Here is a 230686-nt window from a genome sequence, read left to right as displayed (position 1 = left end):
CAACGCTAAATGGCTGTATCTCCAGACAGAAATGGTCATAAATGAGAGTCCCTATTGAGTAAGACAACGTGTCTGACGCAACCGCATTACCACAACTCAGTTGCTGGCATTAGGGCTGAAACGTACGTAACGAATGAAGCCGGTACCCTCACTTTTTGTAGAAAGCGCTTCGGCTGTGAGCGGAATTTCGAGGTCTTTTACGTGATCCTCCTTGTCTTCTACCGCGCTTTCGAACCGTAGTTTGTAATCCTTGTTGAGCTTGGCATTGTCGATTTCCAGCACGATAACACTGCGGTCTCCACCGGCCACCGACGCGCCACTGATTGCGCTGATAGTAGGCGTTTTTTTGCCCAGCGCTTTATACCAGGCCTTTACGTCGGGATACCATTTTTTGTCGGAGCCAAGCACGTACATGGTTTTTTCGTAGGCACCTTTTCCGTTCATGAGCGAAACGGCTACGTAGGCTTTTTCACCCATGTAGTTGGTCATCTGAATCATACATTTGTACTGCGATGTACCCGTTTGTTGAGCAAACGAAACCGATGAGCCAGCCATAACGAGTGCCAGTACCAGGAAGCCAATTTTAGGCAGAGAAGACATAGTCTTATTTCAGGAAGTTAACGGATATGTTGTTTTTGGACAGCGATTCGTTTTCACTGGCCAGATCGAAAGCGGTCTCTTTAAAATTGGTGGAGATGTCTTTCTTCGCTCCAATTGACAGCAGGTACTTCATCATGACATCATCTTTCGATACCATAGCCGCTTTGTGCAGCGCGGTTACCCCGTCTTTATTCCGAGCATTCACGTCGATCTGAAGAGGTTCCAGCCGTTTCACCAGCGACAGGTCATTCTTGACAACGGCTAAATGATACAACGTATTTCCGTTTTTCTGCGGAGCCTTAATGTCAAGACCTTTTGCCTGAAGCAGGTTTAGTTTTTCGGTAAAGGCATCGGTTTTTGGTCCACCCTCCGGACGAGAACTCTCTGGTCGGGGGCCCCCTTCCGGACGCGGGCCGCCCTGTGGGCCGTTGTTGGCGTTTGGATTATAGGACAGGACCAGGTAGGCCGCTAGATTATCCCCGTTTTTGTCGGTCACGTTGACATCGGCACCTTTGTTCAACAGATAACCGACTACGTCGGGCGAGTTGCCCCGAACCGCCATAGCCAGTGCGGTTATTCCTTTCTGGTTGGCCTGATTGATGTTCTTTACGGTAGGCGTCAGCATCTCCAGCACCGTAATGTCCCGGTTTGCTGCGGCAGCATTCATGAAGGGTGTGTTACCTTCTTCGTCGGCCTGATTAACATCAACCCCCTTGTCCAGAAAATGCTGGATCAGCTCGTTTTGTTTGGGTCGGCGGACCAGGGCGTGCAGCACATTTTCGCCCGCCTTGTTTGTTACCGTTGGCTTGATACCCAGGCTTTCCAAATACTGGAATGTTTCGATGGGCGCAGGACCCTGGCGGCTTCCCTGACTGGCCATCAGCAGAGCCGTATTATTGACGGGAACTCCCCGTTGCTGCAGTGCTTTCAGGGTGTTTAGGTTACCGCTTCGGGCGGCATAACTGAACGCGTTATTACCCGCAGCATCCGTGCTCTTCAGATCCAGCCCTTTTGCGATAAAGTAATCCGTTAGTTTGAGGTCTTTATCGTTGGCAATGGCCATCAGCAGGGCATTCGCGCCGTCATGATTGAGGTCTTTTTTCAGATCGGCTCCGTTCCGGATGCACAACTCATATACCTGCGTATTTGGCTGACCAGTGCTCGCGGCAAAATTCAGCGGTGTCATACCGTGACTGTCCTCCACATTGGCTTTTGATCCTTTGGCAATCAGGTGTTCCATAATCTCCGCATTGCCCCGGTAGGCCGCCCAGTGCAGGTAAATGCGCCCATCGTGGGTGGGCTTGCTCACAGCGTTTCCCGGTTGCGACAACAGATAGATAATGGTTTCATTGGGCGCCTGCGCGTTGATCGCCATGACAACGGGATCAAAACTGGCTGCGTTTAACTGCGACGGGCTATTGCCTTTTTCGACCTCTGCTTTAACCTGGCCTACGTCTGGCTTGCCCTGCCAGAACGATTGGTCCAGCAACACATTTTTCTGGGCCTGGGCGGAGAAGGCAATGCCTACCAGAATGGCAATGGCTAATTTTTTCATTTGTATGTACTGGAGTTAACAAGCTGATGTGCTGAGTTAGGTATTGGCTCAATACCCAATCGGCTTGCAAATTAATAAGATTCAGTCTAAATAAGGAGCAATGCTGTTCTTAAATTTGACTTAGCGTTTTCGTCTGGGTCAAACCGGAGCTTGACGCAGACAAAAACATTCGCTTTACTAAAATCGGTATGATAAGGTCGTTGTAAACTGCCGGGGTGGAATCGGCATGATACTGTAGCGGTCGTGAATTAGGTAGTTTAAGGTATTTGTTATGTTCGATACTTTGGCCAGCAACGAAATCTTGCGGAACGAGTAACCTGCCGACAGATCAAATGTTGTGAAGCCCGTGAGCGGAATCAGACGGCTAAATTCCGGTGTCTGCCCATACGTGTTGTTGTTACCACCGAACCGATTGCCTGTGTAGAAGGCGGAAGCCCCCAGTTTTAAGCCTTTCAGCTGGGGCAGGTCAAACGTGTAGAAAACGGTGGCATTCGCTGTGTGGGCCGGGTTGTTGGTCAGGCGTTCGCCTTCAATGGGGGAGCCCTTTACAAGTGATGTTCTGGTGTACCGCATGTTGTTGTACCCGTAACCCGTGATAAAGTAGACGTTTCTTGACAGATTACCCGTCAGGTCAATTTCCAGTCCATCGCTGGTTGTCTGACCGGTAAACTCTTTCACATTCGCATCGGCGTTGGCTGTACCATCTGCTTTGAGCGGTGCCATCTGCGCAAAATTGCTGTTGACGATGTGGTAAACACCAACATTCGCTGTGATCCGACCGTTGAACAATTCATTTTTGACACCCGCTTCGAACTGGTCAACAATGGACGGTTTCAGGATTTGTCCGTAAATATCGACGCCCGTATTGATGGTGAAGTTGTTCGAATAACTGCCGAAAAACGAGGTGTTTCGGGTCGGCTGGTACATCAGCGCCACTTTGGGCGAAAAAGCCGCATCCGTTTTGGTTTCGGCGGTGCCCCGCGTTTCGATCTGCGTCAGCTGGTTGAGGATGGTTGTCTGCACCGTCCGTTGCTGCGACCACCGGATACCCGCCAGCAGTTTAAACTTATCGGTCAGGCTAATCAGGTCCTGTACGTAGAAACCCAACCGTGTCGATGGGGAGGTTGTCCGGGTTGTTGCGGTGGCATCGGGAATGTCCGTGCGTGCTTCGTAAAGACTTGGATTCAGGGTATTGATTTTGTCGTAGGCTGTTTTCCCCGTCCCGTAATTAACGGTGTACGCTGTACTTTTGGTAACGATCCCAACTACATCGCCACCCACCAGTAACTGATGGCCAATAGCGCCCGTGTTGAAACGTCCATTGAGGTTCACCTGCCCCGTAGCATTGTTCTCGCTGGTCATGGTTCGGCTAAGCGTGCGCGTCCAGTCGCCCGTGGCCGATACGTTGTTGTTGGGTACCCCGGCACCATAAGCGGTAACCTTAGTTTCCTGGGCTGAGGCAATGGCGGTCAGTTTCCAGTTATTGTTAAAGGCATGGTCGATGTTGAGCGAGCCGGAGATCTGGTTGACGTTGTTGTAGGCCCAGGGCGTGTTGATGAACCGCGATCGGGGAACGTCGGGAATAATGGCATCCTGGTTCAGGTTTAGCGAGCCGATACCGTTGTCGGGTGTCAGATCCGATTTCAGGTAATCGCCCTGGAGCAGGACCGTCGTTTTCTGGCCCAGTTTGTAGAGCAGCGATGGGTTGACATACAGTCGATTTGTCTTGACAACCTCCCGGTAGCTATTGGCCGTTTCGTAGGTGCCCACTACCCGGAATGCCAGATTCTTGGCCAGCGGTCCGTATACGTCAACGATGGGTTTGAGAAGACCGAAGCTACCCACCCGCATCGACACCTCACCACCCCGCTCAAATTTTGGCTTTTTGGTGACCATGTTAATAATCAGACCGCCCGACACGTTGCCATAGAGCAGCGCCGAACTTCCTTTCAGGACTTCTACTGATTCTAGCGTACTGGCTTCCGGAAAGCCCATCGTGTTGGAAATCACTCCGTTTTTAAAGATGCTGCCACCTGCTCCGGCAATCCCGATACTGTAGCCACGGGCCGAAAATGTTTCGGCCACCCCGCCCCGCTGCTGCGTAAGAGATACACCACTCACGTTTTTCAGCACATCGCCCAGGCGCGACGCCTGCTGATTGGCAATAACCACACTGCTTACCACACCCGACATTTGGGGAAGGTCCAATGGCGCAATGGCCGCTTTGCCGAGCGTTACCGTTTGGTTATTGCCCGTTACTTCTACTTCGCTCAATTGAGCTGCACTTTCGGCCAGAGCAAAATCGGTATTTGTTTGCTGACCAGCGTTTACCGTAACGGATTTTTCCTGAGTCTGAAGGCCCACAAAGGTCACCTGCATGGTGTAGGTGCCAGGGTTAATTCCTTTCAGCTGGAAGGTGCCGTCTTCGGCTGTCGTCGTTCCCTTACGAACTTCCTTCAGGCTCACATTAACGAAGGAGGCTGGGTTACCATCGCTTGTTTTTACGCTGCCACTGATTGACCCATGCGTCTGAGCCACGATTTGCCCACAAAATAGCAGGACTATACTAAAAGACAACGATAACGTATAGGAGAGTTGCTTCATTTTATTTAGATCAATTCTATTTTACTGCAAAAGTGATGCTTCAATGAGCAGACTAGGTATCGTAATTGGGAGGATTACTATCGAAATCGGGCCATTATGAAAATATTCATAAAACTTAGTAGGACTGACCCATTACGTCGGTAATAGTGAGTAGGAGAAAGACCATAACGCCTGAGCGAATGGAAGACCTTGTGTTTCTGACGGATTCAGACCGGAACGCTATCGTCAGAACAGACGAATAGCGTATCGTCCTCAGCCTACGTTTCGAATAGGTGCGGCTAAATGCTTGTACTGACTGGTTTGATTCGTAATTTTGGCCAAATTAGTTTCCATGCGAATCGTTGTGCTTTATAGTTTGCTGATGGCCACGATGCTACCTACAGTTAGCTCGTGGGGTATCCTCGCGCACTATCAACTCAACAAAGAGTACATTGCCCGCGTTTTGTGCGAAAATCGGGATAAGCCCGAATTGCATTGCGATGGGAAGTGCTACCTGGCTAAACGTCTGAAAGCCCAGCAGGACCGGCAAGACAAGGAAACAACCGAACGGGTGCAGAAAATGCCCATTATGCAGCTCTTTTGCCAGGAGGGATTTCAGTTTTCCTTCCGGGCTAAACCGGACCTGACGACGCTACCCGATTTCGTATACCTGCTGCCCGTTTACGATTCTTCCTTCACGAGGCTCCTCCGCCCACCCCGATTCTGACGGTTTTTCTGGCTTTGTTCGGCTATTTCTCCAGGAGATAGCTGGTTGTTCATTGTCTGCCAATGGTCGGCCATTACGTCCTTGCCAGACCGGCAGTGTTCATACCAATTGCTGGCCTATGCCGGTGTATGCCTGCCTGAACCAAACTCCATTTTTTGCCCCTGCCGTCTAACGGCTGAGTTAAAATCCTGTGTCAAGATTTCTGCTGTAGATAGCTGCTCATGTACGAACGGAATTGCCAGAGGGGAGCCATTTCCGGTCTCTCCTGCTATTGACGGCTACCGGGAGCGCTGTGCATAACTGGGAAACCAATGAATCAAACAAAACTTATGATGAATAAACTGACGGGCACCTTGTTGGGTCTTGCCCTTTTGCTGGGCAGTTGCCGATCAACAACCGACGAGCATAACCATACGCCGGTTGAACACAAAACCCAGGCTACGACCGCCGACGCTGTGTCGGATCTGGAAAAAACAGTACTGGCCGTCCATGACAGTGCCATGGCTGATATGAGTACATTGATTCAGCTCCAGAAAGCGGTGAAGCAGAAGCTGAATGCGACAGCCAGTCAACTACCCGCTGCGGAGGTAACCAGACAACAAGCGCAGGGGTTGGCCGTTACGAGTGCACTCGCCAAAGCCGATGAGGCCATGATGGGCTGGATGCATGGGTACAACGGCGACACACTGGGTAAGCTGGATCAGGAACAGGCCATGCGTTACCTGAAAGACCAGCAGCAAAAAGTAAATGTCATGCGTGCGCTTATGGTAGAGAGTATGCGTAGCGCGAAAGCCTATCTGAAATGACAGGCGACTCATCGCTTCAACCGCAACGCTCATGAACCTGACCCGTCGTGTATTCAGCCTTCATAGTTGGTTCGGTCTTGTCACCGGCATTTTCTTGCTGCTGCTGGGTTTGAGTGGCTCGCTGCTGGTTTTTCGGGAAGAAATTGACCGGCTGGCCAATCATCAATTACTGACCGTTCAGCCGACAGACCGGGCAGAAAGGCCGCTTCCGTTGTCGGTCTTTTACCGGTCGATTACCAACCGCTATCCCAATCTGGATGGCGTGGCCTGGCTCAATCCCGAAGCGGCTGCCGATGAAGCCTATAACTTCAGACTTTACCTGAATGATACCCGCTTATTGACGTATGATCTGGGAATTATTTCCTTTGATCCGTATACCGGTGACATTCTCCGGGAGGGGAAGTCCAGCGACTTTACGCCGAGTTTGGTCGAGTGGCTGCTTCAGTTCCATTTCAGTTTTCAGCTGGGTGTGCCCGGTGCGGCACTGACCGCTGTGCTCGGAATTGCCATGCTGGTGTCTCTGCTCACGGGCCTGGTCGTATACCGGAAATCAGTCTGGAAAGTGCTCATGTTTCGGGCCCGATTGAATCGGAAAAACTGGCGTACGATCAGTTCGGATATTCACCGAATTGTCGGTGTCTGGTCTTTGCTGCTGAATATGGTTATCTTCTTCACGGGATTCTGGATGAACCTTTTTGCCTTCAAGCCAACTGCCTGGCGTACTGAACGGATACCTACCAAGCCCAATACACTGACTACTATGTCGATCGATACCCTGTATCGTGATGCGCTGGTCCAGATGCCGGACCTCCTGCCTGCTTACGTGTATTTGCCGACCCAGCCTGAACGAGCGTTTCGGGTTACAGGGTCCGTGAGCGACGAGTGGGCAGTATTCGGGCGGGGGAACTCGGTCAGTATAGACGGACAAACGGGTAGGGTGAAGAAAGTTAGTCGGCTATCGCAGCAGGGTATCTGGGAGAAGATCGAAGCGACCTTTTTTCCACTACACGTTGGTAATTTCGGTGGCCTGCCCATCAAAATCCTTTACGTGTTCATCGGCCTGACTCCTGGCTTATTATCCATTACCGGCTTTCTGCTCTGGTGGCGACGCCAGTGGAAGCCGACTCGACACGTTAACCGGGTTTCCGGTTCCATAAAATCAGTTGTCAGATAACCCATACAAGCGGGAAATCGCGGGCACCGGGTAGCCGAGTTTCCGGTAACCTTCGTCCCTTTTTTCGTAAAATTTAAGTCGAATGCGGCTGTTTATTCTTTATCTCCTGCTGTTTGCTACGCTGCTGCCCACGGTTAGTTCCTGGGGAGTCATCGCGCATTATCAGCTTAATAAAGAATACATTACCCGCGTTTTGTGCGAAAATAAAGACCGGCCTGACCTGCACTGCGATGGCAAATGCTACCTGGCCAGACGCCTGAGAGCCCAGCAGGATAGGCAGGATAAAGAAACCGCCGAGCGCGTGCATCATACGCCCGTTATTCAGCTATTCTGCGAATTGGCTATTCATTTTGTATTTGCGGGTTCAGCCGGTGATCCTGCTCACCAACGGCCATTGGTAAACCATCTGCTGGTACCTTATTCAGCCTTTCTATCGTCTGTTTTTCAGCCGCCCGCTCCGCTGGTGTAAGCACCCAGCCACATTTTTACGGATAGTTTCGCTGCCTTTCGGGTCATTAACTACTGGAATGCACGGTGCTTCCATGCTTACTCCATCTTCGTAGTCTTTCTCATTTCTCTTTATGATTTCTCTGTCTTTCTTTCGATTTATTGTTCTGCTTTTTGTTGCCAGTTCTGTCTTGATCTCCTGTAAGAAAACAGCCGATGATGTCGTCGATCCAAATACGACCAATTCGGTTTCTATCGAGTTTGAAAACCGGGTTGGCGACCAGAAGCTGGTGTTAGGAACGCCTGCTTACAAGACGTCTGCCGGCGAACCATTCGCCCTGACCAAACTGAACTATTTTGTCAGTACTATTTCGCTCAAAAACGAAAACGGTACCATCCAGAAATTTCCAGATCAGTATTTTCTGATTCGCCAGTCGGACGCGGCATCACAGGTAATCACGCTCAACAACGTCCCCTCGGGTAATTACAGTGAAATGAGCTTCACCATCGGAGTCGATAGTGCCAAGAGTGTGTCGCCGGTAGCCGAACGAGTCGGGGTGCTCGATGTGACCAGCTATGGCGACGATGGCATGTACTGGTCCTGGAATTCGGGGTACATCTTTCTTAAGATAGAGGGTACCTCAACGGCTGTTCCTAAAACGGCCAGTGCCACGCAGAGTTTTGGCATACACGTTGGCGGCTACGGAGGGGGCTGGAACGGGGCGGCAAAAACCGTTAACAATCTACGCACCGTTACTGTGCCCATGACTACCAAAGCCACCGTTCGGGGGAATATTGCGCCGGAAATTCATTTGTTTGTGGACGCACTGACCATTTTCAACGGTACCAATAAAATCAGCCTGGCAACGACCAACAGTGTCCACAGCCCGGCCGTAGCAGCGCCCATTGCCGACAATTACAAGGCCATGTTTCAGGTCGATCACGTCCATAACGACAAACAGTAAAATCAGATGGCCCCGGCTGGTTTGGCCGGGGCGCTGTTTCGCTTATGAGTGTATTTTCGAACCTGAAAACGATAGTGGCCAGCACCGGTCTTGTGCTGGGACTCCTGGCTTGCCAGACCACTGAGCCAGAAGCGGAGCCGGAGGTGCTTTTTGAGCAGCCGGCCAATTTTCCGCAACCCGTTTATGCACTGGATCAGAATCAGATCACCCCGGCAGGGTTCAGGTTGGGGCGTGCCTTGTTCTACGATGGGCAGCTTTCCCGCGATGGATCAATTGCCTGCGCGGAGTGTCATAGCCAGGCGTACGCCTTCACTCATCATCAGCACGACGTAAGTCATGGAATCGACAACCGGGTAGGTACACGAAACTCGCTACCGATTCAAAACCTGGCCTGGGCGTCTGATTTCTTTTGGGATGGTGGGGTGCATAGTCTGGATCTGGCCCCCATTGCCCCGATTGAAAATCCGCTGGAGATGGATGAACGATCCACCAATGTGATTGCCAAGCTCAGAAAAAGTGCCCGATACCCGCCCCTGTTCAAAGCCGCCTTCGGTACGGACGAAATCAATGGCCCCCGCTTTCTGCAGGCGTTGTCGCAATTTATGCTGACCCTGGTGTCGGCCAATTCGCGCTACGATAAATGGGTTCGCAAAGAACCGGGGGGCACCCTGACGAATGAAGAACAGGCGGGTTTGACGGTGTTCCGGGCTAAATGCAGCGGTTGTCATGCTGGCGAACTATTTACCGATAACAGTTTTCGAAACAATGGCCTCTTTATTCAGGGCAGTAACGACATCGGCCGGGCTCATGTAACCGAACTGGCCGACGATCGGTACCGGTTCAAGGTGCCCAGTTTGCGAAACGTCGAGAAGACGTTGCCTTATATGCACGATGGTCGCTTCTATTCGCTCGACGCCGTATTGACGCATTACACCGAGAACGTACAGCCGACGGAAAATCTTGACCCGCTGCTCCGGCAAAAAGGGCGGTTGGGTATTGCGCTGACGACGGACGAAAAACGACAAATCATCGCTTTCCTCAAAACACTGACCGACGATCAGTTTCTGCGTGACCCACGCTTTGTCGAACCTTAACAGCAAGTTATATGAAGAACCTTATTCTGGTTGGCCTGATGGCGCTATCAACCCTGTCCGGGCAAGCCTGCGATCTGTGCGGGTGCAGTAACGGAGGGTCATTTTTTGGTATTCTACCCCAGGGACATCGTGGTTTTCTGGGAGTGCGCTACCGCTACAACACGTTCAACTCGCATCTGAACAGCCTGAATCTGAGCAGCCGGGAAGAGTTCCGGACGGCTGAAGTGTGGGGGCGGTTTTATCCGGCCAAACGGGTGCAGGTGATGGGCTTTATTCCTTACCAGTTCAGTCAGCAGACCATGCTCAAATCGGGTAGTGTAACGCCATTACGTGGCCTGAGCGACATAACGGCCCTGGCTCATTATAACGTCATCAACACATTTATGGACGATACGACGGTGCACATGGTCAACCATAATCTGCTCGTTGGTGGTGGGGTTAAACTGCCAACGGGGCGCTATCACTACGATGAAAACAGCCTGCTGGACGTCGCTAACCCGAATTTTCAACTGGGTACGGGTAGTACCGACTGGATTGCCAACGTAATCTACACCGCCCGGTATAAAAACTGGGGTCTGAACGCCGATGTATCCTACCGGATGACAAACACCAACGCCAACGGGTATCGGTTTGGGAATCGACTCAACACGTCGGCTTCCTTTTTCTATTCAGGCGCTTTGGGAAGCTGGTCTGTTATGCCCAATGCCGGTGTTTTTCTCGAACAGGCAGGTCATGATGTGCGAGCGGGTGTCACTAACAGGCAAACGGGTGGCTATGCCGCTTATCTGAACGTGGGTACGGAACTGTATCTGAGCAAATTATCGGTTGGGGTAAGTTACCGGCGTCCGGTATCCCAGTATTTATCAGACGGCGAACTACAGGCGAATGCGCAGCTGACAACGCATATCACCTTTTTGTTCTGATCTGATTCGCGGGGTAACACCGAAAAGCGTCAATAACAAGTATCCCCGGCTAATGAAAACAAAGCTTTCATCAGCCGGGGATACCCCTATTTTCGGCTGGTCTCACCGGTTACCGTACTACCTGACTGTTTGACGGATTTACTTTAGAAGGAAAAACTATATTTCAGAAAAGCCGACCGACCGGGCAGGTTATAGCCGCGTTTCTCATAATAATTTTCGTCGGTAAGGTTGGTAATCTGAAGGCCAAGCGTGTGTTGTCTGGCTAACGTTACCGACGTACTGAAGTCCAACACCAGGTATTCGGGATACACAATCTCCGGGTTGGCGGCATCGGTAAAGTCCGTGTCTTTCCGGTGCCCCACATACCGCCCGAGCAAACGCATCCGGAAGCCCCTGAACGAATCGTAATCAACGCCCGCGTTCAGATTCATGTTCGCTACATTCATAATATCCCGTTCGGTGGTTGCGCCGTCCGTGCCGACCAGGGTTTCCGTATACCGAATCATCGACGTAGCATTGGCAAACAGACGCAACGAATGGCGATACGCTGCCAGGGCTCCCAAATCATAGGCAACCTCCGTCTCGATTCCGTCCATTGCTGAGTTCGCTGCGTTGACGTACGTTCCCCGCGCCACAATCACGTCGCCGTTGTCCTGCTTTTCATTCACCTGCGTAACCAGCCGGGCAATACGGTCTTTCACGTTCGTGTTGAAGTACGTAATGCTTGCACTAAACCCAGCTTTGGGTCGGCTAAAAGCAACGCCCATATCGTAGCTAAGGCTGTTTTCATTCATTAGGTTGGGGTTGCCGGTTGTTACGGTGATTCTCCCCGCCGATGTGCGGGTCTGCGAGTAACCGGCTACGTTGTAGGCATCCGGCGTAACGAAGGCGCGTCCCACCGTTCCGTTCAGGCGCAAGCCAGGCGCAAGCCGGACAATGGCACCCAGGCTGGGACTAACAAAGGGGTTAGTCTTTTTTCCCGCTTTAAAGGTTGTCAGCAGGGGCGTTTCCTGCACGTCGAACGTAATATTGTCGTAGCGGATACCGGGTTGCAGCGTCAGTCGTTCCCCGGCTACAGTCAGCAGGCCCTGGGCATAGAACGCCGACGAACGAAGGGCGTAGTTGGGTTGAGTAGGGGCTCTCTCAGTAACGGCGTCGCTCCAGCTCCGCGATCGGGTACTGGCGTTCAGGTAGTCGTAGCCAAGTATCAGTCGGTGACGCCCCAGTTGCCAGCTGTCGTTGAGCTGAACACCCTGCCAGCGGTTGCCGGTGCTTGATGACTGAAAGGGCGTGATCGGTAACCCGGCGGCATTGATGGTTTTTACGAAGCTGTTTTCCTCGGACGTAAACAGCCGTACCATGGCTTTATGCTGACCCAACTGACCACTCAGCGCGGCTTCACCCGCCTGCCGGTCGGCATCTTTCAAGCCCGCCTGCGTGGTCCCGTACGTAATATCACCAGGCGATTCAACGTCGTTGGCAATGAATTTCTCTCCCCGAACATCAATCCGCCAGTTACTACTGAGTTGATAACCCACGCGCAAAGAGCCCGAATAATACGTCAGTTTCGTGTTTGGCCGGGTCAGTCCATCGTCTTTTTGGTCGTCTACTGTCTCCGCGGGCTTGTTGCTGTAGTTCTTGACGGCCTGATCACCGGCCAGTTTATCCCGGAAGAAATTTCCATTCCCCAGTTTGTAATCGGCAGCGCGCCTGAAATAGCTCAGGGAGGCATCGAAATCCAGGCGCTTGGTCAGATTGCCACCTACATTTCCGCCACCCTGATACGTTTGAAACGAGCCATATTCGGCAAAAGCATTGCCCCGTATTTTTCCTTTCGACCGGCGGGTAATGATGTTGATTACCCCGCCCATTGCCTGCGAACCATAGAGTGCCGAAGCAGGACCTTTCAGCACCTCGACCCGCTCTGCGTTGTTGAGCCCTATGGTCGAGAGATTTGTTGCCCCCGCCGGACGGCCATCGATGAGCAGCAGCGTACGCTGATTAAGCCCTGAAAACTGGGGTCGGAACCCCCGGATGCCCACGCCCGATGACAGGCTGGGGTATTGAATGACATTGACTGCCGCTAGTTTTTTGACAATATCGGTCACATCGAAGGCTTGAGTTTGCTCAATATCCCGTCGGGTGATGATGTTGATTTGTTGAGGAATTTTGTCGCGTTGTACTTCGGACCGGGTCGCCGTGACGACAACGGGGTCGAGGGAGTGCTCCCGAATCGAATCGGCCGTTGTTACCTGCGCGTAGGCCCCTGTCGCGTAACTGAATAAACTTGTGCAAAGGGTAACCGATAACAGGTTGCGCAGCCGGGGAGCTGGGTAAAAAAATGTGTTCACAGAACGGGGGTTATAAGTAAAATTGAAAACTTTCGACGAGCGTATACAGACCGATGGCGATGGAAAAAGCGCCCACCAGGTAATTGATTAGCTTTAGGGTAGCCTGCCACCGGGCAACTACCTTATTCAGCGAAAAAGCAAGAAAACAGCCGTAAATCGTCATGGCGACAATGATGCCCAGACTTTGCAGGATGATGATGCCAACGGCCGTCTGCGCATCGCGGGCCGCCAGCGTAAGGGCAACGGTGCAGGCACCACCGGTTCCCGCCAGTCCGTGAACCATACCAACCCAAAACGAACGACTCACCGTTGCCGGCTGGCCAGCGTGGGAATGACTGGCGGGTTTCGTGAAATTGCGACGAATGGCTACCACACCCAGCCAGATCATCAGCGGGCCAACGGCGAATTCGACCTGTTCGGCAATGTTGAGCGACAAGGCTGATTTCAGGAGCAGAATGAAACAGGCGAACAGGATCAAGGTAAAGGAATGCCCTAATGCCCAGTGTGATGATCGCCAGATGACGTGCCCTAGCTGCTGCCGGTAGGTTTTGTTTTTCTCCGACGCCAGCACCGAAACGGCCGCCATGTGGTCAGGTTCGAACGAGTGTTGAACACCCAGTAGTAAAGAGTCCAGTAGAAGTGGATTGATCATGCCGTTTTCGCAGTCGGATTGAACCTGTTGATAGGTTCGCTGACGGAAATGCACACGAAAAGCGGAGTCGCCTGGGTTGCGACTGCAGAACTTCCCGTTGCTTTTATTCCCGAAAGCAAACCGAATAAGTGATCAATAGGCAGGTCTTCTGGCTCGTTCTGTTCTGACGCCTTCCCATTTCAGTGAAACAGTGGCACGGATGTCAAAACCCTTCTATGAACTTACAGCAGCGGGTACTGCTCCGGATTTGCACCGGATTCCCTTTTAAGCACATCGATGACCGATGTGCACCAATTGACGGCCGCAAAAGTACTGGGTTTTATCGTATGTTTGTGTGTTGGTACGTTTTTACCGTTTATTTCTCCAACAGAAAAAGGCTCACGCCCCGGCGTGATTAATAGGGAATCGTGTGTATAAATCACGAACTGTCGCGCAACTGTGAGTAACGCCCAAAGTTGCTGCCCGGTCGATCCGCCAACGCGGAGGAATCGATCCGCATGTCCACTGGATTCGTTGTCGGGTTTACCACGACGACGACCTGGGAAGGACGGCAGCAATGTTACAAGTCAGGAGACCTGCCTTTTTTTGCTGACAATGCTTTCGCGGGTTGAAGCATGGTCAAGTTTGGCGTAGTATATCCGTCCGAGTCATACAAGGCCGGAATGGGTCTGTGTTTCTGGTTGCCAGAGCACCCGCCACAACTTGTATCTTCTTCTCTACTCGTTTGCCTGTGAAGTACGGCCAGGAACGCTCAATCCACTGGAGTCACCCGAGGAGACAAACTACCAGACCAAAAAAATAAGCTGACTTCATTAAGCCGAACGCCAATGGCCATCGCTACCCATGCCGCTCATTTCCTGCTGGCGGCCCCGTCCAGCGGGTCCGGCAAAACCACGCTGACCCTTGGGCTTCTGCGAGCCCTGAAAAACCGGGCGCTGAACGTGCAGCCGTTCAAGTGTGGGCCAGACTACATCGATACGCTGCACCACCGCCAGGCCGCCGGTAAACCCAGCATCAACCTGGATTTATTCATGGCGTCCGAACAACACGCGCTGGAATCGTACCGGCGCTACGCTGGTCAGGCCGATGTGGCGGTGACGGAGGGGGTCATGGGGCTCTTCGATGGGGCCGACAAAATGCAGGGGAGCAGTGCCGCTATTGCCGACGTGCTGGGCATTCCGGTCGTGCTGATCATCAACGCCAAAGCAATGGCCTATTCGGTTGCGCCATTGCTGTACGGCTTCAAGCATTTCTACAAAGGGATCAGGCTGGTCGGGGCCATATTTAACTTCGTCAGTACGCCATCGCATTACCGGTTCCTGGCCGATGCCTGTGCCGATGTTGGTGTTGAAGCACTGGGCTATTTACCCCCGAATCCGGCATTTGCCATTCCGTCGCGACACCTGGGCCTTCATATTTCGGCAGAAACGGATTACGAAGCCATTATCGACGCCATCGCGACGGCCATTCCACAGACGATCGATGTTGACCGGCTGCTGGACATCACCCGCATCGAAACGCCATTGCTGGCGTCTGGTTCTGAATCTGTTTCCGGGTCTACAGCCTCAACGCTTCGCATAGCCGTTGCCCGTGATGACGCGTTTGCGTTTACGTATCAGCAGAACATCGATGTACTGGCTCGTTTAGGGGCCGTTACGTTTTTCAGCCCATTACAGGACCGAACAATTCCCGATACTGATTTTCTGTACCTACCGGGTGGGTATCCAGAGCTTTATGCCGAAACCCTCAGCCAGAATACATCCATGCTCGACAGCATTCGGGCGTATTGTCAGGCTGGCGGACTGACGTACGCTGAATGTGGGGGGCTGATGTACCTGGGTCAGGCGATCCAGACAAATACGGGTACGTCGTTTCCCATGGCTGGTGTACTGGACACAAGTACCTCCATGCTTTCGCCGACCCTGACGCTGGGGTACCGCCGGATCGACTGGGACGGTATGACGCTCAAAGGGCACGAGTTTCATTACTCAACGCTGAATGAGCACAGTACGCCCCAATCCATCGCAACGATCACGAATGCCAGAGGCCTACCCGTCGACACGAAGGTGTATCGGGTAGACAATACGTTTGCTTCGTATGTACACCTCTATTGGGGGAATCAGCCGGAGTTTATTCATGAATTGCTCAATCGGGTTAACGCGGTTGGCCGGTATTTCGAAACGACGCATCAACATGACTGACATCAAACGCCAGCGAGTTAACCGGGCTGATGGAAAAGCCATTAACCTCGTTCAGCGACGGGGGCATCTGTCCTATTGCTACAATGCCTGTTGCTGCGGACGCACCGACCGGGGGTATGCCGCGGTTCCGGTAGAGCTGTACAAGAGTGAGTGGTTACGCCGGAAAATCAGAAATGTCGTGCACATGACCAAGGGCGGTTGCCTGGGTCCCTGCACGCTGGCCAACGTCGCTACGCTGCTGTTCGATGGGCACTCCATCTGGTTTCATTCCATCAACAGCGACTGGCAGATTATCGCCATCTTCGATTACATCGACAGCATGATTGCGGCCGATGGCTACCTGCCTCCACCCACGGAGCTGTCGGAATATGTCTTTCAGTTTTATACCTGGAAAGGCTCGGAAACCGCGACCCAACTGGGGCAAACGGCATTACCCACGGGAGGCATCGTTTTTCTGACGCACGCCGACACGGATCTGCTCACCCTGAACCGCGTTCTGGAAGGGTTGCCCGACAACTTTCCGAAAACGACGGGCATCAGCTTACTGGCCATCAAAAGCGAAGCCCAGATGGCCCAGTTACTCGACCGGGAAATAGGAGCCGCCCACATCATTATCCTGCGTATTCATGGTCGGCCCAGCAGTGTACCGGGCTTCAGCGAGCTGGTCCGCCGGGCCAAAGAAAAAGGCCAGCATCTGATCGTCATCAGTGGCACAGGAGAACTCAACCCCGAATTTGCTGCCGTTTCAACCGTATCGCCCGTCATTCTGCACGAAACCCTGGGGTACGTGCAGGCGGGTGGCTATCAGAATCTGACGGCGTTGTTCTGCTTTTTGGCCGATCACCTGCTGATGACCGGATTCGGGGCCGACGCACCCATTCAGTTGCCCGACCACGGCATTTACCACCCCGATCTGCCCGAACAGGCCGATCTGTCAGACTGGGTACAGCGGCACAATCCTGAATTACCGACCATTGGCCTTACGTTCTACCGCTCGCACTGGATCAGTGGGAATACGGCCTTCGTGGATGCACTGGTTCGTTCGCTGGAAGACAAAGGGCTGAACGCGTTACCCGTCTTTACGTCGTCGCTCAAAGCCGTCGATCCCGCAACGAAGATGCCTTACGCTTTTGGCTATTTTCAGGCAGAACACGGGGGAATTGCCATCGATAACCTGATCAACACCATTTCGTATGCCATGACGGACGTTCGGCCAGCGGGCGACGATACTGGATCACAACGGGCCTTATCCCAGCTTAACGTTCCTATTTTTCAGGCCATTACGCCGGGCATGGCGCGGGGTCCCTGGGAATCATCCAGCCGGGGACTCAATCCGCTGGATACGGCCATGAACGTAGCCATTCCCGAATTCGATGGCCGGATCATCACCGTACCGATTTCGTTTAAAGAGAAGGCCCGAACCATCAAAGGCTACGTGCCGCTGGACGACCGGATCGAACGGGTAACGGGGCTGGCGCTCCGGTTTTCCCGGTTGCGTCAGTTGCCCAACGCCCAGAAACGGGTCGCGTTCATTTTCACAAATTCCAACGCCAAAGCCTCCCAGATTGGCAATGCCGTTGGGCTGGATTCGCCAGCCTCGCTGATGAATATGCTGCAGGCCATGCAGGCCGAAGGGTATCACCTGACAAACGTGCCCGCTACCGGAACCGAGTTGATTCATGAGCTCATTGACCGCTGCGCCTACGACCAGACGTACCTCACGGCCAGTCAACTAACCCGTTCGGCTGGTCAGGTGCCGACGGAGCGTTACGGGCGCTGGTTTGCCGAACTGCCCGACGCGCTTCAACAGAAGATGGAAAAACAGTGGGGGCCACCCCCCGGCGAAACCTACGTCCATGAGAGCCATATTGCCCTGGCGGGGCTCGATTTAGGCCATGCGTTTGTGGCGTTGCAGCCACCCCGGGGGTATGGCATGGACCCCGACGCCATTTACCACCAGCCTGACCTGCCGCCCACGCATCACTATTACGCACTCTACCGCTGGCTGCGCGACGACTGGCAGGCCGATGCCATCGTTCACGTAGGCAAACACGGAACCTTGGAGTGGTTACCGGGAAAAGGAATTGGCTTATCGGCCAACTGCTTCCCCGACGCCTTTCTGGGTGATCTGCCGCTTTTTTATCCCTTTATCATCAACGATCCGGGAGAAGGGTCGCAGGCTAAACGGCGCGCCCATGCCGTTGTGGTCGATCACCTGACGCCCCCCATGACCTCGGCCGATAGTTACGGTGAACTGGCTCAGCTCACGCAATTGGTCGATGAATATTACCAGGTCGAAACTATGGACCCGGCGAAGCTACCGCTGTTGCAGCGCCAGATCTGGGCGCTCATCAAACAGACTAACCTCGACGTTGACCTATCGGCGATGCTCAGTCGCGACCACGGCGATCATAAACATGACTGGGATGAGGACATGACACCCGAAGGCGTGCCGGTCAGCCTGACCGAAATGGATGGAAAGGATGTGGCCCACCTGATCGAAGACATCGATGGGTACCTCTGTGAGCTGGGTGCGGCCCAGATTCGCAATGGTCTGCATACACTGGGCGAGATGCCAATGGGCGATGCCCTGATCGATATGCTGCAATCGCTTACTCGCCTGCCCAATGCAACCACGCCCGGTTTGCCGGCCGAAATAGCCCGGTTGGTTGATCTGGACTGGCCGACCCTTCAGACAGCCAAAGGCGAGCGGCTGACCGGGCTTTCCGAGCGATTTGCCGAACTGGCCGGTCGTGTGATCGTTACGGGCTCCGACGCGCTGGAAGCTATCGACGAATTGAGCAATCATATCCTCCGGGTTGCGCAGCAGTACCGATTTAAGGCCAATCAGATCGATCAGATCCTGTTCGAAACGTTTAACGAGTCGCCGTCTCAACAAAAGTTTGCGGGTGTTCGGCAGGTGTTAGCCTACGTTTGTCAGCATTTAATGCCGAATCTGTCCCGTACGGACGATGAGATCGTCAACTTGTTACATGGGCTCTCGGGAGGTTACGTACCGGCTGGTCCTAGTGGCGCACCGACCCGGGGTATGGCGCATATTTTACCCACCGGACGTAATTTTTACGCCGTCGATCCGCGGGCGCTTCCGTCGCAGGCCGCCTGGGAAGTGGGCCAGCAACTGGCTCGCGAAGTCCTTGACCGACACTGGAAAGAAACGGGTCGCTACCCCGAGAGTGTAGGCATCAGCATCTGGGGCACCAGTGCCATGCGCACCAGTGGCGACGATGCCGCTGAAGTGATGGCCCTGCTTGGGGTACGCCCCATCTGGCAGGCCGAAAGCAGGCGTGTCGTTGACGTCGACGTCATTCCGCTTACCGAACTCGGCCGACCCCGAATTGACGTAACGACGCGCATCAGCGGCTTTTTTCGGGATGCGTTCCCTCATCTGATTGATCTGCTGGATGAGGCCGTTCAGCGAGTCATTGCTCTGGACGAACCCCTGGAGCAGAACTTTGTTCGCAAACATTACCTGGCCGATCTGGCCCAGCTTCAGGCGCAGGATATGCCCATCGACGAAGCCGAAGAACGGGCATCCTACCGGATATTCGGCGCTGCTCCGGGTACCTACGGGGCGGGAATTCTGCCGCTGATCAATGAAAAAAACTGGCATAGTGACGCCGACTTCGCTCAGGCCTACGTTAACTGGGGCGGTTATGCTTATTCCAAAACGGCACAGGGTACCGATGCCCGTACCGAGTTCAAACAGCGCCTGTCGGGTGTGGAGGTGGCCCTGCATAACCAGGACAACCGGGAGCACGATATTTTCGATAGTGACGATTATCTCCAGTTTCACGGAGGCATGATTGCCACGATCCGCAGTCTGACGGGGCAGCAGCCCAGGCATTATTTTGGTGACTCGCAGAACCCGGCTCAGCCCGTTGTGCGTGATTTGAAAGAAGAAACGCTACGGGTATTTCGTTCCCGGGTTGTCAATCCCAAATGGCTGGAGAGTATCAAACGGCATGGCTACAAAGGGGGGCTCGAACTGACCGCTACGGTCGACTACCTGTTTGGCTACGATGCGACGGCGCAGGTTGTTGATGACTGGATGTACGAGAAAGTAGGGGAGACGTACGCCCTTGATCCGGCCATGCAGCAGTTCTTTGCCGACAGCAATCCGTGGGCCCTGAACGCCATTGCCGAGCGGCTTCTGGAAGCGGCCCGGCGGGGCATGTGGGCCGAGCCATCGCCCGACATGCTCCAGGCCTTGCAGGCTGTTTATGTGCAAAGTGAAGCCATGCTGGAAGTGCGAAGTGAATAGAGAAACAGGTTGTCGTGCCGCCTGTTGACGGCGCTATGAACTATCCATGCAAAGACTAAATGTCGAATACGAGTGTCAAAATAGTATAGTATGATATACCCTTTTTCCGCGCTGGTTGGCCAGAATAAGCTTAGGCAGGCCCTTCTCGCCTGTGCCGTTAACCCGGCCATTGGCGGGGTGCTGATTCGGGGTGATAAAGGAACGGCAAAGAGTACGGCAGCGCGTGGATTGTCGGTACTGATGCCGCCCGTTCGTCGGGTAGCGGGTTCGTCTTTCAATTGCCTGCCCAACGAACCACTGGATGTCTGCGAGGCCTGCCAGCAAGTGAACTGGCAAACGGAAGAGATACCCGTGCCCTTCGTTAACTTACCCCTGGGTGCAACTGAAGACCGTTTGCTGGGGAGCCTGGATCTGGAAGGTATTTTAGTGGACCGACGGAAGAAACTACAGCCTGGTTTGCTGGCGACGGCGCACCAGGGTATTCTTTACATTGACGAAGTAAACCTGCTTCCCGATCATCTGGTCGACGTGTTGCTGGATGTAGCGGCTATGGGCGTCAATACCGTTCAGCGGGAAGGGTTGTCGGTTAGTCACCCCGCCCGCTTCACCCTGGTTGGCACCATGAACCCCGAAGAGGGTAATTTGCGACCTCAGTTTCTGGATCGATTTGGGTTGATGGTGGACGTAGTTGCTCCCCGCGACGTAGCGGAACGCACCGAAGTTGTCCGGCGACGCATTGCGTTCGATGAAAACCCCGATTCCTTCGTTACTCGCTGGACGAATGAACAACAAGTCATCCGGAATCAGATTCAGAAAGCTCGCCAGTTACTCCCCTCGGTCACCTTGTCGGATGGCTTGTTGACGCTGATCAGCCAGCTTTGCACGGAGTTAAATGTAGCGAGTCTGCGGGCTGACATTGTTATGTACAAAACAGCGATAACCCTGGCGGCCCTGGCTGGCCGTACTGGTGTAACGGCCGACGATGTCAGGCAGGCGGCTGAACTGGCCCTGACCCACCGGCAGCGAAAGAAGCCATTTGACGACAGCCGATTGCCGGATAATAAGCTGAACGACTTGATGCAACAGGCACCACCCGATAATCTGCCTTCGCCCCCGAATGAGCCAACGCCCCCCGACGATAGTCGTCAATCACCTACCGAAGGCTCGCCCGATCAAGGCGAGAATCCGGACAACGACGCACCGCAAAGCGAACAGATTTTTGGCGTAGCCACGAATAAACAGGCTCCCTCGATTGCCACGGCACCGACGGCCTTTCAATCCCTACAGGTTGGTCGCCGGAGTCAGGCGATAAACGCCCCACGGGGTACCGTTACACAGGTTATGGCAACCAAAGCACCGACGGATTTAGCGATTTCGGCGACCATACAGCATGCCCTCCTGCGGGATGCTGACAGTGGGGGAGTTAGTCGGGAGGATCTGCACCAAAACATTCGAACAGGCAAAACGGGGAACCTGATCGTATTTGTGGTCGATGCCTCGGGGTCGATGGCTGCCAGTCGGCGGATGGAAGCCGTGAAAGGCAGTGTACTGAGTTTGCTGACCGATGCGTACCAGCGTCGGGATAGTGTGGGCGTTATTGCGTTTCGGGGCGTCGAGGCCCAGATCATCCTGGAGCCGACGCGCAGTGTAGAACTGGCTGAACAGGCCATGTCGCAGTTGCCGACCGGCGGGCGTACTCCGTTGCCCCGCGCGTTGCAGGTAACCAGTCAGCTAATGCAGCAGGTGGTACGGCCCGACAGTCTGCAACCGTTGCTGGTTATTCTCAGCGATGGAAAAGCCAATGTGCCGCTCCCCGGTGGGGGCGATGCCTGGCAGCAAACGCTTCGCCTGGCCGCGCAACTTCGCGACCAACAAATTCCTTCCCTGGTTCTGGATACCGAAACGGACTACATCCGTCTGGGCCGGGCTACCGAACTGGCCAACGCGTTGGGGGCCGATTGCCTTTCGCTGGATGAGTTGTCGGCCGATTTCCTTACCCAGGCGGTGCTGGGCCGAATCAATAACGCAACGACCCATGCCTAATCTGCGCCCCATCATGTTTGTCGGAACGGCTTCCGACGTTGGTAAAAGTGTCATTACGGCCGGGTTTTGCCGGATCTTCAGGCAGGACGGTTACAAACCTGCCCCCTTTAAGGCCCAGAATATGTCGCTTAATAGTTACGCGACACCCGAAGGACTGGAGATTGGTCGGGCGCAGGCGGTACAGGCTGAAGCCGCCGGGATTCCGTGCCACACGGACATGAATCCGGTGCTGCTCAAGCCGACAACGGATAAAAGCTCACAGGTGATACTCAATGGCAAACCGATCGGTACGCAAACCGCCTACGAGTATTTTATGGCCAACGACCGGACCGAGCTGTTCACGGCGGCTAAGCAGGCGTTTGATCGGTTGGCGGATCGGTTTTCGCCGATTGTGATGGAAGGGGCGGGGAGTATCTCGGAGATGAATCTTAAACATCGGGATATTACCAACCTGCGCATGGCCCGGCACGCCGGAGCGGCTACGTACCTGATTGGCGACATTGATCGGGGCGGCTTATTTGGCAGTGTGTACGGAACCATCGCCCTTCTGACGCCCGACGAACGGCAGTGTATCAACGGCATTATCGTGAATAAATTCCGGGGAGACGCCCGTCTTTTTGCCGATGGTAAGCGAATACTGGAGGAACTGACCGGCTTGCCTGTAGTGGGTATTTTACCTTATTTCAGGGATATTTTCATCGAACAGGAAGACTCCGTATCGCTGGAGGCCAAGTACCGTTCGGCGGTGAAGGACAAGGTTAATGTGGCGGTGATCTTGCTGAATCGACTGGCTAATTTTACTGACTTCGACCGGCTGGAGCATGATCCGCGCGTAAATCTGTTTTTTACGGATCAGCCCACCGAGCTGGCCAAAGCGGACATACTCATTCTGCCCGGTAGCAAAAATACGCTGGAGGATTTACTGGCTATCAAAAATAATGGGGTGGAGCAGGCTATCTATGCCGCCCATAAAAAAGGAAAAACGGTGATCGGAATCTGTGGCGGCTATCAGATGCTGGGCGAAACCATTGAAGATCCTGATCACCTGGAAAGCAGGCTGGATTCGATGCCCGGTCTCGGTTTACTACCCGTCCGAACGGTGCTGCAACCCGTTAAAACGACTCACCAGCGCCAGTTCACCTTTCTCGACAAACCGGATGTGTGCGCTGGCTACGAAATCCACATGGGGCAAACGACCGTATCCGGGGAGCTTAAGCCGCTGGCGTATCTGTCAACGGGTGAGCCGGATGGCTATTTTCTGAACAACAAATGCTGGGGTACGTACCTGCACGGTATTCTGGATAACAACGTCGTTATCGACGAGTTGCTGACGGCGTATACCACCGAAACCGCCGAATCGACCGGCGATTTTCGGCAGTTCAAAGAGGAACAATTCAATAAGCTGGCAGACGTGATTCGGGCGCACGTGGACATGGAACAGATTTACGCCAGCCTGAAGCGGTAGTGAGCAAGACAGACAACAATTTTTATGCTGCATGGACACGGTGATGATGGCTACCAGTTTACCCAACCGGTAACCGCCGATTTTAGTACAAATGTCTGGTATGGTGGCGAGCCCGCCGGACTGAAAGAACACCTTTTCCACCAATGGGCATCGATCAACCGGTACCCGGAAGTAATAGCCGGGAGTCTGGCCCAACAGGCGGCTGATCACCACCAGCTTAGGGCCGAGCAAGTCATGATAAACAGCGGGACAACGGAAAGCATTTACCTGATTGCCCAGGCTTTTGCGGGCCGGAAAACGACCATCGTTGTGCCAGCCTTTGCGGAATATGAAGACGCCTGCCGGATGCACAACCACCAGCTTCTATTCCTCGACTGGGGTCAGTTGGCGGACTTGCCAGCCCTGACCACCGATCTGGTTTTTATCTGTAATCCCAACAACCCAACGGGAGCCCTGTTCGCGCAGGTAGCCAGCTGGATCGCCCGGAATCCGCAAACGATTTTTGTTGTTGATGAAGCGTTCATTGAGTTTACCCGGTGTTCGCCCTCGTTGATTCCTTCGCTGGATTACCATGCCAATCTGATCATTATGCGTTCGCTGACGAAAACGTACGCGATTCCGGGGCTTCGCTTAGGCTACGTTGTCAGTTCTCCCACAATGATTGCCCGCTTAAAAACCTGGAAGCAACCCTGGACGGTTAATGCACTGGCGCTGGAAGCGGGCCGGTTTATTTTTGAACAGTACGCCCATAGCCAGCCACCTATGAAGACGCTGCTCGAGGATGCTGCGGTGTTTCGACATGACCTGCACCACCTGGAGGGGCTTCGCGTCCATGACAGCCAAACGCATTTCTTTCTGGTAGAAACACAACGGGGAACAGCGGCTGAGTTGAAACAGTTTTTGATGACCAACTTCGGTTTCCTGATCCGGGATGCCAGTAATTTTCGGGGCCTGGGCGCGGGCCATTTTCGGCTGGCAACCCTGTTGCCCGAAAAAAACAAGGTATTGATTAATGCGCTGGCCACATGGAAAAACTAGCGCTGGTTACGGTGCCCCTGCTGCTTGGCTACTTGCTCGACCTGGTTGTCGGTGATCCTGAGCAGTGGCCCCACCCGATTCGGTTTTTTGGTACCCTCATTGCCAACGGAGAACGGGGATTGAATCGTAGATCAGCCCGGTTTCTGAAAGGGCTGGCCTTAACGGTTGGGTTGTGTGCAGGTACATATCTGTTTTTTGCCGGCTTGAACAGGCTCCTCATCAGCCTTCATCCCTGGCTGCTTATGTTCACGAATAGCCTGTGGGTATGGTACGGACTGGCAAACCGAAACCTGATTGTGGAGGGTCAGAACGTTTTCGCCGTACTGGACGCGAACGGGCTGGAAGCGGGCCGGAAACAGCTCTCCCGCATTGTCGGTCGTGATACCTCCCGCCTAAGTGTCCAGCAAATCCGGATTGCCGTGCTCGAAACGATGTCCGAAAACCTCAGCGATGGCGTCATTGCCCCCCTGTTTTTTTATGCGCTGGCGGGTGTTCCGGGTCTGATGACCTACAAAATGATCAATACTCTGGATTCGATGATCGGTTACCGGAGTGATCGTTATGAGCAGTTTGGCAAGTTTGCGGCCCGGCTGGACGATGTGGCAAATTTCATTCCCGCCCGACTGACGGCCCTGCTCATGGTCATCGTTTCGGGGAGTGTCCGGGGGGGGCAGTTTATGCTTCGGTATGGTCATCAGCACAAAAGCCCCAACGCCGGGTATCCGGAAGCAGCCCTGGCCGGTATTCTTGACTGCCGGTTCGGTGGTCCCAATGTGTACCACGGCGTGCTGGTCGATAAGCCCTTTATCGGTCAGCGCGAACGGATTATTGAATCCGGCGACATTGCCCGGGTCAGCCGAATCAACCACCTGACTTGTTTGTTAATGGTCATTGGCCTGCTTTGTATCTACCTGATTGTATCAGCTTATGCGTAAATTCATTATTTCAGGGGGGCCGGGGGCCGGAAAAAGTACCTTACTGAATGCGTTGCGAAAAACCGGCTTTTATTGCGTTGATGAAGCGTCACGTCAACTGATTCAACAGCAGGTAGCGGAGGGAAGCCCGTGTTTGCCTTGGATCGACTTAGCCTGTTTTGCCCGGCTGGCCCTGGAACGGATGGTGGCCGATTGTGAGCAGGTAACAGAAGCGACTAACGGTCAGCCCGCTTTTTTTGATCGGGGTGTTCCCGACATCATTGCGTATTTACAGGTCGGGGGTTTACCCATCGAGGAAAGGTATTACCGGGCCGTGGAGCAGTGTAATTACGCGCCACTTGTCTTTATGGCACCACCCTGGCAGGCCATCTATGTCAATGATGCGGAGCGGTGGCAGACATTTGCCGAAGCCACAATTCTTCACCAGGTACTGGTCGAGATCTATCAGTTGCTGGGCTTTACGATTATTGACCTTCCTACCGTTTCGGTCAATGAGCGGCTGACGTTTGTTCAGCGCGTTATTCAATCAGATCTTGCGGCAGGGGTGCCCCTGCCCGTAGCGTTACCTTAACCAGGTTTTGCCTTTAAACACGTTTTCAAAATGAATGCAATCGAAACAGTAAATCAGATTATCCGCACGCGTCGGAGTATTTTTCCGCCCGAATACATCGACAAAGAAATACCCCGCGACGTTATCGAGGCTATTCTCGAAAATGCCAATTTCGCTCCGACTCACCGCCTGACGCAGCCTTGGCGATTTACCATATTTCGGGGTGAAGGCCTGAAAAAATTAGCTGACTTCTTGGGTGAAACCTATCGTTCCCAGACCACGCCGGAATCGTTTTCGGAGGCTAAATACGAGGGCACGCGCAATAAAGTACTGAAGTCCTCCTGCGTGATTGCCATCAACATGGCCTTACATCCGGAGAAAGTACCCGAGTGGGAAGAGTTAGCCGCGGTTGCCAGCGCCGTTCAGAACATGTGGCTCACCGCCACGGCGCTGGACGTAGGCGCTTACTGGAGTACACCGGGAAACCTGACTGCCCTGGAGCACTTTCTCCACCTGGAACCCAATCAAAAATGCGTTGGCCTTTTCTTCATGGGCTACCATCAGGCAAAGGAAAAACCCGCCGTTCGTAAACCCATTGACGAAAAACTGACCTGGGTGGAATAACAGAGACAAAAAGCCACTAACGGGGGTGTAGTAAAAGGACATCCCCGTAGTCGACTTTGATTGTAAAGGCTTTGGCTAGAGGGAGTTGTCGGTCTTCGGCTGTAAGCAGGCGGATAACGCCCCCGTGGGTAACGACGGCGACCGATTTGTTTCTTTTTTGGATTAGTTCAGTCCAGAAAGCGGTAACCCGTTCGTTCATCTGAACCATACTTTCCCCGTTGGGCGTACGGACATTGACGAAATCAGCCATCCAGGCCTCCGACTCGTCCGGGTTGATGCTGTCCCAGGTTTTGCCCTCCCAATCGCCGAAATCCAGTTCCCAAAGGCGATCGTCGACCAAAAAAGTGGGGGTGAGTTGTTCCGCCAACTGAGTGCAACGTTGGGCGGGACTGGAGTAAACCGCATCGAATGGCACGGGAAGCTTCTGCCGGATGGCTACCATTTCGGTCAGGAAACTGCCTGCGAGGGCGACGTCTGTTCGGCCATAAATAAAGCCGGGCGTCACGTCTGGTGTTGTGTGTCGGATCAGGTAAATTTCCATACGACCGCTGTAATCAGATAGAACCCCACTTCACAAACCTGCTGGGTTGCGCCCAGACAATCGCCGGTGTACCCGCCTATCCATTTCGTAAAATAACGGCCCAGCCCGATTTTTAAGCCATACAGTCCGGGAACAACCAGAAGCAAAAGCGGCTGATGAGCCAGGTAGATGACCAGTGAAAGGGGTAACAAAGCCAGCAGGCCGGCAACCACCAGCGTATAGGGAGAATCCGGCCGGGCCACGGGTTTAGCTTTGCTGTCCATGTCTTCCCGAACGTACGTGTGCGTAAACAGGAACGTGATCGCCATGAATCGGCTCAGGGCATGCGCACTGATGAGCAGACAGACCAGGCGTTCCGGGTGGGCCAGCAGGCTTGGGCTGAGGGAAAGCAAAACACTCAACTTTAGGCCCAGCAGCAGCACAAGACCAACGACACCATACGTGCCGACCCGGCTATCTTTCATGATTGTCAGAATCTTGTCCTTCGTCCAGCCACCACCAAAGCCGTCGCAGACATCGGCAAACCCATCTTCGTGGAAAGCACCCGTTGTGAGTACCGACGCCGTCAGGGACAGCAACAAACCGGTGGCAGGGCCCAGCACGTAAGCCCCGATTAACCAGACCAACGCACTGATTGCCCCAACGATCCAGCCGACCAGGGGAAAATACCGCGTTGCCTGATTCAGGGCCGGTTCGTGGTAGCCAACCCAGGCAGGCACCGGCAGTCGGGTATAAAACTGAAGCGCCGTAAAAAAGAGCCGGAGTTCGTGCTTCATACGGGTTGACGACTGACGTTGGCACTTTCGAACGAAGCCATGTCATTCAGAAACGCGAGTGCACTTTGCAGAAGGGGAAAGGCCACCGCGCACCCGGTTCCTTCGCCCAGTCGCATGCCCAGATTCAGTAGCGGTTCGGCACCCAGTTCGCTTAACAAACGAGCATGCCCTTTCTCGTCTGACTGATGGCAAAAAATAGCCAGTTCGTTGACGGATGGCTCAAGTTGGGCGGCACACAGAAAAGCCACTGACGCAATAAACCCATCGACCAGTATTGTGATTCGCTGCCGGGCCGCTTCCAGAAAAGCTCCGCACATCATGGCAATCTCAAAGCCGCCTACGGCCTGTAATGCCGCCATTGGTGTCGAGCTGACCGATTCATGAAATGACAGGGCCTGTTGAAGCAAGTCCAGTTTACGCTGATATTGATCCTCGTCCAGCCCGGTGCCCCTGCCGACGCAATCGGCAATGGGAATGCCCAGCAGCTTACTCATCAGTACGGAAGCTGACGAGGTATTGCCAATGCCCATCTCGCCAAAACCGATGACATTGCAGCCGGTTTTCCGGATGGTCCGGACAATCTCAGTGCCTTTGCTCAGGCATTCCTCACACTCCCCGGAAGTCATGGCCGGCCCCCGTAAAAAACTTTGGGTACCGTACGCTATTTTGGCGTTAATCAGTTTCGGGTCTGGGCTAAAATTATGATCGACACCCGCATCGACCAGACAAAGATTGATGTTGTGTTGCCGGGTAAAGACGTTGATCGCGGCCCCGCCATTCAGAAAATTGAGCACCATCTGGTAGGTTACTTCTGACGGGTAAGCACTTACGCCTTCGCTGGCAATGCCATGGCTGGCCGCAAACACGACAATATGGGGCTGAACAAACCGGGGCGTCAGTGTCTGTTGATTCAGGGCTAGCTGGAGGGCCAGTTTTTCCAACTGGCCCAGCGCACCCAATGGTTTCGTCTTCGCGTTGATTTTTTCCTGGATTTGTTGATGAAGCGACGGCTGATCGAAGGGGGACATAGGGAGTAATTGCGTATGGCTACGTTTATTTTTTGAGATAGAGTGGTATGCCCGAAACCAGCAGGATCGCTTCGTTCGCCTGAGCGGCCACGTACTGGTTGGCCCACCCCTGCAAATCGGCAAACTTCCGCCCCACCTCCGTTTGCGCATGAACGCCCATGCCAATTTCATTGGAGATGATGATGAAAGTGCCCGGAAGCTGGTTCAGCCCATCTATTTCCAGTTTGAAGGCGGTTAAGGCCTGGTCGATGTTGTTGTCAAATGCCATGAATAGGTTCGTTAGCCAGAGCGTTACGCAGTCAATGACTACCACCTGGTTGGCGAGCGGAAGCGTATGAATGTCCCGTTCCGCTTCGATGGTTTTCCACTCAGGGCCACGTTCATCGCGGTGGCGTTGTACGCGTTGGCTAAACTCATCGTCCCAGATTTTGGCAGTTGCCACGTAAGTGGGCGACGCGCTGAGCGTCAGGGCATAGGCCTGCGCAAACCGACTCTTGCCACTTCGAACACCCCCCGTTACATAGTGAATCATGCTGAAAAACGGTTAGGCTTCTGCTTTAAAGCGCTTGTACAAAAACAGTTGCCATTTCTCCTCCGCGACACCCGCTTTGTCCATTTCAGCCCTGGCCAGCGTAAAAAACAAGTCCGACAGGCGGTTGATGTAAGCAGGAATGGCCTCGTGTACGTCATCGGTCTTACGAAGCGTAACCAGGCGACGTTCACCCCGGCGAATCTGAGTGCGGGCCACATGGCAGAGCGCCGAGATTTCGTTGCCCCCCGGTAGTAGAAAATAGTCGGATGGGGAGGTCATTGCGCTTTCCAGGTTGTCAATCCAGGTTTCGCAAAACTCGGCTCCGTCCTCAGGCATTGGGTTTTTATTCTCTTTTTTGGCGTCGGAAGGTCGGGCCAGGTGCGACATCATATCCATCATATCCTTCTGGATTTTTTGCAGATTTGCCTGCCAGCTATGGTCGGGTCCCAGTTTCACCCGAAGCAACCCAATGGTCGAGTTGGCTTCGTCCAAGGTGCCGATGCACTCAACCCGCACATCGTCTTTATCAACCCGGCTACCCCCAAACAGGCCCGTCGTACCTTTGTCTCCTTTTTTTGTGTAAATTTTCATTGTCTGATTAATTCGTGCTTATCGTTGACTTGGGTGTTAATGATTGAAGTGCATTCAACAGTTCTTCAATAGAGCGATGATCGTGCTGGATGCCGTTGATTCGGCTTGTCCAGCGGGCGATCCCGTTCTGGGTTGAAACCTGGAGTAAACAGCTTGCCCTGGTGTCGGGTCTAATGGAGAAGCCTTCCCGCTGCAACGCCCGCCGGGTCCAGAAAACAAGCTCATCATCACCACGCAGCTCAATGACGGGTCCTGCTTCTTCCTGATGAATGGTAAATGTTCCCGTCGATTTATCAAAGTAAAACCCACCTTTGTCGAAGGTAGAGGCAAAGGCACCCGTGAGTACCAGATCTTCCGGGGTGCCGGTTGCCAGTTGACCGGCTGGATCAAGTAACCACAACCGGTCGGCAGCCTGTAGGGCCAGGTCAAGTTCGTGGGTCGACAGCAAAATGGCTTTATTCAGTTGCCGGGTCAACCGATGGAGCAGGCGCATCATCTCAACCCGGTTGGGCAAGTCGAGGTGAGCCGTGGGTTCGTCGAGTAAAATCAGGTCGGTATTCTGGGCCAGGGCGCGGGCCAGCATAACTTTTTGCCGTTCACCATCGCTTAACTGGTACAACCGACGATGCTGGTAAATCAACGTATCGGTTGCCTCCAGTGCCTCCTGAATTTTATCCTGATCGTCTTTGGTCAGGCTGCCAAGCCAACCCGTGTAAGGCGTTCGGCCCAGGGCCACCAGCTCCCGTACCAGCAGGTTACCGGCGTCGACTCGTTCGGCCAGAACGAGGCTCAGTTTCTGGGCCAGCGCAACGGGCCCAACGGCCTGTAAATCCTGCCCCTGAACGGAAATTGTTCCGCTCAATATAGGCTGTAATCCTGCCAGGGTACGCATAAGCGTCGATTTTCCCGCTCCGTTAGGCCCCAACAAACAGACCAACTGGCCGGGGAACAAATCCACCGCCAGCGACTCTGCCACGATACGTTTCGGCTGGTTTCGGTTCTGATAACCAATGGTTAAGTCACGGGCTGTCAGGAAGGGTAGTGGTTCGCTCATGAGAAGGACGACCGAAGGTTGTTACGACGAACAATGATCCAGATCACTACGGGTGCGCCCAGCAGCGACGTAACAACGTTGATGGGGAGGATGGCCTGCGTTCCTGGTAGTTGGGCCAGGCCGTCGCACATCAACAGGAGGGTAGAACCAACCAGGCAGGTGGCCGGAATCAGAATTCGATGGTCGGAGGTATCCAGCAGGGAGCGGGTGATGTGAGGCACGGCAATGCCGACAAACCCGATGGGGCCACAAAAAGCGGTAATGCTACCCGTTAATAAACTCGTGCTCACCAGAATAAGTAATCGGCTGCGTCCTACTGTCAGCCCCATCGTGCGCGCATAGTTTTCACCCAGCAGCAGAACATTGAGCGCTTTTGACGAAGCAAAGGCCAGCAGCAACCCCAGCGTAACGACGCTGGCTAACACCGACAGATGCGTTTGAATGACGCCCCCCAACGAGCCAAACGTCCACATCAGGTACTCCTGAAGCTGTTCGGGCTGGCTGAAATACTGCCAGATGCTCACGACCGAAAGCGTAATGGTGCCAATCATTACCCCGACGATCAGCAAAATAATGTTGTCGCGCAGCCGACCCGCAATCGATAATACAACCAATAAAACCAGTGCGGAACCCAGAGAAGCCATAAACACCAGTAGCCAACTCCCCGAAAGGCCGAGCTGCCGGATGGCGTACAGACTGGCACTACCACCGCCCGATAGCATAACAACCGCGACGCCCAACCCCGCTCCGGCCGTAATGCCCAGTTCGGAGGGGCCTGCCAATGGGTTTTTGAATAAGGTCTGCATTTGCAGACCACTTACGGATAGGCCGCAGCCCACAATAACGGCCGTTATCGCTTTTGGTAACCGTATTTTCTGAACGATGTAAAGCCAATCGGTATGATCGGAACCCTGACCCGACACGATGCGGGCTACCTCGGAGATCGGAATTGATACTGACCCCAGGGCAATGTCCAGCAGAAAGAAAACGATTGCCAACCCGATCAATCCCACAAGCAGCAATCGACGCCGGAGCGGCCCCGGTTTCGCGAGCTGGTTATACGGTGGCGTAACGGGTATCTCCATTACTTCAGTTGCTTGTAGTAGACCAGTTCATGCTTCGGCAGTAAGTCAGGGTGCACAATTTTTATCAGATCCGCCAGGACAAGATGCGGATTGACAGCCCCCGATTCCCAGAAATCGTTAGATCCCCGGCTGTTTATCCGCTTGCCATAATTGAACACCTGCCCCAGCTTGAAGGCCTTGAAGTCTGCATAGCGGGCATCTTTCGCCAGAATATCCTGCTTCGAATTCACATCGCTGATCCCAACGTTTAGCCAGATATCGGCATCCAGCGCTACCGGGTAAACCGTTTCGAAATTGAGCGGTAAACTTCCTGTTGCTTTTCTGTCCGACCAGTGGTAACGGCCACCCGCGTCCAGAAAAAAGCGCGTCATGTAACTATCCCCATCGGGCACGAACCAGGCATCCTTTGAATTCATCCCGCTAAGAATACTTGGTTTTATCGCCACCGTACGGGTCAGTGCCGACAAGCGGTTGTATTCTTTTTCAACCTCGGCAAACTTCTTATTGACAAGGGTTTCTTTGTTGGTTAATGCCGCCATCAGTTTCACCCACTCAGCCCGACCCAGGGGTGTCGTTTCGACCCATTCCGAGTTGATCAAAACGGGAACGCCCGCATCCCGGAGGGTTCGATACCGATCCATGCGGGCCACAGGGCTACCCATGGCCATCAGCAAGTCCGGGTGCATGGTGATGAGCTGCTCTTCATTGATGGTTTGTCCCTGGCCCACTTCCTTGATTTTACCAGCCTTTATTCGCTCAATGACTTTTGGCGCAGAAACGTACTTCAGGTTTCCCAGGCCTACCAGCAACTCATCGGCTTCCAGAAAATCAATCAGACCCACGTGCATGGAAGACATAGCAACCAGACTTCGTAAGGGGATTTCGATAATCTGACCGGGTGTATAGCCCTTCGGATGAGGAGTTCCCCGCTGCACCAGGGCATACTGAACGGTATCGGATGTCTGCTCAAACGGGCTTATAATGGACAGGATTTTGTAATTGTTCACGTAGCGGATGGAGAATCCCCGGGCGTGGTGAATGGTTACCTGATCGACAAAATACGATTTTTGCGCCGTAGTCGATGCTGTTTGCTCAGTAAGGGTTGACGAGGTACTGCAACTTGAAGAGAGAAGAACCGGGAAAAGAGTAAACAAGGCAAGGCGATTCAGGACACCTTGTCTGACGTTGTTTTTTTGCATGTTGGTTACTTTACGCTTTTCTTCCGAAAGCTATGAGTCTATAGCTAAAGGCAGGTCTTCTGACTTCTCCCATTTTCGACGACCTTCCCATTCCGACAGGAACAGTGGCGTACACGGCCGAAAGTTTATCCGGAGTTACAGCAGCGGAGACTGTCGCGGAGTTTCACCGCATTCCCTTTTAAAACGGTCTGTTCATGCGCGATGGACAGACACCGTTACCTTTATGCAGCGCAAAGGTACGACAACCGAATGAAGCATACGGTATGTCAACATTTTTTCCGACGATACTGGCCTGTCTTCTTCCACGCAACCAGAATCCGTCTGGTCAACAGGCTTACAGGGGATTGTCAAGGTATAGGCAAAGGTGCGAGGCACCCATAGTGATCAATAGGTGAGGGGCTGTGCAGGAACACACAGGAAAATAGCTGAGTAGGTTTCAACAATTACTTCCTGATGTTGGTATACTCCTCATCCGTGACGGGCTTCATCCAGGTTACTCGACCTATAGTTGTGTTCGGCGTAACGGCCACTTGCATAAATCCGACGGTGGGGGAAGCGCCATGCCAATGGGGAACGTTTGGAGGACATTTCACCGCGTCGCCTTTCCTCAGGATTTGGATGGACTTTCCCTGCTCCTGATAGTAGCCAATGCCGCCCATTGCCAGCAGCACCTGTCCACCCGCGTGGCTATGCCAGTGCGAACGGGCACCCGGCTCGAAGGTTACGTAGCCTACCGGAATGTTGAAGGCACTGTCAGGCTCAATCAACTGCTGCACCCAAACGGTTCCGGTGAAGTTACTGGCCGGTGCTCGCTGTCCCTTCGGAAAAATAGCGTCGGTATCGGACCTGGTTTCCGTTTGGGCGTTTGCGCCTAAACGGGCTAAAATCACCAGCAAAATGGTAAATCGTAATGCGCTTGCGTTGTTCTTCATTCCGTTGTGTTAAAACGCTACTTTTTGCGTATTCCTGTGCGGCTTAATGCGTTGATGCGATTACCTGCGTCAGAACCGCCCGCCCGGCCTCGGCTTCCGCGGTACCGATACTCGTCCCGATCAGGTCAAATGCCTCTTTTAGTTGCGGTTCGGTCAGACCCACGTGCAAACAAATACCCAGGTGGCTTTGCAGCATGGGTTCGACACCACCGATGCTGGCAAGTACCGAAATGGTCGTTAGCTCCCGGTCGCTATAACTAAGCACATCGCGCTCAAACAGATCGGCAAACAGGTGTTCTTTGAGAAATACCTCGATTTCGGGACTGAAGGCCGCGTATCCTTTTTTAGGGCCGGTTTCCGGCTGACCAGTGAGTTGTTCGAGCGTTTTTTTGCCTCGCTCGTACTTCGACTCCCGGCTGGTGATCGGTGACGCTGTCCTACCCATTTTGTCAGTAATGCCTTTTTTCTTCCGCTCGTCCAGCACGGTCATCAGCGTTTGCAACCCTCGAATGCTCCGGGGAAATCCGCAATAGGCGTACAGATGCACCAGCACTTCCTTGATTTCATTGATCGTCAGCCCTGCATCCAGGCCCGTATGCAGGGCGGGTTGTAGTTTTTGCAGATCCCCTTTGGCGGTGAGGGCGGAGATGACAACAATGCGTTGCTGGTTTGGTGACAAGGTAGTTTGTTGATTCATCTGATTTTGAGCGTTAAGCTGAGTAGAGATGAACCAGCTGACGATCATACCGAAGAAAGCAATACGCATACGTTTGGTGGAGAATAGGGTAGTTACAATCGGAATGAAAGCTCGTTAATCCAGCTTATTCTCCTTCAAAAATTTAGCCATCAGATCCGCGATCTGGATGTTGTTGAGATCGGAAAACGGGTATTGCCCTTGATGCCGATTTCAGGCAGGTGCACGACCTGCGCATGGCCCCCGTGCTTGTTGACGGTCGCGGCCCAAAGCCTTGCCATCTCCAGTCCGGCCCGCCAATGGTCTTTGTTCCACACGGTCGTTGGCTGGTCAGCAATGTTGTCGCCGTAATAGATGATGATCGGAATTTTGGTGAGCTTCGTAAAATCCGACAGGGGTATCTCAACGCCTTTCAATTCGCCAAACAGGCTGGTCGACTGGATGGGTTTGGGTAACTCGCCCGCCGGAAAAACAAAACTGCTGAAGGGTTCGTAGGCGACAACGGCCTTCACGTTTTCGTTTTTTATCGCCGTAAACCAGCCAACCCCTCCTCCCTGCGAATGGGTAATGAGGATACCTCCGCCAATTCGATCGACTAGTTTCGAACACGCCTTGGAGACAACAGTCGCGTCGAAAGCCCCCGTATTGGGCGTCATCTGCCGAAAAAACTGCTCCAGCGAAGCGGTATCTTTCGGAAACTGACTACCAGCAAAATAATCGGGATAGTTGCCAATCCGGAACTGCGTAAACCAGAACTGTTCATCCGGCGTAGGCGTAATCGTTGTCGAAACCAGACTCTTTCCGGCTTCGCCCCGCCTGGGCTGATCCAGTAAATAAACCCCAAAACCCCGGCGGAGAAAGATCGTCTGAAAGCCTTCCCGTCCATCGGGGGCCGATTCCCACGTTTTTTTGGATTCGGCGGCCCCGTGCAGAAAGACCAGCGGGTATTTACGGGGATTGGGCGGAATCTGATAAAACACATAGGCGTGATCGCCGTGCAAGGTTTGCCCCTGGGGTTTCAGGGCATTCGTCAGCTCAAATTTACCGGGCTCGGTTAGGCTGGTTCCGCCAACCAGGAAACTACCCTGTTGTTGTAGGGTCAACAAACCCGTTTGCCGGCTTGTGCGATTCATGGCACAAGCCGATACGAGCAGGGTTAGGCCGGTAAGCAGCAACACGCTGAATTTCTGTTGTTTCATGCCGTTAATTTACTCAGCGAATCAGTCGTCTTTCGCTCATTTATCGTCGCCTATACCGCGGCCAGACTAAAAGGCAGCTTACGGATGCGCTTGCCGGTCAGATCGAAGATGGCATTGGTCAGGGCTGGCGCAAAGGCGGGTAAACCGGGTTCGCCGACACCACCCGCCGGTTCGTCGTTGTCCATGACATACACGTCAATGGGCGGAATGTCGGGAATGCGGGGTAGTTGATACGAGTAAAAATTCTTGTCCACCGGCACACCATCCTTGAACGTTACCTGATGCTGGGTAGCCGCTCCCAGCGCCATAACGATAGACCCTTCCACCTGCGCCTTGACGGTATCGGGGTTGACGTACCAGCCGCAATCCATAACGGCCCAGACATGGTCGATCTTCACCTGACCATTCTGCCCTTTCGATACTTTTACGACGTGCCCAACGGTACTGGCAAAGCATTCGGTGATGGCCATGCCGTAGCCCTCTCCCGGTTTGCGGGTCTTCCAGCCCGACACCTCGGCCAGCTTGTCAAGTTGTCGGTGCAACCGCTCGTCGGGCAGGTGGTCCCGGCGGAACGCCATCGGATCTTTCCCCGATTCATGGGCCAGTTCGTCGATAAAACTTTCGTAGGCAAAGCCGTTGGTGGAGGCATACACGGATCGCCACCACATCGTCGGAATGGGCGTTTCGAAGGGAACGTCCGCAATGCTCAGGTTTTTGATGCTGTCGGCGTAGGGTTTCAAAAAACCTTCCGAAGTGCTGCGGTTGGCTTTGTCTTTCGGACCACCGCGCCAGTGATCGTTGTTCTGACCGGCCATGCGCAGCTTGAACGCGCTGATCTTTCCGTTGTCGACAACGCCCTCGCAGCGGTACGAAATACCGGGCCGGTAGGGGCCCTGGGTGGCGTCATCCTCGCGGGTCCAGACCACCTGTACGGGCGCTTTTATCTCTTTGGAAATCACCGCAGCTTCGTGCGGATAATCCATGAACGCTTTCCGGCCGAACCCACCGCCCAGAAACGTCATGTGGACGATCACTTTTTCGCGATCCAATCCCATCTCTTTACTGACCGCATCCTGCACCCATTCCGGAGCCTGAATAGGTCCCCAGATTTCGAGCTTATCGTCCTGATAATGAGCCGTACAGTTCAGAGGTTCCATGCAGGCGTGGTACTGATAGGGCGTTTCGTACACCACATCCAGTTTCTTCGGAGCCTGAGCGATGATGGCTGACGCGTCGCCCTGCTGCTTGAACGAAAGCCCTTCCTGCGTTTGTAGCGCCTGCTTCTGGCGGGTAAAAATCTCGTCGGTGCTCAGGTGTTCGAATCCGCTATCGTCCCAGGTTACCTTCAAGGCTTTCTTTCCTTCCAAAGCTGCCCAGGTTGAGGTAGCCACCACCGCAACGCCCTCACGGTAGGTGTTAAAAACCAGCATTTTGGTCTTGAACACGTGTTTGACACCGGGAATTTTGCGGGTGGTTGTGTCGTCGAAACTCTTGACTTTACCACGAAGGCGGGGGTTCCGCTCCACGGCAGCATACAACATACCCGGAAGCGTTTTGTCCAGCCCAAACGTGGCCGTACCATTGGTTTTTAATTTGGTATCCAGTCGACGGAGCGGCTTGCCAACGAGCTTGTAGTCGGATCGCTTTTTCAGGACGACGTTTTTGGGCGTTTCCAGCTTCATGGCGTCTGCCACCAGCTCCCCGTAGTGAAGTCGCTTCGCCGTTGGCCGGTGAATAACCTGTCCCGATGCGGCATAACAGTCGGCGGTAGGCACGTTCCATCTGGCCGCAGCTGCCCCAATCAGCATCTGGCGGGCCGTGGCTCCCAGCGTCAGTAAGTTTTTATACGAGCCCCGTACCGTCGAACTGCCCCCGGTGACCTGGCTACCGTATTTTTTGTTGTCGCCTTTGGCAAAAACGATATTCACTTTATCCAGGTCAACTTCAAGCTCTTCCGCAATCATTTGGGGAATGGCCTGATAAACACCCTGCCCCATTTCGGCCCGGTGAGAGAAGATAGTGACCTGGCCGGACGGTTCGATATGAACCCAGGCATTCATCTCAACCCCGAAACGATCGGCTTCGGCGGCTTTGATGATTTCGGCTTCTTCCGCACTGGCGGGGATATAAAAACCCAGTGACAGCGCCAGACCGGTCAGGCCCGAAGCTTTCAGGAAATTGCGTCTGGATACGGGTTGTGTGTCCATCGTGTTGTTTGCCGAAGGCGATTAAGGTTTAGGGGCGTAGGCGCCTGTTTTGAGCCAGGTCGTCCAGGCTTTTTTAAATTCAGCGTGACTCATCGGGGGCAGTGTGCGCCCTTCGCCGGGATTCCAGCCCGCCAGAACCAACCCATCGTCGGCGTGTTCCAGCAGTTTTTCCATGTTCTTATTCCCGTTTTGCCGGGGATCAACCAGTTGTTTAGCCAGTTGATGGGCCGTCCGCCCCTGAAAAACCATGCGCATGGTGGCAGGCGGTAAATGCCAGTCCGGGTTGCCCGGTGGGGTGTGCAGACCCGGCGTGTTGGTCGGCTGGTGGCAGTTAGCGCATTTCATGGCATAGATACCCTTTCCGTCCGTACCCCGTTGGGGACCCATCGTGTGCAGGTGATTGTCGTCGCCCTGCAAAGGAATATCACCCGACGGATGGCAGTTCATGCAGCGCGGACTCATCAACACGTTGTAGACGTTGGCGAACGCCTTGACCGAGGTTACGCTATCCCTCCGGACCGGATCTTTTTTGATGGATGCAACTCGTAGGGCCGTACTCGTCCGTATTGAACTGGCGCGATCGGTATCCGGGATGAATGTTGAGGCCATAATGCCTGTCACCGACAGCAGAATGGCTAGGATATAGATTGTTCGTAAGGGCATAGACTGACTGGCTTTCGTTTCAGCATGTGTTTGTCGATGTTGCGCTCAGCAACGTGCGTTGGTCTACTCATTTTTACCAACCTTCTGTTCGGCTCCGGCCGCTAGATGAATGGCTTTCCGAATGCGGGGATACGTACCACACCGGCAGATATTGCCGGCCATAGCTGCGTCAATATCCGCATCGGTCGGATTCGGATTCTCCCGCAGCAGCACCGCAGCCGACATGATCTGCCCGGAATGACAATAGCCACACTGGGGCACGTCGATTTGTTGCCAGGCCTGTTGCAGGGGGTGGTCGTTGTATTGAGAGAGCCCTTCGATGGTGACCACTTTCTGGCCGGCAGCGCGGCTTACTTTGGTGACGCACGACCGCACCGCTTCGCCGTTCAGGTGAACCGTGCAGGCCCCGCACTGGGCAACGCCACAACCGTACTTCGTTCCTTTCAGGCCCACCACGTCCCGGATGGCCCACAGCAGGGGCATTTGCGGATCGACATCAATCGATTGCTCGGTGCCATTGATTGTCAGCTTAATGTTTGCCATAGTAGTCATGAGTTATAAAGCCATCGGGTCATCGCTGTTCATACGATAACAACGTATGCGCACTGCCTGTTTATCTATTTCGCTCGATAAAGTTACTGATAGTAAGACAATTGGGTAGTGGTTGAGTTGCGCTTTTTACCACCGCAGGGTAGCCTTACACCAGTCGTGAAGAAACCCTTAGCCGCCTACCCGTTTTTGCAGGTGTGCCGGGTAGCGGTCGCCCTGTACCGGAATCTGGGCAAAGGCCGTATCAATCTGGTCAATGTCATCGGCGGACAGTTCGATAGCTACGGCTCCGATGTTTTCTTCCAGACGGTGCAGCTTGGTCGTGCCGGGAATTGGAACAATCCAAGGCTTCTGCGCCAGCAACCACGCCAGTGCCACCTGCGCCGGTGTTGCTTCTTTTTGCGTGGCCATGTCACCGAGCAGGTCTACCAATTTCTGGTTGGCTTTCCGGTTCTCTTCCGAAAAGCGGGGAACCACATTGCGGAAATCAGTCTTGTCGAATTGCGTGGTTTCGTCAATTTTTCCCGTCAGAAATCCTTTACCCAGCGGGCTGAACGGAACGAAACCAATGCCCAGCTCCGCTAACGTGGGCAGAATTTCGTTTTCGGGTTCGCGCCACCATAACGAGTATTCGCTTTGCAAGGCAGCCACTGGCTGAACGGCGTGCGCTTTCCGAATCGATTGTACACCTGCCTCGCTCATTCCGAAATACGTTACCTTACCTTCCTGGATAAGTTCCCTGACCGTTCCGGCAACGTCTTCGATGGGCACAGCCGGATCAACCCGGTGCTGGTAGAATAGATCAATCCGGTCGGTTCGTAGCCGCTTCAGGGCTTCTTCGGCTACCTGACGGATGCGTTCGGGACGGCTATCCAATCCTTTTGTGGAGTCACCCGCCTGAAAGCCAAACTTGGTGGCAATCACTACCTGATCGCGAAACGGTTGCAGCGCTTCACCCAACAATTCTTCGTTGGCAAACGGACCATAAGCCTCCGCTGTATCAAAGAACGTAACGCCTTTGTCGAATGCGGCACGCAGCAAGTTAATGGCCTTCTGCCTGTCGGTTGCCGGGCCATAGCCATAGCTCAAACCCATGCAGCCCAAACCAAGGGCGGACACGGTCAGACCGCTGTTTCCTAGTGTTCTTGTTTCCATTGACGTTGATTTAGTTGTTTGGCCGTCAGTTCGATCTTATTTCAATACGTTAATCGTACGCAACCATTGCTGCACGTTTGTTTCGGCGGTTTTGGCTTTATCTCCTTCAATAACCAGCAATTGACCATCCCGTTCCGAGCCGCCCCGCATGGTAAACCCGTCCAGTACGGTGCTGTTGGGGCACAATTCCTTTACCGTCTGGAACGTGCTTCCGATTCCATAGCCGCCGTTCGTATTAAACGGAATGACGGTTTTACCCCGGAGATCGTACTGACGCAGAAAGCTTTTCATGGGTGGGGGTAATTGCATGCCCCAGGTCGGGAAGCCAACGAATACAATGTCATATTGCTGAATGGTATCGATTTTTGTCGTCAACGGAGGCAGAAAACCGGTTTCATTTTCCTTCGCCACCTGATCTACGGTAGCCCGGTAGTTTTCGGGGTAGGGTTTCGCTAAGTCAAGAGCGACTAACTTCCCGCCTATGTGCTTGTGAATGATTTCCGCGATTGCTTTCGTGTTTTTCGTCCGCGACAAATACACGATCAACACCTTGCCCGATAAGGCATTGGCCGGCTTTACGACTGGTTCACCAACAGCCGGAACACGCTCCGTTTGGGAAGAACAGGCCCCGATCAACAGTAGGAATGCCAACAGGCTGTGCAGTATCATAGTGATCCGTTTCATTTACGTTATCAAAGGTGCGTACCCTTACCCTCGAAACTAGCTTATTCGGCATCGAATCACTTGACGGACGCCAGACTTCAGGGATGCCGAAAAGGGGATACCTGATTAATGCTTGATGACGTGCGTGTCCCGAACGCTGCTAAATGTCAGGGCCAGCATTTTCCAGGCATTCGCTTGTTTTTGGTAGACTTCCGTAACGGTAAATTCCGTCTTGGCCTCACTGCCCCGAACCATGGCTACCAGCGTAATCCGACTCCAGATGATAGCCGTATTGTTGCCAAACAGTTCCACCGCCGTATCGTGCACATCCGCGTTCTTGTACCAGATGCTTCCGGTTTTAATGATATCGAGTTCTTCGTCTTTTTTCCAGGTGCCACTCATGTGGACGAATTTTGCCTTATCGTCGAAAAGCTGGGCCAGTTTGTCCACATTCTTATCGGCCATCCACTGCCACTTTTGTTTGGAGAGATCAATAATTTCCTGCTGGGCTTTGGTGGGGGCTGGTGTCGAAGCATTGGCCTGATTCGTCTGCGCAAGCGATGCCTGTATGCCTATCAGGAAGAAACACAAACCGAGAATTGATGCTTTCATGTAACAATTGATTTTAACGAGTGAATGTCTGTTTATTAAGCCTAGTTTGTCGTGTTCACGACGATTTCTGGCGTAGTGACGCAACTAGTTTTCAACGGGTCTCATCAATCGGGAAAACGAGAGCTGTCCCATTTTCCAGTTACCGTTTTCCTTGATATATACTTCCGTCACCATAAATGGATTGGTCACCTCGTTTCCGCCCACGACGGCTACCAGGTCGATGTCACTGAGCAGGATGGCCGTATGACCAATCATGTTAAAGGTTGTGGCGTAGACTTTCGCTTGTTTGTACCAGATATTCCCGCTTTTGATGACCTCCAGTTCCCGGCTCTTGCCCCAGCTACCCCCCATGTGAACAAACATCGATTTTTCATCGAATAAGGTAGTCAGCTTGTCCACGTTTTTGTCGGCCATCCACTGCCATTTGTCTTTTGAGAGGTTGATGACTTCCTGTTCCGCGTTGGCGCTACCGGTCGTAGCTGCGCCTGCGTTTTGTGTTTGAGCGAAAGCCACCTGTATACCAGCCATCAGCAAGCACAAGGTGATAAGCGATAGTTTAATGGAGTTCAAGATAAAGGATTAGAAAATTGACTAATTAGATCTTACGTCATTCGCTGCGCCGACAGGGCCGTTGCGGCCATAGGCATGACGTGTTTTTGATCAGGCCCGCCTGTAGCCGTCGCGAAATGTTCACGAAGCAAGCTTGCGCTCGCCCAGCCATTTGACCATAGCCGGATCGCGGTGATCGAAGAACAGACTTGCCTTCGTGTCCAGGCCTTTTATGGCTTCCATGTCGTCAGCACTCAACTCAAAATCAAGGCTATTGACATTCTCTTCCATGCGCTCCTTCCGGACAGACTTGGGAATGGCCACGACGCCCCGTTGGGTCAGCCAGCGCAGCACCACCTGCGCAACAGATTTATTGTACTTCGCGCCGATCGAACGCAATACGTCATTGTGAAAGAGATCATTTTTCCCTTCCGCAAATGGTCCCCACGATTCGATTTGCACGTTGTTGTCGACCATGAATTGCTGCGTGTCGATCTGTTGATGAAACGGATGCGTTTCGACCTGGTTAACCGCCGGAGCAATTTCGTTGTGGATGATCAGGTCAATCAGCCGGTCGGGCTGGAAGTTGCTCACGCCGATGGCCCGTACCCGGCCTTCTTTGTAAAGGTCCTGCATGGCCCGCCATTCGCCATGTACATCGCCGAAAGGTTGGTGGATCAGGTACAAGTCCAGGTAATCGAGTTGCAGCTTTTTCAACGAAGCGTCGAACGCTTTCCTGGTTCCTTCATATCCATCCGACTGAATCCAAAGCTTGGTTGTGATGAATAATTCGTCTCTAGCTACACCACTTTTTTTGATAGCCTGCCCCACCGCTTCTTCGTTACCGTACGAAGCCGCCGTATCGATCAGCCGGTAGCCAGTGGCGATGGCATCCAGTACACTGCGTTCGCATTCGGCTGGATCGGGGACCTGGAAAACCCCAAATCCCAGGATGGGCATGGCCACCCCATTGTTCAAAACTACGTGTTGCATAGCTGTTTACGTTGATGATACAAAGGTCTGCTCATTTTCTGGCCTGCGTGGTATACAGATTACGGGTATTACTACCATTATTACTGATTCGCGCTTAGGCATCTGGTAGGGTAGTCAGAAAACGATAATTTTGAGACAATAACCAAGCGTGCTATGGATACCCTGCGACGATTCGAGACAATCAGTGAGTACAACGCCTTCAATAACAACGAAACCCGGCATCCGCTGGTCAGCGTCGTCGATCTGTCAAAGGCCGATCCCCGACAGGGCTCCCGGATGTATTTTGGGTTCTACACCATTTTTTTGAAAGAGGTCAGATGCGGGGATTTGGTGTATGGGCGGCATACGTATGATTACCAGGAGGGCACACTGGTGTTTATGGCACCGGGTCAGGTTGCCGGGGTGAACAGCAACGGGGAAACGTACCAGCCAAAAGGGTACGCGCTGGTCTTCCATCCCGATCTGATTCACGGAACGGCGCTGGGACGACATATTCAGGAGTATAGTTTTTTTGGTTACCAGTTCTACGAAGCGCTGCATTTATCGGGCCGGGAACGGCAGATCGTGCTGGACTGTTTTTCCAAGATCGAGTATGAACTGGAACACGCCATCGATAAGCACAGCAAACGACTGATCGTATCCACGATCGAGTTATTTCTGGGGTATTGCACCCGGTTTTACGATCGGCAATTCATTACTCGGGAAACGGCCCACAAAGGCATCCTGGAGCGGTTCGAGACGTTGTTGAACACCTATTTTCAGGCCGATAAACCGCAGACGTTGGGGCTGCCGACCGTTACCTACTGCGCGGGTGAATTGAATTTATCAGCCAATTATTTCGGGGATCTGATCAAAAAAGAAACGGGCAAAACCGCGCAGGAATACATCCAGGCGAAAGTAATCGAACTGGCCAAAGAACAAATAGTCGATCAGAACAAAACCGTGAGTCAGATAGCCTACGACCTGGGCTTCAAGTACCCCCAGCATTTCAACCGCTTATTCAAACAGCGCGTTGGGCAGTCCCCCAATGAATACCGTCGAACCGCCGATGTGGTCTAGCAATCATTTCTCATTGAGCCGAATAAAGCCAGTGGTGGCGCTATTTGACCCCATGATGAATGGTGTTTATGCTTACCGCCCGGTGCTGAATCCATTTACTTCGGTTACTCCGCGTAACACGCCAATACGGTATGGTAAAAGATGTCTGTTGTGAAGGCATGGGTGATTGAGAAAGCAAGGCCCAGGATTATTATTATCATAGCACTCGGATTTTACTAATTTGTTGATCCGTTTGGCCAACACGTCGAAGGTATGCCTCTGCCTCTGAGACGGGGGGCGCTTTCGATTTGTCGATTTGTCAGGCCATTGTATACGACTAAAACAAAACTATATTCATGTAATCATATATCGAAAAACGGTACTACCTTTGAGGTACTGACAGTCCTCGCGCTTATCAGTACCTTTTCGCCTGGTTGCCTAATTAGGACAACTCCTCCGGACGGACCGCGCCTGCCGGACGTAGAGAGTGAGTTTATCCAGGTTCCCATGACATTCATCTCCGATGAAGCCTCGGCTTCTTTGAGTCAATTAGCCACTTTTCTAGCCGCTCGACGCGATGCCCTGCTTAACAACTGGCGGACAGCTTGCGACGCAGAGCCCGCCCTGAAGATCGTTGTCAACTTAAGCCGCGAAGAATTTAATAACAAAGTTCCTTTCATGCTTAATATGCTCCAGCAGCGATTGCGGGGCCAGAACGAAGAAGTCAACGTAGCTCTTTTAGCCGCCGAGCATGGTCTCCATCGTTGGCAAAAGGGCTATGCGCTGGCCGAATTGTCGATGGAAATGCTGCACTTAAGCCAACTTCTACTGGCTGAGCTGCGCTCGTTTTGGCAAGCCTACCCCACCACCGACAGCACGGTCATGCCACTGGCTTATGAGCACCTTTTTCGGTTTACCAATCAAATCAATACCGGTAGTGTTGAGCAGTATGCCGACCTGCTGCGCACCAATGCATTTAACCGGGTCGAAGCTTTAGAGAAGGCATTGGCTGAACTAAGTGCGGTTGGTCAGCAACGCGCGGAGTTGCTGCGCCATTCCTCGCACGACCTGCGGGGTAGTTTTGGGGCTATCCAGGGTGCGGCTTCCTTACTGGAACTGGTGATGGACTCTGAACAGGAACGTAAACAGATGCTGGACATGCTATTGCGTAACCTGACCAGTTGTCGATCGCTGATCACTCAGTTAATGGATTTATCCCGGCTGGAAGCGGGGCAGGAAGCGCTCAATATTCAGCCCCTTGATGCGAGCCAGTTACTGATGAACCTGGTGGAAAGTTACCAGCCTCTGGCCAACGAGCGAGGGCTTTTACTTAAAGCGGATGGTCCGGCCAGCTTGCCGGTTGAGTGTGATCCGGTTCAGCTTCAGCGGATCATTCAAAACCTGATACTCAACGCCATCAAGCATACCCCGACCGGATTTGTATCGGTCTCCTGGAGCCGGGAGACCGATTATCGATGGATCGTCAGTGTACAGGATTCCGGGCCGGGCTTACCCACGGCTACGAAGGTCGGTTCATTAGTTCAACAATTAATGCCCTCTCCTGAATCAACGGCGGCCTTTGGACTAGCGAATGCCCAGGCCGATGCACAGCAGGCGGAGATAACACAAGCATCCCGCTCGGCTTTTGCCCACAAAGGGGAGGGTATTGGTTTATCCATCGTTAAGGGTTTGTGTGAACTGCTACGAGCGCAGCTGGAGGTCGAAAGCAAGCCAGGCGAAGGTACTCTCTTTCGGATACGGTTAGCCACCCACTGGCAACCTTAACGGCGGGCAACGCGTCGGGTATGTACGTTGCCGCTATACCCGACGCGTTGCGCTGGCTATCGGTAGGAAACGATTTGCGATAAGTCAGGCCCTCGTCCGAAAACTGTTGGTGGTCGAGACACCCGGCTTGGTCGCTGACATATGCACCGATAAGATGGACTCGCTGACCATCAATGTCCTGATATTCACTTATTACTTTCTTTCCAGAAACTGCTTGACTAAGCGCGCCAGCTGCTCAATTTTTGCCTCCTGCTGTTGGTTGATTGTGGCCTGTTCGCTGGCCTTTTTTTCCAACTCAATGCTATACAAGGTCAGTTCTTCCACTTTCTCCAGCAGCAGCGCATTCAGTTTCACCAGCTCAACGCCGTCTTTGGCGACCTGATCTGCGGAGGGAATACCCGGCAAATGACTGTTTTGCTTAATAAAACGCGCCACCGAGTCTAACGAGCGCAGCCTGTAGCCTGGGCTAAACACCTTGTCACTCCACTCCGAAATGTTGTTGATCCGTAACCGATACCGGGCTTTGACGACATCGCCAACCCCATTGACAGTCAGGAACTGGTCCGTGGCCAGCGTAGTTGGACTTTGGCTGGTCAATTGTTCCAGGCGTACGCCCGAGGCATCAGCCTGTTCACTCCGTACATGCAGCCGGGCGGTTGGCGCCGAGGTGCCAATGCCCACGTTTACCCCGTTTCCCAGAATCATGGAGTTACTGCTGGCCACCCGGCTATGGGAGCCAATGGCGATCCCATTGAAGATGCCTTCATCAGCCTGGCTGTTATACCCCATTAGTACGTTGTCGTCACTGGTGGTGATGGCCGTCCCTGACGCGGGCCCAATGATGATGTTGTGACTACCGGTGGTTACGTTATAACCCGCTTGATAACCTAAAAACGTGTTACTCCCTCCTGTCGTGTTCAGGAAACCCGCCCGATAACCGACAAAACTGTTGCTGCTGCCCGTCGTATTGTTCTCGCCCGCATAATCGCCCATAAAGGTATTTGACGAGCCGATCGTGTTCGAGAAACCCGCTCCATAGCCCATAAAGGTGTTCGACGAGCCTGTGGTGTTATAATAACCTGCCGAGGCACCCATGAAGCTGTTTTCACGACTCGTGGTATTGGAGTATCCTGCCTGATGGCCCATGAAACTATTCGACGAGCCCGTGGTGTTGGTGTAGCCCGCCTGGTAACCCATAAAACTATTTTGCTGACCCGTTGTGTTGAAGTAGCCGGTTTGCGTACCGATAAAGCTATTCTGATTACCCGTCGTGTTCTGGTAGCCTGATTGCTGACCAACGAAGCTGTTACCACCGCCAGTCGTGGTATTCAATCCGGCCTGACTGCCTATAAAGCTATTACCCGTACCATAGGTGTTCTGGTAGCCTGCGTAATTGCCTATAAAGGTGTTATTGCTACCGATGGTGTTGGCATGGCCTGCGTAAGTGCCCACGAATGAATTAAGTGACCCACTCGTGTTCTGATAACCGGCTTTACTACCCACAAAGACATTCTCCGATACGCTATTGTTGTAGCCCGCCGAATCGCCCAGCGCCACATTAAAGCTGCCCTTCACATTGACTTTACTAGCAGCTGATCCCACGGCCACATTGCCGGATCCGGTCATGGTGTTAAATCCAGCATAGTTGCCGAAAAAACTGTTCTGAGAACCCGTTGTACTATAAGTACCTGCCTGGGGTCCGACGAGGGTATTGAAGGAACCTGGTGAGTCGGCGTTGGCCGTAGTAGCGGTATAATTTGTGGGAGTCTGCGCCTGGAGCGCTCCCCCCGTCGCCAGACAGGCAACTAGCGTAAAGATGTGTTTCATAATAGGACTAAGGTTAGTGAGCATCTACAACTGTTTTGTCAGTAATAATGGGCTTGGCAACGACAAGTCGATTTGCTGCTTTTGGTTGGATAAGCAGCGTGTCGACCACTTGGCATGGCGAGCCGGTTCCCTGTATTCACTTAATAGGAAATGAGGAGTAAAGGTGAGTCAGGAACTAGGTAATTGATAAAAAATAAGGCTTACCTTTTTGAACAGCCGTCGATCAATAGCGGGCACACGCTTTCGCCGTTCAGTTTGTCGACCATGAACCGGTAGGGGCGTGGCTGCTGATGGTTGAATGAATTGGGCGTGGGCCTGATCCTGTAGTCCTGTCAGACGCGCAGATTCGCTTTACCCGAATGCCTAAATATATACCCGTCTACTACGCACAAATGCAGTAGTAAAACACAAAAAGCCCATTTTCAGGGCTTTAGATGCTACTCGGCAGTGTAACAGGAAAATAGTAGTCAGGGCGGTTACTTTCCGATACAGAACTTGCTGAAAATTGACTCCAGTAAATCATCTGTTGTTATCTCACCGGTAAGTTCTCCTAAATGTTGTAAGGCAACACGCAAATCCATAGCCAGCCAGTCCGGCGTGACCCCGGAGTCTAGTCCGATAATGGCGTGGGCAAGAGCATTGTCCGTACCAATGAGGTGGTTGTAATGACGCGCGTTTGTGACAACGGCACTGCCCGTTTGTACCGCGGCATCCGTGCGAACACGAGCCGAGAGCGCGGCTTTCAAGTCGTCCAGATTCGTTTGTTTTGCTGCCGAAATCCAGATGACCTGTTCCCTGTTGAGGATATGGGCCAGGGATTCATGGTTGGCGTCTGTCATCAAATCGGCCTTATTACCGACCAGTAAATACGGTTTTCCCGATTGATGTAATTCATGAATAACCTCGTCCAGATCATCGGTACTAATGGCAGGGCCATCGAACAGATAAATGACAAGGGAGGCATCCCGCATTTTTTGCTGCGTGCGTTCAATGCCAATGGCTTCGATCTGGTCGGTGGCCTGGCGCAACCCGGCAGTGTCGATCAACCGAAAGCGGATGCCGTCCAAAAATAACTCGTCTTCAATGACATCGCGGGTGGTACCGGGAATATCGGAAACGATTGCTTTCTCTTCATTCAATAAAGCGTTGAGCAAGGTGGATTTTCCGGCGTTGGGTTTGCCGACGATGACCGTCGGGACACCGTTCTTGATCGCGTTACCCGTTGAAAAGGAGTCGATCAGGGGATGGAGTACACGGCGTATGTCGAGCATCAACTGGCGAAGTTTGTCGCGGTGAGCGAATTCAACATCCTCCTCGCCGAAGTCCAGTTCCAGTTCCACCAGAGCGACAAAGTCAATGAGCTGCTGCCGAAGATTTTTTAGTTGCCGGGAAAAACCACCGCGCAGTTGGTTCAGGGCTGCCCGATGGCTGGCGTCCGAGTCAGAAGCAATCAGATCAGCTACAGCTTCCGCCTGAACCAGGTCGAACTGGCCGTTCAGAAATGCCCGCTGGGTAAACTCGCCCGGCCGCGCCAGTCGAACGCCTTCCTGCATGAGTCGACGCAGGATTTGCTGAATAATGAACTCCGATCCGTGGCAGGAAATTTCCACAACGTCTTCTTTCGTAAACGACTTGGGGGCCCTGAAAACTGTGACCAGCACTTCATCAATAAGGCCGCCGGTTTCGGTGCGAAGAGTGCCAAAATGGGCGGTATGACTGGCCTGTTTTGTCAGGTCTTTTCCCTTAAACAGGCGATTGGTTAACGCAATGGCGCCTTCGCCCGATACGCGCAAAACGGCAATGGCACCGATGCCTGGCGCAGTAGCGAGCGCAGCGATGGGTTCTAATTGATACAAATCTGTAGGTATTTCGGTTTATTGTTTGCCGGTTTTGGTTTGGCATACCGGGTACTGAATGCCATAAACCGAATGCGCAAAACTATAACTTGGTCGGAAAAATGGGTAATCGGCTTAGTAGGCCAGCTAACCGTTTTTCGACGGGTGCGTTGGGAATACCAAGCCAATCGGCGTACTGGTCGCCCAGGAAGAAACGCATTTCACCGGCTGCCAGGTTCCGGATGGTCTCGGAACCGGCTGAGTTTGCCTTGCCGGTACTTGATAGCCCGGTAGCTGCCGATGAGGACTGGGCTGCCCCAATGCCTGCCGCTACAGCGTTCAATAGGGAGCGTGTCAGGCCAACTCCCGCTTCGGAAGGCGCAAACTGCCGACGGGCAATTGCGTTGCCCAGGTTATAGGCTTCGCGCAGGTTCTGGGGCATGAGTTCCTCCGCCACACCATTGAAATAACCGACCACGTTGATGTGGTGCAGGTAATCTTCTTCTTCCTGCTCGGTCATGGTGATGTTTAATTTACGCAGTCCCAACAGCACGATGTACGAAAACGCCAGGTTGGTTCCGGCCATATCCTCCTGATTGACCGGGTATCCCCAGGCCATATCCCAACGTTTCGAGTGCAGGGAAAACCACCGGGCACCGGCGTGAATCAGCCGAATTTTCTGGGTCCGGCTAATGGCTTTCTGCGACGCCCATTCTTTAGGGTTATTGACCCCAAATACCCATTCGCCGGTTTCCTGCAATCGGCGCGTGGTATCGTTCTTGATCCGTTCGGTCAGCCAAAGAACCTGCGCTCCGTTAGCTCCGAGGTAAGAAAACGGCAGTGAAAAGAAGCCCAGGGTCAGCCCGATTGGTTGCGCGTGTTTCCTGAAAAACGCCATCCCCCGCTTCATCCGATCAGCGTCCGCCCAATCGGGCATCTGGGCATGATCCGCAAAAAAAGCCTGGATTGCCGGATGTTGCGTTACCAGCGAGAAGTCATTGGTGTCGGCCAGCCACTGCATCAGCGATCGCAAACCAGGGGCCGCTTCGGTATCAACAACGGCGGCAATAACGGCATCGGCAGCCGGGTCGCCCTGCTGTCGGTAGTGATCCAATAATGTATCGGTAAAAGAGCGGGAAGGCTTTATGAGCGTCGGCATCGTATAACTGGTAATTCAGACGGGTAACGATGCGTGGACGGAATTGGTTTGAGGAAGCCAGCCCAGCCTAGAGGGTAATCTGCAGCCCATCATACCCCAGTCGCATATGAGGGGGCAATTCGTGCTCTACTTCCCGATGCAGGCCCAGTTTGTGGCTGATATGAACAAAGTAAACACGGTCGGCATCAACGCGGTTGGCGAGTGCAACGGCCTGATCCAGTGTGAAATGCGAAATGTGAGGCTCGCGCTGGAGCGCATCAAGTACCAGAACTTTTGTGCCGTATACTTTTTTCAATTCCTCATCAGAAATGTAATTTAAATCTGTGAGGTAGGTGAAATCGCCAACGCGGAAACCATAAACGGGGAGCCTGTGGTGCATCACTTCGATGGGCGTGAATGGGATACCCAGCACATCGAATGGCTCATTGAATATGTCGTTCAGCTGAACGCTGGGCGTGCCGGGGTACTTCTTCTCGGCGAAGACATAGGCGAATTCGCGCTGCAACTGCGCCAGAACGGAAGGCCGGCCATAGACCGGAATGTCTTTGCCGGACCGAAAATTATAGGCTCTGATTTCATCCAGACCGGCCGTGTGGTCTTTGTGTTCGTGCGTGAACAGTACCGCGTCGAGCTGTTGTAGATTAAGGCGAAGAACCTGCTGACGAAAATCAGGGCCGGTATCGATAACAAAACTTCGCCCGTCTATTGCCAGGTGAACGGACGTGCGAAGTCGCTTATCCCGAAAGTCGACCGAACGGCATACCTCGCAGGTACAGCCAATAAGCGGCACTCCCGACGAAGTTCCTGTACCGAGCAGTGTGATGAGCATAAAGAGCGAAAGAGTGAAAGAACGAAAGAGTGAGAGTAAATGCGCCAGCCACTCCGCTTCGGCGGTCCGATTTCACTCTTTCATTCTTTCGCTCTTTTTATTTATCCGTCAGTTGATTAACGACTTCCACCAGGCGGTCGAAGTTGAGAGGTTTTACCAATACGTCGTTGAAACCGGCGGTTTTGAATTCTTCTTCCGTGTAATTTTTGGCATTACCGGTGATCGCCACGATGGGGACACTGGCTTTTTCTTTTTCGGGGAGTGCCCTAACCCGCCGAACGCATTCCATTCCGTCCATGAGCGGCATATTGATATCCAGGAGGAGAATACTGAAATCTTCTTTTTCCAGAATTTGCAGCACTTGTTCTCCGTTTTTTACGGCGGTGATGTCGTAATTCTGAAACTCAAGAATTTTGCGGGCCAGATTCTGGATAACGGAGCTATCTTCGGCAATCAGGACGCGTTTGGAAGCTGACATAGGGCTTAAGAGATCGTGATTCATTATACTGTGGTGAAATTATAGAGTTAAATCGGCAAACGCAAAAAGGGTTTGGCTTCCACTCGCACCAAAATCGTCTTTTTATTAAATCGGCGTGCCCTATGTGCCTTGACTGCCAGTGAGGTAACAAACCACGCGTTGTTATTTGCCCGAATTATAGAATTTTTTCCATGACCATAAACGCCAGTGGCTGTTTTTTGAGGCCAAACCGCGGATCGTCGGGGAAGGGTTGCGTGTGGCCGGTTGGCTGGTAGCCGCGTCGTTCGTACCAGGCAATCAACTCATGCCGCACCGTAATGACGGTCATGGTAACCGCCCGGCATCTTCTGTCAACCGCAAGTTGTTCGGCCGCCGAAAGCAACTGTTTACCAATGCCATTGGTCTGCGCATCGGGCGAAACGGTTAACATGCCCAGGTAAAGATCATCCCCTTTTGTTTCCAGGTGAACACAGCCCAGCAGATGACCCGCATCCTGGTATGTCAGGATCAGGGTATTTGGCTTCTGAAACAGCTCCCGTAACGACGTTTCGTCGATCCGGTTACCACCCAGTAAATCCGCTTCGGTAGTCCATCCTTTGCGTGAGCTGTCGCCCCGGTAGGCGCTGTTGACTAAACTGACCAAAGCCGGTATATCTTGTTCGGTGGCGGTCGATATGGAGTTGTGATTCGTGTTTGTCACGGTTTATGGTTTTGCGAAAAGTGTGGGTGAACTATGACTACCGGGGTATCTCCTGAAAGTCAAGTTCTTGGATCAGGGCCGGATTTTCGGGCGTCAGGGTGAAAAAGACGTCAATGCTGGCCTTGTCGCCTTCCAGCAGAAAATGGCCGCGTAACTGATTTTCGGGAATCAATTCGCCAATGCGCTTGATAGATCCGGCTTTAGCGTACAACTCCTGCACCATTTTTCGGCGTAAAACCACTGACTGATCGGGAAAGAAGTTCTCCGCAAAAATGCCGCTTTGCTCGGCGTTTTCCCAGTCGGGCAGTAATTTGATCAGGTCGGCTTTGCGCTGGGCCAGTATGCCGGATACGGGGAGCTGGCGGGGCTGAAGCTTGCCAATGGCCAGTAGCGTATCGAGTACCGCCGAATTAACGGAACCCAGACCCGCGTAGGTCAGATTGCCGTACGCAATGACGCCAATGCCGTAATCGGGCAAAATGCGCCACTGGCTGCCGAAACCCGGCAGACCACCACTGTGCCCAACGCCCACCCGACCAACGCAATTCTTGCTCCAACCGAGCCCGTAACCATAGCCGCTGGTGACGGGACAGGGTTGCCCGGCCGAATTTTTAACCTGGGCAAACAAATCCGAGAACGTCCAGGGTTGCTGCATTTCGCGGACCGAACTCCGTTTTACGGGCCCATTGTCAATGGCATTGCTGGGTGGCCAGGCGGCCTGATGCAGGGCTACGTACTGGCTGAAATCGTCGATGGACGTAATAAGGCCGCCCATTGCGCCGTACGATCCATCGTGTAGCAGCGGTTCTTCCAGCCATTGCCCGGAACCCGAACCGGTTTCCTGCCAACGGTAGCCCAACGCCAGCTTATCGGCCGGAACGCGGCTGTATTCCCACTGTGTATTGTTCATGCCGAGTGGTTTCAGAATGGCGTCAGTAATGTATTGCTGGTACGGCTTTTTCGCGACAATGGTAATGATGTGCCCGAGCATGGCAAAACCGAGATTGCTGTATTCGTAGGCTACGCCCGGCACGTTGGCATTCGAGATGCCGCCTTTAATGAGGTTCAGTAAATCAGCGTCGGAGTCGGCTAACTGACGGTCACCCCAGGGGTTATCTTCGGGGAAACCGGCCGAGTGCGTCATCAGGTGCCGGATGGTGATGAGGGGGGCATCGGCGGTCAGGTATTTGTGCGATTTGAGTTCGGGAATATACCGTTCAGCCGGATCATCGAGTCGAAGTTTACCTTCGTCGCGGAGTTTCAGGATCGCCATCGCTGTCAGGCTCTTGGTCATCGACGCAATTCGAAACAGGGATTTAGCGGTAGCGGGCGTTTTGGTCGCGATGTTTGTGTAGCCGATGCCGCCCGAATAAACCAGTTTCCCGTCGACCACGATACCGAAGGCTAACCCAGGCATATGGCGCTTTTCGGCAACGTCCCGGTATAGTTTTTCAACGATTGGAAACGCTGCGCTTAATTTCTTTAACCGGTCCGCGTCAGTAAAAACGGGAGGTTGGTAGGAAGCTACATGAGCTGTAGAGCGACCCGGCATTAACGGCTGAGCCAACGCCGATGACACCAGCAGCAGGGCAGGGAAAATTAGTTTCATGGAGTGAGGAAAGCTAAAAACCGGTTATGGGTGCTAACATACTGAATAATGCGAAAAACCATACCGGAGAGCATGGTCGTTCGCCTAAATAAGCCGTTCCAAGTGCTTGAACAAAGGCCGTTATAAATGATCGAGCGGATCATATGGTTGCCACTCCATATAATCCACTCGATAAACAGGGATTGATGTGTTTACTCGGACAAAATCACTTTCCGGGTGATGCGCTGAGTACCCTGAATCAGCGTGAGTACGTAATAGCCCCGGCTTAGCGAAGCTACGGGTAGTTTTAACAGGTTCTCGCCCGCTACTACCTGATGTCTGGCCTCAATGACCGGCAGCGCGGCTAGCGATACCAATTGCAGACTCACTTCACCAGCCATCTCGGCTATGTACCGAATGCTTACCTCGTCGCGGGCGGGTACTGGGTAGATGTGTACCGGCGAAAAGTCGCTTGTTTCCTGGCTGGCCAGCCGCGCACCATTGGTGCCCGTTAAGCGGGCACCGGCCCAGTCGGCGTGGTCACAGTTCACGTTATCACCCCCGTTCGTGACGACCAGTTTCAGGGTTTGCTTGCCTGACACGTTCAGGTCAACGGATTTGGTTGTCGATGAGGGGGTCATCGTACCACTGTCATAAACCAGTGCATTATCGACGTAGATCTGGAAGTTTACCGTTCCGCAGCCCGCATTGGTCATCTCGTCGTCTATACCCATATCTGTCAGGAAATGAGCATACTGGCCGTTCAGGTTATAGGTGATTTCGGAGGGGGCGTGTACACCCAGCCCTTTGGCGTACGTCACGCCGTTGAGCGTAATGGTTCGGCCATCGCTGGCACCTGATTCGCCATTGCTGCGGTCTTTCTCAACAGGGCCGTGGCCGTTCGACGATGTTGTCCAGTTCAGGTCCGATAGAAATACGCCCGTGCCCGTTGAGGGTGTCGTGGTGGTGGGGGTAGCCGGGTACAGGTAGCTTTGTGGAATTACCTGTTGCCCCTGGCCCGTGTAAGCCCACAGCAGTTTGGCAACAGCCCCGGCACCGCCATCGTAGTGCTCCATCTGGATCGTGTAACGTTGCCCCGCCGTCAGGTTTATGGCGTTTCCGTCGTTGTTTGTTGGTGCGTGACCAGTCCAGTTATTAATCAGCATGACACCATTTACCCAAAGCCGGACCCCATCGTCTGAGGTTGTCGTGAAGACGTAGCTGCCCGTGACGGGTGCCTGCACTTGCCCGGTCCAGCGAACGGAGAAGTTATCGGAATTGATGCCGGATGCCGGCGAACCCGTTCCCCAATCGAAATTGATGGTTGCGTCGGTGCGGGTCAGTACGATTGGCGCAGCGAGGTTGGCGTTGTTATAGTACTCGCCCAGAAGGCCGGTACCACTTCCTGCCGTCGGGGTAGTGGGTGTCGTCGGTGTGGTAGTGGTGGTAGGAATTCGGTAAAAGGCTGATGTTGGAATGGTCTGCTTACTGATGCCCGGCCCTTCGTAACTAACCACGAAGCTTTGACCACCACCGCCCTGAATAAACGGCAGCGTCAGCGCGTGTTTTCCGGCTTTCAGTCCGATGGTACCCGACTTCTCTATGGTTCCATGCAGGCCGTCATTGTTAACGACTTCGGTCGCGCCAATGAGCAGCTTACTCCCGTCATCGGAAGTCGTATAGAACGTATACGTTCCATCGGTGGGTACGCTAACGTAGCCTTTGTACCGAATACCGAACTGTTCATCCCGGTTGCGAACGGACAAATCGACGTTGGAAACTGTGCCTGTTTTCGTGGGGTTGAGGGAGCCAAAATCAGGAATGTTGCTCCAGGACCCTTCGTAATACTGGTAATCAAGACCCGATACGGCATTGCCCGGATTTTCGGGGTCGCGCAGCGAAACGGTAGGCGGGGGCGTTGCGTTGATTTCTTTCATCAACACCGCCGATGTAAACGCCTGCAACGTTATCTGGTTGGTGTACTGGGTGTTTTTAGCATCCCGATACGAGCCGCTCAGCGATGTCGTTTGTGGCTGGGATGTGGCGTTATACACCAGTTTTATATAATCGTCGGGGTTGAGGCTGGAGAGGGTTGCCTCTTTCAGCCGGATGTTGTCAACCCAGGCTGTTTGGCCATCGCCGGTCACCTGAAACACCAGAATAGCGTTCGACTCGTCTGCTGTAGCGGTAAAAACAGCTTCGTACTGCTGGCGGGACGTCCCCATCAACTGAACGCTGCGGGGGGCCAGGTCGCTGTAACTACCCGATAACTGGCGCGGGTACAGTTCGATGCGCTTGTTGCTTCCGGTGGCGATTCCGTCGAACAGCAACTGATATGATTTGCCACGGGTAACGGCACCAATGCTTACCGTAGCGAGTAAATAGGAGTTGGCCTGATTGTTGGAAAACGATAGCTGAAGTGACCCGCCGTCGAGCCGGTTCGCGTTGTCCCAGTCGGCCCGGCCATTGCCGTTTGGCGACCATACACTCCAGCCCTGCGTATTGCTGTTGAACGAATTGTCGAGCAGGCTGGCCCCCGTCTGGCTGACGACCTGGCTTTTGTAGGTAACCGGGCTGTTGGACGAGTGGGTATCTTTGTTGTACATCCCCTGCCAGGTCGTCAGGGTATTGTCCGAGCCGGTTATGCCCGAGCCCGGATTATAGACCGTGCGGATCTTGAACAGGTCTTCGAAGGGGCGGATGTAATAGTTGTAGTCGAATTGTCCGTAGCTCGCCAGGTCGTTGGCATTTGATTCATAAGCCGCTACAATCTGGTTGGGTAATTTGCTGAACAGTATGTTATTCTGAACCACATTGTTTCGCACAGCACAGGCACCATTGTAGGCAAGCTTGAGTTGTTCCTCCGTGTTGTTGAAACTGGTGTTTCCGTTGACGGTTATGCTGGACACCCCCCGGAGAAAAATCCCCATTCCGCGTGACCCAAACGAGGTGTTATTCGCCACTTCGACATTCTGCGAGCAGTCGTCGAGGAAGATTCCGTTGGCCCCCGAATAAGCGCCACCCGGTGTTCCTTCCGGTGCGCCGATACCGCTGTAAACGATGTTCGAGATGATGTGCAGATCGCCTACGTTGCTGCGCGCCCCGTTCCAGGAATAAATGCCGCCCCCGTCGCTTTTGGTCAGGCAGAAGTTCGATACCTGGTTGTACCGGACGGTTGCGTTCGTGACGACGGCGATCCCGTTGTAGCCAATGTTGTCGACGACGTTATTTTCGATCAGGGTATTGGCTGTACACAGCGCCTGTAGCGCCGAATAAGTACCATCGCCACTTTTTCCCCGTCCCGGAATCAGGCCAATGCGACGGATGGTGTTTCCCCGAAACGTAAAATTCTGGTAGGGACCAATGTAGAATCCGCTGCTATTGGCGTCTTCGAACAGGTTATTTTCCGCCACTACGTTGTTACCCGAACCAATGATTGTAATCCCGTCTTCGCCCGAGTTGGTAATGTCGTTGCCCGAAATGACAAACGTAGAGCCGCCGTTAATGGCCAGACCTGTACTTAGCGTTTCCGTGATTTTGACATTTCGAACGGTGATGCCCGATACATTCGTCAGATTGATCGCTTCGTTGAACGCCGTAGCAGTGATGAGCTGGTTGTTGGGGTTGTTCTGATTGTCGAACAAACGAATCTTTTTGCTGGATGGGTCATAATACCACTCGCCAACCTGATCCAGCGTAGCCGGGTGATTCTGGATGAAAAAGCCCCATCCGTCGGCCAGGTCGTAACTGCTCGAATTATTTAACGAAAGTGTGTTTCCGTTCTGCTGGGTAATGGTGGCCCTGTCCAGAATCCATTGCGTAGGCCGCAACACCGCTTCCCCGCCTGTCCAGTTCTGCGACAGGCTCTGCTGGCTGGTTAACTGGCTTTTGCCGCTGTGCGACTGAACGGTCAGGTACCCTTTGTTGGCATCGCTGAGGTTGGGGTAGCGCCCCAGTGGCAGAACGGAACTGTTGCGATACAGACCGGTTACCCGGCTTCCGCACGAAGGGCAATCGGCCTGCCAAACGTTATTACCTATATTATTCCAGCCGTTTACCGGAACCGATCCGGCAAGAATGGGCTTGTTTCCTGATCCATAGGCGTCAACGACAATGGGACTGCCTGACGTACCCGACTGCCGGATGGCCAATGTACCCCGAAAGGTGTCGCCCCGTCGAAACAGAATAGCGTCGCCCGGTTGAAGGGATAAGCTGTTGATCTTGGCAATGGTCTGAAACGGAGAACCATCGGATCGGCCATTGTTGGCGTCGTTTCCTGAATTGGCCACGTAATACGTGGTTTGAGCTAGGGCAAACGGCCCGTTTGCGCACAAGAGTACCAAAGAGAAGGCACAGAGGGCAAACAGTCGGCCTGTCTGGCCGTGTTTCCAGCTAGAAAAGTAAAGCATGTAGGCGTAAGTATAGGTAGATACAGAAGTTACTGCGTGTAAGTCGACCCGTTATTTGTCTCTTTCACACTGGAAAGATAAGACCAAAAATTTATTTATTAAACGGTATATACAGTAAAACAATAGAGAGTGCAACTAATTCTGGAATAAATCAGGTAGACTTAGTTATTGGCTGATTTGTAAGCAGATGGATTCTGATTTTATGCGCAAAGGCTTCTGGTAGAAAACGCTGATACCTTATCGGGATGCATCAGAATTTTCCACCAGAAGCCTTTGCGTTAAGCCTTTTGGCATTGTTTCGGGAATACGGTAAAGTTACTTACCTGTTACCGATTTATACGAGTTTTCTGGTCGCCCTGCAACGCTTCGAGGGCGGCTGCCAGATAAACCAGGGGCGCGTTCCAGTTGATAGCGATTTCATTGGAGGCATAAGAGCAATCGGCATCCAGATACACTTCGTCTGCAACCGTTGTTGTATAGCCCGAACAGTTGTCCTGCCTGGCCGCATTGGCGTTGGTACCTCCCGAGAGCAGCCCTGGCACGGGCGCTTCGATGCCATCGGCCACGGATGGTCGGTGGTGAGGGTGCCTGGTCGATTTGTCGCCGAAGCCCGTCAGAAACGAGTAGCCAACAGCATTCCGTCCCAGCAGGTAATCCAGGTTGGTCAGCGCGTAGTGGAGATACTGGTTGCGGTTTGGCGAGCTGGTGAGCCGGTAGGCCTGAAGGAGCGCAATACCCTGGTTGGCGGCTTCTGAACTGCTACCCCAGATGAAATCTTTCGCCGATTTTCCCATCACTGTCTGAAACGCCTGCCGGTCGGCCCCATCAATGAGCGAATTGGCCAGCGTAGTCAGGTACTGTTTCACGTTCGGAAGATCTTTCTTGCCGCGCGCTGTCAGCTCATCACCCTTACGCGCCAGTGTATAGTAAGCCAGCATGCGCACTTGTGGCCACGAAGGTAACGGGGTCTTATCATCCGGAAACAAGTTGACTGTTGTATAATAGGTGTCGTCTTTCGTTGTCGTGTATAATTCAGCGGCCGCCCAAATCCACTCATCGTCAGCGCTCCGGTCTTCGTAAGTACCCGTCGAAATATCCGGGTCGTACTGGTCGTTTATCGCTTTCTGATTATACAGCGCGGTTGGGTTGGCTTTTGCCCAGGCCCAGGCCTTAACGGCCATCGACAGGCAGGAATCGGCCAGACCGGGTAATTCGTTGCGGTAAGGCCTGATGACCCGGCTTGCCTGCGCCATAACAGCGGCAAAATCGAGCGTGGCGGTAACACTCTTGGCGACCACATACCGTTCTTTGGTCGCTTTGTCGGGCATTACCATCCCATCAAAGCTGGCATTGGTCAGCTTATGGTAAACGCCACCGTCGGCAGGGTCCTGCATCGTGAGCATCCAGCGCAGATTCCAGAGTACTTCGTCCAGTACGTCCGGGATCTTGTTCGTACTTTCTGGAATGTTTGTGTCCAGTTTCTTGACATAATTTGGGAAGTCCTCGCAGAGCGAAAGCAGCGTGCCCATGGTAATGCCGGAGTTGACGATATACTTGTTGTAATCACCGGCATCGTACCAGCCTTTGGGCGACGAGATCACCGTTCCTGCCGGACGGTCTGAAGAGGCAGCGGAGGGATGAATCAGGATCCGCGTGTCGGGGTGGCCCGCCGGACGCGCCCATTGCCCGGCAAATTTCGTCGGTAAATCAATGGCGGTCCGTTGATAGTAAAAGCCTTTGACGGCTCCAATGGCTACAGCCCGGTGAACGTTTGGTTGGATGTCGAACGGGTAGGAGTGGCCCAGGCCAGGAATAACCACGACGTACGTACCGGGTTTGGTAAACGCAGAAAAATCGGCCGTACGGATTGTTTTTTCTGAAATCGGATTGGTTCGGGCGCTGCCCAGCGTACCAGTAAAAACGACTTGCTTAAGGTCCGGGGTCACTACCTGAAAAGACCCCGGCGCGTCGCCAACAACTATGGCAACCTTGGGCCCGTTCGGGTAGAAGCCGATCTGGTTCAGTCGAATGGCTTCTGAGAGGGGTTGCGCGACCAGTGTGCCGGACGTAAGCAACAGGCTCAATGAGAAGGCTGCAATCCCTTTAGAAAGATGATTCATAACGTTGTTGATGAAGCCTGTGAGCGTGGCATAAACCCTCACAGGCTTGAGAATACTACTTCACGACTTTCATTGTTCCCTGCATGACGTAGAAGTGTCCGGGTACCGAACACTCATACATATAGTCGCCGGGTTTTTCGGGCGCGACAAAATAAATAGACTCATTGGTGTTGGGTTGAAGCAGGTTGGTATGATGCAACACCTTGTCTGTCTGCGGAATGTAATTCTTTTCCTGTCCTTCCAGACCAAGTTTCATGGCCAGTTCACCTACCTGAAGCGCTGACCCAGGAGCAACGACCACAAAATTGTGCAGCATGTCGTCTTCGTTGTTGAACACGACCCGTACTTTACTGCCCGCTTTTACCTGAAATTGTTCGGGTGCGAATTTCAGACCCGGTTTGGTACCCATGTTAATCGTGTAATCAGGCTCGGTCCAGGACGAGGGCATTTCGGTTACCCGTTTGGCCATTGCGTTACCCGTTGTTTTGCTGGTTGCTGCGGGCTTGGCTGATGTCGCTTTCTTCATCGTTCCTTTGGCGCTTACCGGCGGCACCGTAGCTGTAGAGGCCGTCATCATGGCCGAGTGGTCATGGACGGGCGCTGCCGCAATGGTTAGTTTTTCGCCATCGGGAACGTTATTAAGCGTGTAGTAGCCAACGTTGTGCAGCAACGTACGGCCTGCTTTCGACCGGATACCCGGCGTTGTAATTTCGTGGATATACCCCAGCCGCAGACTATCGACCACCAGCCGGGCTTTCAGGCCATCTTTGGATACGACAATACCGCGAATGGGGCAGCCAGCCCGATTGATTACCGGGCTGCCGTAGGTTGCGTGATATTTATAGTTAAATCCCGTGACTTTGTAGGAAGCCGGATCAGCCGCTAATTCAGTATCGACGGGTTCGGTAAACTCTATTTCGAAACCATCCGGCATGGCGTGGATCGTCTTCATTTCGAAGGGCATTTTGCCCGTCCAGACAACCCGTTGCAGGCTGAAAAGCTCTTTTCCGGTCGATGACCAACCCCGGCTGGTCATGCCAACAAACATGGAGGCATCATGGCCCCAAACCAGGCGTAACACTCCCGAAGAAAATCCTTCCCGGAACGGGAAAACAACCCCCTGATAGACGCCCTTTACCTTCTCGAAATCGACCCGCGAGAGGATACTCTGCCCCTGGTCGCCAATGAATAACTGGTTCTCGAACGGGCCGAATTTCCCCTTTGTGTTATCCGTCAGTAAACCGGATGTGGAAATGCCCAGAATACCGTGGGGCAACCAGACCGCGGGGGCTTTCAGGGCCGTAAATTTCTTAGAAACATCGTACAGGGGTTCGCCCGTGTTCGGTACATCCTGCGGCTTGATTTTCAATGGAGAGCCCGGCATATCCGTCCAGCGCAGACTTTCGGCATTACCCAGAAAATCGCCTTTCTCGACCTGCGAGATACGACCCGATCCAACCCAGTCGCCCTGGTTTTCGGTATAGAAATAGTCGCCAGCGGTGTTCATGCCGTAGCCCGCGGGGGAGCGCATGCCAGCGGCAAAGGGCGTCATTTTCCCGTCGGGCGTAATTTCGAGCGTCCAGCCTCGCCAGGGGGCCAGACTGACGCCGTGCCCCAGGCTGTTGCTCCAGCCCACGTTCAGTGTTACGAGCATGTTGCCGTTGGGCAGAAACGTTGGGCCGTACGAATACTCGTGGTAATTGCCCGACAAGGGCCAGGAATACACTTTATCGTAGGAATCGGCTTTTCCATCGCCGTCGGCATCGTGCAGGCGGGTGAGTTCGCTGCGCTGGGTTACATAGATGTCACCGTCTTTATACGCCAGCCCCAGCGGTTCGTGCAGGCCATAGGCAAACCGTTTGTAGGTTGGTCGAATCGAACCGCTGACGTAGGGGTTCGATACGATCCAGACTTCACCCCGGCGGGTGCAAACGGCCAGATTACCATCCGGCAAGGTAACCATACCCCCAACTTCCAGAATAATATCTTCGGGTACGGGCAACGAAATTAGTTTATAAAAATCGTCTTCCCGTTCGGGGTCAGCTTCCACCTTAGCTAATCCTTTCGGGGCTGGCGCGGGTTGTTTGCTGCTGGAGCTAACGGGTAGTCCGTTCTTGGATTGAATTTGCGCCTGCGTCGATACATGCGCCAGGCAGGCAAGGCCAGACGCCAGCAGGGCGGTTCTGGCTAAACGGTGTATGGTTTGATGCGTTGTGTTCATGAGAGCGTTTTATCAGAAAGTTGAGCGTTACCAGATAATAGAATAGGTTACCGTACCGGCGGCATTGGCTGGTTTTACGGGCAGCAACATTTCTTTCGTTTTTTGCGCGGTCGTACGAATAACCGGTTTCTGTTTGGCTGGTAGCTCAATAAAATACTGCTTGTCGTTAATGGCGTACAGGCCGTTCGGTAATTCTGTAATGTCATTCCCTTCCGCCACCCGACACCAAAGTTCTCCCGGAACGGAGGTTCCCGGAACGGATGTTCCTGACGAAGGCATCACGGAAAACGAGTGAGAAAGTTTGTGCCCATCATCTTCGGCCGCAAACGATTCCCGAACCTGCGAGGCACCCAATGTGTATTTGAAAACAGGCCGACCCTTCGCGTCAACATCGTAGCCCATGTTCGTATACGTGGCGTTGGAGTCCGGCCAGGCTGTGTTTGGGTCAGCGAGGTACGTGAGCGAAGGTTTGCCCGGTAGCTCGATAACGCTACCCAGCGGAACGGATAACTGGGTCTCGCCCCGTCCGTACCACATGGGTGTCGTTTCCAGAAAGTCGCCCCGCCAGATTTGCAGAAATTCACCTTTCCGCAGATCGACGGTGTAATTCACCTGACCCGGCTCGCCAACGGAGATAGTATGGGTATGTTTCTGGCCCCGGTGATTGACAAAACCGCGCTGCATAATCGGCTCATTTTTGGTCAGCAACGCAATTTCTCCAACAGGATCTTCAACCCGGATTACCGGATTGAGCGTCGTGTACTGAACGCCGGGACCTTCGATTCCCAGAACAATATCATTCCGGCGGGCGTACCACAGCCCGAAGTTTTTGTAGTAGGCCAGCACAACCGGATGGTCGCCCGCTTCCAGTGGTATCAGGGCCGAGGCTGTGCCGCCATTTTTACCGCTAATACTCAGAACCGGTTTGTTATCAATCATCAACTCGCCCGCCCCGTTTGGGTTCGCAGGATTGGTCTCGGCCGGAATCCAGTTCAGGTTGAGGTTCAGCGCGTACTGGCCCGAGCGGGGGATGTGGAGAACCCCCGTAATCTTACCGCCAAACTTATCCCGGCTACCGGGGGCCGAGTGCGCCAGCATGTCAATGGCCATTTCCCGTTTGGGGGTGAGCGAACTAAAGTCGTTTACCGACGCGAACTTTCCTTCGTAGGCACTCAGGTTCATGTTGGTAAGCGTCACTGGCTCAATGCCGTAGGCCTTGTACTGGATATTGCGAATCGCTACCGGACCATGATCGCCTTGGATCATCAGGGAGCCGGTTGGTTTTTCATCCTGGAAAGCAGCCGCGCGCGTTGGTCCCAGCACTTCAACGTTCTCCTGAACCGTTACCCCGTTCAGCATCACTTTCAGAAAGCGGGCGTTCGTCGTTTTTTCGCCTTTTGCATTAAACCGGGGCGCTTTGAAGACGATGCTCAAATGCTGCCAGAGCCCCGGGGCTTTACCGACATTCTGGGCTGGTGGATGGCCTTCGTATCCTTTCCGGCCTTCGGGGCGACTGTCGTCCCAGCGTTCGTAAATGGCCCCGCAATCGTTCGCTTTGGGTACGGTGATGCCCCAGCTATCAAACAATTGAACTTCGTAGCGGCTCTGGAGAAAGACCCCGGAATTAGATCCTTTCTCCATCATGAAATCGAGATCCAGTTCCAGGTCGCCGTGCTCCATTTTGGTAAACAGATGGTCTTTGCTTTTCCCGGATAGATCATTGACCAAAATGCCCGTGCCCGGCTTTGTCGTGCCTTTACCTGGTTTGTTGAGATCATAAAAAACGTCGCCCACAATTTTCCAATTGCTACCGGTCGGCTTGAAATCGCTCAGGTTCTGGAGGTTACTGGTTGAATAGGGGAGTTGACTTGGTTGCGCTGATACGCCAAGGGCGCCAAGCAACAGGCACAGAAGAGAACAACAGACGTTGCGTTGCATAGTTTGGTAAAACAAGTAATCAGGAATAAGGGTACTCAATGGAGTTGGCCGCCCCGCAGAAGTAGCGGGCAAGGATCAAAAATAGTTGAATCTATTCATTATTTATGATAACAATTGCAGGACAGGCAGATAAAAAGCACCATGAGAATCGTCCCGTTGGGGTAAACCCCAGACCCGCGCCGGATTTAGATCAAAAAAATCATCGACTACCCGATCCGAAGCTTACTGGTACTGGCCAACCACTGTCATTACGGAGGTCGGCTCCAGCTGAATCTGGTTGGCAGAAACAGTAGATTTCGCCAGCGACTTAGTGTCCGTTGTTGTGTAGCTGACAAAGCGGTTATTCTTAACACGAATGCCATTCAGAGGCAGGGTTACCGGGTTGGATGTCATGTTAATGCAGACGAGCACAAGCTGTTTGCGAATCGGGTCTTTATAGGCTGATACCATGCATTGGCTGGCTTCGGCTACCAGGTTACTGGCAGTACCCAGACGAACGCCGATTCGTTTCATGCCCGGCCGAACAAAGCGGGCGTAATTACCAAGTGCCCAAAGTTGCCTGGAGTCCAGAACCTGTCCATCCTGCCGGGCGTTGTCATGCTTCTTATACTGACCGTCGGGGCCGTTGATGTAAACGAGTCCATCACTATAATCGTACGGATTGATTGCCAGCCACCATTGCCAGGATGTCACGTTAGCCACAGTCAGGTCGTTGTGAATGACCTTGGCCACGTACAGACCGTACTGTATATCGGTATGGCGCGGGCTGCCATTGTATTTTCCGCAAATATCGCCCAGCACCCCAAACTCGCTTTGCCAGAGCATCGGGTTGCCCACCGCCTTTGCCCGTTGAGCGGCCTTCTGGCGCATGGCCACCAGGGTCGAATCGGTACAGGTGGTGAAGTAGCTGTGATACGCCCAGATAGGTTCGACGTTGGGTAATCTGGTCAGGGCAGGCCGTTCCGATTTGGAAAAGAAATAGTCGAGTTGATCGCCCCGGCCACTTTCCGCTTTTTCGTAGAGGTAATTCAATTGGCCCGCTTCGCCGGCAACAACCATTGTTTTGGCTTTGCTGGCTGCCAGTTTCGCTGACAATGCGCTTGTTACGTCGGCAATGTCTTTGTTTTCGGCGGGCGAACCTTCCTGGTTGGCTCTTCCGTTTTTTCCCGCCGTCCAGTCCCACTGGGGTTCATTGATGGGACTTAAGTAGTCGAGTTGGAAATGGGTGGCGACTGTCGTTAAAAAATCGGCAAAGGGGGCCAGGGCGGCTGGTTTAAGGTTAAACGATTTGCCGCCTGCTGAAAACGCTTTGCCATTGCGCGTCATTTGCACAGGTGGCGAGTTGGTGAAGCCCAGGGCGTAGCGAACACCCCGACGGCGGGCCGCTTGTAAAAACCATTGGCTACCGGCCTGTTTGCTCCAGTCGTAGCGGCCATCGGGCGTAAGAAAGCAAGCTTCCCGGCGCCACTCGTCGGTAATCAAACTGCTGTCTTTCTGCTCATAACTTCCGGCGCCGATGTTCATCCGCCAGAGCGACAGACCTATCCCTTTCGGCTGGCCGCCAGGCAGAGTGTCGAGGCTGAACAGCAGGTCGGCTATCTGATTCTTCTTCGCTTCGTTTTGCCAGGTGCCAATAAACTTGGCCGACCAGCAGTCGGATGCACCGAAGCTGTGAATCGTCTGAAATTCCTCTTTTAAGTCGAGTGTAACGGGGAACGAAGTGCGGAGGGGAGATTCCACTCCGGGAGACGCCACTCTGGGAGATTCCCTGACGATGACTTTACTGCCCAGGCTGGTCAGTATCAATAGCGCGAATAGAGCTGTTTTGTAAAACAGGTTCATGGTGAACAAGAGGAGTGGAACCCCAATAAAGTGCTACCCATCGAAGCGGCTCCATTTCTAAATCTACCTGCCTGTTTAACAAAAGAAGCTGCCGACAACCTGACCCGTACGCTCGCTCATTGGGTGAGGTAGTAAGGGCTTGTTCCATTCCATTTGTTAATACATCATCACAAGTGGTGATAAAAGTCGACCTCAATCAGCCCTTACTTTTGCTGAGTAGATTAGGCTACGCAGGGTAAGAAACAAGATGGACGGGGAGATAAAGTCGACTCGTTTACCGGAAATGATAACGACAGATATTTGTATAATTGGCGCGGGTCCGGTGGGCCTGTTTGCCGTTTTTGAGGCTGGTTTATTGAAAATGCGCTGCCACCTGATCGACGCGTTACCGCAGGTGGGCGGGCAGCTTTCCGAAATCTATCCGCAAAAACCAATTTATGATATTCCGGGCTATCCGGCCATCAACGCGCAGACGCTGGTCGATAACCTGATGGAGCAGATCGCCCCGTTTAATCCTGGTTTTACCCTGGGCGAACGCGTCGAATTGCTCCATCGTCAGGACGATGGCTCGTACATCATTAACACCAGTTCGGGAACAGCGGTACATTGTCAGGTCGTGGTCATTGCGGGCGGGTTGGGCAGTTTTGAGCCCCGCAAACCCGACATCATTAACCTGGAGCAGTTTGAAGGAAAGGGAGTTGCCTACATGGTCAAAAATCCGGAGCAGTTGCGCGACCGTCGGGTGGTACTGGCCGGTGGGGGCGACTCTGCCCTCGACTGGACTATTTTTCTGGCTAACGTGGCCAAAGAGGTAACGCTGGTTCACCGGAGCGACAGTTTTCGGGGGGCACCCGATTCGGCCGAGAAAGTGGTTGAGCTGGCCAAAGAGGGGCGCGTGAACCTCGTTCTGCAATCGAACATTACTAGCATTAACGGCAACGGTCACTTGCAGGAGGTTAATATTACAGCGAAAGACAAGTCGGTCACGACGATACAGGCGGATAATCTGATTCCTCTTTTTGGCTTAACGCCTAAGCTGGGCCCTATTGCCGATTGGGGGCTAAGTATCGACAAATCAGCCATTAGCGTCAACACGACGGATTACTCGACCAACGTCGAGCGGATTTACGCCATCGGCGACATTAACACCTACCCGGGCAAGCTGAAGCTGATTTTATGTGGTTTTCACGAAGCTGCTCTCATGTGCCAGAGTGCGTTTCACTATGTCCACCCGAATCAAAAGCTAAGTTTCAAATACACGACCGTAAACGGAATCCCAACCTTTTAATATGATCACGTTCACTGTAGAAGATCGTAATGGCGAACAGCAACCCGTAGAGATACCGGAAGGGATTAGCCTGAATCTGATGGAAGTGCTGAAAGCGTCGGACTACACCATTCTGGCGACCTGTGGTGGCATGGCGCTCTGTGCTACCTGCCACGTTCAGGTACTGACCGGATTTGACAGTCTGCCGTCGGCACAGGACCTCGAACTGGATATGCTCGATACCCTGCCAGATGCTGATTCGGATAGCCGACTGGCCTGCCAGATTCGGGTAGATGAGGCCGTGGAGGGAGCGGTGTTCAGAATAAAGAGCGAGGATCCTTCGTAAGCGAGTTCGCCCTGTTCCGGTTGTTCACTGTCTATTGAAGAAGAAACGCCTGCGAGCAACAATAAATAGAATTATTAGGGCGATTGCTAGAATTTAATTTGCTCTATTCATCAGAATAGGAAATAAAAAGCTTACTTGAGGATGTCTCGTACATTCATCAGATAAGCTATTTATTTTATCGATCAACTCATGAAAAAGTTTACCGCACTGGGCCTGGCCATCGGGCTCTGGTTATCTCAATCCGTGCACGCTCAAACCTTCTCGCTGGAGTCGGTGAAGAGTTATCCGTTCCCCAATGAGCTAACCAGTTCGGCCAAGGGGTCGCGTATCGCGTGGGCATTCAATGAGCAGGGTAAACGGAATGTGTACGTTGCTGAAGGACCAGATTTTACGCCCCGAAAACTGACGAACTATACCGAAGATGACGGGCAGGAACTGACGAGTTTGTCCATCTCTGACGACGGGAAATGGGTCGTTTACGTGCGGGGGGGCGATCATGGTTCCAACTGGGATGACGAATTGCCCGTTAACACCCTGTCGACGCCTGTGCCGCCTAAGGTTCAGATCTGGAGTATTCCATTCGCGGGGGGGGAAGCCAAAGCCATTGCCGAGGGAGATGCCCCTGCTGTTTCGCCCAAAAGCGACCGGGTTGCGTTTGTCAAAAGTGGTCAGGTCTGGGTTGTTCCGATCGATGCTTCGTCGGCGGCAAAAGTCCTGTTCACCGTTCGTGGTACAAATAGCGCCCTGCAATGGGCTCCCGATGGTTCGAAACTGGCCTTCGTCTGCGACCGGAAAGATCACGCGTTTGTGGGCATTTTTACCAGTGAAACGACGCCCATCACGTGGATAGCCCCGTCGTTTTCGCAGGATGGATCGCCCCGCTGGGCACCCGACGGAAAGCGACTTGTGTTTGTTCGGACACCCGGCTCGGGTGGTGCTCCCGACTCGCTGCTAACTCGTAAGCACCGGCCTTGGTCGATCTGGACGGCCGATATTGCGTCGGGTAACGCATCCCCTATCTGGCAAGCCCCTAAAACGCTGGCGGGATCAGTACCTACTACGCACGGGGGCTTCAACCTGAATTGGGCGGCCAATGAGCGCATCGTTTTTCTGTCGTACCAGGATGGCTGGCCGCATTTGTATTCCATTCCTTCATCGGGCGGAACGCCTTTGTTACTGACGCCAGCACCGTTCATGGCGGAACACATCACCATGAGCCACGATAAAAAATGGCTGTTGTTCAGCGGGAACACCGGCCCCGATAAACTGGATATTGATCGTCGGCATGCCATTCGTGTTCCTGTCGATAAGGCGGCAATGGAGGTACTAACGCCGGGAACGGGCCTCGAATGGACACCGGTCGTTACGGGCGACGGCGCCACCATTGCCATGATCAGCGCCACGGCCCAACGTCCGCCACTAGCGACCGTCATGGCCTTCACCAAAGGAACGCCTAAAATTTTAGGCCAGAATCTGATACCGGCCAACTTCCCGACTAATCAATTGGTGATACCTAAGCAGGTCACGTTTAAGGCTGCGGATGGTATGATCATTCATGGACAACTTTTTGAACCGGCGAGTGGATCGGCCAAAAAACCGGCCGAACGCAGCCCGGCGCTGATTTACGTGCATGGTGGCCCTCCGCGACAAATGCTGTTGGGCTGGAATTATTCAGATTATTACGCCAACTCATACGCCCTCAACCAGTATCTGGCCAACCAGGGGTTTGTAGTCCTGTCAGTAAATTACCGGTTAGGTATCGGATATGGTTATGATTTCCATCAGCCAGCGAGTGGAGGAGCAACCGGCGCGTCAGAATACCAGGATGTGCGGGCTGCGGCCGTATGGCTTGCCGGGCAGCCGCAGGTTGATGCTACCAAAATTGGTATTTACGGGGGCTCGTATGGGGGGTACCTGACGGCACTGGCTCTCGCCCGTGATTCTAAGCTCTTTGCCGCTGGTGTAGATATTCACGGCGTTCATGACTGGAGCCAGCAACGGTATGGATCTGCTCCGACGGATCGGTACGAAAAAATTCCGGATGCCGATAAAGCGGCTACCGTTAGCTGGGAGTCGTCGCCGGTTTCGTCAGTCAATAGCTGGACATCTCCCGTGCTTATCATTCATGGCGATGATGACCGGAATGTGCGGTTCAACCAAAGCACGGACTTGGTCCGGCGTCTCGACAAGCAGGGCGTTCCGCTGGAGACCCTGGTGATCGTAGACGACACGCACCATTGGATGAAGCACACCAACGCCTTGAAAATGAGTGCCGCCACCGCCGACTATTTCAAGCGCAAACTCATGAAGACTAAGCAGTAGGTTGAGTGTTGGGTTTTTAAAATCTCCTACGGCTGATTGGCAATCGAGGTTTTAAGAAACCTCACCAGTCGGGTTTAAGAATCGCACCGCCGACCCGGCTGATACCACCCCTACACCACCCTAGGGACACCGATCGCATGAATCACGAAAACAGGAATGTAGAGAAGAGAAAAAGCGGGTGGGATCATCGTCAATCTCACTCACTTTTTCTCTTCTCAATTCTGATCAATTACCGTTTAAACTGCGCCAGCAGGTACTCGTAAAAATAACTCACATTCACATCGGTTGCGATGGTCAGTTCATAACCTGACTCATCCAGGTAGGTCTGTCCGGCATTAGGGGGTCGTGTGCTGACGTTCGCCCTTACCCGTTCGGTGGCGAAGTGTTCGGGCATCGCCAGGTAGCTGGTTGCCAGAATATCCCACATAAAATAGGTGTACTGGTAGCTCGGAATCGTGTCGATGGTCAGCGCCCAGAGTTGGCCTGTAAGGTTGGCTAATTTATAGTCAATCTGGTTCGCCAGAGTAGACAGGAACTGTTTGGTAACTGGCACGTGATTCGTGACATCCAGCGGAATGAGTGTCAGCGGTAATTCATAGGATACCAGTTTCTGCGAACTGACCGGATCCCAGAATACATTCCATTCGGCGGTGCCATCGTGCTGATAGGTCTGTACATTTCCAGGAACACGAAAGGCCCCGGCCATCCAGATAACTTCCGAGATTTTCTCCTTTAACTCGGGCGCTTTCTCCAGCGCCATCACCAGATTGGAACATGGTCCCGTTAGCAGGACACTCACCTTTTCAGTCGCTCTTGTCAACGTCTCCACAATCAACTCGGGCGCACTCAAATAGGCGTAAGGATCGGGAGACTTGGGCAGGTTGATCAGCAGAGGAAGGGCATTGATTATTTCGGGTCGTGCCCGCCACTCGCTCGGAAAAGCATTGATGCCGTAATAGTCACCTCGCCCCAGGGGAATGTGTTCCTGCTCCATCAACTGAAGCAGCTTATACGTCGAATCAAGAGCCGGTTCAATGTAACAGTCGGCGGGCGTAACCGTGATACCGACCAGCTCGACATCGGGCATGGTCAGCACGAGCAATTGCGATAACAGATCGTCGATGGCTCCGTCGTGATCCATCAGGAGAAGTTTGGGCATTGGGTAGAATGTATGATGTTTAACGATTTACGTGTTGGGTGTGGTAGCCACCACTTTATTGAGCCAGTACCCCTACTTTCAGAAAACTGACTCCCGCCTTGCCGTGGTATACGCGGTGAGTTGCTTTCTTATAATCAGACTCTTTGGCGCTGAAGATGGGGACGAAGGTTTGCGGGTTCCGGTCGCTCCAGGGAAAGCACGAACTCTGTATCTGCACCATGAGCCGATGCCCCTTTTTGAACGTGTGCAGCACGTCCTGCAATTCGACCGCCACTGATGTGGGCTGATTTGGGGTGAATGGTTCAGGTTTGCTGATGTTGTTGCGGTAGCGTCCCCGCATAATTTCGCTCCGCACCAGCTGCTGATAATTGCCGTAGACAACACCGGGTTTTCTGGTAGGCTGGGGGGCATCGGTCGGATAAACATCAATGACTTTAACAACCCAGTCGGCGTCGGTACCGGTCGTTGAAACGGTAAGCTGGGCCAGAATAGGACCGGCTAACGTCAAGTCGTTGGTCAGCGTATCGGTCTGGAATGTCAGCACATCCGGGCGAGCCGAGGCAAACCGCTGGTCTTCGACCATATACTCGGCGGAGAAACCGTCGTTGATTTTACTGGAAAATGGAACCGGGTGTGCCGGATCAGACGGAAACTCGGAGAAGGCGGCACCTGCTGCTGAAGGACTAAAGCTGAGTTTGCCATTTCCGGCCAGATATACCTGTTTCTGCGTCGTCCCCGTCGGCGGATAGGTGTCGAACGAGCGCCAGCGATTTGTTCCGGTCTCAAACAAGGTGGCTTCGGGAAGGGCCAGTGGAGTAGCGGTTTGACCGTTCGACTCGTTGAAGAGATAATGTTTGAAAAATTTGGCTTCGATATTCGCCTGATAGTAAGGCGATACCTTCGAGCCGAAATCCAGATCGGCCAGCGTTTGCCCCGACGGACCCGCCCAGCCGCCATGTATCCAGGGGCCAACGACGAAGATATTCTGAATACCGGGATTCTGTTTTTCGATGGCCTTGTACGTATTGAATGTGCCAAACAGGTCCTGCTCATCGTACCAGCCGCCCACCACCATAACGGCCTGTTTGATGCCTTTGAGATGCGGCAGGATATTGCGCTTTTTCCAATGCTCGTCGTAAGCAGGGTGCTCAAAATTCTCGTGGTAGTATTTGTTTCGTCCCTTGTAGTAAGTCGTTTCTGAATTGGCGGTTGGTCCCATGTTCAGGTAAAAATGATAGCCGTCGGGATCATCAATGTCGAAAAGAGCGGGCGGATTTTGTTTGGTGGGTTGTTTGTGTTCCTGAAAAGAGGAGTAAAAACCAAAATTGGCCGCATACATAAACGCTCCATTGTGGAACGCGTCATCGCGCCAGAGATCAGCCATCGGGGCTTGCGGGGAGGACGCTTTCAGCGCCGGATGGCCCGAGACCGATCCTGCCGATGTGAAAAAGCCAGGGTAGCTAATGCCCCATTGGCCCACGTTGCCGTTGTTGGCTGGAATGTTTTTCACCAGCCAGTCGATGGTATCGTAGGTATCCGAAGCTTCATCATGATCCGTATTTCCTTTTTTGGTATCGATATGCGGGGTCATCTCCACAAACGTTCCCTCCGAGGCCCACCGACCCCGAACATCCTGGTAAACAACAATGTACTTATCGCGAAGCATGAACGCATTCGGACTAATCCGCCGACGAATACGGTCGAGCCCATAAGGCTGGCAACTGTAGGGCGTCCGCTGCATAATGATTGGATGCTTAACGGTCTGATCTTTCGGCGCGTATACCTGGGTGAAGAGTTTGGTACCATCGCGCATGGGCACCATGAACTCAAATTTCTGATAGTTCTCCCGTACATAAGCCGAATCCTGAGTGAGCGTAAACGGATAGGGATTGGCGGGTGGCGTCGTCTGGGCGACAGCCAATACGGGAATCAGCAACAGGAGCGTGAAAAGTGTTTTCAAGGGAATGTGAGATGGATTGGTTTCGATGCAACATAGAACCTTATTCCGCTGGTCGAACGGGTTGGTCGTTAACAATAGTCAACTTACGCAAGTATAGGCTAAACGAGTGATCGAACCGAATGAGTGATGTCTCCCTGGTTTTTCTATTTCTCGGTTTGTGTCTTCACGAACCGCTGGCTGTAATGACTGGCGTGAGAGGCAAGTGTGTTTCGGGAAGGGCGGTTCGTGAAGACACAAACCGAGGAAGTAAAACGACGTCAGAGGGAACAATCGGTTCAGGAATGAGCGATGGCAATCAACTCAAAAAATAACCGGGCGGCAGGTTCAATCAGATTATCATTAAAATCGTAATCGTCATTGTGCAGGGCTGGGGAGTTCTCGCCGTTGCCGATGCCAAACATGGCGCCGGGAAAATGCTGCGTGAACAATCCGAAGTCTTCGCCCCATTTGAAGGGTTCTTGTTTTTCAACAAAGTCATAGCCTAGCTTCAGCGCACAGGCTTTAACCTGCTCGAACGCTTTGGTGTCGTTTTCGTTGGCAACGAACGCTTCGGTATACCTCGTTTTTGTGGTAAGACCGCTGGTGGTGGCTAGCTCGGCGAGTAACGCCAGTAACTCAGACTTAAGCACTTCCATTCGTTTGGCATTCCGGGTTCTCAAGGTTAAATGCACCTCGCCGTAACCGGCCGATATACCGTACGATTGCTCGCCCATGACCGTATAAACCGGCGTTACCAGCGCAAACCCATTCGATCCCGGATCCGGATTCTGTATTTGCCTGGTTCTGAGTATAAAATCAGCCATCACGTAGGCCGGATTTAAGCCCTTTTCGGGTTCGGCCGAATGAGATACTTTACCTTCGAATGAGATGATCAGACTGAGTACGGATGATGTAAACGCTCCCGGTTTACACACGATAACACCCTGTTTATAGCCCGGCAGGTTATGCAGCGCAAATGTTCTGTCTGGACGAATGGTTGCAAAGGCGGGGTCGTTCAACACGGCTTCTGCGCCCTTGCCATTTTCTTCAGCGGGCTGAAACAGCAAATACACCCGGCCTTTTTTTACCGGATTGGAGGTCAATAAAGACGCTAGGCGGGCCAGAATTGCCGCATGACCATCGTGACCGCATTTGTGCGAAACTCCGTCGATCCGCGATCTATGCGCAAACGCGTTAATTTCCTGTATCGGTAACGCATCAATATCCGCCCGAATTAATGTTACAGGGCCTTCGCTGCTTTCGCCGTACTGGAGCAGCAAACCGGTATCAGCCAGTTCGATCAGGCGAGTGGGCGCAAACTGACTGACAAAAGATTTTATTCGCTTCTGCGTATGAAATTCCTGACACGATACTTCGGGGAATTGGTGAAGCTCCCGCCTGAATGTCACGAAACTATCTTCCTGGTCTGGCGTCATAAAATAGTTGATTTTCTGTCATCCCGACAAAGGAGGAATGACAGAAAAACCATAAATACAGTATTTACTAATAGCCAACCTACCGGCTTCCCGAATACCGGGCTGGCGCACTATTTTGGGGCGTACTTTTCTGGATGAACTTGCGGAGGTGCTCATTACTCGTAGCGAGATCCTCCTTACGAAGGTACATCATATGGCCGCTTCGGTAGCCGACCCATTCCATCCGGTCATTCAGTTTGCCGCTGGCGTCCATCTGCCACATATTGTATTTGGCGTTGAAGTAATCGCAGGCCCCGTCGTAATAGCCCGACTGCACCAATACGCGCAGGTAAGGGTTCTGAGCCATTGCCTGACGCAGGTTTTCGCCCGTGTGGTTATTGGTATTATCCCAGGGAAAGGTAGGGCCGAACATGTAGTATTTCAGGTCGGTTTTATAGTTCAGTTCCTCGCGCATGAAAAGGTTGATGGCGGGCGTAAACGAGTGCAGCCAGGAAGTTAATTCGGCGTTGTAATCGGGACCGATACCGGCATCTTTACTGTCCATACCCAGATACCGGGAATCCAGCCGACCCACCGTCTGACTTTTGTTCCGGAGCAATTCTTTCCAGAAAAAGTTGGCCGGTACGTCCAGATTCTGCTGCATTACGGCTGTTTCGGATAATCCCGAATACCGGGCCACTTTGGCTGCAATTTCCTTCCGTTTCTGGTCGCTTAACGAACCGCCCAGGGCCAGCGCGGGCAGGTATTCCGAAATCGTAAATGCTTCTACTTCGGGCAAAATATCCGTTAAATCCTTCTTTTGCAGGTCGGCCGGTAAGGCTTTGTGATACCAGGCCGTTGCCGCAAAATAGGGCAGCTTGAGAGCTCCTCTGGCCGGTCCATCCCGCTCAATACCTAAATCAGTTGGCGAGACCAGTATGACGCCATTCAGGTACATCCAGTGTGCGTTCTGAAGCTCAAGTGCCAGACCCGATACGCGGGTTGTACCATAACTTTCGCCAATCAAATACTTGGGCGATGCCCAGCGATTATAGCGGCTCACGAAGGTATTGAGCCAATCCGCTAAGTACTTAATATCAGCGTTTACGCCGAAAAACAGTTTGGCCGCGGGCACATCTTTATTGGCGGGTCGGGAAAATCCCGTATTGACCGGATCGACGTACACAATGTCGGCTACATCCAGAATCGAGTTGGGATTGTCTTTGATGCCATACGGTTGGGTGGGGTAACCTTCGTCATCAATTTTCAGGATGCGCGGGCCGGTATAGCCAATCATCATCCAGACGGAAGCGGTACCGGGACCACCATTAAATGAGATGACCAGTGGGCGCGTTGTTCGGTCGGCTACATCGGACCGTTCGAAGTAAGTGAAAAATACACCGGCCACGGGCTTACCTTCTTCATCCCAAACGGGAATGGTGCCAGCAGTCGCTTTGTAAGGAACCCGCTGGCCTTTGATCGTGACTTGCCCGTTGGTCACAACCTGCGAGTCCATGTTCAATGTGCGGGAGAGCGCACCGGGCTTGTCTTCTTTCGGGGCTTGTTTATCGGGGCTGACAGACTTTTGGGCAAGTGTGTTGGTGAGCGTGTAGCAACAGAGGGACAGAATCAGGAAAGCTTGTTTCATGAATAATACGTGAACGAGATGATTGAACGGGTTCTGGCAAGGTGCCTTTTTCGACCGAAGATAAGAAGAATAGCATAGCGAAGTATATATTCTGGGTGAACACTAAACGGCAAAACGGCGAACGTTTGCGCGTTGACTCAATTAGTCAATCAAAGTCTGATGTCAATTTATAACGGCATTAGATTGTATTTTTGCCACTTAATATTCTGTGTTTCGTATTTATTGCCTAATTAAATTAATTTATGAGATATATTTTAGTCAGTCTGTTACTGGTCGCTTCGGGCGTGTCTGCCCAGTCACTGTCCAAGCCCGAAACGGGTGTGATAGCCACCGTGAAGAAGCAAATGCCGGAAACTGAAGCTTTTCTGGAAAAGGTCGTTAATATCAACAGTGGTTCGCTCAATAAAGAAGGTGTGCGAACGGTTGGTAAACTGATGTCGGATGAACTCGACAAGCTGGGGTTCAAAACAGAATGGGTTACGTTACCCGATTCCCTCAACCGGGCCGGACACCTGGTAGCCACCCGGCAGGGGAAAAAAGGGAAAAAACTGTTTCTGATTGGTCATCTGGACACCGTTTTCGAAAAGAGCCTGCCGATGGAACCCTTTACTCTTGTCAATGATTCGACGGCTTCGGGGCAGGGTGTCAACGACATTAAAGGGGGTGATGTGCTGGTGATTGCCGCGCTGAAAGCGCTTAACACCCAGAAACTGCTCGATGATACTTCCATCACGGTCTACTTTACCGGCGATGAAGAAAGTGGTGGTGGTGCAGCCAGCCGAATTGATTTTATAGAGCGAGCCAAGAAATGTGACATCGCGTTAGCCTTCGAAACGGCGCAGGGCCTGCACAGTGTAACCACCGGCCGTCGGGGTTCCAGCAGCTGGACGCTGAACGTAAAAGCCCGAACGGGGCACTCATCCCGAATTTTTAGCGACCTGGGGTACGGTGCTATTTATGAAGCCGTTCGCATCCTGAACGAGTTTCGGCGCACGCTGGGGCAGGAGCAGTACCTGACATTCAACCCCGGTTTAATTGTGGGCGGTTCGGAGGTGCATTATGACGACAAAACGGCCAAAGCAGAAACCATTGGCAAAACGAACATAGTGGCCGGAACGGCGCTGGTGAAAGGAGACCTTCGGTTCCTAACCGAAGCCCAGAAAGAAAGTGCCCGAACCCGCATGCGCGAAATCGTGGATAAATCTCTGCCCCTCACGAAAGCAACGATCTCGTTCTCCGATGGCATTCCAGGCATGGAGCCTTCGGCGGCCAACGATGAGCTTCGTAAACAGCTGGACAAACTCAGCCGCGATATGGGAATAGGTCCCGTTCTGGCGGGCGATCCGGGTTTGCGCGGAGCGGGTGATGTGTCGTTTGTGGCGCAGTACATGCCCTGCCTGGATGGATTAGGCGCATCGGGTAAGGGAGCGCACAGCATTGAAGAAACCATGAACACTAAAGAATACCCCCTGTTGATTCAACGCACCGCTTTATTTATTTATCGACTGACGCGATAAAAAGGATTTGGTCAAATTGCCTGGAACACGATCGACTTGTATTTGTCATCCCGACAAAGGACCGGGCAGCCGGAGCCGGGATCTTCGGTATTGAACAGAAAAACGCATTCTACCGAAGATTCCCTGTTGTTTGGAAGACAAAGGATAAATCAATTCCGAAAATTTTAGTTTATTTCTGTGAGTTTTACCTGGATTTCTGCTTTACTACTAAATACAACTTATTTACGTATGTTCAGTAATTATAAAGCAGCAAATGCGCGTTTCGTGGGCCTTCTGTTGGCGTTCCTTTTCACCCTGAATCAGGGATTTGGTTTCGCCCCTAAACGTGAATTTTATCAGGTCAAAATCTATCACCTCAAAGACAACAGCCAGAAAGAACGACTGGAGACGTACTTGAAGCAGGCGTATCTGCCCGCCCTGCATCGGGCTGGTATTGGTAAAATCGGCGTTTTTACGCCCGCCGATGCCGACTCGCTGGTGTATATGCTGATTCCGTTCAAATCGGTAGATCAGTTTATGGGCCTCCCCGAAACGCTGGCGAAAGATAAGCAATACACGTCGGCCGGGCAGGATTACCTGGAAGCTGCATTTGACAAGCCTGTTTACAAAGGATTCGAATCTATTCTGATGGAGTCGTTTGCTGGTATGCCGTCTATGATCTTGCCGAAACTAACGGCACCAGCGGCCGAGCGCGTTTATGAACTTCGACGATACGAAGCCGCTACCGAGAAACTGCATGAGAACAAGATCAGCCAGTTTAACAATGGCGAATTGGAGATCTTTAAGCGGTTGGGCTTCAATACGGTATTTTGTGGGCAGGTGAAAGTGGGAGGCAAGCAGCCGAGCATAATGTACATGACCTCGTTTGATAACAAAACCGAGCGCGATGCCCATTGGAAAGCGTTCAGTGCCGATCCGGCCTGGAAAACCTTAAATTCGCTGCCAGAATATGCCCATAACTTTCTGCGAGCCGATATTTACTTGTTGCATCCAACAGCCTACTCCGAGATTTAAACGAAGTGGTACGCTGGCTGTAAACCCGGCGTACCATAACTTAAAACGTTTAATGAGTGATTGCAAACCCGTTTTGCTTCCTCCTTTGATCCGGGTGTTTTACTTCAGAAAGCGGTAGAGGTAGGGAGCCTTGTTGGCGGCACCCGTAAACTTTTTGTCAAGCCGTTCCAGTACATTCAGGTCCAGAATTTTCTTCTGAAAATTGTTACGGGCCAGTGGCTTATCAAAAATAGCTTCATAGAGTTCCTGCACTTCCTTCATTGTGAATGTTTCGGGGAGCAGGTTAAAGCCGATCAGCTTCTGGTCGAGGTTGAGCCGCAAGGTGTCAAGCGCGCTGACGATCATCTCGTTATGATCCATGATGAGCGTCGGTAACTGCCGGCAGTCATACCAGTCAATCGACTCGTCAATATCACTTAGCTGGGGAACGACTTTGTTCATGTCGACCAGGGCGTAATAGCCGATGGAAACGAAGCGTCGGGAAATCCATTCCAGCTCGTTGAGAGTAAACTCCCTGCCTTCCACCGTCTCTGCGTTGAGTTCAATCAATCGTTGTAACAGGCGATTATTGGTCCGTTCGGCGGCACCAAATACCCGAAACTGCTCCAGATAAATGTCCTTTAGGCCGGTTCGATCTTCCAGAATTCGGCGAGCGGCCTGGTCGATGCTCTCATACTGATGGATGAATCCACCCGGTAACGCCCAGCAATCACACAGAAATTTAAGTTTAGGGATCAAGACGTTGAGTTGTTTCCCTCTATAGCCAAAGATAACGCAGTCGATGGAAAGCTGTTGAATGTAGTCCTGTTTACTTAAGGTATGCATCGTTCGTGGGGTACTACCTATTGAAAAGAAATTCGCTAAGATATTGTTCAGATCAGGTAAGGCCCCTCGGTCATTTGTCGACTTGGCCCAGCCAAAAGCCACTCCGTTGACTGAAATATCTGTTTTAGTGGAGCATTATCCTGAAATTATAATAGTGCAAATATAGAATTGTATAAAATTTATTGTCTAAAAAAAAGACAATGATTGATTTGATGCTATCTTTGTCTATTAATGGATCGTAAACAGTTTCAGGAATGAACGCTAATCGTCTACTAGTCTGTACCCTTGTGTGGGGCTTATGGCTGGCTACTTGGTCAACACAGGCCCAATCAACCAAAATTAACGCGTTAGTTTTCAGTAAAACGGCCGCGTTCCGGCACCAGTCCATCGAAGCAGGAAAGAAGGCACTCGCCAAAATGTCGGCGGAGAAGGGATTTGGCGTGAGTTTTACCGAAGATGCGACGCAGTTCTCGGAATCGAATCTGAAGAAATACAACACAGTTATTTTTCTCAACACGACGGGTGATGTTCTGAACGATGAGCAGCAGTCATCCTTTGAGCGGTATATCCAGGCGGGTGGCGGTTATGTGGGCATTCATGCGGCTACCGACACGGAGTACGAATGGCCCTGGTATGGTAAGCTGGCGGGTGCTTATTTTCTGGATCATCCGATGCCCAATAACGTGCAGAAAGGCAAGTTCATCGTGGCCATGAAGAATCACTGGGCGACGAAAGGTATGCCTGATGAATTTGACCGAACGGATGAGTTTTACAGCTTCAAGAACATCTCACCCAAAATAAACGTCGTCCTGACGATTGACGACAAGAGCTACACCGGCGGCAAGAATCCTGATTTTCACCCCATGAGCTGGTACCAAAATTACGACGGCGGTCGGTCGTTTTACACCGCTATGGGCCACACCGACGAGTCATTCGCCGAGCCTCTGTTTCTGAACCATCTGTGGGCGGGCATTCAATATACCGCCGGTGGCGATACGCCCAAACCACTCGATTACGCCAAAGCCCGTCCCGAAGAGAACCGGTTCAACAAAGCCGTTTTGGCCGAAAAACTCGACGAACCGATGGAATTAAGTGTGCTCGGCGACGGACGTGTGCTGTTCATCCAGCGTAAGGGTGAGGTTCAGCTTTACAACACCAAAACAAAAGAGCTCAAAACCATTACCAAGATTCCCGTTAGCACGAAATACGTTAGCAAAGAAGGAAAAGAGTCGATGGGCGAAGATGGGCTGATGGGCCTCAACAAAGACCCGAACTTTGCTCAGAATCACTGGATATATCTCTATTATTCAGATCCCGCCGAGTCCAAAAACGTCCTGGCCCGCTTCGAGCTGAAGGGCGACGAACTGGACATGGCGTCTAAAAAAGTATTGCTGGACGTGGCTACCCAACGCGAAGAGTGTTGCCATACGGGCGGCTCCATTGCCTGGGATCGGTCCGGTAATCTGTACCTCTCGACGGGCGACAATACAAATCCGCACGGATCAAACGGTTATAGCCCCAGCGATGAGCGGGAAGGCCGTAGCGCCTGGGATGCGCAGAAATCGTCGGCCAATACCAATGACTTACGGGGGAAAATACTCCGCATCAAGCCCCAACCCGATGGTACGTATACCATTCCAGAGGGTAATTTATTTGCCAAAGGGACGCCCAAAACGCGCCCGGAAATTTACACCATGGGTCACCGTAATCCGTTCCGCATCTCGGTCGATCCTAAAACCGGTTACGTATACTGGGGTGAGGTGGGACCTGACGCTGCCAAGCCAGATGCAGACCGGGGTCCCGCCGGGCATGACGAGGTAGGCCAGGCGCGCCAGGCGGGTAACTTTGGCTGGCCCCATTTTGTAGGCGACAATAAAGCTTACACCAAATACGACTTTACCGCCAGTAAATCTGGCGATAAGTGGGATGCAAGTGCCCCGAGCAATACATCCCCTAACAATACGGGTCTGAACGTGCTGCCTCCGGCTCAGAAAGCGTTTATCTGGTATCCTTATGATGGCTCGCCTGAGTTTCCGCTGGTGGGTGCCGGTGGCCGTAATGCCATGGCAGGGCCGGTTTTTTACGCCGACGACTTCAAAGGAGCGACCCAGGCTTTCCCGAAATATTACGATGGTAAGCTGCTGGCCTACGACTGGATGCGCGGCTGGATCATGGCCGTTACGATGGATTCGGCTGGCAATTACCAGTCGATGGAACGGTTCATGCCAAGCTATAAATTCTCCAATCCAATGGACATGGAGTTTGCCGATAACGGCGACTTATACATGCTCGAATATGGCTCCGGCTGGTTTACAGCCAACGACGATGCCCGCCTGATTCGCATTGAATACAACGGAGGAAACCGCAAGCCGCAAGTTCAGATCGCGGCCAACAAGCTGGGTGGATCAGCCCCAATGAATCTGAAACTAAGTGCTAAAGGCACAACGGATAGTGACGGCGATGCCCTGACGTATTCCTGGAAAATCGCGTCCCGGACGAATGGATTTAGTAACCAGATCAACACGCCGGATGCTACCCTGACGCTGGCCAAACCGGGCGTTTACAAAGCAACGCTAACCGTAAATGATGGAAAAGGCGGTATCAGTTCGCAGTCCATGGATATTACGGTTGGTAACGAAGCGCCGGTTCTAACGGTAGAATTGCCGGGGAGCAACAAGTCGTTTTTTACGCCGAACAAGCCATTTCGTTATGATATCAGGGTGAACGATAAAGAAGACGGCACGTTAGGAAAAGGCATTGATCCGGAGCGCGTTGCGGTTAATATCGATTACATGCCCGAGGGTTTCGATCGCGTTGCCATTGCGCAGGGTCACCGTTCTGCCGACGCCGGTGCGCTACTGGCCGGGGGCAAAAAGCTCATCGAAGCGGGCGACTGTAAGGCCTGCCACAGCATTACCAAAAAGTCGATTGGGCCTGCCTACATGGACGTGGCGAAAAAATATAAAGGCGACAATGCCGCTTTGGAACGGTTGACAAAGAAAGTAATTGCCGGGGGAAGTGGCGTCTGGGGCGAAACGGCCATGGCGGCTCACCCACAACTTTCGACTGCCGATGCCGCCGAAATGGTCAAGTATATTCTCAATGTATCGAGCGAAGCTGCGCCGGCTACTGCGTTGCCGGTGAAGGGTAGCTACACCACGAATCTGCCAGCGGGAGACAAGGGCAAAGGCGTGTATATCGTGCGGGCTTCTTACGAAGACAAAGGAGCCAAAGGACTGCCATCGCTGAAGTCGGAACAGACGTTTGTGCTGCGCAACGCCAGGGCTGATGTGCATAGCTTCGACGTGTACGATAACGTGAATAAAATGTCTTTCGGTGGAAATAACCTGGCTATTCCCAGCAAATCAGGCGCGTACATGGCCCTGAAACAAGTCGATCTGAAAGGTGTTACGGCGTTCAATGTTATGGCTACTGCGCCCAGACCCCAGCTTAATGCGAAAGGTGGTAAGGTTGAACTGCATCTGGATAGTCCCACGGGTAAGCTGATTGGTGAATCTTCGTTCCTGGAGGCTTCCGACAAGATGGATTTCAAACCCTCTCAACTAACCATTCCGGTTAAACTGCCCGTTCCGTCAGATAACAAGCCGCACGACATTTATCTGGTCTTCACAAATCCGAAGGAAGCACTCGGTAGCTTGATGGTCGTGATGGGGGTCGAAGCCGTACTGGCTTCCGTCAGTCAGTAAAAATTCCTTAACAATTCACCTTTAATTGTCTATTGCCATGAAAAAAGTAAGCGTTCTCTTCTTTCTGATGCTATTGAGCGTTGCCGTTAACAGTATTGCACAAGCCCCCGCTCCAGCCGACTTTTTTGCCGGGAAATGGGATATTGTCGTAGCCGGAACACCCAATGGCGATACACAACTGGTCGCCAATCTGGTGCGGAAAGACGGCAAGCTAACCGGAGAAATAACGAGTCCGGCCGATACCACTAAAGAGCCAATTCCGATTACCAAAATTGAAGAAGGCACCGACAAACTGGCTTTGTATTTCACGGCACAGGGCTACGATGTTAACCTAGATCTGGCCAAAGTTGATGACGACAACCTTAAAGGTAGCCTAATGAACATGTTTGATGCCAAGGCGAAGCGGATAACGCAATAGAAAGAACATCAGTTGTTTACAGAAAGAGGACAGGGGCTACTCCCTGTCCTCTTTCTGTAAACAACTGATTGCCAGAGGCAACTATACATGCGGTAAAAACATTTTTGCGCTCAACACACACACTACGCTTACAACGACCCTCGTCGAATCATGTAAAACGGGTTTTTCACTTTTATTCGCTTGTTGTCCAGCAGGAGCGAAGCCGCTGTGTAGCCCATCGCTTCGAAATCGGTTGTGATCACGGTGATATTCAATAACTCCTTCAGCGTTGTCTCATTAAACGAAATGACGCCGACATCATGACCCAGTTCGTAATTAGCTTGCCTTGCCTTTTTAACGACTTCCGATAAGTCGGTTTCTTCAACGACCACATACGCTGTGCCTTCCTGCAAATGCTCGTGAATGGCGTTCTCCTTGATCGAAAACTCCTTATTGTAGTTGATGCAGAACGAGCGGAACCCGTGCGCAATCTCGACGGGATAGTTGCCATCACTGGGCAAAATGAGGACCATCCGGCTATACTTATTCAGGAGGTCCTGCGCATTTTCCAGCGCCCCGCAAATGTCCTTATCGAAGTTCTGATAAACACTCAGGGGCGACCCGGCCAGTTCAGATACGTCTTTATCCAATAGTACGAGTTCGCTGGGAGGAATGGACGCCAGTACCCGCATGTAATCCGCTTTATCCAGATCCTGCGTAAAATGAGGCATGACAACGTAGTAGTTGTATTTGCCCAGGTTTTTCGCAATAATCTCCTGAAAGTGACAGGCATTGTAATGATGAATCTGCAAATCGACCGTTGCTTTGTCGCCGAGGGCTTTCAGGAAAGCGTAATAGATTATCTTTTTGTAGGAACTGAGTTTATTGAAAACCAGAAGAATTTTAATCTTGGCGTCCGTATTTGTCTGTATATAATAACCCTTGCCCTGCACCGACGTAATGTAGCCCCGCTCACGTAGTTCACGGTAGGCCTTCTCCACGGTGTCCCGGGCGAGGTAATACTCCACGCTCAATTCGCTGATGGACGGTAGCTGCTCGTTACTTTTCAAGACACCCCGCTCAATATCGGTAATGACCGACTGTACAATCTGCTTGTACTTAGGCGTTTTGTCCTTCGGATTAAATTGAAGTTTGTAGAGCGGAGGGAAGGGGTTGCTACACACGTCGGCGAGGTCTTCATAGTGTTGACGACGGCCATGGCCTAAGGACGTAAATTTAGCAATCATATCTTTGTGCTTTATGTACTATTCGAGGAGTAGAAAAACGCTGTTCAGCTTTCGATAGCTGTAATTCTTTATAAGCTTCCGAATAATACTAGATATAAAGGAGAAATATAAGCATTTTTTTTCTGCAAACGTTGCCGGTATCGTTTCCGAAAAGTATGAATAACAGAATTAGTTGTAAAATAGTAAGGTGATTGGGCTGAACGAAGCTTTACCGGATAAGTATGCAAATTCTGTATAAACAGTCGTAGAATTGTACTAAAAGAGGAGAGTATTGACGTTCGTAAACTTGAACTTACCTGAAACGGGTGAACCTGTTTAGCGAAACTATTGTCTTTTCAGGCAGATGTTGGCTTTCCCAGTTCGTGAGGACACAAACCGGGGAAACGCACGTACACAGTAAGGTAACTTTACCCAAATCAAAACCTAGATTGACGAATACACACCAACAAACGAAAGCGGCTTTGCTGGCTTTGTGTCAGACATACGTGCAGAAACGCATCGACACGGCCCGGCAAGCCATGGAGGCTGCTCAGGAAGCAGCTAATTCGGAGTCGAAAAGCAGCGCGGGCGATAAATACGAAACTGGGCGGGCTATGGCACAACTCGAACGTGATCGTCATGCGCAATTGCTGGCCGAAGCACAAAAGATAGCGCGCGAATTGAAGCAGCTCAACATCGACAAGACCTACGAAACGGTTCAGCCCGGAAGCCTTGCCAGTACTAACCGGGGGGTATTTTTCATTAGCATCGGGGCCGGTAAACTAACCATTGATGGCGTAGACTATTTCGCTGTTTCAGCGGCATCGCCCATTGCATCGGCACTGGTTGGCCGCAAGACCAATGACACCGTTACGTTCAATAAACTGACGTATCAGGTGCTGGACGTGCGTTAACGTTGTGGTTAGTGGCTGACTTAGTTAAAACGGAGACAATCGATCTTGTCATCCCGACCGGTCCGCTGGTGCGGCAGGAGGGATCGTCAAACAGGCTCCCTGCGAATTTTCTTCCCGCGTGTATTGACGGGAATAAGTCAACACGACTTATTCCCGTCAATACACGCGCTCTCCGCCAATCCAGGTTTGTCTTACTTTTGTCTGACGTAATTCCGGCTTGGGGGCAGTCATGATGTCGCGGTCGAGTAGGATAAAGTCGGCCTGCTTCCCAACGGCTATACTACCCCGCAAATGATCTTCGAAACAGGCGTAGGCGGCCCAGCGGGTCATGGCTAGCAACGCTGATTTACGATCGACGGCATTCTCCATTTGATAACCCCCCGACGGAAAATTTCTGGCGTCCTGACGGGCGACGGCGGCATGAAACCCAAAGAGCGGATTGACCGCTTCGACTGGAAAGTCACTACCGAAGGCAATCAGCCCGTTTTGTTTCATCAAATCGTTGAACGCATAAGCGCCTTTCACGCGAATTGGCCCCAGGCGCTCGGTGGCCCAGTACATATCTGAGGTGGCGTGTGTCGGCTGAACGGATGGAATAATCGAATATTTACCGAACTTCCAGAAATCATCGACCGATACGACCTGAGCGTGTTCAATGCGCCAGCGTCGGTTATTTGACCCTTTCAGCAGTTTTCCGTACAGGTCGAGCATCAGGTGATTGGCCGAATCGCCAATACAATGAGTATTGGCCTGAAAATTCGACGCATACAATAACTTGGTCACACGCTCCAGTTCCGACGGACTGAGCAGCAGAAAGCCACCTGTTTGCGGACGATCCGTGTAGGGGCGTCGCAGGCAGGCACCGCGTGAGCCCAGGGCTCCATCGGCGTATAACTTGAACGATTTCACAGTGAGCCAGTCCGTCTGGAAAGGTCCCCGTTTGAGAAAATAATTCAGGTTTGGCTCGCCGAGGCTAACCATTGCGTAATCGCGGATTTTTAGTTTGGATGCCTTTTGCAGACTGTCGATCAGATTAATTTCGTCGGGGCTGATTCCCGCATCCGAAACCGTTGTCAGTCCCAGCGACACACAAACTTTCTGCGCTTCCAGCAGCATATTGGCTTTATCGGCCAGATCGGGTTGCGGAATCACCCGCTTGATAAACTGCATGGCGTTGTCTACCAAAACGCCCGTCGGTTGCCCATTCTGAAGAATAACTTCGCCCCCCGGTAGTTTTGAGCCAGCCGTTACCTGCGCCAGCCGAAGCGCTTTTGAGTTGACGAACAGGGCATGTCCATCCACTCGCATCAGAGCCACGGGCACATCGGGAAAAGCTGCGTCCAGTTTCTCCTTGGTAGGAAAGCTTTTCTCCGACCAGTCATTCTGGTCCCAGCCGCGGCCCGTGAGCCACATGGCCTCCGGATGCTGCTGGCGAAACGCCTTCAATCGGTCAAGTAACTCATCGTAGGAGGTTGTGCCAACCAGGTCGGCCTGAGTAAGAACCTGGCCGAGCCCCAGAAAGTGGGAGTGGGGATCGTAAAAACCAGGGTAAACGGGTTGCCCACCCAGATCGGCCGTACTATCGGCCTCGTATTCATCCGACAGTGCATTGGTCTGACCAACGGCTATAAATTTACCGTCCTCAACCACAAAGGCATCCGCGATGGTAAAACTCGAATCGGCGGTATAAACGCGGGCGTTCTTAATGAACAGATCAGCCTTTTTTTTTGACGAACAGCCTAAAAACGTGGCGGTAAAAGACAATAGTAGCAGTAAACGATGCATGACGGAGTCTTAATGAAAAATGCAAGTTAACTCAAAGTTAATAAGCTAGCGAGTCAATCGCAGATTCTCTTACTTTTGCTATACGTGTCGTTGTTAACCTATATTCGATGAAACTCAGTCATTACTTTCTTTTTGCCTTCCTTCCTTTTTCGGCCTTCGCCCAACAGCCATCTCAACCTGCTAAAACCCCGATTCAGCGCGCGTTAAGCAATTCTACCATTGTTCAGCAGGGAGAAATGATCTCGCTGGCTGTCGCTGTTCAAACGGCACTGGCCCAAAATTATCAGATCAAGATAACGCAGGCGCAGCAGCAGGTAGCCGTAGCCAACAATACATTAGGGTATGCCGGTATGTTGCCCAGCCTGACCGGTAATCTGAACAATAACAGTTCCAACCAGCATCTGCGGCAAACCTATCTGGTTCCTACCACATCTCCTACCGATCGGCCCGGGGTTGTTAGCCGGAATACGACCGTCGGTCTCAATTTCAACTGGACGATTTTTAACGGGTTTGCGACGTTTTATGTGTTCGACCAATTGAAGGAACTGGTGCGAATCAGCGAAGTAAATACCCGGGCCAATATTGAAGGAACCGTGGCGAATGTATCGTCCGCTTATTACGATGTGGTGCGTCAGTTACAGCGCCTGATGGCCGTACGGCAAGCGCTGGATATATCACAGTATCGCCTTGATCTGGCCAAAACGAACTTTGAGGTGGGTAGTTTTTCGAAAGTAGATTATTTAACGGCTCAGGTGGATTACAACGTTGACAGTGCTGCCCTGATCGCCCAACAACTATCGCTATCGAATGCCAAAATTCTGCTGAATACACTGCTGGTTCGCGATCCGTCCACTGAATTTGCCGTGCGTGATACCATCCTGGTACGTTCCAATCTGGCCCTCGATCAACTGCGCGAGTCCATGATCAATAATAATCCACTATTGGCAGCTGCCGTACTGAACAGGCGTGTCGCCGATCTGAACATAAAACTGGCAAAAGCGCAACAACTCCCAACCGTAAACTTATTATCGGGTTATACCTTCACTAATACCAATAACCAGGGGGGGAACACAACAGTAGCAACGGCCAGAAACAACGGTTTCACGTACGGGATTCAGGCGTCGGTACCGATTTTCAACGGGTTCAACCAGCGTCGACTTAATCAGGTTGCTGCTGCTAATGCACGCTCTGCCGAGTATCAGGCCAATGACCAGCGTGTACAGCTTGATTTCTCTCTTACGCAAACCTACCAGCAGTATAAAACTAACCTGCAATTGCTATCGCTCGAAATTCAGAATTATAAGATCACGACCCAGAACGTAGATATTGCCTATGATCGCTACCGTCTGGGAACCCTGACCGCTGTTGGATTTCGCGATGTGCAGCGTAACCTGCTGGACGCTCAACTTCGGTTGATCGATGCGGAGTATAATGCCAAAACGGCGGAGATTGAATTGCTGCGACTGAGCAGTACGATTACCCAGGAGCTTGCCCGTTAGATAATCCGTTCAATTGGTTTGCACGCTAATTCATGAACAGACTGGTTTATTACCCGACTAGTATAAACTCATTAACGCGCCATTGATATGCCCTGGACTAAGAAAGAGTACCCGCCGTCATTGAAAAACTTTATGGCGCCGGTACGCAACAAAGCCATCGATATTGCCAACGCCCTGGTGGCAGAAGGTAGTGAAGAACCGCGCGCTATTGCCATTGCTACGGCCAAAGCGGAAGAATGGGGTGAAAAACGAGGGATTAAAATTCGTAAGGACAATGCCCCGGAGGCAAAGAAATAGAGTGGATGGGCAGACCAGAAAGCAGGCATGTGTCACACGCTGGCCTGCCTGTCCACTCTATTTCCCAACCGTTTTCTTTAGCTGGTCCGTCAAAAATTTGAGTAAGAGTTTCTCGATGCCGTCGAGGCCATGCGGGCTGCTTTGTTTGAAGCGGGCTTTCTGTTTGATGTACGGGTTCAAATCCTGACACTCATACGCTTCCAGAATCTGGGGGTGTACGTAGTGTTTGCGGCAAACGGTACGTGTATTACCCAGTTTGTGAGACACCTCATCCAGAATGGTGTTGACATTTTTCTTTAGCTCTTTTTCCGTTTCGCAGGGTTCCAGTTCGGCCAGCAGGCGCAGCGCGTTTACCGTGCCGGCCCAGGTGCGAAAATCTTTCGCCGAGAAATCGTCGCCCATGGTTTCGTGCAGGTAAGCGTTTACCATACCCGAGTCGATTGGTCGTCGGTCGCCGTTCTCATCAAAATACTGAAACAACTCCTTGCCCGGAATATCGCGGCAGGCTTTCACCAGACGCGACAGTCGCCGATCGTGCAGCGTAATGTCGTGGTAAATGCCCTTTTTCCCTTTGAAGCTGAAGCGTACCTCTGTTCCTTCCAGCGTCACATGTCTGTCTTTAAGGGTCGTTAAGCCGTACGAACCATATTCTTTCTCGTAGGCGGCATTTCCCACCCGAATCAGGGTTTGCTCCATTACGCTCAGGGCAATGGCAATTACTTTTTCGCGCGAGAGCTCGGGTTTCTTTAAATCTTTTGCCAACCGTTCGCGAAGCAGGGGCAGGGCCTCCCCGAAAGCGACCATCCGAAAGAATTTTGTCTGGCTTCGGATCGCGTTCCATTTCGTGTGGTAGCGATATTGTTTCCGGTGCTTGGTGTCAATACCGGTTGCCTGTAAATGACCATTTTCTTTGGGACTGATCCAGACATCTTCCCAGGCGGGGGGCAACATCAGGCTGCGGATACGGGCCAGCGTGTCTGGATTATCGATAGACCTACCCTGTGTATCAACGTAATGAAACTGGTCTTTAGAAGGTTGGCGTTTAATCCCCGGCATCGTATCGCTCATGTAAACCAGCCGGGCTGCGCGAGCCGCTTCGACTGGGTTATGGGCTAGTTCCAATAAATCCACGTTCGTTGAGAGTATAGGTAGAAAATAAGTGATGGAGTAACTGGTTGATGAAGGAATTGGTTAACCAATCAGCCATTTTTTACCTACTTTACACGTGGTCGGTTCACTTATTTTCGCCCATGGGTTCCTGCCCGCCAATCCGACGCCTTTCCGAAAAACCACAGGGCCAGGGTAGTCGCGTAATGGTAGAAATCAGTGGGGTGAATAAAGCCAGCGAATGAATCCGCTTTTGTGGCCAGCCCCATCATCATAGCGGCCAGCACGACCCAGAGCCCGCGCTTATTTCGCTGGAGAAGCGAGAAAACGGCCAGCAGCATAAGTACCAGAATTCCCAGGGAGGGTACAATGGGCGTAAAGATGCGCACGGTGGGCATCAGCAGGCTTATAAAGAGAAACAAGCCAAAAAGAACCGTCGTGACAAAAGAAATCAGGGTGAGGGTCTGTTGGTTCAGCAGGGCGTAAACGGCCATGACGACGCACACAACACCCAGTGAATCAGCTAATATGATAATAGATCGATGGAGCGGTTCCAAGGCTTCATTGCCCGCGAACTGGAGAACACCAATGAGGGCCGCTATGGAGGTTGTTAGCAGAAAAAATCCCCAGAGGAGCCGGTTGAACAGGGAAATGCGTCCAAAAAAGTGCCAGAACACTCCGACGCCCGCCCCGGCCAGAATGGAGCCGGAAAGGATGTGCGAAAAAATCATCACGTAATTTACGAAGTTTCGGCTACTTTTGCCCAACTTTTTATCAGGAATAAGCCTATTTAACCAAATGGAAAAGAAGGTGACTAGTCTCCTCTGAATTCTGTTTTGTCTGGCAGGCATTTCTACATTTAACCGTATCGCCAACGATTTACAAACCGTCATGAGTGTTTTAGTCAACAAAGACTCCAAAGTTATCGTCCAGGGCTTTACCGGCTCGGAAGGCAGTTTCCATGCCCAGCAGATGATTGAATACGGCACCAACGTTGTTGGGGGTGTAACACCTGGAAAAGGTGGACAGACCCACCTCGACCGGCCCGTGTTTAACACGGTTCTGCAGGCTGTTGAGCAGGCAGGCGCCAATGTTTCCATTATTTTTGTGCCGCCGGCTTTTGCTGCCGATGCCATTATGGAAGCCGCCGAAGCGGGCATTAAAGTGATCATCTGCATCACGGAAGGCATTCCAACAGAAGACATGGTAGCTGTGAAAAATTACCTGTCTGGTAAAGACGTTCGGCTGATTGGGCCAAACTGTCCCGGCGTAATGACGGCTGAAGAGTGTAAAGTAGGGATCATGCCCGGCTTTATTTTCAAGAAAGGTACCATCGGTATCGTTTCCAAATCAGGTACATTGACGTACGAGGCTGTTGACCAACTGACGAAAGCCGGTCTGGGCCAATCGACAGCTATCGGTATCGGGGGAGACCCGATCATCGGAACAACGACCAAAGAAGCGGTTGAACTGCTGATGAACGATCCTGACACGGAAGCCATCGTCATGATTGGTGAAATTGGTGGCGGTATGGAAGCCGAAGCGGCCCGCTGGATTAAGGCAGATGGTAACCGTAAGCCCGTTGTGGGGTTCATCGCCGGCCAGACAGCTCCGAAAGGACGCCGGATGGGTCACGCGGGGGCCATCGTTGGCGGAGCTGACGATACCGCAGCGGCCAAAATGGCGATCATGCAGGAGTGTGGCATTCACGTAGTGGATTCGCCTGCGCTGATCGGCGACACGATGCTCAAGGCATTAGGGAAATAAAAAATCGAAAGAGTGAAAGAGCGAAAGAGCGAAAGAGTGAAAAAATATGTAATGAGCAGGATTGCTGTAGCAACGCTCTTTCATTCTTTCGCTCTTTCGCTCTTTCTTTTGTCCGCTACTGCTCAACCTCGTACTACCGGCATTGGACCCGGCGGACGGTATTATCCCGTTCACGATTTTCGCGACGATTTTCAAGTGTACGATGAAGGGGCCAAAACCTATATTCCGTACATCGGTGAACAACACGCGGGCCAGACGGCTCTGAGCGCTTATGTTGATCTGGAAAGCAACCGGCATTACAATCTGCTGATTTCCACCCGCCGAGACGGGTATTTATTTATCAATGCTGCGCTCAAACGCAAACTTGTTGCCGATCGGTGGCAGGTACTCAGCATTGACAGTTTGTTTCGCGTATATCGTCAGCCGGAAATTTTCCTTACTATTTACGGCGCGCCCGGTCTCGACGACAAGCGGGTGTTTATCGGGTACCCAAAGTCAGCGACGCAGAAACAAGTTGTGCTGGGCGACGATAATCTGAGCGTCCGGCCCAGGCCCCAAACGATCTACGATAATTTTCTGAGCCTGGGACTGTTGTTTTTGCTGGCAACCCACGCCTTCCTGTTCGCCCTTTATCACCGGGCTTTCTTACGATTTTACAGCCTGCAGGATCTAGTCTCTTTCCGGGCGCAGGAGGAGTCATTCCTGATCAACAGACCGTTGAGCGGTACGAACATGCTGTTTACGCTCAACCTCAGTTTTATCGTTGCCTACCTGATCATTTTTGTGCAAAGCCGTAACCTTGATGTGTTTGCTTCTCGCACCTTACTGCTTGGCGGACAGCATTTTGGCTGGCTCATTGGCGAATTTTTTCTGATTAGTGGCGTCGCTTTTCTGAGTCTGGTCGGGAAATATACTTTACTCGAAGTAATGGGTGGACTGTATAAATTACAGGACATTATTCATGTTCATTACTTCAAGATACTGCAATCGTCATTGCTGTTTTTCACGGCGCTGGCGCTTCTGCTAGCCATTATCCGGTTCAACTTACCCACGCTGATCTGGATGCCTAACATGCTGCTTTTGCCCCTGGTAGGGTTCTATCTAGCTCGTTTATTCCTGCTTTACCTGGTGATCCGAAGCTTGGAGCCTATCAAGAATCTTTATTTATTTTCGTACCTTTGCATCGTTGAATTGATTCCACTTATAATCGGTTTGCGTTTTGCGCTTTGAGGAAAAGTGGTCAGAGATAAGTAAGCTATAGTCTGTTTTTGGCTCGTTAAACGTTTCAAAATAGAAAATTAGCTGTTGAACCCAGTAGAGATTCAATGAACGAACCCAGCATGCAATCCACCGAAGACCGGCTCGCGAAAGTAAACCGGATGTTAGTGACCCAATCCCGACCAGCCGACGACAAATCTCCCTATTTCGATTTAGTTAGCAAGTACAATCTTCAGATTGATTTTCGTCCTTTTATTCAGATTCAGGGTGAGTCATTCAAGGATTTCCGGCGTCAGAAGATTAACATACTGGCGCATACGGCCATCATTTTTACCAGTCGCAACGCCATTGATCACTTTTTTCGGATCTGCCAGGAAGGGCGCGTTGAGGTACCGGCTGATATGAAATACTTTTGTATTTCGGAACAAACGGCCAACTACCTTCAGAAATACATTGTCATTCGAAAACGCAAGATTTTCAACGGGACAAAAACAGCTGCTGAGTTGTTCGATCTGATCAAGAAACACAAAAACGAAAAGTTTCTGTTTCCCTGCTCGAATATTCGTCGGAACGACATCCCCGAGTTCATGGATACCAGCGGTCTCCATTTTACCGAGGCTGTTATGTACGATACGGTACCTACGGATTTGTCGGATCTTGATATTCAGAGTTACGATATCATTGCCTTCTTTAGTCCATCGGGTGTCAGTTCGTTGATGAGTAATTTCCCGGACTTCAATCAGAATGGCACGCGCATGGCTGCCTTTGGTCCTACAACGGCCAAAGCGATCAGAGAAGCGGGCTTAACGCTTGATATTGAGGCTCCCTTACCCAATGCACCATCCATGACGGGTGCTTTGGATCTGTATCTGAAAAAGGCTAACAATCAATAAACCATAGTCTTTGTCTGAACCGCTGAATGCCGGAACCGAGCAATAAGCTCACGTCCGGCATTTAGCCTTTATTTGAGGCAAATAATTTGGCTTTACAGGCGTTTAGTTGTAAACTGTATTATTGTTTACTGGAACGCTGGTTTACTTGGTAACTTGTTGTTCTGAATTTCGGTCAGGTCGTATGATTCGCACACTCTACGTTTTTGTTTTTGCCCTGCTTACGATTGTTACTCCAACCGCCCTTGCCCAGCAGGACCCGCAATTTAGTCTGTACATGTATAACCCACTCTACTACAATCCGGCCGCGGCTGGGTCAGAAGGTGTGTCGCGCATTCAAATTACGCAGCGAACGCAATACCTGGGTTATCAGACAAGTGGTACTGGTGACGAAGGCGCTGGGCAAAGTACACAAATGGTGTCGTTCAATATGCCGCTGGCCAGCATCAAAAGTGGAATCGGCTTGTACGCGCTGAATGATAAATATGGTCCGTCAATCAACCAGGCAGTACAACTGTCGTATGCTTACCGACTTGCCCTAAAAAACGGAACTTTATCTCTTGGTATTCAGGCGGGTATGTTTAATCGGGGGTACGATTTTAATCAGTTTCGTCCCAATGACCCCGGTGATCCCTTGCTGCCAAGCGGCCGGATTAACCAGTTTAAGCCGGACATCGGGGCTGGCGTATACTACAACACGACAGATTATTGGCTGGGTGTAAGTATGACACACTTGAACAAAGCCAAATACAGTTATATAGCCGATCGGTTTACAGATCCGTCTGACAGCAAGGCGTACCTGACAGCAGGCTACCGGCTTGGGATGGGCTACAACATTGATCTACAGCCGTCGGTTCTGGTACAGTACAGCACTGCCTCCGGTTTGCCGGGGTCAACAGTGGCGTTAAATCTGCTAGGAACGTACGACAATCGGATATGGGCGGGCCTGGGGTACCGGCTAAAAGATGCTCTGATGCTTACGGCTGGAATAAACTTAATGCGAAACAATGCGTTGAGAGTAGGGTATGCACTGGATATTGTCACAAGCGGCACACAAATAAAAAGTCCGACGTCGCACGAAATCCTGCTGTCGTACGCTTTGCCCGCTCCCGATGCGCGCAAAAAGCCTATTATCAGAACACCTCGTTTCCGTTATTAGGCAGCACACAGAATAATTAATTTGTCAGTTAAGTTTAAGAGGAAGCCCTTTTTTGGCAGTATTCTTGTTGGGCAGTTTGGGGCGATCGCCTTATTTTTGACAGAATTGCCGATGTTCACGCTGGAATCGCCTGGTTGGTACAAGAATCATGCAGAGAAAATAGGCTGAACACGAATTTAACATACAATAACCAAACAGATTTTCGTTTTTAGTCTGGTCTCGCACAAGAAGAAGGAAAAAGTTCGACAATGATGAATTATAACTGGTTAACAGTCAACGCAACCCGGGTAGTGATGGGCGCGGCAGTAGTTCTGCTAATGCAAGGTTGTGGCTTTCTGAAGTCAAAATTTGGCGGCAGTGGTGGTAAGAGCGGAGAGGTAGGCGTTACGAACGGTGAAATTACAGCTACCGGACGTAAAGGCTGGAAACAACCAACCCCCTATGGTATGGTACTCGTGCCCTCGGGTTCGTTTGTGATGGGTCAGGCCGATGAAGACGTGGCCGCTACACAGATCAACATGAACCGGCAGGTTACGATCAGCTCGTTCTACATGGACGACGCCGAAATATCGAACCATGAGTATCGGCAATACGTAAATGCCTTGCTGGCTGACTCCGTTTCGACATTGGGTGAAGAGGAGATCATGTCGAAGTACTACCCTGATACAACCGTATGGAAAAATGATTTTACTTACCATAATGGTGATCCAATGCTGGAACATTATTACGGACACCCTGCCTTCGACACCTATCCTGTTGTTGGTGTGAGCTGGATAGCTGCCAAGCATTTTTGCAAATGGCGTACCAATACGCTCGATGATTTCCGCACGAAGGATGGTGGGTACAAATCGTTTGGTTTCCGTCTCCCATCAGAAGCTGAATGGGAATGGGCCGCACGGGGTGGTAAAAATGGAGCCAAGTATCCATGGGGCAACCCTTACGTCGCAAATGGCAAAGGTTGCTACCTGGCTAACTTCAAACCACAGCGCGGTAATTTTGATGCCGATGGGTACCCCTATACTGCTCCGGCAACGGCTTATAATCCGAACGAATATGGATTGTACAACATGGCTGGTAACGTTGCGGAATGGTGTCGTGATGCCTACGCGGACAACACCAATGCGATTGTTTGGGATATGAACCCAGATAACCAAAATGCTGATGAACCACGGAAGGTAGTTCGCGGTGGTTCCTGGAAAGACATAGCATATTATCTCGAAACGGGTACGCGCTACTATGAGATTGAAGACCAGAAACGTTCGTACATTGGTTTCCGGTGTGTTATGGACAACCTGGAGGGCCGTACCGCTTCTGGACGAGTTGGTGGCGGAAGAAGTAAAGCACCCAAGAAAGCATCGGCTAAAAAAGCCTAAGGGATATTCGCCTATCGGATTGTTACTAAGTACACAACAAGGCCGTATCTACCTAAGTTAATTACCTATTCCAACCAACAATAGTTTATCATGGCAGCAGCAAAGTCCTCAAGTTTTTTTTGGGATCGTTTAGTACCAACCATTTATAGTGCCGGAGCGGCCGTCGTAATTGCCGGAGCTTGGGCAAAGATTACTCATAACGAACAATTCGGCTGGCTGTTGACAGCAGGCCTTCTAACTGAAGTTGTTATTTTTATCCTGTATGCCATTCAGAGTTTCACCATGCCTGCTGCTACGGCGGATGACGGCTATGCATGGGAACGGGTTTATCCTGAACTGGCCGACGATTACAAAGGAGAAGCCCGTAAGCCAGCTCCCCAAGCCAATGGCCTGACAGGTAATATGGATCAAATGCTGGCACAGGCCAAGGTGACGCCGGACGTGTTCGAAAAGCTGGGATCAGGATTCCGCAATCTGAACGAGACAGTGTCGAAACTAACCGATCTGACGGATGCTACCGTGGCAACCAACGATTACGCACGGAACGTTAAATCGGCTTCGAGTTCAATCGGTGAGATGAACAAATCATATGGTACGGCCATTACGGCAATGAATTCAATGGCTGACGCCACGACCGATGCTAAAGATTACCGTGACCAGTTCCAGAAGGTAACCAAGAATATGGGTGCATTGAACGCCGTGTACGAACTGGAATTGCAGGACACGAACAAGCACCTGAAAGCAATGAACGCGTTCTACGGTAGTCTTTCAGCTGCTATGGAGAACATGAGTGACGCCAGTCGGGATACGCAACAGTTCAAAAATGAGCTGGCAAAACTGACCGGTAATCTGGCTTCGCTCAATGGCGTGTACGGCAGTATGCTGACCGCCATGCGTGGTAACTAATCATGGTAAGTTCTGTATCGTATACTGTTGTCAGTTATAAGCAGACTGTCTGTAACTGACAACAGCAGCGTTACGCTGCCCAAACTACATAACCGCTACGGCGGCCTTTCCACAACTTTTTATTATCACTACCATAGTTTATGGCAGGCACAAAAGAGACACCCCGTCAGAAGATGATCGGGATGATGTATCTGGTTTTGACCGCATTACTGGCTCTGCAAGTCACGTCGGCCATTCTGGAGAAATTCGTTTTAATCAACAACAGTTTAGAGCAATCCATCGGCGCGGTTAGTAAAGTAAACCAATCTACGTTCGATAACATCCGGGCTACTGTCGAAAAGTCCGGTAACCGGGCTACCGATTTAGCCATTGTCAAGCAGGCTGACGAAGTACGGAAGATAACGGCTGACATGAGTGGTGAACTGGATAAGCTCAAAGATCAAATCGTAGCAACGAGCGGTGGTCGCGACGAATCTGGCAACATCAAAAATTTGAGCGAAGAGGAGTCTGTTGCTCAGCTTATGATCGGAACGAATCGCAATGGAGCGGCCTTTAAGCTGAAAGATCAATTAAACAGCTACACGGAAAATCTTTCCCGGCTTTCGGGTAACAAGTACGCACCGATGGCACTCGATGGTAAGGACGACCCGATCGCCAGTCTTTCTCCAGATCAGAAGCGGAAGGATTTTGCCGAGTTGAATTTCGCGCAAACACCAGTACCGGCAGCGTTGGCCGTATTGAGCCAGAAACAGGCAGATGTTCGCCGACTTGAAGGTGAAGTGCTGGATGTACTGGCTAGTAAGGTTGGGGCACAGGACGTTAAGTTCGACAAGATTATTGCCATGCTGAGCATGGACTCTAAAGTTGTTGTTGCTGGTACGAAGTTCAAAGGCCAGATGTTTCTGGCTGCTTCCTCGTCAGGTATTCAGCCACGGATGAGTCTGAATGGTGGCGCCGTTCGCGTTCAGGACGGACAGGGTATCATTGAATTTACGGCCCAGGGCGGGGCTTACGACAAAAACGGCTTGGCTCGTCGTATATTAACTGGATCGATCGCTTACCAGACGGCAGCGGGCCTGAAGACGGTACCTTTATCGGCTGAGTATTTTGTCGCAAAACCATCTTACCAGGTCGAAACGGGAACAATGCCTCCTTTGTACCTGGGTTGTGCCAACAAGTTAAGCATTCAAAGTCCTCAATTGGGCGCTTTGTGGAACCCAAGCTTCTCCGCTGATGGCGCGTCGGTTGTAACCTCGGGCGAGAAAGGAAAAATTACTGTTGTGCCCAGTTCGGCAACTGTAGCCCTGAACATTAGCAACTCAGGTAGCTTATTGGGAACGGAGCGCTTCCGGGTCAATAAAGTGCCCCGACCAACCATTGAAGTGTTCGTAGGGGGTACCAACACGAATGACCCTCGCGGTGTTCCTGTCTCGTCAGCGCGTAGTATTCGGATTCAGGCAGTTGCTGATCCTAGCTTTGCCGCTTACTCGCCGGATGACGCTAGATTCCGGACCACGGGGGCTACTATCTCCTTGGTACGTGGTACGAAACGGGTTCAGTTTGTTACGGTTAGCGCGGGTGGTGGCTCCATCGCTTCGTTAGCAGCTGAAGCACAGCCCGGTGATCGGCTTGTTGTTCAGGTTGAAGGTGTACAACGCCAGAACTTCAGAGGTGAAATCAGCGATGTGCCGATGGGTAATTTACTGCGGCAGGTTTCGCTTTATTGATGCACTAAAGCGGTCTCCTGACCGTTAACTAACTGAATTGACAACAAGTAGTAGCTATGACACAAAATAGAACGATAGGGTATGCTGGTGTGCTAGCTATAGCTGCGCTGGCGCTTGCGGGAGGGGAAGCCCTGGCGCAGGAAAAGGCGAACACTGGCATAAATGCAAACTCTGTTCGTGCCATCAATGAGAATGACATCATGATGAAGAAGACCCTTTGGCGTCGGATTGACCTAAAGGAGAAACAAAATCAGTCGATGTTCTCGAAGAACAACGAGATTTCTAAGTACCTGATTGATGCTGTGAAAGCCGGTCTGATTGACGCTTACGCGAATGATTCGTGTACGACGAAAATATCAGCCGAAAAATTTCACGACAACATGCTGATTCCAAATACAGGCGGAGGTTTGTCTGCGGAGGAGAAAGCAGCCGGTTTCACGGAAGACGGCAAAACTGCCGGTGCTGACGACGGCTGGGGAGGTACGCCAAAAGATAAGAAAAAGCCGGCTGACGATGGTTGGGGAACGCCTAAAAAAGCGGCTGCTCAACCAGCGGACGATGGCTGGGGAACGCCCAAGAAAAAGGTAGCCAGTACCAAAAAAGGTAAGAAAGGCAAAACCGTAGCGGCTCCGGTTGTGGAGGAAGTGAAAAAAGATACAATCGCTGCTGCACCGGCCTTCTCCGGTGATGAGTATTTTGCCAAAGAGCTTAATATCCTCGAAGTAAAAGAAGACTGGATTTTTGATCGGAAGCGCTCTCGCTTGTATTACGATATGCAGACGGTGACCTTGCTGTTACCAGCTGATAAAAATCAGGCGGGCTACGAGAAGCCAATTGCTTCATTCAAGTACAAAGATCTGGATAAGCTGTTCCGCAGTGACCCAAAGAAATTTATCTGGTATAATCCACAAAATCAGGCTCAGCACAAAAATCTGGCTGATGCGTTCGATCTGCGGTTATTTTATGGTCGGATTACGAAGGTAGCTAACCCCGGTGATACTGATCTTGTGGGCATGTACGGTGATCGTGAGGGTTTGTTGAAGTCGTATCAAACTGAATACGAACTGATGGAAACCGAACACGGTCTGTGGGAATACTAATTGCATTTGTTATTGGTAAACAAAAAGGCATCTGAATGAATCAGATGCCTTTTTGTTGTTATAGCATGTTGCAGAGTCAACGAATTACTGCTCGATAGTATCAAAGTACTGTTTTAATTTATCTGCACGGTCTTTACCAACAACTTCAGCTACTTCGTCGATAGAGGCTTCCCGGATTTTTGTAACGCCCTTAAAATGCTTCAAAAGCTTGGCCGCCGTTTTCTTTCCAACGCCCTCAACATTTTCCAATTCACTAATCAGGCTGTTTCGGCTGCGTTTGTCCCGGTGATACGTAATGGCAAAACGGTGCGCTTCATCCCGAATGCGCTGAATAAGTTTGAGAGACTCCGACTTTTTGTCAATGTATAGTGGAAGGTTGTCTTCTGGGAAGTAAATCTCTTCCAGCCGTTTGGCGATTCCTATTATGGGCACCTTACCGTACAGATCCAGCGCCTTCAACGCATCGCAGGCGGCACTTAACTGGCCCTTGCCACCATCAATGACAATTAGATCAGGAAGACCCGACTCTTCGGTCAGGACGCGCGTATAGCGCCGGGTAACAACTTCGTACATACTGGCAAAGTCATTGGGGCCGATGACCGTCTTGATGGAAAAATGGCGGTACTCTTTGTTGGCTGGTTTGCCACCAATAAAGCAGACCATAGCCGATACCGGATTAGTCCCCTGAATGTTGGAGTTATCGAAACATTCGATTCGGTTTGGGAGCGTTTTTAACTGTAAATCCTGCTTTAGCCGAATCAGAACCCGGTCTTTTTTGCTGGCGTTGGCCGTTGCTTCAGCGGCTGCTCGTTCCTGGCGTTCACGTCGGAAGTACAACACGTTCTTGAGCGACATATCCAGCAGCTTCTTTTTGTCGCCAATTTGCGGAACAGTCACTTCAGCTTTCAGGTCGACGTCGAGCGGAATATTCGTAATGATTTCTTTGGCCGGACTTCCATACTGGTTTCGAAATTCGACGATCATCATGGCTAACAGATCGGTATCCGTTTCGTCGAGCTTTTTCTTGACCTCTACCGTATGGGCCTGAACGATGGTACCATTGACCACCTTCATGAAGTTGATATACGCAGCCGACTCATCAGAGGCAATAGAGAACACATCGGCATCCGCAATCTTGGGGTTAACCACCGTCGACTTACTCTGGAACCGTTGTAAAACGTCCATTCTCTCTTTGTATTTCTGCGCCTGTTCGAATGCCAGATCGTTGGCTGCTTCGACCATGCGGTCCTTGAAATACTCCTGAGCTGGTTTAAGGTTACCTTTCAAGATATGGTGAATCTGCTCTATATCGCTGTTGTAATCTCCCTCTTCCTGTTTGCCCTCACAAGGTCCTTTACAATTACCGATGTGATACTCCAGGCACACTTTATATTTACCCGCTTCAATATTTTCGGGGGCGAGGTTATAGTTGCAGGTACGAATGGTAAATAGCTGACTAAACATGTCCAGCACCGTATACATGGGCTTCAGGTTCGCGAAGGGACCATAAAACGTGCCCTGCTTCCGGTCGATACGCCGGGTGGTTATGACGCGCGGAAAATGCTCATTGGTAACGCAAACGAAAGGGTAGGTTTTGTCGTCCCGCAACAGAATATTAAACTTCGGCTGGTATCGTTTGATGAGCTGGTTTTCGAGCAGAAGAGCGTCGAACTCCGTGTGCACGATGGTGAACTCAATCTTTCGTATCTGGCTGACCAGACGTAACGTTTTCCGGTCATGCCCTTTCGAATTGGTGAAGTAGCTGCTGACGCGATTCTTCAGGTCTTTTGCTTTCCCTACATAAATTACTTCGCCGGCAGTATCGAAATACCGATAAACGCCCGGTTCATGCGGAACCTTACTTAGTTCTGTTTTATAATTGAATTCAGGCATACGACGGAATTGATCTCTTAGTCAGTGGCTAATTAGGCTATTGTTACCGCTAGTCAGTACCATAAAACAAGCAACAACAGATAAAGGTTGCTCGTCAGGTAAACCAGAAAGGCCGACAATCTGCCGGCCTTTCTGGTTTACCTGAAATGTCTTACTACTGCAAGATTTCATCTTCGCCTTCTGGTACAACTTTTGGTGGAATGTACCGTTGGGAAGAATCTATATGGTAACCGCCACAGTCAATCTTGAAGTTGTTAGGCTTTCGGAAAGGCTCCGGACGATACTGGGTTAACGTCGGATCTTTATATATCTTCTGCATGTACATGGCCCAGGCAGGCATGGCTAACCGCCCACCCTGACCAAACTCAATGTTCCGAAAGTGAATGGGACGATCGTCGCCACCCACCCACAGGCCCGATACTAGGTGCTGCGTCATGCCCATAAACCAGGCGTCCGAGTAGTTGGACGTGGTTCCCGTTTTAGCGGCAATCTCATTGCCCCCTTCCAGCAGTTTGTACTGTGTTCGTAAGCGTTGGGCGGTTCCGTTAGGATCTTCAACGGCTCCCCGCATCAGGTGCAACATTTCGTAGGCCCGGTTGGCACTGATCACCTGCTTGGCGTCGGGCGTGAAGTTCTTCAACACGTTTCCGTTCTTATCCGTGATCTGAATAAGCATCATGGGCCGAACACGGGTACCGCCATTGGCGAATGCGCAATAGGCCGACACCATCTCATAGACAGATACATCGCCGGTGCCTAAACAAAGCGTTGGGTTGTCGGGGAGATCTTTACTCTCAATGCCCATGTCATGCGCATAGTTGATGACGGCAGCAGCCCGGGTTTTCTTGATCAACTGGGCACTGACGGTATTGATGGATTGCCCCAGCGCTTCCCGCAACGACAAACTCTGGCCACTGTAGCGACCTGTTGAGTTCTTGGGCATCCACGGTGGTCCGTTATTGTTATCTTCACCATGTGCAAACACGGTTGGCTTGTCGGTAATATGGCTACAGGGCGTTACGAAACCCTGATCCATTGCTGTCAGGTACACGAATGGCTTGAAGGTTGATCCCGGCTGGCGTCGGCTCTGGCGAACGTGGTCAAATTTCATGTATTTAAAATTGATGCCACCAACCCAGGCTTTTACGTAACCGTAACGAGGATCCATCGACATAAAGCCCGTATTGAGAAGCCGCTTGTAATAGCGAATCGAATCCAGCGGACTCATCGTTGTATCCTTGTCGTTCCGGCGGCCTCCGTACACGAAAACCTTCATCTTTATCGGCTTCCGCATTTCCTGCCAAATGGCCTTTTCATCGTCGCCGTAAGCCGCTTTCAGTTGTTTATAGCGACTTGTTCGGCGGGCTACCGACTCGATAAAGCCGGGAATCTCTTTGTATTTCTTGGTCCGGGGGTCTTTCTGTACCCACGGGTTACGCCCCCGCCAGTGCTCGTAAAATTTCTTCTGCTGATCGCGCATGTTGGTCATAACGGCTTCTTCAGCGTAAGCCTGCATGCGCGAATCAATGGTGGTGTAAATTTTTAAGCCACTAGTGTACAAATCCAGATCAGCGCCCGGATTTTCTTCGTTGTACTGGCGTATCCACCTTTTAATATCGTCCCGAATAACGGACCTGAAATAGGCCGCCATACCCGTGTTCTGGTTCTCAACGCTGAAGTCCAGTTTCAGGGGCTTGTTTTTATAAGTGAAGAATTGTTCCTGAGACAGTAATTTGTACTTTTTCATCTGTCCCAGTACCACATTCCGGCGTTCTCTTGTACGATCTTCAGATAAGCGAGGGTTGTAGAACGTAGGATTTTTGAGCATACCGACCAGTAACGCAGCTTCTTCGACGTTCAGATTCCAGGGCTCTTTGCTGAAATAGGTTTTAGCGGCCGTTTTTATTCCGTAGGTATTGTTGCCAAACGAAACGGTGTTGAGGTACATCATCATGACCTCCTGCTTGGTGTAGTTTCGCTCCAGCCGGACAGCCAGAATCCATTCTTTCGTTTTGGCGATGATCAGCCCAATGATCGGTATGTTACCCAGTGCGCCCCGCAGTTCTTCCTGGCGGGTATCAAATAAATTCTTTGCCGTTTGCTGGGTGAGCGTACTACCGCCCCCCGAACTCGATGCATCCTTGAAGGTAAGGAAACCACTAATTGCCCGAAACAACGACCGTGGATCAATACCGGAGTGCTTAATGAAACGGGCATCCTCCGTTGCCAGAAGCGCCGAGGTTACGTTGGGCGACACCTGCGAAATTTCAATGGGCGTCCTGTTCTCAACGTAGTATTTGCCAAGTAACTGGTGATCGGCCGTGTATACTTCAGACGCTTCCTCACTTTTAGGGTTTTCGAGCGCTTTCAGGCTGGGCATGCCGCCGAAAAGCCACAAAAAATTGTAGCTGACCGCCAATACATACAACACCAGCAGAACAATACCTAAAAGCGAGAACCGCCAGAGGCTTCGGATTATCTTCCGGTAACGACCAGGAGCAAATTCAATCATTCGATTTTTTAATCAGTTAGTTCAGTACGTACGACCCGGCAACGAACCGTAAATTCTGAATCCTGGAGTTAATGTCTACTTGTTTATTTTCTTTTCGCCGTCAGTTGATCGGCAGCCGCCTGCATTTCCTTTACATGAGGTAGCAACGGGCTGCTTGGATAATCCCGAACGAACTCGTTCATGGCCTGACGGTATTCATCTACGCTTTTCACTTTACCCACCAGCATAAGCCTCAACAACGCCAGTTTATCTTCGAGTTGGCTCCCGGCAAAGCTACCCAGAGCAGCCTCCGCCCGGGTAAGCGCTTCGGCGTTGTTGTTGGCTTTGTATAGCTCGTAAATAGCCGTATACGTTTTCAGCGCCTGCGCTTCCGAACCGGTGGTCTGTGCAGTGGTTTTGCCTGTTAAACGGGCATACGATGTATGCGGATATTCAGCAAGCAGCTTATCTTTCCAGGGAGATGCCTTGCCCAGTTGCTCGTTAGACAGGTAGAGTAGATAATACACTTCTGGTTTCTGAAGGGTATTCGGGTAGCGGGACAACAACTGCTCGAAGGTGGGAACGGCATCGACAGGCTGGTTGAGGTCAAATTTGTAGAGCTTACCCAGCTTGTATAACGCATTTTCGATACGTTGGTTTGCTAGGGCCTGCGCTTCTTTGGTGAAAGGGATTTTAGCTATCATGGCGTCTTTCTGCGTCTTTCGACTAGCAGTCGGGCTGTTCAACGCTACTGGTATGCCACCGACCGTTACGTCTGCGGGTTGTAACGGAGCGTTTGGGTTCACCGAATTGGCGGACGATCCTCCGTTTAATGGGCTATTATCAGCCGCAATGGCTCCTGATGCTTCCTTGTTGCTGCGTCGCCAGTTGTCTTCCAGGGGTCGATCGCCCCAACGTGCGGCAAATTCCTGTTTTCCCTGACTCAGGGCAATTGGGTTATAAAGCACCCAGCGCTCGGAGGGTTGCAGATTCGAGTTCGTTGCGCCCGGCATCGCGCTGCCATTGCCTTTGGTGGCCTGGTCTGCGACCTGCTGGGCCAACGCGGCCTGTGCCTTATCTTCTTTCTCGCGCTGGGAAATAGCTTTATCAAGTACCCGATCGAGCGCTGCTGCATCCAGCTGTGACAAAGCCAGCAAACTGTCGTCGGTTCTGATCGTCGTTGTGTACGAGACAAAGTCGTCGAGCACTTTTTTGCGGGTCAACAGGGCTGCATAGTCCGGCGATTGTTTAGGCATGAGCGCCAGGGCGCTGTCGTAGTATACTTTGGCATGACCGTAATCGGATTTCTTCTCGAAGTACAGCTTGCCAATTTCCAGATAAGTGTAAGGCACCTGATTCGTATTGGAGCCGGCCGCCTGTATCGACTGACTATAATACTTGATGGCTTTATCGATACGGCCGCTACGCGCTTCAAGCAAGCCCATCGTATAGTAGACTTTATCCTTCAGATCAACGTTTTTTCGGTCGTTGAGCAACCTGTCAAATGTTTCAGCCGATTGAGCTATTCGTTTTTCATCACCCGTCAGGCCGCTACTCTGAATGGCGTATAAATTTGCATAAAACGACTGGTCATACGTTGGCCGGGATTTCAGAACCTGCCGATAATGGGTAATGGCCTTGGCCGGTTGACCAATTAAATCATACAACTGACCCGCAATCAGGTGAAGCCGCGCCGTTGATTCCCCCTTTTTTAGCATTGGGAAGGTTGCGTCCAGAATCCCGGCAGCTGTCGCGTACTCCCCCTGTCGCTCGTGCATATACGCTTTTGTCAGGTAAAAATCCCGGGTGTTTGTCGTGTTAAGAGGCTGGTTGCGAAGGTACTCAGCCACATTCAGTGCATTGGTATAGTCGTTACCCTCCACATAAGCCCGCATCAGACCCACCAGCGCGGTATGCTTGTCATTAACGTTGGTCCCTTTCGTGTTGACGTATTTAAACACCTCAATGGCATTCGGCAAGTCCTGCTTAATCAACCGGGCACGTCCAATCAGGATGTAGGCATCATCGAGCCACTTACTATTCTGGTGCCGCTCTGGAATAATCGATGCTTTTTTGATCGCATCATCAATCTGAGGCTTTACTGGCTGCATACCCACAGAATCGATAGGCAGCAGAATGGGTAATAGTTGATTGTAATTTTCCTGTCTCGCTTTGAAAAGAATCAGCTCGGCCTGATCGATCTGGTCACGCGCGATGACATAGGCATTGTAATGAGCCGTTAAATTATGATACCCTTTGCTGACAGGCTTCGTGCTGTATTGCGAGCATGACACCACCACACCAATCAAAAAAAGAAGGGCTGTCAATAGCGGAAAGGGCGTACTGCGTAGATAGCGGGACATTCGAAAAGAACACGTGGTCATTCGTACTAAAACGTTGGCGGGCTACCTGATAATATGGAACCTTAGCCCAAATTAACGAATTTTGCCTGGCATATAACATGACCGAGACGAATTCTATGGAAAACATCCCCGACCAACCCGATCACAACCAGGCAGACAAATCTATTCGGGGAGAGGATTCCTCGAAAAAGACCCCGGAGAAAACAACGTCCTTTGTTCAGTTCAGCGGTATTGCCTTTCAGATGCTGGGTACTATAGGGCTGGGCGTTTATGCCGGAATGAAGCTGGATGCCTGGCAAAATAATCGTCGGCCTATCTGGACAATTGTTTTAGCGCTTACCGCCATTGGCGCTTCTCTCTACTTATTTATTCGCCAATTGACAAAAAGATAATCGTTTTCTATTGGAGTCTACTTGTACCAAATGTCACCTGATTGCCCCTTATGATTCGCGTTGTTTTGTTTACAGTCTTATTCGGAATTGTATTTTTCGTAGCCGAACGATATTTTGTCGCCACCTGGGTGCACCCTATCTGGAAGGTGATGCTGGTCTTCTTTTTAAGTGTCTCTTTTTTGACACATCGTCTGGTAGATACTGGTTTACAGGACGATCAGGAACGATTCATACCACTCTACCTGTCTGCAACGGTGGCTCGCCTGGTGCTGGGGTTAACCTTTATCGGTTTTTTTCTATTCCGCCACGTCGAGCAGCGGAGAACGTTCATCCTGGACTTTTTTGTATTATATATATGTTACGCAGGCTTTGAGATTTGGACCGTTACTCGTAACTTGCGACGCGATTCGTAAAATGGATCTGTCACATCATATGATGCGTTCAGCTATTAAGAAAGTTTTATTGGCAACGGCTCTCATTTTGAGTTCGTTAGGAGTTACACAAGCGCAGGAGCATGGTCACGAGAGTGAAACGCATGCCAAACAGGAAGGCGAAGCACACGCTACCAAGAAAAAGTTTGATGTGGGATCGATGATTATGCACCACATTAAAGATGATTACGGCTGGGAGCTTGCCCACGGTGTTGCCATCCCGTTACCGGTAATTTTATACTCAAAAGACAAGGGTCTGGAGGTATTTTCGTCAGCGCGCCTGGCTCACGGAGCTGTTTACAACGGCTATAAGAATGAGCATGGCAAAATTCACCGCGTCAGTGAAACCGGTGCCGTCGATCACGAAGCCAAGTTATACAACTTCTCCATCACCAAGAATGTGGCGTCGTTGTTACTGAGTGCTGCTATTATGTTATTCCTGTTTTCGTCTGTAAGCCGGGGGTACACTAAAAACAAAGGTAAGGCCCCAAAAGGTGTTCAGTCCTTACTCGAACCGATCATCCTGTTCGTTCGGAATGAAATAGCCAAGCCAAGTATTGGTCCTAAGTATACCAAGTACTTGCCCTACCTGCTGACACTGTTCTTCTTCATTTTGATAAATAACCTGCTTGGTCTGTTGCCAGGTGCGGCCAACCTTACCGGAAACATTACCGTTACGCTGGTTCTGTCGGTCATTACGTTTCTGATTGTAACGTTCAGCGGGAACAAACACTACTGGATGCACATTCTGAAACCAACGGGTGTTCCGATCGCGCTATTGCCCGTTATGATTCCAGTCGAGATCGTTGGTGTGTTCATGAAGCCACTGTCGCTCATGATCCGGTTGTTTGCAAACATCACGGCTGGTCACATCATCATCCTGAGCTTGCTGGGCCTTATCTTCATGGCCAACCAGATGGGTGGCATGGGAACAAGTGTGGCGATCAGCCCGGTCGTATTGTTTTTTACCCTGTTCCTGAACCTGATCGAACTCATCGTAGCGTTTCTCCAGGCTTTCATTTTTACTCTACTCACCGCGATGTATATCGGCAGTGCCGTAGAGGATCATCACGAAGCCGATCATGGTGTCGGATTCGAAGGTACATCGTCAGAACTGGGGTAGTACCGTTTCCCGTGAGGTCGACTCGTGGAGTCGTATCACCAATCAATTTGCAATCTTTTGTTTTACTAATAAATACGTTTGATTATTATGTTCGCAATGTTGTTTTCTCTGCTCTTGGAAGCTTCGGGTAGTATTTCGGTTATGGGTGCTGCTATCGGCGCTGGTCTGGCTGCTATCGGCGCTGGTCTCGGTATCGGTAGAATTGGTGGTAACGCCATGGAAAGTATCGCTCGTCAGCCAGAAGCGGCTGGTCGTATCCAAACGGCCATGCTGATTATCGCGGCTCTTATCGAAGCCGTAGCTCTGTTCGCAGCTGTAATTTGTCTACTGGTTGCTACGGCTTAATCTTAGCCCTGGTAGACACAAAATTTAGGCAGGCTGGTTGCATTAGGCACTGGCATCCCTGCTCAGCCAACTTCCAGAAAACGTTTGCCCGTTTGGGATTGCCGACGGGCGAGCGTTCTCTAACAAAAGATTGATTCATCAGTAACATCCCGACATTTCCATAATTCACACGCATGGACTTACTTACCCCCGATTTAGGTCTTTTATTCTGGCAGGTCATCGTTTTCCTTGGCCTGTTTCTAATCCTTCGTGCCTTCGCCTGGAAACCCATTACCGAGAGCCTTAACGAACGCGAAAACAACATTCAGAGCGCCCTTGATCTGGCCGAGAAAACACGGCTAGAAATGACTGTGTTGAAGGCGGATAACGAGAAACTACTGGTACAGGCTCGTGTTGAGCGTGATGCCATCCTGCGTGGTGCCAAAGAAGCGGCCGACAAAATGATTGCTGAATCGCGTGACAAAGCGTCCGCCGAAGGACAGCGTATTCTGGAGCAGGCTCGTGAGTCAATGCAGAATGAGCGCCAGGCACTGGTGGCCCAGATGAAAAAAGAAGTCGTTACGCTTTCGCTTGATATCGCGGAGAAAGTTCTTCGTAAAGAACTGGCTGACAAATCATCGCAGGAGAAATTAGTAACGGATTTGGTATCTAACTCACGCTTAAACTAATTCGACAATGGCAATCGATACAGTAGCTGCCCGCTACGCCAAGTCGTTATTAGATCTGGCACAGGAGCAAGGCCTGACCGAGACGATGTATAAGGACATGCAGTTCTTCAAAAACACAGTAGACCAGAGTCGTCCGCTGATGTTAATGTTAAAGAACCCCATCGTTCGTGCGGAGAAAAAAAGTGCTGTCATCAAAGCAGCGTTTACCAACCGGGTAAATCCAATTACGATGGCGTTTTTTGAGATCATCGCGAAGAAGAACCGGGAAGGTATCATGGATGCCATTGCTGAACAGTTTATCAAGCAGCACGACAAACTGAGAGGGGTGGAGCGGGCAACCGTCGTAACAACGGTTCCCTTGACGGCTCCCCAACGGGAGAAGTTCAAAGCCATGGTTATGCAATCGACGGGTTGTCAGTCGGTTGAACTGGAAGAGAAACTGGATTCAAAACTGATCGGTGGTTACGTATTGCGTATCGGCGATCGTCAGGTCGACGGTTCCATCCGTAACCAGCTGAATGACCTGCGCCTGACGTTTTTGAACTAACAGTCTGAAGACATAAAGTATAAAAAGAGGGCCGGTTCTCGCAGGAGATACCGGCCCTCTTCATTTTTGGGATTTATTATCTACCACCATTTCTCGTAACCTGGAGCTGGTTTCCAGGTCGATTTTGGCTCAAAATGGTGCCACAAAATGGCAGACACCGTACGCAAAAGTGTGTATCCTTCGTTTGTCCGCTCCCAGGTTTCGTCTTTCTGGTTCTTGGTCATTACGCAATAAACGTACTCGCTGTGCGGAGCATGCACAAACACAACTTCCGAGCGAGACTGGTTAACCGCCCCGTTTTTACAAGCCGTTTTTATATCGGGCGGAATCTGAGAGAGACCGTCGTTATCCCAGAATTGACGGCCTAGATTTCGGTACATTTCTTCGCTGGCGTCGGGGCTGACCGCACGACCTTGTCGAATGCAGGTGAGTAGTTTAGCCATTTCGCGGGGCGTAGTTTGCCCCCAGCCATACTGGGTTCGGTTGGCTTCCCGACCCGGGGTTCGCGAGTTGACACGAGTCTGATGGAATCCGTTTGCGTCCAGCCAGGCGTTAATGGCAGAGCCTCCTCCCGCTAATGCCTGACACCATAAACTGCCTGTATTGTCACTAACGGTTTCCATGAGCATGACCACCTTGCTGAGTGATAGGCTGGCTCCGTCTTTTAAAGAACCAACAATACCGTCGTCATAATGAAGTGAATCGGTATAAACGAGGGTTTCGTTGTAGTTCAGCTCACCTTTGTGAATTTTATCGAAAAGCCCGCACTGAATAGGAATCTTGATCGTACTGGCGGTCGGAAACAGCGTATCGGCGTTGATGGCAACGGTTTTCCCCGTCCGAAAATGATAAACGTAAAGGCCAACATCACCTCGAAAGCCGGTCAAGGCTGACCGGAGTTTCCGTTCGAGCTGCGCGTCCGGTTTGAATGGTTGGCTACGGGTAAGGTGAGCGATCGGAACGAGAAGCAGGCAGAAAAAAAGGAAACGCATCAGGATCGTATGGGTTTAACTAATTTAACATGCGTCCGACTAAACAATTCACGTTCATAAAACCGGAGCGTGTCAAGGCGTTTTTTGTTTGTGGTGACTTCCAGATTGACAAAGTTTTCCTGCTGAGCCAGCTTATTCAGCGCGACTAGGAGTTTTTGGCCAATGCCCTGACTACGAACCTCCGGCCGAACGAATAACTCCTGGATCTCGCCGACTTTACCTACATGGTGTAGCAAATACTGAACATGGCAACTAATAAAGCCAAGTATTGTATCGACCCGTTCGGCTACCAGATAATGAACGTCTGGATTAAGAAGGTTACGTCGGAAAGTAGTATTAAATGCATCTGCGTCTAAGGCGCTTTCTTCCAGCTGGCAGATGAATTCATAGAGAACGGACGCGTCCTGTTCAGTAGCGCTCCGGATGCAAATGTCTGTTGGAGTGATGGATTGAGGAAGCATATTGGTGTACGTTGATGCGCGCTTTGCCTGGTCAGAAGCAATGCATGACCTAAAACTTCTGCAAAACGTCTGACTCGAAGATATGCCTGCCCGTTAGTCCCTGTTGTGCCGTTGTCATCATGGCTGTTGCTACTTTAGCCGCATCAATACCCCGGTATTTGGCAGGGATCAGCGGTTTGAACAGACGCATAGCGCTTTCGGCCAGACGCTCTCCCAAGCGGTTTTCGCCCCGGTTTCCGACAAGCAGTGATGGCCTGTAGATCAGTAAGGTTGGGTAATTTAAACGGTTCAGATCACGCTCTACTTCTCCCTTGACCCGATTATAAAAAAAAGATGATTCCGGGTCAGCGCCCATCGACGTAACAATAGAAAACTGCTGAGTTCCATTTTCCAGACCCAACCGGGCAATATCGAGTGGATATTTGTAATCTACCGTCTGAAAAGCGTCTTTCGATCCGGCCTTTTTCATGGTTGTGCCGAGACAACAAAAAATATCATCGGCTTTTATCAACAGTCCGTTCGGGTGGTCAAATTCGAACGGAATTTCCTGCAAACGAGGGTGTTGCCAGGTCAACGATTTGCGAACCAGAACTTTAATGTTGGAATAGACGGTCGAATTAACCAGTTGCCGAGTTAAAAGACTACCGACCAGACCAGTTGCACCGAGTATTAAGGCCGTTTTTTGGGTAGGTATAGTCATGTTTAAAAGAGGGGATTTTTGCTAAATTAGGCACTTCGTTGAAAAGAAAGTATCCACCGCCAATTTCTATTTTATGCGTTGTGCCAATTTCCGTGCCATCGGACTAGTCTTCATTCTGACGGTTATTTCGCTGAGTTCCTTTCGCCTTTATGATGGTGAATTCATCCAACGACTAATAGAACAATTTCGTGTTTATACTGGACAGCATCCTACCGAAAAAGTTTATATTCATATCGACCGGGACACGTATTTGATTGGCGAAACAGTCTGGTTAAAAGGCTACCTTTTTGACGGCAAAACCCATGACGCCGATACACTCAGTGGCGTTCTGTACGTTGATCTGGTCGATTTGAAGGCGAAGCGGGTTCGGTTGCGTACGCAGCTCAGGGCTACCAACAGTTACGCACCGGGCCAGCTTTTACTACCCGACTCGTTGCCCTCGGGTTTGTACCAGCTTCGTGGCTATACCAATTTTATGCGGAACTACCCGGATGCCTATTTCTTCACGAAAACGGTAACGGTTCTGCGTGCCGATGAACCCAGTACGACGCCACGTCAACCAACCGTAATTCCCAAGCCCGATGTACAATTTTTACCCGAGGGTGGTCATCTGGTTACCGGATTAACGAGTCGTGTAGCTTATAAAGTAGTAAACTCGGCGGGAGAGGGCCTTGCGGTGAAAGGGTTTGTGCTGGACGCTAAAAAAGATACGGTTGTTGGCTTTACGACCACCCACTTGGGAATGGGTTTTATGATGTTCAAGCCGGAGCCAGCTCAAGCCTACACCGCCTTTATCACCTTGGCCGACGGAACACTGGCCAGCTATCCGATGCCCACACCGCAGGAACAGGGCGTGGTGATGCAAGTCGAAAACCTGACCAATAAAGACAATGTGCTGGTGTACATACTGAATAACAGGATGGTGGCCGATTCGTTGGCTACGCTGACATTGGTCGCACAGACCAGGGGGCAGTTGGTTCAGGTGGCCAAAGTACCGGCCTCTCGTAAGGTCTCGCTGGTGCGGTTGCCTCGTTCGGGCTTTCCCGAGGGTATTGCGCAGCTAACGGTATTTGATGAAACCCGAAAGCCAGTTGGCGAACGGCTTGTGTACATTGATAGAAACGAGCAGTTGACTGTTGAGGTGACGGCCGACAAAGCCGTATACAGGAACCGTGAGCAGGTTAACCTGACCATTACCACCAGGAGTGCCGATGGAAAACCGCACCCGGCCAATTTATCGCTGGCGGCCGTTGACGCTAAACTTGCCCCGGAAGCCGACTCGAATGGCACCACGATTCGGTCGCACCTGTTGTTATCGTCCGATTTAACCGGCACAATCGAACACCCCGATATGTACTTCAATCCAGCCAATAGAGAACGGTGGTTCCAACTGGATCTATTACTGTTGACCCAAGGCTGGCGACGCTTTACCTGGGCTGATGTAATGGCTGGAACCGGATCAACACTTAAATACCCGATCGAACAGGGCTTGTCATTGACGGGAAGAGTAGTCCGTCCGAATCAGAAAGACATTGGTGGAAAAGTGAAGTTAACGTTCGTCATTGCCAAAAAAGACAGCACACGTGACGTGCTTATGGGGGAGACAGATGAGGCCGGTAATTACGTAGCCTACGGTCTGGATTTTACGGATACCACTACTGTGCTCATCCAGGGGTTAAAAGGCAGCGCTAATCGTAACCTGGTCATTACGCTCGATCAGCTCCTGGTGCCAACGGTTACGCTCATGCAGGCTCCCTATAACCCAATGGAGTTCCGGGCTGACGAGTTGGCCGAATTTATCCGGCGAACGAAGGAATACCAGGAAATAGAACGTCAGATAAAGCGCAACAGGGAGGTTCTCCTACAGGCTGTCACCGTAAAAGCGAGAAAGTCGGAGGAGCGCGATACGCGGGTGCTTTATGGAAGACCCGATGCAAGCGTCAAGTTCGATCAGATGAATACGGGTGGGCGACTGACCATTCTGGATGTCATTCAGGGAAAAATAGCGGGGGTGCAGGTAACAGGCAGTGGGTTTAGTGCCAGGGTGCAGATTCGCGGAGCCGCTAATTTTAGTGGAGCCATCGAGCCCCTGTTTATGTTGGATGGTATGCCCATGGATTTACAGGGGATTATGGGCATTTCGGTACAGGACGTTGATCGGGTGGATGTCCTGAAAGGAGCGTCGGCGGCTATTTACGGGTCAAGGGCATCGGGGGGTGTCATCTCCATTCTGACCAAACGAGGAAAACCCGACTATGATTTTTCGAAAGATGCCGTACCCGGGACATTGCTGGCCAAATTGCCCGGTTATGCGCCCGTTCGCGAGTTTTACGCCCCTCGTTACGACGTGAAGAAGCCGGAACACGTCCGGCCTGATTATCGAACGACGGTATTCTGGGCACCCATGATCCAGACCGACGCAGAAGGGAAAGCAACCATTTCCTTCTTTACATCCGATGCGAAGACGGACCTGCGCATCCAGGTTGAAGGGGCTACCTTCGCCGGTATGCCGGGGGTAGGAAAGCGTAAAATACGGGTAGACTAAAAAAGGGGTCGGTTAACCGACCCCTTTTTCTGCTTTACCTGGCTGAGGTTTAAACTGCCCCCAGAATCTGCATTTTAATCGGGTCCCAACTAACGGCTTTCTTTTGCGCGAAGCTCATGTTGCCACACTGGGTTGGTCCGCAGGCACGAAGGCCAAACGTAGCATCTTCCACATTGGGCGCGTTTGTTCGCACCGAGTTGAAAAAGTTTACAAAGTGCTCGTAGCGGTCTCCCTTGTAATCTTTCGGAAATGAATATTTTAGTTCTTTCGGACCTTCCAGCTCCGGATGTGGCGGATACAGTTTATTGTATTCCTTCACATACAGTTCTTTCTGGTCTTTCGGGAAGTTGTCAATTGACATACCGGGTGCTTTCGGAAACTTGTTCCGGTGAACGGTCAGGCTATCGAAACCCAACGACAGATCGCCTTCGGTACCCACAATCCGGACAAGGTAATTGCCACCGCCACCATCAACGAAGTTGGAGCGAGTGGTCAGATTAAATTCAGGGTGCTCGGCCGTTTTTGGGTAATCGTAAATACTCAGCTGAATATCAGGTACATCGCGGCCATCTTTCCAGTAGCGGGTTCCGCCACTGGAGTATACCCGATTGGGGCCTTTGGACCCGGTGATGCAGTGTAGCGAAGTAAGCAGGTGAACGTACAAATCGCCGGCAATACCGGTACCATAATCCTGGTAATTACGCCACCGGAAAAAACGGAGCGGGTCCCACGGCCGTTTGGGGGCACTGCCCAGGTACGTATCCCAGTCAACGGTTTGGGGAGAGGCATCGGGCGGAATTGAGTATTGCCAGGCACCCATCGCACTGTGACGGTCGTAGATCGCTTCGGCAAAGACAAGCTCGCCAATATCACCGGCCTTCATCAGTTCGCGCGCTTTGGCGATCAGCAGGGAACTGGCAAACTGGCTACCCACCTGAAAAACCTTACCCGTTTCTTTGGCGACCTTGATAAGCTTATGGCCATCGTCAACTTTCTGAACCATAGGCTTTTCGCAGTACACGTGCTTGCCTTTGCGCATGGCGTCGGAGGATATTTTTTCGTGCCAGTGATCCGTTGTTGCATTAATCACCGCATCGACATCTTTTCGTTCGAGAATCTCCCGATAATCCCTCGTGACCGGAAGCTGGTCCCCCCACAGTTCTTTCGCCCGGCGCAGTCGTCCGTCGTACAGATCGCAGGCTGCCACCATTTCGATACCATCGATCATAAGCGCCGTTTGGGTGTCGCCAATGCCCATGCCACCCGTACCGATGAGCGCCAGACGAATTTTGTCGTTGGCTGCCGTACTCGAATGACTTCGCACTAAATTGAGGTACTGAGGAATGCCTGCCGAGGTGGTTTCAGCCAGAGCCGCCGGTGCCGTAGCCACCGCTGTGCCTGCCAGACCAAGGGTCTTCAGAAACGACCGACGAGAATTACCCTCCGGCGTAGTCGATGAAGCCGCTTGTTTTTTATTGTTCATAACAAAATCGGATTGGGGATTGGAAAACCACTTAAAAATAAGCGAATCTGTAATAATAATTATAAAAGTCCGCTCAAACCACTTTCTCCCCTTGTGACCTGTTGAAATTCGTCGTAGCATTAGCCATTATTCTGTCAACTTTATGAACTTACGCTCTGGTTTACGTACAGGCCTGCTGGCCTGCCTGCTGAGTCCCGCTCTGGCACAACCAACACCGTTTCCCTCCATTGGTCAAATCGTGCGGACTGACCCCCGTTTGAATAAACTTATCCCGGCTGATGCCAGGGTGGAGGTATTGGCCAGTGGTTTCGACTGGACAGAAGGACCCGTCTGGGTGAAGGATCAGGCCTGTCTGCTCTTTTCAGATGTACCCAAGAACACTATTTTCAAATGGACGGAGAAAGAAGGCGTTATACCGTTCCTGAAACCGTCTGGCTATACGGGCCTGGGACCCTACAGCGAGGAACCCGGTTCGAACGGCCTCACGCTCGACCGACAGGGGCGGCTCATTGCCTGCGAACATGGCGACCGACGAGTGACGGCTATGGTGCTGAACGGAACCGGGGGAAAGCGTACCCTGGCCGACAATGTCAATGGAAAACGATTGAACAGTCCCAACGATGTGGTGGCTCATTCGAACGGGAGTTATTATTTTACGGATCCGCCTTACGGATTGCCCAAAAAGGAAAAAGATCCCAGCAAGGAAACTGATGGCTGGGGTGTTTACCGGATTGGCCCCGAGCGTGCCGGGGTGCCGGGTACCGTATCCATCGTTGTCAGTGACCTCACCCGACCCAATGGCGTAGCCCTGTCGCCGGATGAGAAAATTCTGTACGTGGCCCAGTCCGATCCGCTGCAGCCGGTTGTCATGGCGTACCCATTGCAGGTGGATGGATCGGTAGGGAAGGGACGTGCCGTTTTCGGGGCCGATGGGATGAAGAAGCTGGGCCTTGACGGTGGTTTCGACGGCATGAAAGTGGACCGGAATGGGAATTTATGGGTATCGGGTGGAAAGGGGATACTTGTGCTATCGCCAGCGGGCGAATGCCTGGGGCATATCAACATTGGTGTTGCAACGGCCAACTGTGCCTGGGGCGACGATGGCTCTGTACTGTACATAACGTCCGATATGTATCTCTGCCGAATCCGAACGTCGGCCAAAGGGTGGTAATATAGAAGGATGAATTGTAAATGATTGGAGATGCAAAAATGGGTAGATAGCAGCCATGAGTTCCTGGCAACAATTTATCCTGCATAATGTATCATCGGCAACCGAACTCGTCGTTATTAACCTAACTTTGTGTAGAATACGCAGCTTGATTGAAAGGAATTTATTCTCATGTTAGAGAATCGGAAGTGGGTCATTATTGGTGTTTTTTGCCTGGTTGGATTAACGTATCTGGCCCGATTATTTTATCTGCAAGTGCTGGACGATACCTACTCGCTGGGAGCGTCGAAGAATTCCATTAAGCGAGTGGTCGAAATTCCCTATCGAGGGCAGGTGTACGACCGAAACAACCAGCTCATCGTTTACAATACGCCCGTCTACGACCTGTACGTTACGCCCAAGCAGGTCCGGATTCCGGACACGCTGGCTTTCTGTCGGATGATGAATATCAGCCCGACTGAATTCGATAGCATTATGGGGCTGGCCAAAAATTATTCGTCGGTTAAACCGTCGCTGTTTTTACGGCAACTGTCAAAGGAAGATTTCGCTCATATACAGGACGCGCTGGTCGATTATCGAGGCTTTGAGCCGGTCATTAGCTCGATGCGTACCTACCCCGCCCATACGCTGTCAAATGCACTGGGTTACGTTAGCGAAATCAGTAAAAAACAACTGGAGAACCAGGATATTCTCTACTACCGGCAGGGCGATTACGTTGGTCATAACGGTCTGGAAGAGCAATATGAAGAGCAACTACGGGGTAAACGGGGTGTTAAATTCATGATGCAAAATGTCCGGGGCGTTAACAAAGGCTCCTGGAAAAACGGTGCTTTTGATACGCTGGCGATAGCCGGACAAAACCTGATTACGGGTATTGACGTTGAGGTTCAGAAATACGCCGACAGCCTGATGCAAAATAAAGTAGGGGCTGTGCTGGCCGTAGAACCGGCGACGGGCGAGATTCTGGTGTCGGTTTCCGCACCAACGTACGACCCTAACCTGTTGTCGAGTCGGTTCTTTTCCAAGAACTACCGGGCGCTGATCAAGAACCCATACAAGCCGCTAATTAATCGACCTGTTATGGCTAGTTACCGCCCCGGTTCAACGTTTAAGCTGATTCAGGCGCTGATTGCGCAGCAACAGGGGTCTCTTCTGCCATCAACCGTTTACGGGCACGCCGGTTCGCCCATGCGCTGTCACTGTCACGGAGGCAATAACCTGCGGGGCGCCATTCAGAACTCCTGCAACCCTTATTTTTATTATGTGTTCCGTAAGTTCCTTTACTTTAATGGCGAACACAACACCTTCAAAGCGTCGGCAATAGGTTTACGGCAGTGGCACGATATGGCTGAGAAATTCGGCATTGCTGATCGACTTGGCATTGACCTGCCAACCGAACGGAAGGGTAATTTGCCCACCCCCGAATATTACGATAAGGCGTATGGCGGATCATTGCGATGGAAGTTCTCGAACGTTTATTCGTTGAGCATTGGAGAAGGTGAGCTATTGATCAGCCCTATGAAACTGGTTAATCTGGCCGCTACCATCGCCAATCGAGGCTGGTTTATTACGCCCCATTTTATCAAGGGATTTGGCAAGCCTGGCATTGGCGTGCCTGCCGAGTACCGCGAGCGCCACGAAACCGGAATTGAGTACAAGTATTACTTGCCCGTTATAGACGGCATGCGGGCCGCTGTGGCGCATGGTACGGTAACTCCGATGGCCAATATTGCCGGCATCGACCTGTGTGGGAAAACCGGAACGGCGCAGAATAATAAATTTAGTCACAAGTTCGACCATTCTATTTTCATTGGGTTTGCCCCCATGAACAACCCAAAAATTGCGGTGGCTGTATTCGTCGAAAATGCAGGCTGGGGTGGTAAAGCAGCTGCCTCAGTAGCGGCACTGGTTGCCGAACGCTACCTGAAACGGAAAACGGAGGCTAAAAAGCTGGATGAACAGGTAAAAGCCTCCAACTATCTGCCACCCGCTAGTGGGCTTCCGGTTTATAAAAAACCCGTGGCACCCAAGAAAGATACGACTCAGCCGAAACCTGCTGCGCCCAAGCCCATGATGACCGTAGCTAAAGCCAAGCCGGTCGTAGCCGCTATACTGAATTAAAAGGTGGTTTATGGTTTACGGTTTATGGTTGGCTGACGCATGCACGCTGGACGCGTTAGCCAACCATAAACCGTAAACCATAAACCACGAACTACAAACCGAGTACCAAATTGGCCCGTAATAACGACCCATTTTCGCAAAACATTGACTGGCTTACCTTACTGCTCTATCTGGGCTGTGTAACCATGGGCTGGCTGAATGTCTATGCTGCTGTGTATAGTCCGGAGGATCATACCAGCCTCTTCGATATGAATACCAATGCCGGAAAACAGATGATGTGGATCGGCACGACCGTGATCCTGATCATCTGCATTCTGGTCATTAACCATACGTTTTTCGACACCTTTGCCTTTGTCTTTTACGGCTTCATGATTTTGATGCTGGTTCTGGTCCTCTTTGCCGGGACCAACATCAATGGGTCAAGGTCCTGGTTTAAATTCGGATCGTTTACCATTCAGCCGGCTGAATTCACGAAGGTTGCCACGGCGCTGGCGTTGGCTAAGTATCTGGATGTGCCGGGTATCAACCTGGCCAAGCGAAAAGACCTGATGTTCATCGGTGGCATTATTGTACTGCCCTGTATTCTTATTCTGGCGTCGAATGAAACGGGGTCGACGCTGGTGTTTGCCTCGTTCGTGATCATGCTTTATCGGGAAGGGCTCCCCGGCTGGATTCCGGCGGTGGGAATTACCGCAGCTGCTTTGTTCGTGCTGGCGCTGATTTTTGCGAAGCTGTATATCTTCATCGGTATTGGTGTACTGCTCGGACTAATTATTTTGCTGATGCCCCGCTACAACCGCACGTTGGCTAATATGCTGGCGATGGGTCTGGTCGGCATAGTCATGATCGGGTACGTAACGGGCGTCGACTTCTTCGTGAACAATGTCCTGCAAAAGCACCAGCGTAACCGGATCAAAGTGTTGGTCGATCCAAAGATTGACCCGCTTGGTGTCGGCTGGAACGTAACACAGGCCAAAATTGCTATTGGCTCCGGCCGTCTTCAGGGAAAGGGGTTTCTGGAAGGAACACAAACCAAGTTTGACTTCGTGCCTGAACAAAGTACCGACTTTATTTTTTGTACCATTGGCGAAGAACATGGCTTTGTGGGCGCGCTTGTCGTTATCGCACTGTTTGTGGGCCTGGTTTCCCGCATTGTCATTTTAGCCGAAAAGCAACGAACCAAGTTTGCCCGCGTTTATGGCTACTGCGTAGCCGGTATCATTTTCTTCCATGTGATGGTCAACGTTGGCATGACCATTGGCCTGATGCCCGTTATCGGGATTCCCCTGCCGTTTTTCAGCTATGGCGGCTCATCGCTCTGGTCGTTCTCTATTCTGCTGTTCATTTTCCTCAAACTCGATTCCCGGCGAACGGCCCTGACGAGACGGTAACGGTAGACGGTACCCAATCACAGCCTGGTCAGCTAAGACGCCATCACACAGCTTTCGTGTGTAATTATTATACATTATCTTTGAACAGTACCGAAAGATAGGTTCGTGGGCCACCTGGTTGTTGCCTGATAGCTGTTAACGCTTTTGTATAATCCAACTACATGGGGAAGAAGGGATTGCCATGGCTTCTGCTTTCGATAAGCTGGCTGGTATTGGGCAGTTGTCAGTCGGCGACGAAAACCAAGACATACCGGATTGGTTTTTCGCAGTGTACGGGGGGCGACGAGTGGCGGAAGACGATGCTCAACGACATGAAGCGGGAACTAACGTTTCACCCCAACTATACGCTCCTGTACGAAGATGCCGGGAACAGCACGGCCCGGCAAATAAGCCAGGTGCAGTCGCTGGTGGAGCAGGACATTGACCTGCTGATTATTTCCCCTAACGAAACCGATCCGTTCACCAAAGTGGTCGAAGCCGTTTTTCGGAAGGGAATTCCAGTCATCTTGCTGGATCGGAAAATTAAGACGGAGTCCTATAACGCCTATATTGGTGGAGACAATGCCGAAATTGGCCGCCTGGCTGGGGCCTTCATTGGTAATTACCTGAAAGGGCAGGGGCGCGTGGTGGAGGTGTGGGGATTGCCAAGTTCGTCGCCCGCCCAGGAACGCCACAGAGGCTTCCGGGAAGAGCTGCGGAAGTTTCCGGCCATACGGGTTGTTGCCGAATTAAATGGTCAATGGGAGCGGGACACCGTTCGGCGTGTAGTGGCGTCTGAATTAAATGCCTTGAAAGAAGCCAACGTGTTGTTCGCCCACAACGATGTGATGGCGCTCGGTGCCTACGAGGTGTTCAGGCAGAACGGGATGCATCATCAGCTGGATTTCGTGGGTATCGACGCCCTGCCTGGTCCGAGTGCGGGGATGCAGGCTATTACAGATGGTCGGTTGAAAGCCAGCTTCTTATACCCTACCGGTGGCGAAGAAGCCATTGAGACCGCCACCCGGATTCTTGAAGGGAAATCCGTTAAGCGGGAGCAAATTCTTAATTCGATTCAGGTAGATACAGCAAACATTCGGGCGCTTAAAGCCCAGAGCGACAAACTGTTGGCACAACAGGATGATATCGAACGGCAAAGCCAGCGCATCGACAAGCTCACCGAGACGTACACCTCCCAGAAGAATACGCTGTATTTCACCCTGGCCAGTTTACTCGTTGTTATCCTGTTGGGTAGCTGGGCTCTGTACTTATTTCGATCGAAGCAGGCAGCTTACCAGACGCTCGAAAATCAGAATGAAGAAATCCGGCAGCAGAAGGATACAATTGAAGCTGTATCGCAACAGGCTCGCCTGGCAACCGAGGAAAAGCTTCGATTTTACTCGTACATTTCCCATGAATTCAACACGCCCCTGAGCCTGATTCTGACGCCTGCCGAAGATCTGCTGAGTAAGAAAACAGTCAGCGCACATGAGCTGAAAAGCAGTTTGGGGCTGATTCAGAAAAATGCGTATCGTCTGCTGCGGCTAATCGACCAGATGCTGGATCTGCGAAAAACGGATGCCGGGAAGCAACAACTGCATACGACCGAGCAGGACCTGATCGCCTTCATTGACGACATTGTTCAAGATTTTAAACGGAAGGCCGGAAAACAACGCATCGATCTTCAATTTATTCCGGCGAAAGCAAGTCTGCCTGTTTGGTTCGATAGCGAAAAGCTGGACAAGGTGATCGTTAACCTGCTGTCGAATGCGTTCAAGTACACGCCCAAAGGGGGCTTTATTCACGTACAGCTGGATGTGGTTGATCAGCAGGTACGCATTCGGGTGCAGGACAATGGCGAAGGGATGACCCCCGACGAGCAGGTTCACGCCTTCGACCTGTTTTTCAGTGGAACCAGGCCATTCAACCTCTCGAAAGGATTGGGTCTGGCGCTCTCGATGGAGTTCATTCAGTTGCATCAGGGTGAAATTACGGTGCAGTCGGAAAAAGATAAAGGCACTACGTTTACCATTCTGTTACCGCTGGGAAGCGCTCATTTAGCTCCCGAAGAAATGGGCAGTCTGGTATCCCGTAACTCGCTTAATCCGGGCAGTTCGGCCCCACATCGGCTGCTGGCTGATCTGGATCAGGAGGATGTTCCCGAAGTGATTGAGCGAGTACCCAGTCGGTCGGGTACCCTGCTGGTTGTAGAAGATAACGACGACTTACGAACATTTCTGGCCACCCGTCTGGGTCATGAGTTCGATATTGTGGCAGAAAGCTCGGGAGAAAGTGGCTGGGAGCGCATCCTGGATATCAGCCCGGACCTGATCATCAGTGATGTTATGCTGCCCGGAATGGATGGGTTACAACTGACGCAGCGGGTCAAAGCTGATCTGCGTACCTCTCACATTCCCGTCATTTTATTGACCGCCAAAGGCCAGATGGCCCAACAAATAGAAGGTACCCGCGCCGGAGCCGATGCGTACATCGCCAAACCATTCAATACGACGCATCTGCTCGAAACACTGCGGACCACACTGGCCAACCGCGCCAAGTGGCAACGGCGTTACGCATCCGATTTCCTGACGCAGCCGACGGGAGGAAACCGGCAGGATAAAAAATTCCTGAATGAGTTAACGGGCCTGATCGAACAGGGCTTAACCGACCCAACCTTTGGCGTTGAGCGACTCAGCCGTGACATGGGTCTTTCGCGGGTGCAGCTCTATCGAAAAGTACAGGCACTACTCGATATGAACGTAACCGACTATATCGCCGGGATACGGTTGAAGAAAGCCCGGCGCTTGTTGGCAGAAAGCACTAAATCGATGGGCGAAATTGCCTACGAAACGGGCTTTAGTTCACCCGCTTACTTTACCACTTTTTTCAAGCAGCACACCCAGAAAACGCCCTCCGAATACCGGAAATCCCCGGCGGGTGTATAGGCTGTTTTTGGTTTGAGGTTTGCTGACGTAAACGTTATACAATGACAAGAGGATAACTGATTGGGAAAACGACTTAGCGGAGATGAATTTCGCAGAGATGAGTAATTTAGGTTTTTAAGGATAATGTCTTTGTAGCTAACCATACACTAATAAAGTACCGGAAAATATGGTAAGACTCTGCTGTATTGCTTTAATCTTAATGTACCTAATGCCATTATACGTTTTTGGTCAAGTCAATAGGCGACTACAAGCAGAATTAGACAGTATATATCGCGTCGATCAATTGTATCGAGAAATAATGGCAAGTCCGCAAAAGAAAGATTCACTGGCAAAAGCCCATAATTTATCTGAGCAAGCAGTTGATCAACTAATCCATGATGAGATAACCAAGATTGACAAGTCTAATATCTACCGGGTCGAACAGATTATCAAGCAATATGGGTATCCTGGGACTAGATTGGTTGAGTCTCCTACTGATGAAGCAGCTTGGTACGTTATTCAACATTCAGAAGACATTGCTAACTATTTTCCTTTAATTGAAAAAGCCGGAGCAAGTAAAGAGTTGCCATTTAATTTGGTAGCCATGATGCAAGACCGCCTGCTAATGAGCCAGGGAAAAGAACAGTTGTATGGTACCCAAATATGGTGTGAAAATTCAGGATGTTATGTTTGGCCAATTGCTAACGCGTCACAAGTTAACCAACGTAGAAAACAAGCAGGGTTCAAGACAACTGTAGAGCAAAATGCCAAACGGTTTGGTGTTGAATACAACGTTCGAAGCTTGCCCAAAAAGTAACGTTTCTTTTTGTCATTCTCTTTGCCAATACTTACATAGAAACAATACTTTATTCTATAAAAAAATATTAATATAAGTTTAATTATACAGTCGACCTCGTTAAATTATAAAGCCCGGCTTTTTACGACGATGGATCGGGCATCGTAATTCAGTAAGACTAAAAATTTGCTAATCGTAGAGGAATTAATTGCTGCTGTTTATTTTTTCTCTTGATTATCTAAAAATCCGCTATTGTATTCAATAATAACTCAACACAAGTTACGGCCTATTCATAACTCCTACAACAGCTCTGACCCGACTGTAGGAAGTACTGTTAGGTTCATACAAAACAGGTAAAACTTGAGTTGTTTTACCATCTTACATTAAATTCGTTACATAGACGGTATCACTTTTTAAATCCAAAATAACTAAGCTGGTCTATGTAGTCAAATCAATTAAGTAACGGATTTAGTGTAAAACGGCAAAGCAACTCAAGTCTGATGTATTTTGGGATATTAGCATTTCCCAAACGATTGACTGATTACAGTTATTCCGCCTATTGTCACAGTTACTCTTATTCCAGTTGGAATTCCCCACGTAGTACAAATAGATAGGCAAGCGCTACCTACGGAGCCATTAGGGATGTTGATTGGTAAAGTAAAACAACGCTTGCCAATTCCGAGCGGTAAACTAATGCAAATCTTGTGATTGGCCGTTTTGATACTTATACATTGAGCCGCAATGAGCATACTTCCGGCGAACATATTTCCACCTTTGGAAAGATCAAAGCCAACCTCTTGAACGTCAGACGTGCTCTCACTATGTGTCGCTTTGGCTGCTTCAATCGCATTTTTAATTGCGTCTTCACTAAAACTATAATTTTCCATGGTTGAAAGAGATTAATTTGTGGATCCCTACTGTTTAGGCTTTTCGGGTTTCGCCCCGTTTTTAGAGTGGAAACAGACTCCACTTAACAGCATAAAACTGTACTATTGATCCAGCAAACCTATCTAATTAAAATCACATTCAACATGGTAAAAATACCCTTTATTGCACAAGGTAAAGTAATCGAATAATTCAGAAATAATTACTACTAATTAAACAAAGGAATTTATAAATAAAGAGACAAATGATTAAATAAATAATCAAAATACGTTGACAGAAGTAGCCTCAAGAACACAACGTTACTTCTTCATAATCAATCTATTCTTGAATAACGTAACTACCTTATAGTCTTCATTTATCTCTATCTTTTTTGTCTTTCTATTTTGAGGAAATTTCTTTAAAGTCGCTTCATGTAAAATTTGTTACACAAATAATATAATTTCTGTATAGTTGACTTGATTTCAGAACTGCCTAATCGATATTGGACAGTATATAACTTTATCAATTTGACTACTTTAGACCAATAACATATGCCCCGTAAAATCCGTGGTGACTAATGCTAATCGGTACAGTTATTGAATTGCCAATAGCCAAAACAGGAATGCCCAGACTATCTTTATGAATATGAATTTTGTTTTCGGGAGTCCGGAATAAAGCTGAACCATGTTGCCTGATTCTTTCTGAAAGTAGCTCATGGTGTGCCTGGTAGCTTGTTGTATCAAGTGGAATAATGACTTGGCTGTAAACCGGGCTTAGGTTGGTGGCAAACGCCACGGTAACAATATAGTGAACTGTAATGACCGAGCGGGTCTGGTAGCTATCGGCATATAAAACAATTCCTTCGGCGGATGATTCGGTTATTTCATTGAGAGAACACGCTATTTTAGCGGGGGCGAAAATTCGGTTCTTTGTTCTTCGAACGGCCAGCTTATACGTACTTTCTTTCATGCTCCACAACAGCCAGACCAAACAGTCAGGATCGGTGGCATCCTGGATAAGTTGCTGCTCGTGGGGTGTGAAAATTTTGTCCAGAAATCCTTTTCGACGCCAGTTACTGTCCTGTCGGGCCTGCGCTAAATCGACAATGTCATTGCCGATCATATTTTCTCTCCTAGTTTCTCAATAATAATGTCAATGGATGAACCGACGGTGAGCATACGTTCCATGGCTTCGTTGTCAATCACAATGTCAAATTCTTCTTCGACGTCCAAGGCAATATCAACCAGGTTAGCCGAGTTTATTTTCAGATCATTCAGGAAGTCGGTATTTTCGGTAACGTGAGCAAGTGCCTGTTCATCCTGAACATAAGGAGTTACAATTTTCTTAAGCGTATTGATTAACTCGTCCTTGGTTTGCATACTTCTTATTTATGATTGAAATTTGGTTAAAACAACGCACGCATTGACGTCGCCAAAGCCAAAGTTAGCTTTAGCGATGACATTAATATCTTTCCTGATCAACTCATGCGGAATTTGATCCGGTGCGATCAGAGCTGCCGTGTCGGGGTGTACATCGTCGCAATTGATAGACGGGTAAATAAAGCCATGCTTTAGTTCCAGCACAGCAGCTACGCACTCAAGGCTGCCTGCTGCGCTCAGGCAATGCCCCACCATGGATTTCAGGGAATTAATGTACGGGAAATCAGTACCCTGCCGGCCTAGGGCGTTGCACCAGGCGTTTATCTCGGCGGAGTCTTTGCTCGTAGCGGTCAAATGGCCATCAATAAGGTCAATGGCCTCCGGCTGAACGTTGGCTGCGATCATGGCCTGCTGAATACAGCGTTTAACCGCCGATGCATTGGGCGCCGTCATGGAGCCTCCGCCCCGCTGACCACCCGAGTTCAGGTGACCACCCAGCACTTCCGCGTAAATGGGTGCGTTGCGTTCCAGGGCCGATTCCAGCGATTCAAGAACCAACGCACCAGCTCCGCTGCCGGGCACAAACCCGCTGGCTGTAGCGCTCAGGGGCCTCGATGCCCGTTCGGGCGAATCGTTGAATTGGTAGGGCATGACGCGCATGGCGTCGAAGCCTCCCCAGATGTAAGGACCGTGATCGCTGCAACTACCCGACAGTACCCGTTTGGCCTGACCATTTGCAATGCGTTCGTAGCCAAGCAATAGCGCTTCGGTTCCCGTTGCGCAGGCCGATGAATTAGCCGTTAACTGATTGCCGCAACCAATCATGCCACCCAAATAGGCGCTGACACCACTGGTCATGGTTTGAACAACGACTGTGCTGCCCAGCCGCCTAACCTGCCCCTCATCGACTTTATAAATGGATTCTCTGAACTTATCAATGCCTAAAATGCCGGTGCCAAATACGATGCCGCTGTCCCAGTCAGGTTCGTCGCTGGCAATGGGAAGGCCCGCGTTCTGCCAGGCTTCCATCCCCGCAATGACGCCATAAATAATGCCGCTACTGTTGAGTTGACGAAGTTGTAAGTCCGTAAAATACTGTCGCTTAATGGCCTCGGTAACGGGGGGAATGCCGCCAATCTGACACGAAAATTTAAGATCAGCCAAATTCTGCTGAAACGCAATGCCACTTCGGCCAGACTGGATAGCATCCAGAAAAGAATCGATGCCTACCGCGTTGGGAGCGGCCACACCCAGGCCCGTAATAACGACGCGTTTACGCATGATCGGTTGGTTTTATCATACCCGAAATAGTGCCCCGGCAAACCAGTTCGCCCCGGCTGTTCAGCATCTCGACTTTACAGGTTAACTTATTAAAGCGAAAATACTCTTTTGCTGATTGAACCGTAACGGTTTCGGCAGGGAAAACGGGCTTATAGAAGTCAATTTTCGTACTTGTCATGGCAATACCGATGTCATCGGTCAGCGTCTGATCCAGCAAAAAAATGCCCAGACAAACGACGCCGATCTGCGCCATGACCTCGGTCAGAATGACGCCGGGTGTCACGGGGGCCTGCTTGAAATGACCCTGGTAAAAAAACGAATTCTCCGGAAATGTATACCGGCCTGCCACCCCGTTTTCGTCGATATGGTGTAAGGTATCGACAAACAGAAAGGGCTTGGCGTAGGGAAGTTTTTCGAGAATGTGCGTAAAGGTCTGCAAGGGAAATACGTCTATTGAAGGTGTTCTCCACCGTTAACCGGAATAACGGCACCGTTGATCCATGCTGCCTCATCTTTGCACAGCAGATAAACCACATTAGCCACATCTTCCGGGGTCGTGAGCCGTGAAAAAGGGTTTCGTTGCCGGCTGTGGCTGACCAAAGCATCGGCACCCGGAATAAGGCGCAGTGACGCGGTATCGGTAACACCCGCCATAATGCAATTGGCCCGAATGCCAAAAGGAGCCATTTCCAGCGCAATGCTTCTGGATATAGCTTCCAGCGCTGCTTTAGCCGCCGAAACAGCCGCGTAATGCTGCCAGGCTTTCTGACTTCCCTCGCTGGTGAAACTAATAACACGAGCATCGCCCGCAAATAATCCCGCCGAAAACAGGGCTTTGGTCCAGTCGTACAGGCTAATCGCCATGGCGTCAATCGTCAGGGCGAAGTCGTCGTGTTGAAGCGGTCGCTGGTCCGCCGATACAATGGGTTTTAAGTTGCCTTTGGCGATGCTGTGAACCAAGGCTCTCACTTTCCCGGTTTCGCCCAACGTATTAGTCAGGGCGTCAATAACACTCGTTCGTTTTTCGGGATTGGTCGCGTCGAGGTTGAATTGTTGGAGTAAAATGCCCTCGGCTTCCAGGTCCGAAAAGGCCATATCCACACTAGGCAAATCAACTCGGCGGGTCCGGTGTATCAGACAGAGATTCATACCCTGTTGGGCCAGTTTTCTGGCCGTTGCCAGTCCCAGCCCGGTACTGCCGCCCAGAATGACCGTCCAATAGTTGTTGCCCTTAAAGTCGTTCACCACTGTAGAAGAACGCGTTGCGCTGTAAAACCGGGACCAAAACTGAGCATAAGACCATAATCCCCTTCGGCCAGGGGTTTATCCATAAAGCGCTCCAGCACGTACAGCACGGTAGCACTCGACATATTTCCGTAAAGCCGCAGCACCTCTTTGGTATCGTCGATATTCTTGCCCAGTTTCCCGAACAGCTCCTGAATAACTTCAACGATTTTTCGTCCGCCGGGGTGGAAAATAAGGTGAGCGATATCGCTGATCACTAAGCCGTTTTTTGCCAGAAAAGGATGGACAATGGCCGGAAAATGAGCGGCAATCGTTTCCGTAACGGTTTTGTCGAGGATCATTTGCAGGCCACTATTCGTCAGGTTGAAGCCCATCATGTGCGTTGCGTCGTAGAAATGATACATCTCTTCCGAAACGACCTCTGGCCCACGATCCGCTTCGTTGGACGACAGCAGTACACAGGCGGCTCCATCCCCAAATATGGCCGCACTCACGATATTGGCCATCGAGAAATCATCCAGTTGAAAGGTAGCCGTGGGCGATTCGACGGCGAGTAGAGCCGCTCGTTTTCCCGGATTCGCTTTTAGAAAGTTTTTTGCGTAGATAATTCCGGAAACACCCGCCACGCAGCCCATCTCGGTGACCGGCAACCTGACAATGTCCTGTCTCATCTGGAGGCTGTTGATCAGATAAGCATCCAGTGACGGAATCATGACGCCGGTGCAGCTCACCGTAATGAGGTAATCGATATCGGTTGTTTTCCAGTTTACTTTGGCGAGTGCTTTGGTTAGGGCATCCTCGCCCAACTTGATGCACTCACGGCTGTAAATGGCGTTTTTTTCTTCGAAAGAGGTTTCGGCAAACACCTCTGTCGGGCTCATAATGGAGTATCGACGATCGACAGCCGCGTTTTCGAAAATCTTCTTTACTTTTCGCTGAAACCGACTTTCCTGACCATTCAGCCAGGTATCCAGAAAGGGAAGAATATCAGTTGTATCCCGCCAGTTTTCGGGTAATGATTTCGCAACGGCCGCTATTCGTACACTCATATATTTTTGATGATCCATTGATAGCGGAAAGCCCATCGCCAGGTAACACGATAAGCGTTTAACCGTAATTGGTTTGAAAAAGACACTAACTCCTGCTTTTTAAAGCCACGCAGAATAGAGGTTAACCCATCTTCCCGAGACATATCGTTGAGCCGAAACACAAAGCAGATGAGCTGAAATAATCGGTAAGCTATTGCCGAGCGCTGCAAGTCATTGACCACCACACCAAGCGTTGCTTTCTTTGTGAACAGACCCATCAGCTGCAAAATTTCACTGTCGCTAAAATGATGCAGCGTCAGCGTACACAAAGCAATGTCGTAGGGTACAGCCGCAAAATCATCGTCGAAAATGTTCTGGACCGCATACGATACGCTTGGATAGGCTGTAGAACAAGCTCGTGCGTGGCTGATGGTGTAAGCATTTGCATCGACCCCCAAAATATTGACCGAGAGACCTTCTTTTTGAGCAAAATCAGCTACGGCCCGGCACATATCGCCATTGCCGCAACCCACATCGACTACCGAAAGCGTTTTCTCTTTTGGCCAGTTTTTGGTCAATTCCCTTATGCCGTTCAGCGTGATACTATTGCCGCCCAGCCATTGGTTAATGACGGCAATCTTATCCAGCGCGTCGCGCAACACATCGCCTTCCAGCGAAAAGTCATCCATGATTTCTTCCCTGGATGTGCGCTGTGCTGTAGATAAAAACATTCGACTACGTTCGTTGATGGTTTAGTGAGGTATGTACTGACAACGGCTGCTGCGTAACCAACAAGGGTTGCCCATGTGTTTGTTTGATAATACTAGGTAATAGCCCAGGTACCAGGTGCAAACCACTCAGCAACGTGGCTGTGGTTCTCGGTGAAGTAAGAATGGACTGCACGATACGACCGGTCAATAGTCGGTTTTTAAACTCCGCCGACCAGGCTTTGGTGTACTGTGCCTCCAGCGACAGGCGAGTAGGCAGTTCCCCCGCAAAAAAACGGATAATCAATTCAGAGGCCAGCTTGGCACTATGAATGGCCATCGCCATGCCGTTCCCGCAGAGTGGGTGAATCAATCCGGCAGTATCGCCACACATAAGAATGTGGTTTTCAACGGGCTTTTTTCGGGAAAACGAAATCTGGCTGATAGTCAGTGGTTTGTCGAAGAGGGGAGTGGCTCCCGCAAAAAAGTGACGCAGGTGCGGATTCTTTTCGAGAACCTGCGTCTGAAAAGAATCCACGTTTCTAAACGGCTTGAAGCTACGGTAGTTTGCCAGGTAACAAGCATTGACGACCCCGTTCTCGACCTGAGACAGCCCACAATATCCGCCATCAAAATTGTGAAGCGCTACCTGGTCGTCTGGAACATTAGCGTAGTAGTGTGCTTTTACCCCCAACCAAGGTGACTCTTTCTGAAAAAATGCCCGATGCAGCCGTTTGTCCAGTTGGGAGCGCTTCCCATAGGCACCAACCACGATTTTAGCGGTATACGTCTGTTTGGTTGCGGTCGAGATGGTGAAGGCGTCGTTGTCAAACGCAACATCCGTCACTTCCGTTTTCTGCTCGATAGCCACGCCCGCCTGGTGGGCAGTAGTAGCTAAGAACTGATCAAGTGCGTATCGACTGATACCGAACCCGCCCAACGGAAGCTTACTCTCAATCGTTTTGCCGGTAACGGTACTCAACAAAAAACGGTGAATACGGGTTGGTTTCAGTTCGTCGATGGCAATGCCAAGGTATGTCAGATAGGGTAGTACTTCGTTGGAGACATATTCTCCGCATACCTTCTGCTGGGGATACGAATGCTTCTCCAGCAGCATGATGCGCAGATTTGATTTAGCCAGATGAATAGCCGCCGTCAAGCCCGCCAGGCCGCCACCAATAATCAAAACGTCGGCATCATATATCATCTTGGAGGTATCGTCGAAAAGAGAACGAGCGTACGAGGGAATAGGTTTTATTTTTTGAGTTAGTCGTCCGGGTGCTTCGGCAGGCCTGGGTTCTCTGGTGAAACTAGACTGTAACAAAATTGAAAATCAATGTATCAAAACTGAAAATGATTTTGTTAGAAAGTTAGTAAGTAGCTGAAAATGAGTTGTTTTTGGATGGCGTCTTATTTCGAAACTATTTGAACGATTCCCGAAAGGCTTCCCGACTAGGATCGTCTAGTTTTGATTCGAAGTTACTAGTTAATCGCCCACTTCGCATTAGCCATGAGTCAGAAACAACGAATCTTTTTTTGGTCAATTACGGCTGCCCTGGGTGGCTTCCTCTTTGGCTTCGATACGGCTGTTATTTCGGGAGTCGAACAGTCACTGCAAACGCTATGGCACCTCAATGTCTGGGAACACGGCCTTACCGTTTCCATTGCGCTGATCGGTACGGTTATCGGCTCCATGCTGGGTGGTATTCCGACTCAGAAATTAGGCCGCAAAAAAACGCTGTTCTGGATCGCCATTCTGTATTTGCTGGCTTCCATCGGAACGGCGCTTTCCACAAACTGGTCTGTATTTCTCATTTTTCGTTTTCTGGGGGGACTGGGCGTTGGCGCGTCTTCGGTGGCCGCCCCTATGTACATAACGGAAATTTCACCGGCCAAATCGCGGGGGAAACTGGTCGGGCTGTTTCAGTTCAATGTCGTGCTGGGCATTCTGATTGCCTACCTGTCGAATTACCTGCTACAAGGCATTGGCGAAGAGTCGTGGCGCTGGATGCTGGGCGTTCAGGCGCTACCATCCCTGATTTTCCTGATCGCCGTACTGAACATTCCCGAAAGCCCACGCTGGCTATTACTTGAGAAGGGGAAACGGTCCGGTGATGCTGTGACAGAAGCCCTCGATGTACTGAACATGATCGACCCGGATACGGCCGAGCAAACCCTGGCTGATATCCAGGCCAGTAATCAGACGGCGATTGCGTCAACCGGGTTGTTTTCGGGCAACTACAAAACACCCGTCATGCTGGCTGTCCTATTTGCTGTTTTCAATCAGGTATCCGGCATTAACGCCATCATTTATTACGCACCCCGCATCTTCGAAATGACAGGACTGGGCAAGAGTTCGGCACTCCTGTCATCAACGGGCATAGGATTGATCAACCTTATCTTCACCATGATCTCGATGAACCTGATTGACCGGTATGGTCGGCGGACGCTGATGAAAATTGGCTCTGTCGGGCTGATCGTGACACTAGGGCTGGTGGCGAGGGCGTTCTATGTAGAGGATTTCAGCGGTATGACCGTGCCCTTGTTGCTGTTTGGCTATATTGCCTTCTTCGGTTTCTCGCAGGGGGCGGTCATCTGGGTGTTTATCTCCGAAATTTTTCCGAACGAGGTACGGTCCAGCGGGCAGGCCCTTGGGAGTTTTACGCACTGGCTGATGGCCGCCATTATCACCTTCACGTTTCCGTATCTGGCCGAACATTTTGGCGGGGGAAACACGTTTCTTTTCTTCACCATTATGATGGTTCTGCAACTCCTGTTTGTTGTCCGGCTGATGCCCGAAACCAAAGGCACCAGTCTGGAGCAGATCGAAAAAACATTTGTCGTCCACTAATCCATTAACTCTTTTCTCCTTTGATTATGACACCAACGATAACCTGTTTCGGCGAAATTTTATGGGATGTATTGCCAACCAGCAAACAGCCCGGCGGTGCGCCCATGAACGTAGCGGCCGACTTACGGAACTTTGGCATACATGCGCAACTAATCAGCCGCGTCGGCAGCGACGAACTGGGCCGTGAGCTCCTCGAATTTCTGGACCGGAAAGGGTTGCCCCTTAATCTGGTTCAGGTTGGGCAGACACACCTCACGGGGGTAGCCAAAGCCAACATATCGGATTCGAATGAAGTGACCTACAAAATTGTTCAGCCGGTAGCCTGGGATTACATTCAGCTGGAGCCGGAGTTGCTCAGCGTGGTCCGGAACAGCGACTTCTTCGTATACGGTAGTCTGGCGGCTCGTAGCCAGCAAACGCACGATACACTGATGGCTTTGCTGGCTGTTGCGCCCCGGAAAGTATTTGACGTAAACCTGCGCGCCCCCCATTTTAACCGGGTCACGGTGGAGGAGTTGCTAAACCAGGCTACTATCGTCAAACTCAATGAGCATGAACTTGTAGAGCTGGCGAGCTGGTACGGCGAGGAGAATGATCTGCACCGGGCCATGCACCAACTACGCAGTCTCTACGAACTCGATAAGCTCATTGTAACCCTCGGGGAGCACGGAGCTGTGTTGCTGGATCAGGTCGGATTGCATAGTCAGGTTGGTTTTCCGGTCGATGTGGCGGATACCATAGGCAGTGGCGATGCCTTTCTGGCGGCTTTTCTGTACCAGACTTTACAGGGAGCGTCTCCGCAAAAAACACTTGAGTTTGCCTGCGCTACCGGGTCTTACGTGGCTACCCAACAGGGTGCTACACCCCTGTTTTCCGAAGAGACAATTGTAACCAGCATACTGTCTGCCCCTGCCATTTAGCGGTTGAGATACGGACAAAGGTCAACGTTAATTAATGGGCCTGAACTCCAATCATCAGAACAGCCTTCATTTCCTCCGAATCTACTCCCTATCATGCGAAACGTGTTTCTGTGCTCCTGTCTGCTGGCTTTATTGACTCATGGCTCATACGGTCAGGTAAATCAGACGAACCTAAAGCCGGAGTTATACCGGCCTCAATACCATTTTTCGCCAAAAGCGCACTGGATGAATGACCCAAACGGGATGGTCTACATCAAGGGTACGTACCACCTGTTTTTTCAGTATTACCCGGATGGTACTACCTGGGGGCCTATGCACTGGGGTCATGCGACCAGCAACGATATGGTTCGCTGGCAGGAGCAGCCAATTGCCTTGTATCCAGATAGTTTGGGGCTGATTTTTTCGGGTAGCGCAGTCGTTGATGTGGCCAATACGAGTGGTTTTGGGAAAAACGGTCAGACGCCCATCGTCGCTATTTTCACCCATCACAATAGTAAGTTAGAGAAGGAAAAGTCAGACAAGTTTCAGTACCAGAGCCTGGCGTACAGCCTTGATGAGGGAAAAACCTGGACCAAGTATGCCGGTAATCCGGTGCTTCCCAATCCGGGCATTACGGATTTTCGCGATCCTAAGGTGCGGTGGTTCGAGCCGCAGAAGAAGTGGATTATGACACTGGCGACGAAAGACCGGATCACGTTTTATTCATCCCCAGACCTGAAAAAATGGACCAGAGAAAGCGAGTTCGGTCAGGATCTGGGAGGCCACGGAGGGGTATGGGAATGTCCGGATTTGTTTCCCTTGGAACACAATGGCAAAAAAGCCTGGGTGTTGCTGGTGAGCGTTAATCCTGGCGGACCAAACGGGGGGTCGGCGACGCAGTATTTTGTGGGTGACTTTGACGGTAAGCGTTTTAAACCGTACTCGACCAAAACCAAGTGGATGGATTATGGAGCTGATAACTACGCCGGTGTCACGTTTGCCAATACCGGCGACCGGACCATATTAATGGGGTGGATGAGTAACTGGCAGTATGCCGGCGTTGTTCCTACTTCTCCCTGGCGTAGTGCCACAACCGTACCCCGCACGCTCGGCCTGAGCGAAGTGGATAAGGAATTGTACCTGACATCCATACCCGTAAAGGAATTGAGTGTACTGAATGGCCCGGCAGTATCATTAACTAATCTGGCCGTCAAGGGACAATACGATTTGACCGCTAAAACGAAAAACGATTCAGGTATATTCAGGCTGGATGTAACTACCCAGAGCACGGATGATTTCTCCATTGCGCTGGCCAACGATCAGGGCAACGAACTGGTAATCGGCTATGACAAAGCGCAGAAGGAATACTACATCGACCGTAGCCGCTCGGGAAGAACAGATTTTGAAAAAGGATTTGGCAAGCGTCACACTGCCCCCCGTTTGTCATTGGGGAACAATAAATCGCTTACTCTCCTGGTCGATGCGGCCTCTGTCGAGCTGTTTGCCGATAATGGGCTCACCGTCATGACAGACATTTTCTTTCCCGACAAGACGATGACTAAGTTGTACATTAGGTCGGCTGCCGGTATTACAGTTGATAAGTTAACCTATACCCGGCTTAAGGCGGCAAGTCAGACCGGGCTATAATAGCTGTTCGATAAACAATCAGACTGGACGCCAGCTCAGTGCTAGAGGGCAGAAGTGACTACTTCTGGAACCGGCGTTTCGTTGGGCTGTTGACTGTCACCCTGCTGGCGGAGGTTTTTGGCTATTGTCGTGATCTGGTCACCCAGAGGCCCCTGTTCTTCAATAGGGGCCTTGTCGTATTTACTTTGCCGTTTTGATTCCCAATAGAAGAGCTCTGTTTTGGCGTCGTAAATACCAATAGGTTCTTTTTCATCCTGGTCATGTAAGCGCTGCAAAACGGCTTCAGCTTCCGCATGAGTAGCACTGTATATATGGTAGAACTGCTCCCTGAACAGGTAGATAACGGAGAAACGATTCATGCTGATAAACGGAAAGATGAAGTTAAAGCGCCACTCAGTTTAGCGATTTAACGCTAACAGTCAAAGAGGGTAAAATGGAACAGAAAATGCAAGCGTTAAGTAGTTAATTAGCCGGTTAAGTATATACCACTGATCGGCTAATTAATTTATAATCAAACCCTAACATCGTTCAGACTTCTGTTTGATAACAAGGTAACTAGGCAGCAAGGTAAAATGGTTTTTAATTAATGGTATAGTACAATAATTACTTCTTATGTTTTTACCGCTGACATCACTATACGCAAATGACTTGAACAGGTGACAACCGTAACATCAGCCGAGAATGAGTCTGTTCGATTCTATATCGCCGGAGCAAAAAGGGATCGTGTTGTACTTTTAGTGGAAATCACATAATCGAACAGGTAAGTATTTTATTCAGCAATAGATTCTCGGTAGCAGCTAAACACCCATATCAGTAGGTAATTGTACATGCCCAGCGCGAATACGTCGAATATAAATGATTGACTAATAGCTTGTTTTAAGTTGACAAGTAGGGCCGGGCTAATCTACTTTTGATCAAAAAGGACCTATGGAAGCTCTGTATTATCTACAGCCCGCCTATGGTTTAGTGACACACCAACGATATGAGGAGTCAATACATACAAACATTCAAACCGTTTTTGGCAATTATTTTGGTTACCGGTGTGTCTGGGTCTTTACTGGCTCAGAAAGCCTCCGATTTTTACAGCTTATCCGCCCGGCCCAGTAGTGGAATTGGATTTAGGGTAGGCTTGAATTACTCCACACCATCCGTCACAGCAGCCGTTGTAAAGCCACCATTTTTTACGAGCCATCTGGGTGGTGTAGAGCCTCAATTTGGTTACTACTTGGGAGGCTTCCTATACAAAGACCTGGCCCGTGATCGCTTAACTTTTCGGTTGGACGCTACCCTGCAAATGAAGTCTGCTCGGGCGGCTTATAATGGAAACACGGTATTTAACGCTACTTATTATTACCTGGGAGTCTCTCCGCTCATCGGTCTGCGACTGACCGATAGATTAACGATCTACACGGGGCCGGACGTGAACGTACAGATAGCCAGAGGTAAGTCATGGGGAAAAGGATATCCGCTGGAACTAGGTATTAATGCGCGCGTTGCGTATTCTTTCGGCCGATTTGGGGTCGAAGCAGGGTACTTCAGAGGCTTTACCCGAATAGACCGATTCGAAGCCGGCGGTATATCTGGAGGGCCTGTCATCAACGATATTTATAATCAGCATGTGCAGACAGGTATCAATTACCGTTTGGATCAATAAATACGACTGGTATGACGAAGTTTTTACTACGTATCGTCTTTCTGGCAATTTCATTCGCTGGGCATGCGCAAGACCGGGTTTCTGGCACAGCACCAGACTCTATTCAGCAGTTATATTTTCCAGTTACGAAAGCCAGGCAACTTATCAAGGCAGGTATTGGATTACCGCTCTTTCGCCAGAGCTCAGTATCGCCCCCGTTCAAGACTGTAGCCCTTGATGTCATAATGGAGCGTAAGATCAAACGCGGATTTTCAGTGGTCGGGGGACTGGAAACCCATTACTGCTTTAGCCAATATGCTCAACTATACACTATAGAGCTACCCTTGGGCCTGCGCTATTATTTCTCACTCGGAAAACGAATGAGAAGTCGGCCCGACCCGCATGGCTTTTTCAGTTATTACATTGCGCTGCAAACGCACAATGCGCTCTTTTCAAGCTTGTTCTACAACACACTAAATCCGAGCGTACAACGATACTACCGGGGACGTACGTTAGCCTATGACACAAACGTGGGCAAGTACGATGAAGCCTTCAATATGATGCAGCACGCCTATCTCCAGGTGGGTTCTCAGTTTCGACTACCGAAAAGTACTTATCTGGATGTCAACGTCGTTGTTCCTCTTAATCAGCTGGTATACACAAAAAATGAGCTAACACTGGCTGTACCAGCTTACGTAAACATCAAGTATGGCATCGCTTGGCAGAAGTAAATTAATAAGTATAACCAAACTAGGTCACCATTCAGTGTACCCCCCATACCAGTCTGGCTTGCTTCCTGAACCATCATGTTTCTGTTGGTGCCCGGAAGGCTGTAACAGGAATACTTCCCGGCAGATACGGAATTCGCTATAGATTCCGGCCGATGCAAAGACACACCAATCCAAATGCAACCATTTTTGGGAAAATAATGAATAGTTCATTTCACCTTACAATACGATATCGTCAGCCCCTATGCGTCTCTCTCTATTTAGCGTAGTTGTTTTTTGTGTTCTTCTTTGCTTGGCCAGTTGCGATATTAACGCCATAGGGCCATATTATAATCTGGGTAAATTCCAGACCCGCATCATTGCGGAAAATAAAGCACTGGCTTACCTGGCCCGTAATTATGATAAATTATCATCCTCTGACTACGAGAAAGTTAGCTATATGTTTGACCAGCTGACACCTGTTAACCGGTTGAAGAATGCTGTGTGGTATAGCAAGGCAAACCAGGAATTGAGGCTTGAAGCTGACTTGGGGAGTGGCATTTGTGCCGCTTGGAAAGGAGTAAATAAAGATGTTTTACTCCAGCTAGCCCTTAGCTCGAAAGGGTTGATAAACGCTGATTCACTTGGCCAATCAACGGGAATGAATTACCGGGACTGTGTCAGAAATTAGGGTAAAACGCTGAAGTAGTAGGACGGTGTAGCGAATTATAGCTACCTGATGAGGAGTTTAAAGACGAACTTTGTCTTTAGTAAGTTCAATCTAGTATAAACGCTATGTCGCTTCGGCTGTCTATAATCGGCTTTTTGTTTTGCCTGCCTCTTGTTGGGGTGCAGGCCCAAACGCTCAACACACTGTCGTCTCAGGAGAAAAAAGAGGGGTGGAAACTGTTGTTCAACGGGCAGAATACGGCTGGCTGGCACAAGTATGGTGCAAAAGGAGTGGGTTCCTCCTGGCAAATTGAACAGGGTGCTCTGAAACTGAATGTGCCCAACCGAGTGGGGAATAAAGCGCCGGATGGGGGCGATCTGGTAACCGATGTAGCTTTCTCCGGCGATTTTGAACTGGTTGCCGAATGGAAAGTAGAGCGGTTTACCAACAGCGGTATTTTCTTCTTTGTGCAGGAGGAACCCCAGTACAAAAATATTTTCGATACCGGTCTGGAACTTCAGGTACTGGACGATGCCATCTACGAGGGGGCCAACGAGAATAAGCATCGTGCCGGTGATTTCTTCAGTGTGGCCAATGCCCGGGTCCGTGAATTACAGCCTGTTGGTAATTGGAATAAAGTTCAATTCACATTGAAAAAGAATAAGTTAACCGTCTCCTTGAACGGCTACAGCATCCAGGAACATGATTTGAACAGCGCTGAATGGAAACAGCGTGTCGCCACCAGTAAACTGAAAGACGCTCCCATCAGTAAAGGTAAATATACCGGGAGAATCGGCCTGCAGGACTGGGGCAGCACGGTCTGGTTCCGAAATATCAAAATGCGCTCGTTATAGCCGCTACGACAGCCTTACCCAAATAACACCGGAGAGGGTTTCGCCGGGGTTCAGTACAGTTAATCCGTCGCCATTGTTAAATGAATCTACATTGGCTGTGAGCGGCTCGATGGCAATACTGTCCCGGCGGGGAGGGGTGTAGCAAACGAGGTAGTTAAGTTTATTGGCGCCCGTTTGCTGACCAACAATAAGCTTAAGACCTGTCTGAATTGATGTCAGAATAGTCTCGGCGAACGGATCTGGCGCACCAGGTTCGCTGGTTGGCTCAATAGCGAAAGCCGTATCCAGTTGCTCGCCTTCCAGCTGAATGGTGCCACCCGGCTCAAGATCGTGTCTGCCTTCGGGAATCATATTGTCATTGAGAACAATAGGGGCCCGGTTAGGCAGCGATAAGCTCATTTGATCAACCGGTTGCTCGGACAGCGTAAAATAAGGATGCCAGCCAAAAGCGGATGGACTACGTTTCGAGCCTGTATTCAGTGCCGAATAACTGATTTGCAACGCACACATGCGGTCATCCTCCGCGTGGTTTCCGTAGGTCAACCGGTTAGCCTGCACGAGTTTGTAGGTAACCGTCAGGGCAAACGGAAACGGGTAACCAACCGTGTCACCCTCATAATCATAACGGACAACCAACTGAGCGTATGTTTCGGTTACTTCCTGATTAACAACCGTAAAGGGCCGCCCATGAACAAAGCCATGAATGGCGTTATCCCGCTTCATTTCGTTCATTTTCAGGGCGTAATCCTCCCCTTCGAAATGATAGATCCCGTGCCGGATGCGGCTGGGAAACGGATAAAGTAAGGCCCCTGCGTACCCTTCATCGCTGAAAAGGGCCTGCGGTGATTCGGGGGTCAGTAAAAGGGCAAACAGATCGTGTCCTTTTCGTAGCACCAACCGGCGCAGAAGGCCTCCATACCCCGGAAGAATGGTAATGAACTCGCCTGTTTCGGTATGTTCGAGTATGTATTCGATAAGTGGGTCAGTTGCCGATGGCAGCGTGCCAAATTCCTGTGTTGTTATCTGAAAGGGCATACGATGAAAAATGCAGGTCAGTCAATTTGTAATCTTTCCTGCCTGTGTATTGTTTGGTGGAGCGATGAAAAAGGCTGATTAAACCTGGAAAATTTATAATTCGCCCTCTACGCCCAGGCCAAATAGCGCAAAATCGTACCGAACGGGGTCCAACGGATCAAACTGCCGAAGCGTTTCGGTCAAGTCGAGCGCGGCTTTCCAGTCGGTCTGGGGCCGGGCAAGTAATTTCAGATGGCGGGCCACCCGGTTGACATGAACATCGATCGGTATGACTAACTGGCTGGGATGCAGGCGTGTCCAGATGCCGAAGTCAACGCCCCGGTCATCCTGCCGGACCATCCAGCGTAAAAACATCAGAAGCCGCTTGCAGGCCGAGTTACGCGCCGGGGTAGCAATGTGTTTCCGCGTGCGTTCAGGGAAAAAATCGGTAAGGCCGCAAAACCGGTCGTGAAAAACAATGAGCGATTGCTCAATTGTGCTTGGCTCGGTTCGCGGGCTGGCCGGTTCGGCTGACAATTTCCAGGCTACGGTCGGTAGAAAAGCATCTTCCAGAGACTCATGTTCCTGGTAATAGTGCCGGAAAAAGTGGAGAAAATACAGTGCGTCGGTGGCGTTGAAGGTGCGGTGTTTGAACGCCAGAAATCGCTTGAGGTCACTCTCCTGATGATGACGAATGAAATCATAAGGAGCCCCGTCCATCGACTCAACCAGCTCGTTTGTCTTTTTCAGGATAACCGGGCGTTGACCCCAGGCCAGTACGGCCGCCCAGAATCCCATGATTTCGATGTCCTGCTTCCGGCTAAAGCGGTGGGGAATGCTAATGGGGTCGCGCTCAATGAAGGAAGGCCGATTGTATTGATCGGCCTTCGCGTCTAAAAAGTCTTTTAAGGAAGAGCTGGTTGTAACGTCATCCATCATTATTTACTCTTTCCGCCACTAACGATCCAGGCTGCGGCTCTGGAGATTCCCGAAAAAATGGCCAGCAGACCAGACATGACAAAGGTAAAGACCGCAATGAACGGATAGGCCAGCGTAAACATAATGCTGAACGTTAAATAGCCCGGCGAAGCTTTCATTTGTTCGTCGCGCTCACGGTGGCGTCGAGCAATGCGTTCTTCTTTCGTTTCCATAGATGAGTTATCGAACAATGTAGCTTACTTCAGCCCGAAAACGCCGATCCTCGGGTGAAAGTTTCGCAAAGGCCTGCGTCGATAATTTAATTAGAATCTTGTCATTGACCCCTGTGTTGGGCAAACGCCCTATGACTTTCACCCAAAGGCTCTGGTTATTGAACTCGTTTCGAACCTGCACCAGGGTGCCGATGGGCGCCGTTCGGTGCAGGGCCAGATACTTTCCTGAACCATCGTTCCCTTCAATCATCTCGGCCACTCCGCTATTGGACATCCGGCGGCCCCGCGTTGGCATGGGGGCGTCATTGCCGGGCCGGGGAGGTTCAATGACTTCGGCCGGTTTCTCCGTCGATTTTTCCGATGCCTTGTCCGTAGCTTTCTCCACTGGTTTTGCGTTTGGCCGGGTTTCTGGCTCGACTGCTTTCTCCACTGGTTTCGTAGCGGGCCGGGCTTCGGGCTCGCTCGGCTTCGTTGTCGTTGTAACGGAAGGGGGCAGGGACGGGCGTTCGGATTTCGACTCAACTGGTGTTGTTGACTTCGGTTCAGCAGACCGGGTATCCGCTGGTCGGGTACTCCCATGCGGGGCTGGCTCCGTTTCAGTCCGTCGGGTAGGGGGCTCGGTTGTTTTGGCCGGTGTTGCCGGGGCCGACGGCATACGATCTATGTAAGCCTTTTCCGAAACGATCAGCGCCTGACCGATCAACACGTTGTTTCCGGGCAGGTTGTTCCATTTGCGCAGATCGGCCTGCGACACGCCATACCGGCTGGCCAGGCTGTATAGCGTTTGCCGGGGTTCCACAACGTGGATACCTGCTTTGGCCGGGTCATCGGCTCTGATAATTTGTCTGCTGGCCGATTTTTCGGTCTTTGGTTCCTGAGGTGCCGACTTCTCTTTCGGCTCCGTTACAGCCTTTTCTTTTTCCGCTACTTTGGCTTCTTTTTTCTCTGCCTTTTCCTGTTTCTTAATTGCTTTATCAACGATTTTTTCTTCTTTCCGGCTCAGGGCACCGTCAGGAATGGGAATTCGGACCAGCTCAGCGTACTTAACGGTATTGGCCAACGTTGGGTTAGCTGCTTTTATCTCCGCTACCGAGCGGCCGTATTTGCGGGCAATGGCGTAGAGCGTCTGGCCCTCATCGACCCGGTGAATAATAAATCGTTTACCTTCTTTTTTTTCAATGCCGATTGAGTCAGCAGCAACCTCCTTTACCAACGCAGTCGGCTTAGCGTCGACAGCATGGAAGTACAGGGTGCTGCTTAGCAACCATAAAGTGGTGTGAACAGGAATCTTTTTCATGGGTCGTTATTAGCCGCAGGTAGTCGAAGTGATGCACAACGGCCAACCCTACAAACGGCGTGTCGTTTAAAGTTAACGCAAAAATAGGTCTGTTTTTATACAGAGTGAATAGCTGATCATCGGCTAATTCAGGCTCAAAAAACGATTTGGGTATACTATTTTTGCTGAAATTTCGACAAAAATACCCTTTTCGGCTGTTAAAAAACCTTAATGCCGAACCACCTGAACAGTAGCCGCGGTTTGCTGTTTAACAATGAAGGGGTAAGGAGTCAACGAGTACGTGCTGCCGATGCATTCATCAGGGCAACTTTACTAAGCTCTGTTCCTGACTCCCACCTTCGCATTCCTTATAATCTTATGCAAAATTACTCGATACTCTGGGCCGACGACGAAATAGACCTTCTGAAACCCCACATTCTTTTTCTAAAAAATAAAGGATATGACGTTACCTCTGTGAATAGTGGTGCAGACGCGCTGGATCAGGTTGAGCAGACCAATTACGACGTTGTGTTTTTGGATGAAATGATGCCTGGTATGACAGGGCTGGAAACGCTTGCGCAGATAAAGCAGATGCGCCCCAACCTGCCGGTGGTTATGATTACCAAAAGTGAAGAGGAGCACATCATGGAAGAGGCTATCGGCTCCAAAATTGCCGATTACCTGATCAAACCCCTCAACCCCAATCAGATTCTGCTGTCGGTAAAAAAGATTCTGGATAACAAGCGGCTCGTAACGGAACGCACAAACATCGGCTACCAGCAGGACTTCCGAAACATTTCCATGCAATACAACGACCGCATGGATTTCGACGAATGGGTCGATGTCTATAAAAAGCTTATCTACTGGGAACTGGAACTCGATAGTTCGCAGGACAAGAGCATGCTGGAGGTAATGAACATGCAGAAAAGCGAGGCAAACTCCGAATTCTGTAAGTTCGTGATTGATAATTACGAAGACTGGCTAAACGAGCCAAAAATGGAGAGCCCCGTCATGTCGCATCAGCTGATGCGAAAGAAGGTATTTCCCCTGGTAGAGGCTGCCGCATCTGGTGGGTCACCTGCCGGTGGGGCACCTGCCAGTGGGGCACCACTGTTTTTCCTGCTGATTGACAACCTGCGTTACGATCAGTGGAAAATTATTGAGCCTCTGCTGGCCGAATACTTTACCGTTGAGGAAGAGTCGTCGTACTACTCTATTCTGCCAACCACGACCGGGTTTGCCCGGAACGCCATTTTCTCGGGTATGATGCCCAGTGAGATGGAACGTAAGCACCCGGATCTGTGGGTGAACGATGACAGTGAAGACGAAGGGCTCAACAACCACGAAGAGGAGTTTCTGCGTCGGCAGCTTGATCAGAGCCGCCTGAATATCAAGATGTCGTACCACAAGATTCTGAACGTCAATCAAGGAAAATCGCTTGTCGATAACTTCAATAACTTGTTGCAGAATCAGCTGAATGTTGTGGTTTACAACTTCGTGGACATGCTGTCACACGCCCGCACGGATATGGCCATGATCAAGGAACTGGCCCCCGACGAGTCGGCTTACCGTTCCATTACCCGGTCGTGGTTTCTGCACTCGCCTTTGCTGGAGTTCATTCAGAAAATTGCGGCTAAAGGCGGTCGCCTGATTGTTACAACCGATCACGGAATGATTCGGGTGCAGAAGCCAGCCAAAATTGTTGGGTACCGTGAAACGAACACGAACCTGCGTTACAAGCAGGGTAAAAACCTCGGCTTCGATGATAACCACCTGTTCGTTGGGCGTAAGCCGGAGCGATTATTCCTGCCTAAACCGCACGTATCAACCGCTTACGTATTCACGCTGGAGGATTACTTCTTTGCGTACCCCAACAACTACAATTATTACGTAAATCACTACCGGAATACGTTCCAGCACGGCGGAGTATCGCTCGAGGAGATGATTATTCCATTCGCGTATTTAAAAGCGAAATAGGGGAGGAGTATAGTCTGTTTTTGACAAGACTTCGTGAAAAAGGATAAAAAGCAATGGCACAGTTTCTACACAAAGTAGACTGTGCCATTGCTTTTTATCCTTTTTCGCTTATCAATAATTCGCGAAAATATCTTCCATCATGTAGGCATGCGTGCCCAACCATTTGGACGTCCCTTCCAATTGGGTAAGTTCGATCGTCATATCATTTCGAAAATCGCTCAGACAGTACTTACTGATGGCTTGCTCGATGGTGTTCAGGATAAAAGCAGCTGCTTTGGCCAGTACACCGTCGACAATAATGATTTCCGGGTTGAACAAACTAATAGCAACGGCCAGCCCTTTGCCCAACTGAAAGCCGGTTTCATGCAGTACATCGATAGCATAGGAATCACCGTGATGAGCCGCGTTGATAATTTCGTCGATGTCGATTTTCTCGACCTGATCCCGGAAAGAAGCCATTTTGGAAACCTGACCCGCCAGAATATCCCGTTGTACCCGCCTAACCAGGGCGGAGGCTGAAGTAATGGTATTCAGGCAGCCAATTTTACCGCAGTAACAAAGTTCACCCTCTGGATCAACCTGAATGTGCCCCAGTTCACCGGCAAAACCGCTGGCTCCCTGAAATACTTCGCCGTTTACGACGATGCCCAGCCCCACACCCCAGTCAATATTGATGGCCAGCACCTGCTTTTTACCCTTGGCCCCGCCAAACCGACTTTCACCAAGTACGGTCGCTTTGGTATCGTTGATGAGATACACAGGCTTGTTGAGCTGCTCCGATAACTCTTGTGTGAGCGATTCTCCCGTTTGCTGGAGATGCATATAGGTCAAGTTGATGCCCCGGCGTGCGTCAATCAGACCCGGCATAGAGACCCCCACGGCAATAACATCACTGGGTTTGATGCCCGACTGAGCCAGGCTATTGGCGAAGTAGTGCGTCAGCGACGACAGAAAAGTCGGGTTGTCCTGAAGCCGCAAATCATAGTCTCCCCGAAAAATCACTTCCCGGTAGATGTTCATGAACAGGATTTTCGTGTCATGCGTGCTGACATCCAGTACGGCTACGTAATTATGTTGCGTGTTCAGGCCGAACAGAACCGGTCGACGTCCATTACTACCGGTAGCTGTACCGATGGGGGTTACCCACTGTGACTCGATGAGCTCTTCGACCAGACTCGTTACGGATGGAACACTGCTGTGCAGCATTTTGGTCAGGTGCGCGAGTGTACAGGTTCCTTCGGTGTACAGATGCGCCAGTACCTGTCGTTGTTTCTGATTTTTCTTATAATCAACAACCGATTGTAAGATCGGCGCTTCTTCGTCAATGGTAAACGGTGTATTCATAACGAACAACTAAGGGTGGTCTCCAGAGAATGTGCTACTGGGTAGAAAGGCGGGATTAAGAGGGCAAAGCGCCCGAAATAGCTGAACTACTTGTGTGAGCTTAGTACATTATTTTAATAACTTCGCTAATTTGCAATAAATAATAGATAAACTACGGCTGTATATTAAAAAAAATGATTTAACGATAGCTACAGCTTTTGTTAGTTGAGCGTCTTAAGTTACCCGAGACAAGTTATTCAGATGACGAGCAGGGTTCAATCGTTAGCGCTTTACACGCCTTAAACATATAAAAGGAAGAACCCTCATTTATATACGTTATCAGAGTGAAAATACTTAATTCACATTTTTTCTGCCAAAGGTTCTACTCAATAAAGAATTAAGCACACGCTATTAAGAATTCATTAAAAATATAACAAATAGATAATGGTGTTGTACTTGACCGCATAGAAGTAACGCTTGATTCAAATATGGTTTATTTATAAACTACTCATTTTAAAAAAAATTACAAACTTGTTTTTTCCATTCATATATTTGTCAAAAGAAGTGCATAGGTGAAATTTCTGATGGAAGAAGCTTATTTGTTCTCCATATAATTCGGTTTACATAACCCCTCCAAAAGATTATTTCAAGGATGCGCGGTTGCTGCGCGATGTAAAGCTGGTGTTACTCAGTTTACAAATTGAGCCAGCTTGGCCATCAACAGCAGCGGAATGCCGGTAATAAAGTTTTTATTAATCTAATCAAGTATCACTACTACCATGAAGTCAACATTACGTAAAGCCATTCCCGGGCTACTACTCTTTCTGGGATTGTGGATTTTCGGTGCTGCGCCTTCTGCTTTCGCTGCCGACAGCGAAATAACGGGTCGAGTAACCGACGAGAAAGGCAGCGAGGTGGCCGGAGCCACTGTAACCGTGAAGGGAACCACTCGCGGAACGAACACAGATGGAAGCGGTCGCTACCGGATAACGGTACCCAATGCGAACGCCGTTCTGGTGTTCTCTTACATTGGCTACACCAGGCAGGAAGTTGTGGTAGGTAACCGGTCGGTTATCGATGTGACCCTGGCTCCGGGCGAATCTGTCTTGCAGGAAGTGGTCGTAACGGCTTTAGGAGTATCTAAAGATGCTCGTAAAATAGGATACGCCGTAACAACGGTTGATGCCAGCGCCTTTAACAAAGCGCGCGAAAATAACATTGGTAACTCGCTGGTAGGTCGGGTAGCCGGTCTGAGCGTGAAAGGAACCAGCAGCGGACCTGGCGGTACATCCAAACTGTTGCTACGCGGTATGCCCAGTATGAACTCGGCAGGTTCACCCCTGATCGTTATCAACGGTGTGCCAATGGACAACACGCAGCGGGGTAGCGCCGGTGAGTGGGGTGGTGCCGATGGTGGCGATGGGTTGGGTAACCTGAACCCGGATGATATTGAGACGATGACCGTCCTGAAAGGGCAGTCTGCTTCGGCGCTGTACGGTGCTCGGGCATCGAACGGCGTTATTCTTGTGACGACAAAAAAAGGCCGTAAAGGTGATTTCGCCATCGAGTACAACATGAACCTGACCGCTGATCATGCGCTCAACCTTACTGATTTTCAGTACGAATACGGTCAGGGTTTAAATGGCCAGAAGCCAACGACGCAGGCACTGGCGCAGCAAACTGGCCGGATGAGCTGGGGAGCTAAACTGGACGGAACGAACGTCATTCAATTCGACGGTAACCAGTATCCATATGTTGCCCAACGCGACAACATCAAGAACTTCTACAAACTGGGTACGAACTTCACCAACACAGTTTCGGTAACGAAAGGTGGTGACAATGGCTCATTCCGTTTATCGCTGTCGAACCTGACCAACAAATCGATTATTCAGAACAGCGGTCTGGATCGGAAAACGATCAACCTGACGATTGACCAGAACATTACGCCGAAACTGAGCTTCAGCGTACTGGGTAACTACATCGATGAGCGGGCTAACAATAAGCCTTTATTGAGCGATGGTCCCCGGAACCCAAACAACGGTCTGTTACTAGCTACCAACATCGACGAGCGTATTCTGGCACCAGGTTATAATACCACCACGGGTCAGGAGATTGTTTTCAGCGATGATAACTACGTAACGAATCCGTATTTCGTTGTTAATCAGAACATCAACAACAACTTCCGGAAGCGCCTTATCTCGATGGTTTCGACCAAATACCAGTTTGCCGACTGGATTTATGCACAGGCGCGGGTGGGTTATGACAACGCAAACGACCGTATATTCGATGTAACGCCTTGGGGAACGTCGTACTCGATCAGCAGCAACCCGAAAGGACAGGGTCAGCTTAATGATCTGTCAAACGCGCAGCGGACGGAATTGAACCTGGACGGATTGATCGGCATCAATAGAACGATCACGAAAGATTTTTCGGTGAATGCCTTACTGGGTGGTAACATCCGGAAGAACAACTACGAAAAAGTTGGTGTTAGCGGTAGCCCATTTGTACTGCCTTATTTGTACAGTTACAACAACGTTGTCAATTACGGACGTAACTACGCTGTGTCGAATACAGAAGTACACTCTGCTTACTACAACGTGGATTTTGCTTACAAGACCTTCCTGACATTGAGCACCACCGGCCGTTACGATGCGTACTCAACGCTGCCTAGTGCGAACCGGGCGATCTTTACGCCTTCGGTTTCGGGTGCTTTCGTTTTCTCGGATCTGGTCACAATTCCCAACCTGAGCTTTGGTAAACTTCGGGCTGGTTATGCTGTAACGAGTGGTGAGCCAACAACGGCTTATGGAACCAGCGTATATTATAGCGTAGGTAATGCATTCAACACAATTCCAACGGGTACGTTTGCCTCAGCACTACCAAACCTGTTCCTGAAACCATTTACCAAAACAGAACTGGAACTTGGTCTGGAACTGAAGTTCTTTGGCAACCGCCTGGGCTTTGACGTTTCGTATTATACGCAGAAAACCAGAAACGAAATCATGCCTGCTAACTACAGCTGGGCAACGGGTTACTCGAGTGGCGTAGTGGGTACGGGTTCGGTTCAGAACCAGGGTCTGGAAGTGCAGATCAACGGTACCCCAGTTCGTAACTCGAAGTTTACCTGGAATACCTCGCTTAACTTAACGTCGGTACACAACAAGATTTTGCAAACCGATGCCAGCAACAACCCGATCACCTTGGGCTCAAACCGGGCTACGTTGGGTAATGCCGTGACAGCGTTCGTCGTTGGCGAAGCGGGTCCACAAATTCGGGCGTACGATTACCAGTACTCATCAAATGGCCAGATCGTTGTGGATGCATCGGGTCTGCCCGTTCGTGGTAACCTGATCAACATGGGTACCGTTCTGCCAACCCTCTTTGGTGGTCTGAACAACGAATTCATCGTAGGTGGCTTCAACCTGTCGTTCCTGATCGATTACAACTACGGTAACAAAATCCTGTCGGCTACGGAAAACTATTCGTACCGTCGTGGTCTGAACAAAGCTACGCTCGTTGGTCGCGAAGGCGGTATTACCACGGGTGTAACATCGGATGGCGTAGCGAATACGAAAACAGCTACACCCCAGGATTACTACACGGCCCTGGCAAACAACGTAACCAAGATCAGTGTCATTGGTGGTGATTTTATCAAAATGCGCCAGGTAACGTTCGGTTACAATCTGCCAGCAAGCTTGTTCGCAAAACTACCCCTGATTCGGGCTGCTAACATCTCGCTGGTTGGTCGGAACCTGTTCTACATCACAAAACAGGCAAAGAATATCGATCCAGAAGCTTCGTTCGGCGCGAACCTAGCCTACTCGGGTATCGAAGGTGCCAATTTGCCTGCTACGCGTAACTATGGTTTTAACCTGAACATCAAGTTTAAATAAGACAACAATGAAGAAGAGAATAATTGCAGCAACCTTCCTCATCGGAGCGCTTCAGGTCGGATGTACGGATAAATTTGATGCGCTGAATACCGACCCGACACGCGCTTCATCCAGCGTATTTGACCCTAACCTGTTGTTACCCAGTATTCAGTACAACCACGTGAATGCTACATCGGGCTATAATGGACCTATTTTGTTCCAGGCCGGGTGGGTACAAATTCTGGCATCGACCAGCTCGGGTGGAGCAAACTATTATACCAACGCCGATAAGTACGTTATTTCGAGCAATACGAACGACTACCTGCAGCGTACCTGGAACATTGATTACAATGCGGCCAGTTATGCCTATGAAATGGAGCAGTTAACCAAAGGCGTGTCAGCTCGTTCGAACCTGAATAACATCGCTGTCATCATGCAGGTCCTGACGTTGGCAACCATCACCGATACGTATGGTGATGTACCTTATACGCAGGCATTGCAGGCTAAAGCGAGTGGTATTACTACCCCCGTTTACGATTCACAGCAAAGCATCTATGCATCGCTGTTGAGCCGTCTGGACGCGGCAACGGCAGCGTTGAGCACGTCGGGGGATATTCCGACAAATGATGCATTCACGTACAAAGGCGACATTACCAAATGGAAAAAGTTTGGCTACTCGCTGATGTTGAAACTGGCGATGCGCCTGACGAAAGTTGATGCAACCACCGCAAAAACGTATGCAGAAAAAGCGGCCGCGGCTGGCGTATTCGCCAGTGCCGACGATGATGCTTTCGTACTGGCCGACAACGCAAACGGATATGGCAACAGCAATGGCCAGGCGTTGACGACACTGGATGATATCTACCAGGTTCGCTGGAGCAAAACGCTGATCGATTACCTGAAAGCCAACAACGATCCCCGTCTGAGCATCATTGCTGAAGTACCGGCGTCAGGTCTGGCGGCTAACCAAAGCGCAACCAGTTCGGCTAATTCAGCGGCAAGCGCGCAAATGGGCTTGCCAAACGGATACGATCTGAATGGGGGGGCTACCGACATTACGAAAGCACCGAATTATCCGGGTGCAACCGGTTCAGGTGCCGATGTAACCCCAATCGGTAACTACTCGCGTCCAACGCAGATCTATCGCTCACGGAACGCTCCGTTGTTCGTACTGACCTACGCCGAGACCGAATTATTGCTGGCTGAGGCTGCTACACGTGGCTTCACCGTAAGCGGTACGGCTGCTCAACACTACAGCAATGCGCTGGTGGGTGGTATGCTGGCGCTGAACCGGTTCGGGGCTACGGTTAGCTCGGCTACGGCAACCGCCTATGCCGCTACGCGTCCCTTGGTAGCGGCCAGTGCGCTGCAACAGATCAATACGGAATACTGGGCATCGACGGGTATCATGATGAACTTTATGGCTAGCTGGAATAACTGGAAACGGTCGGGCTACCCTGCACTGACACCCGTAAACTACGTTGGTAATTTCTCGAACGGCATGATTCCCCGCCGTCAGCCTTACCCAACCGGCGAAGCAACGCTAAACACGGCCAACTACGGTACCGCCGTTAGTAAACTATCAGGAGGAGATACCTGGACATCCCGCGTTTACTGGGATAAGTAACGTGTCTTTTTTTTGAAAAAGGTAAGGTGGCTCTTGGGCTACCTTACCTTTTTTGCTTAGTTTAGGTGGCTTTTTTATTAAAACACAACGACTGATTCGTGGTTATCCCGCTTCGTAACGCCGATAAAGTGATGAGTAACCTGCTAACTTACAGCACGTTTATATTAGTTGCCTATACCAAAAAATATTCCGTTCAGCTATTCTTAAGTATACTGCTACTCAGCCATTCGGCCAGCTACGCACAAGAGCCACTCTTTCAGCTCCTGTCGCCCAAACAAACCCGTATCGACTTTAGAAACGACATTGACGAAAACGAAAGCCTGAATGTGCTTTCGTACGAATATTTTTACAATGGAGCCGGCGTTGCCGTTGGCGACGTGAACAACGACGGATTACTGGACTTATTCTTTACCGCTAACCTGAAAGCCAACAAACTATACCTCAACCTGGGTGGCTTAACGTTCAAAGACATTACCGAGGAGACGGGTGCTGGGCTGAAGGGACGATCCGGTGGCTGGAAAACGGGGGTGAGCATGGCCGATGTCAACGGGGATGGGTGGCTGGATATTTACGTTTGCTATTCGGGAAAGGGCGACGAAAGCAAACGCCGGAATCAGTTGTTTATCAACCAGGGAGTTGGCGCCAAAGGAACAGTTCAGTTTGTCGAAAAGGCAAAAGAATACGGGGTTGATGACAATGGGTACAACACCCAGGCTACTTTCTTCGACTACGATCGGGATGGCGATCTCGACTTGTTTCTACTGCATCACAATGTCAAAAAATACGATAACATGGAGCTGGCGAAGCTCCACGGCGAAACCGACCTGCTGGCTGGCAATAAATTGCTGGAAAATAAAAATGGTCATTTCGTCGATGTTTCCCAGCAGGAAGGCATTCACCAATACCCGCTGACGTTTGGATTAGGCATGGCGGTAGCCGATGTGAACAAAGATGGCTGGCCCGACATTTACGTAACCAACGATTACAACGAACCTGACTATTTATACATCAATCAGAAGGGAATTGACCTGGCGGCAAAACGGTCGGGTGGACCCGCTTTCAAAGACGAAACCCAGGCGTACTTTCAGCACCTGGCCCAATTCTCCATGGGTGTCGACATCGCCGATTACAATAACGATGGGCTACCCGATGTCATGTCGCTGGATATGCTGCCGGAAGACAACCGACGCCAGAAACTGTTGCAGCTTCAGGAGAACTACGAGTCGTTTGAGCTGATGCAGCAGCAAAAGCTTCAAAAACAATACATGCGGAATATGTTGCAGCTGAATAATGGCAATGGCACATTCAGCGAGATTGCCCAGACGGCGGGGGTATCTAATACAGACTGGAGCTGGTCGCCCTTGCTGGCTGATTTTGACAACGATGGCTACAAAGATCTGTTCATTACCAACGGGTACTTGCGCGATTACACCAACAAAGACTTTCTTAAATACTGGGGCGATTACAAGATCAGAAAAGCAATTGACCGGGAGCCTGTTCAACTGATGGATTTGGTCAAGGCAATGCCATCGACCAAAATCGCTAATTACATATTCAGCAACAACCACGATCTTACGTTTACGAACAAACAAAAGGAGTGGGGCTTCCAGACACCGGCCATATCCAACGGTGCCGTTTATGCCGATCTGGATAACGACGGCGATCTGGAACTTGTTGTCAACAACATTAACGATCCGGCTTTTGTGTATCAGAACATGAGCCGGGAGCAGTCGAAAAACGGGTTTATTCAAGTGAAGCTGGCCCCGGCCGGACAAGGTAAATCTGTGGTCGGGTCTAAAGTGACGATCTATGCCAACGGAAATTTGCAATACCAGGAGGTAAATCCGGTGCGGGGTTATCTGTCTTCACAGCCGCTGGCCCTTCATTTCGGATTGGGGGCCGCTACTCGGATTGACTCTATTCTTGTTGTCTGGCCAGATCAGTCCACTCAGAAAGTAACGGGTGTTGCCGTGAACCAGCAGCTTGTTATTCAGCAAACACAGACGATGGCTGCGCGTACTGCGCCGTCTGCTCAAAAGAAAGTAAGCACTGTATTCACAAAGGTCTCCCCGGCGCTGACGTATACGCATGAAGGTTTCTTCGAGAATGACTTCAAACGGCAGCCGCTCATGCTTTGGATGTACTCACATACGGGTCCGGTATTGGCAAAGGGTGATGTCAATAAAGATGGTTTAGATGACGTGTTCATCAGTGGCGACCAAAACAAGCCCGCCACCGTCTGGATTCAGCAGAAAGACGGTGCGTTCAAACCGATTGATGGACTGGCTATCGGTGACGAATCGGTTTCGTCCGTTTCGGCTGCGGCCTTTTTTGATGCTAACGGGGATGGATTCGATGATTTGTACGTGGCCAAGGGGGGGTACTCGCTCTTCGAACTGAATACGACCTCTTTTCAGGATGATCTGTACCTGAACGATGGAAAGGGGAACCTGATCCTGGCAAAAACATCGCTGCCCAATATGAGTGCCAGCAGCAAAGCCTGTATTCGTCCGTACGATTACGATGGCGACGGCGACATAGATGTGTTTGTGGCCGGGCGCGTTACGCCCGGACGTTATCCGGAAGCGCCTAACTCGTACCTGCTTCAAAATACGGGCAACGGGCAATTCAGGGCAGTGCCCATCCCGTTTGCCAAACTGGGTATGATAACGGACGTTCGGTGGGCAGACATGGACGCCGATGGGCGTGCTGACCTGATTTTGTGTGGCGAGTTTATGCCAATAAAAGTTTACCACAACACAAAAGATGGCTTTGTCGATAAAACGAAACAGTATTTTTCGGAGGAAGAGAAAGGAGTCTGGTTATCGTTGACGGTGACTGACCTGAATAACGATGGGCAGAAAGACATCATAGCCGGCAATCTGGGGACCAACTCGCAGATTAAATTCTCGTCAAAAGAGCCCATCGAACTGGTCTACGCTGATTTCGATAACAATGGTTCAATTGATCCGTTCGTCAGCTTTTATGTTCAGGGAACGTCGGTTCCGTTCGTAAGCCGGGACGAGTTGAACGACCAGATTTATGCTATGCGGAAGAAATTTGCCTATTATAAAGATTATGCCAACGCAACGATCAACGATATTTTACCCGCCAGCGATATGTCGGGGGCTCAAAAGCTAACAGCCTCCGAGTGCCATTCGGTTTGCTTCCTGAACAATAAAGGGCAGTTTGAGAAGCATATACTGCCCATACAGGCGCAGTTTGCGCCGGTCACGAACATCGTCTGTGACGACTTCGATCGGGATGGAAAACCAGATGTTCTGTTGCTGGGAAATAAGTCAGACAACCGGCTAAAACTAGGCAGTATGGATGCTAATTATGGGTGTCTGCTCAAAGGAGACGGAAGGGGAGGATTCAAGTACGTGAACCAGACAGATGCCGGTTTATCGGTTATCGGCGATGTTAAATCTGTTGTCGAAATCAGTACCGTCCAGGGCAGAAATCTCCTGATTGGGGCGTTTAATCAGCCGTTGCAGGTCTACAAAAAACAAATGCCATGAAGGGGTTGCTCTTACTTTTTACCTGGATGTTGGTAAGTCCGTCCGCTAAGGCCGAGGTGGCGAAACAGGATGTATCCCGGCATCTTCAACCAACGGTATTTGCCGTAACGATGGTCATGATTCACGATGTTGTGAACCCGCCCTCAGCCAGCCGGTTTTACACCTATTGTTTGCTGGGTGCGCACGAAATTGTTGCCCGGAACCAGAAAAATGAGATATCGCCTTCGGCCTTTGTCCGCGCGTTCGAGCCAATCAGTATAGACACGAAGCAGCCTTACAATTACCAGATAGCGGCTTTGTATTGTATTCTGGAAACAGGTCGGCTGATTCTGCCATCGGGCTACATGCTGGAGGAAGAACAGGCGAAGCTGACAGAGCGTCTGCGGAGCGAAAAATACCCGGAAATGATTATCCTGCAATCTATAGAGGTAGCACAGTCGGTGGCAAAAAAGATAGTAGCGTATGCGGCCGCTGATAACTACCGGAAGTTAAGCGCCCGGACCCGCTATCGCCCCAGCAAAGCGGATGGATACTGGTATCCTACGCCACCAGCGTACATCGAAGCCATTGAGCCACACTGGCGTACAATCCGCCCTATGGTGCTCGATTCGAGCAGTCAGTTCAAGCCCAAACCCCCGATTGCCTTTAGCAAAGACACAACAAGCGCCTTTTACAAACTAGCCTACGACGTGTATTCGGTTGGTACTACGTTGACCGATGAGCAACGCTTTATTGCCTCATACTGGGACTGCAATCCGTTTGCCGTCAACACCTCGGGCCATATGTCGATTGGTTTTAAAAAAATAAGTCCCGGTGGTCACTGGATGAACATTACGAGCCTGGCGACCACGAAAGCCGGACTATCGTTCGACAAAGCACTGGTGGTAGAATCACTGGTGGCGATGACCCTAATGGATGCATTTATCAGCTGCTGGGATGAGAAATACCGCAGCAACAGAATCCGCCCCGAAACAGTCATCAATCGCTACATCAACGTGCGCTGGCAACCGCTTCTGCAAACACCCCCATTTCCTGAGTACACCAGCGGACACAGTGTCATTTCTACGGCTGTGTCGGAACTGCTCACCTTTCTGATGGGGGATAACTTTGCGTTCACGGACAATACAGAGGTGATTTTTGATTTACCCGAGCGGCAGTTCAAATCGTTTCGGCAGGCGTCTGCCGAAGCGGCCATATCCCGGCTGTATGGCGGCATACATTACCGCGACGCTATCGAGAACGGACAGGCCCAGGGAAAAGCAATTGGTGAGTTTGTTGTGCAGCAGCTAAAAAAAGCGGGAATAAAGCCGGTACTGTAACCGGGCCTAAATAAAGCAAATTACCCTTTCAGTTCGATCACCTGACTGTCCTGGCATCGGAGCACCCGGGCGGGGTATTTGTGCAGAAGATCGTAGTTGTGCGTAGCCATCAGAACGGCTGTACCGGCGTTGTTGATGGCTTGAAAAACTTTCATGATCTGATCGGCGACGGCCGGATCCAGGTTACCGGTCGGTTCATCCGCAATAATAACCTGCGGCTCGTTGAGCATAGCGCGGGCCACGACTACCCGTTGCTGTTCGCCACCCGAAAGCTGATGGGGCATTTTCTTCTGGGCCGTTCCCAGGCCAACCTGCATGAGCACATCGGCAATGCGGTTGTTCATGTCTGTTTTGCTGCTCCAGCCCGTCGCCTTGAGCACAAACTTTAAATTGTCTTCGACCGAGCGATCAAAAAAGAGCTGAAAATCCTGAAAAACGATACCTATTTTTCGACGCAGTTGCGGAACATCCCGGGGCTTAAGCGCATCCAGTGAATAACCTGCTACAAACCCTTTCCCGTTCTGGAGCCACAAGTCGGCGTAGAGCGTCTTCAGGAGGGATGTTTTACCACTGCCCGTTCGACCGATGAGATAGGCAAAGTCGCCCTTGTTGATTTGAAAGGATACGTCGCCCAGCACCAGCTTCTTACCCTGGTAGATGTCGGCGTGATCGAGTGTAAGAACGGGTTCGGTAGAAAACATAGGCAGATTTCAAGTTCAGGGTGTTCAGTCTATACTACACGGTTGGCTGACGCGCCCAATATGCGTACGTCAGCCAACCGTGTAGGGTAAGCCAAAAACCGAAAACTATTTTACTGGCAGATTCGCTTTTTCGTGATCGGCCAGGAATTTAGCCAGACCACTATCCGTCAGTGGGTGGTTTAGCAACATCTTCATAACGCTCAGGGGAGCCGTCATGATGTCAGCACCAATCTCAGCGCATTGAATAACGTGAATTGGGTGACGAACGGAAGCCGCCAGCACTTCAGTTGTGTAACCGTAGTTAGTGAAAATGGTCACGATCTGTTCGATCAGCGCCATACCGTCGGTTGAAATATCATCTAACCGGCCAACGAACGGAGATACGTACGTAGCACCTGCCTTAGCCGCCAGCAACGCCTGACCCGCCGAAAAAATCAGCGTACAGTTGGTACGGATGCCTTTTTCGGAAAAATATTTAATTGCCTTGATGCTATCGCCACTCATTGGCACTTTCACCACGATATTTTCGTCGATTTCGGCCAATTCTTCACCTTCCTTGATCATCTCGTCGTACGTAACGGAGATAACCTCAGCGCTAACATCGCTCTGTACGATTTCGCAGATTTGTTTGTAATGGCGCATTACGTTGTCTTTTCCCGTAATACCTTCTTTCGCCATTAAAGAAGGGTTGGTGGTAACCCCGTCGAGAATCCCCATGTCCTGGGCTTCGCGAATGTCAGCCAGATTGGCTGTGTCAATGAAAAATTTCATGGTTAAACAATTAAACAGTTAAACAGTCGAGTCACCAGTCAGTAAGAAGTTAAGAGCCAGAGAAACCCGGCGATCCAAACTACTCACTCAACCAATTACATTCGTCCCGTCCTGGATTTTGCAGACGTGAAGGTACGTATCTTTCCCCGTTCGGGCTTTATATTGTTTGGTAATCAACTTTCTAAAATCTTCCAGTACGTCTTCCTGAACCAGATTGATGGTACAACCGCCAAAGCCGCCACCCATCATCCGGGCTCCCAGGACACCCGGTTGCTGCCGGGCAATCTCGACGAGTATGTCCAGCTCAGGGCAACTCACTTCGTACCAGTGACTTAGGCCCTCATGCGAGCCGTACATCAACTGGCCAAAGGTAGCCACATCATTGGTTTCGAGGGCGTCTACACCGTCGAGCAACCGTTGGTTTTCCTGAACAACATAGGCACAACGGCGGTAGATCAGGGGCTCGGCATCACGTAAATGCTGATCGAGCATGGGCATGGTTACGTCGCGCAGGCTCTTGATGTTGGGATAAAATGTTCGGAGAAACCGAACCCCGGCTTCGCATTGCGCCCGGCGTGTATTGTATTCCGACGTTACCAATGAGTGCTTTACCTGCGAGTCGCAGAGAACAACACTGATACCCTCCATCCGCAGGGGCGCGTAAGTATAGTCGAGCGAACGGCAATCGAGCTTAATCACATGATCGGCTTTACCCATCATGCTGGCAAACATATCCATGATGCCTACTTTAGCCCCTACAAACTCGTTTTCAGCCCGTTGCGATAGCTTTACCATGTCAACCCGGTTAATGCCTAACTGAAAGAGTTCATTTAGCGCAAAACCTACTCCATTTTCGAGCGCTGCCGATGACGAGAGTCCCGATCCCATTGGAATCGTACCCCCAAACACGCAGTTAAGACCGCTTATCGCGTGACCCGCCAGCCGAAACTGCGCTACCACACCCAGCAGGTAATCGGCCCAGGTGTGCGTCGGGGCTAAGTTGATTGAGGAACCCTGGTATGTTTTGTTTAGATCGTGCGCAACGAAATGAAGCTCATTGTCGGTACGTTTACCAACGGCTAGGTAAATAGCTTTGTCGATGGCGGCCGGGAGAACAAAGCCCTCGTTGTAATCAGTATGTTCACCAATGAGATTAACGCGACCGGGGGAGCAAATCAGGACAGGCTCAGTGTTGAAGGCTTGTCGAAAGGAATGGGTAAGCTGATCGAGTAAGTCCATGTTGGGTTCGGAAAATTTAGCGGTTTACTACAGCTAAACGTAACACCCGCTAAAGAGCGCAACCGTCCCGAAACGAAACCAGACTGGACGGAAACAAAAAATGGCAAACCAATGTCTCACCGCTACGACCACCTACCCTTGCTTCGGTCAAGACCTGGGGGATTCAGCAGGAGCTGGTAGCACCGATTTGCCGATGCAAAGTTAAGTAAATGTTAGTCAAACGACCAAATTTCGCCCGTACCTTTACGGTCAAATCGACTAAGTATGAAGCGTTCAGTAGGATTAATTTTAGGTATCGTATTCAGTATCAGTGCCTGTAGCTCATCGGATAAAAACGTTGAACAAGGCCGAATTTATTTAAAAGAAGGCAAATTCAGGGAGGCTGTGCAGGTGTTGAACGAAGCAATTGAGTCCGATGCGTCCAATGTTGAAGCGTTTAATTCACGGGGTGTCGCCTATTTTGAACTGAAAGAATACGCCAATGCCACCCTCGACTATGACCAGGCCATTAAATTGAAACCCGATTTCTACCGTCCCTATTACAACCGGGGACTACTGCGGGTAGCCCAAAATGATCAGGCGGGCGCTTTGAAAGATTATTCGGATGCTATTCGCCTGGTACCCGATACCAGCCGCAACACCGGTGCCGAACTGTACTTAAACCGGGGGCAGTTGTTTGCCACCCAGGGGCAGATCCAACCGGCTCTCACCGATTTTTCGAAAGCCATCTCCCTGAACCCGAAAAATGCACTGGCCCTGTACAACCGGGGTAATTTACGGTTTACGCAGAAAGATCTGGCCGGCGCCATTGCCGACTTTCAACAGGCCATTCAAGCCGACCCGAAGTTCGGGAAGGCTTTTTACGGTTTAGGCATTGCGCAGATGATCAATAACGAACGTGATAGTGGTTGTCTGAGCCTCAAACAAGCGCAGAATCTGGGCTATGCCGATGCGGCTAATGCAGTTGCGGAGTATTGCCAATAAAACCAAACCGCTCAGGATGACCTGACAACATCGCTAAAGTAAAATGTCCGTTTCGGATGCTTACGGCTTTCGTGACGTACACCAATCAGTGATACATTTTATGAGAAAGACGATCTCAATCATCTTCGGTCTGTTATTTGTTTTGTTTGCAGCCGTTCAGTACAACGACCCTGACCCGGAAGTTTGGGTGCCTATTTATGGACTGGCTGCCATTGCCTGCTTTATGGCTTATGGTGGAGTCGGGCGGTGGTGGTTTTTTGTTGGGATGGCCATTATGTATGTCGTGGCGGCTACCTACCAATGGCCGCCTGTTTTTGAAGGATTTTTGTTCAGTGAAGTAGGCATGCGGAGCATGAACATCGAAATGGCTCGTGAAGCCGGGGGACTGGCCATCTGTGCCGTTATTATGGGTGTACTGGCAGTTCTTGTTCGTCAACCGATACGCCGATGAAACTCGTTGAATGTCCACGTGATGCCATGCAGGGGCTGGCTCATTTTGTGCCAACCGATCTCAAAATCCGGTACCTGAATACGTTGCTGCAAGTGGGTTTTGATACCCTCGATTTTGGCAGTTTTGTATCGCCAAAGGCCATTCCGCAACTGCGTGACACCACCGAGGTGCTGGCCGGACTGGACTTATCGACGACGACGACAAAGCTGCTGGCTATCGTCGCCAACAGGCGGGGGGCAGCGCAGGCAACGGATCACGAACAAATCAGCTACATCGGTTTCCCGCTGTCTATCTCGGAAACGTTTCAGCAGCGAAACACAAATAAATCTATAGCTCAGGCCTTTAGCGAAGTGGCTGACATTCAGTCGTTGTGCGTGCAGTACGGGAAGCGGCTGGTCGTTTATTTGTCGATGGGTTTCGGAAATCCTTATGGCGACGCGTACAGTCCTGATCTTGTTGGCGACTTTACGGCTCGACTAACGCAACTGGGCGTTCGCATTATTGCCCCGTCCGACACGGTTGGATCGTCTACGCCTGAGGCTATTGAAAGCCTGTTCACTTACCTGATCGGACAGTTTCCGGAGGTGGAATTCGGCGCTCACCTACACGCCCGACCGGGTGATTGTCCTGCCAAAGTACGGGCGGCTGTGCGGGCAGGTGTACAACGTATAGACGGGGCTCTACGCGGTTTCGGAGGGTGCCCAATGGCAGACGATACCCTGACCGGAAATTTGCCCACCGAAGAAATCATGCAAACGCTGACGGAGGAAGGTGTCAAACTCGCTATCAATCAGGAAGCATTTCAAAAAGCTCTGACATTATCGGCAGGGGTATTCTAGTACCTGACTTTTGGCACATTGAGCAGATGAGAGCACCTGCTCAATGTGCCAAAATTTGTGCCACTTTACATAAACATCACCTGAATTTCTTCCTTAACGGCTTTGAGGGCATCGGAAGTTGGCTGTTTGTCTTGCTGAATGATGCGTTCAAAAATCCGTTTGGATAACTCAAGGGCAGGGGCGTCGGGCCGGGTATCGCCCGAAGCCTGATTGACTAGTATCATCACATCGTTCATAGCCGCCTGAATCTGATCCCAGGTAGCCTGGCTCATGTACACCTGCTGGGAAAGGTTGTGGTTATACTCATCCCGGATTTCCTGTAACAACCGCTGCTGAAATTCCAGTACCGTGGTTGAACTGCCGCTTAGTCGCAATAGCAAATTGTTCGGGCTGATTCGTTCCAGAAATAAAACCATGCGTTCGTAGGCCTGCAGGCGAATCGGTACAACGGTGTCGGTATACCGATTTTTAACATCAAACTTGTGCCGGTCGGCCTCTCGCTCCAGCAACAGTTTAACGGTCAGATACATACCATACAAAACGAAGCCAGCGGGTACGATTAATTTCAGAAAATCACTCAATAGGTCCATAAAAAGGGAAACACTGTTTAGCGGAAAAAGGTAATTTTACGTAACCTGTTATCAATGCCAATCAAGTTGTTGATATCGGGATACTGTTTACTTAGACAACATGCTCGATAATCCTGTTCTTGTTAAACCCGAAGCACGTCAGCAAATCCTGGACACGTTCCGGGCCAATAAAATTCCAGGTGATTATGGATTACGGGTCGGCGTTCGGGGAGGGGGATGCGGCTCGTCCTGGTTATTAGGCTTTGACGTACCGGGACCCTCCGACGAAGTGTATAACGTGGAAGGCGTCCAGGTCATTATTGATCGTAAACATTTACTTTATGTTCTGGGCGCCGAAATTGGTTACGAGCCGGGGGGCTTTACAGTAGAAAAAAGCTGACCAGTAGCCGGTTGTACATATCTCAGGAAAAACGGTTATTAATTGTTTACTTTCTGGTAGTTTAGAGGAAGCTACCCCAGAAATCTGGCATGATTTTAGGACTATTCCGCCAAAAGACAATACGTACGTTTTGTGAAGCGCATTGAAGAACATATTTTTTTGCTGCTAGCTGTGCTTGCAGCAGCTCTTTCCGTTTTGTGCTTCTTTATGTTGGAGCAGAACGCGCCGGGGGCAACTGACGAGCAATATGTAAGTGCTGTACAACAACGGGTAAAAGAAGAATTACTGGTTAGCACGACCGAACTGGATAGTGTCGTGGCGCTGCTGAAGCGTAGCCAAACGCCCACCTTTTCCAGCCTGAGCATTGCCACGAGGTATCCTTATTTCGTATATCGCAACAAGCAGATCATCTACTGGTCTGACCATCGGTTCATTCCCGACTATGCCCGGCTGTCGTCCGTAACAGGCCCTAAACTGGTTGATTTCAACAAAGAGCAATACATCGTCAGTCATAAACGAGTTGCGGGTGAGACCGGGGCGGTAGACGTTTTCTCGCTGATCAGTATTTATCAATACTACCACAGTAACAACGCTTACCTTCAGTCCGGCTACAATCCGGAATTGTTTTCGCTTGATCCCGTTGCCCTGTCAAACCAGCGGCTGAACACGTTTCAGGCCATTTACGACAACTCATCGGCTTTTCTCTTCTCCGTTGTTCCGCCCCGGGTCGATGCTTACCGAAACCATTCCACACCCGTCAATACAGTTATTCTGGGCACGTTGGCCGTCATTTTTCTGGGGCTCTACATCATTCAACTGATGGTTCGGCTGAAGGAGAAACGAAAATACGAAGTGGCTTTTATGTGTATAGCGGCCTATTTGCTGCTGCTTCGGGCGGTAATGCTGTATTTTGGCGTGCCGTTTTTATTCTTCGAATCCGATCTGTTCAACCCCAAGTTCTACGCATCGTCGGTACTGGTTCCGTCGCTGGGTGATCTGCTATTGAACGCACTGGTTATTGTTGCATTGGCTTTCTACTGTGTTCGTCATTACTACCGCACGCGGAGTTACGCAGTTATGTTGCACCTGCCCATTTGGGCGCAAATACTCATTTCGGTTGGATGCGTCGTTGCCAGCTACGGCGTCTTTGCACTGTGTTACGTTGAACTCAATAGCATCTACGAAAAGTCACAGTTTACGCTGGACATCACCCTGAACATTCGCTTCTCCTTCCTGAAAATCATTTGTCTGCTCGTCTTCATCACCATCGCGTTCATTTACTTTCTGATCGTACATCTGCTGGCAAGCCTGTTCCTGCGGTATAATCGGCAAAACACCGGCCGGGGAATGCTGCTTATTCTGGCCGGTACGCTGATTAGTGGAGGGCTCGGGCTAGTACTGGAATGGCCGTTGACGATTATATTTCTCCTCAATGGCATCTACTTCCTGCTCATATTCGTGAGTGAATTTGCGAAAACACTCTACGCGTTTCGCTACAAAACATCGATCTATTTTTTCCTGGCTGCCTTCGTGTATGCCGTAATGACTGCCTATGTTGTTTACAATCAGGAGATAAAGAAGCAACTGGTTCATGAACAGGAATTCGCTTCGCAGCTGCTGGCCGAAAATGATGAGTTTGGCGAGTTTCTGATGAGCAAGGCGCAGGAATCCATTCAGCGAGATACGGACATCAGCCGAGCGTTGCAGACGGATACATTACTGGTCCGGGAGCGCATTCAGCAGCGTATCAAAAGTTTACACCTCGACAAGTATTTCGATAAATACGACATTGAAGTATTCTCGTTTCGAACCAACGGGCGTCCGCTCGATATTAGTCCCAATGCTATTTCATTTGCTTCTTTTACGAACCGCTACCGGCAACCGGCTTACCAGACGGAGTACCCTGGCATCTATTTTGTCAATGAGGCTAAGAACAAGTTTGTAAAGCAGTATTTGTGTTTTATTTCCATCCGGCAGGCAGAGCTGGAAACACGGGTTGACAAGTCTCGATTGGCTGCCGTGCCGGATACACTTGGGTACGTAGTGCTCGATTTTCGTCTGCGAAACGAGCGGCCAAAAAGCGTTTACCCGGAATTGCTGGTTGATACAAAGTTCACGCAAAACCCCGACACACAGGCGTATAGCTATGCTTTTTTTAGTGGGCCGACCCTCGGTGCGCGATCGCTGGGGCAGAAAGCGCAGCACCAGTTACTTTACACGACAGGCAGCTTCAACTATGATCGGAAATTTAACGGCGCGCTGCTGAATAATTCGGCTTTATTTGACAGTGGCCTGGCCAGCAATGGTTATCTGCACGTAGCCCAGCGGGGCCAGGACGGCCGAATTGTCGTTGTGTCATCGGCGGAGTATCCCTTTCGGAATATAGTCTCCAACTTTTCGTTTCTGTACCTTCTACTGGTTCTGTCGGTTATTGTCGTCATCCTGGGATATGCCATTAATTACGGCTTCTCGGAGTTTAGTATCAACTACTCGACCCGCATTCAGATACTGCTGAACGTGGCCTTTTTTCTGCCACTTCTGCTGGTCATTGTGATCATTGTCAATGTGATCAGCTCAAACTACATCGCGAATCAGGAAAGTGCTTATATAAGCAACACGCGCAATATTGCCGCCAACTTTCTGACTTACCTGGATGAGCATTTGTATGCCCAGAAGCGCAGTAAAGCGTCTATGGAGGAAGAGCTTAGTAAGATAGCGCGCGACGCTGATATAGATATTAACCTGTTTGACACGCAGGGGCATTTATACACCTCCACGCGTCCGCTCATTTACGAAAGTGGCTATCTGTCCAAGTACATTAATCCGGAGGCTTACATTCATATCATTGAAGACAAAGAAAACGAACGGTTACTAAACGAGTCGCTGGGTACGAAACAATACCGGACAGCTTATGCGGGCATCAAGTCGTACGACGGGCGCTTGCTGGGGGTGTTGAGTATTCCTTACTTTTATGCCCGCCCCGACCTCGATCGTCAGATTATTGAAGTCATTGCATCGGCACTGAGCATTTTTACCGCCCTGTTCCTGTTCTTCCTGATCCTGTCTTATTTCGCGTCGCATGTGCTCACAAAGCCGCTTCGGTTGCTGACGCAAAAGATCAGAAAAACAAACCTCGAACGGCCGAACGATCCGGTTCACTGGCAATCGGACGATGAAATTGGGCTGCTCATTCGGGAGTATAACCGGATGCTGGTGAAACTTGAGGAAAGTAAACAGGCGCTGGCCCAGACCGAGAAACAGTCGGCCTGGCGGGAAATGGCCAAGCAGGTAGCCCACGAAATCAAAAACCCGCTGACACCCATGAAGTTGACTCTTCAGCACTTACAGCGGATATTTCCGAACGCAAACGAAGGATCGAACGGGACGAATGATCCGGCACGGCGCATTATTCTGCGAACGTTTGATTCTCTGCTAGACCAGATTGATAACCTTAGTGATATTGCCACATCGTTTTCGGAGTTTGCCAAGATGCCTTTGCCGAAAAGAGAGATCTTTGAAGTGACAAGTGTTTTTAACAAAACAGCCGACTTGTACGCTGATGACAAGCGCATTCTGCTACGTCGACAAATCGCCAATGGACCCATTATGGCCATTGGTGATCGGCAATTGATTGGCCGGATTCTTACAAACTTGTTGATCAACGCTATCCAGTCGGTGCCGCCGGGTCGCAAGCCGGAAATTAACCTGAAGCTGTATATCAACGCCGATGCGGTACAGATTGAGATTCAGGACAATGGGGCTGGTGTACCGGAAGCGATCAGAAGTAAGGTTTTTTTGCCGAACTTCAGCACCAAGCGGGGCGGGTCGGGCTTGGGATTAGCCATTGCCAAGCGGGGCGTTGAACATGCCGGGGGGGCTATCTGGTTCGAAACGAACGATGTCGAAGGCACCTCCTTCTTCGTCTCGCTTCCACTGGCTGGCGTGCTGGGCCCTCTACTGGACGAAGCTGTTGGCTACTGATCATTTTAGTGGATCTGACCGCGATAACTGGGTTCTTGACTAAGCACTAGTCAATTTTTACGTGTTTCCAGTTCTCTCCCGACCGAATGCGGTTAAGTTGCGTATGGGTGATGCCAAATTGCTTCGCAATCATTTTTAGCCGGTTCTTCTCATTTAGCAATAGTTTCTTGATAATCCGGACCTTGCTCTCGGTGAGTTTATAATTGCGGGTTTGGCGGGGTAACTGACGGTTTTTGAGACTGGGATTATTCCGGTTATGTTCGATCATCTCGTCTTTCGTTACCCAACGCAGGTTCTGGTGATAGTTGTTCTGCTTGTCGTGGTCGAGGTGAATAACGAACGTCTGTTCAGGCTGCTCGCGTTTGCTAAAATGTTCGGCCACCAGTTTATGCACGTACCGGTTGAGCGTTTTGCCACCCGACCGAATGTTCAACGACCGATACCCCTGAATGACGGATCCTTTAATGAACTTGCTGGTGGTTTGTTCGGCACCCGTACCTGAACGTGTTGCCGACGCCGACTGAAAACTACGCAACCGACCATAATTCGAGACCTCGTAATGAGGTGGGTTCTCAATCCCCTCAAACACAATGACTACCCACTTCTCATTCCAGAAACTTTGGCTCTCTTTGGCGTTCATGAACAAAGCAAATTTACGCGTAGCTGTTCGCTAACTAAGTTTAAGTCGCAGCCAGAAGAAACAAAATGGACTAGTCAAAAGAAGCAGGATGGTAGATGATTGCTTTTGTTTAGATAGATTGTTCTGGCTGTTCGATATTATTTGTCGTCTACACTAGTGTTGACTGATTCTTAACAAGAATAAAGTCAAATGGTTAGCTGATCAGACGGTTAAATCGATGAAATAAACATCTTGAACGCATAGTTTTCTTGAGCAGCCACTTCAATAGCGCATTTATATTGGCTGAAATCAAAACCGCAAAAGCCCTGTGTTCGTTATGATTGAACTGTAGAAAAATGGGTAGCTACCCACGAAGCTGATGGACACAAACACGAAGAAAACGGTAATAGTCGGGGCAACAGAAAAATCCGGTCGGTACGCCAATCTGGCCGCGTATAGCCTGCTCCGCCACGGGCATGATATTGAGCTGGTTGGCCGTCGGGAGGGAAGTATTGAGGGGCATCCGATTCATACAGATCAGCCCCATTTCGACGATATTGGAACCGTTACGATGTATGTCGGGCCGCAAAACCAGCCGCCCCTGTATGAATACATTAAAAGCCTGAAACCAAAGCGGGTCATCTTTAACCCCGGCTCCGAAAACCCCGAATTCGAGCGCCAGCTAAGGGCCGAAGGAATCGAGCCGATCGAAGCGTGTACGCTTGTTATGCTTTCCGTGGGATCTTATTGATATGGATGCGTGCTGTATGGTATAAGGTGTATGATGTATGAATCAACGGACAGTCTCATACACCCTATATCATACGGCACATCTCACCACCTGATCAGGGCTGATGCCCACGTAAAGCCACTACCAAAAGCGGCCAGGCAAACCAGATCGCCAGGTTGTATGCGTCCTTCTTCAAACGCTTCGGTAAGGGCAATCGGAATGGAAGCGGCCGTTGTGTTGCCGTATTTCTGAATGTTGTTGAACACCTTTTCGTCGGGCAGGTTCATTTGCTGCTGCACATAACCCGAGATGCGGATGTTAGCCTGATGGGGCACCAGCAAATCAAGGTCATCGGGCTGAAAGCCATTAGCGACCAGACTTTCATTGATGACTTCCATAAACCGCACGACGGCATGTTTGAATACGGCGTTGCCATTCATGGTAACGTTGTACTGGCCTTCCGCCAGCGTTGCCTCCGTCAGCCACTGGCCATCCCGGCTACTACCAGGGTCCCTGACGTACAGCTCTTCGGCGTAACGACCATCGGCGTGGAGGTGCGTGGATAAAACCCGGTGTTCAGGGTCAGTTGTCGCTTGTAGAACGGCCGCTCCGGCTCCATCCCCGAAAATAACGGCCACCCCCCGGCCTTCGTTGCTTTTATTGAGAAAAGAGGACTGGATCTCCGATCCAACAACCAGGATGGTTTTGTACATCCCCGTTTTGATAAACTGGTCGGCAATAGAAAGCGCATAAACGAAGCCGGAACACTGATTCCGAATGTCAATCACGCCAATGCCCTCCAACCCCAGTTCGCGCTGCATCAGAAAAGCCGACCCCGGAAAGTAATAGTCAGGCGTAATGGTTGCGTAAACAATGAGATCAACCGATGACGCGTCCAGCCCGGCCCGATCGAGGGCCATGCGCGACGCGGCCGTTGCCATGCTGGCATTGGTGTCTTTGCCGTAGGTAAAGTAGCGCCGTTGTTTGATACCCGTCCGCTCCTGGATCCAGGCATCGGAGGTATCCATGTATTGGGTCAAATCATCGTTCGTAACAACTCTGTCGGGCACGTAAAAACCTAACCCTTTGATACTGGAATACACTATCGTCATTAATTACTTGTAAAATAGTACGCAAAAATAGCACTTTTTGGGTGCTATTCGTGCCTAAACAACGAAGTCCAGGCATAACGGAAAGAAACGGGTTTCTAAACGGCGTGTAACTCGAACGAATATTCTTCCATAATCAGGTTTGCCAATAACTGACGACAGGCGGCATCAACCGTTGCGCGGGCTTCCTCTTCAGTGGCAGCCTCCACATTAAGCCGAATGTGCTTACCAATGCGAACATTGTCGATCGTATCCATGTGGAGGTTATGCAGTCCCAGCTTAACGGCTTTGCCCTGAGGATCCAGAATTTCCGAGCGGGTCATGATGTTAATTTCAGCGATGTATGTCATTGTAAAGAGTGAAAGAGTGAAAGAGTGAAAGAGCAAAAGAATGAATGTGCAAGTCTGGCACGCTCACTCTTTTGCTCTTTCGCCCTTACGCTCTTTAGAAAAAAGTGAAACAAGAATGTAAAGCAGAATGACTAATGGAATAGCTGCGAAGTGCAAAAATAGCACCAGTAGGGCGGAAGCGATGAGAAAACTGAATTTAATCCGGTTTTCAGCCCAGCCGAACGATTTGAATTTGAGCGCGAAGAGTGGCAGTTCGGAGACGAGCATAAAGGAGAAAGCAATCATCATACCCAACGCAATGTCGTTTTTCCAGATGCCATCGTACTGGGGCTGGTAGCGTTCCATTAAAGGAAAGGCCGCCAGGAGCATCGCATTGGCTGGAACGGGCAATCCGATAAACGATTCGGATTGGCGCGTGTCGATATTAAAGTTAGCCAGCCGGAGAGCCGATAAAACCGCGATTAGAAAAGCGCCATACGAAATAGACCCCAGTCCCTGAAACCAGCAAAGCTGAAAAACAAGGGTAGCGGGCAACGCGCCAAACGTTACCACATCGGCAAGCGAATCCAGCTCCTTGCCAAACGGCCCCGATACCTTGACCATACGGGCCACGAATCCATCGCCAAAATCAAGAATAGCCGCCAGGCCAATTAACCAGGAAGCGGTATCCAGATGACCACGCAGGGCCATAACCATGCCGATACAACCGCACAGCAAGTTGCCGCAGGTCATGGCATTGGGAAGGTGTTTGAGTAATGAAGCCAAGAGTGAATGGTGAATGAAAAATGGAGCCTTACGAATGATGTTCTGGTCAAGTAAGTAAAGAACAGCTTACGGTTGATCTTTACTCATTGGTCTACGATCAGTTGACATAGGGATTGGTCCGTTTTTCCGTGCCAATGGTGGTTGGCTCCATGTGACCGGGGTAAACGGTGTAATCGTCCGGTAGGGTGAATAATTCAGTTTGAATGCTATTGATGAGATCAGCGTGGTTGCAATACGGAAAATCCGTACGACCCACGCTCCCCTTAAACAGGACATCACCACCGATGACATACCGTTCGGCATGATTGACAAACGCTACATGCCCCGGTGCGTGGCCCGGCACAAAGATGACATCTAAAACTGTATTGCCGAACCGGAACTGATCACACTCGGTCAAATAAGCATCAATTGTTGACGGTTCGTAACCCCTAAGGCCATAGAGCGCACAGCGGGTTGGTACGTCATTGAAAATGACCATGTCGAGTTTGTGCAGATACGCTTTCACGTTGAACCTACGCTTCACGTAAGCAACCCCAAACACATGGTCGAGGTGCGAATGAGTCAGGAGCACGTACTTGATCGTGAGCTTGTTTGCGTTTATAAACGTACTCAGTGCCTCTTTTTCCGCCTGTTCGTAACAACCCGGATCGATAATAACCGCTTCGCCAGTGGCCTCATCGGCAATGACGTACGTGTTTTCGTGGAAAGGCGAAAATTCGAAGATTTGAATCATAGCATAAAGCGGTCGGGCAAATGCGGGCGCATACTATCCATAAGGCACTACCCTGTATCGGTGAACCATGGGCGAAACTACCCCCTGGCTACAGTTATACTTACAAAAGTAGAAACACTGTTGGTTTTTTACGTAAATCGGGCACCTGTGTTTTCCATTCGCGTATGGTCATGGTCCGGATAAAGGCATCGGGTGCGGTTATATTACAGGCAACGCACAGGCGCGTATTTCCCTGGCAATTTGCCAGCGTGTCGGCAAAAAGCGCATCGTTCCGGTAAGGCGTTTCCATAAAAATCTGGGTCTGTTGACGTTGCTGGGCTTCTTTTTCGAGAAAACGCAAGGCCCGTGCCCGATCCTGCCGTTCGATGGGGAGGTAGCCGTGAAAGACAAACGACTGACCACTCATGCCCGACGCCATCAGGGCCAGCAAAATAGAGGATGGGCCAACCAGTGGTTCTACCCGCCAGCCGAGCGTATGCGCCATGCTGACCACCACCGAGCCGGGGTCGGCCACACCGGGGCAGCCTGCTTCCGACATAACGCCTGCGTTCCGTTTTCGCTCCATCAACTCCTGAATCTGCTTTCGGGTATCGGCCGGGGGCGTGTCTTTATCAAGATCGAAAAATGTCGTCTCGTCGATGACGCGGCTTGTTTTCAGACCGCTGATGAAGCGTCGGCCCGACCGGGCATTCTCGACAAAATAGGCGTCCGTTTTTTCAATTACTTCTCGAACATAGAGCGGCAGCACGTTGTCTGCCGTATCATCGGCGAGGAGGGTGGGTATCAGGTATAAAGTTGGCATTAGCTAGTTATAAAATTCATTAATACGTCAACAAACTCGACCGGTTTTTCGGCCTGCACCCAATGGCCTGCCCCCTGAATCGTCTGAACCTGTGCATTGGGGAAGATTCGCTTGATGTCCGGAATGTCTTCATTGGTTATGTAAGGCGACTCGCTACCGCGAATAAACAGGGTCGGGGCCGTAACAAGGCTCGGATTGGTTAATTCTTCACCAATGCCGTGCAGTTCCCGTTCAATAACCGGAATATTGATGCGCCAGTCGAACACCCCCTGTTCGTTGCGGTACAGGTTTTTGAGCAGAAACTGCCGTACCGCCAGTATCGGTTCGTACGTCTGTAAAATGGCATCGGCTTCATTGCGCCCTTTGATGCCGAGCAGATTAATGGCCTTCAACCCACGGATGATCTCGGCGTGGTGAATGGGGTAAAATTTAGGCGCAATATCGACCACGACCAGTTTTTCGAACGTGCCCGGATAGGTCATTGCGTATTGCATAACGGTTTTGCCACCCATGGAATGCCCAACCAGAATTGACTTGTCAATACCGTGGTCGGTCAGAAACTCGTGTAGATCGGCGGCCATATTCTGGTAATCCTGATCGTCGGCCCGCGGTGACTGACCATGATTACGCTGATCGACCAGAAAAACGCGGTATCCGTTGGCCGCAATGGTTTTGCTGGTGGTCAGCCAGTTGTCCGATGACCCAAAAAGACCATGCAGGATAACAATGGCTGGTCCGGTTTCGCCCGTTTGGCGGAAGTATAGTTTCATTGAATTTAAAGAGTGAAAGAGTGAAAGAGTGAATGAGCGAAAGAGTGGTTATGTGCTAGCCCGCTCTTTCGCTCATTCATTCCGCATCGGCGGTCCGATTTCGCTCTTTAATTAACATATACCACCTTTTCCCGTTGCTCAACCAGCTCCCCAAACGAACGCAGATCAAGCCCGTTTTCCTGGGCTACCCGTTCAAATTCCGTTGCGCTGTCCGGTTCAACCGCTATGAGTAACCCGCCCGACGTTTGTGGATCGGCCAGAATGTACTTCTGCGTTTCGGTCAACTCGCTGATCTTATGCCCGTAACTGTCCCAGTTGCGAACCGTACCACCGGGAAAACTTTTCTGCGCCAGGTACTCCTCGATCATCGGCAACTTTGGTACATCGTCAAAAGTAAGCGTGGCACTCAGGCCAGATCCTTCAGCCATTTCGGTGAGGTGGCCCAATAAGCCAAAACCTGTTACATCCGTGAGCGCTTTTATGTAGGGCAACTTTCCTAAAACGGCACCGAAGCTGTTAAGCCTGGCCATCTGAGCAGGCGCTATGGCAGCGTGTTCGGGTTTCAGAATGCCTTTTTTCTGAGCCGTTGTCAGAATGCCGACCCCAACCGGTTTGGTTAGATACAATTTGCAGCCTTCCGTGGCTGTATTGTTCTGCTTCAGGTGGTCGAGCCGGACTTTGCCTGTAACGGCCAGTCCGAAAATAGGCTCGGGCGAGTCGATGCTATGGCCACCAGCCAGCGGAATGCCGGCTTCCCGACAAACGGCCCGCGAACCTTCCAGCACCTGCGCGGCTACTTCGGGGGGGAGCTTGTCCAGCGGCCAACCCAAAATGGCAATGGCCATAATAGGTTCCCCACCCATAGCGTACACATCGCTGATGGCATTTGCCGAGGCTATGCGCCCGAAATCGAACGCATCGTCGACAATGGGCATAAAGAAATCGGTGGTGCTGATGATCGCATCGCCATTGCCCATGTCCATCACGGCCGCATCGTCGCGGGAGTCGTTTCCGACCAGCAACTGGGCAAACACAGGCGAACTTCCCGAGTCAAACGTCGCTTTCTGGGGGCCACTGGTTTGCCTGTGTAGAATTTGATCCAGGATTTTAGGCGAAATTTTACACCCGCAGCCCGCTCCGTGGCTATACTGCGTTAGTTTGATGGCAGTCGTATCAATTGGCGTCATAACGAGACAAAACTAAGATAGAAAAATGGGAGAAGGTGCATCAAAGAATCTCATAAGTACATTATCAGCTGACAAACGGTTCTAATAGATGCGTAAGGCTATCTACGTGGTTTTGTGAACTTAACAATTCGTTAATACTAGATTATAGAATGTATCCAGCCTTTAATAGTCTTATTTGTAGATTTTTACATGTATACATTCTAACAGTGGTACTTTTTTAAGAACGCTTACTCTAGGGCTCAAAAAAATAAAGCATATTTGTCTTTAAATTGATCACCTATTTGAGAGGGTAATCTCTCATTGCGTACTAACTAAAAAAACACTTCTATGTCTAAAAAACTACTGCAATTTCGAGTAGCCTTGATGCTGGTCGGCAGTATTCTCCTGGCCGTGCTTGGTGGAAGCGTAGCTAAAGCCCAGGTAACGACGGCCGTTATCGATGGTCTCGTGACCGACGATAAGGGCGGAGCTTTGCCGGGTGCAACCGTTGTCGCGATTCACCAGCCCTCTGGTAGCCGCTACGGTACAACCACGAATGCATCCGGCCGGTATACGCTTCCGGGCGTACGCGTCGGTGGGCCGTTTGTTGTGACCACCACGTTCGTTGGTTTCAAAGATCAGGTAGTTGAAGGCGTTTTCACTAACCTGGGTACAACTACCGACGTAAACTTTAAAATGACTGATAACAGTAATCAGTTATCCGAAGTAGTCGTTTCGGGCAACCAAAACGGAATTATCAGCTCGAACCGTACGGGCGCAGCCGCGTCTTATGGTCGGGCAACAATCAACACGATACCAACCCTGGGTCGTACGATTAACGACATCACAAAGTACAACGCTTATGGCAATGGACAGTCATTTGGCGGTCAGGACCCCCGCTTCAATAACATCACCATTGACGGTGCTGTTTTCAACAACGGGTTTGGCTTAGGTTCATCGGCCATTGCTGGTGGTCGGACGGGTACAACGGCTGTTTCGCTCGACGCGCTGGACGAAATTCAATTGAACGTAGCGCCTTATGACGTTCGCCAGACCGGATTCTCAGGTGCTGGTATCAACGCGGTAACCCGCTCAGGAACGAACGACTTTTCGGGATCGGTTTACTACCTGTTTCGTAACAACAGTCTAGCTGGTAAGCAAGCGAACGGAATCGATTTACCGCCGGTTACGATCGACCAACAGACCAAAGGTTTCCGGATTGGTGGTCCAATCATTAAAAACAAACTGTTCTTCTTTGCGAACGTAGAGCAATACAACAGCAGCCAGCCTGCGTTGGATTGGGTGGCTCAACGCGATGGCTCAACCGCCGGTAACGTGTCACGCGTAACCGCGGCTGATCTGGAAGATCTTAGTTCATTTATGAAAACGAACTTCAATCGGGATCTTGGCGCTATCGATAATTTCAACAACGACGTTAAAAGTATAAAAGGACTGTTGCGCCTTGACTGGAACATTAACGACAACAACAAACTATCTGTACGCTATTCGCACCATAATTCGGAGTCAGACCAGTCGATCAGCAACAGTAGTAGCAGCGGTACAGCTGGATTTGGTAACCGGGCTGGTTACTCTACCGGCGCTTACTCCGGTAACCTGGCTCTATCGCCACAGAATACAGGCTACAAAATTGCTGATAACACTCGTTCAATTGCCCTGGAGTTGAACTCGACGTTTGGCGGTAAGTTTGCCAACAAACTAGTTGCTACCTATAATAAGCAAATCGAAGACAGAACCTATCGGACGAGTGTATTCCCGACTATCGATATTCTGAAAGATGGAACAACGTATACCTCGATTGGGTTTGATCCGTTCACGCCGAACAACAAGCTGAACTATTCGACGCTGAACCTTACGGATAACTTCAGTTACTTCGCCGGGAAGCATACCTTAACGTTAGGCTTGTCGTACGAAAAATATACCTCAAACAACGTATTCTTCCCTGCGTCGAACGGTGTGTATGTGTATAATTCGATCGCTGACTTTAAAACCGCAGCCCTGGCTTCGATCAGCAATCCAACGGCAACGACTTCGCCTGTATCTGTGCGACAGTATAACCTTCGTTATTCGCTGGTTGAAGGCGGAGGTGAACCGCTGCAAACATTGCATCGGAGTACGTACAGTGCTTATGTACAGGATGAGTTCCAGGTTAACCCGAACTTCAAGTTAACGGCTGGTGTCCGGGCTGATATTTTTGCCTATGATAACTCAACTGCCGAAGCCTTCAACAACCCACGGGTAGCCAGAAGTATATACAGAGACGAGAACAATGCTGAATATAGATTGAACACAGGTGCTTTTCCCAAAGCTCGTTTGCTAGTTTCACCCCGCGTTGGTTTCAACTGGGATATCAAAGGGGATAAAACAACGCAGCTACGAGGTGGTAGCGGGATTTTCGTATCCCGTATCCCTGAAGTATTGGTTTCGAACCAGCTAGGGAACAACGGGGTAAACACGGCTCTATTGAATTTCCAGAATACCACCGCTTATCCATTCGTTACGGACCCAAGCTTATTGCCTGCCACCGTACGACCTAACCCCTCGCTCACAAACGTTGAGAGCTTAACGGGCTATGCTGTCAATGCTACTGATCCGGAGCTAAAATACCCAATGGTTTGGAAAACGAACCTGGCTGTTGACCATCGTTTACCATGGGGATTGATCGGGACGGTTGAAGTAATCTATAACAAGACGATCCAGGCTCTTCGGTACATTGACGCTAACTTAGCTGCGCCAACCCGTCAGTTAAGTGGTCCAGATACCCGTAATCTTTTCCCGGCAGCGGGCGTAACGGGTAGCAATGCAATCAATACCGCTCGTTATATCAATTACCCGTATAACACGAATGCATTCGTTCTGAAGAATACAAACGTTGGCGATTCATATACGTTGACTGGTAAACTGGAAAAGTCAGCCGTGAATGGTTTCGGGGGCATGTTGGCCTACACCTACGGGCAAGCGAGAGACTTACAGTTAGTGGGTAGTACGGTTGTTGGTAACACGCCGACTGTACAAGGCCAGAACTACCTGACTATGTCGTATGGTGATAATGACCTTCGTCATCGGATTATTGGTTACGTGAATTATCGCTTGAACTATGGCGGCAAATTTGGTGGCTCGACAACCTTTACACTGGGTGTGCAATCGACGAGTGGATATAAAGCGTCTTACGTAGTTGGCGGTGATTTGAACAGTGATGGTCAGACAAGTAATGACCTGATCTATGTACCCAGAAATGCGTCTGAATTGACTTTTGCTAACCTTGTCGTTGGTAGTGGAGCTTCTGCTGTAACGTATACGCCAGATCAGCAACAAGCTGCTTTTGAGGCCTATATCAATGGTAATGATTACCTGAAAACCCGCCGTGGCCAATATGCTGAGCGGAACGGTGGTTATGCCCCCTGGTTAACTCGCTTCGATTTCACGGCCATCCAGGAGTTCTACGTACGCGCTGGTTCTAAAGGAACGCGTCATACCATTCAGTTCCGGGCTGATATCCTGAACGTTGGTAACCTGCTTAACAACAAATGGGGCGTAGGCTGGCAAAATACATCATCGAGCCCGCTATCACTGGCAAGTGTCAGTACCGCTGGTGTACCAACTTACCGTATGGGAACGCAGTCAGTTGTTGAAAATGGCACAACCAGAACAATTCTGTTGAGGGATTCATTTGTTAAAAACATAACGATTGACAACGTATGGCAGGCACAGCTTGGCGTTCGTTACTCATTCTAAGTACACAAATTGATTAACCAGAAATCCCCCGCACAGCTCTTGTGACGGGGGATTTTTTATTGAATCAGAAACTCCAAGATGAAAACGACCTGCTTTCTTTTTTTAACGTTCCTGACAACCTATGTGGGATTAGCGCAGCCGCTGAACCGGTTTCACGATAGTCAGACAGTTGACGCTTATTTCAGCTACCAGGCGGACCGTAAACGTCCACTTATTTTAGCGCATCGGGGTGGCCCTGCATCAACAGATGCGGAAAACTCGATTACTACCTTCCGTAAAACCACTAAAGCGCTTCCCAATGCCATTATAGAAATGGATGTTCGCCTGACGCGCGATAGTGGCTTCGTCTTACTGCACGATCCAACGTTAGATCGGGAGTCGGATGCAACGGGATCTGTCGCGGAAAAAACAGTGACTGAGCTAAAGCATGTTAAGCTCAAGACCCTTAGTGGTGACCTAACCAGTCAGGCAATCCCCACGTTTACGGACGTTCTGGAGTGGAACAAGAATCGGTACATGCTGGCGCTGGATGTGAAGCCCGGTACGGACCCGTTGCTGGTCCTGAACGAAGTAGAAAAACACCGGGCCGTACACTCCGTTTTTGTCATTTGTTATTCGATGGCCGAAGCCCAAAAGGTTCGGAATCGGTATCCGTCGCTCTGGCTGGCGGTCGGGGTAAACGATATGGCTGGTCTGGAAGCGCTCGAAAAAAGTCCCCTGGCATCTGGTCGCCTGATTGCTCTAACGCCACAGAAACGGCAGCCAATGGCGTTTTATGAACGACTACACAAGCTTGGCATTCTGGCGTCGGTTGGTACGTATGGCAAGGATCAGCTGGATGAAAAGCCAATGGCAGAAGCGGCTGCGGGCTATCGCGATTTGGTGAAGCAGGGTGGCGATATTATCACAACGGATCGTCCGGTGGAGGTGGCCGATATATTTTAATAATCTGCTGTATAACTAGTCAAAGCCAAGAATCATGACTAGGTTATACGGTTGAAATAGTCCGAAAAGCTGGCTATTGAAGGCTCTTATGAGTTACGGTAATCTTACGGGAAAATTGTCGGAGTTTCATTTAATCGCTTTTGCTTCAGCATATCCGTTCCAGCCTGGTAACCTTGAACGATCATGCGGCCGATGTCGTCGGAGGTGAATTTCATCAGGTTGAGGTAAAGCGGTTCAGTAGGTCGAACGATGGTTAGGTTGAGGTCCCGCCCATTGAGGTGTTCCCGGTTGGCAAATCGTTCGGCCCAGGCAATATCGTTGTTCACCAGCTGATTGACGGTAATATCTTTAACCCGGTCCATCAGGTTTAACAGATTCCGGTAGTTGAACTTTTCGTTATAAATCTTTTTGGCATGGCAGGCCACGCAGGCAATGTCCGTAGCGCCATCTTCGATAGCAACCCGCAGCGGAGCCACTTCCCGAAGGCCACCATCCAGAAAAGCACGCCGATGATCGCCCCCGATCTGTACCGCGGGCATCAGAAAAGGCAATGAGCTACTGGCGTAAACGAAGTCCAGAAAATTCGGGTCCTGCGCGTCGGCGTAAAACATATCGCCCTGTATGATATCGACGGCACCAACTTTAATCTTTACCGGTCCTGTTCGGATTGCGTCAAAGTCAATGTGATGACGAATCAGGTTCTGAATGGGGGAGTTGTCCAGCAGACCGTCAAAACGACTCATGATGGTGTTGTACCCCATTCGGAAACGGGACCGAATAACGGCTACATCGCTGGGTTTGGTAATGTTGCGAATCCAGAACTCGATCAAAAACCTGCCCACTTTTATCCAGTCGACCTGGCCCGTTTCAGCGTGCTGCCGGGCGGCTTCATTGGCAATAAAGGTGGCATTGAGGCTCCCCACCGAAATGCCGTAGAGCTGGTCGGGCACAAACCCCGATTCGAACAAGGCCATTACCGCGCCTACCTGAAAGGCTCCTTTCAACGATCCACCGCCCAGTACCAGGGCGCGCTGCGGAACAACGGCAGGCGATGATATGGCCTCTTTGTTGGGGAGTGGGGGAATTGGGTTGTCAATCATAGAGCAAGGTTACGAAATTGCGTCAACGGCCTGCGTGGGCAGAAAGTTGATGCTTTTTAGTCAATAAACAAAACGAATTGGTATAGCGGCAGTTACCTTACAGACACCTGTTTTTCCAAATGGCTTTTTCGGCATCTGGGCTTTCCTTATTATACTTGCCGTAAAATAAGGGCCAGCGCTATCTGTTCCGATAAATGGGTGTAGTGTCTCCTGGTTGGTTGGTAACTATCCTGGATTGAATGCTGTTACCTGAATGCCCCTCACTCATAACTGAACTAATGCCTCTTACCGTCGCCGATATACAAGCCCCGATTGCTGCTGAAATGGAATTATTTGAGCAGAAATTTAAAGGGCAAATGAAAAGCGATGTCATGCTGCTGGACCAAATCATGAACTACATCGTGAAGCGGAAAGGCAAGCAGTTGCGTCCAATGTTTGTGTTTTTGATGGCAGGCGTTTGTGGTCCCATATCAGAAGCTACCTACCGCGGTGCTTCATTGATTGAGTTGCTGCATACGGCCACGCTTGTTCACGACGATGTGGTCGATGAATCCAACTACCGGCGCGGTTTTTTCTCCATCAATGCCCTCTGGAAAAACAAAGTAGCGGTGCTGGTTGGTGATTACCTGCTGTCACGTGGTCTGTTACTTTCTGTCGATAACAACGATTTTGACCTGCTTCGGATTGTCTCAACTGCCGTACGTGAATTAAGTGAAGGGGAGTTACTGCAACTCTACAAGGCCCGCCGATTGGACATTACCGAAGATATTTATTACGAGATAATCCGGCAGAAAACGGCTTCGCTTATTGCTGCGTGTTGTGCTGTAGGTGCCCGTTCTGTCGGGGCTACCAAGGAGATCGTTGATCAGGCGCACAACTTCGGCGAAAAAGTAGGTATTGCTTTTCAGATTAAAGATGATTTGTTCGACTATGGTACGGCCGAGGTAGGTAAGCCGCTGGGTATCGACATTAAGGAGAAGAAGATGACACTTCCTCTGATCTATGCCCTTAATAAAAGTGGCTTTCTGGAAAAGCGCCGGATCATTAACATCATCAAGAACGAAAGCGAAAAGCCCAAGAAAGTAAATGAGGTAATCGCCTTTGTCAAGAATTCGGGTGGTATCGAGTATGCAACGGAGGCCATGAACCACTACGTTACCGAAGCGCAGACGCTGCTCAACGAATTTCCGGACTCGCCTTACAGGAAGTCATTGCATCAACTGGTGCAGTACACCATCGACCGAAGCAAGTGAGGTTATAGCGGCTGGATTTATGCGTTATCGTTCAGCACTTTCTTCTTGGTTTTCTCCCCAAACAGCCGGTGGAAATCCGGGCTTTCGGTTCTCATCCACTTGTCCCAGAATGTAAAGTAAAGCCCGTAGTTGAAGCGAAACTGCGTATGGTGAAGGCTATGGTGCGTGGCACCAATCAGCCAGCGTCCGAGCCAGTGCCGGTCGAAATCCTGCGGATACACTTCTGTATTCAGGTGATTAATGGCGCTCGATAACGTCATGATCATCAAAATCAACCCTACCGCCGAAATGTGCAGGGGTAGCACAAACGTCAGAGCCGGAATAATGATGGCCTGCAAGGTGCTCTCGATCGGGTGAAAGGAAAAGGCCGTCCAGGGCGAGGTTGTGATGCTGTCGTGGTGCGTTTTGTGAACCCAGCGGTACACGCCCGGACGGTGCATCCAGCGATGAAGCCAGTAGTAATACGTTTCGTGAACAAACAAGACAATCGCTATGCTGGCCGGATACCAGATAAGGGGGTAGCTGTTGATATTCGTATAAATGGCAGTATGACCGTGTTGGTAAGCCAGAATAACGGCTAAGGCAATACCGGTAAATATTAGAGACGTAACGACCGACCAGCCAATTTCCCGCCAATCCTGCCCCGCTTTTCTCGGACGCATCTGTACGGCCCGGTGCGCAAACTGCTCTTTCAGTGAAACCTTAAATAACCACCAGAAACCTAATGAGAAGAGAACGTATCGCCCAAAAACAGCGACAAAGAAAAGCAACGCTGTTAGTCCAAGCGAAGCTGGACTGTTAATGTCAATCATGTTATATGATGAAATGATTTACTAATGGGTCAACCAGATCAGCGTAACAATGTTGGAAAAATAGTTGCCTGATCGTCAATAGTAATTATAGGAGTCTCCGCTACGGTCAAATGACTTTACAAACGCTTCATTTAGTTAGTTCGCTGCCCCGTCAATTTGTTTGTACATTTGCCATAAGTCCTCAATTACATACTAGAAACCGGCTTTATGCGCCTACTTTTTTCAATGCTGGTAGTGGCTGTATTCACCACAGCGTCCTCCGCCCAATCAAAAAAATTAGCGAACACAGTCGCTAAATCGAGTTCGGCCAATCAGACACTGCCCAGACCTAAACTAGTGGTAGGCATTGTTGTCGATCAGATGCGGTACGATTATTTATACCGTTATTATCACCAGTTTGGCACGGGCGGGTTTCGGCGAATGATGGATGGTGGCTTTAACGCTCGCAACAATCACTACCATTACGCGGCAACGTATACGGGCCCTGGTCATGCGGCAATCTATACGGGATCGGCTCCGGCCCTGAACGGTATTGTTGGGAATGACTTTTACGAACGCAATATCGGGCGGTTGATGTACTGCGCCGAAGATACTACCGTCAGTACGGTTGGAAACACCGGCGCTGCGGGTAAAATGTCGCCCCGTAACCTCTTGGTAACCACCATTGGCGATCAACTTAAACTGGCTACCGACGGTCGCGCCAAGGTCATTGGCATTGCCCTGAAAGACAGGGGCGCTATTTTACCCGCCGGGCACGCGGCCAATGGGGCGTACTGGTTCGATTCGAAAGATGGTAACTTTATCAGCAGCACATTTTACCAGAACGAACTGCCAAAATGGGTACAGGAATTCAACGCCCGCAAACTGCCGGATCAGTACATAAGCCAGAAATGGGAGGCTTGGCTTCCGCTGGACAAGTACACCGAAAGTACGGTTGACGATGAGCCTTATGAGACAGTACTGGCCGGGGAAACCAAGTCTATCTTTCCACACACGTTTGCCATTCAGGCGGGTGGCAGTAAATACGAACCGTTGCGTACAAGTCCATACGGTGACCAGATTACGAAAGAGTTCGCGCTGGCTGCTTTGAAGAGCGAGCAGCTGGGTCAGCGGGGTGTAACCGATATGCTTTGCGTAAGTTTTTCGTCGCCCGATTACGTTGGCCACGCGTTTGGTACGCACGCTATTGAAACGGAAGATCAATACATTCGCCTTGATCAGCAACTGGCCGAGTTCTTCAATCAACTGGACACTAGTGTGGGAAAAGGCCAGTGGGTAGCGTTTCTATCGGCTGATCACGGCGTTGTCGATTCCCCGGGCTACCTGCAACAGAATCGGATTCCGGCGGGTGTACGCAGCTACGGCGAAATTGGGGAGGCCGTAAAAGCTACTCTCGAAAAAGCCTATGGTCCGGGTCAGTGGATGCTGTCCTATTTCAACCAGCAAATCTACCTCAATCAGGCGTTGATGACGGAGAAGAAGATTGCCATGCAGGACGTGTACGAGCTGCTACGGTCGATGTTGCTCAAACAAAAAGCCGTTGTGAACGTCGTGAACTTACACAACTTGGGTGCTGAAGCGTTGCCTACATTGCAGGAAAATTTGTTCCGGAATGTGTACCACCCTAACCGCAGTGGTGATTTTTACGTCATGCAGCAACCCGGTTGGCTCGAAGGCCGTAACAAAGGTACGACCCACGGCACAACCTATGCTTATGACACGCATGTGCCGTTCCTGCTTTACGGATGGGGTATCAAGCCGGGCCAAACGCTTCGCCGAACCCACATTCACGACATTGCGCCAACCATAACGGCGTTGCTCGGTATTTTGGAACCCAGCGGTTGCATCGGTAACCCGGTTGAAGAAGCGCTCAACTAACCAAAGAGTGAGAGAGTGAAAGAGTGAAAAGCAGTCTGTTCGCTCTTTCACTCATTCGCTCCGCATCGGCGGTCCGATTTCGCCTATCAGGAAGCTTACTTCCTTAAACCCAAAATACTTTATCTTCCCGTCAATGCTGATGGCGAGCCGTCCGGTATCGTCTACGCCACAGATTATACCCCTGAAATACTGGCCTTCACTTTCGAAGCTATGTTCCTCCTGGTATCGGTACAGAATTTGTAAGTAATTTGTCTTGAGTGAATTACGCTGTCCTGACAGTATCTGTAGATACCGCTGCTCCAGCGTTTCGCAAAGACGGCTCAGCAAGCCGGGTAAATCGTACGCATTCGGCAGGGGGGCCTGACACTGAAGCGATGTAGCCGTCGAGTGCGCAAACTCGGTTTGGTTTACGTTAAGTCCCATACCCACCACCGACCAGGCAATGCTGTAGCCGTGCAGGGTATTTTCGATCAAAATACCCCCTAGTTTCTGGTCGCCGACGTAAATGTCATTCGGCCATTTTATCCGTAGCGAAGGACCAATCAGCGGATGCAGCGTATCGTAAATGCCCAGCGAAATGGCCATGTTTAACCAGAACTGGTCCGTTGCCATTAAAAAAGAAGGACTCAGAATCAACGAGAAGGTTAGGTTTTCGCCGGGCTTAGCTTCCCACTGATTGCCACGTTGTCCGCGTCCCGCCATCTGATTGTCGGTTATGACAAGTAGTCCTTCGTTTGGTGTTGCTTGAGCAATCAAATTAGCCGCTTCGTCGTTAGTTGACTGACAGCTTGGCAGATATTGGATTATTTGTCCAATAAAAAGCGTTTTGGGATAGATTTTGTACAAAATATTGTATAGTTTAGTAGTAGAGAGTTAATAATGGTACTGCGGGCTTTTAAACACCCATAGGCAACGTACCCGCTAATTGGCTTATCGTGCAATGTTAAACCGAAAGCATGAGAATTAACAAAAACAGTGATTATACCGCCGAGCAGATACGTGACTTTGTTGTTCGGGGAATGCAGGAGAAAAAAGGACAGGATATTGTCGTAATGGACCTGCGGAAAGTTAAAAATGCTATTTGCGATTATTTTGTTCTTTGCTCGGGTACCTCCGACACACAAATTGACGCTATATCGACTTCCGTTGAGGAAGAAGTGTACAAAGCCAGCAAACAGGACCCCTGGCATAAAGAAGGGAAATTGAACCGGGAGTGGATTTTACTTGACTACGTTGATGTTGTTGTTCACGTCTTCAAAAAAGACCGGCGCTCGTTCTATGATCTCGAACAACTTTGGGGTGATGCCGAAATTCATGTTATCGAAGATAACGATTTCGCGGTAGCATCTTAACCATAGTGTCAGTGTAAACAGGCTCATTTTGGGCCGCTTGTGGGATAGACGGACCGTCTGTCCCAACCATTTCGCAGCAGAAACAATCATTCGCGAAACGGTGTTACCCTTGAAATCCGTTAGTACAACCTGAGGAAATGGCAGAAAATAATAAAAATCCGTTAGTACCCCGTGGTGGGCCGCGTAAGCCCAACTTTCAGGGCTGGATTGTTGCATTGCTGATTGCCGCCATACTTGGCATTACATTTTTTAACCGAAGCTCAGCTACCCGTGATATTACACAAAAGCGGTTTGAGCGGATGGTTAAAGACCACGAGGTTTCTGAAGCCATCGTTGTCAATGATAAAATTGCCGAAGTAACGCTTACGCAACAGGCCGCACAAAGTCCAAAATACCGCAATTTATTTGCAGAAAAGCCGTATTTCGGCAATAACCAGGGACCACATTTTCAATTCCAGATTGCCTCTGGCGAGACGTTCAAAAAAGATTTGGACCTCTTGCAGCAAGGCATGCCTGATAATGAGAAGATTGACCTTAAGTTCGAAACACGAAGCGATTTTGGCAGTATCATCAGTACATGGGGATTCCTGATCGTGATGATCCTGGCGATGTACTTTTTGCTTGGTCGTATGTCGGGCGCCGGTGGACCGGGTGGCCAGATCTTCAACATTGGTAAATCGAAAGCTGCACTGTTCGATGCCGATAATAAGGTCAAGATTACGTTCAACGACGTAGCCGGGCTGGATGAAGCGAAAGAAGAAATCAAAGAAATCGTTGATTACCTGAAAAACCCAACCAAGTTTACGAAGCTTGGTGCGAAAATTCCTAAAGGAGCTTTGCTGATCGGCCCTCCGGGTACCGGTAAAACCTTACTGGCGAAAGCCGTAGCTGGCGAAGCAGGCGTTCCTTTTTTCTCGTTATCGGGTTCCGATTTCGTAGAGATGTTCGTTGGTGTTGGCGCTGCCCGGGTACGTGACCTGTTCAAACAGGCGAAAGAGAAAGCTCCGTGTATCATTTTTATCGATGAGATCGATGCAGTTGGTCGTTCGCGGGGACGTGGCTCTATGCCAGGTGCTAACGACGAGCGCGAAAACACGCTGAACTCCCTGCTGGTAGAAATGGACGGTTTTGCGACCGATTCCGGCATCATCATTTTAGCGGCTACGAACCGTCCGGATGTGTTAGACCCTGCTTTGCAGCGTCCAGGCCGTTTCGACCGTCAGATCAGTATCGACAAGCCAGATATTATTGGTCGGGAAGCCATTTTCCGGGTTCACCTGAAGCCAATCAAGTTATCGGCCGATGTTGATCCGAAAGAACTGGCCGCACAAACACCTGGTTTTGCCGGTGCTGAAATTGCCAACGTTTGTAATGAAGCGGCGCTGATTGCCGCCCGTAGTGACAAAGAAGCAGTTGACATGAAGGATTTTCAGGACGCGATGGATCGCGTAATTGGAGGTCTGGAAAAGAAAAACAAGATCATTTCTCCTGAGGAGAAAGAGATTGTTGCTTACCATGAGGCAGGCCACGCCGTAGCCGGCTGGTATCTTGAACATGCTGATCCCCTCGTGAAAGTATCCATTGTGCCACGTGGTGTAGCTGCTCTTGGTTATGCTCAGTATTTGCCGCGTGAACAGTATCTGTATCGTACCGAACAGCTTATGGATGAAATGGGTATGGCACTAGGTGGTCGGGCTGCTGAAGATATCATCTTTGGTAAAGTATCGACGGGTGCTTTGAGTGATCTGGAGCGAATCACCAAACTGGCTTACAGCATGGTGACCATGTACGGCATGAACGACAAAATCGGAAATGTATCGTTTTACGATTCGAAGCAGTCGGATTACAACTTCAACAAGCCCTATTCTGAAGAAACGGCCAAGCATATTGATGAAGAAGTTCGTAAAATAATAAGCCTGGCTTACGACAGAACAAAAAATCTGTTGACAGAACACCGGGATGCTCTTGAGATTCTGGCCAAAGAGTTGCTCGAAAAAGAGATTCTGTACCAAAACGACTTGGTACGTCTAATCGGCAATCGACCTTTCGAACGGGAAACGGTTTATCAGGCTTATAAGAATAAAGGTGTAGCCGAAGAGGTGAAAGAGGACATCGGCCTGGATTCAAAACCCGCTGAGACCGAACCCGAATCGTTACCTATATAATACGCATATAGTCGAATAGCATAAAAAAGGGGCTCCTGATCAGGAGCCCCTTTTTTATGCTATTTCTTGCCTAACTCAATTACCTGCATATCCAGGATTTTGCCCGCATCGAGCGAAAATCGAATGGCCGTTCGCATTTTATGAAAGCCGGTTTTTCCTGCAGCACCGGGGTTTATAAATAGCAGGTTGTTCAATGCTGAATCCCGGACGATTTTCAACATGTGCGAGTGCCCACAAACAAAAATGTCCGGCGGATTGGCTTTTAGCGCTGGTCGTGTTGTCGGATTATACTTGGGCGGTGAACCGCCAATATGCGTCATCCAGATAGTCAGGCCTTCTAAGGTAAATCGTTGGTTTTCGGGTAATTCATCAGATTCCTGATCAATGTTGCCGCTCACAATTCGCAGGGGCCGGAACGTTCGCAATTGGTCAGCAACGGTTAAAAGCCCTACATCACCCGCGTGCCAAATCTCGTCGCAAGCCTCGAAATGAGTGAAAATCTGTGGGTCAAGATAACTGTGCGTATCGGATAAAAGACCTATTCGCGTCATGCTGGGAGATACGTATTAAGAGGCAAGAATCAATTCTTTCATTTCGCCCCGGATTTTCTTTTTATCAATTTTGCCGACGCTTGTCTTTGGAATTTCCGACACAAATAAAATTCGGTCGGGGACGTACCATTTGTGTAACTCGCCCCGTTGTACTCTGGCTGTTAACCCCGCCTTAATGCCTTCAGCGGTTAGCGAATAGCCGGGTTTCTGAATGATAAGGGCATGAGGTCGCTCACCCCAGCGATCGTCGGGAAGGCCAACGACGGCTGATTCCGCAACCCCTTCGACCTGCGATAAAACATTTTCCATATCCAGCGAGGAAACCCATTCACCCCCGGTTTTAATGACGTCCTTGGTCCGATCGGAAATAATGACCCAATAGTCGTCAGTTATACTGGCAACATCGCCCGTGTGGAGCCAGCCACCTTTCCATAGGTCGGCTCCCCGCTCAGAGTCTTCGTAATAGCCCTGGGTAAGCCAGGGGCCACGCGCCACGATTTCACCAAGCGAATGCCCGTCGTGGGAAACGAAATCGCCCTTGTCATCCATTAGCCGCATCTCAATAAACGGTGAGATCCGTCCGGCCCGTGTTCGAAGTTCAATCTGTTCGTCAACAGGCAATTTTTTCTCTTGCTCATTCAGGTAACCAACGGCCATAACGGGTGCTGTTTCGGACATTCCATACCCTGACATCACGTTGATGCCCAGGTTTGTTGCCGCAATGGCCAGCCCCTTTGTGAGGGCTGAACCGCCGATTAACACTTTCCACCGGCTGAGGTTATCGCGGAATGTTGAAGCCGCCGGACTGCTGACGAGCATATTCAGAATAGTTGGTACACAGTGCGATAAGGTAACGCCTTCCGTAACCAGAAGCTTGAGGAGTAGTTCGGGTTCGTAACGGCCCGGGTATACCTGCTTGGCCGACATCATGGTTGCCAGAAAGGGGAAGCCCCAGGCATGCACATGGAACATGGGCGTAATAGGCATGTACACGTCGGTGGAGCCTTTGAACGCCATCGCTTCGTAACCGATGATGTAGGTTAACAAGCCCATCGTATGCATGAATAGCTGCCGGTGTGAGAAATAAACACCCTTCGGGTTGCCTGTTGTACCGGTTGTGTAAAATGATGTGGCCCAGGTATTTTCGTCGAAATCCGGAAAGTCGTACTGATCTGAAGCAGTTTTCAGTAAGGCCTCATACTCGCCCGAAAAACCGGCAGGCACATCGTTGAGTGGGGCTACGTCAGCCCCGCCAGTGTACACTTTATCGCTCAGGATAACGAATTTCTCAACCGTTGTCAATTGGTCTTTGATGGCGGACAGAATGGGTAGAAAATCCTCATGAATCAGGACGATCTTGTCGCGGGCGTGATTCATCGTATATAAAATCTGCGCGGGCGATAAGCGAACGTTGACCGTGTGAAGAATAGCGCCTAAGCTGGTGATGCCAAAAAAGCATTCGAGGTACCGATGACTATCCCAGTCAAACACCGCAACCATGTCGCCGGGCTGAACCGCCAAATCCGTCAGCACGTTGGCTAGTTGCCGTACCCGCTGATTAAACTGAACGTAGTTCATCCGAAACAAATCCCGATAAACAATTTCGCGGTGAGGTTCGTATTTGAGCGACTGGGCCAACATACTTTTTATCAGCATAGGTGGCTCGTGAGCTTCGGCAGTGCGCGGAATTAGTCTTGTCTGAATCATAGTTAGCCAGCAGTGTTTACTCAAATAGGTTTCTTCGCAAAAGCCAGGCTACAGTATACGGATTATCTTTAGAACCGGGGCTTAGCTTTCTGCGAAGAACAGATAAATCGAAGGTAAAATTGAATAATGAAAAGAAAAAATTGTCGGGAAAATAATAAGCCCAGCCACCAATTACCTGATGACCGGGCTTATTATTTAGTAATTCAATCTGTCTAGTAGCCCGTATTTTGCCACAAAGGTGAGTACTACAGCAGTAAGCCGGCAATTGTGGCTGACATGTAGCTGGCTAGTGTTCCGCAAATAAGGGCCTTAAAACCAATGCGCGCCAGATCGCTGCGCCGTTTAGGAGCCAGCTCACCAATGCCACCCACCTGAATAGCGATAGAGCTGAAATTAGCAAAGCCGCACAGGGCAAAGCTGACGATAGCAATGGTTTTAGGGTCGAGTGTATCTTTAATTTTCACCAGGTCGAGGTAAGCAACAAACTCGTTGACCACCATTTTGGTCCCCATCAGCGCTCCGGCTGCTTCAATGTCTTTGCCAGGCACACCCATAGCCCAGGCAAAAAGTGAGAAGAGTTTACCCAACAGGTAATTGATGCTCAGGTAATTGATACTGAAAACGTAAAAGCCTAGCCGAAACATAATGCTGTCGATCAGGGCAATAAGCGCGATAAAGCCAATCAGCATGGCAATGACATTGAACCCCACTTTAAGGCCTTCGCTGGCACCGGCGGCAATGGCATCGAGCAGGTTCGCGTAAATCTTCTTGATCTCCACTTTAACCGTTCCCTGCGTTTCAGAGACCTGTGTTTCGGGCATCACGATCTTACTGATGACCAGCGCACCCGGTGCCGCCATGATGCTGGCCGCCAACAGGTAGGGAGCTGGCACGCCAAGAGAGATGTATACGGCCAGAACACCTCCCGCAATACACGCAAACGAACCGGTCATGCTGGCCAGTAACTCGGAGTTTGTCATGCCGTTCAGGTAGGGCTTGATCATGATCTGCGCTTCAACCTGCCCCACAAAAGTACTGGCTACGTTCGAGAGCGCTTCGGCACCACTAACGCCCATAAGCCACTTCATGGCCTTTGCCATAACCGCTACCACGCGTTGCATAATGCCCAGGTGGTAGAAGATATTAACCAGTACTGCGACGAAAATAATGGTTGGAATAACCTTGAAGAAGAAAATAAAGCTGTTTTGTGGACCGAACGCCTTTGAGAGTTCATCGGGCCTTACCAGGGAGGAAAAGACAAATTCAGCCCCTTTGTTGGCTTTTTGCAACAGCCGGTCAACATAATAACCAAGGCCCTGAAAGATGTTCCGGCCAACATCTGTTTTTAGCACAAAAACCGCTAAGCTAAACTGAAGAAGAAGACCAACGCCGACAGTACGATAATTGATTGCTTTCCGGTTATCAGAAAGGGCGTAAGCAATACCCAAAATTAATACAATGCCGATCAGGCCAGTAAAACGCTCCATCCAATTGAGATACAATTACAGTTAGGCTGGCGAAGATACAAAAAGAAGAAATGGAACGTGCCCCTAAAAAAAAGCCCCAAATGAAAACCGTCTGATTTAACGAAGAATATTCGTTAAATCAGACGGTTAGTTTCACTGAAATTTGTCTACCGCACGCTTGTCGGCTTACGCTCAATTCTCAGTATGATCCATCGCTGAATTTCACTAAATATTGGCAATTGCTCGCTCGGCACCCTCCTGATATTCTTCTTCAATCTGGGCAACGTCTGCCGCTTTGATTTCAGCGTCGAACAGGCGGGCATCCATGGCTTCTTTTTCGGTTACTTCAAAGAATCGCTGATGCATATTGAACGGTTCATCGCCCGCGGCCACTTCGCATTTCTTGAAGTCGCCGTCTTCCTTTAACTCGTAGGCATTGACATTGTCGCGCAGGTTATCTTTCAGAATAAGAATCGCCTGCTGCTTTACCCGTTTATCCGCCAGAATAAACAACGACTCAATACGCCGGTCGAAGCTTCGCACCATAACGTCTGCGCTACCGCCATAAACCTTGGGATCACCGTTGTTGTGGAAATAGTAGATGCGCGTATGCTCAAGGAAATCCCCGACGATGGAGCGAACGGTGATGTTTTCGCTTAAGCCGGCTCGGTGAGGCCGCAGGCAGCAAATACTGCGAACGATTAACCGAACGGGTACGCCCGCCTGCGAGGCTTTGTATAATTCGTCGATTACCTGTTTGTCTTCCAGGGAGTTGACCTTGATACAAATGCCGCTCGGTAAACCACGTTGCGCATTATCGGCCTCCACCCGAATCAGGCGCAGCAACTGTTCCCGCATGTCGCGTGGGGCCGTAATCAAATACTCATATTGATTGGGTACTGAATGACCCGTGATGACATTGAAAAACTCCGAAATGTCATGCGTGTACGTTTCGTTGGTTGTCAGCAGGCCAATGTCGGTGTACAACTTTGATGTGTCTTCGTTGTAATTACCGGTCGCCATGTGAGCATAGCGTACGACGCGGCTGCCTTCGTTCCGGACGACCAGTAGTAACTTGGTGTGCGTCTTGAAACGGCTGATCCCGTAAATAACAAAGCAACCCGCTTTCTGCAATCGCTGGGCTTCCCGGATGTTGTTTTCCTCATCAAAACGGGCTTTTACTTCAAACAGAACCGATACATGCTTGCCATTTTCAGCGGCTTTCAACAGCGCTTCCGTAATGCGGGACCGTTTAGCCAGCCGATAAACGGTGATTTTGATAGCCAGTACATGAGGGTCTTCTGCCGCCTGTTCGAGCAGTTGAAGGACGGGCTCAAAATTGTTGTAGGGGTGGTGCAGTAACAGATCGCGCTGTTTAATCAACTCAAATATGTCGTCGACTTTCTCACGGCCTAAACCCAGCGGTGGTACAGGTGCATGAGGAACAGGCATCTCATCCTTAAATTCAGGATTGCCGATGATTTGCCATAAGGACGAGAAATCGAGTAATGTATGCGATTCAAAGATATTCAGATCGTCGATTTCCCACCGCTTTTTAAGCAGGTTCAGCATCCAGGGCGAACCCACCGTAGATTGGCTATCGGCCCCGCTGCCTTTGGTTTCGATTTCAACACGAGTCACGCGGCCCAGACGCCGGTTTTTGATCTTCTGCCGGACTTCGTCAATGAAATCCACTTCATCGTCGTCGTTTTCATCGAGCGTAAAATCGCCGTTCCGTGTGATACGAAATAGGTTCACGGACTGAATTTCGACGTTTCTGTACAGCTTTTTAATATTCTGTCGAACAATCTCCTCGATGGGAATAAAGACAATCGTGTCTTCGCGCTCAAACGAAATAAACCTGGGTAAATTGGCCGGAATCTGCACAAAGGACAGCCGCTGGCGATCGTCTTCATCTTCGGCCCGCAGACTTTTTACTTCCGCTTCGTCTGGATTTTGCGTAACAACCCCAAAGATGAGGACCTTAGCCAACAGAACCGGAAACGTATGCGTGTAGTCATACAGCATGGGGGTCAGTGTTGGGTAGATAGCCCGATCGAAATAGTTCGTCGCTTCTTCCTGCTCCTCGGGTGCCATGCTGGCGTACGTAACGAGCTGCAGCCCGTTTTCGGGGAAGAGGGGCAATAGCTGTTCTGAAAAAACAGCCTGCTGATCCTGAAAAAACTGATGAGCCGTTGTGTAAAGTGCTTTCCGAAAGGGAACTTCACGCAATCCCGAATAGTCAACGCGCTGCTTATGGTAATCGAGGTAGTTGTACAAACTCCCTACGCGAATCATGAAGAACTCGTCGAGATTGGACGCCGAGATGGCCAGGAACTTCAGCCGTTCCATGAGCGTGCGGTTCTTGGCAGGAGTCTGAACCGTGCGGGCCTGATCCAGAACGCGTTCATTGAATTTAAGCCAGCTTAAGTCGCGGCTCAGGTAGTCGCTCTGGTCAATTACATTGATAACTTTATCACTGACTTTTGCCAGTTTGTCTGTTCCCTGGGCAGGCGCATTCGCTGGCCGATTTGTGAAACGGGAAACCAAGTTACCCAATATGGTGCGGTTTGAGTTGAGAGAATAACGCATACTCGTTTAAAACTTTGAAGTACAACAAAAAAGCGGACTAAAAAGCCCGCTTTATGTTATCTTTCGGTTAAACATCCACTCGGGCGTATTTTGCATTTCGTTCGATGAAGTCACGTCTTGGGGCCACTTCATCGCCCATCAGGGTTGAAAAAACGTGATCGGCATCGGCCGCAGACTCAACCGTTACGATTTTCAATGTTCGGCTGTCGGGGTTCATCGTAGTACTCCAGAGCTGTTCGGCGTTCATCTCGCCCAACCCTTTGTAGCGCTGAACGCCCACGTTCTCTTCTTTACCACTGCCCGCCAGTTCTTTCACCGCGGCTTCGCGTTGTGCTTCTGTCCAGCAATAACGCTCTTCCTTGCCTTTCTTGACAAGGTACAGCGGAGGCTGGGCAATGTAGATATAGCCATTGTCGATCAGAGCCTTCATGTTGCGATAGAAGAGGGTCAGGATCAGCGTACGAATGTGACTACCATCGACATCGGCATCGGTCATTATGATGATTTTATGATACCGGAGTTTGTCCAGGTTCATTACCGTCTCATCATCTTTCTTTTCAAGGCGTACGCCGAGCGCTGTCCAGATGTTTTTGATCTCTTCATTTTCGTAAATCCGGTGCTCCATGGCTTTCTCCACGTTCAGGATCTTACCGCGAAGGGGAAGAATCGCCTGGAACGCCCGGTTGCGCCCTTGTTTAGCTGTTCCACCCGCCGAGTCACCCTCAACCAGGTACAACTCACATTTCTCAGGATCGGTATCCGAACAGTCGGCAAGCTTGCCAGGTAGGCCCATGCCACCCATAAAGTCCTTACGCTCCGTCATGATGCGTTTGTAAGCCAGATCGGCCGCGATGCGCGCCTGAGCGGAAACCAGGACTTTCTTGACAATGCCCTGGGCTGTTTTCGGGTTTTCTTCCAGCCAGGTTTCGAGCATATCAGCCATGGCCTGGCTTACGGCACTGACCACCTCTTGGTTGCCCAGCTTCGTTTTGGTCTGTCCTTCGAACTGAGGTTCGCCAACCTTAACCGAAATGACTGCGGTGAGTCCCTTCCGGAAATCTTCGCCACTGAAGGTTACCTTACCCGAGTTTTTAGGTAACACGCCCGGATTCTTATCGGCGTAGTTTTTCAATACCCGCGTTAAGGCCGAGCGAAAGCCTTGTACGTGTGTGCCCCCTTCGTGGGTGTTAATGTTGTTAACGTAAGAAAGTACGTTTTCGCCCGCTTCGTAATTGTACACCAACGCAACCTGAACAGGCGTGGAGCCTTTGACGTTTTCCATATAGATGGGCCGCATACCATCCAGCGCAGGGCGCGTTTGGTCCAGGTATTCGACGAATTCAACCAGCCCACCCTGTGAATAGAAGTCATCCTGACGTAAGGGTTGCCCGTCTTCGTCAAGTTCGCGCAGATCGTTCAGGAATATGTGAATGCCTTTGTTCAGGTAAGCCAATTCCCGCAAACGACCAGCCACGGTATCGTACTTGTAAACTGTATCGGTGAATATAGTCCCGTCTGGCTTGAAGTGCGTTCGGGTGCCCGTATCGTCAGCATCGCCGATGATCCGAACTTCGTACAGCGGAATACCGATCTTGTACTCCTGTTCGAAAATCTTGCCTTCGCGGTGAACTTCTACCCGTAGATCGGTAGACAGCGCGTTTACGCAGGAAACGCCGACACCGTGCAGACCGCCAGAGACTTTATAGGTATCCTTATCGAATTTACCACCAGCGTGCAGCATGGTCATTGCCATCTGAAGCGCCGAAACGCCCATCTTAGTATTGATACCTGTCGGGATACCCCGGCCGTTATCCTGCACCGTAATGGAGTTATCGGGATTGATCGTTACCGTGATTTTGTCGCAATAACCGGCCAACGCTTCATCAATGGAATTATCGACAACCTCCCAGATAAGGTGATGGAGACCACGCGTACCAACGTCGCCAATGTACATGGATGGACGTTTGCGTACGGCTTCCAGCCCTTCCAGTACCTGAATATTATCGGCACCGTAGTTACCTAACGCAGTTTCAATGGGAGCGTCTTCGTCAATAAGTTCGTTGGTCATATCAAAATGGGAGCGTGTCAGAGATATGTTATTTTGGCCTGCAAAGACCTGATTTTACTAAACTAATAGATTGTAAAAATACAAATTTTTTTAGTCTTTTCCTACCGGTGTTCGTTAACATTAACGGAATATACGAAAAAATACTTTATTCATCGGTACTGGCAATAGTTAAGGGCTCTGAGCCGGTTTTTGCCCTGTTTTGGTGCTTTTTCTGCCCTTGTCCTCCAGCGTCAAATCTGCGCATAAATGACGAAGAACGGTGGGGATTCTTTTGAGAAACCATTTCTGGAAAAAGTATCATTACGGGCCAAAAAAGGGAAAGCATATGCCGGCTGATTTATACCCTACAGTAAGCGAACCCATTACCACGACTTTCGTATCAGTAAGAAAATAATGTTTACTAAACCAAAAGCCGAATCAGTACGATCCGGCTTGGGGCAAACGCATAAAAAGTCTTTGTTTAATCTTCCGGATAGGGGATGTACACGAAGCCCGTAAAATCGCCGTGAACAACGAACAGACAACAATATTCATCCGGCTTTTTATAGTTTTCTTTCCATAGGTCGAGCGAGTCGGCACCGATGAGTTCGCGTTGTACAAACTCATCCACAAAAGATGCTTTGTAATTCCATATATTCTCCAGCTCGCTGGCCGCAATCAGAAGCTGGCCTATGGGGACATCGCGACGTGAGGCTACAAACACCGGAAAGTCGGAAAACCCCCGTGTTCGGATCTGGTAGGAAGCCTCTTTTAGCTGGTCGGCCACCTTTACGAAATCTGACGAGATAATGCCCATCAGTTCTTTGTTGACGTCGTAGGAATTCGCGTCGTCGAGCAGGGTATTTTCGTTGCTGTGGTTGATCATACAAATAATTTTCGGTTTATAGCTGACTGGCTTTATGCACCAAAACGATAAGCAGGGTGCCTTAAAACCGGGCGGCCAGCAAGAGGTCCAGATCTTTAAAACGCATGTTGAATTTGCGTGCGATGTAGGCATTGGTGAGCGTTCCCTTATGGCTATAAACACCTTTCATAAACCAACGGTTCGCGTACATCATCTGTTCGATGCCGCCCGTCGTGCCCGTTTCGAGCAGGAAAGGAAGGAAGATGTTGCTCAGCGCCATACTGGCGGTGTAGGCCACGCGGGCCGCAATGTTCGGCACACAGTAATGAATAACACCCATATGTTTGAAGGTAGGCTGCTTGTGCGTAGTCATGCGGGAGGTTTCAAAGTTGCCCCCCTGGTCGATCGATACGTCGATGATAACCGAATCGGGTTTCATCCGCCCGATCATTTCTTCGGTTACAACCACCGGGCTGAGCGCATCTTCGGCCCGCATGGCCCCAATCACGACATCGGCCCGCTGAATGGCTTCGGTCAGGGTATCCGAATCGATAATCGACGTATAAATGTGGTGACCAACCGCGTATTTAAGCCGCTGGAGCTTATATAAATGCTTGTCGAAGACTTTCACGTCAGCACCCATACCAATGGCGGTACGTGCGGCATATTCGGTAACCGTTCCGGCCCCAAGCATGACGACTTTAGTGGGGGGAACCCCCGTAATGCCCCCCAGAATAATGCCCCGGCCGTTGTCGGCATTGCTCAGGTACTCGCCAGCAATGAGCATAACGGTGCTGCCTGCAATTTCGCTCATTGATCGAATCACGGGTAAGTTGCCTCCCTGATCTTCAATGTACTCGTAGCCAAACGAGGTCAAGTTTTTACTGTTGATTTTTTCGAAGTAAGCCCGGTCGTGAGCGGGCAGATTCACGGCTGAAATAACCGTGCTGCCCGACTGGACGTGCTCAAACTCCGCATCGACAAGGGGCTCGACTTTAAGAATCAGGTTGGCTTCGTAGACTTCTTTGGGCGAGTAAGCAATCTGCGCACCCGCTTCGCTGTATTCGGTATCCGTAAACTTGGCTTTCTCTCCCGCCCCCTGTTCAACGATTACATTGTGCCCGTTTCGCACCAGAATGGCCACCGCTTCGGGAGTGAGCGCGATGCGGTTTTCCTGAAGCGATACTTCTTTTGGCAGACCGATGAGCAGGCTGTTCCGGTTGGTCTTCACGGCCAGCGGAGATTCTTTCGGGTATAAGGCCGTTTGTTTAGCCAGTTCCTCAAATCCAGTCACTTTATAAATGTTTGGAGTTTGTGGTTTGTCATTTACGATTTCCCTACCGGAACAACTGTAAACTACAAACCACAGACGGTTAAATCAACTTTGTTTCAATTAGTCTACGGCCGGTCGAGTCAGCAGTAATGTGTATCTGGTAATATGTAGCAGGCCATAAAGAGGTAATGCGTTCCGGCCACTCAATGAAGCAGTAGTTACCGGAATCCATGTATTCCTCCAGACCAATATCCAGCGCTTCGGCTTCATTCCGAAGTCGGTAACAGTCGAAGTGATAAACGGAATGCCCCTCATGCGTGGTGTATTCGTTTACGATCGAAAAGGTTGGACTCTGCACTAAACTAACAACGCCCAGCGTTCGGCATAAGGCCTTAATCAGGGTCGTTTTACCCGCCCCCATGTCGCCTTCAAATAACCAGACCGACTGCTCTCTGCCATTGGCCAGCAACTGGCGGGCAACCGAATCAAGTTCATCCAGATGATCGAGGTGCAGGGTCATAATCGTTTCAGAAATAAACCGCAAAGATATGGATTTTAGATCGTCCATTTTCGTTGACGTGGGGAACTTAATCATTGGTTTATTCGCGCATCGTATCCGAACTATCCGATCTGTTGGGGTTGGCAGAGAAGCGGTAAGGTCATTGACTAATTAATGCACTTCGGGCAGACTCGGACCCATGACCAAAATAAAATGGGTAACCCGCAGATGTGTCTGCAGATTACCCATGAAGAAATTAGTGGCAATTGATTCGTGCTCCTACGCTGGCTGGTAATGATTAGTTGTAGCCCGGATTCTGAACCAGCGTTTCTTTGCCGTCTTTTTTACTGTTGAATATTTCCTGGAGTGGAATCGGGAAGTATTCATGGCGACCTTTAATGAATTGAACTCCATTCAGGTATATCCGTTTTTTTGCTTCGGTCGAGTAATAGGTGTTCAGGGTTTGATCCGCTATACCCCAGCGAACCAGATCGAACCGGCGATGACCTTCCATGGCGAACTCCAAACGTTGCTCAAACTGCACGGCTTTGCGGGCCGTTGCCTGATCGGTCCAGGAAGTTGTGTATTCTTTGACGACGTAATTGGCGGCTGCAGACCCATCGCTATTTTTCACGAAGCCATCCGAATTGGCCGCGCGTCGTCTGATCTGGTTCACGTAGGCACGAGCCTTGTCCAGATTGCCGATCTCAACTTCAACCTCGGCCAGCCAGAGCAGTACGTGATCATACCGAATCATGCGGTAGTTATTGGCATTCAGGCGGGGGTTACCGGCAAAGGTGTTCGTCCCCACGTCTGACCGGTACATGACGTGTTTTTTGGGCGAGTAGGGCCCCCCATACGCCTGATCGCGTACGTAAGCCTTGCCGGGATGAACGCCCCAATCCAGGTACTGAATACCCCGACGGCCAACTGTCCAGTCGAGACGAGGATCGACCGGGCCAGTGTAGGCTGTAAAAGCAGCCGTCGACTCGATTCCCTGATCGTTAGTTATGTCCGTTGAATTGAACGAGTCGAGTAATGGCAGGCCATTGGCATCTGTTTTGAATGCATTAACCAGGTTTTGGGAGGGCTGGTAAAAGCCGCAGCAGGTTGTAACGCCACCCCCCCCATAAGGGTAATTGAGCGTTGAGCCGATGTTGCCATTTTCGCCACCCGATGCGCCATCGTTAACGGAATACTGTACCTCAAAAATGGACTCAGCGTTGTTGTTGGTGACGGCTCTAAAATTGTCGTGATACCTGTCCATCAGCTTAAACTGATTGCTGGCAACAATGGCTTCGAACAAAACCTTGGCTTCGGCGTATTGCTTCTGGAACAAATATGCCTTCCCCAGTTCGGCCGCAGCCGCCCATTTGGTTGGGCGCCCTACCTGTGTCTGCTTGGCCGGAAGTACATCATAAGCGGCTTTAATATCCGCAACGATACTGGGCCAGATGTCGGTGGTATTGGCCATTTTTGTGCTTTCGAGATCGTTCGGATTATACGTTTTCTCGTCGATATACGGTACCATGTTGAACATTTTTTTGAGTTCAAAATGGTAATGCCCCCGTAAGAAACGGGCTTCGGCCGTGGCCTGTACTTTCTCCGCATCCGTCATGTCCTTCGCAACGGCCAGGGCCTGTAACACATCGTTCGTGCGGGCAATGCCGTCGTACATACCCCGCCATTTTCCGCGGAAGTAGATGTTATCGGATTGGATATTGCCTTGCTCGATGAGTGAAATCGGTGGCTGGTCACCGGCAATTGTACCCTTGTACGCATCATCGCTGGCAACGCTGCCATAAACCCAGTTGTCGGCACCGACCTGATAAGATCGGTAAGCGCCTTCGGCCGTGGCCCAGCCGTCTAAAAGGGCGTAGGCACCAATCAGCAGGGCATTTACACCGGTTTTGTTTTGCAGCGTCGTAACGGCCAGCGCGGCCTTGGGCTGCACATCCAGAAACTTGTCGGAGCAGGAGGTGGCCACTGCCAGACAAAACAGGGTTATAACTATGGTTAGTTTTTTCATGGATTGTATAGGTGAATTCGTAAGAAATCAACGCCCTTATGGATTCAGATTAAAATGACAGGTTCAGACCCACTAATACGGTTTTTGCGACGGGATACGAACCGCCGTCGACGCCAATCTGGCGATCGTTGCCGGCCGAATAAGCCCGCAGGTTGATCTCCGGGTCCATCCCCGAATACTTGGTAACCGTGAACAGGTTCTGCCCCTGAATGTAAACCGATGTGGCACCCAAGCCCAGTTTCGACAGCAGTAATTGGGGGAGCTGATAGGTTAGCTGAATGTTTTTCATCCGGAAGTAAGAGCCACTCTCCAGGTAATAAGTCGACGGTTGAATACTAACCTGATCGCTCGACCTGAGTTGGGGTAAAATGGCGTCCGTTTTGCCCGGTTGCCACGACTGATACAGCATACGCGTGCTGCGGTTACCGGCAAACGTCGGGAAGTCGGTCCAGTACTTCGTGTAGTTGAAAATCTGATTGCCTTCAACGCCCTGTCCGAACAATGTAAGTCCGAAATTCTTGTAGTTCAGATTCAAATTCAGACCGTACGTGAATTTCGGGTGCGGGCTGCCAATGATACTCAGGTCTTTGGTATTGATAACGCCATCGCCGTTTACGTCGCGAAACTTGAATCGGCCAGCCACGTTTTCGGATGCTGCGTTGCCGAATTGGACCGGAGCGGCTTTTGCTTCTTCGTTGGTCTGGAATATTCCGTCGATGGTGTAGCCGAAGAAGGACGAAACGGGCTGGTCCTGCTGGGTGACCACGAAGTTCTGAATCCGTTCGTCGTTGATACCAAAATACTGGGTACTCGGATCACCATTGGTTTTGGTAACGAGGTTTCGGTAAGTACTGAAGTTGGCACCCACGTTGTACGTCAGTCCGCCACTGCCGATTTTATCACCATAGTTGATCATCAGGTCAACACCCCGGTTGCGCATCGACCCGATATTCTGGAACGGAACCGTGGCGACACCCTGCGTGAGCGGAGCCTGAACGGGAAACAGCATATCGGAGGTTGTGCGCGTGTACCAGTCGAAGCCCACCGTCAGTCGATTTTTAAGCAAACTGGCGTCGAAACCGATGTTCAGACTGGTTGTGGTTTCCCATTTTGCCTTGGCGTTTCCAAACTGCGTGAGTTCGTAGCCGGGTACCGCCGAAGTACGTGTTCCGTTGATATCATAAAACGACGTAATGGGGTTGGTGCTGAACTGGGTGAAGGAGTTGTAGTTACCGATTTCCTGGTTGCCTGTCTGGCCCCAGCCCGCCCGGAACTTCAAATCATCGAATAGCGTCAGCGGCTTGAAAAAGTTCTCCTTCGAGACTCGCCAGCCAACACTGGCAGCCGGAAACACTGCCGACCGGAACTCTCTGGCGAAGCGTGATGAACGGTCGCGACGAACGGTCAGATCGATCAGGTACTTATCGTCCAGCACGTAGTTCAGTTTAGCAAATTCGGAAGCCAACCGCCAGTTCGAGGCTCCGCCATTGTTCGTCTGAACACCCGTACCGGCGCTTAGGTAGCGGTTTTCGATGTCGTCGACGGCGAAGTTCGTCCGGCTGGCATCGAACGATTCGAAGTAGTTTTTTATAGACTCTGTACCAACAATGACGTTGAACCGGTGCCGGTCGCCCAGGGCCATGTTGTAGGTCAGGGTATTGTACCAGGTCCAGGTCCATTCGTAGCTGTTGTTGGTTTGTAGGCTATTAGAGCCACGGGCTTCCGCCGATTCAATGTCGCGAATCGTATAGTTTTTGAAATTGTAGAGGTTGTAATCGATGCCGAAACTGGTGCGGGCCGTCAGGTTTTTCAGGATGTCGACTTCGGCAAACGCATTCCCGAACAGCCGAAGTTCTTTCTGAATATTGTCCTTATTTCGGTAAAGCAGGGCAACCGGATTGTTGGCGTTATCGAGATCGCCACCGCGTGTACCGGCAAAATTACCGGCTACATCATAAACCGGAATGATTGGCTGAATACGATAGGCGAACGAGATGGGATTGCTTTCGGCGTTGTTCCCGTTGGGCTGACCCAGGCGTTCTCCGTAAGCGACCTGAAAGTTTTGTCCAACGCGAACCCGTTTGTTTACGTTAAACTCGGTATTGGCCCGTAATGAGTAGCGTTTGTAGCCTGTGTACTTCATGATCCCTTCCTGATTGAAGTAGTTCAGTGACATAGCATAGCGCCCGTTCTCGCTACCGCCCGATACCCCTAATTGATGGTTCTGGATAGGGGCGGTCTGAAAAATCTCACTCAGCCAGTCGGTTCCTGTTTTATTGGCAGGTGTGATGAGTAAAAAGTTTGGCGAGTTAATATCGTTATTGTAGTTAACGTACGTACCGTCGGCGTTCCGGGTAAGCCGGGAGTCGCTGGCCGATGCACCCGTGGGGATCACAAAATCAGGAATAACGGGGGTTGCTCCGTTGCCAAACTGCGAGTGAACCGGGTTGCCATTGGCCCCAACAACCCCGGAGTTGATTCGGCCGGCCCACGTTAGTTGCGCGTACTCCTGGGTATTGAGCATGTCCAGCAATTTGCCATGCCGCTGAGAACCATAATAGGTATCGTAGGTAAATTTAGGTTTACCCGCTTTCCCTTTTTTGGTGGTGATGATAACCACCCCATTGCCTGCTCGTGAACCATAGATGGAAGCCGCCGAAGCATCTTTCAAAATCTGCATGCTCTCTACGTCATTCAGGTTCAGCGTATTGAGGTTGCCCTTCGTCGGAACTCCGTCGATTACATAGAGTGGCGAGTTATCGTTGATTGTACCGAAACCCCGGATACGAACCATGACGCCACCACCGGGAGAATTTTCATTCCCGACCTGAACGCCTGCTACCCGACCCTGAAGGGCCTGCCCGACATTGGTGGCCGGAACTGATAGAAGCTGTTTGGTATCTACGGTGGCTACGGCTCCGGTAATGTCCCGTTTGGCCTGTGCGCCATAGCCCGTCACGACCACTTCGTTCAGGGTTTTTATATCGGGTACCATCGCCAGATTAATGGTTGTGCGGGCACCAATCGTGACTTCCTGGGAGGCATAGCCAATTGCCGAAACGGTCAGCACCTCGCGCCCGGCGGCAACATTTAACGAAAACTGCCCATTGGCGTCGGTAACCACGCCGGTTTGGGTTCCTTTCACAACAACGTTGGCGCCGGGGAGGCCGCTATTGTCGTTGCCGTCGGTGATTCGGCCGGAGATTTTACGGTCCTGGGCGAAGGCCCCTACGCACAAAAGCCAGCAGACAATCAGTAGCGGCAGTGTACGGTGCGCTTGTTGTAAAGCGTGTTTCATCATGAGATTAATTAGATTTAGGTGGAAATTGTACTTGAGTATAATCCCTCAAAGATATAAATCTCAAAATTCTAATTAATCTGTTTTTAATTGAAATAAAGCATGATTAAACAAAAAGGTCCGCTGATTATCAACAGCGGACCTTTTTGTAAGCGTACGTATAAATACACCGTACATTTCTGCTAGTTTCTGCCAGTACTAGGTTAACTGAAGCTCGTCAATTACCCGTTGTACTTTGGCTTTTAACTGAGCGTAAGTTTCGTCGAAAGCTTCTTTACTCTCAAGAGGCTCGACCACACTGACGTAGAACTTGATCTTGGGCTCTGTTCCGGAAGGACGAGCCGATACCTTGGTACCATCCTCGGTGAAGAACTGCAATACGTTTGATGATTCGATGCCCATTTTGCCCGCTTCAATGGCCGACGTTTGCCCGCTTTGGGGGTCCAGACGCGTAAGGGCTTTGTAGTCATCCACCCGAACCACGGCCGATCCGGCGATTGACTTGGGCGGGTTTGCCCGGAAGCCCGCCATCATTTGCTGAATGGCATCAGCCCCTTCACGTCCTTTTTTGGTTAGCGATACTAGTGCTTCGTAATAGAAACCGTTCTCCTGGTACATCGCCATCAGCATATCGAACAGGCTCTTACCCTGATCTTTAGCGTAGGCGGTCAGCTCGGCAATAATGGCGCAGGAAGCAATGGCGTCTTTGTCGCGCACGAAATCGCCAATCAGGTAACCGTAGCTTTCTTCGCCCCCGCCGATGAACTGCTCTTTTCCTTCCAGTTCCCGAATAACTTCAGCGATGTATTTGAAGCCGGTTAAGGTGTTGTAGCAGTTTACACCGTACCGGGCGCACATCTTGTCGATGAGGTCGGTGGTGACGATGGTCTTGGCGACAAACTCCTTGCCGGTTAGCTTCCCGGCATCTTTCCAGGCATTGAGCAGGTAGTAAATGATCAGGCTGGCCATCTGGTTGCCGTTCAGCAACTCGAATTCGCCGTGGTGATTGCGGGCACCGGCGCCAACGCGGTCAGCGTCGGGGTCGGTAGCCATAATAAGATCGGCATTCAGTTTATTGGCCAGATCGAGCGCCAGTTGCATGGCGGCCCGCTCTTCCGGATTCGGCGATTTCACCGTTGGGAAGTTACCGTCCGGGGTAGCCTGCTCCTCCACAATGTGAACATTAGTAAAGCCCAGTGCGTCCAGTACGCGGGGGACCAGCGTAATACCCGTGCCGTGAATAGGCGTATAAACGATGTTCAGATCGGCCTGGCGCTTGATGACATCCGGATTGACGGCGTTCGATTTGACGCGCTCGACATAGGGCGCATCAATTTCTTCGTCGATCATATGGATTTTCTCGGGCACACCCTCAAACTTAATGTCATCGACAGACGTAATCTTGTTCACTTCGGCAATGATGCCCTTGTCGTGGGGGGCTACCACCTGGCCACCATCGTTCCAGTACACTTTGTACCCGTTGTATTCGGGGGGGTTGTGCGAAGCCGTAACGACAATACCGCTCTGGCAACCCAGCTGACGAATGGCGAACGAGAGTTCGGGGGTGGGGCGCAGGCTGCTGAACAGATACACCTTGATGCCATTGGCCGAGAAAATGTTGGCTACCAGACGGGCAAACTCCGGGCTCATCCGGCGGCTGTCGTGCGCAATGGCGACACTAATATCTTCGCCGGGAAAAGCTTCATTGATGTAGTTGGACAGCCCCTGTGTGGCGGCTCCAACCGTGTAGCGGTTCATGCGGTTCGATCCTACACCCAAAACACCCCGCAGGCCACCGGTGCCAAATTCAAGGTCGCGGTAGAAGGAGTCCGTTAGCTCCGCCACATTGCCGGAGTCGATCAGGTGCTGAATAGCTTCTTTGGAGTCAGCATCGTAACTACCGTTAAGCCATTGGTCAACGCGCTGCTGGGTAGGGGAATCAAGGGTTACTTCCATTGGTCAAGAGTAATAGATTGAAGTTGGTTAATGGGTGCAACGGCTCCCATATGATCAGTGTTTTTATTTGCCAAAATTACAATTCCGCCTTCGCCAACCAAGCCTGTACGATAGAATCATTATGGGTTTTGCCTAAATCTATACCCTACGATCTCCAGGAGGGTTGATCCTGCCGACTCTCCGGTTTCGGTGATGCGTCAAAACAAAAGATATAGCTACCCGTTTTTAAACTGCGTACAACTAAGTAAATTTAGGGGACTTTGTCGTGGACTACATAGCGAGAAATCAAAACTTATTTGTTGCTATTCAAAATCCTTATGGATCGACAAAACGTTAATCTCCTTCCTGAGGTGAAACGGGGCAACTATTTCTCTAAATTTCGTTTCTCTACGGATGAGCGCGTCGCGTTTGGCGAGTCAGACAACAGGTCTGTCTGTACGTGCGTTCCGGTTTAAATGGGTATACAACAATAAATACTAATGCCGAATCAATTCCTTGTTTTGCTGGTAGATGATGACAAGTCGCTACTGGATATCCTGGTACGGGCAGCGCATGTGAGTTTTCCCGAAGCCACGTTCAAGCAGATTAGTCGTTTCGATGAAGCCAAGAAATACATTGAAGAACTTGACGGAAGAATTCCCCAACTGTTGCTGCTGGACGTAGATTTACAGGATCGGGTGGATGGGCTGGATTTTCTGGCGCTGATCCGGGTTCATCCAAAAGGACGGGCGCTGCCGGTTATTATTCTATCGGCCAATTATACGCCACAATTGGTCGAGCGGGCGTATAGCTTTGGCGCATCTTCCTTTACAATCAAGCCGTTTACGTTTGAGGAATGGAAACGGTATTTGCTTCGGTTGCGGATGTACTGGTACGAAACGGTAACGCTGCCGGACGTTCGGTACTACAAAAGTGATCTTGGCTAGTTTATTACTGGCTGGCGTCCGGGTGTTGACGAATTTTTGTTCGGCAATGCGCCAATTAGTTTATTAAGAATCTTGGGTGTGGAGCAGCCAGCTACCAGAAAAATAATTCACATTGATATGGATGCGTTCTATGCATCTGTAGAACAGCGGGACAATCCCGAACTTCGAGACCGGCCGCTGGCTGTAGGTGGTTCCCGGGAGCGGGGCGTCGTGGCGGCCGCCAGTTACGAAGCCCGCCAGTTCGGTGTTCGCTCAGCCATGGCTTCGTCCATCGCGCTGCGAAAATGTCCCGATCTACTTTTTGTAAAGCCGCGCTTTGATGTCTACAAAGCGGTTTCCAGTCAGATCAAGGGTGTTTTTGCCCGGTTCACCGACCTGATCGAACCTCTCTCGCTGGATGAAGCCTACCTGGACGTAACCGGCCATCTCCCCGCCAACACCTCGGCAACGCAAATTGCTCAGTTAATTAAGGATCAGATTAAGCAGGAGACCCAGCTAACCGCTTCAGCGGGGGTATCGTACAACAAATTTCTGGCTAAACTGGCTTCGGATTACCGCAAACCAAATGGGCTCTACGTAATCAAACCGCATCAGGGTCTTGCCTTTGTTGAAGGATTGAGCGTTGGTCAGTTTCACGGGGTAGGCCGTGTTACGGCCGGTAAAATGAACAGCCTGGGCATCTTTACCGGGCTGGACCTGCGCCAACAAACGGAAGCGTTTCTGGTGCGCCATTTTGGTAAGGTCGGACACCATTATTATTCCATTGCCCGAGCCATTGACAACCGGCCGGTCATGGCTAACAGAGTACGTAAATCCGTGGGGTCAGAGACGACGTTTGCGGAGGATCTGCGGGAGCAGCCCCATCTGATTGATGTATTGCCACCCTTGATTGACAGCGTCTGGAGCTACTGCGAACGGACCTCTATTCTGGGCCGAACGGTCACGCTGAAAGTGAAGTACGCTGATTTTACACAAGTTACCCGGAGCCGCACGTATCCGGGAATGATAACGAGTAAAGCGCAGCTCAGGCAAGCCGCGCTGGAGTTGTTATCCGTCCTATTCCCCTTGTCTCAGGGTGTCCGGCTGTTGGGTATATCACTGGCCAACTTTCAGGGTAATGATGCGCCCGCAAGCGGCCAGTTATCGCTTGACTTATAAAGCATGCTCCGGAATGAGCGTGGCCGGTAACGGAATATACGTACCGGTTAATAAAAGCATTAATATGATTGCGCCTGAGTAAGCGAAGCATAAACAGGGTTTCCAGTTGATAATCGTATAAATAAATGTAAATAGGTAATAGATAGCCTATTAGGCCAATTAAAAAATAAAATTCTGCAAAGTAGGCTTAGAAGATAGACAAAGAGACAAACCAATGCCTAAAATGTAGTTGCCGTCTATATAAAATACGCTTCGTTGGTATTGCATATGGATTACCTTTAGCCGGTCTATTTCCACATCCATCTGGTTTTCGTGATGCGTAAACCTTTATTAATAACGTTTCTGGTAGCTGCTGTCCTGACGCCTGTTTGTTTACTGGGTTACCTGGATTCGTTTGTTCTGGTTCCCATATGCCTGATAGTACTCTTGTATCTGATGGTGAAGGAGGCTCAGAAAAAGTAAGTTTGCTGGTGTATTGTAATGCCTTCAAGTAAGCAAGGGGACGTTTGCCGTCTCTTTGTCGATACGACAGACTACAAAAAGAATTAACAACGCTGCTCCGACGCATTACGTAAAACCATGTAGGAAAGTATTTTGGCGCGTATTAGTTTTGCCTAAAAACACGAAAGCCTATGAGTTTATACGACAAAGTGTTCAGTCATAATAAAGAGTGGGTGCAGCATCAACTGCAACTTGATGCGGGCTATTTCTCGGACATGGCTAAAAGCCAGGCCCCCGATTTTCTCTATATTGGTTGCTCGGATAGCCGGGTATCGCCCGATGCCTTCATGGGCGTTAAGCCGGGAGACGTATTTATTCACCGCAACATCGCCAACCTGGTACCCAATAACGACATCAGCTCACTAGCGGTACTACAGTATGCCGTCGAGAGTCTGCAGGTGAAACACATTATCGTTTGCGGGCATTACGGGTGCGGTGGCGTGAAAGCGGCTACTACCCACGAAGACTTTGGGTATATGAATACATGGCTCCGTAACATACAGGATGTCTATCGCACGCACCGTGATGAGCTTGACGCGCTCGAGGATGCTGAAGACAGGCATCGGCTCCTGGTGGAGTTGAACGTTCGGGAGCAGTGCCTGAACGTCATGAAGCTATCGTTTGTGCAAAAACGCCTGTTCGGTAAAAAAGATATTCAGGTCCACGGCTGGGTGTATGATCTGTCCAATGGACAACTCAAGGATATGGGTGTCAAGCTCGAAGATCTGGGTCCTAACCTGGATATTTACCGGTTCAAAACGAGCCCGGTTACAATTTAGGGACATTGGGTGGGTTTCGTTGGGAAACCCGTAACTAACAGAATCCGCCAGGCTGAACAGACCAGAAAATGGATGTTCGGCCTGGCGGATTTCGTTGGCCGCCAATATATGGGTAGAGTCATAATACCGCACTGATTGATAAACCAGACCGTCAGCCAATTCCCACGGCAACAGACTATAAACTACTCTACCGAACGGTAGGGAGCCGTCGCATCCATCGGCAAACGCTGCTCCAGGATGGCATCAGCCGCTTGATAGGACACCGCACCTACGCCAACCTTGTTGATCACATCAGCGATGGAGAACGAAATGTGAATCCAGTTGGTGTCAATAGACGATACAGCGGTCAGAATGTAACCGATTGGATAAACCCCCCACATTGTAACGACTAAGAGCCCCATTACTTTGTATGCCTGCCGCTCAGGCTCTTTTACGTAAGACTGGTTGCTGAAGTCCTGCCATATTTTGTAGAGCACGTAAACGACAATGACATAACCAATGGTTGAAACAGCCCCCCAAATCAGTTTTGGACCAACCAGAATTTCCCCATTAGCTCCTAGCTGCTGTTCGCCGATGTAACCTGTTATAATCATAAACAGGTCGGCGGCCAGTAGTGCATTGATCATACCCCGGTACTTACGATAATGCACTTTCAGCATGGCCGTCATCTTCATGAGCAGTAGAGGGGTCGTTACGGCCCAATCCATATAGCGTAGCTGGCCAATGGCATTGTAGGATTTGCGTACCAGTAAGTCCTGTGCTTCTGGGGAATTGATTGTAGACAGCTGGTGCAGCATATCCTTATAATAATCCTGAATCAAGAAGTACGAAATACCGGCTATAGCTGCAATAACAGCGGTGTAGTGACGAGAAATGCGGTGTTCAGGGGCAACGCTGTTTTTGCTGGCCAAAGCGAAAATGAAGTTGCCTACAAACGCATAGAGTGCTATCAGCATAAAGAACCAGGTAATCATTGGCAAGAGACCAACAGTGGCTGCTGTGGGTAAAAACTTCTGAAAAAAAGTCATCTTGTCTGCTTGTTGAAATTAGTTGACGCTACACTAGACAATGCCATAGCTTTCACTAAAGAGGGTAGAATGACACGAAATGTTATGATATTCAACTAATTAAATGGAATTTTAATGCGTAGAAGTACTCATTGATTCATTCATGTAAATGAATGTGTTCCTCAACGATGCAGTCAGATAAAATTGGGAAGGACGATCAGTTCAGACTTTCACCCGCATCAGGTCATAAGAATAGCGCATTTCAGAAGAACGGGTACCCCGGAATGCATGCCCGCCAGTACCCTATGAAAAAGCCTTTACCAATCTCTAGACCGGCAAAGGCTTTTTCATAGACTTATCTTCTAGGGCTTACCGGCGAACTATACCTGGGGATGATCCCGGAAGGCTGGTGGCTATACAACTAGGGTGCGCAGGTAGACATACATCAATAATTCCCTGTATACTCTGGTCGGCCATATACAATAACTCTTTGATCAGCGCCGGGAAATGCCCATCTGCGCCTTACCACTTGTTTCGATTCTCCGCAGAACTACCCTACGCCAGTATCTTCTTCAAGTTATTGATGCTGGTTGTGATGCTCTCGATGCCACCGGGAGCCATGTCCTGCTCCACGAAGAAGTACTTTAATCCCGCGACTTTAGCCGCTGAAAAAGCCCGCTTGAAGTCGACCATGCCGTTACCGACTTCTGTTATCGTTTTCCGGTCGTCTTTGATGTCTTTGACGTGCCACAACGGAAACCGGCCCGGCTGTTCGTTGAACAATGCTACCGGATCTTTACCCGCTTTGGTTGCCCAGGCCAGGTCTAGTTCCATTTTTACCAGATCTTTATCCGTTTGGGACAAGATCAACTCATAGGGCGTTTTTCCGCCATCGACGGGGTCGAACTCGGTTGCGTGGTTGTGATAGGCAAAACCAATACCTGCTTTTTTGGCTGCTTCGCCCGTTTTCTGGAATACCTCAATCGATTTGTTGATTTCATCGACGGTGCCCACCGGTGTGCTGGCACAGACCAGATACGCTAGTTTTCCTTCGGCGGCTTCGTCCACCAATTGCTGATAGTTATCACGCAGGTTCAACATAGGTGGCATTTTCGAGAAATCCATGGCCGGGCGCGCCGGGCGCTGGGCATCGCCCGCGGGTGGCGCGCCAGCACTGGCGGGCGGTGTTGGCCGCGGACGGAACGGGGCGCCCCCGGCATGGTGGGCCCGCCAGGTCATTCCCAGATCGCTGACCAGTTTCCGGAAGTCTGTCGCCGAATACCCATAATAGCCACCACGGGTATTAAAAGCAGATTCTATTTCTTTGTATCCCGCAGCGGCTACTTTCTGAAGCGTACCTTTCGGGTCTTCATTCATTGGACCGAAAAGCGTGAACAGCTGAATCCCAATCGGGTAGGGGTTGGCCGCTGCAAAAAGGTTGCTTGCCTGGGTGAGGCCCGGCAGTACAAGACCGCCAAGGGTCAAGGCACTGGCGTCTCGGAGAAAATGTCGTCTGGTTGTCATGGAAAGGGGTAGAAATACAATGAAAGTAACCGATGTAATATACGTCTCTTTGGCTGATTAATCTACTTAGGACGATTGGCTGCCGGGGCCGCGGCCGGTGCTGCCTGCTGCTGGCCACCGCCGTCGCCTTCTCCTTTTACGTCGTCGTTACTTACCGAACGACCTTTCCGGCGGGGAGCATCAAAGCTCATCTTGCCAATGCGGTACGTAAAGGTCACTTTTACGTTCTGGTTGTACAGGTGGTTGACGTTTACCTGTGAAAGCAGGGGCGAGTTCAGAGTGGTGCGCATCGTTACCCCGTTGCCGATGAAATTCTCGGCCGCCAGGCCGATGCTACCACGTTTGTTGGCAACGTCTTTTCTGACACCCACCGAGTACATATAAAAGCCGCCCATGGTACCCTGCAACTGCGGCATGGGGCCGCGAAAGAAACTGAAGACCTGTGCACTCCAGCCATTGTCAAGTTGTAACTGGCTCATCAGGCGACCGCCAATGCTTACACCGGAATTATGGATGGAAATCGACTTTCCGTCGGCATCGGGCGTCAGGCCCTGCATGTATACGTAGTAACCATCCAGCCCGCCATTGATCGTCCATTTCGACGTGATACTTGTGTTAAAAAAGACGTTGGCCCCTACCGTACGCTGTACACCAATGTTTTGATAGGTAGTAATGATGCTCCCGGCCAGCGTGTCGGAGGGGATCCGGATTTGTGAGATGGCGTTGTTCGTCAGCCGCCCGAATACAGACGCGTTCAGGTATGTTTTCTTGATGGTGGAGCTTACACTCAGTTCAACGTTGTCCGTCAGTTCGGGGCTTAGATTCGGATTGCCCACCATAATCATTTGTGGGTTGGCTGCATTCACGTTTGGATTGAGCTGTTGTAAACCCGGCCGCTGAATCCGGCGGTTGTAAGCTGCTTTGAGTGTAGAACCGCCTTTCAGACTTTTCGATACGTTGACGCTGGGAACCAGGTTGCTGTAGCTGGGAATGTTGAGGGGTGTATTCTCGTCGGCCGTTGCCGATATGTCCGTGTGCTCGTACCGTGTACCCACCTTGAAGGTATACTTGCTGGGCGTTACGTACGTATACGAGATGTAACCCGCGCCAATGTTTTGATTGTACTTGAGCGAACCCGACGGATTGGTTGGGTCGAAGACCAGTTCGCCCGTACTGCCGCCGATTTGGTACTGATAGCGGCTATCGACCTGACGCATAATGGCCTTGCCGCCAAACTCCAGTAATTGATTTTTCCGAATTGGCGTTTGATAGTCGGTCTGGAAGGTTATTTCCTGGTTTGTGTTGTTGTTCAGGTTTCGCTGACGGCCCGTCAATTCACCCGTTTGGCCCAGCAAATCGGCGTAGAAGTTATTGGTCAACCCGGTGCGGCTGTACTGCGTAGAAATCGACCATTCCTGCTGAGGCTTGAAGGTGCGAATATAGTCCAGGTTCATGTCGACCGAGTTAGACAAGTCTCTCCGATCCACGTCCCGGTTGGTCATGCTCAGCAACGATTCATTGGCGTAGGTGTTGGTTAGCTGATTCTGCTGCTGCACGAAATTGCGGGTACCGTACCGAACGTTGGCCGACAGGGATTGATCTTTAGCCAAATCGTAGTCGATACCCAGCGTGTACTGGCCAAATACGGGTTTGTCGAACGCCGTACTTGTCTGGCTGGTGCGTAAATCCTGTCCACCCACCACCGTAGTTTGGTCCAGCGTTGAGGAGGCCCGATTGTACATGGCCCGGCCAAAACCGCCCAGCGTCAGGCCCAGTTTGCCCTGCCGATAGGAACCATTCAAGCCCAGGTTAGACGCCCGTAACCCTACGCCCGCGTCTACATTCAGCGTTAAGCCATGCAGGGTGTTCTTTTTGGTCACGATGTTGATAATCCCCGCAGCCCCTTCGGCATCGTATTTAGCCGACGGGCTGGTGATCACCTCGACCGTTTTGATCATATCGGCCGGGAGTTGCTTAAGGGCATCGGCTACGTTGGACGCGACAATGGTGGAGGGTTTGTTGTTGATCAGCACCCGTATGTTCTGGCTACCCCGCAAACTCACGTTACCATCCAGATCGACCGAGAGCATCGGTACCCGTTTCAGCACATCAGATGCATCGCCCCCTTTGGCTGTCATATCTTTATCGGCGTTGAAGACGAGCCGGTCTACTTTCTCCTCAATGAGAGCCGCCTGCCCCGTTACCACCACTTCGCCCAGCGTTCGAACGTCGGCCGGGAGTTTTATCGAACCCAGATTAAGGTCAGTACCTTTGGCTACAGTAATCTTTTTCGAGTCACGGGTCTTATAGCCAATAAATGAGTACTGAAGCCGATAGTCGCCGGGGGCCAGTTTGTTCAGCAGAAATTGCCCTTTAGCGTCCGAGGTAGTGCCGTCAATCGGCTTGTTGGTGGCGACATTGATAAGAGCAATCGTTGCGAATTCGACGGGTTTTCCCGACGTCGAATCGACCAGCAGCCCCGCTATTTTGCCGTTTCCTTTGGGAGCGTCTTCGGCAACACCGGTAAACTCCTGTTTACGACGGTTTTCCTGACCGCCCATGCCCGGAGGGCCACCGGGGCCACCACCCGGAGGGCCAAATTGTGCTTGTGTTGTGGGGGTTCCGGTCAAGCCGCTCCATAGCCCGAGGGTGAGAAGCAGAAGCAAGAATTGTTTCATTGGTAGCGAAGAATGTCTGAATAATAGATCAAAGCAACGTCGATTCTGCCGCGCCTGAAAATGAAATAGACCGTTGGGGCGCAAACGCCGACAAAGAGCCGGTTTTAACCGATGGAACCAGTAACAGGCCTGCGGGTCATCAGAAGCGGGCATCTGTCGGCTGGAACGGGCTACCCATCGGTAAATTTTGGCCAACCAGCGATTGGCCGACAATGGGTCTGGAAATTGCTGTAAACTTGTAGCTTCTCCATCAACTATGGCCGCTACTCCGCTTTTTCGCCGATACGTCCCGTTACTGAGCCACGTGCTGGGTTGGGGTTTGCTCGGCTACCTGCTTTTTTTTACCCAGTCATTCGGGTCAGACATTCGGCTACCCGATTTATTCTGGCTGAGGCAGGGGTTTTTCTTCTGCCTGATTGTGGGGATCTTCTACGCAAACGCGTACCTGCTCGTTCCGTACCTGCTGCTCGACCAGACGAGCCGCTATCTGCTAATGCTGGCTGGCGTCATTGCGCTTACCCTGCTTGTCTTGTGGGGTATCGAAACCTGGCTCAACCTGCCCACACTGATGCACCTGGCCTTTCATCCTGACGGAAAAGGGGACCCCCGGATATATGGCTGGATTATACCTAACCTGTTCACGATTCTACTGGTACTGGGCATTAGCACCAGCCTGACGCTGCTGCAGAAATGGCAAACGGACGCTACGCTTAGGTTGTCGCTGGAGCAGGCCAAAACCGCATCGGAACTGTCTTTTCTGAAAGCGCAGATCAACCCGCACTTCTTCTTCAATACGCTCAACAACATCTATGCATTGACGCTGCTCGACGTTGAAACGGCTCGTGAAGCCCTGCACCGGCTCTCGCGCATGATGCGTTACGTGCTGTACGATACCCAGACCAGCACGACCATGCTGAGCAAAGAGCTGGCGTTTGTGGGCGATTACATTCAGCTTATGCAACTCCGGCTTACCGATAAAGTAACCGTTACGCTCAACTCACCCGCTCCGTTGCTCGACCGCCCCATTGCGCCGATGCTCCTGTTGCCATTTGTCGAAAATGCCTTCAAACACGGTGTCAGCGCCCTGCAGCCAAGCCAGATCCAGATCACCATTCAGCAACGGCAAAACCAGCTGGTCATGGATGTTCGAAACACGTTGTTTGCCGACAAGACGCCTTCGCTCGAAACCGGCAACGGCATCGGTCTGACCAACACGCGCCGACGACTCGACCTGCTTTATCCCAATCAGTATGCGCTGGAAATCGATGAGCAAACCCCCGGTGGTGAATACCGCGTTCAACTAACCCTCGACCTGCCATGATCCTTTCCTGTATTGCCGTTGACGACGAACCGCTGGCCCTGGGTCTGGTTTGTGCATTCATTGAAAAAACGCCTTTTCTGCAACTAGCTGGCCGGTACAGCAGTGCCGTTGAAGCATTGCAGGGATTGCTGTCCGGGCCACCCGTGAACGTAATTTTTCTGGATATTCAAATGCCCGATCTGACGGGTCTGGAACTGGCCCGGGTTCTGGAGCGGAACAACCGGGGAGCAACGATCACCCGAATCGTATTTACCACGGCGTTCGACCAGTTTGCGCTCGATGGTTTTCGGGTCGATGCCCTCGACTACTTGCTAAAGCCGTTCAATTACGAGGAATTTCTGCGGGCCGCCAGCAAAGCGCGTCAGTATTTCGATCTGGTGCAGCGAACCGAACCCGCTCCGGCGGCACCGCTCCTGATACCGCCTGCCGAACCGGCTGATGATTACTTGTTTATGAAAGTCGAGTACCAACTGGTTCGTATCGCCCATAACGACATTTTGTACATCGAAGGGTTGAAAGATTACGTGAAAGTGTATCGCCATAGCGAGCCTGATAAACCACTGCTCTCCTTAACCAGTTTAAAAAGTCTGGAAGAGAAACTGCCCGCCAGCCAGTTTATGCGGGTACATCGATCGTTTATTGTTGCGCTGAACCGCATCGGCGCATTCACCAAAAATTCCGTACAGATCGGTTCAACGGTGATTCCGGTGAGCGATCAGTACAAAGATGTTTTCGGTCAGTTTATCGGTCGCTGGTTGTAGAGTATGGTTTCGAAGACCACTCAAATTAAGTGAACGGATAAAACAATTCCGTTGGCAAAACAGTATGAACAGTCGACGCTTTACCATAAAACAAGGTAAAGCCGCGTATTACTATGAGTACGAATCGGCAATGGGTCGCGTTGCTAACCGAAGATGAGGATGATTTTGCCTACTGGCAATTTGGGTTCAAGAATTGGACTAATCACCTGCAGGTAGAGTGGTTTGCCACGGGAGATGCATTTTTTGAGCGGGCTGATCTGGCTACTGCTCCCCCCGCTGTGCTGTTGCTGGATGGCCTGATACCCAGTAACGACGAGCCTCATTGGTTACGTCGGATTCTGGAACATGAGTGCTGTCAGAATCTGGTCGTTATTATGCTGTCCGATCAATTTACGGAAGAGGAGCAGCGTCAGTATAAGGCACTGGGAGCGAGCGCGTTTATGATTAAGCCGGAAAGCCAGCTGGAACTGGAAACCGCGGTGTTGTTTATCCGTCAGTTTGCGACAGTCAACCTCTAACTGATCACCATACAGGTTTCAACCACAACCAACAAACCATTTTATGGAAACGATTTACAACTGGCTGCTGCAAAATATGGGCAATGAGGGCAACGCCTTCACGATTCTGAATAGCCGACGTACCCAACGAACAGAAGGGGGCGAATACATACAGGTAATGGCTCGGTTAAAGGACTTTAGCGTGGTTAACCTGCTTGTGACAAATGCACAACTGACCGAAGATGAAACGGCCAGGTTGACCGGGGGCAGCGATGATATTGACCAGTATACGCTAGCCAGCCAGCAGGAGGTGCTCGATTATCTTCATACTGGCGAACGGGCAGATGTACCAAGCGAAGTACAGGAAGAAGCCCTGTACCTGTTTGTGTTTAGGCCAGCCGGTGAAACGGGTGAGCTTACCTTTCCTCCCGAGCCGGGCAACTAAGGGGCTAGTCAAAAGTCGAACCTTCTCTGTCGCACTGGCACGGCAACACCAACCCTCTGTTAATTTCATATGATTTATTTGTCAATAAATTGAATAAAAGAATTATACTACGATTAAAATAGAAAATTGTCTGGAAATAAGGCGGTTATAGATATTATTGTGCACCTCTGAATGAATCGGCTGGAAAATCCCCACGGCCTATTATCAGATTGACACCCTATTTATTTATGACTAACTAATTCTACATGATGATTTTATTACCTGACAACGCCAGGAGCCGACACCTGAAAGGGTGGCTGGCGGGCCTCTTCTTACTGGTCGTTCAACTAAGTTATGCGCAGTCGAGTATTACCGGGACCGTAACCGATGCGGCTACGGGAGAGGGGTTGGCTGGTACCACCATTCAGGTCAAAGGAACCAACATTGGCGCAACCAGCGACGCTGATGGGAAATACCGGATTTCTCTGCCCGCTACGGGTAAGGTGCTCGTTTTCTCGTTCATTGGCTATCAGCCCACGGAGATTAGTGTAGGGAGCCGGAGCATTGTTGATGCCAAACTAACCAGTTCCGATAATGCACTCAGCGAAGTAATCGTGGTTGGATACGGCGTACAGAACCGGCGCGACGTGACCACCGCCATTGGTTCGGTAAAAGCCCGTGATCTAGCCAATCAGCCCGTAGCCAGCTTTGATCAGGCGCTGGCCGCCAAGATTGCCGGGGTACAGGTAACCCAAACGTCCGGCGCACCAGGGGCAGCCCTGTCGGTTCGGGTACGGGGAACGGGCTCGATCAGCGCCGGGAACGACCCGCTTTATGTGGTGGATGGGATTCCCCTATCGCGCGATACCAAATTTGCTACGGGCGGTACCAGCACGCAGTTTCCGGACAATCCCATCAACGTACTCAGTACACTCAATACCGATGACATTGAGAGCATCGAAGTCTTGAAAGATGCTTCGGCGGCTGCCATTTACGGGTCGAGGGGTTCCAACGGCGTTGTGCTGTTGACGACGAAACGGGGTAAAGAAGGGAAGACCGTTGTGAGCTACGATTCCTACATCGGCACCCAGCAGGTATCCAAGAAGATCGATATGCTCAATGCCTATGAGTATGCGCAGCTGAGCTACGAGGCAAAAAACAATGCCTACATCGACCGGAATCCAACCGGTAAACCAACCGATTCGAACGACATTAGAAGTAAAGGCGTGGGGGCACCCAGTACGCTCATCCAGCCCGAAATTGTTCCTTATCTATCCGGTCAGCCGGGGTTGACCAATACCGACTGGCAGGACGCTATTTTCCGTTCCGCGCCGATTCAGAACCATACGATCTCGGTGTCGGGGGGCAAAGAAAATGTCAAGTTCTACGTATCGGGTAACTACCTGGACCAGCGGGGTGTAGTCATCAATTCGGGTTTCAAACGATATAGCGCGCGAGCCAATGTCGACATCAAAAGCGGCCGACTGACGGTGGGGGTTAACCTCAATCCAACCTATTCGTACCACGACCTGATCAAAGCCGAAGGGCCGTATCTGGGCGAGGGCGTCATAGGACTGGCGCTGCAAATGGCGCCCATCTTTCCTGTTTATAACGCGGATGGTTCCTACAATTTTGGCAACAACGGCTGGGGTTACGGCGCAACGTCGATCCTGAATCCGGTTGCCATTGCCAATCAGGTAAGCGATAAACTAAGTCAGCTGCGGATTTTGGGTAATACGTATGCCCAGTATGAGATTACAAAGGGCTTGTCGTATCGGCTGAGTCTGGGGGCCGATGTCAATAGTTTTCAGCGCGATTACTACCGGCCATCAACCCTCGAAGTTCGGGATCGGAAAGGGGCTTCGGTACCAACGGGTTTTTCGCGGGCGCAGAACTTCGTGAACTGGCTCGTCGAAAACACGCTGAACTACAACCGCTCTTTTGGGGTGCATAATGTTTCGGCGCTGGCGGGGTTTTCGTCGCAGAAAGACCGTCGGGTAGCCAACGAATTGACCGCAACCAACTTCCCTAATGATCTGGTACAGACGCTCAACGCTGGGCAGGTTTCGTCCGGGAGTTCCGACGTTCAGGAGTGGTCACTGTTGTCGTATATAGGTCGCGTTCAGTATGATTACAATGGGAAGTACCTGTTGTCGGCGGCTGTCCGGGCTGACGGTTCATCCCGTTTTGGTAGAGACAACCGCTGGGGGTATTTCCCGTCCGTATCGGCGGGCTGGAATGTATCCCAGGAAACGTTCTTAAAATCAGCCACCTGGCTGAGCGACCTGAAACTACGCGCCAGCTACGGCCTGACGGGGAACTTCCAGATTCCAAACTACGGGTCGGTCAGTTTGCTGGGTTATCAGAACTATATCCTCGGCTCCGAGGCCATCGTGAGCGGGCTGGCACCGACCAACTCGGCCAATGATAAGCTGAAATGGGAAAAAACGGCCATGTTCGATATTGGCTTCGATGTTAGCTTCCTGCGCAACCGCTTAAACCTGACCGTCGATTATTACAACGCCAATACGTCAGACCTGCTGCTGAACGTACCTGTTCCGCGGGCGTCGGGTTTCAGTACGGAGTTGCAGAACATCGGAAAGGTGAATAACCAAGGGCTTGAGTTTACATTGGGCACCCGCCAGACGTTCGGTCGTTTGCGTTGGGAGGCCAGTGCGAACATTGCCGGTAACCGGAATAAAGTGATTGCCCTCGGGCCCTCCGGCGATCCGATCATTGTGGCCGGTGGTGTGGCTGGCGCGCAGTTTATTACCCAGATCGGTCGTCCCATCGGCGAATACTATACGATGATCAACGACGGCGTTTTTAAGAATCAGGCTGAGATTGATGCGTATCCGCATACGACAACAACCCGCCCCGGCGATTTCAAATTCAGGGATAACAACGGCGATGGTAAAATTGATTTCAGTAGTGACCGGGCCGTGACGGGAAGTTATTTTCCGAAGTTCACCTTTGGCTTTACCAACAACTTCGCTTACCGGGGCTTCGATCTGGGCGTATCCGTTCAGGGCGTTCAGGGGCATAAAATCCTGAACCTGATCCGGCGTTACATCTACAACATGGAAGGCAACGGTAACCTCTTCCGGGGTGCGCTGGACCGCTGGCAGTCGCCCGAAAATCCGGGCAATGGCGTGGTGAACCGCGCTAACCGGCTGGCCTCGGGCTCGAACGGAGAAATCTCGACCTGGCACATCGAAAGCGGGTCGTACGTTCGGATTCGGACCATTACGCTTGGTTATGCATTGCCCACCACTCTTCTGCAAAAAATACGGCTAACCCGGGCTCGTCTGTACGTGACAACCCAGAATCCGTTCACGTTTACCAAGTACCTGGGTTACAACCCCGAGGTGAACAGCCGCCCCGACAGCGCCCTGTCGTCGGGTGAAGACTATGGAACCTATCCATTGCCCCGCACAACATCGGTCGGCCTCAACCTATCCTTTTAAGAAACAGCTATGAAAAAGATAACGCTCGTAGTGGCCCTGCTGGTTAGCCTGTCGGCTTGCCAAAAGGATTTCCTGGACCTGAAACCATTGTCCCAGCCCAACGCCGATAATTTTTACAAAACAGCCAACGACTTCGGCAACGCGGTAAACGGCGCGTACGACGCTCTGCAAAATGCCAGCCAGTATGGCGGTGATTACAACACGATCATCGAAACGCGGAGTGACAATGTACTCGACAACGACCCATCGTCGGGCGCTGGTCTTCGGTACAACATCGACCGGTTCATCGAGCCAACGACGAACTCCGTTCTGCGCGATACCTGGGGTAGTTTGTATACCGGCATCAATCGCTGCAACCTGATCCTGGACAAGATCGACGGCGTTACGATGGATGCAACGCTGAAAGCCCGTTACAAGGGAGAAGCGCAGTTCATCCGAGCGCTGTCGTACTTCAACCTGGTTCGGTTGTGGGGCAAAGTGCCGCTCGTACTCAAGGCCGGTACCACAACGGAGGCCCGTTCGTACGTCCGAAACGAAGTCACCGATATTTATGCAGCCATTGAAAAAGACCTGACCGATGCGTCGGCGGGTTTACCGGCTACATACACCGGTACTGACATTGGCCGGGCTACGTCGGGTGCTGCCAAGGGTCTGCTCGGAAAGGTGTACGTGACCGAGAAAAAATACGATCTGGCCGTGGCTGTATTGAAAGATGTCGTGAACGGAACGACCTTCCGATTGTTGTCCAACGTAGCCGATGTATTCTCGGTTGCCAATAAGAACAACGCGGAAATCCTGTTTGCGGTTAAGTTCAGAAAAGGGGGCTTACAGGGCGAAGGCCATGGCTCGTGGTACGGCACCAGCATTGGCGACAACATTGAACCGTCGTTGCGGGCCGCCTATTTACCCGCCGACAAGCGGCTTCCCCTGACGGTGCAAGTGCCTGTACCGACCAGCATCAACGCTGTGCCGAGAAAGTTTTACGACGAATTATCCGGTACCAACGATGTGGGTAATGACTTCCCGGTGCTGCGTTTTGCGGATGTTCTGCTGCTGTATGCCGAAGCCCTGAACGAGGTCGCCTATCAGGCCGACGGTGACGCCTTCAAAACGCTGAATCTGGTCCGGGCGCGGGCGGGTGTACCCAGCTATACCAGTGCGCAGCTCACCACCAAAGAGGCTTTCCGGACGGCGGTCATTAACGAGCGCCGACTGGAACTGGCACTGGAAAACGATCGCTGGTTCGATCTGATCCGCACGGGAACGGCGGTCGATGCCATCAAAGTAACCGGCATCACTATGCCTGCTTACCGAACGTTGTACCCCGTCCCGCAATCGGAAATTGACACCTACAACAATGCCGCTGCGTTTGGGCAGAACCAGGGGTACTGATTCGTAACGAGAGTAAGCACAAAGGCCACGGAGAGTACAACTCTCCGTGGCCTTTGTGCTTACAAGAAAACGCTGTAGCTAAGTCTTACTTCTGCCGCTCGGCCCAGGCATCCATTTTTCGCTCCAGCACATCGAGGGGCATACAGCCATCTTTGAGAAATTCTTCGTGAAAGGCCGCCAGACTGAATTTAGTGCCCAATTGCTTTTCGTATTTGGTGCGTAGTTTACGAATTTTCAGCGCGCCGATTTTGTACGACAGCGCCTGTGCGGGAATGGCCATGTACCGTTCGATCTCCGCCGTGGCGCCCTGTTCGGCAATGGGTTCATTATCCATCATGTACTTGATGGCCTGCTCGCGGGTCATGTGCTTCGTGTGCAGACCTACATCAACCACAAGGCGAATGGCCCGGTGCATTTCGTCGCCCAGCGCACCCATGTACTGATAGGGGTCGGTGTAAATGCCCAGCTCCTTGCCCAGCGACTCGCAGTAAAGCGCCCAGCCTTCGCCATAAGCACCGTACCACGCAAACCGCCGGAACTTGGGCAAGCTGGTGTTTTCCTGTTGCAGCGATACCTGATAATGGTGCCCCGGAATGGCTTCGTGCAGAAACAGCGACTCCATGCCCGACGTGACGTTGAACTGGGTAGCATCCGGAATGGGTACGTAGAAAATGCCGGGCCGACTACCATCCGCCGAGGCCTGATTGTACTCTGCACTGGCCGACGCTTCCCGGAATTTTTCGGTCTGCCGGATCTCAAACGCAGATTTGGGCGTGCTGATGAACAGCTTCTTCAGGTTCGGTTCGATTCTGGCCAGAATAGTCTGAAAAGCGTCCAGCACGTCTTTGGGCTGTTTGTAGGGGTAAAACTTTCTGTCGGCTTTGAGGTGCGCGAAAAACTCGTCGAGCGTGCCGGTGAAGCCAACCTGCGTTTTCACCTTTTCCATCTCCGTCCGAATCCGGGCCACTTCCTTCAGGCCAATGGCGTAGATCTGATCGGGCGTATCGTTGGTAGTCGTCCAGGTTTTGACTAGATACCGGTACAGTTCCGGACCCTGTGGCAACACATCAATACCGGAGGTCGTGCGGGCTTTTGGCAGGTATTCGGTCTTCAGGAAAGTCCCCAGCTTCTGGTACGTTGGCACAATCTGCTCACTGATGGCCTTCTTATACGCCGTGGTCAGCCGGTCTTTATCGGCAGCGCTGAAGGTCGAAGGGAGTTTTTTGATCGGTCCGTAAAACAAACTCTTCGTTGGATCGCTCACGACCAGATCGGTCATTTGCGGAATCATTTTTACGACCAGACTCCTGGGCAGCACTCGTCCGGTAGTTATTCCTTTCCGAAATTCGGCAATGGCGGTATCTCCCCAGACGGTAAAGGCGGAAACGCGTTTTAGCCAGTCGTCATAGTCTTTAACCGTTTTGAACGGTTGCGATCCCTCACCACTGCCCAACTGCCCAAAAGCCAGGGTCAATCCGGTGAACTGGTTGAACGGAATTTCTTCCTGATGGAATGGATACTGCTCCAGTTGAAGGGCTAATTCGCGCTTGAGAATGTCGTAGGAAATCTTGTCTTCATCGGATAGCTTTTCGCGATCGAACGAATTCACTTTTTCCAGCGTGCTGGTATAAAATGACTTTGTCTGGTCCAGAAACGCCTGCGAAATATCGTTGGGTAACTGATCATTATACCGGTTGTCTCCCTGTTGGGTAGCCTCCACCGGAAACAGTTTTAATCGCTGCTCGTAATAGTCGTCCAGAACAGTAGCAAATTCCTTATTTGAGGTGGTTGTCTGTTCGTCTTTCTTCGAATTGCAACTTATCATCGAGGCAATGAGTAAGGGTAATAAAATGCGTTTCATCATAAACGGATGGTCGATTTTGGTGCGGTAAGTTAGGTAATTAATGGGAGGGCAACGATTTGGTGTCGGTTACTTATAACCGACACCAAATCATGACACCAGAAGAAACGGGCACTTCGCTGACATTCATCGGACCAATTCAAACAGAAGCGCAACCGCGCCCCCCAGCTCGATTTGGTCGCCGTGCTGAAGCGGATAGCCCATACCGGCAATATCAGCTCGTTCCATGCCGTTGTCCGGGTGGAAGATTTTCGTCTTGTTGCCACTGGCTGGTAACCCGCCAGCATCGACCAGAAGCGAGTACTGTCGCCGGGTAGCCTCGTACCGGATAGTGGCGTGGGCCCGGCTAACGGCTCCGTTGTCTTTCCCCCGTTGTGGGTCGAAGTCGGGGTCCTCGTCATTGAGAATAACAATGTCGTTTGTCCGAATCCGGCCCGATGTCGTTTGGGTAGACTGCCCCCGCCCGATGCAGTAGCTGTTTTTCCGGGCGGGGTCCAGTAGGTATTCAGCTTGCTCTGTCTGGCCGCTCAAGGTCACTACCCGCGCCAGCAAGGGCGTTTCCGACATAGTCGAGCCATCTTGCACGATCAGTCCCAGATAGTTATCCCGGTAAGTCGTTTCAGGCAGCGTGTCCGGGTAAAAGGCGTAGTCGAAACGCCAGTTTTTGGCCAGCTTGATGTAGTTGTCGACTAGCTGCCGATCCAGTTCCTGTTGAAACTTCCCGGGCTGGCTGCTCCACAAGGCAACCCGGTTAATTTCGTCTTCTTCGGGGTTGGCAGAGACGATGCATAAGATTATGCCAACAGGCGCATTATCCGGCTCATTCTGGTACGGACGCAACTTATCGACGATAAAGCGAAGCAACTGGTCCCGTCGCTGACCAGCAGGCGGTGGTCCTTGTGAAACGGGTTTGGCTATTTCTGCTGACTCAAGAGGCTGAACCGATAACCTGGTTGCCTGTAGTGCCGCATTCGGGGTAAAACCGAACAAGTTTTTAATCGTGTCTAATAGACTCATACGTTGTCATGTTTGTAACTCGATCCGCGGCACTAAAAACTGCCTAAATAACCGCGCTGTTTCAGAATGGGGGCTATAACGGTGTTGGCCAGTTGAACGGCTTCGGCCGATGACTCACCCAGTTCAATACGAACGCTAACCACGGTATGTGACTGTCCATCGGGCGTTGGGGCGAAAAAGACAAACCAACCGTCGTTCCGACGAATTCCCCGTACCATGCGTTCGGGTGTGCCGGTTTTGCCCGCCACCCGGGCTATACTGATTTTACTGCGGCCCTCCGATGGGTTCGACTGGTCGATCATGAATGACTCCAGTTGATCGGCATAATTGGCCTGACGGGACACCCGCTGACCCGCTCCGATGGGTTGTGGTCTGCCCGCCTGATTCAGCACATACCGCGATGGTTGCAAGACGCCTTTGTTGGCGATAGCCCCCGCCATTCGGGCCAGGGCAACCGGCGTTGAGGTGAGCTGTCCCTGTCCCCAGGCCAGCCCCGAGAATTCGCTGCGGTAACGTTTCGGATATTGCGTACTGTTGTAGAGGTTCCGCCGGATAACGAACGAAGAGTCGCGCCAGTGTTTCCGGATTAGGTCCCGCTCGGGATTCGTTCGCGTGTCCGAGAAGGAGTAGCCGCCCACAAAATCGATGTTCATGCCCGTGGCTAAGTACAGATCAGCCATTTCGCTGTCCAGCTTGTTATCGTTTGCCGTTCGAATAAAATAGACGTTGCTCGACCGGACGATGGCCTTCCGCATATCGACAGATTCGTTACAGGGCTCCGATTCGCGGGTACCCCGGCGAATAATCTCGTCGCACGAAATAGAGTAGCTAACGTCGGCTGCCGACGCGCCAAGCTTGTTGAAAGCGGCCATGGCAGTCAGGATTTTAGCGGTCGAGCCGGGCGCTGTCGGGTAGGTCATGCCCAGGTCCCGCTCTGTTACCAGATACGGTAACTTCTGCCGGTCGCGGTCGGCCAGTTGCATCACATCGGGCGTTTGCAGATTGGGGAGCGGGTGCAACGCCGACGCCAGTATATCGCCCGATCCCGCATCGAGCACGACAACCGAGACACGCCGATTTCGGAAGTCGGAGGTGACAAGGGCCCGTTGAATGGCTACCTGGAGGTCCGCATTGACACTCAGGCGCAGATCCCGGTTTCTGGCTTTCCGCTCGGCGACTTCCCGGCTATCCAGCCCGGCGCGCAGGGCGGGGGCCAGTTCGCTGTAATCATACACCGACAAGGTGCGCGTTTGCTGCACCGACGGACTGAATCGGTCGGCCCGATAATCGGTTGTGACGAGGTTCGTTTTGCGGGGACGACTGTTGAAACCCCGTAATTCGCTGAGGTGAGTCGCTTCGGCATAATAGCCGTTGCTTTGTCCCCAAAAGAGCTGGGTGTTCAGATCACCGAGCCAGAAAAAGAGCTGATTGCCAAACGGGTAGTAGCGTTGTAGCCGTTTTTTTGTCAATGTTTCAACCTCGTCCGCGTCGAGGCCGCTTCGCTGAAGTTTGGCCGACTGCTGCCTGACGGTCTCGGGCGAACTTGACGCCAGCACCAAGCCATTTCGGTCGTAAATCGTACCGGCCGCCAGCGCCCGGGTCAGTCGTTCAATGCGGGGGTTATAGCTGTAAACGGGGTCGCCGTTGCGCGTTACTACCCGAGCCGGACGCACAACATACGCACTGCCCCGCCAGCCCACAATGGGTAGTAAATGCCCAATAAGCACAACGACACCGATCAGAAATCCGGAGATGCCCGCCATCAGGACCGTATCGTAATGGGTTGACAGGTATTCGCGCTGCGCCACTTCGCCTGGTCGATGGGCTACGCTAAAGGCGGCACCCATGGCTGTCAGGTTGATGATCAGTGAGATCTTGCCGTAACTTAAAAATGGTACACTGATGCCCGTAAGCGGCAGTAAGCCGATTGATCCGCCCGCTATAATCAGAAACTGGGTTCCGGTGGCAATGGCAATACCCGCGATCAGAAAAAAGCTAAACGGCTGCCCCGCCCGGCGGGCATGCAGAAACAGTCGATGCAGCAATATGCCAAATAACAGGAATACACAAACGACGCCCAGGCCACCCAATTCTTCACCCAGACTGGGCAGAATCATGTCGGTATGGGCGGCAGGGATGGCATTGGCAAACCCTTTGCCTAGTCCCTGCCCGGTCCAGCCGCCGGATGCCAGTGCCCAGTAGCCATGCGCCAGATGGTCACCCCCATATACGTCGTTGTTCCAGGGGTTCAGCCACATGGCTTTCCGGTCAGCCAGCCGGTCGCCCACAAAAGGTAACTGATCCCCAAAAGCAAACATGGCCAGTACGAGCAACAGCAAAACGGGGGCTTCGGCCAGCAGGGCCACCCAGCCCGTGCCGGTTTTCGACCGGGCATCGCCTTTCCAGAACATGTACCCGATTACTGCAATCAGGCAAAGCAGTGTAGCTAAGGCACCCGGCAGGAGCCACAGTGCCACACCATAGCCAATACCCGTAGCGAGGGTGAGCGGGAGGTTTCCGCGGGCAATGCTGTAGAAGAGCAGGAATGTAAAACACACCACCAGCGCCGGACCCATATCGCCCAGCAGCAGGTACAATAACATAAGTAAACCGGCTCCGGCCAATGCGCCGAAGCTAACGGTGAACCGCCACCGCAAGTCGGGCAACTGGCGCAACTGCTGTTCGTTGGCCGCAAAAAATCCCGCAAAAAAGAGCAGCAGCAGGTATTTGGTGATTTCGCTCGGTTGAAACGAAAAGCCCAATAGCGACAGATTCACGCGTACTCCGCTGCCTTCGGGGCCGGATCCGAAGATCAAGGTAAGGGTGGCTAATCCAGCCGCCAGTACCAGCCATGTCCAGCCGGAT

Annotated in this window: 181 protein-coding genes, 1 pseudogene and 3 riboswitches (2 of these 185 cut by a window edge); of the genes and pseudogenes, 82 read left to right on the top strand and 100 right to left on the bottom strand. The window is 50.9% G+C overall.

All coding sequences use genetic code 11. From position 1 onward, the window contains the following. From ACYU87_RS11975 to ACYU87_RS11960, 4 genes are all read right to left on the bottom strand, one after another. Nucleotides 1–39: the 5' end (the start) of a PepSY domain-containing protein gene (locus tag ACYU87_RS11975; RefSeq protein WP_461134301.1), read on the bottom strand. The gene continues 2154 nt to the left of window position 1, outside the view; 39 of the gene's 2193 nt are visible here — the first part of the coding sequence; it begins with the start codon at nt 37–39; the stop codon falls past the left edge of the window. 57 nt (nt 40–96) lie between these two features. Continuing rightward, nucleotides 97–600, bottom strand: a complete 504-nt coding sequence (locus tag ACYU87_RS11970; RefSeq protein ID WP_461134300.1) for a DUF2271 domain-containing protein — start codon at nt 598–600, stop codon at nt 97–99. A gap of 4 nt (nt 601–604) precedes the next feature. Further along, complete coding sequence (locus ACYU87_RS11965; protein ID WP_461134299.1) at nt 605–2155, bottom strand: ankyrin repeat domain-containing protein; 1551 nt, start codon at nt 2153–2155, stop codon at nt 605–607. 177 nt (nt 2156–2332) lie between these two features. After that, complete coding sequence (locus ACYU87_RS11960; RefSeq protein WP_461134298.1) at nt 2333–4759, bottom strand: TonB-dependent siderophore receptor; 2427 nt, start codon at nt 4757–4759, stop codon at nt 2333–2335. Between the two features lie 331 nt (nt 4760–5090). On the opposite strand from ACYU87_RS11960, the gene ACYU87_RS11955 reads away from it, so the two are divergent. The 7 genes from ACYU87_RS11955 (at nt 5091) to ACYU87_RS11925 (ending at nt 10874) form a co-directional block, all read left to right on the top strand. Next, nucleotides 5091–5465: a hypothetical protein gene (locus tag ACYU87_RS11955; protein ID WP_461134297.1), complete on the top strand. Its 375-nt coding sequence runs from the start codon at nt 5091–5093 to the stop codon at nt 5463–5465. A gap of 311 nt (nt 5466–5776) precedes the next feature. Next, nucleotides 5777–6271 carry a hypothetical protein gene (locus tag ACYU87_RS11950; protein ID WP_461134296.1) on the top strand — a complete coding sequence of 165 codons (495 nt, stop codon included), beginning with the start codon at nt 5777–5779 and terminating at the stop codon, nt 6269–6271. Nucleotides 6272–6302: 31 nt separating this feature from the next. Further along, complete coding sequence (locus ACYU87_RS11945) at nt 6303–7445, top strand: PepSY-associated TM helix domain-containing protein (protein ID WP_461134295.1); 1143 nt, start codon at nt 6303–6305, stop codon at nt 7443–7445. Between the two features lie 82 nt (nt 7446–7527). Further along, nucleotides 7528–7914 (top strand): hypothetical protein, encoded by a 387-nt coding sequence (locus tag ACYU87_RS11940; RefSeq protein ID WP_461134294.1) that lies wholly within the window; start codon nt 7528–7530, stop codon nt 7912–7914. A 112-nt stretch (nt 7915–8026) separates the two neighbouring features. After that, nucleotides 8027–8857 carry an MbnP family protein gene (locus ACYU87_RS11935; RefSeq protein WP_461134293.1) on the top strand — a complete coding sequence of 277 codons (831 nt, stop codon included), beginning with the start codon at nt 8027–8029 and terminating at the stop codon, nt 8855–8857. Nucleotides 8858–8901: 44 nt separating this feature from the next. Then, entirely contained in the window at nt 8902–9951 is a 1050-nt protein-coding gene (locus ACYU87_RS11930) for a cytochrome-c peroxidase (protein WP_461134292.1), read from the top strand. Nucleotides 9952–9962: 11 nt separating this feature from the next. Beyond that, nucleotides 9963–10874: a hypothetical protein gene (locus tag ACYU87_RS11925; protein WP_461134291.1), complete on the top strand. Its 912-nt coding sequence runs from the start codon at nt 9963–9965 to the stop codon at nt 10872–10874. 143 nt (nt 10875–11017) lie between these two features. Here the strand turns inward: ACYU87_RS11925 and ACYU87_RS11920 are convergent, their stop codons facing one another. Continuing rightward, nucleotides 11018–13225: a TonB-dependent receptor gene (locus ACYU87_RS11920; protein ID WP_461134290.1), complete on the bottom strand. Its 2208-nt coding sequence runs from the start codon at nt 13223–13225 to the stop codon at nt 11018–11020. Between the two features lie 10 nt (nt 13226–13235). Next, on the bottom strand, nt 13236–13931 hold the full coding sequence (locus tag ACYU87_RS11915; RefSeq protein WP_461134289.1) for a hypothetical protein: 696 nt from the start codon (nt 13929–13931) through the stop codon (nt 13236–13238). A 67-nt stretch (nt 13932–13998) separates the two neighbouring features. Continuing rightward, nucleotides 13999–14187, bottom strand: a riboswitch (cobalamin riboswitch). A gap of 47 nt (nt 14188–14234) precedes the next feature. Further along, nucleotides 14235–14474: riboswitch (cobalamin riboswitch) on the top strand. 230 nt (nt 14475–14704) lie between these two features. Here ACYU87_RS11915 and ACYU87_RS11910 point away from each other — a divergent pair. The 8 genes from ACYU87_RS11910 to ACYU87_RS11875 all read left to right on the top strand — a co-directional run bounded on the left by ACYU87_RS11910 (nt 14705) and on the right by ACYU87_RS11875 (nt 27015). After that, nucleotides 14705–16078 carry a cobyrinate a,c-diamide synthase gene (locus ACYU87_RS11910; protein ID WP_461134288.1) on the top strand — a complete coding sequence of 458 codons (1374 nt, stop codon included), beginning with the start codon at nt 14705–14707 and terminating at the stop codon, nt 16076–16078. After that, the gene (gene cobN, locus ACYU87_RS11905; RefSeq protein ID WP_461134287.1) at nt 16071–20360 is read left to right on the top strand and encodes a cobaltochelatase subunit CobN; all 4290 of its coding nucleotides are present in this window, start codon (nt 16071–16073) and stop codon (nt 20358–20360) included. Before ACYU87_RS11910 ends, cobN begins: the two co-directional genes overlap by 8 nt. A 90-nt stretch (nt 20361–20450) precedes the next feature. Next, nucleotides 20451–22403 carry a putative cobaltochelatase gene (locus ACYU87_RS11900; protein ID WP_461134286.1) on the top strand — a complete coding sequence of 651 codons (1953 nt, stop codon included), beginning with the start codon at nt 20451–20453 and terminating at the stop codon, nt 22401–22403. After that, entirely contained in the window at nt 22396–23868 is a 1473-nt protein-coding gene (locus ACYU87_RS11895; protein ID WP_461134285.1) for a cobyric acid synthase, read from the top strand. The genes ACYU87_RS11900 and ACYU87_RS11895 overlap by 8 nt, the downstream gene beginning before the upstream one ends. Nucleotides 23869–23892: 24 nt before the next feature. Then, complete coding sequence (locus ACYU87_RS11890) at nt 23893–24906, top strand: threonine-phosphate decarboxylase (RefSeq protein ID WP_461134284.1); 1014 nt, start codon at nt 23893–23895, stop codon at nt 24904–24906. Continuing rightward, nucleotides 24894–25841 carry an adenosylcobinamide-phosphate synthase CbiB gene (gene cbiB / locus ACYU87_RS11885; protein WP_461134283.1) on the top strand — a complete coding sequence of 316 codons (948 nt, stop codon included), beginning with the start codon at nt 24894–24896 and terminating at the stop codon, nt 25839–25841. Before ACYU87_RS11890 ends, cbiB begins: the two co-directional genes overlap by 13 nt. Then, nucleotides 25834–26412, top strand: coding sequence for an AAA family ATPase (locus ACYU87_RS11880; RefSeq protein ID WP_461134282.1), 579 nt, complete (start codon nt 25834–25836; stop codon nt 26410–26412). The genes cbiB and ACYU87_RS11880 overlap by 8 nt, the downstream gene beginning before the upstream one ends. Before the next feature lie 30 nt (nt 26413–26442). Then, entirely contained in the window at nt 26443–27015 is a 573-nt protein-coding gene (locus tag ACYU87_RS11875) for a nitroreductase family protein (protein WP_461134281.1), read from the top strand. A 16-nt stretch (nt 27016–27031) separates the two neighbouring features. On the opposite strand, the gene cobC is transcribed toward ACYU87_RS11875, so the two are convergent. The 19 genes and pseudogenes from cobC to ACYU87_RS11780 all read right to left on the bottom strand — a co-directional run bounded on the left by cobC (nt 27032) and on the right by ACYU87_RS11780 (nt 44037). Further along, on the bottom strand, nt 27032–27556 hold the full coding sequence (gene cobC / locus ACYU87_RS11870; RefSeq protein ID WP_461134280.1) for an alpha-ribazole phosphatase: 525 nt from the start codon (nt 27554–27556) through the stop codon (nt 27032–27034). After that, nucleotides 27541–28332: an adenosylcobinamide-GDP ribazoletransferase gene (locus tag ACYU87_RS11865; protein ID WP_461134279.1), complete on the bottom strand. Its 792-nt coding sequence runs from the start codon at nt 28330–28332 to the stop codon at nt 27541–27543. Before ACYU87_RS11865 ends, cobC begins: the two co-directional genes overlap by 16 nt. After that, nucleotides 28329–29360: a nicotinate-nucleotide--dimethylbenzimidazole phosphoribosyltransferase gene (cobT, locus tag ACYU87_RS11860; RefSeq protein WP_461134278.1), complete on the bottom strand. Its 1032-nt coding sequence runs from the start codon at nt 29358–29360 to the stop codon at nt 28329–28331. The genes ACYU87_RS11865 and cobT overlap by 4 nt, the downstream gene beginning before the upstream one ends. Before the next feature lie 25 nt (nt 29361–29385). Then, entirely contained in the window at nt 29386–29892 is a 507-nt protein-coding gene (locus tag ACYU87_RS11855) for a bifunctional adenosylcobinamide kinase/adenosylcobinamide-phosphate guanylyltransferase (RefSeq protein WP_461134277.1), read from the bottom strand. Nucleotides 29893–29904: 12 nt separating this feature from the next. Next, the gene (locus tag ACYU87_RS11850) at nt 29905–30483 is read right to left on the bottom strand and encodes a cob(I)yrinic acid a,c-diamide adenosyltransferase (protein ID WP_461134276.1); all 579 of its coding nucleotides are present in this window, start codon (nt 30481–30483) and stop codon (nt 29905–29907) included. Between the two features lie 7 nt (nt 30484–30490). Next, nucleotides 30491–31459 (bottom strand): annotated as a pseudogene (locus tag ACYU87_RS11845) (ABC transporter ATP-binding protein); the annotation flags it as partial. 74 nt (nt 31460–31533) lie between these two features. After that, entirely contained in the window at nt 31534–32622 is a 1089-nt protein-coding gene (locus tag ACYU87_RS11840) for a FecCD family ABC transporter permease (protein ID WP_461134275.1), read from the bottom strand. Then, the gene (locus ACYU87_RS11835) at nt 32622–33821 is read right to left on the bottom strand and encodes an ABC transporter substrate-binding protein (protein WP_461134274.1); all 1200 of its coding nucleotides are present in this window, start codon (nt 33819–33821) and stop codon (nt 32622–32624) included. The genes ACYU87_RS11840 and ACYU87_RS11835 overlap by 1 nt, the downstream gene beginning before the upstream one ends. A 32-nt stretch (nt 33822–33853) precedes the next feature. Beyond that, a riboswitch (cobalamin riboswitch) is annotated at nt 33854–34059 on the bottom strand. Between the two features lie 205 nt (nt 34060–34264). Continuing rightward, a complete protein-coding gene (locus ACYU87_RS11830; protein ID WP_461134273.1) occupies nt 34265–34753 on the bottom strand; it encodes a cupin domain-containing protein in 489 nt (162 codons plus the stop codon). A 43-nt stretch (nt 34754–34796) separates the two neighbouring features. Further along, complete coding sequence (locus ACYU87_RS11825) at nt 34797–35519, bottom strand: carboxymuconolactone decarboxylase family protein (protein ID WP_461134272.1); 723 nt, start codon at nt 35517–35519, stop codon at nt 34797–34799. A gap of 80 nt (nt 35520–35599) precedes the next feature. Beyond that, nucleotides 35600–36646: an alpha/beta hydrolase gene (locus ACYU87_RS11820; protein WP_461134271.1), complete on the bottom strand. Its 1047-nt coding sequence runs from the start codon at nt 36644–36646 to the stop codon at nt 35600–35602. A gap of 50 nt (nt 36647–36696) precedes the next feature. Next, nucleotides 36697–38853 (bottom strand): molybdopterin cofactor-binding domain-containing protein, encoded by a 2157-nt coding sequence (locus ACYU87_RS11815; RefSeq protein ID WP_461134270.1) that lies wholly within the window; start codon nt 38851–38853, stop codon nt 36697–36699. 21 nt (nt 38854–38874) lie between these two features. Then, nucleotides 38875–39516, bottom strand: a complete 642-nt coding sequence (locus ACYU87_RS11810) for a cytochrome c (RefSeq protein ID WP_164044111.1) — start codon at nt 39514–39516, stop codon at nt 38875–38877. 63 nt (nt 39517–39579) lie between these two features. After that, on the bottom strand, nt 39580–40059 hold the full coding sequence (locus ACYU87_RS11805) for a (2Fe-2S)-binding protein (protein ID WP_461134269.1): 480 nt from the start codon (nt 40057–40059) through the stop codon (nt 39580–39582). A 177-nt stretch (nt 40060–40236) separates the two neighbouring features. After that, nucleotides 40237–41220: an aldo/keto reductase gene (locus tag ACYU87_RS11800; RefSeq protein WP_461134268.1), complete on the bottom strand. Its 984-nt coding sequence runs from the start codon at nt 41218–41220 to the stop codon at nt 40237–40239. 36 nt (nt 41221–41256) lie between these two features. Further along, on the bottom strand, nt 41257–41904 hold the full coding sequence (locus ACYU87_RS11795) for a flavodoxin family protein (RefSeq protein WP_461134267.1): 648 nt from the start codon (nt 41902–41904) through the stop codon (nt 41257–41259). 105 nt (nt 41905–42009) lie between these two features. Next, nucleotides 42010–42495, bottom strand: coding sequence for a nuclear transport factor 2 family protein (locus tag ACYU87_RS11790; RefSeq protein ID WP_461134266.1), 486 nt, complete (start codon nt 42493–42495; stop codon nt 42010–42012). Nucleotides 42496–42579: 84 nt separating this feature from the next. Continuing rightward, nucleotides 42580–43065 carry a nuclear transport factor 2 family protein gene (locus ACYU87_RS11785; protein WP_461134265.1) on the bottom strand — a complete coding sequence of 162 codons (486 nt, stop codon included), beginning with the start codon at nt 43063–43065 and terminating at the stop codon, nt 42580–42582. A gap of 120 nt (nt 43066–43185) precedes the next feature. Beyond that, nucleotides 43186–44037, bottom strand: coding sequence for an aldo/keto reductase (locus ACYU87_RS11780; RefSeq protein ID WP_461134264.1), 852 nt, complete (start codon nt 44035–44037; stop codon nt 43186–43188). Nucleotides 44038–44190: 153 nt separating this feature from the next. On the opposite strand from ACYU87_RS11780, the gene ACYU87_RS11775 reads away from it, so the two are divergent. Continuing rightward, nucleotides 44191–45096 (top strand): helix-turn-helix domain-containing protein, encoded by a 906-nt coding sequence (locus tag ACYU87_RS11775; RefSeq protein ID WP_461134263.1) that lies wholly within the window; start codon nt 44191–44193, stop codon nt 45094–45096. A 486-nt stretch (nt 45097–45582) separates the two neighbouring features. Beyond that, nucleotides 45583–46860: a sensor histidine kinase gene (locus ACYU87_RS11770; RefSeq protein ID WP_461134262.1), complete on the top strand. Its 1278-nt coding sequence runs from the start codon at nt 45583–45585 to the stop codon at nt 46858–46860. A gap of 192 nt (nt 46861–47052) precedes the next feature. On the opposite strand, the gene ACYU87_RS11765 is transcribed toward ACYU87_RS11770, so the two are convergent. From ACYU87_RS11765 to ACYU87_RS11710, 12 genes are all read right to left on the bottom strand, one after another. Continuing rightward, a complete protein-coding gene (locus ACYU87_RS11765; protein ID WP_461134261.1) occupies nt 47053–48687 on the bottom strand; it encodes a hypothetical protein in 1635 nt (544 codons plus the stop codon). A gap of 476 nt (nt 48688–49163) precedes the next feature. Then, nucleotides 49164–50543, bottom strand: coding sequence for a tRNA uridine-5-carboxymethylaminomethyl(34) synthesis GTPase MnmE (gene mnmE / locus ACYU87_RS11760; protein ID WP_461134260.1), 1380 nt, complete (start codon nt 50541–50543; stop codon nt 49164–49166). An 82-nt stretch (nt 50544–50625) separates the two neighbouring features. Then, nucleotides 50626–51681, bottom strand: coding sequence for an oxygenase MpaB family protein (locus tag ACYU87_RS11755; protein WP_461134259.1), 1056 nt, complete (start codon nt 51679–51681; stop codon nt 50626–50628). Nucleotides 51682–51748: 67 nt separating this feature from the next. Further along, nucleotides 51749–52510: an MBL fold metallo-hydrolase gene (locus tag ACYU87_RS11750; RefSeq protein ID WP_461134258.1), complete on the bottom strand. Its 762-nt coding sequence runs from the start codon at nt 52508–52510 to the stop codon at nt 51749–51751. Nucleotides 52511–52607: 97 nt separating this feature from the next. After that, a complete protein-coding gene (locus ACYU87_RS11745) occupies nt 52608–52988 on the bottom strand; it encodes a response regulator (RefSeq protein WP_046575488.1) in 381 nt (126 codons plus the stop codon). Between the two features lie 175 nt (nt 52989–53163). Beyond that, nucleotides 53164–53688, bottom strand: coding sequence for a GNAT family N-acetyltransferase (locus ACYU87_RS11740; RefSeq protein WP_461134257.1), 525 nt, complete (start codon nt 53686–53688; stop codon nt 53164–53166). A 37-nt stretch (nt 53689–53725) separates the two neighbouring features. Further along, nucleotides 53726–55297: a serine hydrolase domain-containing protein gene (locus ACYU87_RS11735; RefSeq protein WP_461134256.1), complete on the bottom strand. Its 1572-nt coding sequence runs from the start codon at nt 55295–55297 to the stop codon at nt 53726–53728. Between the two features lie 191 nt (nt 55298–55488). Further along, nucleotides 55489–59685, bottom strand: a complete 4197-nt coding sequence (locus ACYU87_RS11730; protein WP_461134255.1) for an NPCBM/NEW2 domain-containing protein — start codon at nt 59683–59685, stop codon at nt 55489–55491. Nucleotides 59686–60011: 326 nt separating this feature from the next. Next, a complete protein-coding gene (locus tag ACYU87_RS11725; RefSeq protein ID WP_461134254.1) occupies nt 60012–61805 on the bottom strand; it encodes a glycoside hydrolase family 9 protein in 1794 nt (597 codons plus the stop codon). 55 nt (nt 61806–61860) lie between these two features. Next, on the bottom strand, nt 61861–64026 hold the full coding sequence (locus ACYU87_RS11720; RefSeq protein WP_461134253.1) for a plastocyanin/azurin family copper-binding protein: 2166 nt from the start codon (nt 64024–64026) through the stop codon (nt 61861–61863). Between the two features lie 27 nt (nt 64027–64053). Continuing rightward, nucleotides 64054–65964 (bottom strand): 3-keto-disaccharide hydrolase, encoded by a 1911-nt coding sequence (locus ACYU87_RS11715; RefSeq protein ID WP_461134252.1) that lies wholly within the window; start codon nt 65962–65964, stop codon nt 64054–64056. Between the two features lie 222 nt (nt 65965–66186). Further along, entirely contained in the window at nt 66187–67806 is a 1620-nt protein-coding gene (locus ACYU87_RS11710) for a glycoside hydrolase (protein ID WP_461134251.1), read from the bottom strand. Nucleotides 67807–68089: 283 nt separating this feature from the next. Between ACYU87_RS11710 and ACYU87_RS11705 the strand changes: the two genes are divergently transcribed. The 3 genes from ACYU87_RS11705 (at nt 68090) to ACYU87_RS11695 (ending at nt 71741) form a co-directional block, all read left to right on the top strand. Then, the gene (locus ACYU87_RS11705) at nt 68090–69094 is read left to right on the top strand and encodes an NAD(P)/FAD-dependent oxidoreductase (RefSeq protein WP_461134250.1); all 1005 of its coding nucleotides are present in this window, start codon (nt 68090–68092) and stop codon (nt 69092–69094) included. Between the two features lies 1 nt (nt 69095). Further along, on the top strand, nt 69096–69419 hold the full coding sequence (locus ACYU87_RS11700; protein ID WP_461134249.1) for a 2Fe-2S iron-sulfur cluster-binding protein: 324 nt from the start codon (nt 69096–69098) through the stop codon (nt 69417–69419). Nucleotides 69420–69608: 189 nt separating this feature from the next. After that, the gene (locus tag ACYU87_RS11695; protein WP_461134248.1) at nt 69609–71741 is read left to right on the top strand and encodes a S9 family peptidase; all 2133 of its coding nucleotides are present in this window, start codon (nt 69609–69611) and stop codon (nt 71739–71741) included. Nucleotides 71742–71970: 229 nt separating this feature from the next. On the opposite strand, the gene ACYU87_RS11690 is transcribed toward ACYU87_RS11695, so the two are convergent. From ACYU87_RS11690 to ACYU87_RS11675, 4 genes are all read right to left on the bottom strand, one after another. Further along, entirely contained in the window at nt 71971–72900 is a 930-nt protein-coding gene (locus ACYU87_RS11690) for a nucleoside hydrolase (protein WP_461134247.1), read from the bottom strand. Nucleotides 72901–72955: 55 nt separating this feature from the next. After that, the gene (locus ACYU87_RS11685; protein WP_461134246.1) at nt 72956–74860 is read right to left on the bottom strand and encodes a CocE/NonD family hydrolase; all 1905 of its coding nucleotides are present in this window, start codon (nt 74858–74860) and stop codon (nt 72956–72958) included. A 275-nt stretch (nt 74861–75135) separates the two neighbouring features. Then, complete coding sequence (locus tag ACYU87_RS11680; protein WP_461134245.1) at nt 75136–76275, bottom strand: amidohydrolase; 1140 nt, start codon at nt 76273–76275, stop codon at nt 75136–75138. A gap of 79 nt (nt 76276–76354) precedes the next feature. Next, the gene (locus tag ACYU87_RS11675) at nt 76355–77902 is read right to left on the bottom strand and encodes a S10 family peptidase (RefSeq protein ID WP_461134244.1); all 1548 of its coding nucleotides are present in this window, start codon (nt 77900–77902) and stop codon (nt 76355–76357) included. A gap of 242 nt (nt 77903–78144) precedes the next feature. Between ACYU87_RS11675 and ACYU87_RS11670 the strand changes: the two genes are divergently transcribed. After that, complete coding sequence (locus ACYU87_RS11670; RefSeq protein WP_461134243.1) at nt 78145–79419, top strand: M20/M25/M40 family metallo-hydrolase; 1275 nt, start codon at nt 78145–78147, stop codon at nt 79417–79419. Between the two features lie 228 nt (nt 79420–79647). Then, a complete protein-coding gene (locus ACYU87_RS11665; RefSeq protein ID WP_461134242.1) occupies nt 79648–80433 on the top strand; it encodes an NIPSNAP family protein in 786 nt (261 codons plus the stop codon). Between the two features lie 99 nt (nt 80434–80532). Here the strand turns inward: ACYU87_RS11665 and ACYU87_RS11660 are convergent, their stop codons facing one another. Continuing rightward, a complete protein-coding gene (locus tag ACYU87_RS11660; RefSeq protein ID WP_461134241.1) occupies nt 80533–81258 on the bottom strand; it encodes an NrtR DNA-binding winged helix domain-containing protein in 726 nt (241 codons plus the stop codon). Nucleotides 81259–81512: 254 nt separating this feature from the next. Here ACYU87_RS11660 and ACYU87_RS11655 point away from each other — a divergent pair, with 254 nt between their 5' ends. Both ACYU87_RS11655 and ACYU87_RS11650 read left to right on the top strand, forming a co-directional pair. Continuing rightward, on the top strand, nt 81513–84965 hold the full coding sequence (locus tag ACYU87_RS11655; protein ID WP_461134240.1) for a ThuA domain-containing protein: 3453 nt from the start codon (nt 81513–81515) through the stop codon (nt 84963–84965). Between the two features lie 37 nt (nt 84966–85002). Next, the gene (locus ACYU87_RS11650) at nt 85003–85383 is read left to right on the top strand and encodes a hypothetical protein (RefSeq protein ID WP_461134239.1); all 381 of its coding nucleotides are present in this window, start codon (nt 85003–85005) and stop codon (nt 85381–85383) included. Nucleotides 85384–85511: 128 nt separating this feature from the next. Here the strand turns inward: ACYU87_RS11650 and ACYU87_RS11645 are convergent, their stop codons facing one another. After that, the gene (locus ACYU87_RS11645; protein WP_461134238.1) at nt 85512–86609 is read right to left on the bottom strand and encodes a GntR family transcriptional regulator; all 1098 of its coding nucleotides are present in this window, start codon (nt 86607–86609) and stop codon (nt 85512–85514) included. Nucleotides 86610–87037: 428 nt separating this feature from the next. Between ACYU87_RS11645 and ACYU87_RS11640 the strand changes: the two genes are divergently transcribed. Continuing rightward, nucleotides 87038–87502 (top strand): 3-oxoacyl-ACP synthase, encoded by a 465-nt coding sequence (locus tag ACYU87_RS11640; protein WP_461134237.1) that lies wholly within the window; start codon nt 87038–87040, stop codon nt 87500–87502. A 156-nt stretch (nt 87503–87658) separates the two neighbouring features. On the opposite strand, the gene ACYU87_RS11635 is transcribed toward ACYU87_RS11640, so the two are convergent. Continuing rightward, on the bottom strand, nt 87659–89287 hold the full coding sequence (locus tag ACYU87_RS11635) for an amidohydrolase (protein WP_461134236.1): 1629 nt from the start codon (nt 89285–89287) through the stop codon (nt 87659–87661). A 107-nt stretch (nt 89288–89394) separates the two neighbouring features. Here ACYU87_RS11635 and ACYU87_RS11630 point away from each other — a divergent pair, with 107 nt between their 5' ends. Both ACYU87_RS11630 and ACYU87_RS11625 read left to right on the top strand, forming a co-directional pair. Next, nucleotides 89395–90786: a TolC family protein gene (locus ACYU87_RS11630; RefSeq protein WP_461134235.1), complete on the top strand. Its 1392-nt coding sequence runs from the start codon at nt 89395–89397 to the stop codon at nt 90784–90786. A gap of 87 nt (nt 90787–90873) precedes the next feature. Next, nucleotides 90874–91083, top strand: coding sequence for a DUF2188 domain-containing protein (locus tag ACYU87_RS11625; protein ID WP_461134234.1), 210 nt, complete (start codon nt 90874–90876; stop codon nt 91081–91083). Between the two features lie 57 nt (nt 91084–91140). On the opposite strand, the gene ACYU87_RS11620 is transcribed toward ACYU87_RS11625, so the two are convergent. Then, nucleotides 91141–92214, bottom strand: coding sequence for a DNA topoisomerase IB (locus ACYU87_RS11620; RefSeq protein WP_461134233.1), 1074 nt, complete (start codon nt 92212–92214; stop codon nt 91141–91143). Between the two features lie 107 nt (nt 92215–92321). Further along, a complete protein-coding gene (locus tag ACYU87_RS11615) occupies nt 92322–92921 on the bottom strand; it encodes a hypothetical protein (protein WP_461134232.1) in 600 nt (199 codons plus the stop codon). Nucleotides 92922–93081: 160 nt separating this feature from the next. Here ACYU87_RS11615 and sucD point away from each other — a divergent pair, with 160 nt between their 5' ends. The 8 genes from sucD (at nt 93082) to porN (ending at nt 102330) form a co-directional block, all read left to right on the top strand. Further along, nucleotides 93082–93957, top strand: a complete 876-nt coding sequence (gene sucD, locus ACYU87_RS11610) for a succinate--CoA ligase subunit alpha (protein ID WP_461134231.1) — start codon at nt 93082–93084, stop codon at nt 93955–93957. Nucleotides 93958–94065: 108 nt separating this feature from the next. After that, complete coding sequence (locus ACYU87_RS11605) at nt 94066–95187, top strand: DUF4271 domain-containing protein (RefSeq protein ID WP_461134230.1); 1122 nt, start codon at nt 94066–94068, stop codon at nt 95185–95187. A gap of 95 nt (nt 95188–95282) precedes the next feature. Then, on the top strand, nt 95283–96068 hold the full coding sequence (locus ACYU87_RS11600) for a uroporphyrinogen-III synthase (RefSeq protein WP_461134229.1): 786 nt from the start codon (nt 95283–95285) through the stop codon (nt 96066–96068). 181 nt (nt 96069–96249) lie between these two features. Beyond that, on the top strand, nt 96250–97224 hold the full coding sequence (locus ACYU87_RS11595) for a PorP/SprF family type IX secretion system membrane protein (protein WP_461134228.1): 975 nt from the start codon (nt 96250–96252) through the stop codon (nt 97222–97224). A gap of 248 nt (nt 97225–97472) precedes the next feature. Next, nucleotides 97473–98597: a T9SS ring complex lipoprotein PorK/GldK gene (gene porK / locus ACYU87_RS11590; protein ID WP_461134227.1), complete on the top strand. Its 1125-nt coding sequence runs from the start codon at nt 97473–97475 to the stop codon at nt 98595–98597. A 90-nt stretch (nt 98598–98687) separates the two neighbouring features. After that, the gene (porL, locus tag ACYU87_RS11585) at nt 98688–99503 is read left to right on the top strand and encodes a type IX secretion system motor protein PorL/GldL (RefSeq protein WP_461134226.1); all 816 of its coding nucleotides are present in this window, start codon (nt 98688–98690) and stop codon (nt 99501–99503) included. Between the two features lie 140 nt (nt 99504–99643). After that, nucleotides 99644–101230: a type IX secretion system motor protein PorM/GldM gene (gene porM / locus ACYU87_RS11580; RefSeq protein WP_461134225.1), complete on the top strand. Its 1587-nt coding sequence runs from the start codon at nt 99644–99646 to the stop codon at nt 101228–101230. 56 nt (nt 101231–101286) lie between these two features. Continuing rightward, nucleotides 101287–102330 (top strand): type IX secretion system ring subunit PorN/GldN, encoded by a 1044-nt coding sequence (porN, locus tag ACYU87_RS11575; RefSeq protein ID WP_461134224.1) that lies wholly within the window; start codon nt 101287–101289, stop codon nt 102328–102330. A gap of 84 nt (nt 102331–102414) precedes the next feature. On the opposite strand, the gene uvrC is transcribed toward porN, so the two are convergent. The 3 genes from uvrC to porW form a co-directional block, all read right to left on the bottom strand. After that, the gene (gene uvrC / locus ACYU87_RS11570; RefSeq protein ID WP_461134223.1) at nt 102415–104223 is read right to left on the bottom strand and encodes an excinuclease ABC subunit UvrC; all 1809 of its coding nucleotides are present in this window, start codon (nt 104221–104223) and stop codon (nt 102415–102417) included. Between the two features lie 154 nt (nt 104224–104377). Then, nucleotides 104378–106735, bottom strand: coding sequence for a penicillin-binding protein 1A (locus ACYU87_RS11565; protein WP_461134222.1), 2358 nt, complete (start codon nt 106733–106735; stop codon nt 104378–104380). Between the two features lie 83 nt (nt 106736–106818). Continuing rightward, the gene (gene porW, locus ACYU87_RS11560; RefSeq protein WP_461134221.1) at nt 106819–109077 is read right to left on the bottom strand and encodes a type IX secretion system periplasmic lipoprotein PorW/SprE; all 2259 of its coding nucleotides are present in this window, start codon (nt 109075–109077) and stop codon (nt 106819–106821) included. A 98-nt stretch (nt 109078–109175) separates the two neighbouring features. Between porW and ACYU87_RS11555 the strand changes: the two genes are divergently transcribed. From ACYU87_RS11555 to atpH, 6 genes are all read left to right on the top strand, one after another. Further along, nucleotides 109176–109469 (top strand): AtpZ/AtpI family protein, encoded by a 294-nt coding sequence (locus ACYU87_RS11555; RefSeq protein ID WP_461134220.1) that lies wholly within the window; start codon nt 109176–109178, stop codon nt 109467–109469. 50 nt (nt 109470–109519) lie between these two features. Then, complete coding sequence (locus tag ACYU87_RS11550; protein WP_461134219.1) at nt 109520–109882, top strand: hypothetical protein; 363 nt, start codon at nt 109520–109522, stop codon at nt 109880–109882. Nucleotides 109883–109901: 19 nt separating this feature from the next. Further along, the gene (gene atpB, locus ACYU87_RS11545) at nt 109902–111023 is read left to right on the top strand and encodes a F0F1 ATP synthase subunit A (RefSeq protein WP_461134218.1); all 1122 of its coding nucleotides are present in this window, start codon (nt 109902–109904) and stop codon (nt 111021–111023) included. 96 nt (nt 111024–111119) lie between these two features. Then, nucleotides 111120–111368, top strand: coding sequence for an ATP synthase F0 subunit C (gene atpE / locus ACYU87_RS11540; protein ID WP_461134375.1), 249 nt, complete (start codon nt 111120–111122; stop codon nt 111366–111368). A gap of 173 nt (nt 111369–111541) precedes the next feature. Further along, a complete protein-coding gene (locus ACYU87_RS11535) occupies nt 111542–112036 on the top strand; it encodes a F0F1 ATP synthase subunit B (RefSeq protein WP_461134217.1) in 495 nt (164 codons plus the stop codon). A 7-nt stretch (nt 112037–112043) separates the two neighbouring features. Next, nucleotides 112044–112583, top strand: coding sequence for an ATP synthase F1 subunit delta (gene atpH, locus ACYU87_RS11530; protein WP_461134216.1), 540 nt, complete (start codon nt 112044–112046; stop codon nt 112581–112583). 80 nt (nt 112584–112663) lie between these two features. On the opposite strand, the gene ACYU87_RS11525 is transcribed toward atpH, so the two are convergent. The 3 genes from ACYU87_RS11525 to ACYU87_RS11515 are packed head-to-tail and all read right to left on the bottom strand — an operon-like array spanning nt 112664 to nt 114736. Then, nucleotides 112664–113575 carry a serine hydrolase gene (locus ACYU87_RS11525; protein WP_461134215.1) on the bottom strand — a complete coding sequence of 304 codons (912 nt, stop codon included), beginning with the start codon at nt 113573–113575 and terminating at the stop codon, nt 112664–112666. After that, nucleotides 113575–114036, bottom strand: a complete 462-nt coding sequence (locus ACYU87_RS11520; protein WP_461134214.1) for a GNAT family N-acetyltransferase — start codon at nt 114034–114036, stop codon at nt 113575–113577. The genes ACYU87_RS11525 and ACYU87_RS11520 overlap by 1 nt, the downstream gene beginning before the upstream one ends. Before the next feature lie 49 nt (nt 114037–114085). Beyond that, the gene (locus tag ACYU87_RS11515; protein WP_461134213.1) at nt 114086–114736 is read right to left on the bottom strand and encodes a Rossmann-fold NAD(P)-binding domain-containing protein; all 651 of its coding nucleotides are present in this window, start codon (nt 114734–114736) and stop codon (nt 114086–114088) included. A gap of 73 nt (nt 114737–114809) precedes the next feature. On the opposite strand from ACYU87_RS11515, the gene ACYU87_RS11510 reads away from it, so the two are divergent. Continuing rightward, on the top strand, nt 114810–117281 hold the full coding sequence (locus tag ACYU87_RS11510) for a TonB-dependent receptor plug domain-containing protein (RefSeq protein ID WP_461134212.1): 2472 nt from the start codon (nt 114810–114812) through the stop codon (nt 117279–117281). A 49-nt stretch (nt 117282–117330) separates the two neighbouring features. Here ACYU87_RS11510 and ACYU87_RS11505 read toward each other — a convergent pair whose 3' ends face one another. Then, a complete protein-coding gene (locus tag ACYU87_RS11505) occupies nt 117331–118764 on the bottom strand; it encodes a Gfo/Idh/MocA family protein (protein ID WP_461134211.1) in 1434 nt (477 codons plus the stop codon). Nucleotides 118765–118906: 142 nt separating this feature from the next. On the opposite strand from ACYU87_RS11505, the gene ACYU87_RS11500 reads away from it, so the two are divergent. The 5 genes from ACYU87_RS11500 to ACYU87_RS11480 all read left to right on the top strand — a co-directional run bounded on the left by ACYU87_RS11500 (nt 118907) and on the right by ACYU87_RS11480 (nt 127164). Then, nucleotides 118907–119935 (top strand): SMP-30/gluconolactonase/LRE family protein, encoded by a 1029-nt coding sequence (locus ACYU87_RS11500; protein WP_461134210.1) that lies wholly within the window; start codon nt 118907–118909, stop codon nt 119933–119935. A 168-nt stretch (nt 119936–120103) separates the two neighbouring features. After that, on the top strand, nt 120104–122053 hold the full coding sequence (locus ACYU87_RS11495) for a penicillin-binding transpeptidase domain-containing protein (RefSeq protein ID WP_461134209.1): 1950 nt from the start codon (nt 120104–120106) through the stop codon (nt 122051–122053). Between the two features lie 110 nt (nt 122054–122163). Further along, nucleotides 122164–123444 carry a rod shape-determining protein RodA gene (gene rodA / locus ACYU87_RS11490; RefSeq protein ID WP_461134208.1) on the top strand — a complete coding sequence of 427 codons (1281 nt, stop codon included), beginning with the start codon at nt 122164–122166 and terminating at the stop codon, nt 123442–123444. Nucleotides 123445–123605: 161 nt separating this feature from the next. Further along, nucleotides 123606–126368 carry a substrate-binding domain-containing protein gene (locus ACYU87_RS11485; protein WP_461134207.1) on the top strand — a complete coding sequence of 921 codons (2763 nt, stop codon included), beginning with the start codon at nt 123606–123608 and terminating at the stop codon, nt 126366–126368. A gap of 208 nt (nt 126369–126576) precedes the next feature. Beyond that, entirely contained in the window at nt 126577–127164 is a 588-nt protein-coding gene (locus tag ACYU87_RS11480; RefSeq protein ID WP_461134206.1) for a DUF6624 domain-containing protein, read from the top strand. 494 nt (nt 127165–127658) lie between these two features. Here the strand turns inward: ACYU87_RS11480 and ACYU87_RS11475 are convergent, their stop codons facing one another. The 9 genes from ACYU87_RS11475 to ACYU87_RS11435 all read right to left on the bottom strand — a co-directional run bounded on the left by ACYU87_RS11475 (nt 127659) and on the right by ACYU87_RS11435 (nt 134854). Next, nucleotides 127659–128030, bottom strand: coding sequence for a hypothetical protein (locus ACYU87_RS11475; RefSeq protein WP_461134205.1), 372 nt, complete (start codon nt 128028–128030; stop codon nt 127659–127661). 508 nt (nt 128031–128538) lie between these two features. After that, nucleotides 128539–129129: a 4'-phosphopantetheinyl transferase family protein gene (locus ACYU87_RS11470; RefSeq protein ID WP_461134204.1), complete on the bottom strand. Its 591-nt coding sequence runs from the start codon at nt 129127–129129 to the stop codon at nt 128539–128541. Continuing rightward, nucleotides 129126–129386 (bottom strand): acyl carrier protein, encoded by a 261-nt coding sequence (locus ACYU87_RS11465; RefSeq protein ID WP_461134203.1) that lies wholly within the window; start codon nt 129384–129386, stop codon nt 129126–129128. The genes ACYU87_RS11470 and ACYU87_RS11465 overlap by 4 nt, the downstream gene beginning before the upstream one ends. A 9-nt stretch (nt 129387–129395) precedes the next feature. Beyond that, on the bottom strand, nt 129396–130667 hold the full coding sequence (locus ACYU87_RS11460) for a beta-ketoacyl-[acyl-carrier-protein] synthase family protein (RefSeq protein WP_461134202.1): 1272 nt from the start codon (nt 130665–130667) through the stop codon (nt 129396–129398). Beyond that, the gene (locus tag ACYU87_RS11455; protein ID WP_461134201.1) at nt 130660–131106 is read right to left on the bottom strand and encodes a 3-hydroxyacyl-ACP dehydratase FabZ family protein; all 447 of its coding nucleotides are present in this window, start codon (nt 131104–131106) and stop codon (nt 130660–130662) included. The genes ACYU87_RS11460 and ACYU87_RS11455 overlap by 8 nt, the downstream gene beginning before the upstream one ends. A gap of 11 nt (nt 131107–131117) precedes the next feature. Beyond that, nucleotides 131118–131912: an SDR family oxidoreductase gene (locus tag ACYU87_RS11450; RefSeq protein WP_461134200.1), complete on the bottom strand. Its 795-nt coding sequence runs from the start codon at nt 131910–131912 to the stop codon at nt 131118–131120. Next, a complete protein-coding gene (locus tag ACYU87_RS11445; protein ID WP_461134199.1) occupies nt 131909–132961 on the bottom strand; it encodes a type III polyketide synthase in 1053 nt (350 codons plus the stop codon). Before ACYU87_RS11445 ends, ACYU87_RS11450 begins: the two co-directional genes overlap by 4 nt. Beyond that, nucleotides 132958–133671 carry a methyltransferase domain-containing protein gene (locus ACYU87_RS11440; RefSeq protein WP_461134198.1) on the bottom strand — a complete coding sequence of 238 codons (714 nt, stop codon included), beginning with the start codon at nt 133669–133671 and terminating at the stop codon, nt 132958–132960. Before ACYU87_RS11440 ends, ACYU87_RS11445 begins: the two co-directional genes overlap by 4 nt. A gap of 4 nt (nt 133672–133675) precedes the next feature. Beyond that, the gene (locus ACYU87_RS11435) at nt 133676–134854 is read right to left on the bottom strand and encodes an NAD(P)/FAD-dependent oxidoreductase (RefSeq protein ID WP_461134197.1); all 1179 of its coding nucleotides are present in this window, start codon (nt 134852–134854) and stop codon (nt 133676–133678) included. 303 nt (nt 134855–135157) lie between these two features. On the opposite strand from ACYU87_RS11435, the gene ACYU87_RS11430 reads away from it, so the two are divergent. The 3 genes from ACYU87_RS11430 (at nt 135158) to ACYU87_RS11420 (ending at nt 139044) form a co-directional block, all read left to right on the top strand. Then, entirely contained in the window at nt 135158–136498 is a 1341-nt protein-coding gene (locus ACYU87_RS11430) for a sugar porter family MFS transporter (RefSeq protein ID WP_461134196.1), read from the top strand. Between the two features lie 26 nt (nt 136499–136524). Then, on the top strand, nt 136525–137418 hold the full coding sequence (locus ACYU87_RS11425) for a carbohydrate kinase family protein (protein WP_461134195.1): 894 nt from the start codon (nt 136525–136527) through the stop codon (nt 137416–137418). A gap of 93 nt (nt 137419–137511) precedes the next feature. Continuing rightward, entirely contained in the window at nt 137512–139044 is a 1533-nt protein-coding gene (locus ACYU87_RS11420; protein WP_461134194.1) for a glycoside hydrolase family 32 protein, read from the top strand. Nucleotides 139045–139085: 41 nt separating this feature from the next. Here the strand turns inward: ACYU87_RS11420 and ACYU87_RS11415 are convergent, their stop codons facing one another. Further along, entirely contained in the window at nt 139086–139403 is a 318-nt protein-coding gene (locus ACYU87_RS11415; RefSeq protein WP_461134193.1) for a hypothetical protein, read from the bottom strand. 659 nt (nt 139404–140062) lie between these two features. On the opposite strand from ACYU87_RS11415, the gene ACYU87_RS11410 reads away from it, so the two are divergent. The 4 genes from ACYU87_RS11410 to ACYU87_RS11395 all read left to right on the top strand — a co-directional run bounded on the left by ACYU87_RS11410 (nt 140063) and on the right by ACYU87_RS11395 (nt 142908). Continuing rightward, nucleotides 140063–140698, top strand: coding sequence for a hypothetical protein (locus tag ACYU87_RS11410; RefSeq protein WP_461134192.1), 636 nt, complete (start codon nt 140063–140065; stop codon nt 140696–140698). An 11-nt stretch (nt 140699–140709) separates the two neighbouring features. Then, nucleotides 140710–141408, top strand: coding sequence for a hypothetical protein (locus tag ACYU87_RS11405; protein ID WP_461134191.1), 699 nt, complete (start codon nt 140710–140712; stop codon nt 141406–141408). Between the two features lie 241 nt (nt 141409–141649). Further along, nucleotides 141650–142075, top strand: a complete 426-nt coding sequence (locus ACYU87_RS11400; protein WP_461134190.1) for a hypothetical protein — start codon at nt 141650–141652, stop codon at nt 142073–142075. 104 nt (nt 142076–142179) lie between these two features. After that, complete coding sequence (locus ACYU87_RS11395) at nt 142180–142908, top strand: 3-keto-disaccharide hydrolase (protein ID WP_461134189.1); 729 nt, start codon at nt 142180–142182, stop codon at nt 142906–142908. A 3-nt stretch (nt 142909–142911) separates the two neighbouring features. On the opposite strand, the gene ACYU87_RS11390 is transcribed toward ACYU87_RS11395, so the two are convergent. The 4 genes from ACYU87_RS11390 to ACYU87_RS11375 form a co-directional block, all read right to left on the bottom strand. Next, entirely contained in the window at nt 142912–143943 is a 1032-nt protein-coding gene (locus tag ACYU87_RS11390; protein WP_461134188.1) for an aldose epimerase family protein, read from the bottom strand. A 93-nt stretch (nt 143944–144036) separates the two neighbouring features. Beyond that, nucleotides 144037–144861: a TIGR02757 family protein gene (locus ACYU87_RS11385; protein WP_461134187.1), complete on the bottom strand. Its 825-nt coding sequence runs from the start codon at nt 144859–144861 to the stop codon at nt 144037–144039. Continuing rightward, complete coding sequence (locus ACYU87_RS11380; RefSeq protein WP_461134186.1) at nt 144861–145073, bottom strand: hypothetical protein; 213 nt, start codon at nt 145071–145073, stop codon at nt 144861–144863. The genes ACYU87_RS11385 and ACYU87_RS11380 overlap by 1 nt, the downstream gene beginning before the upstream one ends. Before the next feature lie 7 nt (nt 145074–145080). Continuing rightward, a complete protein-coding gene (locus ACYU87_RS11375; protein ID WP_461134185.1) occupies nt 145081–146370 on the bottom strand; it encodes a LysM peptidoglycan-binding domain-containing protein in 1290 nt (429 codons plus the stop codon). Nucleotides 146371–146727: 357 nt separating this feature from the next. Between ACYU87_RS11375 and porX the strand changes: the two genes are divergently transcribed. Continuing rightward, nucleotides 146728–148326: a T9SS response regulator signal transducer PorX gene (gene porX, locus ACYU87_RS11370; RefSeq protein WP_461134184.1), complete on the top strand. Its 1599-nt coding sequence runs from the start codon at nt 146728–146730 to the stop codon at nt 148324–148326. A 111-nt stretch (nt 148327–148437) separates the two neighbouring features. Here the strand turns inward: porX and ACYU87_RS11365 are convergent, their stop codons facing one another. Further along, nucleotides 148438–149670: an ROK family transcriptional regulator gene (locus tag ACYU87_RS11365; RefSeq protein WP_461134183.1), complete on the bottom strand. Its 1233-nt coding sequence runs from the start codon at nt 149668–149670 to the stop codon at nt 148438–148440. Between the two features lie 758 nt (nt 149671–150428). Here ACYU87_RS11365 and ACYU87_RS11360 point away from each other — a divergent pair. The 4 genes from ACYU87_RS11360 to ACYU87_RS11345 all read left to right on the top strand — a co-directional run bounded on the left by ACYU87_RS11360 (nt 150429) and on the right by ACYU87_RS11345 (nt 159988). Then, nucleotides 150429–153542 (top strand): SusC/RagA family TonB-linked outer membrane protein, encoded by a 3114-nt coding sequence (locus ACYU87_RS11360; RefSeq protein ID WP_461134182.1) that lies wholly within the window; start codon nt 150429–150431, stop codon nt 153540–153542. 7 nt (nt 153543–153549) lie between these two features. Further along, on the top strand, nt 153550–155148 hold the full coding sequence (locus ACYU87_RS11355) for a SusD/RagB family nutrient-binding outer membrane lipoprotein (RefSeq protein WP_461134181.1): 1599 nt from the start codon (nt 153550–153552) through the stop codon (nt 155146–155148). 212 nt (nt 155149–155360) lie between these two features. Beyond that, nucleotides 155361–158669 carry a VCBS repeat-containing protein gene (locus ACYU87_RS11350; RefSeq protein ID WP_461134374.1) on the top strand — a complete coding sequence of 1103 codons (3309 nt, stop codon included), beginning with the start codon at nt 155361–155363 and terminating at the stop codon, nt 158667–158669. Continuing rightward, entirely contained in the window at nt 158666–159988 is a 1323-nt protein-coding gene (locus ACYU87_RS11345; protein ID WP_461134180.1) for a vanadium-dependent haloperoxidase, read from the top strand. The genes ACYU87_RS11350 and ACYU87_RS11345 overlap by 4 nt, the downstream gene beginning before the upstream one ends. A gap of 20 nt (nt 159989–160008) precedes the next feature. Here the strand turns inward: ACYU87_RS11345 and ACYU87_RS11340 are convergent, their stop codons facing one another. From ACYU87_RS11340 to ACYU87_RS11330, 3 genes are all read right to left on the bottom strand, one after another. Continuing rightward, on the bottom strand, nt 160009–160689 hold the full coding sequence (locus ACYU87_RS11340; protein WP_461134179.1) for a cell division ATP-binding protein FtsE: 681 nt from the start codon (nt 160687–160689) through the stop codon (nt 160009–160011). A 105-nt stretch (nt 160690–160794) separates the two neighbouring features. Further along, nucleotides 160795–161460 (bottom strand): fructose-6-phosphate aldolase, encoded by a 666-nt coding sequence (fsa, locus tag ACYU87_RS11335; RefSeq protein WP_461134178.1) that lies wholly within the window; start codon nt 161458–161460, stop codon nt 160795–160797. A gap of 87 nt (nt 161461–161547) precedes the next feature. Then, nucleotides 161548–162699 (bottom strand): galactokinase, encoded by a 1152-nt coding sequence (locus ACYU87_RS11330; protein WP_461134177.1) that lies wholly within the window; start codon nt 162697–162699, stop codon nt 161548–161550. Between the two features lie 264 nt (nt 162700–162963). Here ACYU87_RS11330 and ACYU87_RS11325 point away from each other — a divergent pair, with 264 nt between their 5' ends. From ACYU87_RS11325 to ACYU87_RS11315, 3 genes are all read left to right on the top strand, one after another. Then, nucleotides 162964–163683 (top strand): tetratricopeptide repeat protein, encoded by a 720-nt coding sequence (locus ACYU87_RS11325; protein ID WP_461134176.1) that lies wholly within the window; start codon nt 162964–162966, stop codon nt 163681–163683. A gap of 100 nt (nt 163684–163783) precedes the next feature. Further along, entirely contained in the window at nt 163784–164134 is a 351-nt protein-coding gene (locus ACYU87_RS11320) for a transmembrane 220 family protein (protein WP_461134175.1), read from the top strand. Beyond that, entirely contained in the window at nt 164131–164973 is an 843-nt protein-coding gene (locus tag ACYU87_RS11315) for a hydroxymethylglutaryl-CoA lyase (RefSeq protein ID WP_461134174.1), read from the top strand. Before ACYU87_RS11320 ends, ACYU87_RS11315 begins: the two co-directional genes overlap by 4 nt. A gap of 65 nt (nt 164974–165038) precedes the next feature. Here the strand turns inward: ACYU87_RS11315 and ACYU87_RS11310 are convergent, their stop codons facing one another. Then, a complete protein-coding gene (locus ACYU87_RS11310) occupies nt 165039–165563 on the bottom strand; it encodes a DUF7935 family protein (protein ID WP_461134173.1) in 525 nt (174 codons plus the stop codon). 100 nt (nt 165564–165663) lie between these two features. Between ACYU87_RS11310 and ACYU87_RS11305 the strand changes: the two genes are divergently transcribed. Both ACYU87_RS11305 and ACYU87_RS11300 read left to right on the top strand, forming a co-directional pair. Next, nucleotides 165664–165942, top strand: a complete 279-nt coding sequence (locus ACYU87_RS11305; RefSeq protein ID WP_461134172.1) for an iron-sulfur cluster assembly accessory protein — start codon at nt 165664–165666, stop codon at nt 165940–165942. A gap of 132 nt (nt 165943–166074) precedes the next feature. Further along, nucleotides 166075–169923 (top strand): sensor histidine kinase, encoded by a 3849-nt coding sequence (locus tag ACYU87_RS11300; protein ID WP_461134171.1) that lies wholly within the window; start codon nt 166075–166077, stop codon nt 169921–169923. A 46-nt stretch (nt 169924–169969) separates the two neighbouring features. Here ACYU87_RS11300 and ACYU87_RS11295 read toward each other — a convergent pair whose 3' ends face one another. Then, nucleotides 169970–170563: an HNH endonuclease gene (locus tag ACYU87_RS11295; RefSeq protein WP_461134170.1), complete on the bottom strand. Its 594-nt coding sequence runs from the start codon at nt 170561–170563 to the stop codon at nt 169970–169972. Between the two features lie 358 nt (nt 170564–170921). Between ACYU87_RS11295 and ACYU87_RS11290 the strand changes: the two genes are divergently transcribed. Beyond that, on the top strand, nt 170922–171293 hold the full coding sequence (locus ACYU87_RS11290; protein WP_461134169.1) for a CoA-binding protein: 372 nt from the start codon (nt 170922–170924) through the stop codon (nt 171291–171293). Between the two features lie 83 nt (nt 171294–171376). Here ACYU87_RS11290 and ACYU87_RS11285 read toward each other — a convergent pair whose 3' ends face one another. The 7 genes from ACYU87_RS11285 to selD form a co-directional block, all read right to left on the bottom strand. Then, nucleotides 171377–172384: a 3-oxoacyl-ACP synthase III family protein gene (locus tag ACYU87_RS11285; RefSeq protein ID WP_461134168.1), complete on the bottom strand. Its 1008-nt coding sequence runs from the start codon at nt 172382–172384 to the stop codon at nt 171377–171379. A gap of 95 nt (nt 172385–172479) precedes the next feature. After that, complete coding sequence (gene purS, locus ACYU87_RS11280) at nt 172480–172731, bottom strand: phosphoribosylformylglycinamidine synthase subunit PurS (RefSeq protein WP_461134167.1); 252 nt, start codon at nt 172729–172731, stop codon at nt 172480–172482. A gap of 63 nt (nt 172732–172794) precedes the next feature. Beyond that, entirely contained in the window at nt 172795–173496 is a 702-nt protein-coding gene (pssA, locus tag ACYU87_RS11275) for a CDP-diacylglycerol--serine O-phosphatidyltransferase (protein WP_461134166.1), read from the bottom strand. Nucleotides 173497–173593: 97 nt separating this feature from the next. Beyond that, on the bottom strand, nt 173594–174229 hold the full coding sequence (locus ACYU87_RS11270; protein WP_461134165.1) for an MBL fold metallo-hydrolase: 636 nt from the start codon (nt 174227–174229) through the stop codon (nt 173594–173596). A gap of 100 nt (nt 174230–174329) precedes the next feature. After that, the gene (locus ACYU87_RS11265) at nt 174330–175031 is read right to left on the bottom strand and encodes an SAM-dependent methyltransferase (protein WP_461134164.1); all 702 of its coding nucleotides are present in this window, start codon (nt 175029–175031) and stop codon (nt 174330–174332) included. Next, complete coding sequence (locus ACYU87_RS11260) at nt 175031–175801, bottom strand: alpha/beta fold hydrolase (protein ID WP_461134163.1); 771 nt, start codon at nt 175799–175801, stop codon at nt 175031–175033. Before ACYU87_RS11260 ends, ACYU87_RS11265 begins: the two co-directional genes overlap by 1 nt. A 107-nt stretch (nt 175802–175908) precedes the next feature. Then, nucleotides 175909–176988: a selenide, water dikinase SelD gene (gene selD, locus ACYU87_RS11255; RefSeq protein ID WP_461134162.1), complete on the bottom strand. Its 1080-nt coding sequence runs from the start codon at nt 176986–176988 to the stop codon at nt 175909–175911. A 327-nt stretch (nt 176989–177315) separates the two neighbouring features. On the opposite strand from selD, the gene ACYU87_RS11250 reads away from it, so the two are divergent. Together ACYU87_RS11250 and ACYU87_RS11245 are read left to right on the top strand one after the other, a co-directional pair. After that, a complete protein-coding gene (locus ACYU87_RS11250; RefSeq protein WP_461134161.1) occupies nt 177316–180720 on the top strand; it encodes a TonB-dependent receptor in 3405 nt (1134 codons plus the stop codon). 78 nt (nt 180721–180798) lie between these two features. Then, nucleotides 180799–181665 (top strand): glycerophosphodiester phosphodiesterase family protein, encoded by an 867-nt coding sequence (locus ACYU87_RS11245; RefSeq protein WP_461134160.1) that lies wholly within the window; start codon nt 180799–180801, stop codon nt 181663–181665. A 104-nt stretch (nt 181666–181769) separates the two neighbouring features. Here the strand turns inward: ACYU87_RS11245 and ACYU87_RS11240 are convergent, their stop codons facing one another. Next, the gene (locus ACYU87_RS11240; RefSeq protein WP_461134159.1) at nt 181770–182765 is read right to left on the bottom strand and encodes a patatin-like phospholipase family protein; all 996 of its coding nucleotides are present in this window, start codon (nt 182763–182765) and stop codon (nt 181770–181772) included. Nucleotides 182766–183043: 278 nt separating this feature from the next. On the opposite strand from ACYU87_RS11240, the gene ACYU87_RS11235 reads away from it, so the two are divergent. Then, a complete protein-coding gene (locus ACYU87_RS11235) occupies nt 183044–184018 on the top strand; it encodes a polyprenyl synthetase family protein (RefSeq protein ID WP_461134158.1) in 975 nt (324 codons plus the stop codon). Between the two features lie 17 nt (nt 184019–184035). On the opposite strand, the gene ACYU87_RS11230 is transcribed toward ACYU87_RS11235, so the two are convergent. Further along, nucleotides 184036–184830: a sterol desaturase family protein gene (locus tag ACYU87_RS11230; protein WP_461134157.1), complete on the bottom strand. Its 795-nt coding sequence runs from the start codon at nt 184828–184830 to the stop codon at nt 184036–184038. Between the two features lie 207 nt (nt 184831–185037). On the opposite strand from ACYU87_RS11230, the gene pafA reads away from it, so the two are divergent. Then, nucleotides 185038–186708, top strand: a complete 1671-nt coding sequence (gene pafA / locus ACYU87_RS11225; RefSeq protein ID WP_461134156.1) for an alkaline phosphatase PafA — start codon at nt 185038–185040, stop codon at nt 186706–186708. A 51-nt stretch (nt 186709–186759) separates the two neighbouring features. Here pafA and ACYU87_RS11220 read toward each other — a convergent pair whose 3' ends face one another. Continuing rightward, nucleotides 186760–187554 carry a biotin--[acetyl-CoA-carboxylase] ligase gene (locus tag ACYU87_RS11220; RefSeq protein ID WP_461134155.1) on the bottom strand — a complete coding sequence of 265 codons (795 nt, stop codon included), beginning with the start codon at nt 187552–187554 and terminating at the stop codon, nt 186760–186762. Between the two features lie 110 nt (nt 187555–187664). Between ACYU87_RS11220 and rsfS the strand changes: the two genes are divergently transcribed. After that, nucleotides 187665–188060 carry a ribosome silencing factor gene (rsfS, locus tag ACYU87_RS11215; RefSeq protein ID WP_461134154.1) on the top strand — a complete coding sequence of 132 codons (396 nt, stop codon included), beginning with the start codon at nt 187665–187667 and terminating at the stop codon, nt 188058–188060. Nucleotides 188061–188197: 137 nt separating this feature from the next. Next, on the top strand, nt 188198–190225 hold the full coding sequence (ftsH, locus tag ACYU87_RS11210) for an ATP-dependent zinc metalloprotease FtsH (RefSeq protein ID WP_461134153.1): 2028 nt from the start codon (nt 188198–188200) through the stop codon (nt 190223–190225). A gap of 59 nt (nt 190226–190284) precedes the next feature. On the opposite strand, the gene ACYU87_RS11205 is transcribed toward ftsH, so the two are convergent. The 11 genes from ACYU87_RS11205 to ACYU87_RS11155 form a co-directional block, all read right to left on the bottom strand. Continuing rightward, nucleotides 190285–190776, bottom strand: a complete 492-nt coding sequence (locus ACYU87_RS11205) for a metallophosphoesterase family protein (protein WP_461134152.1) — start codon at nt 190774–190776, stop codon at nt 190285–190287. Nucleotides 190777–190791: 15 nt separating this feature from the next. Continuing rightward, a complete protein-coding gene (locus tag ACYU87_RS11200) occupies nt 190792–192483 on the bottom strand; it encodes a fatty acid--CoA ligase (RefSeq protein WP_461134151.1) in 1692 nt (563 codons plus the stop codon). A gap of 245 nt (nt 192484–192728) precedes the next feature. Continuing rightward, nucleotides 192729–193970, bottom strand: coding sequence for a NupC/NupG family nucleoside CNT transporter (locus ACYU87_RS11195; RefSeq protein WP_461134150.1), 1242 nt, complete (start codon nt 193968–193970; stop codon nt 192729–192731). Between the two features lie 204 nt (nt 193971–194174). Then, nucleotides 194175–196541: a polyphosphate kinase 1 gene (ppk1, locus tag ACYU87_RS11190; protein WP_461134149.1), complete on the bottom strand. Its 2367-nt coding sequence runs from the start codon at nt 196539–196541 to the stop codon at nt 194175–194177. Between the two features lie 67 nt (nt 196542–196608). Then, nucleotides 196609–198609, bottom strand: coding sequence for a DNA topoisomerase (ATP-hydrolyzing) subunit B (gyrB, locus tag ACYU87_RS11185; RefSeq protein WP_461134148.1), 2001 nt, complete (start codon nt 198607–198609; stop codon nt 196609–196611). A gap of 460 nt (nt 198610–199069) precedes the next feature. After that, nucleotides 199070–199474, bottom strand: a complete 405-nt coding sequence (locus ACYU87_RS11180; protein ID WP_461134147.1) for a hypothetical protein — start codon at nt 199472–199474, stop codon at nt 199070–199072. Between the two features lie 61 nt (nt 199475–199535). Continuing rightward, on the bottom strand, nt 199536–200747 hold the full coding sequence (locus tag ACYU87_RS11175) for an alanine dehydrogenase (protein WP_461134146.1): 1212 nt from the start codon (nt 200745–200747) through the stop codon (nt 199536–199538). Nucleotides 200748–200826: 79 nt separating this feature from the next. After that, nucleotides 200827–201246 carry a tRNA (adenosine(37)-N6)-threonylcarbamoyltransferase complex ATPase subunit type 1 TsaE gene (gene tsaE, locus ACYU87_RS11170; protein ID WP_461134373.1) on the bottom strand — a complete coding sequence of 140 codons (420 nt, stop codon included), beginning with the start codon at nt 201244–201246 and terminating at the stop codon, nt 200827–200829. Nucleotides 201247–201523: 277 nt separating this feature from the next. Next, nucleotides 201524–203254: a RagB/SusD family nutrient uptake outer membrane protein gene (locus ACYU87_RS11165; RefSeq protein WP_461134145.1), complete on the bottom strand. Its 1731-nt coding sequence runs from the start codon at nt 203252–203254 to the stop codon at nt 201524–201526. A 49-nt stretch (nt 203255–203303) separates the two neighbouring features. Continuing rightward, nucleotides 203304–206552, bottom strand: coding sequence for a SusC/RagA family TonB-linked outer membrane protein (locus ACYU87_RS11160; protein WP_461134372.1), 3249 nt, complete (start codon nt 206550–206552; stop codon nt 203304–203306). 198 nt (nt 206553–206750) lie between these two features. Next, a complete protein-coding gene (locus tag ACYU87_RS11155; RefSeq protein ID WP_461134144.1) occupies nt 206751–208508 on the bottom strand; it encodes a phospho-sugar mutase in 1758 nt (585 codons plus the stop codon). Nucleotides 208509–208987: 479 nt separating this feature from the next. Between ACYU87_RS11155 and ACYU87_RS11150 the strand changes: the two genes are divergently transcribed. From ACYU87_RS11150 to ACYU87_RS11135, 4 genes are all read left to right on the top strand, one after another. After that, entirely contained in the window at nt 208988–209434 is a 447-nt protein-coding gene (locus ACYU87_RS11150) for a response regulator (protein ID WP_461134143.1), read from the top strand. A 78-nt stretch (nt 209435–209512) separates the two neighbouring features. Continuing rightward, on the top strand, nt 209513–210592 hold the full coding sequence (dinB, locus tag ACYU87_RS11145; protein WP_461134142.1) for a DNA polymerase IV: 1080 nt from the start codon (nt 209513–209515) through the stop codon (nt 210590–210592). A gap of 315 nt (nt 210593–210907) precedes the next feature. Beyond that, nucleotides 210908–211054 carry a hypothetical protein gene (locus tag ACYU87_RS11140; RefSeq protein WP_461134141.1) on the top strand — a complete coding sequence of 49 codons (147 nt, stop codon included), beginning with the start codon at nt 210908–210910 and terminating at the stop codon, nt 211052–211054. A 170-nt stretch (nt 211055–211224) separates the two neighbouring features. Continuing rightward, nucleotides 211225–211872 carry a carbonic anhydrase gene (locus ACYU87_RS11135; protein WP_461134140.1) on the top strand — a complete coding sequence of 216 codons (648 nt, stop codon included), beginning with the start codon at nt 211225–211227 and terminating at the stop codon, nt 211870–211872. Between the two features lie 182 nt (nt 211873–212054). On the opposite strand, the gene ACYU87_RS11130 is transcribed toward ACYU87_RS11135, so the two are convergent. From ACYU87_RS11130 to ACYU87_RS11120, 3 genes are all read right to left on the bottom strand, one after another. After that, the gene (locus ACYU87_RS11130; RefSeq protein WP_461134139.1) at nt 212055–212846 is read right to left on the bottom strand and encodes a bacteriorhodopsin; all 792 of its coding nucleotides are present in this window, start codon (nt 212844–212846) and stop codon (nt 212055–212057) included. Between the two features lie 588 nt (nt 212847–213434). Then, nucleotides 213435–214403, bottom strand: coding sequence for a sugar phosphate isomerase/epimerase family protein (locus ACYU87_RS11125; RefSeq protein ID WP_461134138.1), 969 nt, complete (start codon nt 214401–214403; stop codon nt 213435–213437). 62 nt (nt 214404–214465) lie between these two features. Next, nucleotides 214466–217081, bottom strand: a complete 2616-nt coding sequence (locus ACYU87_RS11120; protein ID WP_461134137.1) for a TonB-dependent receptor — start codon at nt 217079–217081, stop codon at nt 214466–214468. A 111-nt stretch (nt 217082–217192) separates the two neighbouring features. Here ACYU87_RS11120 and ACYU87_RS11115 point away from each other — a divergent pair, with 111 nt between their 5' ends. The 7 genes from ACYU87_RS11115 to ACYU87_RS11085 all read left to right on the top strand — a co-directional run bounded on the left by ACYU87_RS11115 (nt 217193) and on the right by ACYU87_RS11085 (nt 224943). Beyond that, nucleotides 217193–217315, top strand: a complete 123-nt coding sequence (locus ACYU87_RS11115) for a hypothetical protein (protein ID WP_461134136.1) — start codon at nt 217193–217195, stop codon at nt 217313–217315. Nucleotides 217316–217337: 22 nt separating this feature from the next. Further along, nucleotides 217338–218402 carry a sensor histidine kinase gene (locus ACYU87_RS11110; RefSeq protein WP_461134135.1) on the top strand — a complete coding sequence of 355 codons (1065 nt, stop codon included), beginning with the start codon at nt 217338–217340 and terminating at the stop codon, nt 218400–218402. Further along, nucleotides 218399–219163 (top strand): LytR/AlgR family response regulator transcription factor, encoded by a 765-nt coding sequence (locus tag ACYU87_RS11105; RefSeq protein ID WP_461134134.1) that lies wholly within the window; start codon nt 218399–218401, stop codon nt 219161–219163. Before ACYU87_RS11110 ends, ACYU87_RS11105 begins: the two co-directional genes overlap by 4 nt. Nucleotides 219164–219276: 113 nt before the next feature. Beyond that, nucleotides 219277–219681, top strand: coding sequence for a hypothetical protein (locus tag ACYU87_RS11100; RefSeq protein ID WP_461134133.1), 405 nt, complete (start codon nt 219277–219279; stop codon nt 219679–219681). Nucleotides 219682–219724: 43 nt separating this feature from the next. Next, nucleotides 219725–220105 carry a hypothetical protein gene (locus ACYU87_RS11095; RefSeq protein ID WP_461134132.1) on the top strand — a complete coding sequence of 127 codons (381 nt, stop codon included), beginning with the start codon at nt 219725–219727 and terminating at the stop codon, nt 220103–220105. A 245-nt stretch (nt 220106–220350) separates the two neighbouring features. Further along, nucleotides 220351–223551: a SusC/RagA family TonB-linked outer membrane protein gene (locus ACYU87_RS11090; protein ID WP_461134131.1), complete on the top strand. Its 3201-nt coding sequence runs from the start codon at nt 220351–220353 to the stop codon at nt 223549–223551. 9 nt (nt 223552–223560) lie between these two features. Continuing rightward, on the top strand, nt 223561–224943 hold the full coding sequence (locus tag ACYU87_RS11085) for a RagB/SusD family nutrient uptake outer membrane protein (protein WP_461134130.1): 1383 nt from the start codon (nt 223561–223563) through the stop codon (nt 224941–224943). 85 nt (nt 224944–225028) lie between these two features. Here ACYU87_RS11085 and ACYU87_RS11080 read toward each other — a convergent pair whose 3' ends face one another. The 3 genes from ACYU87_RS11080 to ACYU87_RS11070 all read right to left on the bottom strand — a co-directional run. After that, nucleotides 225029–226807, bottom strand: a complete 1779-nt coding sequence (locus tag ACYU87_RS11080) for a DUF885 domain-containing protein (protein WP_461134129.1) — start codon at nt 226805–226807, stop codon at nt 225029–225031. Nucleotides 226808–226930: 123 nt separating this feature from the next. Then, the gene (locus ACYU87_RS11075; protein WP_461134128.1) at nt 226931–227821 is read right to left on the bottom strand and encodes an FHA domain-containing protein; all 891 of its coding nucleotides are present in this window, start codon (nt 227819–227821) and stop codon (nt 226931–226933) included. Nucleotides 227822–227853: 32 nt separating this feature from the next. Further along, nucleotides 227854–230686, bottom strand: partial view of an FtsW/RodA/SpoVE family cell cycle protein gene (locus ACYU87_RS11070; RefSeq protein WP_461134127.1) — the 3' portion only. The gene runs 1136 nt beyond the window's last position; 2833 of the gene's 3969 nt are visible here — the last part of the coding sequence; the start codon falls outside the window, past its right edge; it ends in the stop codon at nt 227854–227856.

This window comes from Spirosoma lituiforme, assembly GCF_054776635.1.
Note: the sequence above shows the minus strand (reverse complement) of the source record. Positions and strands in the feature narration are given on the sequence as shown.

Coding starts and splice junctions, on each gene's coding strand:
- ACYU87_RS11970 (WP_461134300.1), bottom strand. CDS start 600: ATGTCTTCTCTGCCTAAAATTGGCTTCCTGGTACTGGCACTCGTTATG.
- ACYU87_RS11965 (WP_461134299.1), bottom strand. CDS start 2,155: ATGAAAAAATTAGCCATTGCCATTCTGGTAGGCATTGCCTTCTCCGCC.
- ACYU87_RS11960 (WP_461134298.1), bottom strand. CDS start 4,759: ATGAAGCAACTCTCCTATACGTTATCGTTGTCTTTTAGTATAGTCCTG.
- ACYU87_RS11955 (WP_461134297.1), top strand. CDS start 5,091: ATGCGAATCGTTGTGCTTTATAGTTTGCTGATGGCCACGATGCTACCT.
- ACYU87_RS11950 (WP_461134296.1), top strand. CDS start 5,777: ATGAATCAAACAAAACTTATGATGAATAAACTGACGGGCACCTTGTTG.
- ACYU87_RS11945 (WP_461134295.1), top strand. CDS start 6,303: ATGAACCTGACCCGTCGTGTATTCAGCCTTCATAGTTGGTTCGGTCTT.
- ACYU87_RS11940 (WP_461134294.1), top strand. CDS start 7,528: ATGCGGCTGTTTATTCTTTATCTCCTGCTGTTTGCTACGCTGCTGCCC.
- ACYU87_RS11935 (WP_461134293.1), top strand. CDS start 8,027: ATGATTTCTCTGTCTTTCTTTCGATTTATTGTTCTGCTTTTTGTTGCC.
- ACYU87_RS11930 (WP_461134292.1), top strand. CDS start 8,902: ATGAGTGTATTTTCGAACCTGAAAACGATAGTGGCCAGCACCGGTCTT.
- ACYU87_RS11925 (WP_461134291.1), top strand. CDS start 9,963: ATGAAGAACCTTATTCTGGTTGGCCTGATGGCGCTATCAACCCTGTCC.
- ACYU87_RS11910 (WP_461134288.1), top strand. CDS start 14,705: ATGGCCATCGCTACCCATGCCGCTCATTTCCTGCTGGCGGCCCCGTCC.
- cobN (WP_461134287.1), top strand. CDS start 16,071: ATGACTGACATCAAACGCCAGCGAGTTAACCGGGCTGATGGAAAAGCC.
- ACYU87_RS11900 (WP_461134286.1), top strand. CDS start 20,451: ATGATATACCCTTTTTCCGCGCTGGTTGGCCAGAATAAGCTTAGGCAG.
- ACYU87_RS11895 (WP_461134285.1), top strand. CDS start 22,396: ATGCCTAATCTGCGCCCCATCATGTTTGTCGGAACGGCTTCCGACGTT.
- ACYU87_RS11890 (WP_461134284.1), top strand. CDS start 23,893: ATGCTGCATGGACACGGTGATGATGGCTACCAGTTTACCCAACCGGTA.
- cbiB (WP_461134283.1), top strand. CDS start 24,894: ATGGAAAAACTAGCGCTGGTTACGGTGCCCCTGCTGCTTGGCTACTTG.
- ACYU87_RS11880 (WP_461134282.1), top strand. CDS start 25,834: ATGCGTAAATTCATTATTTCAGGGGGGCCGGGGGCCGGAAAAAGTACC.
- ACYU87_RS11875 (WP_461134281.1), top strand. CDS start 26,443: ATGAATGCAATCGAAACAGTAAATCAGATTATCCGCACGCGTCGGAGT.
- cobC (WP_461134280.1), bottom strand. CDS start 27,556: ATGGAAATTTACCTGATCCGACACACAACACCAGACGTGACGCCCGGC.
- ACYU87_RS11865 (WP_461134279.1), bottom strand. CDS start 28,332: ATGAAGCACGAACTCCGGCTCTTTTTTACGGCGCTTCAGTTTTATACC.
- cobT (WP_461134278.1), bottom strand. CDS start 29,360: ATGTCCCCCTTCGATCAGCCGTCGCTTCATCAACAAATCCAGGAAAAA.
- ACYU87_RS11855 (WP_461134277.1), bottom strand. CDS start 29,892: ATGATTCACTATGTAACGGGGGGTGTTCGAAGTGGCAAGAGTCGGTTT.
- ACYU87_RS11850 (WP_461134276.1), bottom strand. CDS start 30,483: ATGAAAATTTACACAAAAAAAGGAGACAAAGGTACGACGGGCCTGTTT.
- ACYU87_RS11840 (WP_461134275.1), bottom strand. CDS start 32,622: ATGGAGATACCCGTTACGCCACCGTATAACCAGCTCGCGAAACCGGGG.
- ACYU87_RS11835 (WP_461134274.1), bottom strand. CDS start 33,821: ATGCAAAAAAACAACGTCAGACAAGGTGTCCTGAATCGCCTTGCCTTG.
- ACYU87_RS11830 (WP_461134273.1), bottom strand. CDS start 34,753: ATGAAGAACAACGCAAGCGCATTACGATTTACCATTTTGCTGGTGATT.
- ACYU87_RS11825 (WP_461134272.1), bottom strand. CDS start 35,519: ATGCGTATTGCTTTCTTCGGTATGATCGTCAGCTGGTTCATCTCTACT.
- ACYU87_RS11820 (WP_461134271.1), bottom strand. CDS start 36,646: ATGAAACAACAGAAATTCAGCGTGTTGCTGCTTACCGGCCTAACCCTG.
- ACYU87_RS11815 (WP_461134270.1), bottom strand. CDS start 38,853: ATGGACACACAACCCGTATCCAGACGCAATTTCCTGAAAGCTTCGGGC.
- ACYU87_RS11810 (WP_164044111.1), bottom strand. CDS start 39,516: ATGCCCTTACGAACAATCTATATCCTAGCCATTCTGCTGTCGGTGACA.
- ACYU87_RS11805 (WP_461134269.1), bottom strand. CDS start 40,059: ATGGCAAACATTAAGCTGACAATCAATGGCACCGAGCAATCGATTGAT.
- ACYU87_RS11800 (WP_461134268.1), bottom strand. CDS start 41,220: ATGGAAACAAGAACACTAGGAAACAGCGGTCTGACCGTGTCCGCCCTT.
- ACYU87_RS11795 (WP_461134267.1), bottom strand. CDS start 41,904: ATGAAACGGATCACTATGATACTGCACAGCCTGTTGGCATTCCTACTG.
- ACYU87_RS11790 (WP_461134266.1), bottom strand. CDS start 42,495: ATGAAAGCATCAATTCTCGGTTTGTGTTTCTTCCTGATAGGCATACAG.
- ACYU87_RS11780 (WP_461134264.1), bottom strand. CDS start 44,037: ATGCAACACGTAGTTTTGAACAATGGGGTGGCCATGCCCATCCTGGGA.
- ACYU87_RS11775 (WP_461134263.1), top strand. CDS start 44,191: ATGGATACCCTGCGACGATTCGAGACAATCAGTGAGTACAACGCCTTC.
- ACYU87_RS11770 (WP_461134262.1), top strand. CDS start 45,583: ATGACATTCATCTCCGATGAAGCCTCGGCTTCTTTGAGTCAATTAGCC.
- ACYU87_RS11765 (WP_461134261.1), bottom strand. CDS start 48,687: ATGAAACACATCTTTACGCTAGTTGCCTGTCTGGCGACGGGGGGAGCG.
- ACYU87_RS11755 (WP_461134259.1), bottom strand. CDS start 51,681: ATGCCGACGCTCATAAAGCCTTCCCGCTCTTTTACCGATACATTATTG.
- ACYU87_RS11750 (WP_461134258.1), bottom strand. CDS start 52,510: ATGCTCATCACACTGCTCGGTACAGGAACTTCGTCGGGAGTGCCGCTT.
- ACYU87_RS11745 (WP_046575488.1), bottom strand. CDS start 52,988: ATGTCAGCTTCCAAACGCGTCCTGATTGCCGAAGATAGCTCCGTTATC.
- ACYU87_RS11735 (WP_461134256.1), bottom strand. CDS start 55,297: ATGAAACTAATTTTCCCTGCCCTGCTGCTGGTGTCATCGGCGTTGGCT.
- ACYU87_RS11730 (WP_461134255.1), bottom strand. CDS start 59,685: ATGCTTTACTTTTCTAGCTGGAAACACGGCCAGACAGGCCGACTGTTT.
- ACYU87_RS11725 (WP_461134254.1), bottom strand. CDS start 61,805: ATGAATCATCTTTCTAAAGGGATTGCAGCCTTCTCATTGAGCCTGTTG.
- ACYU87_RS11720 (WP_461134253.1), bottom strand. CDS start 64,026: ATGAACACAACGCATCAAACCATACACCGTTTAGCCAGAACCGCCCTG.
- ACYU87_RS11715 (WP_461134252.1), bottom strand. CDS start 65,964: ATGCAACGCAACGTCTGTTGTTCTCTTCTGTGCCTGTTGCTTGGCGCC.
- ACYU87_RS11710 (WP_461134251.1), bottom strand. CDS start 67,806: ATGAACCTGTTTTACAAAACAGCTCTATTCGCGCTATTGATACTGACC.
- ACYU87_RS11705 (WP_461134250.1), top strand. CDS start 68,090: ATGATAACGACAGATATTTGTATAATTGGCGCGGGTCCGGTGGGCCTG.
- ACYU87_RS11700 (WP_461134249.1), top strand. CDS start 69,096: ATGATCACGTTCACTGTAGAAGATCGTAATGGCGAACAGCAACCCGTA.
- ACYU87_RS11695 (WP_461134248.1), top strand. CDS start 69,609: ATGAAAAAGTTTACCGCACTGGGCCTGGCCATCGGGCTCTGGTTATCT.
- ACYU87_RS11690 (WP_461134247.1), bottom strand. CDS start 72,900: ATGCCCAAACTTCTCCTGATGGATCACGACGGAGCCATCGACGATCTG.
- ACYU87_RS11680 (WP_461134245.1), bottom strand. CDS start 76,275: ATGACGCCAGACCAGGAAGATAGTTTCGTGACATTCAGGCGGGAGCTT.
- ACYU87_RS11675 (WP_461134244.1), bottom strand. CDS start 77,902: ATGAAACAAGCTTTCCTGATTCTGTCCCTCTGTTGCTACACGCTCACC.
- ACYU87_RS11670 (WP_461134243.1), top strand. CDS start 78,145: ATGAGATATATTTTAGTCAGTCTGTTACTGGTCGCTTCGGGCGTGTCT.
- ACYU87_RS11665 (WP_461134242.1), top strand. CDS start 79,648: ATGTTCAGTAATTATAAAGCAGCAAATGCGCGTTTCGTGGGCCTTCTG.
- ACYU87_RS11660 (WP_461134241.1), bottom strand. CDS start 81,258: ATGCATACCTTAAGTAAACAGGACTACATTCAACAGCTTTCCATCGAC.
- ACYU87_RS11655 (WP_461134240.1), top strand. CDS start 81,513: ATGAACGCTAATCGTCTACTAGTCTGTACCCTTGTGTGGGGCTTATGG.
- ACYU87_RS11650 (WP_461134239.1), top strand. CDS start 85,003: ATGAAAAAAGTAAGCGTTCTCTTCTTTCTGATGCTATTGAGCGTTGCC.
- ACYU87_RS11645 (WP_461134238.1), bottom strand. CDS start 86,609: ATGATTGCTAAATTTACGTCCTTAGGCCATGGCCGTCGTCAACACTAT.
- ACYU87_RS11635 (WP_461134236.1), bottom strand. CDS start 89,287: ATGCATCGTTTACTGCTACTATTGTCTTTTACCGCCACGTTTTTAGGC.
- ACYU87_RS11630 (WP_461134235.1), top strand. CDS start 89,395: ATGAAACTCAGTCATTACTTTCTTTTTGCCTTCCTTCCTTTTTCGGCC.
- ACYU87_RS11625 (WP_461134234.1), top strand. CDS start 90,874: ATGCCCTGGACTAAGAAAGAGTACCCGCCGTCATTGAAAAACTTTATG.
- ACYU87_RS11615 (WP_461134232.1), bottom strand. CDS start 92,921: ATGATTTTTTCGCACATCCTTTCCGGCTCCATTCTGGCCGGGGCGGGC.
- sucD (WP_461134231.1), top strand. CDS start 93,082: ATGAGTGTTTTAGTCAACAAAGACTCCAAAGTTATCGTCCAGGGCTTT.
- ACYU87_RS11600 (WP_461134229.1), top strand. CDS start 95,283: ATGAACGAACCCAGCATGCAATCCACCGAAGACCGGCTCGCGAAAGTA.
- ACYU87_RS11595 (WP_461134228.1), top strand. CDS start 96,250: ATGATTCGCACACTCTACGTTTTTGTTTTTGCCCTGCTTACGATTGTT.
- porK (WP_461134227.1), top strand. CDS start 97,473: ATGATGAATTATAACTGGTTAACAGTCAACGCAACCCGGGTAGTGATG.
- porL (WP_461134226.1), top strand. CDS start 98,688: ATGGCAGCAGCAAAGTCCTCAAGTTTTTTTTGGGATCGTTTAGTACCA.
- porM (WP_461134225.1), top strand. CDS start 99,644: ATGGCAGGCACAAAAGAGACACCCCGTCAGAAGATGATCGGGATGATG.
- porN (WP_461134224.1), top strand. CDS start 101,287: ATGACACAAAATAGAACGATAGGGTATGCTGGTGTGCTAGCTATAGCT.
- uvrC (WP_461134223.1), bottom strand. CDS start 104,223: ATGCCTGAATTCAATTATAAAACAGAACTAAGTAAGGTTCCGCATGAA.
- ACYU87_RS11565 (WP_461134222.1), bottom strand. CDS start 106,735: ATGATTGAATTTGCTCCTGGTCGTTACCGGAAGATAATCCGAAGCCTC.
- porW (WP_461134221.1), bottom strand. CDS start 109,077: ATGTCCCGCTATCTACGCAGTACGCCCTTTCCGCTATTGACAGCCCTT.
- ACYU87_RS11555 (WP_461134220.1), top strand. CDS start 109,176: ATGACCGAGACGAATTCTATGGAAAACATCCCCGACCAACCCGATCAC.
- ACYU87_RS11550 (WP_461134219.1), top strand. CDS start 109,520: ATGATTCGCGTTGTTTTGTTTACAGTCTTATTCGGAATTGTATTTTTC.
- atpB (WP_461134218.1), top strand. CDS start 109,902: ATGATGCGTTCAGCTATTAAGAAAGTTTTATTGGCAACGGCTCTCATT.
- atpE (WP_461134375.1), top strand. CDS start 111,120: ATGTTGTTTTCTCTGCTCTTGGAAGCTTCGGGTAGTATTTCGGTTATG.
- ACYU87_RS11535 (WP_461134217.1), top strand. CDS start 111,542: ATGGACTTACTTACCCCCGATTTAGGTCTTTTATTCTGGCAGGTCATC.
- atpH (WP_461134216.1), top strand. CDS start 112,044: ATGGCAATCGATACAGTAGCTGCCCGCTACGCCAAGTCGTTATTAGAT.
- ACYU87_RS11525 (WP_461134215.1), bottom strand. CDS start 113,575: ATGCGTTTCCTTTTTTTCTGCCTGCTTCTCGTTCCGATCGCTCACCTT.
- ACYU87_RS11520 (WP_461134214.1), bottom strand. CDS start 114,036: ATGCTTCCTCAATCCATCACTCCAACAGACATTTGCATCCGGAGCGCT.
- ACYU87_RS11515 (WP_461134213.1), bottom strand. CDS start 114,736: ATGACTATACCTACCCAAAAAACGGCCTTAATACTCGGTGCAACTGGT.
- ACYU87_RS11510 (WP_461134212.1), top strand. CDS start 114,810: ATGCGTTGTGCCAATTTCCGTGCCATCGGACTAGTCTTCATTCTGACG.
- ACYU87_RS11505 (WP_461134211.1), bottom strand. CDS start 118,764: ATGAACAATAAAAAACAAGCGGCTTCATCGACTACGCCGGAGGGTAAT.
- ACYU87_RS11500 (WP_461134210.1), top strand. CDS start 118,907: ATGAACTTACGCTCTGGTTTACGTACAGGCCTGCTGGCCTGCCTGCTG.
- ACYU87_RS11495 (WP_461134209.1), top strand. CDS start 120,104: ATGTTAGAGAATCGGAAGTGGGTCATTATTGGTGTTTTTTGCCTGGTT.
- ACYU87_RS11485 (WP_461134207.1), top strand. CDS start 123,606: ATGGGGAAGAAGGGATTGCCATGGCTTCTGCTTTCGATAAGCTGGCTG.
- ACYU87_RS11480 (WP_461134206.1), top strand. CDS start 126,577: ATGCCATTATACGTTTTTGGTCAAGTCAATAGGCGACTACAAGCAGAA.
- ACYU87_RS11475 (WP_461134205.1), bottom strand. CDS start 128,030: ATGGAAAATTATAGTTTTAGTGAAGACGCAATTAAAAATGCGATTGAA.
- ACYU87_RS11470 (WP_461134204.1), bottom strand. CDS start 129,129: ATGATCGGCAATGACATTGTCGATTTAGCGCAGGCCCGACAGGACAGT.
- ACYU87_RS11465 (WP_461134203.1), bottom strand. CDS start 129,386: ATGCAAACCAAGGACGAGTTAATCAATACGCTTAAGAAAATTGTAACT.
- ACYU87_RS11460 (WP_461134202.1), bottom strand. CDS start 130,667: ATGCGTAAACGCGTCGTTATTACGGGCCTGGGTGTGGCCGCTCCCAAC.
- ACYU87_RS11445 (WP_461134199.1), bottom strand. CDS start 132,961: ATGAGTGTACGAATAGCGGCCGTTGCGAAATCATTACCCGAAAACTGG.
- ACYU87_RS11440 (WP_461134198.1), bottom strand. CDS start 133,671: ATGTTTTTATCTACAGCACAGCGCACATCCAGGGAAGAAATCATGGAT.
- ACYU87_RS11435 (WP_461134197.1), bottom strand. CDS start 134,854: ATGATATATGATGCCGACGTTTTGATTATTGGTGGCGGCCTGGCGGGC.
- ACYU87_RS11430 (WP_461134196.1), top strand. CDS start 135,158: ATGAGTCAGAAACAACGAATCTTTTTTTGGTCAATTACGGCTGCCCTG.
- ACYU87_RS11425 (WP_461134195.1), top strand. CDS start 136,525: ATGACACCAACGATAACCTGTTTCGGCGAAATTTTATGGGATGTATTG.
- ACYU87_RS11420 (WP_461134194.1), top strand. CDS start 137,512: ATGCGAAACGTGTTTCTGTGCTCCTGTCTGCTGGCTTTATTGACTCAT.
- ACYU87_RS11415 (WP_461134193.1), bottom strand. CDS start 139,403: ATGAATCGTTTCTCCGTTATCTACCTGTTCAGGGAGCAGTTCTACCAT.
- ACYU87_RS11405 (WP_461134191.1), top strand. CDS start 140,710: ATGACGAAGTTTTTACTACGTATCGTCTTTCTGGCAATTTCATTCGCT.
- ACYU87_RS11400 (WP_461134190.1), top strand. CDS start 141,650: ATGCGTCTCTCTCTATTTAGCGTAGTTGTTTTTTGTGTTCTTCTTTGC.
- ACYU87_RS11395 (WP_461134189.1), top strand. CDS start 142,180: ATGTCGCTTCGGCTGTCTATAATCGGCTTTTTGTTTTGCCTGCCTCTT.
- ACYU87_RS11390 (WP_461134188.1), bottom strand. CDS start 143,943: ATGCCCTTTCAGATAACAACACAGGAATTTGGCACGCTGCCATCGGCA.
- ACYU87_RS11385 (WP_461134187.1), bottom strand. CDS start 144,861: ATGATGGATGACGTTACAACCAGCTCTTCCTTAAAAGACTTTTTAGAC.
- ACYU87_RS11380 (WP_461134186.1), bottom strand. CDS start 145,073: ATGGAAACGAAAGAAGAACGCATTGCTCGACGCCACCGTGAGCGCGAC.
- ACYU87_RS11375 (WP_461134185.1), bottom strand. CDS start 146,370: ATGAAAAAGATTCCTGTTCACACCACTTTATGGTTGCTAAGCAGCACC.
- porX (WP_461134184.1), top strand. CDS start 146,728: ATGCAAAATTACTCGATACTCTGGGCCGACGACGAAATAGACCTTCTG.
- ACYU87_RS11365 (WP_461134183.1), bottom strand. CDS start 149,670: ATGAATACACCGTTTACCATTGACGAAGAAGCGCCGATCTTACAATCG.
- ACYU87_RS11360 (WP_461134182.1), top strand. CDS start 150,429: ATGAAGTCAACATTACGTAAAGCCATTCCCGGGCTACTACTCTTTCTG.
- ACYU87_RS11355 (WP_461134181.1), top strand. CDS start 153,550: ATGAAGAAGAGAATAATTGCAGCAACCTTCCTCATCGGAGCGCTTCAG.
- ACYU87_RS11345 (WP_461134180.1), top strand. CDS start 158,666: ATGAAGGGGTTGCTCTTACTTTTTACCTGGATGTTGGTAAGTCCGTCC.
- ACYU87_RS11340 (WP_461134179.1), bottom strand. CDS start 160,689: ATGTTTTCTACCGAACCCGTTCTTACACTCGATCACGCCGACATCTAC.
- fsa (WP_461134178.1), bottom strand. CDS start 161,460: ATGAAATTTTTCATTGACACAGCCAATCTGGCTGACATTCGCGAAGCC.
- ACYU87_RS11330 (WP_461134177.1), bottom strand. CDS start 162,699: ATGGACTTACTCGATCAGCTTACCCATTCCTTTCGACAAGCCTTCAAC.
- ACYU87_RS11325 (WP_461134176.1), top strand. CDS start 162,964: ATGAAGCGTTCAGTAGGATTAATTTTAGGTATCGTATTCAGTATCAGT.
- ACYU87_RS11320 (WP_461134175.1), top strand. CDS start 163,784: ATGAGAAAGACGATCTCAATCATCTTCGGTCTGTTATTTGTTTTGTTT.
- ACYU87_RS11315 (WP_461134174.1), top strand. CDS start 164,131: ATGAAACTCGTTGAATGTCCACGTGATGCCATGCAGGGGCTGGCTCAT.
- ACYU87_RS11310 (WP_461134173.1), bottom strand. CDS start 165,563: ATGGACCTATTGAGTGATTTTCTGAAATTAATCGTACCCGCTGGCTTC.
- ACYU87_RS11305 (WP_461134172.1), top strand. CDS start 165,664: ATGCTCGATAATCCTGTTCTTGTTAAACCCGAAGCACGTCAGCAAATC.
- ACYU87_RS11295 (WP_461134170.1), bottom strand. CDS start 170,563: ATGAACGCCAAAGAGAGCCAAAGTTTCTGGAATGAGAAGTGGGTAGTC.
- ACYU87_RS11290 (WP_461134169.1), top strand. CDS start 170,922: ATGGACACAAACACGAAGAAAACGGTAATAGTCGGGGCAACAGAAAAA.
- ACYU87_RS11285 (WP_461134168.1), bottom strand. CDS start 172,384: ATGACGATAGTGTATTCCAGTATCAAAGGGTTAGGTTTTTACGTGCCC.
- purS (WP_461134167.1), bottom strand. CDS start 172,731: ATGACATACATCGCTGAAATTAACATCATGACCCGCTCGGAAATTCTG.
- ACYU87_RS11270 (WP_461134165.1), bottom strand. CDS start 174,229: ATGATTCAAATCTTCGAATTTTCGCCTTTCCACGAAAACACGTACGTC.
- ACYU87_RS11265 (WP_461134164.1), bottom strand. CDS start 175,031: ATGCCAACTTTATACCTGATACCCACCCTCCTCGCCGATGATACGGCA.
- ACYU87_RS11260 (WP_461134163.1), bottom strand. CDS start 175,801: ATGAAACTATACTTCCGCCAAACGGGCGAAACCGGACCAGCCATTGTT.
- selD (WP_461134162.1), bottom strand. CDS start 176,988: ATGACGCCAATTGATACGACTGCCATCAAACTAACGCAGTATAGCCAC.
- ACYU87_RS11250 (WP_461134161.1), top strand. CDS start 177,316: ATGTCTAAAAAACTACTGCAATTTCGAGTAGCCTTGATGCTGGTCGGC.
- ACYU87_RS11245 (WP_461134160.1), top strand. CDS start 180,799: ATGAAAACGACCTGCTTTCTTTTTTTAACGTTCCTGACAACCTATGTG.
- ACYU87_RS11240 (WP_461134159.1), bottom strand. CDS start 182,765: ATGATTGACAACCCAATTCCCCCACTCCCCAACAAAGAGGCCATATCA.
- ACYU87_RS11235 (WP_461134158.1), top strand. CDS start 183,044: ATGCCTCTTACCGTCGCCGATATACAAGCCCCGATTGCTGCTGAAATG.
- ACYU87_RS11230 (WP_461134157.1), bottom strand. CDS start 184,830: ATGATTGACATTAACAGTCCAGCTTCGCTTGGACTAACAGCGTTGCTT.
- pafA (WP_461134156.1), top strand. CDS start 185,038: ATGCGCCTACTTTTTTCAATGCTGGTAGTGGCTGTATTCACCACAGCG.
- rsfS (WP_461134154.1), top strand. CDS start 187,665: ATGAGAATTAACAAAAACAGTGATTATACCGCCGAGCAGATACGTGAC.
- ftsH (WP_461134153.1), top strand. CDS start 188,198: ATGGCAGAAAATAATAAAAATCCGTTAGTACCCCGTGGTGGGCCGCGT.
- ACYU87_RS11205 (WP_461134152.1), bottom strand. CDS start 190,776: ATGACGCGAATAGGTCTTTTATCCGATACGCACAGTTATCTTGACCCA.
- ACYU87_RS11200 (WP_461134151.1), bottom strand. CDS start 192,483: ATGATTCAGACAAGACTAATTCCGCGCACTGCCGAAGCTCACGAGCCA.
- ACYU87_RS11195 (WP_461134150.1), bottom strand. CDS start 193,970: ATGGAGCGTTTTACTGGCCTGATCGGCATTGTATTAATTTTGGGTATT.
- ppk1 (WP_461134149.1), bottom strand. CDS start 196,541: ATGCGTTATTCTCTCAACTCAAACCGCACCATATTGGGTAACTTGGTT.
- gyrB (WP_461134148.1), bottom strand. CDS start 198,609: ATGACCAACGAACTTATTGACGAAGACGCTCCCATTGAAACTGCGTTA.
- ACYU87_RS11180 (WP_461134147.1), bottom strand. CDS start 199,474: ATGATCAACCACAGCAACGAAAATACCCTGCTCGACGACGCGAATTCC.
- tsaE (WP_461134373.1), bottom strand. CDS start 201,246: ATGACCCTGCACCTCGATCATCTGGATGAACTTGATTCGGTTGCCCGC.
- ACYU87_RS11165 (WP_461134145.1), bottom strand. CDS start 203,254: ATGAAAAAACTAACCATAGTTATAACCCTGTTTTGTCTGGCAGTGGCC.
- ACYU87_RS11160 (WP_461134372.1), bottom strand. CDS start 206,552: ATGAAACACGCTTTACAACAAGCGCACCGTACACTGCCGCTACTGATT.
- ACYU87_RS11155 (WP_461134144.1), bottom strand. CDS start 208,508: ATGGAAGTAACCCTTGATTCCCCTACCCAGCAGCGCGTTGACCAATGG.
- ACYU87_RS11150 (WP_461134143.1), top strand. CDS start 208,988: ATGCCGAATCAATTCCTTGTTTTGCTGGTAGATGATGACAAGTCGCTA.
- ACYU87_RS11140 (WP_461134141.1), top strand. CDS start 210,908: ATGCGTAAACCTTTATTAATAACGTTTCTGGTAGCTGCTGTCCTGACG.
- ACYU87_RS11135 (WP_461134140.1), top strand. CDS start 211,225: ATGAGTTTATACGACAAAGTGTTCAGTCATAATAAAGAGTGGGTGCAG.
- ACYU87_RS11130 (WP_461134139.1), bottom strand. CDS start 212,846: ATGATTACCTGGTTCTTTATGCTGATAGCACTCTATGCGTTTGTAGGC.
- ACYU87_RS11125 (WP_461134138.1), bottom strand. CDS start 214,403: ATGACAACCAGACGACATTTTCTCCGAGACGCCAGTGCCTTGACCCTT.
- ACYU87_RS11120 (WP_461134137.1), bottom strand. CDS start 217,081: ATGAAACAATTCTTGCTTCTGCTTCTCACCCTCGGGCTATGGAGCGGC.
- ACYU87_RS11115 (WP_461134136.1), top strand. CDS start 217,193: ATGGAACCAGTAACAGGCCTGCGGGTCATCAGAAGCGGGCATCTGTCG.
- ACYU87_RS11110 (WP_461134135.1), top strand. CDS start 217,338: ATGGCCGCTACTCCGCTTTTTCGCCGATACGTCCCGTTACTGAGCCAC.
- ACYU87_RS11105 (WP_461134134.1), top strand. CDS start 218,399: ATGATCCTTTCCTGTATTGCCGTTGACGACGAACCGCTGGCCCTGGGT.
- ACYU87_RS11100 (WP_461134133.1), top strand. CDS start 219,277: ATGAGTACGAATCGGCAATGGGTCGCGTTGCTAACCGAAGATGAGGAT.
- ACYU87_RS11095 (WP_461134132.1), top strand. CDS start 219,725: ATGGAAACGATTTACAACTGGCTGCTGCAAAATATGGGCAATGAGGGC.
- ACYU87_RS11090 (WP_461134131.1), top strand. CDS start 220,351: ATGATGATTTTATTACCTGACAACGCCAGGAGCCGACACCTGAAAGGG.
- ACYU87_RS11085 (WP_461134130.1), top strand. CDS start 223,561: ATGAAAAAGATAACGCTCGTAGTGGCCCTGCTGGTTAGCCTGTCGGCT.
- ACYU87_RS11080 (WP_461134129.1), bottom strand. CDS start 226,807: ATGATGAAACGCATTTTATTACCCTTACTCATTGCCTCGATGATAAGT.
- ACYU87_RS11075 (WP_461134128.1), bottom strand. CDS start 227,821: ATGAGTCTATTAGACACGATTAAAAACTTGTTCGGTTTTACCCCGAAT.